Source organism: Burkholderia ubonensis, assembly GCF_902833085.1.
In the GTDB taxonomy this organism is placed as follows: Bacteria; Pseudomonadota; Gammaproteobacteria; order Burkholderiales; family Burkholderiaceae; genus Burkholderia; species Burkholderia ubonensis.
The window spans coordinates 112,857-339,010 of record NZ_CADFEB010000007.1; the positions used below are offsets into that span (position 1 = coordinate 112,857).

At 67.6% G+C, this 226,154-nt stretch carries 206 protein-coding genes, 5 tRNA genes, 3 rRNA genes and 2 pseudogenes (1 of these 216 only partly in view); 111 read left to right on the forward strand and 105 right to left on the reverse strand.

Features of this window, described 5'->3' with window-relative positions; all coding sequences use genetic code 11:
• The 3 genes in view from HWX31_RS20335 to HWX31_RS20345 are tightly spaced (at most 28 nt apart) and all read right to left on the reverse strand, a layout consistent with a single transcriptional unit that may run on beyond the window.
• A protein-coding gene (locus HWX31_RS20335; RefSeq protein ID WP_174962195.1) for a fimbria/pilus outer membrane usher protein crosses the window boundary here: on the reverse strand, positions 1–591 show its 5' portion. 1,788 nt of this gene lie to the left of the window's left edge; the window shows 591 of its 2,379 coding nt (coding positions 1–591); its start codon is at positions 589–591; its stop codon lies off the left edge, out of view.
• Between the two features lie 28 nt (positions 592–619).
• The gene (locus HWX31_RS20340; protein WP_174962193.1) at positions 620–1,330 is read right to left on the reverse strand and encodes a fimbrial biogenesis chaperone; all 711 of its coding nucleotides are present in this window, start codon (positions 1,328–1,330) and stop codon (positions 620–622) included.
• Between the two features lie 6 nt (positions 1,331–1,336).
• Positions 1,337–1,870, reverse strand: coding sequence for a Csu type fimbrial protein (locus HWX31_RS20345; protein ID WP_059633321.1), 534 nt, complete (start codon positions 1,868–1,870; stop codon positions 1,337–1,339).
• A 298-nt stretch (positions 1,871–2,168) separates the two neighbouring features.
• Here HWX31_RS20345 and HWX31_RS20350 point away from each other — a divergent pair, with 298 nt between their 5' ends.
• Complete coding sequence (locus HWX31_RS20350; RefSeq protein WP_059656240.1) at positions 2,169–3,164, forward strand: Csu type fimbrial protein; 996 nt, start codon at positions 2,169–2,171, stop codon at positions 3,162–3,164.
• A 7-nt stretch (positions 3,165–3,171) separates the two neighbouring features.
• Here the strand turns inward: HWX31_RS20350 and HWX31_RS20355 are convergent, their stop codons facing one another.
• Positions 3,172–3,981, reverse strand: coding sequence for a helix-turn-helix transcriptional regulator (locus tag HWX31_RS20355; RefSeq protein ID WP_174962192.1), 810 nt, complete (start codon positions 3,979–3,981; stop codon positions 3,172–3,174).
• Positions 3,982–4,162: 181 nt separating this feature from the next.
• Between HWX31_RS20355 and HWX31_RS20360 the strand changes: the two genes are divergently transcribed.
• On the forward strand, positions 4,163–4,915 hold the full coding sequence (locus tag HWX31_RS20360; RefSeq protein WP_059948261.1) for a class I SAM-dependent methyltransferase: 753 nt from the start codon (positions 4,163–4,165) through the stop codon (positions 4,913–4,915).
• 91 nt (positions 4,916–5,006) lie between these two features.
• On the opposite strand, the gene ppc is transcribed toward HWX31_RS20360, so the two are convergent.
• Positions 5,007–8,033 (reverse strand): phosphoenolpyruvate carboxylase, encoded by a 3,027-nt coding sequence (ppc, locus tag HWX31_RS20365; RefSeq protein WP_174962190.1) that lies wholly within the window; start codon positions 8,031–8,033, stop codon positions 5,007–5,009.
• 190 nt (positions 8,034–8,223) lie between these two features.
• On the opposite strand from ppc, the gene hemC reads away from it, so the two are divergent.
• From hemC to HWX31_RS20380, 3 genes are read left to right on the forward strand one after another with little or no spacing between them, the layout of a single operon-like run.
• Positions 8,224–9,210, forward strand: a complete 987-nt coding sequence (gene hemC / locus HWX31_RS20370) for a hydroxymethylbilane synthase (RefSeq protein WP_174962188.1) — start codon at positions 8,224–8,226, stop codon at positions 9,208–9,210.
• Positions 9,210–11,186, forward strand: a complete 1,977-nt coding sequence (gene hemDX / locus HWX31_RS20375) for a fused uroporphyrinogen-III synthase HemD/membrane protein HemX (RefSeq protein ID WP_059714541.1) — start codon at positions 9,210–9,212, stop codon at positions 11,184–11,186. Before hemC ends, hemDX begins: the two co-directional genes overlap by 1 nt.
• A 2-nt stretch (positions 11,187–11,188) precedes the next feature.
• Positions 11,189–12,376, forward strand: a complete 1,188-nt coding sequence (locus HWX31_RS20380; RefSeq protein WP_059656250.1) for a heme biosynthesis protein HemY — start codon at positions 11,189–11,191, stop codon at positions 12,374–12,376.
• A 73-nt stretch (positions 12,377–12,449) separates the two neighbouring features.
• Here HWX31_RS20380 and HWX31_RS20385 read toward each other — a convergent pair whose 3' ends face one another.
• From HWX31_RS20385 to HWX31_RS20395, 3 genes are all read right to left on the reverse strand, one after another.
• On the reverse strand, positions 12,450–13,754 hold the full coding sequence (locus HWX31_RS20385) for an MFS transporter (RefSeq protein WP_174962186.1): 1,305 nt from the start codon (positions 13,752–13,754) through the stop codon (positions 12,450–12,452).
• A gap of 80 nt (positions 13,755–13,834) precedes the next feature.
• Positions 13,835–14,593 carry an SDR family oxidoreductase gene (locus tag HWX31_RS20390; protein WP_059771397.1) on the reverse strand — a complete coding sequence of 253 codons (759 nt, stop codon included), beginning with the start codon at positions 14,591–14,593 and terminating at the stop codon, positions 13,835–13,837.
• 85 nt (positions 14,594–14,678) lie between these two features.
• Positions 14,679–16,118, reverse strand: coding sequence for an aldehyde dehydrogenase family protein (locus tag HWX31_RS20395; RefSeq protein WP_174962184.1), 1,440 nt, complete (start codon positions 16,116–16,118; stop codon positions 14,679–14,681).
• A gap of 194 nt (positions 16,119–16,312) precedes the next feature.
• Here HWX31_RS20395 and ppa point away from each other — a divergent pair, with 194 nt between their 5' ends.
• Complete coding sequence (gene ppa, locus HWX31_RS20400) at positions 16,313–16,840, forward strand: inorganic diphosphatase (RefSeq protein ID WP_017333852.1); 528 nt, start codon at positions 16,313–16,315, stop codon at positions 16,838–16,840.
• A 57-nt stretch (positions 16,841–16,897) separates the two neighbouring features.
• On the opposite strand, the gene HWX31_RS20405 is transcribed toward ppa, so the two are convergent.
• Both HWX31_RS20405 and HWX31_RS20410 read right to left on the reverse strand, forming a co-directional pair.
• On the reverse strand, positions 16,898–17,509 hold the full coding sequence (locus HWX31_RS20405; RefSeq protein ID WP_174962182.1) for a GIY-YIG nuclease family protein: 612 nt from the start codon (positions 17,507–17,509) through the stop codon (positions 16,898–16,900).
• Between the two features lie 60 nt (positions 17,510–17,569).
• Positions 17,570–18,748 carry a GNAT family N-acetyltransferase gene (locus tag HWX31_RS20410; RefSeq protein ID WP_174962179.1) on the reverse strand — a complete coding sequence of 393 codons (1,179 nt, stop codon included), beginning with the start codon at positions 18,746–18,748 and terminating at the stop codon, positions 17,570–17,572.
• A gap of 124 nt (positions 18,749–18,872) precedes the next feature.
• Between HWX31_RS20410 and HWX31_RS20415 the strand changes: the two genes are divergently transcribed.
• Both HWX31_RS20415 and HWX31_RS20420 read left to right on the forward strand, forming a co-directional pair.
• On the forward strand, positions 18,873–20,558 hold the full coding sequence (locus HWX31_RS20415) for an NAD+ synthase (protein WP_174962177.1): 1,686 nt from the start codon (positions 18,873–18,875) through the stop codon (positions 20,556–20,558).
• A gap of 65 nt (positions 20,559–20,623) precedes the next feature.
• Entirely contained in the window at positions 20,624–20,962 is a 339-nt protein-coding gene (locus HWX31_RS20420) for a P-II family nitrogen regulator (protein ID WP_017333848.1), read from the forward strand.
• Positions 20,963–21,090: 128 nt separating this feature from the next.
• Here HWX31_RS20420 and HWX31_RS20425 read toward each other — a convergent pair whose 3' ends face one another.
• Complete coding sequence (locus tag HWX31_RS20425; protein WP_174962175.1) at positions 21,091–22,170, reverse strand: porin; 1,080 nt, start codon at positions 22,168–22,170, stop codon at positions 21,091–21,093.
• 494 nt (positions 22,171–22,664) lie between these two features.
• Positions 22,665–23,606, reverse strand: a complete 942-nt coding sequence (locus HWX31_RS20430) for a LysR family transcriptional regulator (RefSeq protein WP_174962172.1) — start codon at positions 23,604–23,606, stop codon at positions 22,665–22,667.
• Between the two features lie 133 nt (positions 23,607–23,739).
• Here HWX31_RS20430 and HWX31_RS20435 point away from each other — a divergent pair, with 133 nt between their 5' ends.
• Positions 23,740–24,252: a GNAT family N-acetyltransferase gene (locus HWX31_RS20435; protein ID WP_174962170.1), complete on the forward strand. Its 513-nt coding sequence runs from the start codon at positions 23,740–23,742 to the stop codon at positions 24,250–24,252.
• Between the two features lie 97 nt (positions 24,253–24,349).
• Here HWX31_RS20435 and HWX31_RS20440 read toward each other — a convergent pair whose 3' ends face one another.
• From HWX31_RS20440 to HWX31_RS20455, 4 genes are all read right to left on the reverse strand, one after another.
• Complete coding sequence (locus HWX31_RS20440) at positions 24,350–25,129, reverse strand: ABC transporter ATP-binding protein (RefSeq protein WP_042586050.1); 780 nt, start codon at positions 25,127–25,129, stop codon at positions 24,350–24,352.
• A gap of 18 nt (positions 25,130–25,147) precedes the next feature.
• Positions 25,148–25,861 carry an ABC transporter permease gene (locus HWX31_RS20445; protein ID WP_010091047.1) on the reverse strand — a complete coding sequence of 238 codons (714 nt, stop codon included), beginning with the start codon at positions 25,859–25,861 and terminating at the stop codon, positions 25,148–25,150.
• Complete coding sequence (locus HWX31_RS20450) at positions 25,858–26,547, reverse strand: ABC transporter permease (protein ID WP_174962168.1); 690 nt, start codon at positions 26,545–26,547, stop codon at positions 25,858–25,860. Before HWX31_RS20450 ends, HWX31_RS20445 begins: the two co-directional genes overlap by 4 nt.
• A 208-nt stretch (positions 26,548–26,755) precedes the next feature.
• Positions 26,756–27,532: an ABC transporter substrate-binding protein gene (locus HWX31_RS20455; protein ID WP_029226388.1), complete on the reverse strand. Its 777-nt coding sequence runs from the start codon at positions 27,530–27,532 to the stop codon at positions 26,756–26,758.
• Between the two features lie 382 nt (positions 27,533–27,914).
• On the opposite strand from HWX31_RS20455, the gene HWX31_RS20460 reads away from it, so the two are divergent.
• Entirely contained in the window at positions 27,915–28,613 is a 699-nt protein-coding gene (locus tag HWX31_RS20460; protein WP_174962165.1) for a pirin family protein, read from the forward strand.
• A 94-nt stretch (positions 28,614–28,707) separates the two neighbouring features.
• On the opposite strand, the gene HWX31_RS20465 is transcribed toward HWX31_RS20460, so the two are convergent.
• Positions 28,708–29,259 (reverse strand): Spy/CpxP family protein refolding chaperone, encoded by a 552-nt coding sequence (locus HWX31_RS20465; RefSeq protein ID WP_042586047.1) that lies wholly within the window; start codon positions 29,257–29,259, stop codon positions 28,708–28,710.
• 223 nt (positions 29,260–29,482) lie between these two features.
• On the opposite strand from HWX31_RS20465, the gene HWX31_RS20470 reads away from it, so the two are divergent.
• The gene (locus HWX31_RS20470) at positions 29,483–30,208 is read left to right on the forward strand and encodes a response regulator (protein ID WP_174962163.1); all 726 of its coding nucleotides are present in this window, start codon (positions 29,483–29,485) and stop codon (positions 30,206–30,208) included.
• A complete protein-coding gene (locus HWX31_RS20475; RefSeq protein ID WP_174962161.1) occupies positions 30,192–31,505 on the forward strand; it encodes an ATP-binding protein in 1,314 nt (437 codons plus the stop codon). The genes HWX31_RS20470 and HWX31_RS20475 overlap by 17 nt, the downstream gene beginning before the upstream one ends.
• Positions 31,506–31,546: 41 nt before the next feature.
• Here HWX31_RS20475 and HWX31_RS20480 read toward each other — a convergent pair whose 3' ends face one another.
• Positions 31,547–31,813 (reverse strand): double-stranded DNA-specific endonuclease, encoded by a 267-nt coding sequence (locus HWX31_RS20480; RefSeq protein ID WP_042586045.1) that lies wholly within the window; start codon positions 31,811–31,813, stop codon positions 31,547–31,549.
• Positions 31,814–32,014: 201 nt separating this feature from the next.
• Complete coding sequence (locus HWX31_RS20485; protein ID WP_244143790.1) at positions 32,015–32,239, reverse strand: hypothetical protein; 225 nt, start codon at positions 32,237–32,239, stop codon at positions 32,015–32,017.
• 63 nt (positions 32,240–32,302) lie between these two features.
• On the opposite strand from HWX31_RS20485, the gene HWX31_RS20490 reads away from it, so the two are divergent.
• Positions 32,303–34,057 (forward strand): ABC transporter permease, encoded by a 1,755-nt coding sequence (locus HWX31_RS20490; RefSeq protein ID WP_174962159.1) that lies wholly within the window; start codon positions 32,303–32,305, stop codon positions 34,055–34,057.
• Positions 34,058–34,079: 22 nt separating this feature from the next.
• Positions 34,080–35,420, forward strand: coding sequence for an ABC transporter ATP-binding protein (locus tag HWX31_RS20495; protein WP_059633287.1), 1,341 nt, complete (start codon positions 34,080–34,082; stop codon positions 35,418–35,420).
• Positions 35,421–35,482: 62 nt separating this feature from the next.
• Here the strand turns inward: HWX31_RS20495 and HWX31_RS20500 are convergent, their stop codons facing one another.
• Together HWX31_RS20500 and HWX31_RS20505 are read right to left on the reverse strand one after the other, a co-directional pair.
• Positions 35,483–35,977, reverse strand: coding sequence for a hypothetical protein (locus HWX31_RS20500; protein WP_174962157.1), 495 nt, complete (start codon positions 35,975–35,977; stop codon positions 35,483–35,485).
• Positions 35,974–36,525, reverse strand: a complete 552-nt coding sequence (locus HWX31_RS20505; protein WP_174962155.1) for a hypothetical protein — start codon at positions 36,523–36,525, stop codon at positions 35,974–35,976. Before HWX31_RS20505 ends, HWX31_RS20500 begins: the two co-directional genes overlap by 4 nt.
• A 287-nt stretch (positions 36,526–36,812) precedes the next feature.
• On the opposite strand from HWX31_RS20505, the gene HWX31_RS20510 reads away from it, so the two are divergent.
• From HWX31_RS20510 to HWX31_RS20520, 3 genes are all read left to right on the forward strand, one after another.
• Positions 36,813–37,010 (forward strand): hypothetical protein, encoded by a 198-nt coding sequence (locus HWX31_RS20510; RefSeq protein ID WP_174962152.1) that lies wholly within the window; start codon positions 36,813–36,815, stop codon positions 37,008–37,010.
• Between the two features lie 160 nt (positions 37,011–37,170).
• Positions 37,171–38,589 (forward strand): alpha,alpha-trehalose-phosphate synthase (UDP-forming), encoded by a 1,419-nt coding sequence (gene otsA / locus HWX31_RS20515; RefSeq protein WP_174962150.1) that lies wholly within the window; start codon positions 37,171–37,173, stop codon positions 38,587–38,589.
• Positions 38,582–39,175, forward strand: coding sequence for an AAA family ATPase (locus HWX31_RS20520; protein ID WP_174962148.1), 594 nt, complete (start codon positions 38,582–38,584; stop codon positions 39,173–39,175). Before otsA ends, HWX31_RS20520 begins: the two co-directional genes overlap by 8 nt.
• 21 nt (positions 39,176–39,196) lie before the next feature.
• Here HWX31_RS20520 and HWX31_RS20525 read toward each other — a convergent pair whose 3' ends face one another.
• Both HWX31_RS20525 and HWX31_RS20530 read right to left on the reverse strand, forming a co-directional pair.
• Positions 39,197–40,564: an MFS transporter gene (locus HWX31_RS20525; protein WP_174962146.1), complete on the reverse strand. Its 1,368-nt coding sequence runs from the start codon at positions 40,562–40,564 to the stop codon at positions 39,197–39,199.
• 165 nt (positions 40,565–40,729) lie between these two features.
• A complete protein-coding gene (locus HWX31_RS20530) occupies positions 40,730–41,110 on the reverse strand; it encodes a DUF5594 family protein (RefSeq protein ID WP_059612669.1) in 381 nt (126 codons plus the stop codon).
• A gap of 116 nt (positions 41,111–41,226) precedes the next feature.
• Here HWX31_RS20530 and HWX31_RS20535 point away from each other — a divergent pair, with 116 nt between their 5' ends.
• On the forward strand, positions 41,227–41,649 hold the full coding sequence (locus HWX31_RS20535; RefSeq protein ID WP_063894801.1) for a hypothetical protein: 423 nt from the start codon (positions 41,227–41,229) through the stop codon (positions 41,647–41,649).
• Between the two features lie 204 nt (positions 41,650–41,853).
• Here the strand turns inward: HWX31_RS20535 and HWX31_RS20540 are convergent, their stop codons facing one another.
• Positions 41,854–42,237 (reverse strand): hypothetical protein, encoded by a 384-nt coding sequence (locus HWX31_RS20540; protein WP_059656277.1) that lies wholly within the window; start codon positions 42,235–42,237, stop codon positions 41,854–41,856.
• 139 nt (positions 42,238–42,376) lie between these two features.
• On the opposite strand from HWX31_RS20540, the gene eco reads away from it, so the two are divergent.
• A complete protein-coding gene (eco, locus tag HWX31_RS20545; protein ID WP_059771347.1) occupies positions 42,377–42,877 on the forward strand; it encodes a serine protease inhibitor ecotin in 501 nt (166 codons plus the stop codon).
• A gap of 208 nt (positions 42,878–43,085) precedes the next feature.
• On the opposite strand, the gene HWX31_RS20550 is transcribed toward eco, so the two are convergent.
• A tRNA-Met gene (locus tag HWX31_RS20550) sits at positions 43,086–43,162 on the reverse strand.
• 993 nt (positions 43,163–44,155) lie between these two features.
• Between HWX31_RS20550 and HWX31_RS20555 the strand changes: the two genes are divergently transcribed.
• Positions 44,156–45,640 carry a hypothetical protein gene (locus HWX31_RS20555; RefSeq protein WP_174962144.1) on the forward strand — a complete coding sequence of 495 codons (1,485 nt, stop codon included), beginning with the start codon at positions 44,156–44,158 and terminating at the stop codon, positions 45,638–45,640.
• 64 nt (positions 45,641–45,704) lie between these two features.
• Here the strand turns inward: HWX31_RS20555 and HWX31_RS20560 are convergent.
• From HWX31_RS20560 to HWX31_RS20575, 4 genes and pseudogenes are all read right to left on the reverse strand, one after another.
• A pseudogene (locus HWX31_RS20560) lies at positions 45,705–46,164 on the reverse strand (recombinase family protein); the annotation flags it as partial.
• Positions 46,152–46,631 (reverse strand): annotated as a pseudogene (locus HWX31_RS20565) (tyrosine-type recombinase/integrase); the annotation flags it as partial. The pseudogenes HWX31_RS20560 and HWX31_RS20565, both read right to left, overlap by 13 nt.
• Positions 46,632–46,794: 163 nt before the next feature.
• Positions 46,795–46,869 (reverse strand) — tRNA-Arg (locus HWX31_RS20570).
• Positions 46,870–46,996: 127 nt separating this feature from the next.
• Complete coding sequence (locus HWX31_RS20575; RefSeq protein ID WP_045567368.1) at positions 46,997–47,179, reverse strand: rubredoxin; 183 nt, start codon at positions 47,177–47,179, stop codon at positions 46,997–46,999.
• 199 nt (positions 47,180–47,378) lie between these two features.
• Here HWX31_RS20575 and HWX31_RS20580 point away from each other — a divergent pair, with 199 nt between their 5' ends.
• From HWX31_RS20580 to HWX31_RS20600, 5 genes are all read left to right on the forward strand, one after another.
• Complete coding sequence (locus HWX31_RS20580; protein WP_174962142.1) at positions 47,379–47,786, forward strand: DUF4399 domain-containing protein; 408 nt, start codon at positions 47,379–47,381, stop codon at positions 47,784–47,786.
• 211 nt (positions 47,787–47,997) lie between these two features.
• Entirely contained in the window at positions 47,998–49,944 is a 1,947-nt protein-coding gene (locus HWX31_RS20585) for an ATP-binding cassette domain-containing protein (RefSeq protein ID WP_174962140.1), read from the forward strand.
• Between the two features lie 260 nt (positions 49,945–50,204).
• Positions 50,205–52,187 carry a DNA topoisomerase IV subunit B gene (locus HWX31_RS20590; RefSeq protein ID WP_010091070.1) on the forward strand — a complete coding sequence of 661 codons (1,983 nt, stop codon included), beginning with the start codon at positions 50,205–50,207 and terminating at the stop codon, positions 52,185–52,187.
• 58 nt (positions 52,188–52,245) lie between these two features.
• On the forward strand, positions 52,246–54,567 hold the full coding sequence (gene parC / locus HWX31_RS20595) for a DNA topoisomerase IV subunit A (RefSeq protein ID WP_174962138.1): 2,322 nt from the start codon (positions 52,246–52,248) through the stop codon (positions 54,565–54,567).
• 252 nt (positions 54,568–54,819) lie between these two features.
• Positions 54,820–55,278, forward strand: coding sequence for a CopD family protein (locus HWX31_RS20600; protein ID WP_010091073.1), 459 nt, complete (start codon positions 54,820–54,822; stop codon positions 55,276–55,278).
• A gap of 54 nt (positions 55,279–55,332) precedes the next feature.
• Here the strand turns inward: HWX31_RS20600 and HWX31_RS20605 are convergent, their stop codons facing one another.
• Positions 55,333–56,217 carry a LysR family transcriptional regulator gene (locus HWX31_RS20605; protein ID WP_174962136.1) on the reverse strand — a complete coding sequence of 295 codons (885 nt, stop codon included), beginning with the start codon at positions 56,215–56,217 and terminating at the stop codon, positions 55,333–55,335.
• Positions 56,218–56,329: 112 nt separating this feature from the next.
• Between HWX31_RS20605 and HWX31_RS20610 the strand changes: the two genes are divergently transcribed.
• A complete protein-coding gene (locus HWX31_RS20610; RefSeq protein ID WP_174962134.1) occupies positions 56,330–56,767 on the forward strand; it encodes a multidrug/biocide efflux PACE transporter in 438 nt (145 codons plus the stop codon).
• 18 nt (positions 56,768–56,785) lie between these two features.
• On the opposite strand, the gene HWX31_RS20615 is transcribed toward HWX31_RS20610, so the two are convergent.
• The 7 genes from HWX31_RS20615 to HWX31_RS20645 form a co-directional block, all read right to left on the reverse strand.
• On the reverse strand, positions 56,786–57,988 hold the full coding sequence (locus HWX31_RS20615) for a chromate transporter (RefSeq protein WP_174962132.1): 1,203 nt from the start codon (positions 57,986–57,988) through the stop codon (positions 56,786–56,788).
• Between the two features lie 181 nt (positions 57,989–58,169).
• A complete protein-coding gene (locus HWX31_RS20620) occupies positions 58,170–60,509 on the reverse strand; it encodes a bifunctional diguanylate cyclase/phosphodiesterase (protein WP_174962130.1) in 2,340 nt (779 codons plus the stop codon).
• 219 nt (positions 60,510–60,728) lie between these two features.
• The gene (locus HWX31_RS20625) at positions 60,729–61,610 is read right to left on the reverse strand and encodes a PhzF family phenazine biosynthesis protein (RefSeq protein WP_174962128.1); all 882 of its coding nucleotides are present in this window, start codon (positions 61,608–61,610) and stop codon (positions 60,729–60,731) included.
• Between the two features lie 13 nt (positions 61,611–61,623).
• Complete coding sequence (locus tag HWX31_RS20630; RefSeq protein WP_011885634.1) at positions 61,624–62,082, reverse strand: RidA family protein; 459 nt, start codon at positions 62,080–62,082, stop codon at positions 61,624–61,626.
• A 41-nt stretch (positions 62,083–62,123) separates the two neighbouring features.
• Positions 62,124–63,305 (reverse strand): aminotransferase-like domain-containing protein, encoded by a 1,182-nt coding sequence (locus HWX31_RS20635; RefSeq protein WP_174962126.1) that lies wholly within the window; start codon positions 63,303–63,305, stop codon positions 62,124–62,126.
• 152 nt (positions 63,306–63,457) lie between these two features.
• On the reverse strand, positions 63,458–64,366 hold the full coding sequence (locus HWX31_RS20640; RefSeq protein ID WP_174962124.1) for a DMT family transporter: 909 nt from the start codon (positions 64,364–64,366) through the stop codon (positions 63,458–63,460).
• 33 nt (positions 64,367–64,399) lie between these two features.
• The gene (locus tag HWX31_RS20645; RefSeq protein ID WP_174962122.1) at positions 64,400–65,086 is read right to left on the reverse strand and encodes a VOC family protein; all 687 of its coding nucleotides are present in this window, start codon (positions 65,084–65,086) and stop codon (positions 64,400–64,402) included.
• Between the two features lie 221 nt (positions 65,087–65,307).
• On the opposite strand from HWX31_RS20645, the gene HWX31_RS20650 reads away from it, so the two are divergent.
• On the forward strand, positions 65,308–66,771 hold the full coding sequence (locus HWX31_RS20650; RefSeq protein ID WP_174962120.1) for an aminotransferase-like domain-containing protein: 1,464 nt from the start codon (positions 65,308–65,310) through the stop codon (positions 66,769–66,771).
• A gap of 53 nt (positions 66,772–66,824) precedes the next feature.
• Here HWX31_RS20650 and HWX31_RS20655 read toward each other — a convergent pair whose 3' ends face one another.
• Positions 66,825–67,223 (reverse strand): hypothetical protein, encoded by a 399-nt coding sequence (locus tag HWX31_RS20655; RefSeq protein ID WP_174962118.1) that lies wholly within the window; start codon positions 67,221–67,223, stop codon positions 66,825–66,827.
• 302 nt (positions 67,224–67,525) lie between these two features.
• Here HWX31_RS20655 and htpG point away from each other — a divergent pair, with 302 nt between their 5' ends.
• The 3 genes from htpG to HWX31_RS20670 are packed head-to-tail and all read left to right on the forward strand — an operon-like array spanning position 67,526 to position 70,496.
• Entirely contained in the window at positions 67,526–69,424 is a 1,899-nt protein-coding gene (gene htpG / locus HWX31_RS20660) for a molecular chaperone HtpG (RefSeq protein ID WP_174962116.1), read from the forward strand.
• A gap of 8 nt (positions 69,425–69,432) precedes the next feature.
• Positions 69,433–70,020 carry a chorismate--pyruvate lyase family protein gene (locus tag HWX31_RS20665; RefSeq protein ID WP_174962230.1) on the forward strand — a complete coding sequence of 196 codons (588 nt, stop codon included), beginning with the start codon at positions 69,433–69,435 and terminating at the stop codon, positions 70,018–70,020.
• On the forward strand, positions 70,020–70,496 hold the full coding sequence (locus HWX31_RS20670; RefSeq protein WP_174962114.1) for a DNA-deoxyinosine glycosylase: 477 nt from the start codon (positions 70,020–70,022) through the stop codon (positions 70,494–70,496). The genes HWX31_RS20665 and HWX31_RS20670 overlap by 1 nt, the downstream gene beginning before the upstream one ends.
• A 95-nt stretch (positions 70,497–70,591) precedes the next feature.
• Here the strand turns inward: HWX31_RS20670 and HWX31_RS20675 are convergent, their stop codons facing one another.
• The 3 genes from HWX31_RS20675 to HWX31_RS20685 form a co-directional block, all read right to left on the reverse strand.
• Complete coding sequence (locus tag HWX31_RS20675; protein ID WP_059656061.1) at positions 70,592–71,179, reverse strand: hypothetical protein; 588 nt, start codon at positions 71,177–71,179, stop codon at positions 70,592–70,594.
• 33 nt (positions 71,180–71,212) lie between these two features.
• Complete coding sequence (locus HWX31_RS20680; RefSeq protein ID WP_059537181.1) at positions 71,213–71,773, reverse strand: hypothetical protein; 561 nt, start codon at positions 71,771–71,773, stop codon at positions 71,213–71,215.
• 208 nt (positions 71,774–71,981) lie between these two features.
• The gene (locus tag HWX31_RS20685; protein ID WP_174962112.1) at positions 71,982–72,236 is read right to left on the reverse strand and encodes a hypothetical protein; all 255 of its coding nucleotides are present in this window, start codon (positions 72,234–72,236) and stop codon (positions 71,982–71,984) included.
• A 158-nt stretch (positions 72,237–72,394) separates the two neighbouring features.
• Here HWX31_RS20685 and HWX31_RS20690 point away from each other — a divergent pair, with 158 nt between their 5' ends.
• The 3 genes from HWX31_RS20690 (at position 72,395) to mctP (ending at position 75,304) form a co-directional block, all read left to right on the forward strand.
• On the forward strand, positions 72,395–73,312 hold the full coding sequence (locus tag HWX31_RS20690) for a class I SAM-dependent methyltransferase (protein WP_059612940.1): 918 nt from the start codon (positions 72,395–72,397) through the stop codon (positions 73,310–73,312).
• Between the two features lie 202 nt (positions 73,313–73,514).
• A complete protein-coding gene (locus HWX31_RS20695; protein ID WP_174962110.1) occupies positions 73,515–73,757 on the forward strand; it encodes a DUF3311 domain-containing protein in 243 nt (80 codons plus the stop codon).
• Positions 73,754–75,304: a monocarboxylate uptake permease MctP gene (gene mctP, locus HWX31_RS20700; protein ID WP_174962108.1), complete on the forward strand. Its 1,551-nt coding sequence runs from the start codon at positions 73,754–73,756 to the stop codon at positions 75,302–75,304. Before HWX31_RS20695 ends, mctP begins: the two co-directional genes overlap by 4 nt.
• A gap of 63 nt (positions 75,305–75,367) precedes the next feature.
• Here the strand turns inward: mctP and HWX31_RS20705 are convergent, their stop codons facing one another.
• The 5 genes from HWX31_RS20705 to HWX31_RS20725 form a co-directional block, all read right to left on the reverse strand.
• Positions 75,368–75,820 carry a VOC family protein gene (locus HWX31_RS20705; RefSeq protein ID WP_010091093.1) on the reverse strand — a complete coding sequence of 151 codons (453 nt, stop codon included), beginning with the start codon at positions 75,818–75,820 and terminating at the stop codon, positions 75,368–75,370.
• A gap of 185 nt (positions 75,821–76,005) precedes the next feature.
• Entirely contained in the window at positions 76,006–76,959 is a 954-nt protein-coding gene (gene tal, locus HWX31_RS20710; RefSeq protein ID WP_059633231.1) for a transaldolase, read from the reverse strand.
• Positions 76,960–77,180: 221 nt separating this feature from the next.
• Positions 77,181–78,389: a benzoate/H(+) symporter BenE family transporter gene (locus HWX31_RS20715; RefSeq protein WP_174962106.1), complete on the reverse strand. Its 1,209-nt coding sequence runs from the start codon at positions 78,387–78,389 to the stop codon at positions 77,181–77,183.
• A 39-nt stretch (positions 78,390–78,428) separates the two neighbouring features.
• On the reverse strand, positions 78,429–79,604 hold the full coding sequence (locus tag HWX31_RS20720) for a vWA domain-containing protein (RefSeq protein ID WP_010091096.1): 1,176 nt from the start codon (positions 79,602–79,604) through the stop codon (positions 78,429–78,431).
• A 25-nt stretch (positions 79,605–79,629) separates the two neighbouring features.
• Complete coding sequence (locus tag HWX31_RS20725) at positions 79,630–80,472, reverse strand: AAA family ATPase (RefSeq protein WP_059612950.1); 843 nt, start codon at positions 80,470–80,472, stop codon at positions 79,630–79,632.
• A 244-nt stretch (positions 80,473–80,716) separates the two neighbouring features.
• Between HWX31_RS20725 and HWX31_RS20730 the strand changes: the two genes are divergently transcribed.
• Positions 80,717–81,076, forward strand: a complete 360-nt coding sequence (locus tag HWX31_RS20730; protein ID WP_010091098.1) for a c-type cytochrome — start codon at positions 80,717–80,719, stop codon at positions 81,074–81,076.
• A gap of 40 nt (positions 81,077–81,116) precedes the next feature.
• Positions 81,117–81,476, forward strand: coding sequence for a c-type cytochrome (locus tag HWX31_RS20735; protein WP_059752862.1), 360 nt, complete (start codon positions 81,117–81,119; stop codon positions 81,474–81,476).
• Positions 81,477–81,561: 85 nt separating this feature from the next.
• Here HWX31_RS20735 and HWX31_RS20740 read toward each other — a convergent pair whose 3' ends face one another.
• Complete coding sequence (locus tag HWX31_RS20740) at positions 81,562–81,996, reverse strand: DUF1841 family protein (protein WP_010091100.1); 435 nt, start codon at positions 81,994–81,996, stop codon at positions 81,562–81,564.
• A 204-nt stretch (positions 81,997–82,200) separates the two neighbouring features.
• On the opposite strand from HWX31_RS20740, the gene HWX31_RS20745 reads away from it, so the two are divergent.
• Complete coding sequence (locus tag HWX31_RS20745) at positions 82,201–83,127, forward strand: DMT family transporter (RefSeq protein ID WP_174962104.1); 927 nt, start codon at positions 82,201–82,203, stop codon at positions 83,125–83,127.
• A gap of 46 nt (positions 83,128–83,173) precedes the next feature.
• Here the strand turns inward: HWX31_RS20745 and nth are convergent, their stop codons facing one another.
• Together nth and rsxB are read right to left on the reverse strand one after the other, a co-directional pair.
• Entirely contained in the window at positions 83,174–83,818 is a 645-nt protein-coding gene (nth, locus tag HWX31_RS20750) for an endonuclease III (protein WP_059618467.1), read from the reverse strand.
• Positions 83,815–84,780 carry an electron transport complex subunit RsxB gene (rsxB, locus tag HWX31_RS20755; protein WP_175933951.1) on the reverse strand — a complete coding sequence of 322 codons (966 nt, stop codon included), beginning with the start codon at positions 84,778–84,780 and terminating at the stop codon, positions 83,815–83,817. The genes nth and rsxB overlap by 4 nt, the downstream gene beginning before the upstream one ends.
• A 154-nt stretch (positions 84,781–84,934) precedes the next feature.
• Here rsxB and HWX31_RS20760 point away from each other — a divergent pair, with 154 nt between their 5' ends.
• Entirely contained in the window at positions 84,935–85,567 is a 633-nt protein-coding gene (locus HWX31_RS20760; protein ID WP_042585975.1) for a TetR/AcrR family transcriptional regulator, read from the forward strand.
• 78 nt (positions 85,568–85,645) lie between these two features.
• Here HWX31_RS20760 and HWX31_RS20765 read toward each other — a convergent pair whose 3' ends face one another.
• Both HWX31_RS20765 and HWX31_RS20770 read right to left on the reverse strand, forming a co-directional pair.
• The gene (locus HWX31_RS20765) at positions 85,646–87,112 is read right to left on the reverse strand and encodes a polyhydroxyalkanoate depolymerase (RefSeq protein WP_174966100.1); all 1,467 of its coding nucleotides are present in this window, start codon (positions 87,110–87,112) and stop codon (positions 85,646–85,648) included.
• A 214-nt stretch (positions 87,113–87,326) separates the two neighbouring features.
• Positions 87,327–89,156 (reverse strand): glycoside hydrolase family 15 protein, encoded by a 1,830-nt coding sequence (locus HWX31_RS20770; RefSeq protein ID WP_174966099.1) that lies wholly within the window; start codon positions 89,154–89,156, stop codon positions 87,327–87,329.
• A 160-nt stretch (positions 89,157–89,316) separates the two neighbouring features.
• Here HWX31_RS20770 and HWX31_RS20775 point away from each other — a divergent pair, with 160 nt between their 5' ends.
• Positions 89,317–90,564: a lactonase family protein gene (locus tag HWX31_RS20775; protein ID WP_415493592.1), complete on the forward strand. Its 1,248-nt coding sequence runs from the start codon at positions 89,317–89,319 to the stop codon at positions 90,562–90,564.
• Between the two features lie 79 nt (positions 90,565–90,643).
• On the opposite strand, the gene HWX31_RS35005 is transcribed toward HWX31_RS20775, so the two are convergent.
• Both HWX31_RS35005 and HWX31_RS20805 read right to left on the reverse strand, forming a co-directional pair.
• A complete protein-coding gene (locus HWX31_RS35005; RefSeq protein ID WP_244143791.1) occupies positions 90,644–95,371 on the reverse strand; it encodes a DNA translocase FtsK in 4,728 nt (1,575 codons plus the stop codon).
• A 187-nt stretch (positions 95,372–95,558) separates the two neighbouring features.
• On the reverse strand, positions 95,559–96,104 hold the full coding sequence (locus HWX31_RS20805; protein WP_174964866.1) for an META domain-containing protein: 546 nt from the start codon (positions 96,102–96,104) through the stop codon (positions 95,559–95,561).
• Positions 96,105–96,344: 240 nt separating this feature from the next.
• On the opposite strand from HWX31_RS20805, the gene purT reads away from it, so the two are divergent.
• The 3 genes from purT to HWX31_RS20820 all read left to right on the forward strand — a co-directional run bounded on the left by purT (position 96,345) and on the right by HWX31_RS20820 (position 99,871).
• Positions 96,345–97,568: a formate-dependent phosphoribosylglycinamide formyltransferase gene (purT, locus tag HWX31_RS20810; RefSeq protein WP_174964867.1), complete on the forward strand. Its 1,224-nt coding sequence runs from the start codon at positions 96,345–96,347 to the stop codon at positions 97,566–97,568.
• An 81-nt stretch (positions 97,569–97,649) separates the two neighbouring features.
• A complete protein-coding gene (locus HWX31_RS20815; RefSeq protein WP_010091116.1) occupies positions 97,650–98,030 on the forward strand; it encodes an MliC family protein in 381 nt (126 codons plus the stop codon).
• Positions 98,031–98,395: 365 nt separating this feature from the next.
• Positions 98,396–99,871: a DEAD/DEAH box helicase gene (locus HWX31_RS20820; RefSeq protein WP_244143792.1), complete on the forward strand. Its 1,476-nt coding sequence runs from the start codon at positions 98,396–98,398 to the stop codon at positions 99,869–99,871.
• Positions 99,872–100,035: 164 nt separating this feature from the next.
• On the opposite strand, the gene gluQRS is transcribed toward HWX31_RS20820, so the two are convergent.
• Together gluQRS and HWX31_RS20830 are read right to left on the reverse strand one after the other, a co-directional pair.
• On the reverse strand, positions 100,036–100,932 hold the full coding sequence (gene gluQRS, locus HWX31_RS20825; RefSeq protein ID WP_174964868.1) for a tRNA glutamyl-Q(34) synthetase GluQRS: 897 nt from the start codon (positions 100,930–100,932) through the stop codon (positions 100,036–100,038).
• Positions 100,933–100,954: 22 nt separating this feature from the next.
• Entirely contained in the window at positions 100,955–101,818 is an 864-nt protein-coding gene (locus HWX31_RS20830) for a sulfurtransferase (protein ID WP_174964869.1), read from the reverse strand.
• Between the two features lie 233 nt (positions 101,819–102,051).
• Between HWX31_RS20830 and dnaE the strand changes: the two genes are divergently transcribed.
• Both dnaE and HWX31_RS20840 read left to right on the forward strand, forming a co-directional pair.
• Positions 102,052–105,585 (forward strand): DNA polymerase III subunit alpha, encoded by a 3,534-nt coding sequence (gene dnaE / locus HWX31_RS20835; protein WP_174964870.1) that lies wholly within the window; start codon positions 102,052–102,054, stop codon positions 105,583–105,585.
• Between the two features lie 133 nt (positions 105,586–105,718).
• Complete coding sequence (locus HWX31_RS20840; RefSeq protein ID WP_174964871.1) at positions 105,719–106,894, forward strand: glycosyltransferase family 9 protein; 1,176 nt, start codon at positions 105,719–105,721, stop codon at positions 106,892–106,894.
• 41 nt (positions 106,895–106,935) lie between these two features.
• Here HWX31_RS20840 and HWX31_RS20845 read toward each other — a convergent pair whose 3' ends face one another.
• The 3 genes from HWX31_RS20845 to HWX31_RS20855 form a co-directional block, all read right to left on the reverse strand.
• Complete coding sequence (locus tag HWX31_RS20845) at positions 106,936–108,219, reverse strand: O-antigen ligase family protein (RefSeq protein WP_174964872.1); 1,284 nt, start codon at positions 108,217–108,219, stop codon at positions 106,936–106,938.
• Between the two features lie 133 nt (positions 108,220–108,352).
• Entirely contained in the window at positions 108,353–109,195 is an 843-nt protein-coding gene (locus tag HWX31_RS20850; protein ID WP_174964873.1) for a glycosyltransferase family 2 protein, read from the reverse strand.
• A 111-nt stretch (positions 109,196–109,306) separates the two neighbouring features.
• Positions 109,307–110,059, reverse strand: coding sequence for a glycosyltransferase family 2 protein (locus tag HWX31_RS20855; protein WP_174964874.1), 753 nt, complete (start codon positions 110,057–110,059; stop codon positions 109,307–109,309).
• Positions 110,060–110,238: 179 nt separating this feature from the next.
• Here HWX31_RS20855 and msbA point away from each other — a divergent pair, with 179 nt between their 5' ends.
• On the forward strand, positions 110,239–112,020 hold the full coding sequence (msbA, locus tag HWX31_RS20860; protein ID WP_174964875.1) for a lipid A export permease/ATP-binding protein MsbA: 1,782 nt from the start codon (positions 110,239–110,241) through the stop codon (positions 112,018–112,020).
• Positions 112,021–112,125: 105 nt separating this feature from the next.
• A complete protein-coding gene (locus tag HWX31_RS20865; protein WP_059759512.1) occupies positions 112,126–112,518 on the forward strand; it encodes an RcnB family protein in 393 nt (130 codons plus the stop codon).
• 74 nt (positions 112,519–112,592) lie between these two features.
• Here the strand turns inward: HWX31_RS20865 and HWX31_RS20870 are convergent, their stop codons facing one another.
• From HWX31_RS20870 to upp, 14 genes are all read right to left on the reverse strand, one after another.
• Positions 112,593–113,153: an FUSC family protein gene (locus HWX31_RS20870; RefSeq protein WP_174964876.1), complete on the reverse strand. Its 561-nt coding sequence runs from the start codon at positions 113,151–113,153 to the stop codon at positions 112,593–112,595.
• Positions 113,154–113,193: 40 nt separating this feature from the next.
• A complete protein-coding gene (locus HWX31_RS20875; protein WP_174964878.1) occupies positions 113,194–114,468 on the reverse strand; it encodes an MFS transporter in 1,275 nt (424 codons plus the stop codon).
• Complete coding sequence (locus HWX31_RS20880; RefSeq protein WP_174964880.1) at positions 114,465–115,424, reverse strand: PRC-barrel domain containing protein; 960 nt, start codon at positions 115,422–115,424, stop codon at positions 114,465–114,467. Before HWX31_RS20880 ends, HWX31_RS20875 begins: the two co-directional genes overlap by 4 nt.
• Before the next feature lie 301 nt (positions 115,425–115,725).
• Complete coding sequence (locus HWX31_RS20885; protein WP_010091129.1) at positions 115,726–116,061, reverse strand: YggL 50S ribosome-binding family protein; 336 nt, start codon at positions 116,059–116,061, stop codon at positions 115,726–115,728.
• Positions 116,062–116,134: 73 nt separating this feature from the next.
• Positions 116,135–116,530 carry a hypothetical protein gene (locus HWX31_RS20890; RefSeq protein ID WP_174964882.1) on the reverse strand — a complete coding sequence of 132 codons (396 nt, stop codon included), beginning with the start codon at positions 116,528–116,530 and terminating at the stop codon, positions 116,135–116,137.
• Positions 116,531–116,617: 87 nt separating this feature from the next.
• Complete coding sequence (rng, locus tag HWX31_RS20895; RefSeq protein ID WP_174964884.1) at positions 116,618–118,087, reverse strand: ribonuclease G; 1,470 nt, start codon at positions 118,085–118,087, stop codon at positions 116,618–116,620.
• A gap of 8 nt (positions 118,088–118,095) precedes the next feature.
• The gene (locus HWX31_RS20900; protein WP_059613006.1) at positions 118,096–118,728 is read right to left on the reverse strand and encodes a Maf family protein; all 633 of its coding nucleotides are present in this window, start codon (positions 118,726–118,728) and stop codon (positions 118,096–118,098) included.
• A 51-nt stretch (positions 118,729–118,779) separates the two neighbouring features.
• Positions 118,780–119,250, reverse strand: coding sequence for a 23S rRNA (pseudouridine(1915)-N(3))-methyltransferase RlmH (gene rlmH / locus HWX31_RS20905; RefSeq protein ID WP_059477494.1), 471 nt, complete (start codon positions 119,248–119,250; stop codon positions 118,780–118,782).
• Between the two features lie 19 nt (positions 119,251–119,269).
• Complete coding sequence (gene rsfS, locus HWX31_RS20910) at positions 119,270–119,716, reverse strand: ribosome silencing factor (RefSeq protein WP_059477482.1); 447 nt, start codon at positions 119,714–119,716, stop codon at positions 119,270–119,272.
• A gap of 4 nt (positions 119,717–119,720) precedes the next feature.
• Positions 119,721–120,476, reverse strand: coding sequence for a nicotinate-nucleotide adenylyltransferase (locus tag HWX31_RS20915; RefSeq protein ID WP_341829963.1), 756 nt, complete (start codon positions 120,474–120,476; stop codon positions 119,721–119,723).
• The gene (hemF, locus tag HWX31_RS20920) at positions 120,467–121,390 is read right to left on the reverse strand and encodes an oxygen-dependent coproporphyrinogen oxidase (protein WP_174964886.1); all 924 of its coding nucleotides are present in this window, start codon (positions 121,388–121,390) and stop codon (positions 120,467–120,469) included. Before hemF ends, HWX31_RS20915 begins: the two co-directional genes overlap by 10 nt.
• 116 nt (positions 121,391–121,506) lie before the next feature.
• Positions 121,507–122,784, reverse strand: a complete 1,278-nt coding sequence (gene purD / locus HWX31_RS20925; protein WP_059613012.1) for a phosphoribosylamine--glycine ligase — start codon at positions 122,782–122,784, stop codon at positions 121,507–121,509.
• Between the two features lie 105 nt (positions 122,785–122,889).
• Positions 122,890–123,618, reverse strand: coding sequence for a YebC/PmpR family DNA-binding transcriptional regulator (locus HWX31_RS20930; protein WP_059613014.1), 729 nt, complete (start codon positions 123,616–123,618; stop codon positions 122,890–122,892).
• Positions 123,619–123,878: 260 nt separating this feature from the next.
• Positions 123,879–124,529, reverse strand: coding sequence for a uracil phosphoribosyltransferase (upp, locus tag HWX31_RS20935; protein ID WP_010091140.1), 651 nt, complete (start codon positions 124,527–124,529; stop codon positions 123,879–123,881).
• A gap of 170 nt (positions 124,530–124,699) precedes the next feature.
• On the opposite strand from upp, the gene HWX31_RS20940 reads away from it, so the two are divergent.
• Positions 124,700–125,479: an SDR family oxidoreductase gene (locus tag HWX31_RS20940; RefSeq protein ID WP_059618503.1), complete on the forward strand. Its 780-nt coding sequence runs from the start codon at positions 124,700–124,702 to the stop codon at positions 125,477–125,479.
• A 52-nt stretch (positions 125,480–125,531) separates the two neighbouring features.
• Positions 125,532–125,924 carry a methylglyoxal synthase gene (locus tag HWX31_RS20945; protein WP_174964888.1) on the forward strand — a complete coding sequence of 131 codons (393 nt, stop codon included), beginning with the start codon at positions 125,532–125,534 and terminating at the stop codon, positions 125,922–125,924.
• A gap of 111 nt (positions 125,925–126,035) precedes the next feature.
• Here the strand turns inward: HWX31_RS20945 and HWX31_RS20950 are convergent, their stop codons facing one another.
• Entirely contained in the window at positions 126,036–126,389 is a 354-nt protein-coding gene (locus HWX31_RS20950) for a Rap1a/Tai family immunity protein (protein ID WP_174964890.1), read from the reverse strand.
• A gap of 269 nt (positions 126,390–126,658) precedes the next feature.
• Between HWX31_RS20950 and HWX31_RS20955 the strand changes: the two genes are divergently transcribed.
• The 14 genes from HWX31_RS20955 to HWX31_RS21020 all read left to right on the forward strand — a co-directional run bounded on the left by HWX31_RS20955 (position 126,659) and on the right by HWX31_RS21020 (position 142,429).
• The gene (locus HWX31_RS20955) at positions 126,659–127,633 is read left to right on the forward strand and encodes a quinone oxidoreductase family protein (protein ID WP_174964891.1); all 975 of its coding nucleotides are present in this window, start codon (positions 126,659–126,661) and stop codon (positions 127,631–127,633) included.
• 273 nt (positions 127,634–127,906) lie between these two features.
• Complete coding sequence (kdpF, locus tag HWX31_RS20960; RefSeq protein WP_174964893.1) at positions 127,907–127,999, forward strand: K(+)-transporting ATPase subunit F; 93 nt, start codon at positions 127,907–127,909, stop codon at positions 127,997–127,999.
• Positions 127,996–129,801, forward strand: a complete 1,806-nt coding sequence (gene kdpA, locus HWX31_RS20965; protein WP_174964895.1) for a potassium-transporting ATPase subunit KdpA — start codon at positions 127,996–127,998, stop codon at positions 129,799–129,801. The genes kdpF and kdpA overlap by 4 nt, the downstream gene beginning before the upstream one ends.
• Before the next feature lie 49 nt (positions 129,802–129,850).
• The gene (kdpB, locus tag HWX31_RS20970; RefSeq protein ID WP_174964897.1) at positions 129,851–131,962 is read left to right on the forward strand and encodes a potassium-transporting ATPase subunit KdpB; all 2,112 of its coding nucleotides are present in this window, start codon (positions 129,851–129,853) and stop codon (positions 131,960–131,962) included.
• Between the two features lie 12 nt (positions 131,963–131,974).
• Complete coding sequence (gene kdpC / locus HWX31_RS20975) at positions 131,975–132,556, forward strand: potassium-transporting ATPase subunit KdpC (protein ID WP_174964898.1); 582 nt, start codon at positions 131,975–131,977, stop codon at positions 132,554–132,556.
• Positions 132,557–132,704: 148 nt separating this feature from the next.
• Positions 132,705–135,560, forward strand: coding sequence for a sensor histidine kinase (locus HWX31_RS20980; protein WP_174964900.1), 2,856 nt, complete (start codon positions 132,705–132,707; stop codon positions 135,558–135,560).
• Positions 135,553–136,251 (forward strand): two-component system response regulator KdpE, encoded by a 699-nt coding sequence (gene kdpE / locus HWX31_RS20985; RefSeq protein WP_059613032.1) that lies wholly within the window; start codon positions 135,553–135,555, stop codon positions 136,249–136,251. The genes HWX31_RS20980 and kdpE overlap by 8 nt, the downstream gene beginning before the upstream one ends.
• Before the next feature lie 126 nt (positions 136,252–136,377).
• Positions 136,378–136,665 carry a putative hemolysin gene (locus tag HWX31_RS20990; RefSeq protein WP_174964902.1) on the forward strand — a complete coding sequence of 96 codons (288 nt, stop codon included), beginning with the start codon at positions 136,378–136,380 and terminating at the stop codon, positions 136,663–136,665.
• 117 nt (positions 136,666–136,782) lie between these two features.
• A complete protein-coding gene (gene sugE, locus HWX31_RS20995) occupies positions 136,783–137,103 on the forward strand; it encodes a quaternary ammonium compound efflux SMR transporter SugE (RefSeq protein WP_174964904.1) in 321 nt (106 codons plus the stop codon).
• Positions 137,104–137,290: 187 nt separating this feature from the next.
• Positions 137,291–137,905 (forward strand): DUF4126 domain-containing protein, encoded by a 615-nt coding sequence (locus HWX31_RS21000; protein WP_174964906.1) that lies wholly within the window; start codon positions 137,291–137,293, stop codon positions 137,903–137,905.
• 107 nt (positions 137,906–138,012) lie between these two features.
• On the forward strand, positions 138,013–140,517 hold the full coding sequence (locus HWX31_RS21005; RefSeq protein WP_244143793.1) for an ABC transporter permease: 2,505 nt from the start codon (positions 138,013–138,015) through the stop codon (positions 140,515–140,517).
• 43 nt (positions 140,518–140,560) lie between these two features.
• Positions 140,561–140,971: a group II truncated hemoglobin gene (locus HWX31_RS21010; protein WP_042585938.1), complete on the forward strand. Its 411-nt coding sequence runs from the start codon at positions 140,561–140,563 to the stop codon at positions 140,969–140,971.
• A gap of 103 nt (positions 140,972–141,074) precedes the next feature.
• The gene (locus HWX31_RS21015; RefSeq protein ID WP_174964909.1) at positions 141,075–141,806 is read left to right on the forward strand and encodes an alanyl-tRNA editing protein; all 732 of its coding nucleotides are present in this window, start codon (positions 141,075–141,077) and stop codon (positions 141,804–141,806) included.
• Positions 141,803–142,429 (forward strand): DUF924 family protein, encoded by a 627-nt coding sequence (locus tag HWX31_RS21020; RefSeq protein WP_174964911.1) that lies wholly within the window; start codon positions 141,803–141,805, stop codon positions 142,427–142,429. The genes HWX31_RS21015 and HWX31_RS21020 overlap by 4 nt, the downstream gene beginning before the upstream one ends.
• Before the next feature lie 52 nt (positions 142,430–142,481).
• On the opposite strand, the gene HWX31_RS21025 is transcribed toward HWX31_RS21020, so the two are convergent.
• From HWX31_RS21025 to HWX31_RS21075, 11 genes are all read right to left on the reverse strand, one after another.
• On the reverse strand, positions 142,482–144,359 hold the full coding sequence (locus HWX31_RS21025) for an ArnT family glycosyltransferase (protein ID WP_174964913.1): 1,878 nt from the start codon (positions 144,357–144,359) through the stop codon (positions 142,482–142,484).
• Positions 144,360–144,586: 227 nt separating this feature from the next.
• Positions 144,587–145,348: an SDR family oxidoreductase gene (locus HWX31_RS21030; RefSeq protein WP_059613122.1), complete on the reverse strand. Its 762-nt coding sequence runs from the start codon at positions 145,346–145,348 to the stop codon at positions 144,587–144,589.
• Between the two features lie 16 nt (positions 145,349–145,364).
• Positions 145,365–145,946 (reverse strand): LOG family protein, encoded by a 582-nt coding sequence (locus tag HWX31_RS21035; RefSeq protein ID WP_174964915.1) that lies wholly within the window; start codon positions 145,944–145,946, stop codon positions 145,365–145,367.
• Positions 145,943–146,683 carry a TetR/AcrR family transcriptional regulator gene (locus HWX31_RS21040; protein WP_174964917.1) on the reverse strand — a complete coding sequence of 247 codons (741 nt, stop codon included), beginning with the start codon at positions 146,681–146,683 and terminating at the stop codon, positions 145,943–145,945. Before HWX31_RS21040 ends, HWX31_RS21035 begins: the two co-directional genes overlap by 4 nt.
• A 187-nt stretch (positions 146,684–146,870) precedes the next feature.
• Positions 146,871–147,431 (reverse strand): diacylglycerol kinase, encoded by a 561-nt coding sequence (locus tag HWX31_RS21045; RefSeq protein ID WP_060004985.1) that lies wholly within the window; start codon positions 147,429–147,431, stop codon positions 146,871–146,873.
• The gene (locus HWX31_RS21050; protein WP_174964919.1) at positions 147,428–148,462 is read right to left on the reverse strand and encodes a glycosyltransferase family 4 protein; all 1,035 of its coding nucleotides are present in this window, start codon (positions 148,460–148,462) and stop codon (positions 147,428–147,430) included. Before HWX31_RS21050 ends, HWX31_RS21045 begins: the two co-directional genes overlap by 4 nt.
• A 45-nt stretch (positions 148,463–148,507) precedes the next feature.
• Complete coding sequence (locus tag HWX31_RS21055; protein WP_174964920.1) at positions 148,508–149,443, reverse strand: UDP-2,3-diacylglucosamine diphosphatase; 936 nt, start codon at positions 149,441–149,443, stop codon at positions 148,508–148,510.
• Positions 149,444–149,606: 163 nt separating this feature from the next.
• A complete protein-coding gene (locus HWX31_RS21060) occupies positions 149,607–150,107 on the reverse strand; it encodes an RDD family protein (protein ID WP_059716020.1) in 501 nt (166 codons plus the stop codon).
• A gap of 6 nt (positions 150,108–150,113) precedes the next feature.
• Positions 150,114–150,878, reverse strand: a complete 765-nt coding sequence (locus tag HWX31_RS21065) for a DUF3106 domain-containing protein (RefSeq protein ID WP_175933953.1) — start codon at positions 150,876–150,878, stop codon at positions 150,114–150,116.
• A 28-nt stretch (positions 150,879–150,906) separates the two neighbouring features.
• Positions 150,907–151,335 carry a DUF3619 family protein gene (locus HWX31_RS21070; protein WP_174965174.1) on the reverse strand — a complete coding sequence of 143 codons (429 nt, stop codon included), beginning with the start codon at positions 151,333–151,335 and terminating at the stop codon, positions 150,907–150,909.
• A complete protein-coding gene (locus HWX31_RS21075) occupies positions 151,332–151,895 on the reverse strand; it encodes an RNA polymerase sigma factor (protein ID WP_174965175.1) in 564 nt (187 codons plus the stop codon). Before HWX31_RS21075 ends, HWX31_RS21070 begins: the two co-directional genes overlap by 4 nt.
• A gap of 352 nt (positions 151,896–152,247) precedes the next feature.
• Between HWX31_RS21075 and HWX31_RS21080 the strand changes: the two genes are divergently transcribed.
• From HWX31_RS21080 to HWX31_RS21105, 6 genes are all read left to right on the forward strand, one after another.
• Positions 152,248–154,011: an acetolactate synthase 3 catalytic subunit gene (locus tag HWX31_RS21080; RefSeq protein ID WP_174965176.1), complete on the forward strand. Its 1,764-nt coding sequence runs from the start codon at positions 152,248–152,250 to the stop codon at positions 154,009–154,011.
• Positions 154,012–154,122: 111 nt separating this feature from the next.
• Complete coding sequence (gene ilvN, locus HWX31_RS21085; protein ID WP_006398781.1) at positions 154,123–154,614, forward strand: acetolactate synthase small subunit; 492 nt, start codon at positions 154,123–154,125, stop codon at positions 154,612–154,614.
• Between the two features lie 95 nt (positions 154,615–154,709).
• On the forward strand, positions 154,710–155,726 hold the full coding sequence (ilvC, locus tag HWX31_RS21090) for a ketol-acid reductoisomerase (RefSeq protein ID WP_042585926.1): 1,017 nt from the start codon (positions 154,710–154,712) through the stop codon (positions 155,724–155,726).
• Positions 155,727–155,864: 138 nt separating this feature from the next.
• Complete coding sequence (locus HWX31_RS21095) at positions 155,865–156,509, forward strand: phosphatidylserine decarboxylase (RefSeq protein ID WP_042585925.1); 645 nt, start codon at positions 155,865–155,867, stop codon at positions 156,507–156,509.
• A 15-nt stretch (positions 156,510–156,524) separates the two neighbouring features.
• A complete protein-coding gene (gene pssA / locus HWX31_RS21100) occupies positions 156,525–157,391 on the forward strand; it encodes a CDP-diacylglycerol--serine O-phosphatidyltransferase (protein ID WP_010091179.1) in 867 nt (288 codons plus the stop codon).
• A gap of 304 nt (positions 157,392–157,695) precedes the next feature.
• Positions 157,696–159,240: a 2-isopropylmalate synthase gene (locus HWX31_RS21105; RefSeq protein ID WP_174965177.1), complete on the forward strand. Its 1,545-nt coding sequence runs from the start codon at positions 157,696–157,698 to the stop codon at positions 159,238–159,240.
• Positions 159,241–159,312: 72 nt separating this feature from the next.
• Here the strand turns inward: HWX31_RS21105 and HWX31_RS21110 are convergent, their stop codons facing one another.
• From HWX31_RS21110 to HWX31_RS21120, 3 genes are all read right to left on the reverse strand, one after another.
• Entirely contained in the window at positions 159,313–160,863 is a 1,551-nt protein-coding gene (locus HWX31_RS21110; protein ID WP_174965178.1) for a SulP family inorganic anion transporter, read from the reverse strand.
• A 41-nt stretch (positions 160,864–160,904) separates the two neighbouring features.
• The gene (locus tag HWX31_RS21115; RefSeq protein WP_174965179.1) at positions 160,905–161,546 is read right to left on the reverse strand and encodes a carbonic anhydrase; all 642 of its coding nucleotides are present in this window, start codon (positions 161,544–161,546) and stop codon (positions 160,905–160,907) included.
• A 380-nt stretch (positions 161,547–161,926) separates the two neighbouring features.
• On the reverse strand, positions 161,927–162,427 hold the full coding sequence (locus HWX31_RS21120) for a hypothetical protein (RefSeq protein ID WP_010091185.1): 501 nt from the start codon (positions 162,425–162,427) through the stop codon (positions 161,927–161,929).
• A gap of 174 nt (positions 162,428–162,601) precedes the next feature.
• Here HWX31_RS21120 and HWX31_RS21125 point away from each other — a divergent pair, with 174 nt between their 5' ends.
• The 28 genes from HWX31_RS21125 to HWX31_RS21260 all read left to right on the forward strand — a co-directional run bounded on the left by HWX31_RS21125 (position 162,602) and on the right by HWX31_RS21260 (position 189,328).
• Positions 162,602–163,861 carry a branched-chain amino acid ABC transporter substrate-binding protein gene (locus HWX31_RS21125; RefSeq protein WP_174965180.1) on the forward strand — a complete coding sequence of 420 codons (1,260 nt, stop codon included), beginning with the start codon at positions 162,602–162,604 and terminating at the stop codon, positions 163,859–163,861.
• A gap of 105 nt (positions 163,862–163,966) precedes the next feature.
• Entirely contained in the window at positions 163,967–164,236 is a 270-nt protein-coding gene (gene rpsO / locus HWX31_RS21130) for a 30S ribosomal protein S15 (RefSeq protein WP_006398792.1), read from the forward strand.
• A gap of 291 nt (positions 164,237–164,527) precedes the next feature.
• Positions 164,528–166,675: a polyribonucleotide nucleotidyltransferase gene (gene pnp, locus HWX31_RS21135; RefSeq protein WP_174965181.1), complete on the forward strand. Its 2,148-nt coding sequence runs from the start codon at positions 164,528–164,530 to the stop codon at positions 166,673–166,675.
• A 126-nt stretch (positions 166,676–166,801) separates the two neighbouring features.
• Entirely contained in the window at positions 166,802–167,821 is a 1,020-nt protein-coding gene (locus HWX31_RS21140) for an NAD(P)H-quinone oxidoreductase (RefSeq protein ID WP_174965182.1), read from the forward strand.
• Between the two features lie 153 nt (positions 167,822–167,974).
• The gene (gene tpiA / locus HWX31_RS21145) at positions 167,975–168,730 is read left to right on the forward strand and encodes a triose-phosphate isomerase (protein WP_174965183.1); all 756 of its coding nucleotides are present in this window, start codon (positions 167,975–167,977) and stop codon (positions 168,728–168,730) included.
• 75 nt (positions 168,731–168,805) lie between these two features.
• The gene (secG, locus tag HWX31_RS21150) at positions 168,806–169,183 is read left to right on the forward strand and encodes a preprotein translocase subunit SecG (RefSeq protein WP_174965200.1); all 378 of its coding nucleotides are present in this window, start codon (positions 168,806–168,808) and stop codon (positions 169,181–169,183) included.
• A gap of 111 nt (positions 169,184–169,294) precedes the next feature.
• Positions 169,295–169,379 (forward strand) — tRNA-Leu (locus HWX31_RS21155).
• Between the two features lie 155 nt (positions 169,380–169,534).
• The gene (locus HWX31_RS21160) at positions 169,535–169,894 is read left to right on the forward strand and encodes an NADH-quinone oxidoreductase subunit A (protein ID WP_174965184.1); all 360 of its coding nucleotides are present in this window, start codon (positions 169,535–169,537) and stop codon (positions 169,892–169,894) included.
• A gap of 62 nt (positions 169,895–169,956) precedes the next feature.
• On the forward strand, positions 169,957–170,436 hold the full coding sequence (locus HWX31_RS21165; RefSeq protein WP_006398799.1) for a NuoB/complex I 20 kDa subunit family protein: 480 nt from the start codon (positions 169,957–169,959) through the stop codon (positions 170,434–170,436).
• Positions 170,437–170,458: 22 nt separating this feature from the next.
• Positions 170,459–171,061, forward strand: a complete 603-nt coding sequence (locus HWX31_RS21170) for an NADH-quinone oxidoreductase subunit C (protein WP_174965185.1) — start codon at positions 170,459–170,461, stop codon at positions 171,059–171,061.
• Positions 171,062–171,070: 9 nt separating this feature from the next.
• Positions 171,071–172,324: an NADH-quinone oxidoreductase subunit D gene (locus HWX31_RS21175; protein WP_059618539.1), complete on the forward strand. Its 1,254-nt coding sequence runs from the start codon at positions 171,071–171,073 to the stop codon at positions 172,322–172,324.
• 180 nt (positions 172,325–172,504) lie between these two features.
• The gene (gene nuoE / locus HWX31_RS21180) at positions 172,505–172,990 is read left to right on the forward strand and encodes an NADH-quinone oxidoreductase subunit NuoE (protein ID WP_059537343.1); all 486 of its coding nucleotides are present in this window, start codon (positions 172,505–172,507) and stop codon (positions 172,988–172,990) included.
• On the forward strand, positions 172,987–174,309 hold the full coding sequence (gene nuoF / locus HWX31_RS21185) for an NADH-quinone oxidoreductase subunit NuoF (protein ID WP_010091195.1): 1,323 nt from the start codon (positions 172,987–172,989) through the stop codon (positions 174,307–174,309). Before nuoE ends, nuoF begins: the two co-directional genes overlap by 4 nt.
• Positions 174,310–174,394: 85 nt before the next feature.
• Positions 174,395–176,725 (forward strand): NADH-quinone oxidoreductase subunit NuoG, encoded by a 2,331-nt coding sequence (nuoG, locus tag HWX31_RS21190; protein ID WP_174965186.1) that lies wholly within the window; start codon positions 174,395–174,397, stop codon positions 176,723–176,725.
• On the forward strand, positions 176,726–177,790 hold the full coding sequence (nuoH, locus tag HWX31_RS21195; protein WP_059537349.1) for an NADH-quinone oxidoreductase subunit NuoH: 1,065 nt from the start codon (positions 176,726–176,728) through the stop codon (positions 177,788–177,790). It begins immediately after the preceding gene.
• Between the two features lie 15 nt (positions 177,791–177,805).
• Positions 177,806–178,294: an NADH-quinone oxidoreductase subunit NuoI gene (gene nuoI, locus HWX31_RS21200; RefSeq protein ID WP_010091199.1), complete on the forward strand. Its 489-nt coding sequence runs from the start codon at positions 177,806–177,808 to the stop codon at positions 178,292–178,294.
• Between the two features lie 114 nt (positions 178,295–178,408).
• On the forward strand, positions 178,409–179,062 hold the full coding sequence (locus HWX31_RS21205; protein ID WP_010091200.1) for an NADH-quinone oxidoreductase subunit J: 654 nt from the start codon (positions 178,409–178,411) through the stop codon (positions 179,060–179,062).
• 17 nt (positions 179,063–179,079) lie between these two features.
• Positions 179,080–179,385: an NADH-quinone oxidoreductase subunit NuoK gene (nuoK, locus tag HWX31_RS21210; protein WP_004185739.1), complete on the forward strand. Its 306-nt coding sequence runs from the start codon at positions 179,080–179,082 to the stop codon at positions 179,383–179,385.
• Positions 179,386–179,402: 17 nt separating this feature from the next.
• Positions 179,403–181,457, forward strand: a complete 2,055-nt coding sequence (gene nuoL, locus HWX31_RS21215) for an NADH-quinone oxidoreductase subunit L (protein WP_010091201.1) — start codon at positions 179,403–179,405, stop codon at positions 181,455–181,457.
• Between the two features lie 15 nt (positions 181,458–181,472).
• The gene (locus HWX31_RS21220; protein ID WP_174965187.1) at positions 181,473–182,963 is read left to right on the forward strand and encodes an NADH-quinone oxidoreductase subunit M; all 1,491 of its coding nucleotides are present in this window, start codon (positions 181,473–181,475) and stop codon (positions 182,961–182,963) included.
• A 39-nt stretch (positions 182,964–183,002) separates the two neighbouring features.
• Positions 183,003–184,457, forward strand: a complete 1,455-nt coding sequence (gene nuoN, locus HWX31_RS21225) for an NADH-quinone oxidoreductase subunit NuoN (RefSeq protein WP_174965201.1) — start codon at positions 183,003–183,005, stop codon at positions 184,455–184,457.
• Positions 184,457–184,753, forward strand: a complete 297-nt coding sequence (locus HWX31_RS21230; protein WP_059613086.1) for a DUF2818 family protein — start codon at positions 184,457–184,459, stop codon at positions 184,751–184,753. Before nuoN ends, HWX31_RS21230 begins: the two co-directional genes overlap by 1 nt.
• Positions 184,754–184,804: 51 nt before the next feature.
• Positions 184,805–185,395, forward strand: coding sequence for an NUDIX domain-containing protein (locus tag HWX31_RS21235; RefSeq protein WP_174965188.1), 591 nt, complete (start codon positions 184,805–184,807; stop codon positions 185,393–185,395).
• Positions 185,396–185,531: 136 nt separating this feature from the next.
• Positions 185,532–185,954 carry a DUF1178 family protein gene (locus tag HWX31_RS21240; RefSeq protein WP_059613088.1) on the forward strand — a complete coding sequence of 141 codons (423 nt, stop codon included), beginning with the start codon at positions 185,532–185,534 and terminating at the stop codon, positions 185,952–185,954.
• Positions 185,955–186,008: 54 nt separating this feature from the next.
• Positions 186,009–187,205: an acyl-CoA dehydrogenase family protein gene (locus HWX31_RS21245; protein WP_174965189.1), complete on the forward strand. Its 1,197-nt coding sequence runs from the start codon at positions 186,009–186,011 to the stop codon at positions 187,203–187,205.
• 10 nt (positions 187,206–187,215) lie between these two features.
• Positions 187,216–188,349, forward strand: coding sequence for an acyl-CoA dehydrogenase family protein (locus tag HWX31_RS21250; protein WP_174965190.1), 1,134 nt, complete (start codon positions 187,216–187,218; stop codon positions 188,347–188,349).
• 44 nt (positions 188,350–188,393) lie between these two features.
• Complete coding sequence (locus tag HWX31_RS21255) at positions 188,394–188,855, forward strand: MaoC family dehydratase (protein WP_010091210.1); 462 nt, start codon at positions 188,394–188,396, stop codon at positions 188,853–188,855.
• The gene (locus tag HWX31_RS21260) at positions 188,852–189,328 is read left to right on the forward strand and encodes a MaoC family dehydratase (protein WP_174965191.1); all 477 of its coding nucleotides are present in this window, start codon (positions 188,852–188,854) and stop codon (positions 189,326–189,328) included. Before HWX31_RS21255 ends, HWX31_RS21260 begins: the two co-directional genes overlap by 4 nt.
• 66 nt (positions 189,329–189,394) lie before the next feature.
• Here HWX31_RS21260 and HWX31_RS21265 read toward each other — a convergent pair whose 3' ends face one another.
• Together HWX31_RS21265 and HWX31_RS21270 are read right to left on the reverse strand one after the other, a co-directional pair.
• A complete protein-coding gene (locus HWX31_RS21265) occupies positions 189,395–190,087 on the reverse strand; it encodes a glutathione binding-like protein (RefSeq protein WP_059537368.1) in 693 nt (230 codons plus the stop codon).
• A 138-nt stretch (positions 190,088–190,225) separates the two neighbouring features.
• On the reverse strand, positions 190,226–191,017 hold the full coding sequence (locus HWX31_RS21270; RefSeq protein WP_174965192.1) for an oxepin-CoA hydrolase, alternative type: 792 nt from the start codon (positions 191,015–191,017) through the stop codon (positions 190,226–190,228).
• A 201-nt stretch (positions 191,018–191,218) separates the two neighbouring features.
• Between HWX31_RS21270 and HWX31_RS21275 the strand changes: the two genes are divergently transcribed.
• The gene (locus tag HWX31_RS21275) at positions 191,219–191,875 is read left to right on the forward strand and encodes a glutathione S-transferase family protein (protein ID WP_174965193.1); all 657 of its coding nucleotides are present in this window, start codon (positions 191,219–191,221) and stop codon (positions 191,873–191,875) included.
• Between the two features lie 58 nt (positions 191,876–191,933).
• On the opposite strand, the gene HWX31_RS21280 is transcribed toward HWX31_RS21275, so the two are convergent.
• Both HWX31_RS21280 and HWX31_RS21285 read right to left on the reverse strand, forming a co-directional pair.
• Positions 191,934–193,106: a pyridoxal phosphate-dependent aminotransferase gene (locus HWX31_RS21280; protein WP_174965194.1), complete on the reverse strand. Its 1,173-nt coding sequence runs from the start codon at positions 193,104–193,106 to the stop codon at positions 191,934–191,936.
• A 33-nt stretch (positions 193,107–193,139) separates the two neighbouring features.
• Complete coding sequence (locus HWX31_RS21285; RefSeq protein WP_174965195.1) at positions 193,140–193,637, reverse strand: putative toxin-antitoxin system toxin component, PIN family; 498 nt, start codon at positions 193,635–193,637, stop codon at positions 193,140–193,142.
• Between the two features lie 57 nt (positions 193,638–193,694).
• On the opposite strand from HWX31_RS21285, the gene yaaA reads away from it, so the two are divergent.
• Both yaaA and HWX31_RS21295 read left to right on the forward strand, forming a co-directional pair.
• The gene (gene yaaA / locus HWX31_RS21290) at positions 193,695–194,477 is read left to right on the forward strand and encodes a peroxide stress protein YaaA (RefSeq protein ID WP_060032294.1); all 783 of its coding nucleotides are present in this window, start codon (positions 193,695–193,697) and stop codon (positions 194,475–194,477) included.
• Positions 194,478–194,532: 55 nt separating this feature from the next.
• Positions 194,533–195,687: a M14 family metallopeptidase gene (locus HWX31_RS21295; RefSeq protein ID WP_174965196.1), complete on the forward strand. Its 1,155-nt coding sequence runs from the start codon at positions 194,533–194,535 to the stop codon at positions 195,685–195,687.
• A gap of 85 nt (positions 195,688–195,772) precedes the next feature.
• On the opposite strand, the gene HWX31_RS21300 is transcribed toward HWX31_RS21295, so the two are convergent.
• The 4 genes from HWX31_RS21300 to HWX31_RS21315 form a co-directional block, all read right to left on the reverse strand.
• A complete protein-coding gene (locus HWX31_RS21300; protein ID WP_174965197.1) occupies positions 195,773–196,429 on the reverse strand; it encodes a BspC domain-containing protein in 657 nt (218 codons plus the stop codon).
• Positions 196,430–196,573: 144 nt separating this feature from the next.
• Entirely contained in the window at positions 196,574–197,248 is a 675-nt protein-coding gene (locus HWX31_RS21305; protein WP_174965198.1) for an energy-coupling factor ABC transporter permease, read from the reverse strand.
• Positions 197,249–197,320: 72 nt separating this feature from the next.
• Positions 197,321–198,181, reverse strand: coding sequence for a response regulator transcription factor (locus tag HWX31_RS21310; protein ID WP_174965199.1), 861 nt, complete (start codon positions 198,179–198,181; stop codon positions 197,321–197,323).
• Between the two features lie 204 nt (positions 198,182–198,385).
• Complete coding sequence (locus HWX31_RS21315; RefSeq protein ID WP_042585897.1) at positions 198,386–199,603, reverse strand: DUF2863 family protein; 1,218 nt, start codon at positions 199,601–199,603, stop codon at positions 198,386–198,388.
• A gap of 561 nt (positions 199,604–200,164) precedes the next feature.
• Between HWX31_RS21315 and HWX31_RS21320 the strand changes: the two genes are divergently transcribed.
• The 7 genes from HWX31_RS21320 to HWX31_RS21350 all read left to right on the forward strand — a co-directional run bounded on the left by HWX31_RS21320 (position 200,165) and on the right by HWX31_RS21350 (position 207,439).
• Positions 200,165–201,697: ribosomal RNA gene (locus tag HWX31_RS21320) — 16S ribosomal RNA — on the forward strand.
• Positions 201,698–201,760: 63 nt separating this feature from the next.
• Positions 201,761–201,837, forward strand: a tRNA-Ile gene (locus HWX31_RS21325).
• Between the two features lie 35 nt (positions 201,838–201,872).
• A tRNA-Ala gene (locus HWX31_RS21330) sits at positions 201,873–201,948 on the forward strand.
• Positions 201,949–202,223: 275 nt separating this feature from the next.
• A 23S ribosomal RNA gene (locus HWX31_RS21335) occupies positions 202,224–205,105 on the forward strand.
• A 152-nt stretch (positions 205,106–205,257) separates the two neighbouring features.
• Positions 205,258–205,370: ribosomal RNA gene (gene rrf, locus HWX31_RS21340) — 5S ribosomal RNA — on the forward strand.
• The 16S, 23S and 5S rRNA genes sit together here with 2 tRNA genes alongside, the layout of an rRNA operon.
• A gap of 69 nt (positions 205,371–205,439) precedes the next feature.
• A complete protein-coding gene (locus HWX31_RS21345) occupies positions 205,440–205,781 on the forward strand; it encodes a hypothetical protein (protein ID WP_174963898.1) in 342 nt (113 codons plus the stop codon).
• 233 nt (positions 205,782–206,014) lie between these two features.
• Positions 206,015–207,439, forward strand: a complete 1,425-nt coding sequence (locus tag HWX31_RS21350) for a DHA2 family efflux MFS transporter permease subunit (protein WP_174963899.1) — start codon at positions 206,015–206,017, stop codon at positions 207,437–207,439.
• A gap of 148 nt (positions 207,440–207,587) precedes the next feature.
• On the opposite strand, the gene HWX31_RS21355 is transcribed toward HWX31_RS21350, so the two are convergent.
• From HWX31_RS21355 to speB, 4 genes are all read right to left on the reverse strand, one after another.
• Positions 207,588–208,379 (reverse strand): 2OG-Fe(II) oxygenase, encoded by a 792-nt coding sequence (locus HWX31_RS21355; protein ID WP_244143794.1) that lies wholly within the window; start codon positions 208,377–208,379, stop codon positions 207,588–207,590.
• A gap of 114 nt (positions 208,380–208,493) precedes the next feature.
• Positions 208,494–210,086 carry an inorganic phosphate transporter gene (locus tag HWX31_RS21360; RefSeq protein WP_174963900.1) on the reverse strand — a complete coding sequence of 531 codons (1,593 nt, stop codon included), beginning with the start codon at positions 210,084–210,086 and terminating at the stop codon, positions 208,494–208,496.
• Between the two features lie 303 nt (positions 210,087–210,389).
• A complete protein-coding gene (locus tag HWX31_RS21365) occupies positions 210,390–211,706 on the reverse strand; it encodes an MFS transporter (protein ID WP_174963901.1) in 1,317 nt (438 codons plus the stop codon).
• Positions 211,707–211,760: 54 nt separating this feature from the next.
• Positions 211,761–212,717 carry an agmatinase gene (speB, locus tag HWX31_RS21370; RefSeq protein WP_059536069.1) on the reverse strand — a complete coding sequence of 319 codons (957 nt, stop codon included), beginning with the start codon at positions 212,715–212,717 and terminating at the stop codon, positions 211,761–211,763.
• A 428-nt stretch (positions 212,718–213,145) separates the two neighbouring features.
• On the opposite strand from speB, the gene HWX31_RS21375 reads away from it, so the two are divergent.
• On the forward strand, positions 213,146–214,054 hold the full coding sequence (locus tag HWX31_RS21375) for a LysR family transcriptional regulator (protein ID WP_042588659.1): 909 nt from the start codon (positions 213,146–213,148) through the stop codon (positions 214,052–214,054).
• Between the two features lie 12 nt (positions 214,055–214,066).
• Here HWX31_RS21375 and HWX31_RS21380 read toward each other — a convergent pair whose 3' ends face one another.
• On the reverse strand, positions 214,067–214,531 hold the full coding sequence (locus HWX31_RS21380) for an Lrp/AsnC family transcriptional regulator (protein WP_059611869.1): 465 nt from the start codon (positions 214,529–214,531) through the stop codon (positions 214,067–214,069).
• A 134-nt stretch (positions 214,532–214,665) separates the two neighbouring features.
• Here HWX31_RS21380 and HWX31_RS21385 point away from each other — a divergent pair, with 134 nt between their 5' ends.
• The 3 genes from HWX31_RS21385 to HWX31_RS21395 all read left to right on the forward strand — a co-directional run bounded on the left by HWX31_RS21385 (position 214,666) and on the right by HWX31_RS21395 (position 218,863).
• The gene (locus tag HWX31_RS21385) at positions 214,666–215,286 is read left to right on the forward strand and encodes a LysE family translocator (protein ID WP_042588657.1); all 621 of its coding nucleotides are present in this window, start codon (positions 214,666–214,668) and stop codon (positions 215,284–215,286) included.
• A gap of 227 nt (positions 215,287–215,513) precedes the next feature.
• Entirely contained in the window at positions 215,514–217,103 is a 1,590-nt protein-coding gene (locus tag HWX31_RS21390; RefSeq protein WP_174963902.1) for a S53 family peptidase, read from the forward strand.
• 71 nt (positions 217,104–217,174) lie between these two features.
• Positions 217,175–218,863, forward strand: coding sequence for a S10 family peptidase (locus HWX31_RS21395; RefSeq protein WP_174963903.1), 1,689 nt, complete (start codon positions 217,175–217,177; stop codon positions 218,861–218,863).
• Positions 218,864–218,956: 93 nt separating this feature from the next.
• Here HWX31_RS21395 and nadE read toward each other — a convergent pair whose 3' ends face one another.
• From nadE to HWX31_RS21410, 3 genes are all read right to left on the reverse strand, one after another.
• Complete coding sequence (gene nadE / locus HWX31_RS21400) at positions 218,957–219,811, reverse strand: ammonia-dependent NAD(+) synthetase (RefSeq protein WP_174963904.1); 855 nt, start codon at positions 219,809–219,811, stop codon at positions 218,957–218,959.
• 33 nt (positions 219,812–219,844) lie between these two features.
• Positions 219,845–220,768, reverse strand: a complete 924-nt coding sequence (locus HWX31_RS21405) for a DMT family transporter (protein ID WP_174963905.1) — start codon at positions 220,766–220,768, stop codon at positions 219,845–219,847.
• 116 nt (positions 220,769–220,884) lie between these two features.
• On the reverse strand, positions 220,885–221,070 hold the full coding sequence (locus HWX31_RS21410; protein ID WP_045563987.1) for a hypothetical protein: 186 nt from the start codon (positions 221,068–221,070) through the stop codon (positions 220,885–220,887).
• 195 nt (positions 221,071–221,265) lie between these two features.
• Between HWX31_RS21410 and HWX31_RS21415 the strand changes: the two genes are divergently transcribed.
• Positions 221,266–222,024, forward strand: coding sequence for a DeoR/GlpR family DNA-binding transcription regulator (locus HWX31_RS21415; RefSeq protein ID WP_059611883.1), 759 nt, complete (start codon positions 221,266–221,268; stop codon positions 222,022–222,024).
• Positions 222,025–222,134: 110 nt separating this feature from the next.
• The gene (locus HWX31_RS21420) at positions 222,135–223,916 is read left to right on the forward strand and encodes a phospholipase D-like domain-containing protein (RefSeq protein WP_174963906.1); all 1,782 of its coding nucleotides are present in this window, start codon (positions 222,135–222,137) and stop codon (positions 223,914–223,916) included.
• 18 nt (positions 223,917–223,934) lie between these two features.
• Here HWX31_RS21420 and HWX31_RS21425 read toward each other — a convergent pair whose 3' ends face one another.
• Both HWX31_RS21425 and HWX31_RS21430 read right to left on the reverse strand, forming a co-directional pair.
• Complete coding sequence (locus HWX31_RS21425) at positions 223,935–224,612, reverse strand: TetR/AcrR family transcriptional regulator (RefSeq protein ID WP_059611887.1); 678 nt, start codon at positions 224,610–224,612, stop codon at positions 223,935–223,937.
• 158 nt (positions 224,613–224,770) lie between these two features.
• Positions 224,771–226,039, reverse strand: a complete 1,269-nt coding sequence (locus HWX31_RS21430) for an NAD(P)/FAD-dependent oxidoreductase (RefSeq protein WP_174963907.1) — start codon at positions 226,037–226,039, stop codon at positions 224,771–224,773.
• Between the last annotated feature and the right edge of the window lie 115 nt (positions 226,040–226,154).

Genomic DNA, 226,154 nt, shown 5'->3' on the forward strand with positions numbered 1-226,154 from the left:
GACGCCGGTGCTGCTGAACACGCCGGCCGGATCGAAGTAGCGCGCTTCGCTCCAGATCGAGAACGGCGCGTGCGCGACGGTCTGCGCGTACGCATCGTAGTTCAGCACGATGCCGCGCCCGGACGTGGCCGGCGGCGTGGCGGCGAGCGCGCGCGTGTCGAACGTGTGCGGAATGCGCAGCGCGTCGGGCACCCGCAGGTCGATCGTCTGGCGGCCGGCGTCGTAGTCGTAGCGCACGCCTTCGAGCGTGTCGAGCGCGACCAGTGCGTTCGACGGTGCGTTCGACGGCGCGTGCGCGCGGTCGCCGGCCGCGATGCCGAGGTCGTTCAGGTCGGCCGACGCCGCGAACAGGTGTCCGTCGACCAGCTGGAAGCGCGCGATCCGGTGCGTCGGTTCGCCGTTGATCGACACGTCGAGGTACAGCGCGCCGGGCTCGGGAGCCGCTGCAAGCGGCGGTGCGGCAGCCGGTTGCGCGCACGCGCCGGTCGCGCGCAGCACGAGCGCGACCAGTGCCGATGCTGCGGCGACAACGCGCGCGCGTCGCCCGGAGGGCGTCGGTCGATCGGCGGGTCGCGTCGTCGGCACGCGCAAGGTGAAGGGAGGGAGGCCGGCGCCCGGTTCAGGGCGGCGTCAGCCGCGCCTCGACCGGTTGCGCGTTGACGGTCGCCCGGACCTTCACGAACGGCGGCTTGCGCGCATCGAGCCGGAGCGGCCAACGGCGCACGCTGCCGGCCAGCGCGTAGCCGAGCAGTCCGCGCGCGACTTCCTGCGCATTGCCTTGCGCATCGACGAGCCGCACCGCGGAGATCTGCGCACGCCGGCCGCCGAGGTTCGAGACCGACAGCAGCCAGCCCCGCGGGTCGGATTCGACGCGCCAGTCGAGCCGCGGCGGCGCAGGCGTTCTGTCGGGCTCGACGAACACGGGGACCGAGTAGCGCAGGCGCAGCGTGATGCCGTTCGCTACCGGCGTGCCGGGCGCGGGCAGCTCGTCGATCAGCACGCGATAGCTTTCCTCGGCGGCCGGCGTTGCGGGCGTCGTGCGTACGAGGCGGATCAGTTGCTCGGCGTTCGCGCCGATCTGCAGCAGCGGCGGCGACGCGGCGAGCGAATCGGTCGGCGTCAGCACGTCCTCGCCGTTTTCCTGGGTCCAGCGGAACGTGCGGACCTGGCCATAGATCGCCTGCGCGCCCGAATTGGTGAGCGTGACGCCTGCTGCGGCCACGGAGGGCGGCAGTTCGAGCGTCACCGGCGAAATCTGCAGCGTCGCCGCCGACTCGGTTGCCGCTGACGCGGCGCACAGGGCGGCGAGGAGACGGGCGCGAATCGCCACGGCGCGTCAGAAATAGACGGTCGCGGTCACGGTGGCCTGATAGGTGTCCGGCTTCGGTGTGGTCTGGGTCGGCACCTGGCCGTACACGTTCACCGTCTGGGCGGACCCGTTGCCGGTGCCGCCGACGGTGTCGGTGCCCTGCGTGTTCCCCCAGACGGTCGTGTGGCCGGCGTCCTGGTAGAGCTGGAAGCCGACCGTCGTGCTCGTATTGCCGCTCGCCGTGCCGGCCATCAGCCGCGCGGAGACCGTCGAGCCGGTGACACCGCCCGCGTCGAGACCGAGGTTGTACGGCGTCGAGTCCGTGCAGGTGACGGACAGCGTGGTCTGCTGATTGACCGCCGAACCCACCACGCCGCTGGTGCCGAATGCGAGCGGGTTCGCGGAAACCGTGCAGTTCGCCTGGATCGTCAGCGTGACGTTGAATTGCGCGGTGGCGGTGCCGTTCGAGTAGACCGCGGCGGCGGCGGGGCGCCACGCGGGCGTGAATGCGACGGCTGCCGCGAGGGCGGCCGAAAGTCCGAGGCGTGTAGTGGTGTTCATCTTGGTTTCCTCCGGCCGTTCAGGAAATCGCCCGGCTCGCGTGGCCTGGTCCGCGCAATGCGCCGCCGTTTCGATAAAACCGCACATCCGTCTGACAAGATTAGACTACTCTACGCATTTGATTGTGTGAAATGGAAGAAAATACGCAGATGATTGCATTTGCCGGGATTGTTTCGGAATCTGAATTGATCTGAGTCGAGGGTCGGGCGCGCGGCATGTCGGCCGCTTGTCGCCGACAGCCGGCGATCGTGCCGGCGGCGGGCGCCGTCGAGCCGGATGCGTTTCCATGAGGAGAACCATGACGGACGAGCGGATCGGGCGGGTGCATCGGCGCCTGCGCTGGATGGCGTGCTGGCTGCTGGCTGCGGTGCTCGGTGCGCCGTGGCTGTCCGCGCGCGCGGACAGCTGTTCGGTGAGCGCACCGACGACGAGCTTCGGCTCGGTCAGCCCGATCACCCAGCTCGCGTACACGACGACGAGCACGGTGAGCGTGACGTGCACGTGGGATGTGGCAAGCCTCAATACGACCGCGCTCGTCTGCCTGAACCTCACCGGGACCCCGCGCGCGCTGACCAACGGGGCGAACCAGATGCAGTACGACCTGTACCAGGATGCTGGCTATACGCAGTCCTGGGGCGCGGTCGCCAGCGGCACGACGCCGATGTCGGTCACGCTGACGAGGCCGGGGGTCGGCACGACCGCGAACGCGAACCTGACCGTCTACGGCCGCATCGCGCCGAGCCAGCCGACGGTGCCGAGCGTCAACAACAGCAGCACGGTCTACTCGCAGACGTTCGCCGGGAACCAGGCGTCGTACAGCTACAACTTCGCGCTGCTCGGCATCCAGCTGACGCCATGCACGTCGCAAGCATCGGCCGGCACGTTCTCGTATGCGGCGAACGCGACCGTCGTGAACAACTGCCTCATCAGCGCGACGAATGTTGCATTTCCGGCAGCGGGCGTGCTCGCGTCGCCGCTGACGGCGACCGGCTCGATCAGCGCGCAGTGCACGAACGGCGATGCGTACCAGATCGCGCTGAACGCCGGCGGCAGCGGCAACGTTGCCGCGCGCACGATGCAGCGCTCGGGCGGCGGGGGCGCGGTCGGCTATCAGCTCTACCAGGACGCCGGCCATTCGACGCCGTGGGGCGACGGCACCGGCGGCACGTCGATGGCGACGGGCACCGGCAGCGGGCTCGCGCAATCGGTCACGATCTACGGGCGCGTGCCCGCGCAGACCACGCCCGCGCCGGGCAGTTACAGCGACACGATCACCGCGACGATCAGCTTCTGATGCGCGGTCACTCGCGTACCAGCACGACGAGCTTCAGGTCCTCGCGATGCGCGGGCTTCAGCGTGATCTGCTGGTAGACGAGCCGCCCGTCGGCCGGGTGGTCGAATTCGCGCTCGCCGCCTTCGCGCTCGAACACGTCCTGCGACGCCCAGTACTGCGCGAACGCGTCGCTGCCGGCCGTCAGCGCGTCGATCAGCGCGCGCGTCGGCGCATCGTTCAGGTGGCGGATCGAGTCGGCGCGGAATTCGGCGGCGAGCCGGCGCGCACGGGTCTCCCAGTCGACGATCAGCGTGCGCGCGGCCGGCGACATGAACACGAAGCGCAGCAGGTTGCGGTCGTGGCCGCCGTCGAGCCAGCCGGTGAACAGCGCGGCGGCGGGCGGGTTCCACGCGAGCGCGTTCCATTGGCGGTCGAGCACGTACGCGGGCGTCGCGATCGCGGCGACGGTCGCGGCGAGCGTCGGCGGCAGGTCGCCGGCGGCGACGTCCGGCTCGGCCGGGTCGCGCTGCGCGGCCAGTTCGAACAGGTACGCGCGCTCGGCCCGCGACAGCTGCAGCGCGACCGCGATCCGCGCGAGCGCGTCGGCCGACGCGGACACCGGGCGGCCCTGTTCGATCCACGTGTACCAGGTCGGGCTCACGCCGCACAGCTGCGCGACTTCCTCGCGCCGCAGCCCCGGCGTGCGGCGGCGCGGGCCGGGCGGCAGGCCGACCGCCTGCGGCGACAGGCGCTCGCGGTGCGCGCGGATGAAGTCGCCGAGCGCGCGGGCGGGCGTCGCGTCGAGCGGCGGGGTGGGGGCGGCGGGCGGAAGGTTCATGCGAAATCGTCAGGCGGGTGGATCGAATACCAGAATAACTGCTTAACTTGTACTGGTACATGGGCGGGCCTATTGTAGCGGCTCACGCGTCTGCCCGCATCGGCGCGGACGGTTCCCCCCAAGCTTTGCATGGGGCCGGAGTAAGCGCTGAAGCGCCAACTCCGGCCAACAGGAGAGTGCGATGAAACACCACGACCAGGTTGCCGACGCGTTCGGCTCGACTGCCGCCGCCTATCTGACGAGCACGGTCCACGCGACCGGCGCCGACCTGCAGGCGCTCGCCGACGCGGTGCGCGCGACGCCGGGCGCGACGGTGCTCGACCTGGGCTGCGGCGCGGGCCACGCGAGCTTCGCGGTCGCGCCGCACGCGCGCGAAGTGGTCGCGTACGACCTGGCGCCGCAGATGCTCGCGACCGTCGACGCGGCGGCGCGCGAGCGCGGCTTCGCGAACATCCGCACCTGCCACGGGCCGGCCGAGCGGCTGCCGTTCGACGCGGCGACGTTCGACTGGGTCGTGAGCCGGATGAGCGCACATCACTGGCACGACGTGCCCGCCGCGCTCGCCGAGGCGCGCCGGGTGCTGAAGCCGGGCGGCCGCGTACTGATGATCGACATCGCCGGCCCCGACCATCCGCTGCTCGATACCTATCTGCAGGCGCTGGAAGTGCTGCGCGACGCGTCGCACGTGCGCAACTACCGGGCCGACGAATGGCTCGCGATGTTCCGCGGCGCGGGCTTCGACGCGCAGGTGGCGAGCCGCTGGCGCCTGCCGATCGAGTTCGATTCGTGGGTCGCGCGGATGCGCACGCCGGCCGGCAGCGTGACCGGAATCCGCGCGCTGTGGGCGCACGCGCCGGACGAGGTGCGCAGCCATTACGCGGTGCAGCCGGACGGCTCGTTCGAGCACGATGCGCTGCTGATCGACGCGCGCTGAAACGAAACGGCCGCGACGCCCGGCAAGGCGCGTCGCGGCCGCAGTGCGTGCTGCGCGGCGCGTGCGTCGCACGCGCTCGCGCTGGCGCGGATCAGCCCGTGTTGCGCAGGCCGGCCGCGATCCCGTTGATGGTCAGGTGAATCCCGCGCCGCAGCCGCGCGTTGGTGTCGCCCGCGCGGTGCCGCTTGATCAGCTCGACCTGCAGGTGGTTGAGCGGATCGAGATACGGGAAGCGGTTCTTGATCGAACGCGCGAGCAGCGGGTTCGTCGCGAGCCGCGTGTCCTGGCCGGTGATCTCGACCAGCGCCTGCGACGTGCGCTCCCACTCGGCGACGATCCGCTCGAACACGTGCTTGCGCAGCTTCTTGTCGGCGACGAGCTGCGCGTAGCGCGACGCGACCGCGAGATCGGTCTTCGCGAGCACCATGTCCATGTTCGACAGCAGGTTCGAGAAGAACGGCCAGGTCTTGTTCATCTTCTTCAGCAGCGCGAGGCGCTTGCCGCGCTCGGCCGCGTCCTTCGTGCCGTCGAGGTACGCGGCGACCGCGCTGCCGAAGCCGTACCAGCCGGTCAGCAGCAGCCGGCACTGGCCCCACGAGAAGCCCCACGGGATCGCGCGCAGGTCCTCGATGCGGCGGTGCTTCGGGTCCTGCAGCTTGCGCGACGCGGGACGGCTGCCGATGTTCAGCTCGGCGATCTCGGTGATCGGCGTCGACGAGAAGAAGTAGTCGGTGAAGCCGGGCGTCTCGTAGACGAGCGCGCGGTACGCGGCCATCGCGGTGTCGGACAGCGTCTGCATCGCCGTCTCGAACGCGGGCAGCTGCGCGGGCGCGTTCGACTGCGGCAGCAGCGACGCCTCGAGCGTCGCGGCGACGACCGTCTCCAGGTTGCGGCGGCCGATTTCCGGGTTCGCGAACTTGCTGGCGATCACCTCGCCCTGCTCGGTCAGGCGGATCTGGCCGTTCACGGTGCCGGGCGGCTGCGACAGGATCGCCTGGTAGGTCGGGCCGCCGCCGCGGCCGACCGTGCCGCCGCGGCCGTGGAACAGGCGCAGCGTGATGCCGCGCTCGTGGAACAGGTCGACGAGCGCGAGCTCCGCGCGGTACAGCTCCCAGTTCGACGTGAGGAAGCCGCCGTCCTTGTTGCTGTCCGAGTAGCCGAGCATCACTTCCTGCTCGCCGCCCTGGTGCGCGACCAGCGCGTCGACGCCCGGCAGCGCGAAGTACTCGCGCATGATCCGCGACGCGTCGCGCAGGTCGGGGATCGTCTCGAACAGCGGGATCACCATCAGGCCGTTCTTCGCGCCGCCGTGCTTCGCACCGAATGCGCCGTCGAGCAGGCCGGTTTCCTTCTGCAGCAGCAGCACCTCGACGAGATCGCTGACCGTCTCGGTATGCGAAATGATGTAGTTGCGCACCGCGCGCGGGCCGAACTGCGCGCGCACCGCGCGTGCCTTCTCGAACACGCCGAGCTCGCTTTGCGCGAGCGCCGAGTATTCGAAGTACGGCGAGCGCAGCGGGCGGGGATCGGCGAGCGCGGCGAGCAGCGCGGTCAGCTTGTCTTCCTCGGCGAGCGACGCGTAGTCGGCCACGACGCCTGCGCGCGCGAACAGCTCGGCGACGACCGCCTCGTGGATGTCGGAGCTCTGCCGCAGGTCGATGCTCGCGAGGTGGAAGCCGAACACCTCGGCCGCGCGCGCGAGCGGCGCGAGGCGCGGCGCGGCGAGCGACGCGCCGTGATGCTCGTCGAGCGATTCCATCAGCACCTTCAGGTCGCGCACGAATTCCTCGGAATCGGCGTACGGCGTCGCGCGCACGGGCGCGGCGCCCCGCCCGGCGCTGCGCACCGGCACCGTGCCTTCGCCGAGGCGCACGCGCGCGCTTGCCGCGAGCCGCGTGTAGATGCCGATCAGCGCCCGGCGGTACGGCTCGTCGACGCGGTGCGGCGACTGGTCCGGCGATGCGGCCGCGAGCGCCTTCACCGCGTCGTTCGCGCCGACCAGCAGGTTCGACACCGACAGCTCGGCGCCGAGCTTGTGCACTTGTTCGAGGTAGTGCTCGAGGATCACCGCGGACTGGCGGTGGATCGCCTCGTCGAGCGTCGTGGCGGTCACGTTCGGGTTGCCGTCGCGGTCGCCGCCGATCCAGCTGCCCATCTGGAAGAACGCCGGCACGCGGGCGGGCAGGCCGTGCTCGGCGAGCGCGGCCTCGATGTCGCCGTACAGCGCGGGCAGCTCGTCGAGGAACGTCGCACGGTAGTACGACAGCGCGTTCTCGATCTCGTCGCCGACGGTCAGGCGCGCGTCGCGCAGCATCCGCGTCTGCCACAGCGCGGTCACGCGCGCGCGCAGCATCGCCTCGTTGTACTGGCGTTCGCGCGCGGTCAGCTCCTGGTCGCGCTCGGCGAGCAGCCTCGCGATGTCGTGCTGCGCGTCGAGGATGCTCTTGCGCTGCACCTCGGTCGGGTGCGCGGTGAGCACGGGCACGATCAGCGCGTCGTCGAAGAAGCGCTGCAGCACGCCCTTCGAAGCGCCGCCCGCCTGCTTCAGCTGGTCGAGCGCGAACGCGACGGTGCCCGGCTGCGGCGCGGAGCCGGCGAGCGCGTGGATGCGGCGGCGGCGGTTGTGGTGGCGGTCCTCGGCGATGTTCGCGAGGTGCGAGAAATAGCTGAACGCGCGCACGACGCTCACCGTCTGCTCGGGCGTCAGCTTGCGCAGCTTCTTCTCGAGCGTCTGCGCGGCTTCGCGGTCGTCCTCGCGGCGGAATTTCACCGCGGTCTGGCGGATCGTCTCGACGACGTCGAACACCGCGTCGCCTTCCTGCTCGCGCACGACGTCGCCGAGCAGGCGGCCGAGGAAGCGGATGTCCTCGAACAGCGGGCGGTCCTTGTCCTCGCGGGTGCGGGCGCCCGGCTTCGCCGCGACGGCGGCCTCGCCGTTCGCGGCGGCGGCCTTGGCCGCGCGTTTCGTCTGTCGTATCGGGTCTTTCGGTTTCGTTGCCGGCTGGGTTGCCGATTTCGCACGACCGTTTGCGGCGGCGGCGATGGAGCCCGTCTGGGCGTCGGAGGAGGGCAAGGCAGCATTGCGGCGCGCCGCGCGCGCCGATCCGGAAGACTTCACGATGGGTTTCCTTGGGAAAGCTCGAGTGAAAAGGGACTGCGATCCAGCGACTGCGACTTCTGCGGCACTTCCGCGCATCCGCGCCGCGGCCCGCACCAGGCGGCGCCGGGGCCGGCTCCGCGCCCGGGCGGGCGCGGGCGTGCGTGCTACCATTATTCGATCTTCAATCCCGTCCTTCGATGTTCCTGCAATGAATTCCGAGACTCTGTCGGCACAGCCGCCGGCGACGCTGACGATTGCTTCGCGCGAAAGCCGCCTGGCGATGTGGCAAGCCGAACATGTGCGTGATGCGCTGCGCAAATTATATCCAGCTTGTGACGTGAAAATCCTCGGGATGACGACCCGCGGCGATCAAATTCTCGATCGCACGCTGTCGAAGGTCGGCGGCAAGGGCCTGTTCGTGAAGGAGCTCGAAAACGCGCTCGCCGACGGCCGCGCCGACCTCGCCGTGCATTCGCTGAAGGACGTGCCGATGGCGCTGCCCGACGGCTTCTCGCTCGCGGCGATCATGACCCGCGAAGACCCGCGCGACGCGTTCGTGTCGAACGACTACGCGTCGCTCGACGCACTGCCGGCCGGCGCCGTGGTCGGCACGTCGAGCTTGCGCCGCGAGGCGATGCTGCGCGCGCGCTACCCGCACCTGCAGGTGCAGCCGCTGCGCGGCAACCTCGACACGCGCCTGGCGAAGCTCGACCGCGGCGACTACGCGGCGATCATCCTCGCGGCGGCCGGGCTCAAGCGCCTCGGTCTCGACGCGCGGATCCGCGCGCTGATCGGCGTCGACGACAGCCCGCCCGCGGCGGGCCAGGGCGCGCTCGGCATCGAGATCGCGTCGCATCGGGCGGACGTCGCCGCGTGGCTCGCGCCGCTGCACGACCAGGCGACCGCGCTGGCGGTCGAGGCCGAGCGGATGGTGTCGCGCGCGCTCGGCGGCAGCTGCGAGGTGCCGCTCGCCGCGCATGCGGTATGGCGCGCGGGCGAGCTGTACCTGACGGGCCGCGTGTCGACGACCGACGGCAAGCGCGTGCTGACGTCCGAGGAATGCGCTTCGGTGATGACCGTTGCCGACGCGCTCGCGCTCGGCCGCGCGGTCGCCGACGAGCTCGAGGCGCAGGGCGCGCTCGACATCGTCCGCGCGCTGCTCGCCGGCTCGCAGGCCGGCAAGGGCGACGCCTGATGGCGGGCGGCGCACGCACGTTCACCGCCGTCCTGACGCGCCCGGACGGCCAGTCCGCCGGGCTCGCGGCGCAACTGGCCGACGCCGGTTGCGACGTCCTCGATTTCCCGCTGATCGACATCGCGCCGCTCGACGATCCGGCGCCGCTTGCCGCCGCGTTCGCGGCGCTGGCCGATTACGCGCTCGTGATCTTCGTGTCGCCGAACGCGATCGACCGCGCGCTCGCGCAGTACGGCGCGATCTGGCCGAACGCGCTGCCGGTCGGCGTGGTCGGGCCCGGCAGCGTCGCCGCGCTCGAGCGTCACGGCATCGCCGCGCCCGCGCACCGGGTGATCGCGCCGCAGGCGCCCGCCGACGGCGGCGCGCCGCATTACGATTCCGAAAGCCTGTTCGCGTGCATCGAAGCCGCGTTCGGCGGCGCGGCCGCGCTCGCCGGCCGGCGCGTGCTGATCGTGCGCGGCGACGGCGGCCGCGAATGGCTCGCCGACCGGCTGCGCGACGCCGGCGCGGACGTGCACCTCGTCGCCGCATACCGGCGCGTCGTGCCGGAGCCGCGCATCGGCGCGTGGGAGCGCGTGCACGCGCTGCTCGGCGGCGAGCCGCACGCGTGGCTCGTCACGAGCTCGGAAGGCGTGCGCAACCTGCACGAGCTCGCGCAGGCGCATCTCACCGAGGCCGAGATCGACGCGCTGAAGCACGCGCCGCTCGTGACGCCGCACCCGCGGATCGAGCAGACCGCGCGCGCATTGGGTTTTGATAGGATTACGCTGACCGGCGCGGGCGATGAGCGCATCGTCCGCGCGTTTCGATCGATGGCCGACGAGGCCGTCCAACCGGCGACAGCCGCACCGGTGACTAAACGCATGACAGATACCAACGATTCCAAAAGCGTCGCTTCCCAGCCGGGCGCTGCATCCGCAGCGCCGTCCAGTCCGCCTTACGTGTCGCCCGAGCCGCGCGCGCGCCGGGGGGGCAGCGCGTTCCTGTGGCTCGTGGTCGTCGTGCTCGGCTGCGCGGCGGGCGTCGGCGGCTATGCGCTGAACCGCAAGGTCGACCGGCTCGACAACACGCTGGCGGCGCGCCAGAAGACGCTCGACGCGCAGGCCGCCGAGACGCGCACGAAGACCGAGCAGGCGCTTGCGAGCGCGCACCAGGTCGATACGCAGCTCGCGCAGCTCGACGGCAAGCTCGCCGATGCGCAGAACGCGCAGCAGGCGCTGCAGCAGCAATACCAGGATCTCGCGCGCAACCGCGACGCGTGGATGTTCGAGGAAGTCGACCAGATGCTGTCGAGTGCGAGCCAGCAGCTGCAGCTGACGGGCAACACGCAGCTCGCGCTGATCGCGCTGCAGAACGCCGACGCGCGCCTCGCGAGCTCGCAGAGCGCGCAGGCCGTCACGGTGCGCAAGGCGCTCGCGCAGGACATCGAGAAGCTGAAGGCCGCGCCGTCGGCGGATCTCACGGGCCTCGCGATCAAGCTCGACGACGCGATCGCGAAGATCGACGCGCTGCCGCTCGCCGGCGAGGCGATCGTGCCGCATGCGGCGCCGAAGGCGAATACGGCGGCCGACGTCGCGAAGACGGCCGCCGCGACCGGCGAGCCGCGCTGGAAGGTCTGGTGGCACGGCTTCTCGGCCGGCATCGGCGAGCAGCTCAAGGGTCTCGTGCAGGTGCGCCGGATCGACAACGCCGACGCGATGCTCGCATCGCCCGACCAGGGCTACTTCGTGCGCGAGAACGTGAAGCTGCGCCTCTTGACCGCCCGGCTGTCGCTGCTCGCGCGCAACGACGCGGCGATGAAGGCCGACCTGCACGCGGCGCAGGCGTCGCTCGCGAAATACTTCGACCAGGCGGCGAAGGATACGCAGACCGTCGAGGATCTGCTCAAGCAGGTCGACGGCGCGTCGCTGGCGGTCGCGGTGCCGAACCTGAACACGAGCCTGAACGCCGTTCAGCAGTTCAAGAGCCGGGGGTAACGATGACGCTTCGAGGAATCGTTTGGCTCGCGGTCCTGTTCGCGATCGCCGCGGCGCTCGCCACCGTCGGCCGCTTCGATACCGGCCAGGTGCTGCTCGTCTATCCGCCGTACCGGGTCGACCTGTCGCTGAACCTGTTCGTGGTCGGCATCGTCGTGCTGTTCATCGTCGTCTACGCGCTGATGCGCATCGTGCGCAACATCTGGCGCATGCCGCAGCGGGTCGCCGCGTATCGCGCCCGCTCGCGCAACGAGAAGGCGCAGGCGTCGCTGCGCGACGCGATCGCGAACCTGTACGCGGGCCGCTTCTCGCGCGCCGAGAAGGCCGCGCGCGACGCGCTGTCGATCGACGCGAACCAGGGCGCGGCGAGCCTCGTCGCGGCCACCGCCGCGCATCGGATGCATGAATACGCGCGCCGCGACGACTGGCTGTCGAAGGTCGGCGCGCCGGAGTGGCAGGATGCGCGCCTGCTAGCCGCGGCCGACATGCGCGCCGACGCGCGCGATGCCGACGGCGCGCTCGCCGCGCTGTCCGAGATGCAGGCGGGCGGCAAGCGCATCCACGCGCAGCAGGTCGCGCTGCGCGCGCAGCAGCAGCTGAAGAACTGGGCCGAGGTGCTGAAGCTCGCGAAGGCGCTGGAAAAGCGCGAGGCGCTGCATCCGGCCGCGGCGGTGCGGCTGCGCCAGCAGGCGGCCGAGAACCTGCTGCGCGAGCGCCGTCACGATCCCGATGCGCTGCTCGAGGTGTGGCAGTCGCTGTCGACGACGGAGCGGCAGTCGCCGCGTCTCGCCGATCTCGCGGCGGACCTGCTCGTGTCGCTCGAACGCCGGCCGGAAGCGCGCCGCATCGTCGAGGACGCGCTCGCGCACAACTGGGATGCGCGCCTGCTGCGCCGCTACCCGGATACCGCCGGCGCGGACGCGCTGCCGCTGATCCAGAAGGCGGAAGGGTGGAAGAAGGATCACCCGGACGACGCGGACCTGCTGTTCGCGCTCGGCCGCCTCTGCCAGCAGCAGCAGCTGTGGGGCAAGGCGCAGTCGTTCCTCGAATCGGCGCTCAAGCTTGCCGACAACGAGGCGCTCAGGGTGCGCGCACATCGTGCGCTCGCGCGCCTGTTCGAGCATCTCGGCGAAACCGACAAGGCGGCGAAGCACTACCGCGAAAGCGCGCTCGCGATCACCGTGGTCTGACGCGCCGCCGCGCCGCGCGCACGCAAAACCCCGAACACCGGCCGGCGTTCGGGGTTTTTTTCATGGGGGCGCGTCACTTGTCGACCAGCCGCTTCGGTACCGACAGCGCGAGCAGGCCGCCGAGCACGAGGAACCCGGCGAGCATGTACATGCCCGAGTCGTTCGCGCCCGTCGCCTGCTTGAGCCAGCCCATCAGGTAAGGGCTCAGGAAGCCCGCGAGGTTGCCGATCGAGTTGATCATCGCGATGCCCGCCGCGGCCGCCGTGCCGCCGAGGAACGCGGTCGGCAGGCTCCAGAACAGCGGCAGCGTGGTCAGGATGCCCATCGTCGCGAGCGTGAGGCCGAGCATCGCGAGCGCGGTCTCGTGTGCCCAGATCACCGACAGCACGAGCCCGAGCGCGCCGAGCGCGGCGGGGATCGCGAGATGCCAGCGGCGCTCGCGGCGCTTGTCCGCGCTGCGCGCGATCAGGATCATCGCGACCACCGCAGCCGCATACGGCACCGCCGACAGCAGGCCGATCGCGAACGTATCGGTGACGCCGGTCGCCTTGATGATCGTCGGCAGCCAGAAGCCGACGCCGTAGAGCCCCATCACGAACGAGAAGTAGATGAGCGCCATCAGCCATACGCGCGGGCTCGCCATCACGGTGCTGAGTGACGGATCTTCCTTGGTCGCCTCCTCCGCGTCGACGTTGCGGGCGAGCAGCGCCTTTTCCTCGTCGGTGAGCCAGGTCGCCTTCGCGATCCGGTCGTCGAGCGCGAAGAACACCAGCACGCCGACCAGCACCGACGGCGTGCCTTCGAGCAGGAACAGCCACTGCCAGCCGTGCCAGCCGCTCAGCCCGTCGAACGTCTTCAGGATGAAGCCCGAGATCGGCCCGCCGACCACGCCGGACAGCGCGACCGCCGTCATGAAGAACGTCGTCATCCGGCCGCGCCGGTGCGCGGGATACCAGTAGGTCAGATAGAGGATCACGCCGGGAAAGAAACCCGCTTCGGCGACGCCGAGCAGGAAGCGCATCACGTAGAACATCGTGGGTGTCGTGACGAACATCGTCAGGATCGAGATCACGCCCCACGTCGCCATGATGCGCGCGATCCACAGGCGCGCGCCGACCTTGTGCAGGATGAGGTTGCTCGGCACTTCGAACAGGAAATAGCCGAAGAAGAAGATCCCGGCGCCGAAGCCGTAGACGGTGTCGCTGAGGTTCAGGTCGCTCGCCATCTGCAGCTTCGCGAAGCCGACGTTCACGCGGTCGAGGTACGCGACCACGTAGCACAGCAGCAGGAGCGGCGTGAGCCGCCACGACACCTTGCGGTAGGTCGCTTCCTCGAACGCGCCGGACGCGCCCGGCAGCGAATGCGTCGGTGATGCCATGTTGTCTCCTGTCGTCGTTTGTATGATGCGGGCCCGTGGGCCCGGTGCGGCTAGATGCGGCTAGATGCGGCTAGATGCGGCTAGATGCAGCGCCCGCCGTCCACCTCGAGGCAGACGCCGGTGATGAACTCCGCCTCGTCCGACGCGAGATAGAGCGCCGCGTTCGCGATGTCCTGCGGCGTCGAGAAGCGGCCGAGCGGGATCGTCGCGAGAAAGCGCTGGCGGTTTTCGGGGGTGTCCTCGCAGCCCATGAACTCGGTCATCAGGCCGGTCTCGCCGAGCACCGGGTTGATGCAGTTCACGCGGATGCGGTCCGCGCCGAGCTCGGCGGCGAGCGACTTGCTCGCGGTGATCATCGCGCCCTTCGTGCTGTTGTACCAGACGAGGCCGGGGCGCGGCCGCACGCCGGCCGTCGACGCGACGTTCACGAACACGCCGCCGCCTTGCTCGCGGAAATACGGCACGAAGGTCTGCACGCACCAGTAGAGGCTCTTCATGTTGACCGCGTAGACGCGGTCGAACTCCGCTTCGGTCACGTCGAGCACCGGCTTGTTGCGGTGCGTGGTGCCGGCGTTGTTGACGACGATCTGCACCGCGTGAAAGTCGTCGAGCGCGGCGGCGAGCAGCGCCTGCCAGTCGTCGCGGCGCGACACGTCGCCCGCGACCGCGATCGCCTTGCCGCCCGCGAGCGCGATCTCGCTCGCGACGCGCTCGGCCGCCGCGCCGTTCAGGTCGTTGACGACGACGTTCGCGCCTTCGCGCGCGTACGTCTTCGCGATGCCTTCGCCGAAGCCCGAGCCGCCGCCCGTGACGATTGCCGTCTTGCCGTTCAGCCGCATGCTGTGTCTCCTGATTGGTGTGTATGTGATGTGCTGCCGCGTTGCCATTTACCGCATCGCCGTGCGCCGTCCCGGCGCCGAACCTTCAGCCGTGCCGGATCGCGATCGTCTTCAGCACGGTAAAGCCGTACAGCGCCTCGAAACCCTTCTCGCGGCCGTGGCCCGAATGGCCGACGCCGCCGAACGGCAGCTCGACGCCGCCGCCCGCGCCGTAATTGTTGACGAACACCTGGCCCGCGCGGACGCGCCGCGCGACGCGCAGCTGGCGCGCGCCGTCGCGCGTCCAGATGCCCGCGACGAGGCCGTACGGCGTGCCGTTCGCGAGCGCGACCGCTTCGTCCTCGTCGGCAAAGCGCATCGCGGCGAGCACCGGGCCGAACACTTCCTCCTGCGCGAGCCGGTGCGTGGGCGGCACGTCGCGCAGCAGCGCGGGCGCCTGGTAGAAGCCGCTTTCGGGCGCGTCCGGCACCACCTGGCCGTGCGCGGCCATCGGAATGCCGTCGTGCTGCGCATCGGACAGGAAATCCCATACGCGCTGCTGCTGCTTCGCGTTGATCAGCGGGCCGCAGTCGAGATCCGCGCGGCTCGGGCCGACCCGCAGGCCGTTGAACGCGGTCGCGAGCCGCTCGACGAGCGGCTCATAGACGGCACGGTCGATCAGCACGCGGCTGCCCGCCGAGCAGGTCTGGCCGCCGTTCTGCACGATCGCGTTGACGAGCACCGGCAGTGCCGCATCGAGGTCGGCGTCCGCGAACACGAGCTGCGGCGACTTGCCGCCGAGTTCGAGCGTGACGGGCACGTGATTTTCCGCGGCCATCTGCGCGACGAGCTTGCCGGTCGCGGGCGAGCCGGTAAACGAGATGTGGTCGATGCCCGGATGGCGGGCGAGCGCCGCGCCGGCCTCGTGGCCGTAGCCGGTGACGACGTTCAGCGCGCCGGCCGGCAGCCCGGCTTCGGCTGCCAGTTCGGCGACCCGCAGCACCGACAGGCACGCGTCCTCGGCCGGCTTCACGACGCACGCGTTGCCGGCCGCGAGCGCCGCGCCGACGCTGCGCCCGAAGATCTGCATCGGATAGTTCCACGGCACGATGTGGCCGGTGACGCCGTGCGGCTCGCGCACGGTGAGCACCATGTAGCCGGCCTGGTAGGGGAGGGTCTCGCCGTGCAGCTTGTCGGCGGCGCCCGCGTAGAACTCGAAGTAGCGCGCGAGCGCGGCCGCGTCGGCGCGCGCCTGCCTGAGCGGCTTGCCGGTGTCGCGCGCCTCGATGACGGCAAGTTCCTCGAGACGGGCCGAGACGAGCGCCGACAGCCGGTGCAGCACGCGGCCGCGCTCGGCGGCGCTCGCGGCGCCCCACGCGCCCGCGAATGCGTCGCGGGCCGCGGCGACCGCGCGCTCGACGTCGGCGGCGGAGCCGCGCGCGATCGCCGCGAACGGCTGGCCGTCGGACGGATCGATGACCGGGATCGTTTCGAGCTGCGCGGGCGATGTCCATTCGCCCGCGATGAAGTGCCTTGCCTCTTCCATGCTTGCTCCGATTCCATGCAGCGCTGCATATTGTTCGATGGCCGGACGGTCAGCGCGATTATCGCGCCGTTCGTCATCCGGACGCCACCGGTCGATTGGCTATAATGGCGCATTCTTTCCGGACATGCCGGCGGCGCGTGCCTCGACCGCGGCGTGCCCTGTCCCGAATTCCCTTCGACCAACAGAGAACGCACATGAGCTTCAACCATGTTCCGGCCGGCAAGGACCTGCCGCAAGATTTCAACGTCATCATCGAGATTCCCGCGCAAAGCGATCCGGTGAAGTACGAAGCGGACAAGGAGCTCGGCCTCCTCGTCGTCGACCGCTTCATCGGCACGGGCATGCGCTACCCGGTGAACTACGGCTACATTCCGCAGACGCTGTCGGGCGACGGCGATCCGGTCGACGTGCTGGTGATCACGCCGTTCCCGCTGCTGGCCGGCTCGATCGTGCGTTCGCGCGTGCTCGGCATGCTGCAGATGACCGACGAGTCGGGCGTCGACGCGAAGCTCGTCGCGGTCCCGCACGACAAGGTCTGCCCGATGACGGCGAACCTGAAGTCGATCGACGACGTGCCCGAGTACCTGAAGGACCAGATCAAGCACTTCTTCGAGCAGTACAAGGCGCTCGAGAAGGGCAAGTGGGTGAAGGTCGAAGGCTGGGCGGGCATCGACGCCGCGCACAAGGAAATCACCGACGGCGCCGCGAACTACAAGAAGTAAGCGGCGTGCCGGCCGCGACGGCCGGTCCGTTCGATGCAAAAAACCGCGCGAGCCTCGTTACGAGGCCGCGCGGTTTTGTTTTGCGCGGGCGGTTTTCTTCGGCGCGGGCGTGGGCGCGGGGGTATGGGCGCTCGCGGGCCGGGGCTTCGCGGCAGGACGCGTGCGTGCCTTCGGCGTAGCCTTTGCGGCCGGGCCCGTGCGGGTCGGCGATTGCTTGGCCGCGGCGCGTCCACGCTTCGGCGCGTCGCCGTTCGGGGCGGCTTGATCGACAGCGACTGCGACGGCGGCGTCCGTTGCCGTCACGTCGCCCTTCGGCGCGCGCTTGCGCGATGCGCGGGCCGGTGCGGCCTGTTCTTCGCCATCGCCGTCGCCGTCGGCGTCATCTGCGACAGCTGCCACCACCGGCAGCACCGATTCGAGCGTCCTCATCCCCGCAGCCAGCTCGCGCTTTTGCTTCGGGCTCAGCTGCTTGACCCAGTACTCCGCGCGCGACGCGCTCGACCGGTCGGCGAGCGGGAACGACGCGAGCACCGCGCGCGGCTTGCGCGAGCGCGTATAGCGCGCGCCCTTGCCGGCCGCGTGCTCGTCGAAGCGCGCCGCGACGTCGGTCGTGATGCCGGTGTAGACGCTGCCGTCGGCGCATTCGATCAGATACAGGAACCAGGACATGACAGGGCGGCAGGATGTGGCGAAATTCGGCGAAGCCGCCAGTGTCTCAGAAAAGGCGCGCTAATCCGCGTCGCGCTTGAACGGGTTGTGGTCCTGCAATTCGTCGACGTACGCGTGGATGTGGTTCGTCTCGCGTTCCAGGAAGCGCGACACCGCGTCCGAGAACGCCGGATGCGCGAGCCAGTGCGCGGAATGCGTGACGGTCGGCAGGAAGCCGCGCGCGAGCTTGTGCTCGCCCTGCGCGCCGCCTTCGAACGTATCGAGCCCGGCTTCGATGCAGAACTCGAGCAGCTGATAGTACGCAGTCTCGAAATGCAGGCAGGGTACGTGCTCGACCGCGCCCCAGTAGCGGCCGTACAGCGTGCCGCCGCCGCCGGCGTCACGCTGGTAGACGGCGAGCGCGCTCGCGATCGGCTTGCCGTCGGCTTCGGCGATCACGAGCAGCAGATTGTCCGGCATCGTCTGGCCGATCGTGCGGAAGAACTCGAGGTTCAGGTACGGGCTCGAATAGTGGTCGCGATAGGTCTGCCGGTAGCAGCGCGAGAAGAAGCGCCAGTCGGCGTCGCGGATCGCGTCGCCCGTCAGGCGCCGGAACGTCACGCCCGCGTCGTGCACCTTGCGCCGCTCGGCGCGGATGTTCTTGCGCTTCTTCTGCTCGAGCGTGCCGAGGAAATCGTCGAAGTGGCGATAGCCGTCGTTGATCCAGTGGAACTGCACGCCCTGGCGCAGCATCATCCCCATCGAGTCGAACAGCTGCGCTTCGGCTTCGGTCGGGAACAGCACGTGCAGCGACGACACGTCGCTCTGCTCGGCGAGCGCGAGCAGCGTGGCCGCGAGGCGGCGGCGCGCGTCGTCGTCGGCCGCGAGCACGCGCGTGCCCTGCACCGGCGTGAACGGCACCGCGCACAGCAGCTTCGGGTAATACGGCACGCCGTTGCGCTGGTACGCGTCTGCCCACGCCCAGTCGAACACGTATTCGCCGTACGAATGGGTCTTCAGGTAGACGGGCGCGGCGGCCGCGAGCCGGCCGGTGCGCTCGTCGGTCAGCGTGACGAAGCGCGGCGACCAGCCGGTCGCGTCCACCGCGCAGCGCGCGACGTGCAGCGCGTCGAGGAATTCGTGGCGCAGGAACGGCGTCGGGCGCGCGTCGCGGGCGACGAGCGCGTTCCATTCGGCAGCCGGCACTTCGGCCGGGGACGACAGGATGCCCGTGCGATAATCGATGCGTTCGTGTTTCAACCGTGTCAACCGTTTGAATGCGTACCGTTGGATGTCGCCGGGGGCGCGCCGCCTGCCGCGGCACGCCCCCGGGACGATTTCGTCAGCCGTTCATGGCGCGCCGCCGGGCAGCGCCGATCCCGTCATGAAGACCCGTATCGCTCTCGCTCAAATCAACGTCACCGTCGGCGATTTCGCCGGCAACGTCGCGCGGATCGTCGCGGCCGCGCGCGCGGCGCACAACGATGGTGCGCAGCTGATGATCGCGCCCGAACTCGCGCTGTCCGGCTATCCGCCCGAAGACCTGCTGCTGCGGCCCGCGTTCTACGCGGCGTCGGCGGCGGCGCTCGACGCGCTCGCGGCCGAGCTGAAGGCGTTCGACGGGCTCGCGGTGCTGGTCGGCCATCCGCTGCGGGTGCCAGGCGTCGATGGTAATGCAAACCGCCCGATCGAGCGCGGCGTGCCGCCGTCGGACACCTACAACGCGGCGTCGCTGATCGTCGGCGGCGAGATCGTCGGCACCTACCGCAAGCAGGACCTGCCGAACGCCGAGGTGTTCGACGAGAAGCGCTACTTCGCGACCGACGCCGAGCCGCTCGTGTTCGACCTGAACGGCGTGAAGTTCGGCGTGATCATCTGCGAGGACGCATGGCACGCATCGGCCGCGCAGATCGCGAAGGCGGCCGGCGCGCAGGTGCTGCTGATCCCGAACGGCTCCCCGTATCACATGAACAAGGAAGCGGTGCGCATGGAGATCCTGCGCGCGCGGATCCGCGAGACCGGGCTGCCGATGGTGTACGTGAACCTCATCGGCGCGCAGGACGAGCTCGTGTTCGACGGCGGCTCGTTCGTGCTCGACGCGGCGGGCGCGCTGGTCGCGAAAATGCCGCAGTTCGAGGAGGGGCATGCGATCGTCGAATTCGACGGCGCGCGGCCGCTGCCCGGCGCGATCGCGCCGGAGCTGTCGCTGGAAGCGCAGGTGTACCGCGCACTCGTGCTGGGCGTGCGCGACTACATCGGCAAGAACGGCTTCCCGGGCGCGCTCGTCGGCCTGTCGGGCGGCGTCGATTCCGCGCTGGTGCTCGCGGTCGCATGCGACGCGCTCGGGTCCGAACGCGTGCGCGCGGTGATGATGCCGTCGCGCTACACCGCCGACATCTCGACGACCGACGCGGCCGACATGGCGCGGCGCGTCGGCGTGCGCTACGACGAGATCGCGATCGCGCCGATGTTCGATGCGTTCCGCGCGTCGCTCGCGGGCGAATTCGCGGGCCGCGCGGAGGACGCGACCGAGGAGAACATCCAGGCGCGCATCCGCGGCACGCTGCTGATGGCGCTGTCGAACAAGTTCGGCTCGATCGTGCTGACGACCGGCAACAAGAGCGAGATGGCGGTCGGCTACTGCACGCTGTACGGCGACATGGCGGGCGGCTTCGCGGTGATCAAGGACATCGCGAAGACGCTCGTCTACCGGCTCTGCCATTACCGCAACGCGGCGGCCGAATATGCGACGCGCGACATCATTCCGGAGCGGATCCTGACGCGCGCGCCGTCCGCGGAGCTGCGCGAGAACCAGACCGACCAGGACAGCCTGCCGCCGTACGACGTGCTCGACGCGATCATGCGCATGTACATGGAGGAAGACCGCCCGCTCGCCGAGATCGTCGCGGCGGGCTATGCCGAGGCGGACGTGCAGCGCGTCACGCGGCTCATCAAGATCAACGAATACAAGCGGCGCCAGGCGCCGATCGGCATCCGCGTCACGCATCGCGCGTTCGGCCGCGACTGGCGCTACCCGATCACGTCGCGCTTCGCCGAGCGCCTCGATTGAGCCGCGCGCGGCGTAGAATCGGGCTCAGGTCTTTTCATCCAAACGAGCATTGAGGGACAACCACCATGAAACGCATCACCGCCATCATCAAGCCGTTCAAGCTGGACGAAGTCCGCGAGGCGCTCGCCGAGGTCGGCCTGACGGGCCTGACCGTGACCGAGGTGAAGGGCTTCGGCCGCCAGAAGGGGCACACCGAGCTGTACCGCGGCGCCGAGTACGTGGTCGACTTCCTGCCGAAGATGAAGATCGAGGTGGTCGTCGCGGAAGGGCAGGTCGATCAGGTGATCGACGCGGTGATCGGCGCCGCGCGCACCGGCAAGATCGGCGACGGCAAGATCTTCGTGTCGGACGTCGAGCGCGTGATCCGCATCCGCACCGGCGAGGAGAACGAAGCGGCCGTCTGACGCCGCCGGCGTCAATTGCCCGCGCCAATAAAAAACGGTGCGATACCCTGTCGGGTACCGCACCGATACGCGCCTCTCGCAGCAGCGTGGAAAACGTCGTCGAATCGATTCCTTGAGTCGTGCCCTGATCAGAACAGGTGCTGGATGCCGGCGTAGAAGCCGGTCTGGCTGTGGCCGAGCTTCGGGTTGCCGGTCGAAACGTCGGTGCCTGCCGCATTCGCATTCAGGCCGAAGTTCGCCGTCTTGCTGTTGCGAGCCGTCGCGACCTGGAAGTCGAGCAGCGTGCGCTTCGACAGGTTGTACGTGCCGCCGAGCGTGTAGATGTTCGCGTTGCCGCCGCCGTGGTTCGCGTTCACGTGATACACGGCCGCGATCAGCGCGGCAGCCGGCGTGGCTTGCCACGTCACGCCGCCCCAGACCTGCTGGGTCGACGTAATGCCGTTGTTCTTCAAGTTGCCCGCATCCGAATCGGCGTGCGAGGTCTGGTAGGCCGCCTGCAGCTTGAACGGACCGAGGAACACGTTCGCGCCGACGAAGTATTCGCGCGAGTAGTTGAACACGTCGTCGAGCTGGCCGTTCGCCGGGTTGCGCGCTTCGTCGTAGATGCCGCGCAGCTGGAACAGCGACGTGGTGTAGGTCAACTGGCCGCCGACGCTGCGGCCCTGGCCGGTCGTGCCGTTGCCGTTCCAGTTCGTCGCGTTCGACAGCGCGTACTGGCCGTAGAAGTCGAAGCCGTAGAGCTTCGGCGACTGATACGAAATGTTGTTGCTGGTCTTGTTCCAGTTGCGGCCGCGCACCAGCGACGCCGTCGACCAGGCCGACTGCCCGAACGGGTCGAAGTCCCACACGCCGTTCGCGATCGCGAGTTCGCGGCCGAGCAGCAGCGTACCGTACGCATCGTTCGCGATACCGACGGTCGCCCAGCGATTCCACAGGCCGCCGTTGCCCGGGCCGTTGCCGTTCATCGTGTCGAAGCTGCCTTCCAGCTGGAAGACCACCTTGTTGCCGCCGCCGATGTCCTCGGCGCCCTTGAGGCCCCACAGGCTCGTGCCCCAGTCGCCGCTTTCCGCGCGCCAGCGGGAGCCGTTCTGCATCCCGTTCAAGTACTCGATGCCGGCATCCAGACGGCCGTACAGCGTGACGCTGCTTTGTGCGTGAGCTGCGACTCCAGCAGCCATCAGCGCTGCGGCGACCAAAGCTTTCTTCATCATCTCCTCCATACCCTGTCAAAAAGTCAACCCAGAACTGCACGAGATGCACGACGCCGCGAGCGCCGGGCAAAAGCGGGTAACTACGGAGACCTCGTGCGAAGCCGGTCGGGCGCAGCACGCGGGCGAACAGACGGGTGGCCGTTGAGCGGGCCCGCGTGGCCGGGTCGGCCTGGCGGGGTCTCCTTGTCGTCATGAAACTAAACTACATTTCATGAACTTCGTTTTGCTACTTTGGTTACTAATTTAGCAAAAATACACTTTTGTGGCGACGGAAATCGTTGTTTGACTAACACGTGTGTCGAAATTGCCATGCAACACGGCGCGCGGCACCGTGGCACGCACCGGCGAATCGCCGGCAACGCCTTGTGCGGCAAGGGAGACACGGTTTTCGGGAAGTTGCGTCAAGGATTGCCACTATTGACGCAGGAGAAACGGAGACGTAAGCGCGCGATGCGCCGAATTGGTAAGTATTTCGTAATGATCGGCGCGCATTACCCAATGCCTGCGATGCCTGCGCTGTCCGGCCGCGCCTCGAGCAGCCGGGCGCGAATCCAGCGGTGCGCGTCGGTGCGCGCATGCTTCGCGTGCGAGTAGACCTTCAGCGTGTAGTGCGGGATCTCGAACGGCGCCGGAAAGATCCGGATCGGCGCCGCATGCCGCAGCGCCTGCGCGGCGCGGTTCGGCACGGTCATCAGGAGCCCTGATTCCGCGATGATGAACGGCGCGGCGAGCACGCTCGGCAACTGCACCGCGACCTGCCGCGCGAGGCCGAGCCGGTCGAGCACGTGGTCGACGACGCCGCGCGTCTCGTTCCACGGCGTGACGACGACGTGCCGCGCCGTGAGGTACTGCTCGAGCGTGAGGCGGCGCCGGACCTGCGGATGGCGCTCGCTCGCGATCACGACGTAGTCGTCGGAGAACCAGTCGAATTCCTCGATCCCCGGCGCGTCGACTGCCGCTTCCTCGTGATAGCCGAGCGCGAAGTCGATGCGGCCCGCCGCGAGCTCGTCGGTCGAGATCTTGCGGTCCGAGTGGACGACCCGGAAGCGCAGTTGCGGCGCGACGTGCTGGATCCGCGCGATGAACGCGGGCAGCACGGCGAACGTCGTGTAGTCGGTTGCAGCGAATACGAAGGTGCGCTCGCTCTGCGCCGGGTCGAAGCGGCGGGCGCGTGCGAGCCCCTTCGACATCGCGTCGAGCGCGTCGCCGGCCCAGGTCGCGATGTCGTCGGCGCGCACGGTCGGCTGCATCTCGTTGCCGAGCCGCACGAACAGCGCGTCGCCGATCGCCGTGCGCAGCCGCGCGAGCGCGTGGCTCAGCGCGGACGGGCTCATCGCCAGCTCGTTCGCCGCCGCGGCGACCGACCGGTGGCGGTACAACGCGTCGAACACGAGCAGCAGGTTCAGGTCGAGGCGGCGCAGATCAGGATGCATAGTGTTCAGGTGTGGATGAATAAACTGCACTTCCTGCAGTAGCTCGACGAACGTAGCATGACGTCTTCATCGGCGCCAGCGCGCGTGCGCGGCGCCGCCGTTTGCTGCATGCCGGCCGGGGAGGGCCTTTACCGTGCATATCGACATCCGTTCCGCCACCGTTGCCGACGCGTCGCTGATCCTGCGCTTCATCACCGAGCTGGCGATCTACGAGAAAGCCGAGGACCAGGTGGTCGCGACCGTCGCGTCGCTCGAGCGCAGCCTGTTCGGCGACGCGTCGCCGGCGCGCGCGCTGATCTGCGAGGTCGACGGCGAGCCGGCGGGCTTCGCCGTGTACTTCCTTTCGTATTCGACGTGGCTCGGCCGGCAGGGGCTGTATCTCGAGGACCTGTACGTGTCGCCGCGCTTTCGCGGCGCGGGGGCCGGCCTGCGCTTGCTGAAGGCGCTCGCGCGGATCGCGGTCGATGCCGGCTGCGGGCGCTTCGAGTGGAGCGTGCTCGACTGGAACGAACCGGCGATCCGCTTCTACGAGAGCGTCGGCGCCGAGCCGCAGAGCGAATGGGTGCGCTACCGGCTCGCGGGCGATGCGCTGCGCGCATTCGCCGATGCGGCACCCGTGGACGCCGCGCCGTCCGGCCGCGCGTAAACGGAAGTAAGCGCAAGTATGCGCAAGTAAACGCAACCGGGCGCCGCGCGGCGAACCGCGGGGCGCCCGGCGTCGGCGCATCGAAGCGGATTCGGGCTTACTTGAGGCTGCCCGACAGGAACCCGCGCAGGCGCTCGCTCTTCGGGTTCGCGAAGACCTCGGCGGGCACGCCTTCTTCCTCGACGCGCCCCTGGTGCAGGAACATCACGTGGTTCGACACGTTGCGCGCGAAGCCCATCTCGTGCGTGACGACGACCATCGTCCGGCCTTCCTCGGCCAGCTTCTGCATCACCTTCAGCACTTCGCCGACGAGTTCGGGATCGAGCGCGGAGGTCGGCTCGTCGAACAGCATCACGTCCGGATGCATCGCCAGCGCCCGCGCGATCGCGACGCGCTGCTGCTGGCCGCCCGACAGGTGCGACGGATACTGCTTCTCGACCCGCGGCGCCAGCCCGACCTTCTCCAGGTACTCGCGCGCGCGCTCCTCGGCTTCGCGCTTGCCGAGCTTCAGCACGTTGACCGGCGCTTCGATCACGTTCTCGAGCACGTTCATGTGCGACCACAGGTTGAAGTGCTGGAACACCATCGCGAGCTTGGTGCGCACGCGCTGCAGCTGCTTCGGCTCGGCGGCGCGCAGCGCGCCCGTCTTGTCGAGCGCGGTGCGCACTTCCTCGCCGTCGACGAAGATGCGGCCCGCATTCGGCTGCTCGAGGAAGTTGATGCAGCGGAGCATCGTGCTCTTGCCGGAGCCGGACGAGCCGATCACGCTGATCACGTCGCCCGCGTTCGCCTTCAGCGACACGCCCTTGAGCACTTCGTTGCTGCCGTACCGCTTGTGGAGGTCGTCGACGAAAAGCTTTTGAGTCTGGGAGTTCATCAATAGTCCTGCGGAAACTTACTTGCCCTGCGGGCGCAGATACGCGAGCCAGCGGCGCTCGGCCTGGCGGAACAGCCAGACGAGCGTGAACGAGATCACGAGATAGAGCAGCGCGGCGATGCCGAACGCGTGGAACGACATGTAGGTCGCCGAGTTGACGTCGCGGGCGATCTTCAGGATGTCCGGCACCGTCGCCGTGAACGCGACCGTCGTCGCGTGCAGCATCAGGATCACCTCGTTGCTGTACAGCGGCAGCGCGCGGCGCAGCGCCGACGGCAGGATCACGCGGCGGTACATCGTGAAGGTCGACATCCCGTACGCGCGCGCGGCCTCGATCTCGCCGTAGGAGGTCGCCTTGATCGCGCCCGCGAAGATCTCGGTCGTGTACGCGCAGGTGTTCAGCGTGAACGCGAGCAGCGTGCAGTTCATCCCTTCGCGGAAGAACGCGTCGAGCATCGGCGTGCCGCGCACGGCCTGCAGGCTGTAGAGGCCCGTGTAGCAGAGCAGCAGCTGCACGTAGAGCGGCGTGCCGCGGAACACGTACGTATAGAGCCACACCGCGCCCGACAGCCACTTCTTCTTCGACACGCGCGCGACCGCGAGCGGCACCGACAGGCAGAAGCCGAGCCCGATCGACACGACGAGCAGCCACAGCGTGATCGCGACGCCGGTGAGGCGGTAGCCGTCGGTGTAGAGATAGTTGCGCCAGTATTCTTGGATGAGATCGATCATAGGTCTGCCTTGCGGACGCCGGTCGAATAGCGCTTTTCAAGCCACATCAGCACGAAGTTCGAAATCGTCGTGATGGCCAGGTAGATCGCTCCCGCGATCAGCGTGAAGAAGAAGAACCGCAGCGTGCCCTTGCCGGCGTCCTGCGACGCCTTCACGACGTCGGCGAGGCCGATGATCGACACGAGCGCGGTCGATTTCACGAGCACCTGCCAGTTGTTGCCGATACCCGGCAGCGCGAAGCGCATCATCTGCGGGAACATGATGCGCGAGAACACCTGCCAGCTCGTCATCCCGTACGCGCTGCCGGCCTCGAGCTGGCCGCGCGGCACCGACAGGAACGCGCCGCGGAACGTCTCGGTGAAGTACGCGCCGTAGATGAAGCCGAGCACGAGCACGCCGGCGAGGAACGGATCGATGTCGATCTGGTCCCAGCCCGCGAGGTCGGTCAGCTGATTCAGCCAGATCTGGATGCTGTAGAACAGCAGCAGCATCAGCACGAGGTCGGGCACGCCGCGGATCAGCGTCGTGTAGACGGTGCCGACGCCGTTCGTGACGCGGTTGCGGGACAGCTTCGCGGCCGCGCCGAGGAGCCCCAGCAGGAACGACAGCGCGAGCGAGAGCACCGCCAGTTTGACGGTTTGCCAGGTGCCTGCGAAGATCAGCGGGCCGTAACCTTGAAGAAACATATGTGGTCCTTGACGGCGCACCGGGTGCGCCGCGAAAGACGCGCTCCGCATGTTGCGCGGAACGCCCCGTGCGTATCATGACCGTCCGCCCGGCGAGGGCGCCGGACCTGCCTGCCGCGGTGGGCGGCGGGCGAGGGGGCGGGCGGCGCGTGGTTTGACTGCCTGTACTGCGCGAACGCGGGGCGTGCCCCGCATTCTTACCCGGCGTTCAGCGGGCCGAGTAGACGCTGAACGCGAAATACTTGTGCGACAGGCGGTCGTACGTGCCGTCCTTGTGCATGTCGGCCAGCGCCTGGTTGATCTTCAGCTTCAGGTCGGTGTCCTCCTTGCGCAGGCCGATCGCCGTGCCGTCGCCGATCGTCTTCGGATCCTTCACTTCCGGCCCCGCGAACGCGAAGCCCTTGCCGCGCGGCGTGCGCAGGAAGCCGTAGTCGGCCTGCAGCTCGTCCTGCAGCGTCGCATCGAGGCGGCCCGAGCCGAGGTCGGCGTAGACCTGGTCCTGATTCTGGTACGGAATGACGGTCACGCCCTGCGGCTCCCAGTACGCCTTCGCATAGGTTTCCTGGGTCGAACCCTGCTCGACGCCGACGCGCTTGCCCTTCAGCGACGCGACCGTCGGCAAGAGCGGCGAGCCGGTCTTCGCGATCATCCGCGCCGGCGCGTCGTACACCTTGTCGGAGAAGTCGATCTGTTCGCGGCGCTTGTCCGTCACGGTCAGCGACGACACGATCACGTCGTATTTCTTCGCCTTCAGCGCCGGGATGATCCCGTCGAGATCCTGCGCCACCCACACGCATTTGACGTTGATCCGCTTGCAGATTTCCTTGGTGAGATCGACGTCGAAACCGACGATCTCGCCGCTCGGCGCGGTCGACTCGAACGGCGGGTAGCTGGCGTCGACGCCGATCCGCACGGTCTTCCACTCCTTCGCGAAGGCGCTGCCCGCCACGAGGGCGAGGGCGGCGCACAGGGCGGCCTTCTTCATTTCCATCCTTTAATACTGAGATTCCGTGGCGGCGCGCTGGGCCTGTCGGGCCATGCGCCGCGCCGTATTCTAGATAGCCAAAATTCGAGTTCGGCGGCCTGGCGGCGGCAACCGCCGGACAGGCGGGCGCCAAAAGCGCGGTATTTTACCCGAACGCGCTACCCGGGCAGCGCACAAGCGCGCTTCCGGCCGGATCCGTTGGCGGCGAGCGACGCCGGCGGCCCGGATCGGCGCCGCTGTTGCGGCATTCGATGCAGTCTCGACGAACATTGCGTGAATTGCGTTCGTGCATGCAACGATCCGGTGCGCGCGAATGGATTGTTGCGGGCTCGGCGAGCCCCTACATTGGCGGCATTTCGACCCACCGCCCCACGGACCGCCCATGTTCCAGATCCGCCGCGCCGCCGACCGTGGCCATGCCAACCACGGCTGGCTCGTATCCCGTCACAGCTTCCCGATCGACGGCGCCGGCGACGACGCACATCCGCCGTTCGGCGCGCTGTGCGTGCTGAACGACGACCGGATCGCGCCGACGCGCGGCTTCGGCATGCATCCGCACCGCGACATGGAGATCGTCACCTACGTGCTGGAGGGCGCGCTCGCGCACCGCGACAGCATGGGCAACGGGTCGATCATCCGGCCCGGGGACGTGCAGCGGATGAGCGCCGGCACGGGAATCGTGCACAGTGAGTACAACGCGTCGCGCGACCGGCCGCTGCATCTGCTGCAGATCTGGCTGCTGCCGACCGAGCGGGGCGGCCGGCCGGGCTACGAGGAGCGGCGCTTCGGCGAGGACGAGAAGCGCGGCCGGCTGCGGCTCATCGCGTCGCCTGACGGGCGCGACGGCTCGATGTCGATGCGCGCGGACGCGCGGATCCATGCGGGGCTGTTCGATGGCGGCGAAGCGGCGGTGTTCGACGTGCCGGCCGGGCGACGGGTGTACGTGCACGTCGCGCGCGGTGCGCTGGAGGTCAACGGCGAGCCGCTGGAGAGCGGCGACGGGGTGCGGATCGGCGGGGTAGCGTCGGTCATGCTGGCGAGCGGACGGGGCGCCGAGGTGCTGCTGTTCGATCTCGCCTGAACGGGCAGGACGAGGAGGAGGCGGGGACGCAGGCCGGGCGCCCGCGTCCCCGTCTCCACCGCGCCGCCGCATCGGGGAGGGCGGCGCGGCCGGCTTACTGCGCCGGCGCCGATGCGGCCTTGCCCGCCTGGCGGTGCTGCTCCCAGCGCTCCTTCATCTTCTCGCGGCGCTGCTCCATCCGCGCGTACTGCTGCTTGATCGCCGTGCTGACCGTCGTCTTCTGCTGGTCGTTCAGCCCGTTGTAGAACGCGAGCCACGCGGCCGACGTCTGCTCGCGCAGCTGCGCGTTCTGCTGCTCGGCCTGCTGGCGCGCGGCATGCATCGCGTTCAGGTCGAGGATCGGCTGGTTCTGCTGCGCGTTGAACTGCTCGCGCATCTGCTCGTGGCTCTTGCGCATCGCGTCGCGGTTCTGCTTCATCGTATTGACCGCGGTCTGCCACTGCTGCTCCTGCGCGGCCGTGAGCTTGAGCTGGTCGTGCAGGCGCAGGATCGCGCCGAACGGGCCGCCCTCGTGGCCGTGCATCTGGTGCATGCCCGGGCCGCCCGGCGGCGGCGCGTCGGCCGGGGGCGCGGCATGCGCGGCGCCGAAGGCGAGAGCGAGCATGGTGGCGGCCGCAATGGCCACCCGGGACGTCTTCTTATACATTTCAGAAACTCCTGTTCGAAGGGTCCGGCGACGCGGCGGCGGGCGAAACCGCGGGGCCGCATCCGGTAAGACGCAGGTTAGCGGCGCGTGCGGCGGCCGGTGTTACGGCGTCCGGCGGCCGGGTTACCGCGCATTACAGTTCGCTTGCGCGGTAATCCGCAGTAACCCTTTCGTCCCTTTGTATCGTTCTTTGCGGCCGCCCTCGCGCGGTAAACTTCGAGCCATGACTACCCAGATCCTCATCGTCGACGACGACCAAGAACTGCGCGACCTGCTGCGCGACTACCTCGTACGCCAGGGCATGGAAGTGTCCGTACTGCACGACGCGGCGACGCTCGAGAAGCGCCTCGAGCGCGAACGCCCCGACCTGATCGTGCTGGACCTGATGATGCCGGGCGTGGACGGCCTCACCGCGCTGCGGCAGCTGCGCGCGGCGGGCGACGACATCCCCGTGATCATGCTGACCGCGCGCGCCGACGACGTGGACCGCATCGTCGGGCTCGAGCTCGGCGCGGACGACTACCTCGGCAAGCCGTTCAACCCGCGCGAGCTGCTCGCGCGCGTGCAGGCGGTGCTCAGGCGGCGCCGCGCGACGCCGTCGGCCGCGGCGCCCGAACAGCGCGAGCCTTACGCGTTCGGCCGCTTCCTGCTCGATTTCCAGGCGCGCACGCTGTCGGTCGACGGCAAGCCGGCCACGCTGTCGAGCAGCGAATTCGCGCTGCTGAAGATCTTCGTCAACCACGCGCTGCGCACGCTCACGCGCGAGCGGCTGCTCGAGCTGCTGCACGGGCCGGAATACGACGGCACCGACCGCGGCATCGACGTCCAGGTATGGCGCCTGCGCCGCATTCTCGAGTCGGATCCGTCGTCGCCGCGCTTCATCCAGACGGTGCGGGGGCGCGGCTACGTGTTCGTGCCCGACGGCGAGGCCCATGCGCAAGCCCATTGATTCGCTGTTCGGCCGGCTGGCGCTGCTCGTCATCGGCGTGCTGCTGCTGTCGCACTTCGCGTGGTATTTCGCGATGCGGCTCGAGCGCAACCAGATGCAGACGCGCTATGCGGTCGAGGAAGCGTCGTTCCTCGTCGATGCGGTGCGCCAGCACGTCGCCCGCACGCCGGACCAGCCGCTGCCGTCGCGCGTGCGGCTCGTCCCGCCCGACAGCCCCGACGTGCCGCAGGGGCACGCCGGCCTGCCGCCGCCGCTCAAGCGCTTCCGCGACGACGTGAGCGAGCGCATGCCGGCCGGCACGCGCGTCGAGATCGGCGTGCCGGGCCATCCTCCCGTGCTGTGGGTCAAGGAGCCGGCCGACCGCAACTGGATCGTCGTGCCGGTGCAGCCGCTGCGGCCGCCGCGCTCGCTGGACCGGATGCTGATCTGGCTCGGGACGATCTTCTCCGCCGGCGTGGTCGCCGCGCTGTTCGCGGCCTGGCAGCTGCAGCAGCCGCTGCGCTCGCTCGCGCGCGCGGTCGCCCGCTTCGGCCGCGGCCAGCCGGTGCCGCCGCTGCGCGAGCGCGGCCCGCGTGAGCTGCGACAGCTCACGCACGGCTTCAACCAGATGGTGGAACAGGTGTCGCGCGCGGAGAACGACCGCGCGGTGATGCTGGCCGGCGTCGCGCACGACCTGCGCACGCCGCTCGCGCGGATGCGCCTGCGCGCCGAGATGATGGACGACGCGCGCCTGCGCGATGGCGTCGTGCGCGACGTGGACTCGATGTCGCACATCGTCGACCAGTTCCTCGTGTTCGCGCACGGCGGCAACGACCGCAGCGAGCCGGTGGCGGTCGACCAGGCCTGCGAGCGGATCGCGCGCACCTATCGCGCGGTCGCGCCCAACGCGCCGACGGTCCAGACCCGGCTCGCCGCCGATCCGGGCTTCCGCCTGCCGACCGCGACGCTCGACCGGATCCTGTCGAACCTGCTCGACAACGCGCATGCGTACGGCGCGCCGCCCGTCGTCGTCGAAACCGAACGCACCGCGACCGGCTACCTGCTGGCGGTGAGCGACCACGGCGGCGGCATCGCGCCGCGCGATCTCGCGGCCGCGACGCGGCCGTTCGTCCGTCTCGACCCCGCGCGCGGCGGCAACGGGCACAGCGGCCTCGGGCTCGCGATCGTCGAGCGGCTGGTGCTGCGGCTGGGCGGGACGTGCGAGATCGGCAACCGGCCGGAAGGCGGCCTGCGCGTCGCGATGCAGTTCCCGTACGACGCGGTGCCGAAGCCCGAACCGCACGCGCAGGCCGCGTGAGCAAAGCGCGCGGCGCCGGCCTGGCTAGGCCCGGCGGCGCGTCATTCGCCGAACAGCGAGCCGAGCGTCTCGGCGGCGTTGCTGTCGATCGTGTTGTACGTCACGCTGGTGGCCTCGAAGATGTACACGGTCGTGTACCGGCCGAGGCGCTCGAGAATCTCGTCCTGCAGCGATTCCGGCACGATGTTCATGTTCAGGTACCAGGCCGTCGACGACAGCCGCGTCTGGAACGAACCGTACTCCTGCATCAGCTCGTAGAACGCGTCGGCATCCTGATCGCGGCAGACGATCACCAAGTTTCCTGCCATTCCTTTCCTCCCGCTCGTCGATCGATCCCCGTGGGGGCCAGCCCCGATCATACCTGCTTCGCGGTGTCCCGCTCCTGACGGGGCGCACGGTTTTGCCCGCCGCGCGCGGCGGGCGGGTTCACGGGCGGGCCGGATCACGGCATAATTCGGGCCTGCATGCTGGCCGGCGCGTTGCGCGCCGCTGCGTCCCGCGCCGATCCGTCAGCCGCCGGCCCGTTCCGGGCCCGATTCGCCCGCGCGGCGGCGGATTCCACCGTTTCGATCCGGAAGGTTGTGCCTGAAATACAGGTTGTAGTAGTGTCGTGCCGTTTGCGGACCGACTCGGCCGGAAATCCGCGCGGCGATGCCGTCGGCACGGATGCGCCGCATTGCGCCTGCCTTGCATCGTGAGTCAAAACGAATTACCGCGCCCGCGCGCTTTGCCATGAATCAACATCGTCTGCCGGTCATATTCTTCGATTCGATCGGCCTTACCGGGGAGAGCGCCTGATGGACATCGGATTCGATCCGAACCGGATCGCCAATGCATCGGCATGGCGCGTCCTGCCGAACCGCTGGGATTTCATTGCCTTTCCGCTGATCATCTGCGTGATCGCGATGGCGGTGGTCGGGTTTCATGAAACGATGGCACCGATCACGACCCTCAATACGCAGAAGATCTCGCTGGATCCGTCGAACCTGCCCGAATATGCGCTGCGCACGACGCTGCGGATGCTCGCGGCGATGGTCGCGTCGCTCGCGTTCACGCTCGTATACGGCACGCTTGCCGCGAAGAGCCGCCGCGCCGGCATGGTGCTCGTGCCGATTCTCGACATCCTGCAGTCGGTGCCGGTGCTCGGCTATATCTCGTTTACGGTGACGTTCTTCCTCGCGCTGTTCCCGAGCCGCGTGCTCGGCGCCGAGCTGGCCGCGATCTTCGCGATCTTCACGAGCCAGGCGTGGAACATGACGTTCAGCTTCTACCAGTCGCTGCGCACGGTGCCGCGCGATCTGGACGAAGTGTCGCGCGGCTTTCACCTGACGTCGTGGCAGCGCTTCTGGAAGCTCGAGGTGCCGTTCTCGATGCCGGGCCTGATCTGGAACATGATGATGTCGATGTCGGGCGGCTGGTTCTTCGTCGTCGCGTCGGAGGCGATCACGGTCGGCAACCACACGATCACGCTGCCGGGCATCGGCGCGTATCTCGCGCAGGCGATCGGCGACAAGAACCTCGGCGCGATCGGCTGGGTGATCCTCGCGATGACCGTCGTGATCCTCGCGTACGACCAGCTGCTGTTCCGCCCGCTCGTCGCGTGGGCCGACAAGTTCCGGATGGAAACCACGAGTTCCGGCAACGCGCCCGAATCGTGGCTGCTCGATCTCGTGCGCCGCACGCGCCTGATCCACCAGCTGCTGGTGCCGGCCGGCTGGCTCTTCGCGAAGGCCGCGCGGATCCCGCTGCGCCTGCCGCTGTCGGGCGCGGTGCGCTTTACGCTGCCGCGCGTCGAGAAGAAGGCGTCGTTCGCCGCCGACATCGCGTGGGCGCTCCTCGTGCTGGCCGGCACGGCCTACGTCGTCTGGCGCGTCGTCAGCTTCGTGGCGAGCGGCGTGACGATGGCCGAAGTCGGCCACGTCTTCACGCTGGGGCTCATCACGCTGCTGCGGGTGATCGTGCTGATCGCGATCGCGTCGGTGATCTGGGTGCCGATCGGCGTGTGGATCGGGCTGCGCCCGGCGCTCGCCGAGAAGATGCAGCCGCTCGCGCAGTTCCTGGCCGCGTTCCCCGCGAACCTGCTGTTCCCGGCGTTCGTGATCGTGATCGCGCATTTTCACCTGAACCCCGACATCTGGCTGTCGCCGCTGATCGTGCTCGGCACCCAGTGGTATATCCTGTTCAACGTGATTGCCGGCGCGACGTCCTATCCGAACGACTACCGCGAGGCGGCGACGAACTTCCGCATCCGCGGCTGGCAATGGTGGCGCCAGGCGATCCTGCCGGGCATCTTCCCGTATTACGTGACGGGCGCGATCACCGCGTCGGGCGGCGCATGGAACGCGAGCATCGTGTCGGAAGCGGTGCAGTGGGGCAATACCAAGATCGAGGCGCACGGCCTCGGCGCGTATATCGCCCAGACGACGGCCGCCGGCGATTTCCCGAAGATCATCCTGGGCATCACGGTGATGTCCCTGTTCGTGACCCTGTTCAACCGCCTGCTGTGGCGTCCGCTGTATGCCTATGCCGAATCGAAGCTGCGACTTGACTGAAACTGATTGAGAGCGAAACGCGATGCACAATCCGAATGCTGTAAACGCCCCCGTTCAGACGCAGCCGGCGCCGCCGAAGCTCGGTGACGAGATCCTGCGCGTCGCCGACGTCAGCCGCGGCTTCAACAAGACCCAGGGCGAGCTGCTCGTGCTCGACGGCGCGAACCTGTCGCTGCGCGAGGGCGAAATCGTCGGGCTGCTCGGCCGCTCGGGCTCGGGCAAGTCGACGCTGTTGCGCATCATCGCCGGCCTGATCGAGCCGACGGGCGGCGAGGTCAGCTACCTGGGCAAGCCGCTGGACGGCCCGGCCGAAGGCGTCGCGATGGTGTTCCAGACCTTCGCGCTGTTTCCGTGGCTCACCGTGCTGCAGAACGTGGAAGCGGGCCTCGAGGCGCTCGGCGTCGGCGCGCGCGAGCGGCGCGAGCGCGCGCTCGCGGCGATCGACCTGATCGGTCTCGACGGCTTCGAGAACGCGTATCCGCGCGAGCTGTCGGGCGGCATGCGCCAGCGCGTCGGCTTCGCGCGCGCGCTCGTCGTCGATCCGACGATCCTGCTGATGGACGAGCCGTTCTCGGCGCTCGACGTGCTGACCGCCGAGACGCTGCGTACCGACCTGCTCGACCTGTGGACGCAGGGCCGCATGCCGATCAAGTCGGTGCTGATCGTCACGCACAACATCGAGGAAGCGGTCTTCATGTGCGACCGGATCCTCGTGCTGTCGTCGAACCCGGGCCGCGTGATCGCCGAGATCAAGGTGCCGTTCAAGCATCCGCGCAACCGTCTCGACCCGGCGTTCCGCCGGCTGGTCGACGACATCTACGCGAAGATGACGGCCCGCCAGATCGGCGAGGCGACCAAGAAGGGGCTCGAGCTCGGCAGCTGGCTGCCGCAGGTGTCGACCAACCTGATGGCCGGTCTGATCGAGACGCTGGCCGCGCCGCCGTACCACGGCCGCGCGGACATGCCGGAAATCGCGCGTACGCTGCATCTGGAGGTCGACGACCTGTTCCCGATCGCCGAAGTGCTGCAGTACCTCGGCTTCGCCGACGTGCGGGAAGGGGACGTGTTCCTGACGCCGCCGGGGCGCGTGTTCGCCGAGTTCGGCACGCAGGAGCGCAAGCTGATGTTCGCGGATCATCTGCTGAAGCACGTGCCGCTCGCCGCGCGGATCAAGAAGGTGCTCAACGAGCGGCCGGGCCATCGCGCGCCGCGCGTGCGCTTCGAGCAGGAGCTGGAGGATTTCCTGTCCGACGGCGCCGCGGAGGAGACGCTCGACGCGGTGATCGACTGGGGCCGTTACGGCGAGATCTTCTCGTATAACGACCAGACCGAGATTTTCAGTCTCGAGGACGTCGAGTCCTGACCGGCGTGCCGGGCCGTCCGGCCCGGCAGCAGCGCGCGCCGCGCGTCACGCGGCGCGGCTCATCACTGCAGATTGCCCCAGCGGTCGACGGCCGGCTCGGCCGCGGCCCACTTCCAGCGCGCACCTTGCTGGCACGCGCTCGCAAAATACCAGTCCGCCTTCGCGCCGTCCTTCATCGAGAACGCGAATTCCTTGCACAGCGCGAGCGACGTCGAATAGGCGCGCGTGACGCGCACCTCGCCTTCGCCGTTCTCGAGCGGAAGCGTGTTCTTCGCCTTCCACGGCTTCACTTCGCCGACCGCGAGGCTGCCGGCCGCCTGCGCGATCGCATCCTGCTGGTTCTGGTGGAGCTGCTTCATCGTGCGCTTCACGGCCTCGTCGGTCGCGGCCTGCACGGCGATGCCGACGCCGACGCCGACGGCCGGGTTGGCGGTCACGAGGCCCGTCGCCGCGCCCGCGAGCGCGCCGCTTGCCGCGCCGACCGACCCGCAGCCCGACAGCGCGGCGCCGGCCGCGCACAGCGCGCCGAGCCATGCGACGCGAATCGCGACGCTCATTGCAGCGCACCCCAGCGTTCTGTCGCCGGCTCGGCCGACGCCCATTTCCACACCGGGCCGTCGCGGCAGATGGTCGCGACGAAGAACGCGGATTGCGCGGCGGCATCGGCCTTGGCCGGCGCATCGACGGAGAACACGATTTCCTTGCAGTCGAGCGGACCGACGCTGATCATCCGGCTGACCGTCACGCGGCCGCGCTCGTCGTCCTCGATCGGAAACGCGTGGTTCGTCGACCACGGCGCGACGCCGCCGACGTCGAGCGGTCCGGCCGCCGTGGCGATCTGCTGCTGCGTGTAGCGGTGCGCGACGCGCTGCGTGTACTGGACGCCCGCACGCGCGCCGGCGACCGCGCCGAGGCCGATGCCCGTCGCAACGGCGGCGTTGTTGGTGACCTTGGACGCGATCGCGGCGCCCGCGATGCCGGCGCCGGCCGTCGCGCCTTCGCTGTACAGCGAGTTGCAGCCGGACAGCAGTGCCGCCGCGGCAGCCGTGGCCAGCACGATGCGCGCCGGCATGGCCCGGCGCGGCGGTTCGAAACGTAAGTTCATCCCTGAGTGCGTGTCCTGTCTGGGTGAGCGGCGAGGCATGCGCGCGCTCATGCCGTGCCATTGTTTCGCAATTGTCATACGGAAACTGCAAAGCTTTGACAAATCGCCGGCGGCCGGCCTCGCGCACGCGCGCGGCGCTATTGTCTGGCAGATGGTGGGCGAGGGGTCGAAACGTTACAAATTGAAGGTAATTGTTACGCTGGCGTGCAAGCTTCGCACCTAGACTGTTTTGTTATGGAATGTTTCGACGACGGTAGTGCGCCGTTCAACCCATGAGACACCCAGCCATGCGCCGTTCCAGACGGCCTTCGCAGCAACCGTCCGACACGGGCGCTGACCGCCCGCGGCCGCGCACCGATGCGCCATCCGCGCCGCCTGCCGGCGCGCCCGCCACGACGCCGTCCGACGGCGATCACAACCAGGGCGGGGCCCGCCCGGAAGGGCTCGACTATCAACGCGACCTCGGCGTCGATCAGGACGCGTGACGTCCTTCTCGTTGTTGCGTTTCGTTGCCGCATTTATCGCATTTATCGCATTTATCGCATTTCTCACGTCTGAACCGCCGCGCGGCAGCCTTCGGGTTGCCGCGCCCGTCACGGCGCGCGCTTTACGCGCCGGCCATTCGAATCCTGGAGGGGAAGCCGCATGAGCAGATTGATCGTGGTATCGAACCGTGTCGCCATCGGCGAGGACACGCGCCCGAGCGCGGGCGGCCTTGCGGTCGGCGTGATGGACGCGCTGCAGGAAACCGGCGGCATGTGGTTCGGCTGGAGCGGCGAGATCGTCGGCGCGCCCGATGCGCCCGCAGTCCGGCGCGACGGCAACGTGACCTACGCGACGGTCGGCCTGACCCGCCGCGACTACGATCAGTACTACCGCGGTTTCTCGAACGCGACACTGTGGCCGGTGTTCCACTATCGCGGCGACCTCGCGCGCTTCGACCGCCAGGAATACGCGGGCTATCTGCGCGTGAACGCCGCGCTCGCGAAACAGCTCGCCGCGCTGCTGAAGCCCGACGACCTGATCTGGGTGCACGACTACCACCTGCTGCCGTTCGCGCATTGCCTGCGCGAGCTCGGCGTGAAGAACCCGATCGGCTTCTTCCTGCACATCCCGTTTCCGTCGCCCGACGTGCTGCGCATGGTGCCGCCGCACGACGAGCTGGTGAAATTCATGTGCGCGTACGACGTCGCCGGCTTCCAGACCGACGCCGACAAGCAGGCGTTCGTCGACTACATCGAACGGCGCGGGATCGGCGCGTCGAGCGACGACGGGATGCTGCATGCGCACGGGCGGGTCGTGAAGGTTGCCGCGTATCCGATCGGCGTGTATCCGGACGCGATCGCGCAGGCGGCGGTGCAGTACGGCGCGCGCAAGCCGGTGAAGGTGCTGCGCGACGCGCTCGGCGGCCGCAAGCTGGTGATGAGCGTCGATCGTCTCGATTACTCGAAGGGGCTCGTCGAGCGCTTCCAGGCGTTCGAGCGGATGCTCGCGAACGCGCCCGGCTGGCAGGGCCGCGTGTCGCTCGTGCAGATCGCGCCGCCGACGCGCACCGACGTGCAGACCTACCAGCGCATCCGCGAGACGCTCGAAGGCGAGGCGGGCCGCATCAACGGGCGCTTTTCGCAGCTCGACTGGACGCCGATCCAGTATCTGAACCGCAAGTACGAGCGCAACCTGCTGATGGCGTTCTTCCGGATGTCGCAGGTCGGCTACGTGACGCCGCTGCGCGACGGGATGAATCTCGTCGCGAAGGAGTACGTCGCTTCGCAGGACGCGGCCGATCCGGGTGTGCTCGTGCTGTCCGAGTTCGCGGGCGCGGCGGCCGAGCTGCCGGGCGCGCTGCTCGTCAATCCGTTCGACTTGTCGCAGATGGCCGAGGCGCTCGAGCGCGCGCTGTCGATGCCGCTCGCCGAGCGGCAGGCGCGTCACGACGAGAACCTCGCGCGGCTGCGCGCGAACGACCTGTCGGTCTGGCGCGACACGTTCGTCGCGGATCTGCGCAGCGTTGCGACGGCCGCGTCGGTGACGCGGCGGGCCGGCCGGCGGGTCGCGCATGTCTGAGCGCGCGCGGGTGGGCGGCGGCTCGGACGACGGGGCAGACGAGGCCGCCCGGCGCTTCTTCGTCGTGACGGGTGGGCCCGGCTCGGGCAAGAGCACGCTGATCGATGCGCTCGAGCGCGCCGGCTTCGCGCGTTCACAGGAAGCGGGGCGCGGGGTGATCCAGGACCAGATGGCGGTCGACGGCCCCGCGCTGCCGTGGCGCGACCGGAGCGCGTTCGCCGAGCTGATGCTGGGCTGGGAGATGCGTTCGCACCATCTTGCGCGGAAGGCGCGCGGGCCGGTGTTCTTCGATCGCGGCGTGCCGGACGTGATCGGCTACCTGCGCCTGTCGGGGCTCGCGGTGCCCGCGCACGCGGAGGCTGCTGCGCGGCGCTTTCGCTATCACCGGCGCGTGTTCATCGCGCCGCCGTGGCCCGACATCTACGCGCAGGATGCCGAGCGCCGGCAGGATTTCGCGGAAGCGGTGCGCACTTATGAAGCGATGGTCGAATGCTATGCGTCGTACGGCTATCGGCTGATCGAGCTGCCGCGCGCGAGCGTGACGGTGCGCGTGCGTTTCGTGCTGGATGCGCTCGACGCGACATGATGCGCGCCGGCGCCGGCCCGGTCAGGCCGATGCGTTCGGCTGCGGCGCCGCGATGCGCAGCGTGCTGACGACGGCGGCGCAGGCCGCGAACGCGGCGGCGACGTAGAGCGCGACGGTCGGCCCGTGCGCGGGCGCGATCCCGAAGATCAGCGCAACGAGCGCGGCGCCGAGCGTCTGGCCGGTCAGCCGCGCGGTGCTGAGCATGCCGCCCGCGCCGCCGGCGCGCGAGCGCGGCGCCGACGACAGGATCGCGCGGTTGTTCGGCGACTGGAACAGGCCGAAGCCCGCGCCGCACAGCGCCATCCGCCACGCGATGTCGACGCTGTCCGGATGCGCGCCGATCGTCGCGAGCGACAGCAGGCCCGCCGCGAACAGCGCGAGCCCGATCCCGCCCAGCATGCCGGCCGAGTAGCGGTCCGACAGCACGCCGGAGAGCGGCGCGGCCACGACGATCACGAGCGGCCACGGCGTCATGTAGAGGCCCGTCTGCACCTGCGAGAAGCCGAGCGAATGCTGCAGCCAGAACGGCAGCGCGACGAACGCGAGCATCTGCGACGTAAACGACGCGATCGACGTGCAGATCGACAATGCGAACAGCGGGATGCGCATCAGGTCGACCGGCAGCAGCGGCGCCGGCTGCGACAGCTGCCGCTTCACGAAGAACCAGCCGACGACGAGCGCGACCGTCAGCTCCGCCGCGACGTATGCGCCGCGCTCGCCGTGGCCGAGCCCGTCGACGGCCATGATCAGCAGCCCGAACACGCACGCGTTCATCAGCGCGCTCGGGATGTCGTACGGCGCATCGTGCAGCGGATTGGCGGGGAGTGCGCGCATGCTGCCGAGCACCGCGGCGATGCCGATCGGCACGTTGATCGCGAACAGCCACGGCCACGGCGCGACCGACAGCACCGCCGACGCGACGGTCGGACCGACGGCCGACGACAGCGCGACCACCATCGCATTGATCGACAGGCCGCGCCCGAGCATCGACGTCGGATAGATCATCCGCACGAGCGCGGCGTTGACGCTCATGATGCCCGCCGCGCCGAATCCCTGGATTACGCGCATTACCGCGAGCGTCGGCAGCGAACCGGCGAGCGCGCAGCCGAGCGACGCGGCGGTGAACAGCGCGAGGCCCGCGATGTAAACGCGCCGGTAGCCGATGCGCTCGCCGAGCGACGCGAGCGGCAGCAGCGTGATCGTGACCGCGAGCTGGTACGCGTTGACGATCCAGATCGATGCGGCATCGGACGCGCGCAGGTCATGCGCGATGGTCGGCAGCGCGACGTTGGCGATCGCGCCGTCGAGCACGGCGAGCGTGATGCCCAGCGCGACGCAGACGATCGCCCAGTAGCGTTGCGGAAGGGGCAGGCCGGTATCGGGATTCATGGCGAAAGCGTGTCGGCCCCGGGCCGGGATGCGGCGCTGGGGCGTCCTTGTGGGGTTCGACGGCGGGAAGGCGCGGGCGGCGCGGACCCTTGCGGGTGCGAGCCGGCCGAGTGTATCACCGGGCCGCGCAACGCGTTGTCGACGCCGGCCGTGGGGCCTGCGCGGTCATCCCTCGAAGTCGAGGCCGCCGAGCCGCACGACCGGATCGGCCTGCGTGCGTGACGCGAGATCGACGTCGCGCGCGCTCTGCCACGCGGACAGCTTTCTCGGCAGCGCGGCCAGGTAGTGCTCGAAGCGCGCTTCGCCTTCCGGCGCCATCAGCCGTTCGATTTCGTCGGTATCCCAGGTCAGCTCGAGGTTCAGCGGATGCACGAAGCCGCTCACGTGTTCGTGCGGCGCGCTGCGGACGCGGACCTGCGACGGGTGGCCGTGACCGCCATACGGGACGACTTCGGTCTGCACATGGTCGGCGAAGAAGGCGGCGATCGCGTGCGCGATGCGCGGCGCGAATTCGGTATCGAAACGGCGGGCGGTCTCGGGCTGCATGCAGGCGTCTCCTTGGTCCCGAAAATGTAGCACGGCGCTTGTGCGTTTTGGCTCGCCGGTTCGGCGTAAACGTGCGTTACCACTTGCTGCATCTATTACCGCGGGCCGCGTCCACAATGCATCGCATCCCGTACCACTTCGCGTGGGAGTGCAACATGAAAAAGATCGCTGCAGTGTGTGTCCTCGCCGGTTCGCTCGCCGTCGCCGGCCCCGCGTCCGCGCATGATCGCGGCGGTGCCGTCATCGGCGCGCTGATCGGCGGCGCGGTGCTGGGCGCCATCGTGACGTCCGCGCTGAATCCGCCGGTCGCGTACGCCGCGCCGGTGTATCAGGCGCCCGCCTATCAGCCGCCGACGTATTACCAGGCGCCGGCGTATCAACCGCCGGCCTATGCGCCGGGTTATCAGCAGGCGCAGTACCAGGACGATGACGGCTATGGCGGCCAGCCCCGCTATTGCTACGATCGCTACCAGCGCGCGTACGTGTGCGGCGCGCCGGCGTCGGGCGGTTACGGCTATGCGCAGCCGGGCGGATGGTGAGCGTGGTGGCCGGCGCGTGAGCGGTAGTCGCGACGCGGTGTCGTGATTCGTGCCGTTGAAAAGCGGAAGGCCCTCGCATCGAGCGAGGGCCTTGTTCGTTGGTGGGGCGCCGGTGTCGCGGCAATTGCGCGGTCATGGCGCGCATGCCGAGTCATTCGCGTCGCTGCACGGCGCCCGCGCCGGATACAAACGGTTGCAATTGCGTCAGTGCCAGCGGCCGTTGCCGCGGTCGTTGTCGCCCTGGCCGCCGCGCCAATCCCGGGCGCCGCCGCTCGCGCGATTGCCTTCGGTCGGGCGGTTGCCGCGATTCCAGCCGCCGTTGCCGTTGCCGCGATCGCCCCAGTTGCGATCGCCCCAGCCACGGTCGCGTCGCCAGTCGCGGTCGTCGCGCCGGTAATCGTGGCGATCCCAATCCCGACCGCCGCCCCAGACGTTGACCGTGCCGTACACGGGTGCATACGCGGGGCCGTACGCGTAGCCGGGGTCCGAGTAATAGGTTTGTCCGTAGCCGTAGCCGGCGTCCGGCGCGACGACGCAGCCGGCCAGCAGCGTGGCGACGGCGGCGGTGGTGGCGATGAGCTTGATCATGGCGTTCTCCCTTGGCGCGAATCATAAGAGGCGGAACGCCGCGCATCTGCCACCAATTGTGTCTCAAAATTACAGCGAAGTAAGGTCGGCGGGCGGAAGTGTTAGCATCTGGAACTCATTGTTTTTCAGGAGCACATCGATGAAATTCGCGATCCGGGCCGCACTGGCCGCCATTTGCGTGACGAGCGCCGCCGCGTGCGCGGCAGGGCCGGCGTCGGAGGCCGCCGTGACGGCCGAGTCGATCAAGATGTTCCCGCAGGCCGCGGCTGGCCAGCAGCGCGCGGTGATCGCGCTGCCCGCGCTCACCGATGAAGCCGGCGCGCGCGTCGAGCTGATGATCGGCAAGACGCTGCAGACCGACTGCAACCAGCAGTGGTTCGGCGGCGAGTTGAGCGCCGAGACCGTACAGGGCTGGGGCTATACGTACTACCGGCTGTCCGATGTGAAGGGACCGGCGTCGACGCTGATGGCCTGCCCGGGACAGGCGCCGCGCGAGCGGTTCGTGCAGGTGCGCGGCGACGATCAACTGCTGCGCTACAACAGCCGGCTGCCGATCGTCGTGTACGTGCCGGACGGGTTCGAGGTGCGGTATCGCGTGTGGCGCGCGTCGGATGACGTGAAGCGCGCGGCCGTGCAGTAACGCGTTGGAGTGACGGGCCGCGTGGGCGTCGCGGAACGGCGATGCCTGCGTGGCTCCACGAGGACTTTAGTTGCCGCCGCAGGAGCGGGCTCGGACTGAGGTGGGCTCGCATCTGGCCGATGCCATTGCATGTCCGCGAAACGGGGCATGCAAGTTGCAGCGGATAAAACAAAAAGCCCGCTTGCGTTCGCATAGCGGGCTTCGATGTTGGTTGCGGGGGTAGGATTTGAACCTACGACCTTCGGGTTATGAGCCCGACGAGCTGCCAGACTGCTCCACCCCGCGGCGCGAATTGTACTCATACCCGGACACCGCGTCAAACGAATCGTCCTGACGAGAACGTTGCGGACTCAACGTTGCTTGGTGGGATGCTACGCGTTCGAAATGGCTGCGTCGTCGGATCTGCTCATTTGCGTTCGGCATCAATCACTTTGGACGGACAGCCTGCCTGATTGGCATCCGGGTGTCGACTGAAGTCGTTCGTCGCGTGCGGTTGCGCGTCAGGTTGGAAATCGTGTGTCGATGGGCGGCTGGATTGTCGCGACCCCCAGAACACCCCGAGGCAAGGGGTTGTTCGTGCTGGCGGTCGAGTGCGGAAGCGTGCAACAAAAAACCCCGCAAAGCCAAGCCTGGCGGGGGTCTCTTGTGACACGCTGCAAAGCCCTGAAGGATGTCTGGTCCCCGACAGAATTCATATCTCACGGCCGGGTGGGCTCAGCGGGTTCAGATTATCCGTAGATACCAACAAAAATACCAACAGGCGTATCGGCGTAGGCTGGATTAGCCGAAGGGGACGTTGTGCGTAAGCTTGTCGTGCCGCCGGAAGCAAAAATATCTGGAGATTTGGAGATATACACTCGTTTCGGCTTGTGAGCCTTGTGCGGCAAGGCTGTGGTTATCTCCAAGTCTATCTCCAAAGTACACATTTTCTTGGAGACAAATCTGGAGATACGCGGCAGGCCGTCGGGTATCGTCTCGGGCATTTTGCAAACTGCACCCGCCGGCTGGAACGCTCGCGCAAAGGAATCCCCCGCCGCCGCGTTACTCGCGGCCCGTCAACCGCCATGCGGCGTGACATCCCAAAGGTACTTTCCGCTTGTCGTGCTTGAGGTTAGGGCAGGCGACTACTGCCGTACGCTCCGTCATCACATCGCATAATATGGCTCGCGCCGGCGTATCCGTTACGGCAGGCATTGGGCTGGCGGGACAGCCCTAATCGCACAATCAGACAGCAAGATACAACTGTTTGCGCAATAAGAAGATGCATCGATTAAGACAATGTTGAGTCAATTCTCTGCGCTTAACGCGCTCAAGAACAGTGGGCAATGGAAACGTTGGTCTCATTATCGGGCGTTCATGCGAGACAAGGCCGACTCGCTGCTCAACGATCGTGATTCGGAGGAAAACGAGGCTAGCCGGCTACCGACAGGCGAGAGCGTTCGCTTGGCAGCTGTGTGGGTCTCCGAGCTGTACACCCCATCACAAATTGGGGGCTTGTTCGAAGGATTGTCACGCCTCGGTTGGGAACACGGGCTAAGTCGTGACGACAGTATCGTCGCCTGGACAAATGACGTCAGGCAAGGACGAAGCGCGGGCTGGGTAAGTCTCGGCATGGTGACGTCCTCTGGCCGCTTCGGGAGCGAGCGTATCGCAGAGTTACCTTCCGGCATCGGGTCTGCTCACCCAATTCTGATGTCGTTGACGCCAAGCATTACCGCACTTGTCATCACGTTCTATATGAACGATGACACGTCACGGGCGCTGGATCGACCTCTACGGGAAGACTATTCGACCTGCTACGAGGAAGGACCCGGCCTAGAATGGTGGAATATTGCTGCCTATGTGCTGCTCGGGAAAAAAACTCGTTTCAGTCGAACTATTCACAATCCTGATTCGCAAAGGCGACGATCCGTGGCCGCCTGTGTCTCCCAGATCGAGGCCGGCTGTACAGCCTGGGTCCGCCGGAATCTTCCCGGTGTATTTGCTTCCGGATTGCGCGGGGGATTCTTCCCGACAGCCACGTTGATGGTTACGGAGGAGGTTAATCCGGGTACCGAAAACTTGCGCCCCATTCGTGCGCTCGAAGGGCTCTCAATTGACCGTGACTTTGATGCTTGGGTATCGGATCACTGGCCGTGCGCGCGCCTCGTACTGCCCGGACCCTACGACGACAACGACTTGCGCCTCACGTTTGCTTGTAGGCGCAGGGATGCATTTCCGGAAACACCTGGATACGTCGACCCGACCTCCGATGGGACGATCGCATATCGTGCAAACGAAATGATTCGAGGGCTGCTTTCTCGTTGGGCTATCACCGGCATGTTGGACGGATATCACGAACAACTGTCAAGGCTTCGTGATAAGTCGGCAGGCGCACGTTCTTACCGGCCAGTCAGGGACCTAAAGCAGCTACGTTCACTGGTACGCACTCAACTGTACGACGTGGAACTCTCTGCCCACGAGATTACCCAGTTCACAAAGGACGTGTGGTATCGCGTCAATATCCCAAATATGCGTCTGATGGAATCTCGCCATGGCAGACAGTCGAATTTGGTCGATAGCCTACGAAATGCGCAACACCAACGCGCTGCACAGGTTTCAAGGGAAAGTGAACTGCTCAAGTCTGTCTTGTCGTTGAGCAGCGATCTGTCCCAGACGATCACAAATCTTCGAATTCAGTGGTTTATCGTCCTCCTGACGCTGGTTTCGATTGGTATCGCCATTGCCGCCTTGTATGTGGCGGAGTTAGCTCTGCCGAAATAGCCACTAATTCGATGAGGCAACACGCGAAAAAGGGTCCTCGGAAGTGGGCTTGACTGATAGAGCTTTACTCTGCGTTACGCACTCGCATGATGGTCTGCACGGCTCGTGCCGTACTGCTTTGCGAGGCCGGCAACAGTCGCCCCTTCGCCGAGGCGCCGCCGAACTTCGGCTTGCTGCAGTTTGGAAAGTGCGGGCGGTCGGCCCATCGACTTCCCTTCCGCCTTTGCCCGCGCGATGCCAGCCTGCGTCCGCTCGATCAATAAGTCGCGTTCAAACTCGGCGACGGCGTTCAATACCTGCATCGTCATCCGGCCGGCCGCGCTGGTCAGATCAACACCGCCAAGCGCGAGACAATGAATCCGAATGCCGCGATCCGCCAGAGCCTCCACAGTCGCGCGTACGTCCATCGCGTTGCGGCCGAGCCGGTCGAGCTTCGTTACTATCAGTACGTCGCCTTCCTCCATCCTGCGGAGCAAGTCTGCGAACCCCGGCCGTTGCTCTGCGCTGACGCTACCCCGCGCGCTTCGACCTCACGCACGATGCTCAGCATCTGCGGCGAATCGATCTCCGCGATCGGGCGAGGGCCGATCTTCGGAAACACGTCGACCTCAAGCGAATTCAGCACCTTCTCCGCGTAGCCGTCGCTCCAGCCCGGACGCTGAGAGTCGAACCACTCGCGGGCTACCGCTTCGAACGAGTTGGCCGCTGCGATCTCGGCGGCCCGTCTGGCTTCCTTCTTCGCCTCGCCCGGATCGATGCCGGCCGCGATCTGCTCGCGCGCCTCGTCGCGCTTCTTCCGTACCGTCGCGAGCGTGACGGCGGGATAGACGCCGAGGGCGAGCGTCTTCTGCTTGCCAAGGAAGCGGTAGGACAAGCGCCAGTACTTCGCGCCGTTCGGTTGGACGAGCAAGAACATTCCGTTGCCGTCCGTGAGTTTGTACGGGGCCGCGCTGGCCTTCGCGTTCCGTACCTGCACGTCAGTGAGAGGCATTGTTGGTATCTGTGTTGTTGGTATCTGCTGATACCAACAAAAATACCAACACTTTCTCCGGCTGTCACTGAGCAACCTTGGGTAACGATGGGAGCGAGAAGTCCGCCAGACGGGCCTGAGCGGGCGATTTCTTGTGAATCTTGGGGATGGTTTGGGGCTTGGCTGGTCCCCCCGACAGGAATCGAACCTGTATCTAGCGCTTAGGAGGCGCTTGTTCTATCCATTGAACTACGGGGAGAGCCTGCGATTCCGGCGTATCGCGCACGGCGCGCACCGGACAGCGGTATGGACAGCGCGCAGAGTATAGCAAACGCGCGTTCGCACCGGCACACGGAAATCCATGCGCGCGCGAACGCGCCGCGCGATCAGAAATCGACGACGACGAAGTCGTCCTTGCCCACGTCGCACAGCGGGCAGCGCCAGTCGGCGGGGATGTCGGCGAAGCGGGTGCCGGGCGCGATGCCCTCGTCGGGCAGCCCTTCCGCCTCGTTGTAGACCCACCCGCAAATCAGGCAGACCCAGCTTTGATATTCGGTCACTTCGCTCATGTTGCGCTCACGATATTGAAATCAGGGTGATGCCGTCCGCGGCCCGGCCGGCGGACGAAACGCGCAATGGTACCGGAATTTCGCCGAACTCGGCCGCAACGTCGTTTTAAACGTGCGCATCGCGAACAATGCGACCAAGGCACGCGTGCCATGCGTGCGGTGTATGCTTCCCGGGCTGTCCAATCATCAGGAGAAAAGGATGCTCAACAGAAAGTGGATCGCAGGTGCCGTGTGCGTGGCGGCGATGGCCGTATCGACGATCGCGCGGGCCGAAGCGCGCGTGTATTTCGTCGAGCCGGCGGAAGGCGCGACGGTATCGAACCCGGTGCACGTGAAGTTCGGTCTCGAAGGCGACATGCTGCTCCGGCCGGCCGGCGACATGACGCCGCACACCGGTCATCATCACTTGCTGATCGACGGCAGACCGATTCCGACCGGCGACGTGATCCCGGCGAGTGAACGCTCGCTGCACTTCGGCAAGGCCCAGACCGAAACCGACATCAGGCTGCCGCCGGGTCAGCATACGCTGACGCTGCAGTTCGGCGATGGCGCACACCGGTCGTATGGTCCCGAGATGAGCCAGACGATCATCGTCAACGTCAAGTAAGCGGGCGCACCCGTGCGGGCGGCCCGGCCGTCCTTGCGAGACGCGCCCGTCCGCCGTCCGCAACCAGTCGTCGCGAGTCCTCCGCCCGCGCGCGGCGGCCGGCAGCCGGCCCGCACGGCCGGCCTTGCGGCATCATCCGTTCGGCCAGACCGGTGGCGGCGTCCGCCACCGGTACAATGAGCGCTTCCGATTTCTCTTCGCCGTCTTCCCCATGTCGCTTTATTCCATTACCGGTGCGCAACTCGCGTTCGGTCACGTCGCGTTGCTCGATCACGCGGATTTCTCGCTCGAGGCCGGCGAGCGCGTCGGCCTGATCGGCCGCAACGGCGCAGGCAAGTCGTCGCTGCTGAAGATCGTCGCCGATCTCGCGCGGCCCGATGACGGCCTCGTCACGCGCCAGCAGGAGCTCGTGACCGTCTACGTGCCGCAGGAACCGGAATTCGAGCCCGGCGCGACCGTGTTCGACGCGGTCGCGTCGGGGTTGACGCACACGCGCGAGCTGCTCGAGGAATACGACGCGATCGCGCACCGCCTCGCGGAAACCCCCGAAGGCGCCGAGCACGACGCGCTGCTCGCGCGGATGAACGCGCTGCAGTCGTCGCTCGACGCGCACGATGCGTGGAGCTGGCGCACGCGCGTGTCGATGACGCTCGCGCAGATCGGCCTCGCGGACGTCGACGCGCGCGTCGACGCGCTGTCGGGCGGGATGCAGAAGCGCGTCGCGCTGGCCCGCGCGCTCGTCGTGCAGCCCGACGTGCTGCTGCTCGACGAGCCGACCAACCACCTCGACTTCGACGGCATCCGCTGGCTCGAGGAATTGCTCGTCACGCAGCGCGCGGGCCTCCTGTTCATCACGCACGACCGCGCGTTCCTCGACCGTGTCGCGACCCGCATCGTCGAGCTCGATCGCGGCCGCCTGCTGTCGTATCCGGGCAATTTCTCCGCGTACCAGACGCGCAAGGCGCAGCAGCTCGAAGTCGAGCGCGTGGAAAACGAGAAGTTCGACAAGCTGCTCGCGCAGGAAGAAGTGTGGATCCGCAAGGGCGTCGAGGCGCGCCGCACGCGCAGCGTCGGGCGCATCGCGCGGCTCGTGCAGATGCGCAACGAGCGCGCGGAGCGCCGCAACACGCAGGGCAACGTGAAGCTCGACGTCGCGCAGGGCGAGAAGTCCGGCAAGATCGTCGCGGAGCTGACCGACGTGACGAAGCGCTACGGCGGCCGCACGGTCGTCGACCGCTTCTCGTCGACGGTGATGCGCGGCGACAAGATCGGCTTCGTCGGCCCGAACGGCGCGGGCAAGACCACGCTGCTCAAGCTGATTCTCGGCGAGCTGAAGCCGGACGAAGGCACGGTGCGCACGGGCACGAACCTGCAGGTCGCGTACTTCGACCAGATGCGCGCGCAGCTCGATCCGGAAAAGAGCCTCGCGGACACGATCAGCCCCGGCAGCGAATGGGTCGAGATCGGCGGCAACCGCAAGCACGTGATGAGCTATCTCGGCGATTTCCTGTTCGCGCCGGAGCGCGCGCGCTCGCCGGTGAAGTCGCTGTCGGGCGGCGAGCGCAACCGGCTGCTGCTCGCGCGCCTGTTCGCGCGGCCCGCCAACGTGCTGGTGCTCGACGAACCGACCAACGACCTCGACATCCCGACGCTCGAGCTGCTCGAGGAACTGCTGGCCGACTACGACGGCACGGTGCTGCTCGTCAGCCACGACCGCGCGTTCCTCGACAACGTCGTGACGTCGGTGATCGCGGCGGAGGGCGAAGGCAAGTGGCGCGAATACGTCGGCGGCTTCACCGACTGGCAGATCCAGAGCGAGCGCGCACAGCAGCTCGCGCAGCAGGACGCCGCGAAACGGGCCGCGAAGGACGCGGCGCCCGTCAAGGAGGAGCCCGCGAAGAGCGCGGCCGGCCGCAACGCGCAGCGCACGGTGAAGCTGTCGTTCAACGAGCAGCGCGAGCTCGAGTCGCTGCCCGACCGGATCGCGATGCTCGAGGAAGAACAGAAGACGATCGGCGCACAGCTCGAAGACGGCTCGATCTTCGCGAAGGATCCGCAGGAAGGCACGCGCCTGACCGAGCGGTTCGCGGCGATCGACGACGAGCTGCTCGCCGCGCTCGAACGCTGGGAGACGCTCGAGGCGAAACGCAAGCCGTGACGCGGCGCGGGGCGGCCCGTCGCGCGTGCGTGCGCCGCCGTGCTGCACCGCCGCGCATTTCGTCCGATGGCGCGCCGCGCGGAACCAGTAGAATACGGCGCGTTTCGGGCTCTCGCGGCGTGCGCCGCGCGCCCGCTTTCGGAGCACTCCAAGCACACCGTTGTTTCGATTCGCTTTTTTGCGGAACTCAACGTTTTGTCCACGACGTTATCCACACGAGGTGTGGACAACGTCCCGATGAATGACGAAATTCAGCGCCTATGTCAACGAAGAAGCCCAGCGCGGCCTATAGCGAAGCATCGATCAAGGTGCTCAAGGGTCTCGAGCCGGTCAAGCAGCGGCCCGGCATGTACACCCGTACCGAGAATCCGCTGCACATCATCCAGGAAGTCATCGACAACGCTTCGGACGAGGCGCTCGGCGGCTACGGCAAGCAGATCACCGTGACGCTGCATGCCGATCATTCGGTGTCCGTCGAGGACGACGGCCGCGGCATTCCGTTCGGCCTGCACCCGGAAGAAGGCGTGCCGGTCGTCGAGATCGTGTTCACGCGCCTGCACGCGGGCGGCAAGTTCGACAAGGCCGCGGGCGGCGCCTATACGTTCTCGGGCGGCCTGCACGGCGTCGGCGTGTCGGTGACGAACGCGCTCGCGACGCGCCTCGACGTGACCGTCTGGCGCGACGGCAAGATCGCCGAGCTCGGCTTTGCCGAAGGCGACGTCGTGAAGCCGTTGTCCACGCAGGCTGCGGGCCGCGGCGAGAAGAAGTCCGGCACGCGCGTGCAGGTCTGGCCGAACCCGAAATACTTCGATTCGCCCAACCTGCCGCTCGGCGAGCTGCAGCGCCTGTTGCGCTCGAAGGCCGTGCTGCTGCCGGGCGTCGAGGTCGTGCTCGTCAACGAGAAGACCGGCGAGCGGCAGGCCTGGAAGTACGAGGACGGCCTGCGCGGCTACCTGCTCGACGAGATGAACGGCAGCGAGCTGCTGATCCCGCTGTTCGAAGGCGAGCGCTTCGCCGATTCGCGTTCGGGCGACGACACGTTCGCCGAAGGCGAGGGCGCATCGTGGGTCGTTGCATGGAGCGAGGAAGGCTCGCTCGTGCGCGAGTCGTACGTGAACCTGATCCCGACGCCGGCCGGTGGCACGCATGAATCGGGGCTGCGCGACGGCCTCTATCAGGCGGTGAAGAGCTTCGTCGAGCTGCACAACCTGCAGCCGAAGGGCGTGAAGCTGCTCGCGGAAGACGTGTTCGCGCGCGTGTCGTTCGTGCTGTCCGCGAAGGTGCTCGATCCGCAGTTCCAAGGCCAGATCAAGGAGCGCCTGAACAGCCGCGACGCGGTCAAGCTCGTGTCGTCGTTCTCGCGCCCGGCGCTCGAGCTGTGGCTGAACCAGCACGTCGAGCACGGCAAGAAGCTCGCCGAACTGGTGATCAAGCAGGCGCAGGCGCGCACCCGCGCGGGCCAGAAGGTCGAGAAGCGCAAGAGCTCGGGCGTCGCGGTGCTGCCCGGCAAGCTGACCGACTGCGAGACCGAGGATATTGCACGCAACGAGCTGTTCCTGGTCGAGGGCGACTCGGCGGGCGGTTCCGCGAAGATGGGCCGCGACAAGGAATACCAGGCGATCCTGCCGCTGCGCGGCAAGGTGCTGAACACCTGGGAAACCGAGCGCGACCGCCTGTTCGCGAACAACGAGGTGCACGACATCTCGGTCGCGATCGGCGTCGATCCGCACAGCCCGGACGACGGCGTCGACCTGTCGAACCTGCGCTACGGCAAGATCTGCATCCTGTCGGACGCGGACGTCGACGGCTCGCACATCCAGGTGCTGCTGCTGACGCTGTTCTTCAAGCACTTCCCGCAGCTGATCGAGCGCGGCAACGTGTTCGTCGCGCGTCCGCCGCTGTTCCGCGTCGACGCGCCGGCGCGCGGCAAGAAGCCCGCGCAGAAGCTGTACGCGCTCGACGAAGGCGAGCTCGAAGCGATCCTCGACAAGCTGCGCAAGGACGGCGTGCGCGACACCCAGTGGAGCATCAGCCGCTTCAAGGGTCTCGGCGAAATGAGCGCCGAGCAGCTGTGGGACACGACGATGAACCCCGACACCCGCCGCCTGATGCCGGTGAAGCTCGGCGAGCTCGACTACGAGTCGACGGTCGCGCGGATGACGATGCTGATGGGCAAGGGCGAGGCGGCCGCACGGCGCGGCTGGCTCGAGGAAAAGGGCAACGAGGTCGAAGCGGATATTTGAGCGCGGCCGGGCATGACGCCCGGTCCTGACTCGCGCCACCTACGAATACGGATTTCAGATGGACGACAACACTCCCGATCTCTTTACCGGGTCGGACGCGCCCGCGGGCGACGCGCTGACGCTCGGCAACTACGCGGAGCAGGCGTACCTCAGCTACGCGGTCAGCGTCGTGAAGGGCCGCGCGCTGCCGGACGTCTGCGACGGCCAGAAGCCGGTGCAGCGCCGCATCCTGTTCGCGATGAACGAAATGGGCCTCGGTCCCGACGCGAAGCCGGTGAAGTCGGCACGCGTGGTCGGCGACGTGCTCGGCAAATACCACCCGCACGGCGACCAGTCGGCGTACGACGCGCTCGTGCGTCTCGCGCAGGACTTTTCGCTGCGCTACCCGCTGATCGACGGGCAGGGCAACTTCGGCTCGCGCGACGGCGACGGCGCGGCGGCGATGCGCTATACCGAAGCGCGGCTCACGCCGATCTCGAAGCTGCTGCTCGACGAGATCGACCAGGGCACCGTCGATTTCATGCCGAACTACGACGGCTCGTTCGAGGAGCCGAAGCTGCTGCCGGGCCGCCTGCCGTTCGTGCTGCTGAACGGCGCATCGGGCATCGCGGTCGGTCTCGCAACGGAAATTCCGTCGCACAACCTGCGCGAAGTCGCGGCGGCGGCGGTCGCGCTGATCCGCCATCCGCATCTCACGCACGCGGAGCTGATGGGGCTGATTCCCGGGCCCGACTTCCCGGGCGGCGGCCAGATCATCTCGAGCGACGCGGAAATCTCGACGGCCTACGAGAGCGGCCGCGGCAGCCTGAAGGTGCGCGCGCGCTGGAAGATCGAGGATCTCGCGCGCGGCCAGTGGCAGCTCGTCGTGACCGAGCTGCCGCCGAGCACGTCGTGCCAGAAGGTGCTCGAGGAAATCGAGGAGCTGACCAACCCGAAGCTCAAGCTCGGCAAGAAGACGCTGACGCCCGAGCAGCTCAACACGAAGAAGGCGATGCTCGACCTGCTCGACGCGGTGCGCGACGAGTCGGGCAAGGAGGCGCCGGTGCGGCTCGTGTTCGAGCCGAAGTCGCGCACGATCGACCAGACCGAGTTCGTGAATTCGCTGCTCGCGCACACGAGCCTCGAATCGAACGCGACGCTGAACCTCGTGATGGTCGGCGCCGACGGCCGGCCGGGCCAGAAGGGGCTGCTGACGATCCTCAGTGAATGGGTGAAGTTCCGCCAGCTGACGATGACGCGGCGCTGCCGCCACCGTCTCGGCAAGGTCGACGACCGGATTCACATCCTCGAAGGCCGGATGATCGTCTTCCTGAACATCGACGAGGTGATCCGCATCATCCGCGAGTCGGACGAGCCGAAGGCCGCGCTGATGAGCGCGTTCGGCCTCTCCGAGCGGCAGGCCGAGGACATCCTCGAAATCCGTCTGCGTCAGCTCGCGCGGCTCGAGAAGATCAAGATCGAGAAGGAGCTCGACGCGCTGCGCGACGAGAAGGCGAAGCTCGAGGAGCTGCTCGCGAACGAAAGCGCGATGAAGCGGCTGATGATCAAGGAGATCGAGGCCGACGCGAAGCAATACGGCGACGATCGCCGCACGCTGATCCAGCAGGAAAAGCGCGCGACGTTCGAGGCGAAGGTCGTCGACGAGCCGGTGACGGTCGTCGTGTCGCAGAAGGGCTGGGTGCGTGCGCTGAAGGGCCACGGTCTCGACCCGGCGGGCTTCTCGTTCAAGGCCGGCGACAGCCTGTACGCGGCGTTCCAGTGCCGCACACCGGACCGCCTGATCGCGTGGGGCAGCCGCGGCCGCGTGTATTCGGTCGACGTGTCGGTGCTGCCGGGCGGGCGGGGTGACGGCGTCCCCGTCACGTCGCTGATCGAGCTCGAATCCGGTACGCACCTGATGCATTACTTCGCCGCAGCGGCCGACCAGCAACTGCTGCTCGCGTCGAGCAACGGCTTCGGCTTCCTCGCGAAGGTCGGCGACATGGTGAGCCGCGTGAAGGCCGGCAAGGCGTTCATGACCATCGACGAAGGCGCAGCGCCGCTCGCGCCGATGCCGGTGCTGCCGAACGCGAAGCAGGTCGCGTGCCTGTCGGGCGGCGGCCGGCTGCTGGTGTTCGGCATGGACGAGATGAAGACGCTGTCGGGCGGCGGCCGCGGCGTGATCCTGATGGCGCTCGACGACAAGGAAACGCTCGTGCAGGCGCTCGCGATCGATCCGGCCGGCGTCGTACTGATCGGCACCGGCCGCGGCGGCAAGGCAATGGACGAGACGCTGTCGTACGCGGCGCTCGCGCCGCACGTCGGCAAGCGCGCGCGCAAGGGCCGCGCGCCGGACACGAAGCTCAAGGTCGTCAGCGAGCTGCGTCCGCTGCTCGGCTGAGCACGCGTTCCGGCGGCATCACGGGCCGCACGGCCGCTTCGGCGGGCGTGCGGCCTTTTTCATGCGCGGCGCGCGACACTTGCAAAATATTGTGAAATCCCGCCACGGGCCTGAACCGCGCGAGGCCGCGCCTGTCGAACGTCGCTTGATGTCGCGTGCGTGCCGGTTGGCGCGCAACCCGTTCGCGCATCGCGCAGGCCCGTCGCGTGCCCGGCCGGTCCGCCGTATTCAACTCATAACAGGATGCTCGCCATGTCCCACGCAATCGCCGTCGCGCTGTTTCTTCACCTGCTGGCCGTCGCCGTGTGGGTGGGCGGGATGGTGTTCGCCAACTTCTGCCTGCGCCCGGCGCTGTCCGACCTGTCGCCGCAGCTGCGGCTGCCGCTGATCGAGGGCGTGTTCGGCCGTTTCTTCAACTGGGTCGCGGGGTCGGTGATCGTGATCCTGCTCACCGGCGGCTTCCTGCTGATGCAGTTCGGCGGCGCGCACGCGACCTGGGCGCTGCACGCGATGGCGGGGCTCGGCGTCGTGATGATGCTGATCTTCGGCCATGTGCGGTTCGCGCTGTTTCCGCGCATCCGCCGCGCGGTGCAGGCGCAGAACTGGCCGGACGGCGCGCGCGCGGTGAACGCGGTGCGCCTGCTCGTCGTCGTCAATATCGTGCTCGGCGTCGTGACGATCGGCGCGGCCGTGCTGTCGCGCGGCTTCTGACGGCAGCGCCCGGCCGCGTTCGCGGCCCGACCGAGCGGTGCGTGACAGCGCGGCTCAGTCGGCGAGCATCGCGTCGAGCAGCCACGCGCCGGCGGGGCCGAGCGGCCGGCTGCGCGACCACACCGCATCGACCCGCACCCGGCGCGGCCAGCCGCGGGCGCGCAGCTCGCAGAGCCGGTCGCGCGCGAAATGCTCGACCATCCAGCGGGGCAGTTCCGCCCATCCGAATCCCAGCACCGCCATCTCCAGCAGCATCAGGTAGCTCGGCGCCGACCAGCGGTGGGCGCCGGCGACGATCCGGCCGTCTTCGCCGCGCCCGTCCGGCATCGCATAGGTGTTGAGCCGCAGTTCGCGCGCATCGCGCAGCGCGCCATGCGGCACCTCGGCGTCGCCGGAAGCCGCGAGCGGGTGCGTGCGCCCGACGAACAGGCCGAACTCCGACTCCTCCGCGATCGTCGCCGCGCCGATGTCGGCGGGGTAGGCCGCGCGCGCGGCCATCAGCCCGAGCTGCGCGCGGCCCTGCTGGATCAGGTCCAGCACGTCCTCGTGCTCCGCGATCTGGCATTCGAGCTCCAGCGCCGGGAAGCGCCGTTCGAGCGCGGTCAGCGTCTCCTCGTAGCGCTTCGACTGGTAGGTGTCGGACACCACCAGCGTCAGCCGCGCCTCCTCGCCGCGCGCGAGCCGCGCGGCGATGCGGTCGATCGCCGCGCCGGCCTCCAGCGCGCGCTGCACCTGCGGCAGCAGCGCGCGCCCGGCGTCGGTCAGCGTCGGCGTGCGCGTCGCGCGGTCGAACAGCTGCACGCCGAGATCGATCTCGAGGTTCGCGATCGCCTCGGAGACGGTCGACTGGCGCTTGCCGAGCTTGCGCGCGGCGGCGGTGAAGGAGCCGAGCAGCGCGGCCTCGGCGAACGCGAGCAACGCTTCGGGGGCGTGGCGCATACGGGGTCTCCTGGCATCGTCTTATCGGAAAAACCGATGATAACCAATTGGAATCATCCGGTCAGGCCGATCAGAATGGCGTGCATGGATCACACAGGACCCGAGGTTTGCGATGAAACATACGAATAAAACGATGACGGAACGGCTCGTGCACGCGCTGACGTTCGAACTGGTCGCGATCGCGCTGTGCGCGCCGCTCGGCGCGTGGCTGCTCGACATGCCGGTGACGCACGTCGGCGCGCTGACGGTGATGGTGTCGCTGATCGCGATGGCGTGGAACATGACGTTCAACACGCTGTTCGACCGGCTCGAGCGGCGCTTCGGCTGGACGCGCAACGTGGGCCTGCGGATCGTGCACGCGGTCGCGTTCGAGCTGGGGCTCGTCGCGATGGTCGTGCCGCTTGCCGCATGGTGGCTCGGCATCGGCCTCGTCGAGGCGCTGCTGCTCGACCTCGGCATCGTGCTGTTCTTCCTGCCTTATACGTTCTGCTTCAACCTCGCGTACGACAGCCTGCGGGCGCGCCGGCTCGCGCGACGCGTTGCCGCGTGAGCCACGGGCGGCCGGCGGTCAGTGCGCGGCCGCCCAGAGCCACGCGCCGCACGCGATCGCGACCGTGCCGTACACCGCGTAGACGGGCAACTTGAAGCGCGCGAAGCACAGGGTCGCGAACGCGCCGGTGAGCCAGTAGACGGGGTCGGCCGGTTCGCGGTGCAGGATCTTCACGACGGCGACGACGAGAAACCCGGTCGTCGCCGCGCGCAGCAGCCGCATCCCGTGCTCGAAGCGGGAATGGCGCCTGAGGCGGAACAGGTGACGCTGCGCGAACACGACGAGGCAGCCGGACGGGATGAACAGGGCGGCGGTCGCGAGGAGCGCGCCGCGCCAGCCGTCGGTCAGGTAGCCGAGAAACGGCACGACGTTCAGCAGCGGCCCCGGCGACACCGGCGACAGCGCGAACGCGAGCATGAAGTCGTGATCGGAGATGCCGGTCTCGGGCGTGACGAACAGCGCCTTGAGCACCGGCAGCGCGGAAAAGCCCCCGCCGAACAGCGTCATGCCGGCGCCCGCGAGCCGCGCCCACAGCAGCGTCGCCTGATAGTCGCCGGGAATCGGCAGCGCGAACAGCGCGACGAACGCCGCGAGCACGACGAGCAGCTTGCGGTCGCGCTTCGCCAGCGTGAAGTTGACCCGCTTGTCCTGCGACGGCCCGGTCAGCCAGCCGGCGGCGAACGCGGCGAACAGGGTCACGACGAACGATGCGGGGCTGTGCGCGAACGCGAGCAGAAGCGTCGACACCGCCGCGATCGCCTGCTCGAGCCGCGCGCGCACCAGCGTGCGCAGCTGCTTGACCCAGGTGACGCCGATCAGCGCGGCGAGCACCATGCTGAAGTGGTTGAGCATCACGGGCGCCGCGAGCGTGCGCACGAACGGCGTGCGGTAGAAGACCGCGAACAGCGTCATCATCACGAAGAACGGCAGCACGCTCGCGAAGCCGGCGATCCATGCACCGATGCGGCCGTGCAGCGTCTGGCCGACCTGGATCGCGACGTTGCAGCCCACGGGGCCGGGCATGAGCCAGGCCAGCGACACGATGTCGCCGAACGCGGGCGGCTCGATGCGCTGCAGGCGTTCGACGTAGCGGCGCTCGAGCTGCGCCATCATCGCGAGCCCGCCCCAGGACACGGCGGAAATGCCCGTGACGACCTTGAAAAAGGCCCACAGGGATTCCTGTTCCACGTGCCGGGCGGCTGCGACTTCGACGCTCATCATGGCGTGTATAGAGGCGTAGGCCCGTCGTCACTCGCGCGAACGGGCCCTGAATATAGGACGTCTGGCCATGGACGTACCTGCCTTGGGCATTGTCTGGCCGATGGCGTGCGGCGACCATGCGCGAAAACGCTAAGTAAACAAGCTGGTCGGACAACGAAACAACGCGTCCGGGCGGCGTTGTTCAGGCGCCGGTGCTGCCCGTCGCGCGATGCGGGACGACTTTCGCGCGGCCGCCGCGCACGCCGTAGCGTGCGAGCAGCGCCGGGATCGCGTCGGCCGGCACCGGACGCGAGAACAGGAACCCCTGCGCTTCGATCTCGCCGAGCGCCGACAGCCACGCGACTTGTTCCTCGGTCTCAGTGCCTTCGACGACGACCGTCAGGCCGAGCGAGCGCGCGAGATGCACGATCGACGACACCATCACGCACACGCTGCGGTCGTTCGGGATCGCCTGCACGAACGAGCGGTCGACCTTCAGCGTGTCGACCGAAAAACGGTGCAGGTACGACAGCGACGAGTAGCCGGTGCCGAAATCGTCGAGCGCGATGCGGATGCCGAGCTTCTTGAGCGCGACGATCTTCTCGGAGACGAGCTCCGGATACTCCATCATCGCGGTCTCGGTGATCTCGAGTTCGAGGCGGCCGGCGTCGATGCCGGTTTCCTGCAGCGTGCGCGAGATCGTCTCGATCAGGTCGCCGCGCCAGAACTGCACCGGCGAAATGTTGACCGCGAGCGTCAGCGTGTCGTGCCCTTCGTCGCGCCAGCGCGCGATCTGCTCGCACGCGGTGCGGATCACGAAATCGCCGATCGGAACGATGAGGCCCGTCGATTCGGCGATCGAGATGAATTCGTTCGCGGAGATGATCCCGTGTTCCGGGTGGTCCCAGCGCGCGAGCGCCTCGAAGCCGGTGATGTGGCGGTGGGTGAGGTCGATCTTCGGCTGGTATGCGAGGAACAGCTGCCCTTCGGCGAGCGCGACGCGCAGCTGCTGTTCCCAGCGCATCAGGTGATCGGCGCGGTGCGACAGGTGCGGCGCATAGAACTGGTAGCAGTTCTTGCCGGCGTCCTTCGCGCTGTACATCGCGAGGTCGGCCTTCTTCAGCAGGTCGATCTCGCTCTCGTTCGCGACCGTGTGCAGCGCGATGCCGATGCTCGCGTGCAGCACGAACGAGCTGCCGCGCACGTCGAACGGTTCGCCGAACATCCGGATGATCGCCTCGGCGAGCCGCACCGCGCGCCGCTCGACGTCGTCGCCCTTCATCACGACGACGAACTCGTCGCCGCCGATGCGCGACAGCGCGCCTTCGTCGCCGACCGCGTCGGCGAGGCGCGACGCCGTCATCTGCAGCACGATGTCGCCGGCGTTGTGGCCGAGCGTATCGTTGACCGTCTTGAAATTGTCGAGGTCGATGAACAGCAGGCCGAGCCGCGACAGGCTCGACGGCATCGACACGTCGTTGCGCAGCCCGCGCAGCGTCGCGTAGCGGTTCGCGAGGCCGGTGAGCAGGTCGTATTCGGCGAGCTGGGTCATTTCGCGCTCGCGGCCGAGCAGCTTGCCGATGAGCCCCGTCGCGACGCCGAAGAACGCAAGCATCGCGAGCGTGATGAAGCTCGTCATCAGCAGGTAGACGTTGCGCGTATGGTTGTAGTCGGCGAATTCCTCGGCCTGCGACAGGCCGACCATCACCGCGAGCGGATAGCCGTCGAGATGGCGGTACGACACGATGCGCGTCACGTTGTCGATCGGGTCGACGATCGTGCCCGAGACCCGCTCGGCGAGCGGGTACACGCCCGATGCCGAGAACGCGCCCGGCGCGTTGTTGAGCAGGCCGGTGCGGCGCGCGAGCACGGCGCCGGTGTCGGAGACGACCGCGATCACGCCTTCCTTGCCGATCGCCGCGTTGTTGTAGAAATCGTTCGTGAAGTAGCTCGGATCCTCGGACACGACCACCACGCCCGCGAAACTGCCGTCGGGATTGTTCAGGCGGCGCGTCATCTGCAGCGTCCAGTGGCTCGACACGCGGCCGAGCACGGGCCTGCTGATGTAGAGCTGGTCGTCGTTGCGATTCACGTGCACCTTGAAGTGCTCGCGGTCGGACAGGTCGATCGGTTGCGGATGGCGTTCGGAGGTGTTCGCGAACAGGATGCCCTTCGCGTTGAGGAGCGAGACCTGGATCAGCGTGTCGCTCGGCACGACGCCTTTCTCGACGGCGCTTGCGAGATTGAAGTTCGCCGGCGACTTCTCGAATTCGAACTTGACGAAGCGGGTGATCTGGTCGACCTGGTGGATCGCCTTGACGGTGTGCTGCTCGAGCGCGGACGACAGGATCGCCGCGGAAGCCGCCGCTTCCTTGTACGCGCTGTCCTTTTCGACGGACATCCGCGCGACGATGACCGCCCACAGCAGCGCGAGCGCGAGCATCCCGAGCAGCGGGATCGCGAACAGCGCGCGGCGGCGCGACTTGCGCGGCGCGCGCAGCGGTCGGGTCGGCGGCGTATGGGATGACCGGGCGGAGCTCATCAAAAAGGGGCGGCGTCCTGGCGCGCGTGCGCCATCCCGCAGGATGGCTGAATATGGGGTCGCGTCAGCGGCTGTTCATCTGCGGAAAACGCATCTGTGGACAGACCCTCAAGCGACGGATTAGGCCCGATATTACTGGCTGGATCGTTTTTGCGATAGCTGGGTAAGCATAGCGCCGGCAGTCGCGGTGCGCATGGCGCACCGCGAAATATCCGATGATCAGACGGAAAGCCGGAAACTGCCGTCGACGATCGTGACGGTGCTGCCGCCGATCCACGTCGTGCCGTCGTCGTCGTAGGCGACGGAAATGCGGCCTTCGCGGCCGATGGCCGTGCCCTGGCGGGCCGTGTACGACGGGCCGGGGCGGCGCTGCTGGCGGGTCAGCACGCCGGCCAGCGCGGCGTTTGCGCTGCCGGTCACGGGATCCTCGCCGAAGCCGAAGTTGCCGCCCGTCATCAGGCAGCGTATTTCGAACGTCGCGGGGCCGCCTTCGGCGTGCGGCGCGTAGACCGCGAGGCCGTCCATGCCGTAGCGGTGCGTGAGCGCCGCCAGCGCGGCCGGATCGGGCGACAGGCCGATGCACGCGTCGGCCGACTTCAGCCGCACGACCAGCCACGGCGCGCCGTTGTCGACCGCGCACGGCTCGGCTTCCAGGTCGATCGCGTCGCTGCGCAACGCGGCAGCCAGCACCGGGTAGTCCGAACGGTCGAGCGGCGTGACGCGGGCCGGCGGCGCGGCGAACGCCCAGCCGCCGGCCTGCTCGCGCAGCGCGACCCGGCCGACCCCGCATTGCTGGATCAGCCGGCCCGGCGTGCGCGGCCGCGCGCCGCTTTCCAGGAACGCGTGCGCGGTGCCGAGCGTCGGGTGGCCGGCGAACGGCAGTTCGCCGGCCGTCGTGAAGATCCGTACGCGGTAGTCGGCTTCCGGGTCGGTCGGCGTGCAGACGAACGTCGTTTCCGACAGGTTGGTCCAGCGGGCGATCGCGAGCATGTCGTCGTCGCCGAGCGAATCGGCGTCGAAGATCACGGCGAGCGGGTTGCCCATGAACGGCACCGACGTGAACACGTCGACCTGCCTGAAGCGGACGAGGCGGCCGGGCATCGCGGCGCTTGCGTTACGCGACTTCGGCGATCAGCTCGATCTCGACGCACGCGCCGAGCGGGATCTGCGCGACGCCGAAGGCCGAACGCGCGTGCTTGCCCGCGTCGCCGAACACTTCCGCGATCAGTTCCGACGCGCCGTTCGTCACGACGTGCTGCTCGGTGAAGTCGAGCGTCGAGTTGACGAGGCTCATCAGCTTGACGATGCGCGTGACCTTGTTCAGGTCGCCCGTGTGCGCGTGCAGCGTCGCGAGCAGGTCGATCGCGATCGACCGCGCGGCCGCCTTGCCGTCCTCGGTCGTGAGGTCGGCGCCGAGCTTGCCGGCCCAGACCTTGCCGTCCTTCTTCGCGATGTGGCCGGACAGGTAGACCGTGTTGCCGCTTTGCGCGCTCATCACGTAGGCGGCGGCCGGGGCGCCGGCGGTCGGGAGTTCGATGCCGAGCGACTTCAGTTTGTCGTAGACGTTTGCCATCTGTTCGATTCCTCGTTGCGAGTCGTGAAGGGAAAGGGAGATCAGAGACGCTCGCGCAGCAGCTTGCCGAGCCGCGCGACGCCTTCCTCGATCTGCTCGGGCGGCACCGTGACGAACGACAGGCGCAGCGTGTTCTGCTGCGCGTCGTTTGCGAAAAACGGCGCGCCGGGCACGAACGCGACGTGGTTGGCCACGGCCGCTTCGAGCAGCTTCATGCTGTCGATCTGCTGCGGCAGGTTCACCCAGATGAACATCCCGCCTTCCGGGCGGTTCCACGTCACGCCTTCGGGCATGTGGCGCGCGAGCGCGGCGTGCATCGCCTCGCATTGCGCGCCGTACAGCTGACGGATCGTCGGGATGTGCTCGTCGAGGAAGCCGTCCTTGATCACTTCGTGCGCGATGCGCTGCGTGAGCGTCGGCGTGTGCAGGTCGGTCGCCTGCTTGGCCTGCACGAGCTTGAAGTGGAGTTCCTCGGGGGCGATGATGTAGCCGATCCGCAGGCCCGGTGCGAGCACCTTCGAGAACGTGCCGAGATGCACGATGTGATCGGGCGCCATCGACAGCATCGTCGGCAGCGGCTCGCCCTGATAGTTGAGCGCGCCGTACGGATCGTCCTCCAGCACCGGGAACGGGCTCGTCTGCGCGAACGCGGCGAGCGCGCGGCGGCGCTCGACGGGCAGGCGGCGGCCGGTCGGGTTCTGGAAATTCGGCTGCGCGTACAGCAGGCGCGCGCCTTGCGTCAGGTCGGGCGTGAGGCCCTCGGGCAGCAGGCCCTGCTCGTCGGTCGGCACCTGCACGTAGCGCGGCTCGTACAGCGAGAACGACTGCAGCGCGCCGAGGTAGGTCGGGGTTTCGACGAGGACCGGGCTGCCCGGGTCGACGAGCGCCTTGCCGAGCAGGTCGAGCGCCTGCTGCGAGCCGGTCGTGATCAGCACCTGCGACACGCGCACGCTGTAGCGCTCGGCGATCCACTCGCGCAGCGGCAGGTAGCCTTCGGTCGCGCTGTACTGCAGCGCCGCGGCCGGCGCATCGCGCAGCACGCGGTCGGCGGCGGCGCGCATGCGCTCGGCCGGGAACGTCGAGGGGGCGGGCAGGCCGCCGGCGAACGAGATGACCTCGGGGCGCTCCGTGACCTTCAGGATCTCGCGGATCGCAGAGCTCGTCAGCTTGCGGGCGCGTTCGGAAAGCTGCCAGTGCGGCGGATGCAGGTCGCTCGGATTCATATGTCTCCTCGTTCGGATATCAGGGTCGGTCATGATGGTCGGCCGGGCCGGTCGGTGCGGCGCAGCCGGGTAGGCTGGGTCGACGGCGATCGGTCAGGCGCGGCCGGGTGGGCAAAATCAGACGGGCAAAACGGCCATTATGGCGCACCAATTCAGCCAGCGCGAGCGGGTTGCGGCGCGGGGGCCACCGCGGCCCGCCGGCCGAGCATCACGGTCGCGATCACGGCGGCCGCGAACAGCCACGTCGACGGCGCGACGGTCTCGCCGAACAGCAGCGCCGAAAACGCGATCGTGAAGAAGATCTGCAGCAGCTGCACCTGGCCGACGCGCGCGGTGCCGCCCATCGCGAGGCCCGCGTACCACGCGAAGAAGCCGATGAACTGCGAGAACAGCGTCACGTAGCCGAACGCGAGCCAGGTGCGCGGCGCGAGCGGGCCCGGGTGCGCCGCGTGCTGCATCCATGCGAGCCAGCCGACCGGCAGCACCAGGAACGGCGCGGATACGACGAGCGCCCAGCAGATCACCTGCCAGCCGCCGATCTGGCGCGCGAGGCGCGCGCCTTCCGCATAACCGAGCGCGCCGATGCCGACCGCGGCGAGCATCAGCGCGTCGCCCGCCTGCAGCGCGCCGCCGCCGTCGCGCAGCGCGAACGCGATCACGAGCGCGCTGCCCGTCACCGCGCTGACCCAGAACGCCTTCGACGGCCGTTCGCGCGACAGCCACGCCGCGTACAGCGCGACCAGCAGCGACTGCAGCCCGTTGACGACCGCGCCGTGGGACGCGGGCACCGTCTTCATCGCCCACGCGGAGAACACCGGATACCCGACGATCACGCCGGACGACACGATCGCGAGGCTTTTCAGCTGCGCGCGGGTCGGCAGCGGCTCGCGCCGCCACCACAGCAGCAGGGCCGCCGGCACCGCGGCGGCGAGCGCGCGGCCGAGCCCGTTGAGGAGCGGGTGCAGTTCGGCGACGACGATGCGCGTCATCGGCAGCGTCAGGCTGAAGATCATCACGCCGATGAGGCCGAGCAGCATGCCCCGGGTTTCGCGCGAATTCATGTCGAGGGTGTCTCCTTGCGTCGTGTGAGCGGCTCAGCGCAGCGTGCGCGTGCCTTGGGGCGTGTCGAACTCGGCGACGAGCGCGGGCGTGCCGTCGCCGGCTTCGAGGCCGAGCAGGTGAGCGGCGCCGAGCCAGTCGAGCTGTTCGCGCACCGTATCCGCGCGCGGATGGATGCCCTTGAGCGCTTTCAGCGCGACGCCGTCGCGCGGCAGCGCGTCGGACGGATGGCGCGGGCTGTCCCACTGGATCAGCGACGGCACGAGGCCGTCGCCGGCGCCTTGCCACGCGGGGAACGCGCCGTCGTCGGGCACCGTCAGGCCCCAGCTCAGGTCGCCGCGCCGCATCGCGACGACGGGCGGGATGCGGGCCGGGTACTGGCGCTGCCACAGCGCGAGCTGGCGCGGCCGGTCGACTCGCGCGACCCAGTGCGCGAGGAACGGGCCGTGCGCGAGCCGCGCCTGCAGCGCCGGATCGTCGAGCGCGAACAGGCGCGTGCGCGGCGGCGCGCCGGCGTCGGCCGGCGCGTCGGGATCGATCGCGATCACCTCCAGGTAAAGGCCGCCCCAGGCGCCGAACAGCGCGTTGTGGGTGCGCATCAGCGGGTGCCGGCCGCCGCCGGCAGGCTCGATGCCGAGCGCGCCGGCGACGTGGCGCACGCCTTCGTCGAGCGTGCGCGCGGCGACGACCAGATGGTCGAGTGTCAGGGAATGGGCTGCCATGAAGATCGGAGGTCGGAAAAAATCAAAGTGTCGCGGTGGCAGGGCGCTCTGCCGGCCGGCGCGTCGAGCTTGCGCGGCGCCTGCGGGCTGCCCTGTCCGGCAGGCAGCGCCGCCGGAAGCGGCGGCCGCGCGCCGCATGGTCCGACCAACTGTAATCGTGCCGACCGGCACAGTAACGGTACAATCGCGGCGATACCCTTCGGTACAGTTGGAGCCTTGCCATGTCGACCGTTCCGCTCGATCAGATCCCCGTCCCGCACGACACCGCCACCCTCACGCTCGTCGAGCAGCTCGTCCAGTGGGCGCGGCGGCGCATCGACGAGCGGGTGTTCCGGCCCGGCATGCGGATGCCGTCGATCCGCAAGCTCGCGCTCGACAAGAGCGTGTCGCGTTTCACCGTCGTCGAGGCGTACGAGCGGCTCGTCGCGCAGGGCTACCTGGATTCGCGGCGCGGCTCGGGCTTCTACGTGCGCGAGCGGGTCGCCGGCCCGCAGCCGCTCGATCCGGCGTCGCGCGGCGCCGAGGCGGCGCCCGTCCACAATACGATCGACGTCGTCTGGCTGCTGCGCAACATGCTGCACACCGTCAGCCCGGAAAAGGGGCCGGGGCTCGGCTACCTGCCGAGCCGCTGGCTCGACGGCGAGCTGATCACCGGCGCGCTGCGCGCGCTCGGGCGGCAGGCCGGCGCGCACATGCTCGGCTTGGGCACCGCGCAGGGCTTCCTGCCGCTGCGCCAGCAGCTGCAGACGCGGCTCGCGGAAGTCGAGATCGGCGCGACGCCCGACCAGCTCGTGCTCGTGTCGGGCATCACGCAGGCGATCGACCTGATCGCGCGGATCTACGTGCGGCCGGGCGATGCGGTGATCGTCGGCGATCCGGCCTGGTTCCAGATGTTCGGCCGCTTCGCGGCGCAGGGCGCGCAGCTCGTCGGCATGCCGTACACGCCGGACGGCCCCGATCTCGATGCGCTCGAGACGCTCGTGCAGATGTGGCGGCCGAAGATGCTCGTGATCAACTCGGTGCTGCAGAACCCGACCGGCACGTCGTTGTCGGCCGCGCAGGCGTTCCGGATCCTGAAGCTTGCGGAGGCGTACGACTTCCTCGTCGTCGAGGACGACGTGTACGGCGACCTGTGCCCGCCGAGCTATCCGGCGACGCGGCTCGCGAGCCTCGACCAGTTGAAGCGCGTGATCTACCTCGGCAGCTATTCGAAGACGCTCGCCGCGAACCTGCGGGTCGGCTATGTCGCGTGCGCGCCGGAGATCGCGAAGGCGGTGACCGACCAGAAGATGCTGGTCGGCATGACGACGCCGGAGCTCAACGAGCGCGTGCTGTACAAGATCCTGACCGAAGGGCATTACCGCCGCCACGTCGAGCGGCTGCGCGCACGGCTCGACGGCGTGCGCGACAAGACTGCGCGGATGCTGGAGCGCACGGGCCTGCGCCTGTTCACGATGCCCGCGTCGGGGATGTTCCTGTGGGCCGACACGGGCGTCGATTCGGACGCGCTCGCGGCCGCCGCGCACGAGGCGGGCTTCCTGCTGACGCCGGGCAGCCTGTTCTCGCCGCAGCAGTCGCCGTCGACGTGGACGCGGTTCAATATCGCGAATTGCGGTGATCCGGCGCTGGCGCCGTTTCTCGGCGAGTATCTGGGGACGGTGTCGAGGCGCGGGGCGGGTGGGTGAGGCCGCGCAGCGTGCCGAGTGATACTTTGCAGCCGCGCGGCAAGTTGCACGCGTTACTTCCGCGCGTGCGCGACGCTGCAGCTTAGTGCGTCCGCGCTATCGTGCCGGTAGCCATCCAGATTCCTGTAGCCTTTTGCGATCCAGTAATCGGGATAGGCTGGATCGAAATGCAGCGATATCACGCCGAAATCACACGCCCGTCCTTTCAGCAAGAACGCGATTTTCGGCTTGGCGGAGGCCGGATCGCTGTCAATCGCTTGATAGGGGCGCTTCGTGCAATGGGCGAAAGGCGTGCGCCATTCGATCGTTTTTTCGGTCACGCGAAGTTGGCCATCGCATTGCCGGCCATGACCGACGAAAGTCCCCGTAAATGGTTGATTGCCGGCATATGCAGCACTTGCCAGCAACGCGGCAAGAAGACCAAACCCGCGGTAAATTCTCACGGCGCGCATGCCGACTCCTTGGTCTGCTGAATTGCCTCCAGTGCATAGTCGGCGTACGTATGCCGCCTTCTAATAGCGAAGGCGCCATTGAAACAAATTTCCGGCGGTGGAAACATTGGACGTGTTCGAATTGATGCGGTTTGGCGGCCGGATCGGACCGGCCGCACGTGACGCATGTACCATCCGCACGCTGCGATTGTCCGGCCCCCTTGAAATCGCTTCGCCCGTCCCCAGATAGGCGCGCAATACCCGCCCGGCATCGCGCGCCGCGCAACGGGGACACACCATTCAAGTAAGAGGAAACTGAATCCATGGCACACGAAACGATGAGCTTTCAGGCAGAGGTCAAGCAACTCCTCCACCTGATGATTCATTCGCTTTACAGCAACAAGGAAATCTTCCTGCGCGAACTGGTGTCGAACGCGTCCGACGCCGCCGACAAGCTGCGCTTCGAGGCGCTCGCGAACAACGCGCTGTACGAGAACGATCCGAACCTGCGCATCCGCATCGGCTACGACAAGGCCGCGCGCACGATCACCATCGAAGACAACGGCATCGGCATGAGCCGCGACGAGGCGATCGCGAACCTCGGCACGATCGCGCGCTCGGGCACCAAGGAATTCTTCTCGAAGCTGTCCGGCGACCAGCAGAAGGACGCCGCGCTGATCGGCCAGTTCGGCGTCGGCTTCTACTCGGGCTTCATCGTCGCGGACAAGATCAGCGTCGAGACCCGCCGCGCGGGCCTGCCGGCCTCGGAAGGCGTGCGCTGGGAAAGCGCGGGCGAGGGCGACTTCACGGTCGACGCGATCGAGCGCGCGCAGCGCGGCACGACGATCACGCTGCATCTGCGCGAAGGCGAGGACGAGCTGCTGTCGTCGTACCGCCTGAAGTCGATCATCCAGAAGTACTCGGACCACATCGCGCTGCCGATCCTGATGCAGAAGGAAGAATGGGATCAGGAAAAGGGCGAGATGGTCCTGAAGGACGAGGACGAGACCGTCAACCAGGCCAGCGCGCTGTGGACCCGCTCGAAGAGCGACGTCACCGACGAGCAGTACAAGCAGTTCTACCAGCACGTCGCGCACGACCACCAGGACCCGCTCACGTGGACGCACAACCGCGTCGAGGGCCGCAGCGAATACACGCAGCTGCTGTTCGTGCCGGCGCACGCGCCGTTCGACCTGTGGAACCGCGACTACCGCGGCGGCCTGAAGCTGTACGTGAAGCGCGTGTTCATCATGGACGACGCGGAGCAACTGCTGCCGCAGTACCTGCGCTTCGTGAAGGGCGTGGTCGATTCGGCGGACCTGCCGCTCAACGTGTCGCGTGAAATCCTGCAGGAAAGCCGCGACGTGAAGGCGATCCGCGAAGGCGTGACGAAGCGCGCGCTGTCGATGCTCGAGGAGCTCGCGAACGCAGAGGACGATGCGGGCAAGGAGAAGTTCACGACGTTCTGGCGCGCGTTCGGCCAGGTGCTGAAGGAAGGGCTCGGCGAGGATCAGGCGAACCGCGAGCGCATCGCGAAGCTGCTGCGCTTCGCGTCGACGCACGGCGATACCGCCGAGCAGGACGTGGCGCTCGCCGACTACGTCGCGCGCATGAAGCCCGAGCAGAGCAAGATCTACTACGTGACGGCCGATACGTGGCAGGCCGCGAAGAACAGCCCGCATCTCGAGGTGTTCCGCAAGAAGGGCGTCGAGGTGCTGCTGCTGACCGACCGCGTCGACGAATGGATGCTGTCGTTCCTGCACGAATTCGACGGCAAGCCGCTCGCGAGCGTTGCGCGCGGCGACCTCGATCTCGGCGAGCTGAACGACGACGAGAAGAAGGCGCAGGAGCAGGCAAGCGACGCGATCAAGCCGGTCGTCGACAAGATGAAGGAAGCGCTCGGCGACAAGGTGAAGGACGTGCGCGTCACGTTCCGCCTGACCGATTCGCCGTCGTGCCTCGTCGCGGACGACAACGACATGAGCGGCTACCTGCAGCGGATGCTGAAGGCGGCCGGCCAGTCGGCCCCGTCGTTCCAGCCGATCCTCGAGATCAATCCCGAGCATGCGCTCGTCAAGCAACTGAACGCCGACAGCGCCGATTTCGGCGACTGGTGCCACCTGCTGTTCGACCAGGCGCTGCTCGCGGAGGGCGGCATGCTGGACGATCCGGCGAGCTTCGTGAAGCGGACCAACGCGCTGCTGCTGTCGCGCGCCGCGTGAGCGCGCGAATGCGCTTCGACGGCGCTCAGTCGGGCTGGCGCGAGACGCCGCGGCCCGGCTGCACGCTCGACCAGCGCGACTGGCTGACGCGCGGCGGCTCGCTGACCGCGCATCTCGCGCGGCTCGGCCGCGTGAGCGTGCGCGTGACGCGCGAGGCGGTCGATGGCCCGTGGTTCGACGAGCACGCGGCGCTCGCGTGCGTGCCGCGCGCGCCGATGTGGGTGCGCGAGGTGATCCTGTCGGTCGACGGCACGCCGTACGTCGCCGCGCACAGCATTGCGCCGCTCGCCGCGAGCAAGGGCATCTGGCAGGCGATGCGGCGGCTGCGCACGCGGCCGCTCGCGGAGCTGCTGTACAGCGATCCGCAGGTCGAGCGCTCGGCGCTCGTCAGCCGGCGCGTGATCGCCGGCCATCCGCTGTATGCGCTCGCGAGCCATGCGCTCGGCGGCGTGCGCGCGCCGCACGCGTTCGCCGCGCGGCGCTCGGTGTTTCAGCGGCACGGCGCGCCGCTGATGGTGACCGAATGCATGCTGCCCGCGCTGTGGCGGCATGTCGAAGCGTATGGCGACGCTCTGCGCCCGTCGGGAGCCGCGTGATGCTGCAAGGCTTTGCGCCGGTCGTCGGGCCGGCCACCCATACGATGATCCTCGGCAGCTTTCCGGGTGAGGCGTCGCTGGACGCCGCGCAGTACTACGCGCATCCGCGCAACCAGTTCTGGCGGTTGCTCGGTGCGGTGCTCGGCGAGCCGGGGCTGCACGAGCTTGCGTACGACGCGCGGCTCGAACGCGTGCTGTCGCACGGGATCGGCATCTGGGACGTCCTCGACGCATGCCATCGCCAGGGCAGTCTCGATTCGGCGATTCGCCATGCGAAGCCGAATGATTTCGATGCGCTGCGCGAGCATGCGCCGCTGCTGAAGAGGGTGTGTTTCAACGGGAAGACGGCAGGGCGGTTTGCCGAAGTGATCGGGGCTGCCGGGTATGAAACGCTCGTGCTGCCTTCGTCGAGCCCCGCGAATGCGATGCTGTCGTTCGAGCAGAAGCTGGTCTTTTGGCGGGGAATTCGCGGCTGACTGCGCGCGGCTGACTGCGGCGAATCCCCGTCATCGCGCGTGGGCGGTACGGCGCGGTCGAACCGTCGTTCGTTTCAGCCGCGCCGTGCATGCGCCTATTTTTGCAATTCGGGCGCCTTGGCCAGCGCGGATTGCAGTTTGGACACCGCATCGGCCGTAGCAAGCTGGCCGGCAAGGCCGAAGTTGCGCTTGAATTCGCTGAACTCCGCGTGGCCGGTACCCGTCACGTCCGCGGTGGTCACGGTCTGACCGCTCGGGTCCGCCACCGTGCAAGCGAGGTTGACCGAGAAATTCGTGGGCGGCCACGTGAAGGGGCTCGGGGACGACGACGTCGTCTTGATCGTCGGCGTGATCACGTAATCAAGATGCTTGGCCTGAATCGTTGCTGCGTCCGGCGCACTCTTGAGCTTGGTCACATTCTTGAATACGTGGCCGAGACCGATGTAGATCGGCAATTCAAGGTCGTGGTATGGGCGATAGCTCACCTTGTCACCGCCCCCGCCGGGCGTAATCACTTCCTTCGACAACTGTTCATCCGTGATGACAAGGCCCACCGTCTTGTCGAGTGGCGATGTCGACAGGGTCGGAATTTTGTTCGCGTCGCCGGTCAGCGAAATTTCGTGCGCGCAGCCGGATAATGCCGCGACCACGCTTGCTGCTGCAATCATTCGAATCAATGCCATTATTCTTGGTCTCTCGTGTTGTGGTTGGTAACGTTATTGAATTGCCTCGAGGAAGGCGGGATCGGCGTATAGCTCGCCGAGCAACTTCTGCACGACGAGCGGATATTCTTCGCGTGCTTTCGGTACGGCGATCATTGCCGCGAATGCCGAATCCCATTGCGTGTGCGCGGATTTGACCTGGTCGTAACGCACTGCGCCGGCGCGCATCACGATGAAGCGTGCCGACATTCTCGCGGCGCCGGTTGCCAAGCCGACGTCGATGTCGTTTTCCAATAGCGTTGCCTTGATCTCGACATCGCTTTGTGGAGAAAGCTTGCCGGCCAACTGCAATTCCTTCGTCATCGCGTCGGCAAGATAGGCGCCGAACGAATCTCCAACCGGGGATTTCATCAAGTTTGCGCGCAACGGGAGCGGGTACCGATTGGTGGTATCCGAGCGCGATTCGAATGCACCGATTTTCGCGTGCGCGGTCGTGACGTTCTTGAGCGACTGAATGTTGTCGACAGCGGGGGAATACGGCGGAGCGACCATCGAACAGGCGGCCAATAACACAATCGGCGTGATCAGGCCGACTGCTCGGACAACGTTGCGCATAGTTGAACTACCTCTGATTATTAAAATCGGCTTACACGGGGGCAGGGAAGCCATGCCGCCCGGTGCGCGATCGGCGGGTGTTATAGCGTGAGGTCTTGTCTGATGGGAGCCGAATCGGCCACCGTTCGGGAATATCGGCACGGAACGGCGAATCTTGAATCGTAAGGAAAACGGCGCACGGGGATTAAGGCGGGCAGGCCGGCCGCGGTCAATCGTCTTTGCCCCATCTCCATTTCGGCTTTTCGCCCTTCAGCCAGCACACGACGACCAGCGCCGCGGTCAGCAGCGCAACGCATGAGCCGAATGCGAATGGCGCCTCGTGCGGCGGCAGAAGCCACGCGCTCGCGACGACGCCGAGCAGGTACAGAAGGAGCGCCACCCAGCCTTGCCAGGTGACCGGCAAACCCCATCCCCATCCATAGCGTTTGGCCGGGAACCAGATTTTCTTGCCGTTCGATGCCATGCGATCTCCGGTCGTCAATGGATGCAGCGTAGCGCCAACAGGCGGCGAAGTCATGCGCGATCGAAGCGCTTCGCTATAGCGCTGTCGAGGGTCGTCCCCCGCCGCGAATGCTATCCTCTCGTCCGCAAAACCCGCCTCACCCCCTGCGAGATTCATTCATGACCCGACTGATCAAGCGCGCGTCCGCCGAGGCGCGCGCATTCAAGCGCGACGAGCCGTCCGCGTACAACGGCTCCTCGAAACTCAAGCCGCCGCGCGTGAAGCGCCGCGCGGACATCGACGAACACGACGACGTGCCCGTCCTCGAAGCGCCGCGCAAGCCGCGCTTCGCGCCGGTGACGTTCTCCGAGGAGCGCGGCGTGCGCTACCTGCACTTCGGCACCGAATGGGTGCAGGGTGCGATGCGGATCTCGAAGCCGCTCCATATCGAGCTCGAGTATGCGCAGCAGATGATGGCCTGGCTGCTGTTCCTCGAAACGCCCGCGCGCATCGTGCAGCTCGGGCTCGGCACGGGCGCCCTGACCAAGTTCGCGCACCGCTTCCTGCCGCACGCGAAGGTCGAGGCGGTCGAGCTGAACCCGGCCGTGATCGTCGCCGCGCGCACGATGTTCGCGCTGCCGTCCGACGACGCGCGCCTCGCCGTCCACGAAGCGGACGCGTGGGACTTCGTCAACGACGCGGCCAACCGCGGCACCACGGGCGCGATCCAGATCGACCTGTACGATGCGACCGCGCGCGGCCCGGTGCTCGACAGCGTCGCGTTCTACCGCGCGGTGCGCGGCTGCCTCGCCGACGCGGGCATCGCGACGATCAACCTGTTCGGCGATCATCCGAGCTTCGTGCGCAACATGAAGCACCTGAACGCGGCGTTCGACAATCGCGTGATCGCGCTGCCGGAAGTGCACGACGGCAACCGCATCGCGCTCGCGTTCTCGGGACCCGCGCTCGACGTGACGTTCGCGGAGCTCGACGCGCGCGCGAAAGTGATCGAGGCGGCCGTCGACCTGCCCGCGCGCAAGTGGGTGAAAGCTTTGAAAGCATCGGTCGCGCCGAACGCGACGTCGTTCTCGATCTGACGCCTCATGCGCCGGCCGAATGCCGGCGCGAGCGCGCGACAGGGACGGATCGTCCGGGTTCGTCCCTGCTTGACCGCGCTCACGCGGCTCCTATACTGGCGCGAAGCCAGGGGAGCCGCAGCTTACCCGTTTCGCCGCTCCTCTCGCCGCCGTACCCGTTCAAGACAAGAACTTCGATAACCGGGAATGATGAGGAGACGTCATGGCTCACGATGCCGACGCCAACCGGGCCGCGAAGCGCTGGCTCTGGCTGCTGGTGCTGCCGCCGATCGCGATGGTCTGGGTGCCGTCGTACAACAAGGTCGATCCGCAATGGCTCGGCTTTCCGTTCTTCTACTGGTACCAGCTTCTGTGGGTGCTCATTAGCGCGGTGATCACCGCGTTCGTCTACCTCAAGACCAAGAACGCGTGGATGGGCGGCGGCACGCAAGGAGGCCGTCGATGAACCTTGCCGCGACTTTCGTTTTCGTCCTGCTCTTCATCGGCGTCACGATCATCGGCTTCCTCGCCGCGAACTGGCGGCGCGGCGATCTCGCGCATCTCGACGAGTGGGGTCTCGGCGGCCGCCGCTTCGGCACGATCGTCACGTGGTTCCTGCTCGGCGGCGACCTCTATACCGCCTACACGTTCGTCGCGGTGCCGGCGCTCGTGTTCGGCGCGGGCGCGATGGGCTTCTTTGCGCTGCCGTACACGATCGTCATCTATCCGTTCGCGTTCGTCGTGTTCCCGAAGCTGTGGAGCGTCGCGAAGCGCTACGGCTACGTGACCGCCGCCGACTTCGTCAATGCGCGCTACGGCAGCCGGATGCTCGCGCTCGCGATCGCGGTGACGGGCATCGTCGCGACGATGCCGTACATCGCGCTGCAGCTCGTCGGCATCGAGGTCGTGATCGGCGCGCTCGGCTTCGACACGACCGGCTTCGTCGGCGACCTGCCGCTCATCATCGCGTTCGCGATCCTCGCCGCGTACACGTACACGTCGGGCCTGCGCGCCCCCGCGATGATCGCGATCGTGAAGGACGTGCTGATCTACATCACGATCGCGGCGGCGGTCATCGTGATCCCGGCGAAGCTCGGCGGCTTCGGGCAGATCTTCGGCCACGTGCCGCCCGCGAAGCTGCTGCTCAAGGCGCCGGATGCGACAAGCCTGAACGGCTACAGCGCGTACGCAACGCTCGCGATCGGCTCGGCGCTCGCGCTGTTCCTGTATCCGCATTCGGTCACGGCGATCCTGTCGTCGTCGTCCGGCAACTCGATCCGCCGCAACATGGCGATGCTGCCCGCGTACTCGTTCGTGCTCGGCCTGCTTGCGCTGCTCGGCTACATGGCGCTTGCGTCGGGCGTGAAGGACATGCCGCAGTATGCGTCGTACTTCAAGGCGTTCGGCCCGAACTTCGCGGTGCCCGCGCTGTTCCTCGAGTATTTTCCGTCGTGGTTCGTCGGCGTCGCGTTCGCGGCGATCGGCATCGGCGCGCTGGTGCCGGCGGCGATCATGTCGATCGCGGCCTCGAACCTGTACACGCGCAACATCCACCGCGAGTTCGTCAACCGCAACATGACGCACGACCAGGAGACCCACGTCGCGAAGCTGGTGTCGCTGATCGTGAAGGTCGGGGCGGTCGCGTTCGTCATCGGCTTGCCGCTGACCTACGCGATCCAGCTGCAGCTGCTCGGCGGGATCTGGATCATCCAGACGCTGCCCGCGATCGTGCTCGGCCTCTACACGCGCGTGCTCGACTATCGCGGCCTGCTGCTCGGCTGGGCGGCAGGCATCGTGTGCGGCACGTGGATGGCGGTCTCGCTGAAGCTCGCGAGCTCGATCTTCACGATCCACCTGTTCGGCTATGCGATTCCCGGCTATGCGGCGGTGTGGTCGCTGGTCGTGAACCTCGTGGTCGCGATCGTCGTGAGTGTGCTCGTGCGGGTGACGGGAATGGCGCATGCGGAAGACCGCACGCGGCCGGAGGATTACCTCGACGTCGTCGAGAGCTGACGCGCGTCGAATGCGCGGAAACACGAACGCCCGCCGCCGGAAGGTGGCGGGCGTTTTTTCTCGTCAGCCCTCTGCGCGCTTCGCGAGATCCTCGCGTTGCGACAGATCCTCGACGTTGATCATCCAGTGCACGCCGAAGCGGTCCTTCAGCATGCCGAAGCCGAGCGCCCAGAAAGTCTTCTGAAAGGGCATCGTCACTTCGCCGCCGTCGGCGAGCGCGTCGAACAGCTTCTTGCCTTCATCGACGCTCGCCGGGTTCAGCGACAGCGAATAGCCGCTGTGCGTGCCGCCCGTATTGCGGCAGTCGCCGTCCGAGCACATGAGCATCGAATCGCCGATCGTGAAGCTCGCATGCATGACCTTGTCCGCCATTTCGGGCGTGATCGGCTGGTCGGGGTTCGGCGGCGCATCCCTGAAGTGCATCTTGAACATCGTCTTCGCGCCGAGCGCCTTTTCGTAGAACTGAAGGGCAGCTTCGGCCTGGCCGTAGAAGGTCAGGTACGGTTGAACTTGCATCGTTGTCTCCTGTTCCGGGATGAGCGCCCGGGAAGCGGCCGGTGCGCCCGTGACGTGGATTGTAGTGCGTGGGCCTGACAGCGGGATGAAAAAACGGCCGCGAACGCAAGGTTCGCGGCCGTTTCCGGCAAGACTGCTGACGGCTGTTGTCAGACTGGCTGCCGCCTGCTGACGTTCGGCAGGGTTCAGCGCAGCGCGTCGATCAGCTTCTCGAGCTTCACCGCGTCGGCGGCGAACGTGCGGATGCCTTCGGCAAGCTTCTCGGTCGCCATCGCGTCGTCGTTCAACTGGAAGCGGAACGACGCTTCGTCGATCGCGACCCGTGCGGCGGGTGCATCCGTGAGCGCGTCCGGCGACAGCTTGCGTGCGACCGTCTCGTTGCTGTCCTGCAGCTTCTGCAGCAAATCGGGACTGATGGTCAGCAGGTCGCAGCCCGCGAGCTCGACGATCTGGCTCGTCGTGCGGAAGCTCGCGCCCATCACCTCGGTGTGGTAGTCGAAGGTCTTGTAGTACGTGTAGATGCGGCGCACCGACTGCACGCCCGGATCGTTCGCGCCGCCGTTCTTCACTTCATCCCATTCGGCGCCGGCCTGCTTCTTGTACCAGTCGTAGATGCGGCCGACGAACGGCGAGATCAGTTGCGCGCCGGCTTCCGCGCATGCGGCGGCCTGCACCAGCGAGAAAAGCAGGGTCATGTTGCACTTGATCCCTTCCTTTTGCAGCACCTCGGCTGCGCGGACGCCTTCCCAGGTCGACGCGAGCTTGATCAGGATGCGCTCGCGGCCGATGCCGGCGGCTTCGTAGAGCTTGATCAGCTCGTGCGCCTTGTCGACGGAGCGCTTCGCGTCGAACGACAGGCGTGCGTCGACTTCGGTCGACACGCGGCCCGGAATCAGCTTCAGGATTTCGGTGCCGAATGCGATCAGCAGGCGGTCGATGATGAAATCGGTGCTTTCGTTGCGGTGATCGCGGACGGTTTTTTCGAGGATCGGCTTGTACGCATCCTTCTGGACTGCCTTCAGGATCAGCGACGGGTTCGTGGTCGCGTCCCGCGGCTGATATTGCGCGAGCTGCTGGAAATCGCCCGTGTCGGCGACGACGGTGGTGTACTGCTTCAGCTGGTCGAGTGCGGTAGTCATGGCGATTCGAGAAGAGGGCGCGATGCGCCGGGGTTCTCACGGGCCGCGCGAACGCGGCGGCGAAGCGAAGCGGCGCGCGGGGGGGCGCCGGTTCCGATTCGCTATTCTAGGCCCGATTCGCGTCGCGCATCGGGTCGCGCATTGCGTTGCATCGGGTCACATATGTTTCGCACCGCAGACGAGCGCGCCGGGGCCGGTTTCGCCGCCGGTGCGAATGGCCCTTACGCGGGGCGGCGCGCGTTGAGGATCGCCTGCGTGACGACCCCGGCGACGAGCCCCCAGAACGCCGGGCCGATCGACAGCAGCGTGAGGCCCGACGCGGTGACCATGAACGTGACGAGCGCCGCTTCGCGCTGCCGCGCGTCCTGCATCGCGTTGGCCATGCCGCTCATGATCGAGCCGAACAGCGCGAGCGCGGCGACCGACACGACGAGCGCCTTCGGCAGCGCGGCGAACAGCGCCGCGATCGTCGCGCCGAAGATGCCCGCGATCAGGTAGAAGGTGCCGCACCACACCGCGGCCGTGTAGCGTTTCGCGCGGTCCTCGTGCGCCTCGGGGCCGGTGCAGATCGCCGCGGTGATCGCGGCGAGGTTCACGCCGTGCGAGCCGAACGGCGCGAGCGCGAGCGACGCGAGGCCCGTCGTCGCGATCAGCGGCGACGACGGCGTCGGGTAGCCGTCCGCGCGCAGCACCGCGATGCCCGGCACGTTCTGCGACGCCATCGCGACCACGAACAGCGGAATGCCGATGCTGACGATCGACTCGAGCGAGAACGCGGGCATCGTGAACACGGGTTTCGCGAGCGCGATGTGGAAGCGGCTGAAGTCGAGCAGGCCGAGGCTGCCCGCGACCGCCGTGCCGACGACCAGCGTCGTCACGATCGCGTAGCGCGGCGCGAGCCGCTTGACGATCAGGTACGTGAAGAACATCGCGAGCACCAGCGCGGTCCGGTATTGCGCGGCGCGGAAGATCTCGATGCCGATCTCGAACAGGATGCCCGCGAGCAGCGCGGCGGCGATGCCGGCCGGAATCTTGCGCATCAGCGTGTCGAACAGGCCGCTCATGCCGACCGCGGTCAGCAGCAGCGCGCACACGATGAACGCGCCGATCGCCTCCGGGTACGGCACGCCGGGCAGCGACGCGACCAGCAGCGCCGCGCCGGGCGTCGACCACGCGACGACGACGGGCGCACGAAAGCGCAGCGACAGGCCGATCGTCGTCACCGCCATGCCGATCGACAGCGCCCAGATCCACGACGAGATCTGCGCGTCGCTCAGGTGCGCGGCGCGGCCGGCCTGGAACATCAGCACGAGCGAGCTCGTATAGCCGGTCATCATCGCGACGAAGCCGGCGACGAGCGCCGAGACCGACGTGTCAGAGAAGAAACGACCGCTCGCGCGGCCCGCGTCCGCGGTGGACGACTGATTCATGGGTGACTCCGGAGAAGCGGGCCGCGCGGGCGGCCGCCGTTATTTGCTGAGTGCGCGCATCGCGGTTTCGAGCCCCGCGAGCGTGAGCGGATACATGCGCTGGCCGAGCAGGTCGCGGATGATCGCGACCGATTGCCGGTATTCCCATAGCCGCTCGGGCTCGGGGTTCAGCCACGCATGATGCGGGAACTGGTCGGCGAGCCGCCGCAGCCACACCGCGCCGGCCTCGGGGTTGTTGTATTCGACCGAGCCGCCGGGCTGCAGCACTTCGTACGGGCTCATCGTCGCATCGCCGACGAAGATCAGCTTGTAGTCGGGCGTGAACTTGTGCAGCACGTCCCACGTCGCGGTGCGTTCCGCGTGGCGGCGCCGGTTGTGCTTCCACAGATGGTCGTACACGCAGTTGTGGAAGTAGTAGAACTCGAGGTGCTTGAATTCGGCCTTCGCGGCGGAGAACAGCTCTTCGGTGCGCTTGATGTGATCGTCCATCGAGCCGCCGACGTCGAGCAGCATCAGCACCTTCACGTTGTTGTGGCGCTCGGGCACCATCCGCAGGTCGAGCCAGCCCGCGTTCGCCGCGGTGCTGCGGATCGTGCCGGGCAGGTCGAGCTCCTCGGCAGCGCCTTCGCGCGCGAAGCGGCGCAGCCGCCGCAGCGCGACCTTGATGTTGCGCGTGCCGATCTCGACCGAATCGTCGTAGTCGCGGAACGCGCGCGCTTCCCACACCTTGACCGCGGTGCGGTTGCCGTTCGACGGCCCGCCGATGCGCACGCCTTCCGGGTTGTAGCCGCCGTGGCCGAACGGCGACGTGCCGCCGGTGCCGATCCACTTGTTGCCGCCTTCGTGCCGTTCCTTCTGCTCGTCGAGCAGCTGCTTCAGGCGCTCCATCAGCTTGTCGAGCCCGCCCATCGCCTCGATCTGCGCTTTCTCCTCGTCGCTCAGTTCGCGCTCGAGGCGCTTCTCGAGCCAGTCGAGCGGGATGTCGAACGCGTCGGACGGCAGCGCGGACACGCCGTGGAAGTACGCGCCGAACGCCTGGTCGAACTTGTCGAAGTACTGCTCGTCCTTCACGAGCGTCATCCGCGCGAGGTAATAGAACGCGTCGATCGACGGCGCGATGAGTCCGGCCTTCAGCGATTCGAGCAGCGTCAGGTATTCCTTCACCGAGACGGGCAGCTTCGCTGCGCGCAGCGCGTAGAAGAAATTGAGCAACATGGCCGGGCCTTCGCGGGTTGGGGGCTTACCGGTTGTGCCGGTTCATGTAGACGAGCCGCTCGAACAGGCTCAGGTCCTGCTCGTTCTTCAGGAGCGCGCCCGCGAGCGGCGGCACGATCTGCTTGCGATCGGCGCCGCGCAGCGATTCCGGCGGAATGTTCTCGGCGAGCAGCAGCTTCAGCCAGTCGAGCAGCTCGGAGGTCGACGGCTTCTTCTTCAGGCCCGACACGCCGCGCAGCTCGAAGAAGCTCTCGAGCGCGGCATGCAGCAGCTCCTCGCGGATGTTCGGGTAGTGGACCGCGACGATCTTCTGCATCGTCGACGCGTCGGGGAACTGGATGTAGTGGAAGAAGCAGCGGCGCAGGAACGCGTCGGGCAGCTCCTTCTCGTTGTTCGACGTGATGATGACGAGCGGACGGTGCTTCGCGCGCACGGTCTCGCGCGTCTCGTACACGTGGAACTCCATCCGGTCGAGCTCGCGCAAGAGGTCGTTCGGGAATTCGATGTCGGCCTTGTCGATCTCGTCGATCAGCAGCACGCTCGGGTGCTCGGCGTCGAACGCCTGCCACAGCACGCCCTTGACGATGTAGTTCGCGATGTCCTTCACGCGCTCGTCGCCGAGCTGCGAGTCGCGCAGCCGCGACACGGCGTCGTATTCGTACAGGCCCTGCTGCGCCTTCGTGGTCGACTTGATGTGCCACTGCAGCAGCGGCATGTCGAGGGCTGCTGCGACTTCCTCGGCGAGCATGGTCTTGCCGGTGCCGGGCTCGCCCTTGATCAGGAGCGGGCGTTGCAGCGTCAGCGCGGCGTTGACCGCGAGCTTCAGATCGTCGGTGGCGACGTAGTGCGAGGACCCTTCGAAACGCATGGCGGCGCTCTTCTCTATCGCGAAAAAAAACCAGTATAAGTCAGAAGGGCTGTCGGGTTCGGGCGCGGCCGCGTATCGTTGCGGGACCGCGGCGGGACGGGCCGGGAAGCCGTATGGACGCGTTCCCCGCCGACGCGGTACAATCTGGCCGTTTTTTTGGCCTGCGTGGCGACCCGATAAGCAAAACGGCGCGGGCCGTTGCCGCTTTGGCGCCAGTTTCCCCTCAAGCTAGGTTACAAGAGCTATGAACAAATTCGTCGGCAAACACGTTGTTGTCGCAGCGCTCGTGGCGCTCGCGGGCAGCGCGCAGGCGGCCGGTGTGGTCGGCAACCCGAAGGACGGGGCGAGCAAGGCCGCCATGTGCATCGGCTGTCACGGCATCCAGGATTACCGCACCGCCTACCCGGAGGTCTACCGGGTGCCGGTTCTCGGCGGCCAGAACGAGCAATACCTCGCGAATGCGCTGCAGGCCTACCGCAAGAAGGACCGCCGTTTCCCGTCGATGAACGCGATCGCCGGTTCGCTGACGGACCAGGACATCGCCGATCTGGCGGCCTACTATGCCGCGCAGAAACCCGACTCGAAGGACAATCCCTACAAGTAAGCGCGCGCTTGCTGACCTCATACGCGGGATAGGAGCATTCATGAACAACGCATTCAAGACGGCGGCGGCGATCGCGTTCGCGGCCGGCCTCGCGATCGGCAGCGCGCACGCGGCCGACCTGTCGAAGGGCAAGGACCTGGTCGAATCGCACAACTGCGCAGCCTGCCACGGCGCGAAGATGAACCAGCCGATCAACGCGGAGTATCCGCGTCTCGCCGGCCAGCACGCCGACTACCTCGTCTGGGCGATGCGCCAGTACCAGATGGGCCTCGCGAATCCGCTGCTCGGCCGCAACAACGCGATCATGCAGGCACAGGTGCAGAACCTGTCGGTCAGCGACATGAAGGACATCGCGGCCTACATCGAGTCGCTGAAGGGCGACCTGGTGTTCAAGAAGTAAGCGCCGGGGTCCGGACGGGCCCGTGCCGCAGAAGCAGAAGATACCCCGCCGAGGCGGGGTATTTTTTTGTCCGCGTCCGGCGGGCTCAGTCGCGCGACGCGCGGCGCAGGATGCGCTGCAGGTACGCGTCGGAATCGGGCGGCGTGCCCGTGCGCTGCGCTTCCCAGATCGTCTCGCCGAGGCACTCCATGATCGCGTGCTGCGCTTCGTGCGTCGAGTCGAGCTTCGCCGCGAGCTTGTCGTGCGCGGCGCGGATGCCGGGCGGCTGGTCGATCGACAGCTGCTCGCTGATCGCGAGGTGCATCGACAGGTGCAGGAACGGATTCGTGCGGCCTTCCTCGGGCGTGTAGTTGCGCTCGGCGGCGCCGTCGGCGTCCGCGAGGTCGTCGTGGTATTCGGGGTGCTCGACGATCCAGTCGGCCGCGATCGCTTCGAGCGGCGTGAGGATTTCGCCGGCGCGCTGCTTGCGCCAGGTGTCGATGAAAAAGCGACGCACTTCGTCGCGACTCGGATTGAACATGGTGGGGAACGTCGTGATTCGCATCGGCGTGATGCCGCGTCGCGCATTGTACGCCGGGTCGGCGAGCGGTGCTGGCGGCGCGTGCGGGCGCGGCGGGATGCGGGGCGGGGAAGGCCGGGCGCGCGGGTAAGCGCGGGCTGGGCGGCGCGGCGCGCCGCCGATACACTCCTACGATTTCGGTATTTCGTCCACATTCGCTCAGCCATGTCGTCCACCCGTCCACCCTCCGCCGCCCTGCAGGGCGCGCTCTGTGTCGCGTTGTCCGCAGCTGCGTTCGGCGCGATGGCGATCTTCGGCCGCTATGCGTATGCGGGCGGCGTCGACGTGCTCGGGCTCCTGATCGTGCGCTTCGCAATCGGCGGCGCGGTGCTCGCCGCGATCGCGAAGCATCGTGGCGTCGTGTGGCCGCGCGGCCGCGCGCTCGCGTCGCTGGTCGCAATGGGCGCGCTGGGCTACGTCGGCCAGTCGTTCTGCTATTTCAGCGCGTTGCAGCACGCGCAGGCGAGCCTCGTCGCGCTGCTGCTGTACCTGTATCCGGCGTTCGTCACGCTGCTCGCCGCCTGGTGGCTCGGCGAGCGGCTCACGCGCGCCAAGGTCGTCGCGCTCGTGCTGTGCATCGCGGGCTCGGCGCTGATGGTCGGCGGCGGTCACGGCGAGCCGCTCGGCATCGCGCTGGCGCTCGCCGCCGCGGTGATCTATTCGCTGTACATCGTCGCCGGCACGAAGGCGACGCGCGGCATCGACCCGCTCGCGACGACCGCCGTCATCTGCGTGTCGGCGACCGCGGCGCTCGTGCTGATCGCCGTCGTGCGCGGCGCGGCGCTCGGCGCGCCGCCGCACTGGCCCGCGACGGCGGGCGGCTGGGCGGCGATGCTGGCGATCGCGCTCGTGTCGACGGTTGCCGCGATGATCGCGTTCTTCGCGGGGCTCGAGCGGCTCGGCGCGGCACGCACGTCGATGCTGTCGACGCTGGAGCCGGTCGTGACCGTCGCGCTCGCGGCGCTGCTGTTCGGCGAGGCGCTGTCGCCGATGCAGTGGGCGGGCGGCGTCGCGATTCTCGCGGCGGTGCTGGCGCTCGTGCGGGCGGGCGGCGCCGCCGCGGACGATGCGACGGCGACCTCCAACGCTTGATCGGGGCGGGTCGCATGGACCCGGGGCCGCGGCTGCGCGCGGCGGTTCATTCAGTGGGCGGCGGGGTCTTCGGCCGGTACTCGCACAGCGGCTCGATCGCGCAGTGCCAGCATTCGGGCTTGCGCGCCTTGCATACGTAGCGGCCGTGCAGGATCAGCCAGTGATGCGCATCCTGCAGGAATTCCTTCGGCGTGAACTTCTCGAGCGCGGCCTCGACGGCCCGCACGTCCTTGCCGGGCGCGAGGCCGGTGCGGTTCGCGACGCGGAAGATGTGCGTGTCGACCGCGATCGTCGGATGGCCGAACGCGGTGTTGAGCACGACGTTGGCGGTCTTGCGGCCGACGCCCGGCAGGCTCTCGAGCGCCTCGCGATCGGCCGGCACTTCGCCGCCGTACTGCTCGAGCAGGATCCGGCACGCGGCGACCACGTTCTTCGCCTTGGTCCGGTACAGCCCGATCGTCTTGATGTACTCGGTGACGCCTTCCTCGCCGAGCGCGACAATTTGTCGCGGCGTGTTCGCGACCGGAAACATCTTGCGCATCGCCTTGTTGACCGACACGTCGGTCGCCTGCGCGGACAGCATCACGGCGATCAGCAGTTCGAACGGCGTCGAGTATTCGAGCTCGGTGGTCGGATTCGGATTGAGGCTCTGCAGCGTTTCGAAGATCGCGCGTCGTTTGCTGGCGTTCATTGTGGTTTTGGGTCGGGTGGCGCGGACGGGCCGTCTTCCGGTTCGGACGAGCCTTCGCCGGCTTGCTCGTCCGCCTGCGCCTGCTGCTCGGCGAGCCGCTTGCGGCGCGCCTCGGCCGCATCGATCTGGGCCTGGACCGCGGGGCTCACGCCTTCGGTGTTCTTCGGCGCGCTGCCTTGCGCAGCCAGCTCGTCCTTCTTCTTGCGCGCGCGTTCGAGCGCGGCCGCGATGATCGCGCGTTTCTTCGCGTCGGCGTCCGTGTCGGCGTCGGCTGCTGCGAGCTGCGTCGCGGCCGGTGCAGCCGACGCGGCAGCGCTCGCCGAGCGGCGCGCGGCCGCGCGCGCAACGGCCGCCTCGCGCTCGCGGCGCTGGCGCGCGAGCCGGCGGTCGTGGCGTTCGCGCGCGGCGTCGGCCTGCGCCTGCGTCCATGCGTCCCAGCCGGTGTGCTCGCCGGTGACGGGCACCATCGCGATGCAGTCGACCGGGCAGGGCGGCACGCACAGGTCGCAGCCCGTGCAGAGCGACGCGATCACCGTGTGCATCTGCTTGGGAGCGCCCGCGATCGCATCGACCGGGCAGGCCTGCATGCAGAGCGTGCAGCCGATGCAGAGGTTTTCGTCGATCACCGCGACGGGGCGCGCCCGCTCGTCGCCGTTGACCGGATTCAGCGGAATCACGGGCTTGCCGAGCAGGCCGGCGAGGCGCGCGACGCCTTCGGCGCCGCCCGGCGGGCACTGGTTGTAGTTCGCGTCGCCGGCGGCGATGGCCTCGGCGTACGGGCGGCAGCCGTCATAGCCGCACTTCGTGCATTGGGTCTGGGGCAGCAGATCTTCGATGCGATCCGCGAGTGTCTTGGAGTCGGTCACGGGGACAGCGGGCGCCGGTGCGCCGAATGTCTGCCGGCCACGGCGGGTGCGGCCGGCAAGGGTTGCCAAAGCAGGATTATCGCCGATTTCCCGCATTGCGCTTGACGCAGTCTGTGCGCATAATCGAAGCGCATTTTTGCAGGGGCGCAGCAGGGGGGACGCCGCAAGGCGGGCCTGTTCCAGTGTCGCCGGTGCCGACAAGGCGGGGCGACCGATCCGGATCACGCGGCTCACATAGCAAAACGCCACCATGAATCAGCCAAAAATCAAAAGAGATCCTGAAGGCACCCGCCGCCGCATCCTGATGGCGGCGGCCGAAGAATTCGCGAGTGGGGGCCTGTTCGGCGCGCGCGTCGACCAGATCGCGCGGCGGGCGGAAACCAACGAGCGCATGCTCTATTACTACTTCGGCAGCAAGGAGCAGCTGTTTACCGCCGTGCTCGAGCATGCGTTTTCCGCGCTGACCGAGGCCGAACGCGTGCTCGACCTGGATGGCGTCGCACCGGTCGAGGCGGTCACGCGGCTCGCGCACTTCGTGTGGGACTACTACCGCGATCATCCCGAGCTGCTGCGGCTGATCAACAACGAAAACCTGCACGAAGCCCGCTATCTGCACAAGTCGACACGGATCCGCGAAATGATCTCGCCGATCGTCACGATGCTCGGCAACGTGCTGACGCGCGGCCAGAAGGCCGGGCTGTTCCGCAGCGACGTCGATCCGCTGCGCTTCTACGTGACCCTGTCGGGGCTCGGCTACTACATCGTGTCGAACCGCTTCACGCTCGCCGCGACGCTCGGCCGCGACTTCAGCACGCCCGACGAGCGCGACGAGATGGTCAGGATGAACACCGAGCTGCTGCTCGCCTATCTGTTGCGGCGCTGACGAACGGCTTTCGGCCGCCGGATAAAAAAACGCCGCCGTGCGCTGGCACGGCGGCGTTTTTCGTCTGGCGCGCCGGCGTCAGGCCGCCTTGCGGGTGCGAGCGGGCTTCGCGCGCGTGCCGACGCGCTTTGCGGCGGGGGCCTTCGCCGGGGCGGCCGCATCGGGCGTCTTCGCGCGCGCGCCGACGCGCTTCGCGGCGGCGGTCTTCGCGGACCCGGCCGGCGCATTCGCGGCCGGTACGGCGGCGAGCGGCGCGGCCGGTTGCGCATCCGGGCGATCCTTCGCGGCGCCGTGCTTCGGCTCCGGCGCGTGCTCACGGATGAAGTCGCGCAGCTGCGGGTAAATGATCGTGCGCCAGCGGCGGCCCGAGAAGATCCCGTAGTGCCCGCACTTTTCGGCGGTCAGGTTGCGGCGCTGGTCCGGCGGGATGCCGGTGCACAGCTCGTGCGCGACGTGGGTCTGGCCGCTGCCGGAGATGTCGTCGAGCTCGCCCTCGATCGTCATCAGCGCGGTGTGCCGGATGTCCTGCGGGCGCACGAGTTCGCCGTCGATCTCCCACGTGCCTTCGGCAAGGCTGAACTCCTGGAACACGACGCGGATCGTCTCGAGGTAATACTCGGCGGCCATGTCGAGCACCGCGTTGTATTCGTCGTAGAAGTTGCGATGCGCTTCCGCGTCGTCTTCGTCGCCGCGCAGCAGGCTCTGGTAGAAGTCCCAGTGCGATGCCGCGTGGCGCTCCGGATTCATCGCGACGAAGCCTGCATGCTGCAGGAAGCCCGGATAGACGTGGCGGCCTTCGCCCGGATAGTTCGCGGGCACCGTGTGAATCACGTTGTTCTCGAACCAGGAGATCGAATGCTGCGTCGCCAGCGAGTTCACCGACGTCGGGCTGAGGCGCGCGTCGATCGGCCCGCCCATCATCGTCATCGTGAGCGGCGTGTCCTCGCCGCGGCTCGCCATCAGCGAGATCGCCGCGAGCACCGGCACCGTCGGCTGGCATACCGAGATCACGTGCAGGTTGCGCGCGCCGATGTGGCGGATGAAATCCTGGATGTACGCGACGTAATCGTGCAGGTGGAACGGGCCGGTCTCGACCGGCACCATCCGCGCGTCGATCCAGTCGGTGATGTAGACCTTGTGATCCTGCAGCAGCGTGCGCACGGTGTCGCGCAGCAGCGTCGAGTGGTGGCCGGACAGCGGCGCGCAGACCAGCACGACCGGCTCGTCCTTCAGCTGGGTGACCGCGCCCGCGTCGTCCGAGTAGCGCTTGAAGCGCAGCAGGCGGCAGAACGGCTTCTCGACGATCGTCTGCTCGACGATCGGGATGTTGTGGCCGTCCTTGACGATCTGGTGCAGGTTGAATTCGGGCTTCTCGTAGTCCTTGCCGAGCCGGTACAGCAGTTCGTACGCGGCGGCCATCCGCGTCGCGCCGGGCATCAGCGAGAGCGGGCTGGACGGATTGGCGAACGATTTCGACGCGGCCTGGGCCCAGGCCGTGAGCGGGCTCAGCATCGCCCGCTGGAATTCATGCAATTGGTAAAGCATGCAGACAACTCCCGCTTGGGGGACGGTGCGCGAGGGCGACGTTGGGCGTCGTGGCGCGCCGTGTGGGTCAGCGATCGGCCAATGTTGCACCGCGGCCGGTCAATCGCCGTCGATCATATCGGACAACGTGGGGTGGTGCAATGCAACATTTCCCTGATTTTTCATGAATTTGTTGTCATTTGACGTTCCCTGAAGCTGCCTCCTCGGCCCGCGTTCAACGCCCTGCGGCGACCGCCGGCTCGGGCTGGCCGGCCGCGCGCGCCATGGCCTCCTCATGGTGCATCAGGTTCATCGCCGTGTGTACGAGCGCGACGTGCGAGAACGCCTGCGGGAAGTTGCCGACGAGGCGGCCCGCAACCGGGTCGTACTCCTCGGCGAGCAGCCCGAGGTCGTTCGACAGCGACAGCAGCCGGCGGAACAGACGATGCGCTTCGTCGATCCGGCCGAGCAGCGCGTACGCGTCGACGAGCCAGAAACTGCATGCGAGAAACGTGCCTTCGCCGGGCGGCAGGCCGTCGTCGTATTCGCTCGTGCGGTAGCGCAGCACGAGGCCGTCGTGCAGCAATTCGCGTTCGATCGCGTCGACCGTGCCGACGATGCGCGGGTCGTCCGGCGGCAGGAAACCGAGCTGCGGCAGCAGCAGCACGCTCGCGTCGAGCTCGTCGCTGCCGTAGCTCTGCGTGAATGCCTGCTTGTCCGCGTGCCACGCGTTCGCGCAGACGTCCGCATGGATCTGTTCGCGCAGGTCGCGCCAGCGCTCGAGCGCGCCGGGCAGGCGGAACATTTCCGCGGACTTGATCGCGCGGTCGAACGCGACCCACGCCATCACTTTCGAGAACGTGAAGTGGCGGCGGCCGCCGCGCGTTTCCCAGATGCCTTCGTCGGGCTGCCGCCAGATTTTCTCGAGATGGTCGAGCAGCGTGCACTGCACCGACCATACGGTGTCGTCGGCCTGCAGGCCGCCCACGCGCGCGAGGTGCAGCGCCGCCATCACTTCGCCGAACACGTCGAGCTGCAACTGGTTCGCGGCGCCGTTGCCGACCCGCACGGGCTTCGAATCCTGGTATCCGGGCAGCCAGTCGAGCTCCATTTCCGGCAGCCGGCGCTCGCCCGCGATCCCGTACATGATCTGGATCTGCTCGGGCGAGCCGGCCATCACGCGGCCGAGCCACGCGCGCCATGCGCGCGCCTCGTCGTAGTGGCCGCCGCGCATCAGCGCGAGCAGCGTGATCGTCGCGTCGCGCAGCCAGCAGTAGCGGTAGTCCCAGTTGCGGGTGCCGCCGAGGTGCTCGGGCAGCGACGTGGTCGGCGCCGCGACGATGCCGCCCGTCGGCTCGTACGCGAGCGCCTTCAGCGTGATCAGCGAGCGGCGCACCGCGGCCTCGTAGCGGCCGTGCACCTGGCAGCGCCCCGACCATTCGAGCCAGTAGTTCTCGGTGCGCGCGAGCATCGACAGCGGGTCGCGCGCGGGCGGCAGCCGCAGGTGCGACGGCGCGTAGCCGAGCGAGAACGGCACGCGCTCGTCGGCGCTCACCGTGAATTCGGCGAGCGTGTGCAGGTTCTTGCCGGTGAGCGGCACGCTCGTGCGCAGCACGACGGTATCGGGCCCCGCGATCGCCTTCACGCCGTCCTCGCGCGACAGTTGCGTGACCCACGGAATCGAGAAGCCGTAGTCGAAGCGCAACACGAGCTCCATGCGCATCTTCATCGTGCCGTGCCGGCCGACGACGATCCGCACCAGCTCCGACCAGCCGTTGCCGGGCGGCATGAAATCGATCACGGTGACGGCGCCGTCGGCGCTCTCGTAATCGGTTTCGAGTATCAGCGTGTCGCCGCGATAGCGGCGCGTCGTGTGCGTGATCGCGGCGTCGGCGGCCGGCGCGAGCAGCCAGCGGCCGTGCTCGGGCGTGCCGACGAGGGCCGCGAAACAGGCGCCCGAATCGAAGCGGGGCCAGCACAGCCAGTCGACGGAGCCGTCTTTCGCGATCAGCGCGGCCGTGTGGCCGTCGCCGACGAGGGCGTAGTCTTCGATCAGGGCGGGCATGGGCGGCGATCCTTGTTACGCGTTCACTATCCGGACGACGGCAGCCGGGCTTCACGTCCCGGCTTCGCGCCCCGTATACTCGGCCGGGCGGCGGAGCGCGCAACGGCCGGCGTTTCGTCACATATCAACACTTGACGCGGCTCGATGCAAGGAGGATTCAATGCCCAACCGTTTACGCGTGCGCAACGCACGCGCTTCGACCCGAGGGTTTCCGCTTAGGCTCGCTCACTGGATGAAAGGTTTCGCGATCGTGCTTTCCTTATCCGCGACCCATGCGTTCGCGCAACAGTCCGCGACGGCGCCCGCCGACGGCGTCTACAACCTGCTGGTCGGCACCTACACGGACGGCGGCAGCGACGGGATCTACGTGTACCGCTTCGACACGAAGACGGGCAGCGTCGCGCCGGTGTCGTCGACGAAGACCGTCAATCCGTCGTACCTGTTGCCGAGCCGCGACGGCCGCACCGTGTATGCGGTCAACGAGTTGCCCGGCGACAACGGTCCGGCCGACCAGCGCGGCGGCATCAGCGCGTTCCGCTTCGACGCGAAGACGGGCGCGCTGACGTTCATCGACCGCGTGTCGTCGGAAGGGAACGATCCGTGCTACCTGAGCCTGTCGCCGGACGGCAAGTACCTCGTGACCGCGAACTACTCGGTCGCGGCCAACCCGGGCGGCAGCTTCGCGGTGTTTCCGCTGCGCGAGGACGGCGCGGTGGGCCAGGCCGCGCTGACCGTGCATCACGAAGGCAGCGGGCCCGTGAAGGGGCGCCAGGACGGCGCGCACGCGCACTCGGCGGTGTTCTCGCCGGACGGCCGCACCCTGTTCGTGCAGGATCTCGGCGCGGACAAGATCTTCGGCTATCGCTACACGGTCGACGGCAGCCGCGGCCTGATCAGCCCGACCGACACGCGCTACACGCCCGTGAAGGCGGGTTCGGGCCCGCGCCACATGGTGTTCGGCGCGAACGGCCGCTACGCGTACGTGACGAGCGAGCTGAATGCCGCGGTCGAGGTGTTCGGCTACCAGGACGGCAAGCTGACGCCGCTCCAGACCGTGCCGATGGCCGCGCCCGGCTTCAAGGGCAAGGTCGGCGGCGCGGCGATCCACCTGTCGCCGGACGGCCGCTTCCTGTACGCGAGCAATCGCGGCGACGCGAACGAGATCGTCATCTACGCGGTGAACCCGGCCGACGGGCGCCTGAAGACGGTCGGCCGCCAGTCGAGCCTCGGCAGGACGCCGCGCGAGTTCCTGATCGACCCGACCGGCAAGTGGCTGATCGTCGGCAACCAGGACAGCGACACGTTCTACGTGTTCCGGCGCGACGCCGAAACCGGCAAGCTCGACGCGAACCCGCGGAAGGTCGCGGTCGGCAAGCCGGTCGACTTCAAGCTCGTGCCGGCGCTGTAAGACGCTTTACGCCGTAGATGCACGAAGGGCGCTGCCGATGCAGCGCCCTTCGTGCTTGTGCGGGGGCGGGGCGCGTCGCTTACTCCGCGGCGGCCGGCACCAGCACCTCGCGGCTGCCGTTGATGCCCATCGGCGACACGAGCCCGGCCGCTTCCATCTGCTCGACGAGGCGCGCGGCGCGGTTGTAGCCGATGCGCAGCTGCCGCTGCACCGACGAGATCGACGCGCGGCGCGTGCGCACGACGAACGCGACCGCCTCGTCGTACAGCGGGTCCGCCTCCGCGTCCGGCGCGTCGCCGAACAGATCCTGCGCCGCGCCTTCCGACACCGGGCCGTCGAGAATCCCTTCCTCGTACTGCGGCTCGCCGAACTGCTTCAGGTACTCGACGATCCGGTGCACCTCCTCGTCGGCGACGAACGCGCCGTGCACGCGCTGCGGGTAGCCGGTGCCCGGCGGCAGGAACAGCATGTCGCCCTGGCCGAGCAGCGACTCGGCGCCCATCTGGTCGAGGATCGTGCGCGAGTCGATCTTCGACGACACCTGGAACGCGACCCGGGTCGGGATGTTCGCCTTGATGAGGCCGGTGATCACGTCGACCGACGGACGCTGCGTCGCGAGGATCAGGTGGATGCCGGCCGCGCGCGCCTTCTGCGCGAGGCGGGCGATCAGCTCCTCGATCTTCTTGCCGGCGACCATCATCAGGTCGGCGAGCTCGTCGATCACGACGACGATCAGCGGCAGCGTCGACAGCGGCTCGGGATCTTCCGGCGTCAGCGAGAACGGGTTGCCGATCTTCTTTTCCTTCGCCTCGGCGTCGCGGATCTTCTGGTTGAAGCCGGCGAGGTTGCGCACGCCGACGGCCGACATCAGCCGGTAGCGCTTCTCCATCTCGCCGACGCACCAGGTGAGCGCGTTCGCGGCCAGCTTCATGTCGGTGACGACCGGCGCGAGCAGGTGCGGGATGCCTTCGTAGACCGACAGCTCGAGCATCTTCGGGTCGATCATGATGAGCCGCACGTCCTCGGGCGTCGCCTTGTACAGCAGCGACAGGATCATCGCGTTGATCGCGACCGACTTGCCCGAGCCCGTCGTGCCCGCGACGAGCATGTGCGGCGCCTTCGCGAGATCGGTGACGACCGGATGGCCGGTGATGTCCTTGCCCATCGCGATCGTGAGCTGCGACGTCGAATGCTGGTACTGGCGCGACGCGAGGATTTCCGACAGGCGGATCATCTGGCGCTTCGCGTTCGGCAGCTCGAGGCCCATGCAGGTCTTGCCGGGGATCGTCTCGACGACGCGGATCGACGTGAGGCCGAGCCCGCGCGACAGGTCCTTCATCAGGCCGACGATCTGGCTGCCGCGCACGCCGAGCGCGGGTTCGATCTCGAAGCGCGTGATCACCGGGCCGGCCGATGCGCCGACGACCGTCACCGGCACCTTGAATTCCTGCAGGCGCTGCTCGATCACCTGGCCGGTCTGGGCGAGCTGTTCGTCGGAGATCGTCTGGACGTCGTCCGATGCCGGTTCGAGCAGGTCGAGCGTCGGCAGCTCGACGTTGAACGTGGCCGGCGCGTGGAATTCGAATGCGTTCGGCCGCGGCGGGGGTGGGGGCGGCGCGGCAGGGGCGGCATCGGGCGTCGGGGCGGCGATCGTTGCCGTGGGCGCGCCGGGCATTGACGTACCGACGATTGCTGCGGCGGGCGCAGCAGCGGCGATCGGAACGGCAGCGGGTGCCGCCGGCGCGGCGAATGCCGTGGCGGCAGGCACTGCAACGTGCGTCGGAGCGACCGTCGCCGCAGCGGGCGTCGTCAGCGTTGCGCCGACGACTGCAGCGGCAGGCGTAGCAGCGGCTGTCGATGCGGCCGTGGTCGCCGCCGGCGCCGCGGGAATGGCGATTGCCGCGGTGGGTGCTGCGGCAATCGCCGGAACGGCGGTCGCGGCCGCGGGCGTCGTCATCGTCAGTGCCGGCGTGCCGCCGATTGCAGCGGCAAGTGTAGCGACAGACGCCGGAGCGTCAGCCGTCGCCGCCGGCTGCACGGAAGAGGCGGCAGGTTCCGCGACGGGCGCGGGAGCGGTGATCGTTGCAGCTGGAGATGCGGGTGCGGCGGCGACTGCGGCAACCGTCGCCGTCGGGGTTGCCTGAACGGACGTGGTCGCCGCAGGCGTCGCGGGCGCAACCGCGTCCGATGTCGCGGGCAGGCCGTACGGCGACGGCGTGGCTGGCGTCGAGGACGGAGGCACGGGTGCAGTCGAAACGACCGGGGCAATCGGCGAGGGTGCTGCGGTCGTCGGCGGGACGGCAGGCACGAAAGTCCACCCGCTTGCGATGGACGGCGCCGACGGTTGTGTCGTGGCACTTGCGACTGCCGGTTGGGTGGTTGCGCCGGACAGCCCTGTTGCACCTGCGGCGGGCGAATTCGTCACGGTTGACCAAGCGGGCGCGGCGGTCGAGGCGGGCGCCGGCCCCTCAGCCGGTGATGCGAGCGACGGCGTCGGCGTCGCGGCAGGTTCGATCGCCACGGAAGAGGGGAGACCTGCGCCGGCAGTCGCGGACTTCGCTGCGCGATCGGTATCGTCCGGGCCCGTGGTCATTGCAGCCGCAGCGGCCGCGAGCGCTGCCGGTTCGATGGCGGACGCGTCGCCCGTTGCGACAGGTGACGGCGCGGCCGCGGCGAGCGTACCGGTCGGTTGCGCCGTCGTGCCGGACGCGTGCGGTGGCGTAGTCGTTTCGGCCGCGGCCGTCGTCGCAACGGATGCGAAGGCATCCGGAGCGGCGATGGATTCGGCACGCGACGCTTCGTCAATCGACGGCGCGATGACGTTTGCAGTCGACGCAGGCGTCACGGTGCTCGCTTCGACCGCTGCGGACGTCGGAAGCGGTGCGGTTTGGGCGGTGTCCGACGACACTTCTCCGAGCGGCGGGACGGCCGGCGCGGACGCGTCGGGGGCGTGCGTGGCGGCGACGTTCGTCGCGATCTCGTGGACGTCGTTCGTCATGCCGGCCGGCGTAAACGTATCGGCCCCGGGGGCATCGGCGTTGCGCGCGACGGCAGCGGTTTCGACGAAGACCGCGGGAGCGGCTTCGATTGCCGACTGCGCGGCCGTGACCAATTCGGCCGGCTGAAGGTGCGCGTCGATTGCCCCGGCCGGCGTCGTGGCGGCGTCGGCTTGCGGCGCAAGCGGCGGCGTCCCGGTCGCAGGCGCGTCGGCAGGCACTGCGTTGGCCGTTTCCTCCGTCCCGGCAATGTCTTCCCATGGGGCGAGGTCGATCGGGGCGTCAGTTTGCGGCACGGATTGCGTATCGGACGTCGTCGCGGAGCCGGCGTCGGTTTCCTGAACGGCGTCGTCCGTGCCCGCAATGATCGGCGTGCCGGCAGCGGCATCGGTCGCCGCGGCGATTGCGCCCGGCGCTTCGTCGACCGTCGCTTCCGGTGCCGGTGCTTCGGCGCCGGCTGTCACGATGCCGTGCGCTTCAGACCGGATCTCCGGCACGGCGGCGTCGGCCGGCGCGAACGCAGGCAGCACGATTGCATCGTCGTGGCCGATGTCCGCCGTGGGGTCGTCGGCAATGCGGGCGGCTCCGTCCGTCTCCACGGCGGATGGTTCGGAAACCGGCCCGGCGGATGCCGTCGGCCACATCGACGCGGCGGCGCCTGCCGCCGCAACTGCTCCGGCCAGCGGCGCAGCCGCGCGTGCGGCTTCAGCCGGCGTCGTGTTGGCCAGCGATGCCCATTGAGCGGTGCTGGCCTCGATCGAACGCAGCGTCTCGTGGACGCTCGGTGCAGGGGTAATCGGCGTCGCGGGCTTTTCGGTCCATGCGTAAAGCGGCGCGCGCGCAGGCGCGGCCGGACGCTGGCGCGGCACGGCCGGCGGCACGGGAGCCGTCGTCGTCGCGGCGGGCGGGCGCGACAGCGGCCGTGCCGGCGCCGCGCCGGTCGGGCGGGGCGCGACGGTTGCGCGCGGCGCGTCCGGCTGGCGGGGTGCCACGGCAGCGCGTGCGGGCGTCGCCGGTGTCGGCCGGGGAGGGGCCGGTTCGAGCTCCAGCGGGGCCGGAGCGGGGCGCAACGACTGAATGTTTGCCGCGGGACGTGCAGGAGCCGCCGCGCCAACCGTGCCGGCGGTCGAGGAAGGCTTCGCCGGGCTTGCCGCGGGTATCGCGGCGGGCCGGCTCGTCGGCGCAGGCTTCAGCCAGCCGGTGGGCGCAACCGGCTCGCTATGCAGCCGGGGCGCCGTCTGGCCGCGCGGTTTCGGGCGCGCTTGCGGATCGGGCTTCCAGAGCGTCGGGCGCGAAAACCGGCCGTTCTGCCGGGGCGCCATCGAATTGACGGTATGCGCGGTGGTCGGCTGGACGTCGCCGGCGCGGCGCACGCGGCGCTCGTCGTCGCGATGCAGCGCGCTGCGCGGCAGGTCGGCTACGCCGCGCGCATCGTCGTCGCCGTTGCGCGACAGCCGAAGCCCGAACGACGTGTCGAGCCACGCGGCGACGCGCTGCCAGCCGATGCCGGTCAGCCAGGGCAGCCCCGCGAAGAACAGCACGACCATCGCGAGCGGCGTGCCGATGTGGCCGAGCACGCGTTCGAAGCCGGCCGACAGCGCATGGCCGAGCAGGTTGGCGTCGGCGCCGGACAGCGGGCTCGTCAGCGTGCAGCTCGCGACGAACACGCACGCGAAGCCGAGCCAGAGCCGGATCGAGCCGTGACCGGCGAGCCCGCCGCTGCCGGGCAGCATCGCTTTCGCGAGGCGCCAGATGAGAGGGATGAACCAGACGGCGGAGACGCCGAACCAGCCGAGGACAACCGTGTGCATGCTTTGAAACAGGAGTGGAGCGGGGAGCGCGGTGCGCGACCCGCCGAGTTTAACCGGCTGACGATGCAGAAGACTTTAAAAGACGATCAGACGCGCCGCCGTGGCGCGCGCGTGCGTGGCGCTTCAGGCGGCGGGACGCGGTCAGCCGGACGCGGTCGGCCAGACGTCTCCCAAGCGGGTCGCCGCATTACGGGCCGCGGCGCGTGAAGGTCAGCGTCGCGCCGCCGTCGGTCACGAGCAGCAGCTGCTGCGGCGCGCGCATCTGCACGCCGGCCTTCGAGACGTGCGCGAGCGCGTCGAGATACGCGCGTTCGAGCTGACCGCCGAGCGTGCCGGCGCAGGCCATCCGCGTGCCCGCGAGCGGGCCGAAGCTCAGCACGCCGTTTTTCACGTCGTAGGTGCCCATGTAGCGGTTGCAGCCGGAAAAGCCGCTCGCGCGGCGCACGCCGGACTCGATGGACAGCGCGAGCTTGATCGGCTCGCCGTTGTCGCCGTGCGGGACCGTGCGCGGCGTGCCGTCGGCGTTCTGCCAGCCGGTGAGCTCCCAGCTCGTGTCGTCGAGCAGCTGGACGGCGGCGGGATTGAACGGATCGGGCGCGGGGGCGCTGGCGTCGGGGTGCGTCGGCATCGAGCAGGCAGCGAGAAGCGTGGCAAGCGTCAAAGCGCCGAGCGGCGCGCGCAACGGGCGAAACAGGCGGGTGCGCGTGCGTGCGGCTGCGATCGGTTGGGACATGAGCCTCGTTCCTCATCATCGGGTTCTGAACAAGGCGTAAGAGTAACGCACTCGCGTCGCGTCAGGCGAGGCGACCGTGCGCGCACGAAAACGTTCTCGGCCCGCCGGCGCGTCGCGCGCGGCGGCGCGAAATCAGCGCGGAACGCGGCCCGAATGCGGCCCGAATGCGCCCGGACCGGCGTCGATGCACGTGGTAGCATCGCAGTCGTTTTCGACCTCCAACCAGAAGCGGGAAATCACATGCAGATCGGTCAGCGGCTCGGTACGCCGCTTTCGTCCTCGGCCACGCGCGTCATGCTGCTCGGCGCCGGCGAACTCGGCAAGGAAGTCATCATCGCGTTGCAGCGGCTCGGCGTCGAGGTGATCGCGGTCGACCGCTATCCGGGCGCGCCCGGGCATCAGGTCGCGCACCGCGCGCACGTGATCGACATGACCGACGCCGACGCGCTGCGCGCGCTCGTCGAGGCCGAGCGTCCGCATCTGATCGTCCCCGAGATCGAGGCGATCGCGACCGATGCGCTCGCGGCGATCGAAGCGGCGGGTGTCGCCGAGGTGATCCCGACCGCGCGTGCGACCCAGCTCACGATGAACCGCGAGGGCATCCGCCGGCTCGCCGCCGAGGAACTGGGCCTGCCGACCTCGCCGTACGCGTTCGCGCAGTCGTTCGACGAGTTCAGGGCCGCCGTCGCGAAGATCGGCATGCCGTGCGTCGTGAAGCCGGTGATGTCGTCGTCGGGCAAGGGCCAGTCGGTCGTGCGCAGCGAAGCGGACGTCGAACCCGCGTGGCAGTACGCGCTGGCGGGCGGGCGCGTGAATCACGGGCGCGTGATCGTCGAGGGCTTCGTGGATTTCGACTACGAGATCACGCAGCTCACGGTGCGCGCGATCGATCCGGCCAGCGGCGATACGCGAACCTATTTCTGCGAGCCGGTCGGCCACGTGCAGGTCGCGGGCGACTACGTCGAGTCGTGGCAGCCGCAGCCGATGTCCGCGGCGGCGCTCGCGCGCTCGCGCGAGATCGCGCACAAGGTCACCGAGGCGCTCGGCGGGCGCGGGCTGTTCGGCGTCGAGCTGTTCGTGCGCGGCGACGAGGTCTGGTTCTCCGAAGTGAGTCCGCGGCCGCACGACACGGGCCTCGTCACGCTCGCATCGCAGCGCCAGTCGGAATTCGAGCTGCACGCGCGCGCGATCCTCGGCCTGCCGGTCGATCCGACGCTCGGCTCGGCCGCGGCCTCGGCGGTGATCTACGGCGGGCTCGACGAGCGCGGCATCGCGTTCGAGGGCGTGCGTGACGCGCTGGCGGTGCCGGGCGCCGACCTGCGCCTGTTCGGCAAGCCGGAGAGCTTCGCGAAGCGGCGCATGGGTGTCGCGCTCGCGACCGGCGCCGACATCGACGAAGCCCGCGACCGCGCGAAGCGCGCCGCCGCGGCCGTCAAGCCCGTTTCCGCCGCTTCCGCGCGCTGACGCCGTCGATCCCGCATCGTGAACACCGGCGCGCCCGCGCGGGCGCGCCTCCTCGCAACCACGTCTCGTGAGAGGACCTGCATGATTCGTCAAACCCTCGCCGCGCTCGCGCTGGCCGGACTGTCCGTTTCCGCCGCGCAGGCCGCGCAGCTGACCGTCGAGGAAATCGACGCGGACGCGCGCCAGAACGCCGTGTACCAGTGCGCGAACCAGAAGCAGCCGGTGCGCGTGTCGTACTGGCTCGCCGGCAACGGCCAGAGCTTCGCGCTCGTGCCGGTCAACGGCCAGCGGCTGCTGTTCGTCGACACCGTGTCGGCGTCCGGCGTGCGCTACCAGGCCGGGCGCTATACGTGGTGGACCAAGGGCAAGGAGGCGACGCTGCGCGACGAGATCGCCGACGAGAAGGCGCCGCCGCTGCTGTCCGACTGCGTGCAGGTCGAGAAGAAAAAGAAGAAAGGGTGATGCGCCGGGACAGTTTGCCGGGAAGGGTTCCCGCCTGAATCCGGACCGAACCCGCTTGCGGACCGTTGCGCCGGCTGCGGCGCTTGAACACCGGGTTTGAGCGCCGGGTTTGAATGCCCGGTTTGGCCGCTGCGCCCGGCTGTCACGGACACGTCGCCGCACAGTGCTACAATACGACCCTTTCCGCCGGCATTCGCGCCGGACGGAGTCCGCACGGCCCTGGGCCCTGATGGTCCATCGCGCCAGAGCGGCGCCGCGCGGCGCGCCGCGGCTCCGTCTACTTCCGAAATGTGATTTGCGCAGCGGCCCGCCGGGCCGAGCTGACGCGTGATGTCCCCGCCGCGCCTTTTGAGCGAAACGCCACCATGTCCGATTCTGTCGCCAAGCCAGTCGACGCAACCTTCGATCAATTCGGCCTTGCCGCCGACATCCTGAAAGCCATTGCGGAGCAGGGCTACACGACGCCGACGCCGATCCAGGCGCAGGCGATTCCGGTCGTGCTCGCCGGCCGCGACGTCATGGGCGCCGCGCAAACGGGCACCGGCAAGACCGCGAGCTTCTCGCTGCCGATCCTCCAGCGCCTGCTGCCGCAGGCCAACACGAGCGCATCGCCCGCGCGCCACCCGGTGCGCGCGCTGATCCTCACGCCGACCCGCGAGCTCGCCGACCAGGTCGCCGCGAACGTGCATGCGTACGGGAAGCACACGCCGCTGCGCAGCGCGGTCGTGTTCGGCGGCGTCGACATGAACCCGCAGATGGCCGAGCTGCGCCGCGGCGTCGAGATCCTGATCGCGACGCCGGGCCGCCTGCTCGACCACGTGCAGCAGAAGACCGCGAACCTCGGGCAGGTGCAGATGCTCGTGCTCGACGAGGCCGACCGGATGCTCGACATGGGCTTCCTGCCGGACCTGCAGCGCATCCTGAACCTGCTGCCGAAGGAGCGCCAGACGCTGCTGTTCTCGGCGACGTTCTCGCCGGAAATCAAGAAGCTCGCGTCGACCTACCTGCGCAACCCGCAGACGATCGAGGTCGCGCGCAGCAACTCGACGAACGCGAACGTCACGCAGATCGTCTACGACGTCGCCGAGGGCGACAAGCAGGCGGCCGTCGTGCAGCTGCTGCGCGGTCGCGGGCTCAAGCAGGTGATCGTGTTCTGCAACAGCAAGATCGGCGCGAGCCGGCTCGCGCGCAACCTCGAGCGCGACGGCGTGGTTGCGTCGGCGATCCACGGCGACAAGACGCAGATCGAGCGGATGCAGGCGCTCGACGCGTTCAAGCGCGGTGAAATCGAGGCGCTCGTCGCGACCGACGTGGCCGCGCGCGGCCTCGACATCGCCGAGCTGCCGGCCGTGATCAACTTCGACCTGCCGTTCAATGCCGAAGACTACGTGCACCGGATCGGCCGTACCGGCCGCGCGGGTGCGACCGGTGATGCACTGTCGCTGTGCAGCCCGAACGAGCGCAAGCAGCTCGCCGACATCGAAAAGCTGATCAAGCGTCCGCTCGAGGTGCAGACGCTGTCGATCGACAAGCCGGCGCGGCACCGTCACGACGAGCGCGGCGGTGAGCGTGGCGGCGAACGCGGTGGCGAACGCGGTGGCCGGCGCGAGCGCGACGAGCATCGCGGCGCGGCGGGGCGTCGCCCGGCCGGCGCCGAGCGTGGCCATCATCGCCGCCACGAGGCGCCGATCGACGATTTCTTCCTGAAGCCGTACGAGCCGTCGGCGCCGGCGAAGCAGCCGGAAGAGGCGACGCCCGCGCCGCACGAGAAAAAGGGGCCGAAGCGCCAGGTGGCTGCGCTGCTCGGCGGGTTCGGGATGCCGCGCAAGCCGTCGGCATAAGCGTAACGAGCGATCGGCCGCGATCGAGAGGTCGCGGCAAGACGGGCGCATGCAAGCAGCATGTGCCCGTTTTTCATTTGCGGGGGGCGAGGCCGTCCCTGAATCGCTGAGAATCGGTGCCGGATCGATTCCGGCGGCCGGCGGCGCCTGCGTTGGCGCGCGGGCTAGCCCGCCTGCGGCCCGAAGCGCCGCGCCCAAGCGGCCGTTGCCGCTGCGAGGAATGCGTCGAGCGTCGCGCCCGGCAGCACGACGTGATCGGACGCCAGGCCGAGATGGGCGGCCGCGGCTTGCAGCGCGGGCAGCGGATCGTCGCGTTCGAGCGCGATCGCGCCGGTCTGCTTGCTGAGCTTCTCGCCGTTCGCGTCGACGACGACCGGCACATGCAGGTACGACGGCGTCGGCGCGCCGAGGCAGCGCTGCAGGTAGATCTGCCGCGCGGTCGAGTCGAGCAGGTCGGCGCCGCGCACGACGTGCGTGATGCCCGCATCGGCGTCGTCGACGACGACCGCGAGCTGATAGGCCCACTGGCCGTCCGCGCGTTTCAGCACGAAGTCGCCGACCTCGGTGGCGAGATTCTGCGATTGCGTGTGCTGCCAGCGATCGTCGAACGTGACGATCGCGGCGTCGCCGTCCGGCACGCGCAGCCGCCATGCGCGCGCGGGCTTGCCGTGCAGGCCCGATCGGCAGGTGCCCGGGTAGGCGAGCGTCGTGTGGCGTTCGTGCGCGGCGCGCAGCGAATCGGCGATTTCCTTGCGCGTGCAGCCGCACGGGTAGACGAGCCCCACCGCCTTGAGCCGCTCGAACGCGGCCGCGTAATCGGCCTCGCGCGCGCTCTGCCAGACGGGCGGCTCGTCCGGCGTCATGCCGAAATGCGCGAGCGTCGCGAGGATGTCCTCGGCCGCGCCGGGCACCGTGCGCGGCCCGTCGATGTCCTCCACGCGCACGAGCCATGCGCCGCCGTGCGCGCGCGCGTCGAGCCAGCTCGCGAGCGCACCGACGAGCGAGCCGAAATGCAGCGGCCCGGTCGGCGACGGCGCGAAGCGGCCGCGGTAGCCGTTCATCGATGGGCGGGCCGGAACGCGCTTACGCGGCGCTGGCCGCGCTGGTGGCGTTCAGGCAGGCCGGGCAGGACTGGCCTGCCACGTAGGCCGGCGATTGCTGCTGTTCGGGCGTGACGACTGCGCGGCACGCGAAGCAGGTGACGTTCGCGGTCGGTTCGAGCTGCGGGTTCAGCGCGGTGCGATAGTCGAACACGAAGCAGTCGCCGTGATAGTGCGCGCCGCCGACTTCCTCGAAATACTTGAGGATGCCGCCCTCGAGCTGGTACACGTTGTCGATGCCGACGTCCTTCATGTGGATCGCCGCCTTCTCGCAGCGGATGCCGCCCGTGCAGAACGACACGATCGTCTTGCCCTCGAGGTCCGCGCGGTTCGCTTCGATGACGTCAGGGAACTCGCTGAACTTGGCGATCCGGTAGTCGAGCGCATTGTCGAACGTGCCGACGTCGACCTCGAATGCGTTGCGCGTATCGAGCATCACGACCGGGCGGCCCGCGTCGTCGTGGCCGCGGTCGAGCCAGTCCTTCAGCGTGCGCGCGTCGACGAACGGCGCGCGGCCGAGCTCCGGCTTGATCGCCGGCTTCTTCATCGTGATGATCTCGCGCTTCAGGCGCACGAGCATGCGGCGGAACGGCTGCGAGTCGGACAGGCTTTCCTTGAACTGCAGCGTCGCGAACTTGCCTTCGAACAGCGGGTCGTGGCGGATGTAGTCGATGAATGCGTCGGCCGCTTCGCGCGGGCCGGCGATGAACAGGTTGATGCCTTCCGGCGCGAGCAGGATCGTGCCGCGCAGGCCGAGTTCGTTGCAGCGGGCGGTGACGAGCGGGCGCCATTGTTCGATCGTGTCGATCGACACGAAGTGGTAGGCGGCGAGATTGACGATACTCATGGTGGTCGAACGAGAGAGCGGCCGCGGCCGTGCGACGGTCGCACGGAGGCTTGCAAAAAAGGGCGCGAAGCCGGGCGGCGGATTCGAAAACCCGTATTATCCCGCAAACCGCGCGCCGGCCGGCATTCTGCCGTTCGGCCAACGGCGCGACGCACGGTCGCGGGCATCGGCCGAACGGCCGGCGCGGGGATATTTTGGGCAGCCCGCGCGGCGGGGCGGCTACAATAGCGCCCATGTCAGATCCCCGCTTCGTCCATCTTCGCGTCCACTCCGAATTCTCGATTGCCGACGGCATCGTGCGTCTCGACGACATCGTCAAGGCGGCGGCCGCGGACGGCCAGGGCGCGCTCGCTCTCACCGATCTCGGCAATGCGTTCGGCCTCGTCCGTTTCTACAAGGAAGCCCGCGGCAAGGGCATCAAGCCGATCGCCGGCTGCGACGTCTGGATCGCCAATCCCGACGATCGCGACAAGCCGTCGCGGCTGCTGCTGCTCGTCAAGGACAAGCGCGGCTACCTGAATCTCTGCGAGCTGCTGTCGAAGGCGTGGCTCACGAACCAGTACCGCGGCCGCGCGGAACTCGACGCGAGCTGGCTCGACGGCGAGCTCGCGCAAGGGCTGCTCGCGCTGTCGGGCGCGCAACAGGGCGACATCGGCCTCGCGTTCGCGGCCGGCAACGAGGAGGCCGCGCGCCGTCACGCGCAGCGCTGGGCGAAGGTGTTCCCGGGCGGCTTCTACATCGAGCTGCAGCGCTACGGCCAGCCGGGCGCCGAGGCGTACATCCAGCAGGCGGCGACGCTCGCCGCGGAGCTGAAGCTGCCGGTCGTCGCGACGCATCCGACGCAGTTCATGACCGACGACGATTTCACCGCGCACGAGGCGCGCGTGTGCATTTCGGAAGGCGACATCCTCGCGAATCCGCGGCGCCAGAAGCGCTTCACGACCGACCAGTACTTCCGCACGCAGGACGACATGGCTGCGCTGTTCGCCGACCTGCCGTCCGCGGTCGCGAACACCGTCGAGGTTGCGAAGCGCTGCAACCTGACGCTCGAGCTCGGCAAGCCGAAGCTGCCGCTGTTCCCGACGCCGGACGGCATGTCGCTCGACGACTACCTGATCCAGCTGTCGAAGGAGGGGCTCGAGAAGCGCCTCGTGCAGCTGTATCCGGACGAAGCCGAACGCGACGCGCAGCGCGACACGTATTACAAGCGGCTCGAATTCGAGTGCGGGACCATCACGAAGATGGGCTTCCCGGGCTACTTCCTGATCGTTGCCGACTTCATCAACTGGGCGAAGAACAACGGCGTGCCGGTCGGGCCCGGGCGGGGTTCGGGCGCGGGTTCGCTGGTCGCCTACGCGCTCGGCATTACCGACCTCGATCCGCTGCGCTACAACCTGCTGTTCGAGCGCTTCCTGAACCCGGAGCGGGTGTCGATGCCCGACTTCGACATCGACTTCTGCCAGCACGGCCGCGATCGCGTGATCCAGTACGTGAAGGAGAAGTACGGCGCGGACGCGGTGTCGCAGATCGCCACGTTCGGCACGATGGCCGCGAAGGCGGCCGTGCGCGACATCGGCCGCGTGCTCGACCTCGGCTACATGTTCACCGACGGCATCGCGAAGCTGATCCCGTTCAAGCCGGGCAAGCACGTGACGATCGCCGACGCGATGAAGGAGGAGCCGCAGCTCCAGGAGCGCTACGACCACGAGGACGAAGTGCACCAGCTGCTCGACCTCGCGCAGCGCGTCGAGGGCCTGACGCGTAACGTCGGGATGCACGCGGGCGGCGTGCTGATCGCGCCCGGCAAGCTGACCGATTTCTGCCCGCTGTACACGCAGGGCGACGACGGCGGCGTCGTCAGCCAGTACGACAAGGACGACGTCGAAGCGGTCGGCCTCGTGAAGTTCGACTTTCTGGGCCTCACGACGCTGACGATCCTCGATTGGGCGGAGCGCTATATCCGCCGCCTCGATCCGTCGAAGGCCGACTGGTCGCTCGCGCAGGTGCCGCTCGACGATGCCGCGTCGTTCCAGATCCTCAAGAAGGCCAACACGGTCGCCGTGTTCCAGCTGGAAAGCCGCGGCATGCAGGGCATGCTGAAGGACGCGCAGCCGGACCGCTTCGAGGACATCATCGCGCTCGTGTCGTTGTACCGTCCGGGCCCGATGGACCTGATCCCGAGCTTCTGCGCACGCAAGCACGGCCGCGAGAAGGTCGACTATCCGGATCCGCGCGTCGAGCCTGTCCTGAAAGAGACCTACGGCATCATGGTCTATCAGGAGCAGGTGATGCAGATGGCGCAGATCATCGGCGGCTACTCGCTCGGCGGCGCGGACTTGCTGCGCCGCGCGATGGGCAAGAAGAAGCCCGAGGAGATGGCCGAGCATCGCGAGATCTTCGCCGAGGGCGCCGCGAAGAACGGCCTGGCCCGCGAGAAGTCCGACGAGATCTTCGACCTGATGGAGAAGTTCGCGGGCTACGGCTTCAACAAGTCGCACGCGGCGGCCTACGCGCTGCTCGCGTACTACACCGCGTGGCTGAAGGCGCACCATCCGGCCGAATTCATGGCGGCCAACATGACGCTCGCGATGGACGACACCGACAAGGTGAAGATCCTGTTCGACGATTGCATCGTGAACAACCTGGCCGTGCTGCCGCCGGACATCAACCAGTCGCATTACCGGTTCGAGCCGGTCGGGGAAGCCGACGGCAAGCGCTCGCGCACGATCCGCTACGGGCTCGGCGCGGTGAAGGGCAGCGGCCAGAATGCGATCGAGGAAATCCTGCGCGCGCGCGAGGAGAAGCCGTTCGCCGACCTGTTCGATTTCTGTGAACGGATCGACCGGCGCGTCGTGAACCGCCGCACGATCGAGGCGCTGATTCGCGCCGGTGCGTTCGATTCGCTGAATGCGAACCGTGCGCAGCTGCTCGCGTCGGTGCCGCTCGCGATGGAGGCGGCCGACCAGGCCGAGGCGAATGCGATGCAGGCGGGCCTGTTCGACATGGGCGCCGAGTCGCCGCATGCGCATGCGCTCGTCGACGAGCCGGCCTGGGACGACAAGCGCCGCCTGCAGGAAGAGAAGGGCGCGCTCGGCTTCTACCTGTCCGGCCACCTGTTCGATGCGTATCGCGACGAGGTGCGCCGGTTCGTGCGCCAGAAGGTCGGCGAGCTGAAGGAAGGACGCGACAAGGTCGTGGCCGGCATCATCGCGTCGCTGCGCACGCAGATGACCCAGCGCGGCAAGATGCTGATCGCGCTGCTCGACGACGGCACGGGCCAGTGCGAGATCACGATCTTCAACGAGCAGTTCGAGGCGAACAAGGCGCTGTTCAAGGAAGACGAGCTGCTGATCGTGCAGGGGCAGGCGCGCAACGATGCGTTCACGGGCGGCATCCGCTTCACGGCCGATACCGTGATGGATCTCGAGCGCGCGCGCAGCCGCTATGCGCAGGCCGTGCGGTTGACGATGAACGGCAGTGCGGATGCAGCCGTGCTGCGTCGTGTGCTCGAGCCGCACGTGTCGAAGGCCGATCCGGCCGCGGCGAACGCCGTCGAAGCACCCGCGCCGCGCGGCGGCGGGCGCGACGGCGGCCGCCGGCAGCAGGCGCCGCTGCCGAACGGGCTCGCGGTCCAGATCCACTACAGCAATGCGCGCGCGCAAGGCGAAATGCGCCTTGGCGAAGCGTGGCGCGTGAAGCCGAGCGACACGCTGCTCGCGGAGCTGCGCGCGGCGTTCAGCGGTAGCGTGGTCGAGATCACCTACTGAGCACGCGGCCGGGCGCCGGCCGCGCGACGCGGGCCGGCCCCGTCGCGCCGGCCGCCGCTTACCGCCCCGCGCCGGCAGGCGCAAAATCCTGTACATTGCCAGCCTTGTTTGCCAGCTAGACGGAACGTTTGCCGTGGCCCTGTTTTCTTCCGCCCGCCCGCCCAGAACCATCCTCGTCGCCGCGCCGCGCCGTATCGGCGACGTGCTGCTGACGACGCCGCTCGTCCGCTCGCTGAAGGCCCGCTGGCCGGACGCGCAGATCGACATGCTGGTGTTTCGCGGCACCGAGGGCGTGCTCGAGCACAACCCGGACGTGCGCCGCGTGATCGTGGTCGCGCAGCGCGCCGGGTTTCGCGAGCGGCTGTGCGACGCGCTGTCGATGTGGCGTCGCTACGATCTCGCGTGCGCGGCGCTGAGCTCCGACCGGCCGCGCTTCTATAGCTGGTTCGCGGGCCGCAAGCGGGTCGGCCTCGTCGATCCCGAGCGCGTCACGTGGCTCGCGCGGATGATGCTGAACGGGATCGCAATCAATCATCACCAGTCCGCGCATACCGTCGTCAGCACGCTCGCGCTCGCTCCCGTGATCGGCATCGAGCCGGTTTCCGAGGTTGTCGCGCCCGGCATCGGCGACGACCCCGCGCGGCGCGCCCGTTTCGACGCGCTGCTCGCCGAGTCGCCCGCGGTGCGCGACGGCAAGCCGCTCGTCGTGCTGCATCCGTATCCGATGTTCCGCTACAAGCAATGGCGACTCGACGGCTGGGTCGAGATGATCGACTGGCTGCGCGGGCACGGCTTTGCGGTCGCGCTGTCGGGCGGTCCGGCCGACGGCGAGCGCGAGTATGCGGCGCGGGTCGCGGCCGAGGCAGGCGGCGACGTGCTGAATCTCGTCGGCCGCCTGACCTTCGGAGAAAGCGCGGAACTCGTGCGGCGCGCGCGCCTCTTCATCGGCCCCGACACGGGCGCAACGCACGTCGCCGCGGCGACCGGCACCAACACGATCGCCCTGTTCGGGCCGTCCGATCCCGTGCGCTGGGGGCCGTGGCCGCAGCACTGGCCCGCGACCGAGAACCCTTGGCCGCTGCGCGGCTCGGGGCGCCACGGGAACGTCTGGCTGCTGCAGGGCGACGGCGATTGCGTGCCGTGCCGGCACGAGGGATGCGAGCGCCACGTCGACAGCCGCAGCGACTGCCTGGCCAACCTGAGCGCGCAGCGCGTGAAGACCGCGGCGGCCGAAATGCTCGGGCTGAACGGGCCGGATGCGACGGCGGTCGTCGACACCTCGCGGCTGCGGCGCGCCGAATCGAACTGAATCGCGCGGCGGCGCGAGCCCGCTCGTGACGTGAACCGGTGTTAAGTGTTGTGCCGGATCGCCGACGTCTCGCGCGGCAGCGACTCGCCGCGTTCGGCGCAGCCGAGCAGGATGCCCGCGAGCAGCACGAGCAGGTGGCCTTCGGCGAAGTCGAGCAGCAGCGAATTCGCGACGCTGCCGATCGTGAAGATCGCGAGCCACGCGAGCAGCAGGTGCCGCGAGCGCGGATCGAGCGCGAGGCTGCCGCGCGCGATCTGCACGATCAGGTTGACGAACAGCAGCAGGCCGAGCGTGCCGAGCTGGACGGCCATCAGCAGGTATTCATTGTGCGGATTCGACGTGAGCTGCCCTTCGGCGGCGCTCTTGCCGGCCGCCAGCTTCTGGAATTCGAACTCGAGGCCGCCCGCGCCGTAGCCGATCGCCGGCCGCGCGCGATACAGCTCGAGCCCCTTCTTGTACCACTCGAGCCTCAGCCCGGTCGACGTGACGGCGTCGTTCTGCCGGTATTCCCGCACCTCGGACGCGACCTGCGCGAGCCGCCCGCCGTGGGTCGTGCCTACGGCGGCGACGAGCACGCCCGCCGCCGCGACGAATGCGCCCGCCGCAAGGCCTGCGCGCAGCGGCGATTGCCGGCGCAGCACGAGCAGGAAGCGCACGGCGACGACGCCGATCAGCAGCAGCGCGATCAGCTGGCCCGTGCGCCCCTGCAGCATCACGAACACGTATGCGAGCGCCCACGCGGCGATGCCCGCGCTGGCGGCGCGCGTCAGCGCCGTGCGCGCCGACAGCGCGAGATCGGCCGCCTGGTAGAACAGCAGCGCGCCGAACATGCCGGCCGCGATGTGGTTCTTGAACACCCACGCGCGCGAGACCGGCAGCTCGGCCGCGTGCGCGGGCCCGATCGCGGTCAGTCCGAGATAGTTGGTCGTCGACAGCACGAGGATCACGCACAGCGTGCCGAACCAGCAGCGCCGCACGATCGGCGCCCAGTTCGCCGCACGGCGGAACGCGATCACCGCAAATGGCAGCAACAGCAGCTTGTCGTACTTCGCAACCCAGCTCCACGCCTTGTCGTGCGGCGCGACCGTGTACGCGACGCTCGCGGCCAGCGCGGCGAGCACGAGCAGCGCCGCGAGCGATGCGGGGTGGGTGACGAACGAGCGCAGATTGCGCCAGAACTCGGGCGTGACGACGAGCGCGACCGCGAACAGCGCGCAGAACACGTTGGTCAGCGCGGTCGATACGGGCACCATGCACAGCGCGGCGACGGCGAATGCGCGGGCGGCGATCAGGCGCCGCGACGCGGAGGCGGAAAACGATAGCATCGGAACCTGTCGGTTGGGCCGGTGGCGGCACGCTTCACGGTGCCGCCCGCCGTGCGTCCCGGCAGCGGGGCCGGGCCAGACCGCAAAGTATACGCGAACCGCCGGGCGTTTCCGGGCGGGTGACGGGGCCGGATCAGCTGAACGCCCGCTTGATCCGCGAGCGCAGCAGCGCGCGTTTCAGGCCGCCGGCGACAGCCGGCGTGTCGAGCGCGACGCGCGTGCCGGCCGGTTCGCCGCGATGCAGGTAGTAGCGGTCGAAGGTCGCCTGCGTCATCCCCCATTTGTTGAGGAACTGGCGGCGTCCGTTGTTCTTGACGATCTTGCCGGTGCTCTTCTGCTGGAAGTGGTAGACGAGGCTGTCGCCGGCGCCGAGGAAGATCCGGCAGCCGGCGTCCCAGAATTTCATCGAGAAGTCGTTGTCGCTGCTCATGCCGGGCGACAGCTCGCTGCTGTAGCCGCCGATGCGGTTCCACCAGTCGCGGTGCACGAGCGTGGGCGGCCAGGTCGAGCCGAGCCAGTCGGCGCGCGCGAGCTTCGGCGCGGCCGCGACGAGGCCCGCGGCGTCGAAATGCTCGGCGTCCCGGCCGAAATCGCCGACGACGACGCACGGGTTGCGCGTGTCGACCGGCTCGACCATCGTGCCGGACAGCATGAACAGGTCGGTCGGCATCCGCTCGATGCGCCGCACGAGCGCGGCATCCCAGCCGGGGAGGCAGTACATGTCGTCGTTCATGTAGACGACATAGTCGCGCGTCGCGCGCGCCGCGGCGAGGTTCACCGCATGGCAGATGCCGATGTTCGCCGGCGATGCCGTGTGCTCGATGCCTTCGCTGCGCACCCAGTCGAGCGTACCGTCCGAGCCATCGTTTACGTGCACGATGATCTGGTGTTCGTGCGCGGAGTGGCGGCGCAGGCTGTCGACGACAAGCTTGAGGTACGGCAGGTTGTTCCAGGTCGGGATGATGATGGAGAACATGGCGGTCGGATTCGATGGTCGTCGTGTCGGGCGGCGCGGTCTCGTCGGCACGCGCGCCGCGCGGGCAGGCCGGCATTGTAACGCCGGGCGGGGCGGGTGCCGCCGCGGGCGTCAGCGCGCCGGCTCGTGGCCGAGCTTCAGGAAGCGGTAGTAGACGGTCTCCGCGTTGAAGACCGCGATCATGAAGCCCGCGCGCCCGTCGAGAAAGCCGCGCCGGAGCACGTAGGTGCGCAGGAACGCCCACGCGCCGCGCGCGAGCGCCTTGCCGAAGCCGCCGCGCTGGCCGGCCGCGCGGCGCTGGCGCGCGCCGGCCGTCGAGTACGCGTCGAGCTTGCGCACGACGGTCTCGAAATCCTCGTACGAGTAGTGCATCAGCTTGCCGGACAGGCGCTGCGCGGGCGTGTCGAACACGAGCCGCTCGTGCACGAGATCGTCGGAGAAGCGTGCGCTGCCGCGGCGGAACAGGCGCGGCACCCAGTCCGGATACCAGCCGCTGTGATGGACCCACTGGCCGCAGAAGCTCGACAGCCGGTCGAGCGCGTAGACCTGCGCGGCCGGTGCCCGGATCGCGGCGCGGATCGACTGCGCGAGCTCGGGGCCGACGATCTCGTCGGTGTCGAGCGACAGGATCCAGTCGGTGGCCAGCGCGTCGAGCGCGCGGTTCTTCTGCGGGCCGAAGCCGGGCCAGTCGCGCGCGACGATCACGCGCGCGCCGTGCGCCTGCGCGATCGCGACGGTGTCGTCGGTGCTGCCGCCGTCGATCACGACGATGTCGTCGGCGAAGACCAGCGCATCGAGGCATTGCGCGAGCCGCGCGGACGCGTTGAGGGCGATGAGAGCGACGCCGAGGGTGGGTTCTGCCATGAAATCGTCGGAGCTGCGGGTGGAACGGTGTGCGGCAGTATACCCGCGCCCCGGCGGCCGGCCGTGCCGGCAAGGGTGGTGCGGCTATAATATCGGGCCTTTTCGGCACCCGCCCGGCGGGGTCGGAGTTCCGGTCGAAACCCGCCCGGGCGCCGCGCCGCGGCTCAAGAAGGATTGCCTTGGAAACCCAGAACACTCTTCGCAAATCGCTGAACGCCGGCGGCACGTCGCCGGTCACGGTCTTCAAGCGCCTGTGGCCGTACGTCAAGCCGCTCCTCGGCATCGTGCTGCTCGCCGTCGTCACGATGGGCGTCGTCGCGGCGACGGAAGCCGGGATTCCGGCGCTGCTCAAGCCGCTCCTCGACCACGGCTTCGGTGCGCACGGCAGCGACCGCGCGAAGTGGTACGTGCCGGTCGCGGTGATCGGCCTCGCGCTCGTGCGCGGCGCGTCGCAGTACGCGTCGGGTTACCTGCTCAGCTACGTATCGAACCGCATCCTGCTGCAGCTGCGCCTGGAGATGTTCCAGCGGATGATCCATACGAGCGCGTCGTTCTTCCAGCGCGAGACCGCGAGCACGGTGATCAACGCGATCGTGTTCGAGGTCAACCAGATTCTCTCCGTGCTGACGGGCGTGATGGTTACGCTCGTGCGCGACTCGATGACGGTGATCTTCCTGCTCGGCTACCTGTTCTACCTGAACTGGCGGCTCACGCTGATCGTCGCGGTGATCCTGCCGGGCATCGGCTGGCTCGTCAGCAAGATCAACCGCCGGCTGCGCCGCCTGAACCGCGAGCACCAGACGCTCACCAACGAGCTGTCGTACATCGTCGAGGAGACGGTGGGCGGCTACAAGGTCGTCAAGGTGCATAACGGCGAGCCGTACGAAATCGACCGCTTTACCGCGATGAGCAAGCGCCTGCGCGGCTATGCGATGCGGATGACGGTCTCGGGCGGCCTCGCGCAGCCGATCACGCAGTTTCTCGCGTCGATCGCGCTGGCGGTCGTGATCACGATCGCGGTCTTTCAATCGTCGAACGACCAGACGACGGTCGGCGGCTTCGTGGCGTTCGTGACGTCGATGCTGCTGGTGATCTCGCCGCTCAAGCACCTGATCGACGTGAACCAGCCGCTGCAGCGCGGGATGACGGCCGCCGAGCTGATTTTCGGCCTGATCGACGAGCCGGCCGAGCCGCAGGGCGGCGGCCGGCCGCTGCCGCATGCGCGCGGCGAGATCGAGTTCCGCGGCGTGACGTTCGACTACGGAGCGGCCGAGCGGCCGACGCTCGACCGGATCTCGTTCAAGGTCGCGCCGGGCGAGATGGTCGCGCTTGCGGGGCCGTCCGGCAGCGGCAAGACGACGCTCGTGAATCTGCTGCCGCGCTTCTTCGATCCGACCGGCGGCTCGGTGCTGCTCGACGGCGTGCCGATCGCCGACTACGACATCCATGCGCTGCGCAGCCAGATGGCGATGGTGAGCCAGGACGTCGTGCTGTTCAACGACACGATCGCCGCGAACGTCGCCTACGGACAGACGCCGGATCGCGCGCGCGTGCAGGCCGCGCTCGAGGCGGCGAACCTCGCGGACGCGGTCGCCGCGATGCCCGACGGGCTGGACACGGTCGTCGGCGGCAACGGGATGCGCCTGTCCGGCGGTCAGCGCCAGCGTCTCGCGATCGCGCGTGCAATCTACAAGGACGCGCCGATCCTGATCCTCGACGAAGCCACGTCGGCGCTCGATTCCGAATCGGAACGCCACGTGCAGGCGGCGCTCGAGCGGCTGATGGAAGGCCGCACGACGCTCGTGATCGCGCACCGGCTGTCGACGATCGAGCGCGCCGACCGCATCCTCGTGCTCGAAGCCGGCAAGATCGCCGAAGAGGGCACCCACGACGAACTGCTGCGGAACGGCGGCCTGTACGCGCACCTGCACCGCATCCAGTACCAGCAGCAGGCGGCCTGACGGGCGCGCGGCGAGCCGCCGCGCGTCTATCGTCACGCCGGCGTGGTAGTCTTCACTGCGCAGTCCGCAGTCGTTTCATTCGACCGAACAACACGGAGGAAACGCATGAAGATGACGCACCGCATGATGTTTGTCGCATTGATCGCGGCGACTTTCACGGCGCCGCTCGCGATGGCCCAGGACGCCCAGGACGAGTACGGGAATGGCCACCACGGCGGCCCCGGGATGAAGCATGGTCATGGACCGAAGCACATGCCGCCCGGCCAGATGCGGCGCGGCGAAGATGCGCCGCCGCCGCGCTGGGCGGACGAGCCGCACCGCGAATGGCACAAGGGCGACCGGCTGCCGGACGAATTCCGCGACCGCCAGTATGTGGTCGACGACTGGCGCGGCTATCGCCTGAGCGCGCCGCCGCGCGGCTATCACTGGGTCGGCATCGGCGGGGACTACCTGCTCGTGCAGATCGGCTCGGGCGTCGTGCTGCGAGTCGGTCCGTAACCAACCGCTCGCGCCTGCCGGGCGTGCCAGCGCCCGGCGAACCCTTCTTTCCCCGTTTTCTCCCCGTTGCCGCGCTACGTGCGCGCCAGCCAGCGCCGCTCGATCTTCGACGTCGCCCAGCACACGCCGAGCGCGCACACCGTGCCGAGCGTCACCTCGCCGAGCCGCACGAGCGGAATGTCCCACAGCGGGCCGCTGCCCGGAAACAGCATCACGATCGTCGCGGTGACGCCGCCGAGCCGCGCCGCGCTGCCGACGTTCAGGCACCAGCAGCAGACGATCACGACCGCGACCGCGATCGCATAGGCGAGCATGTCGTGGCCGCCGCCGAGCGCGGCGCCCGCGAAGCCGAGCACGCCGCCGACCATCGCGCCGATGAACTGGTCGCGCGACAGCGACATCGTGTCCGCGTAGTTGTGCTGGGTGACCGCGATCGCGGTGACCGCGGCCCAGACCGCCTGCTCGGAGTGCAGCGCGCGGCCGATGCCGTAGGCGAGGCACGCGCCGCAGACGGCCTGCAGCGCCATCAGCCCGCCTTGCGCGAGCCGCTGGCGCAGCGACAGCCCCTTGAACAGGTCGAACACCGACTGCTGGATCTGCTGCCGGGTTTCGTTGAGTGTCCTGAGTGTATTCATCGTCTGGCTGCCATGAATCGGGTGACGCGGGCGTGTGGCGTCAGTGCGCCTGTTCGGGCGACGCGGGCGCGGACGCCTCGGCCTGGTCGTCGCCGTTCTCGACGCGCGTTTCGGGCATGCCGAGCCAGACCAGCAGCACCGCGAGCGCACCCGCGGCGGCGAGCCCGAAGAAGCTGACCGCATTGCCGAAATGATCGGCGACATAGCCGGCCGCGGCCGTGCTGAAGGTCGCGCCGATCCCCGCTGCGAGGCCGAACAAGCCGATGCACAGGTTGTAGCGGCCCTTGCCGCCCGCGACGTCCGCGGCGATCAGCGGCAGCATCACGCCGAACACCGCGGCGCTGATGCCGTCGAGCATCTGCACCGGCACGAGCAGGTACGGGCTGCTCACGCCGGCGAACAGCAGCGCGCGCACCGGCAGCGCCGAGAAGCCGAGCAGCAGGATCGGCCGGCGGCCCCAGCGCTGCGCGGAGCGGCCGACCCACGGCGACAGCATCGCGACGATCGCCTGCGGCACGATGATGCACGCGGCGATCACGAGCTGCACGTTCTCGCCCATGCCGGCCGTCACTTCGCCGGCCGCGAGGTTCAGCATCGCCGCGTTCGACAGGTGGAACAGCACGACGCACGCGGCGAAGGTCAGCATCCGCCGGTCGCGCAGCAGCTCGAGCAGCGTCTCGCGCTCCTCGCCGTCGTCCTCGCCGTCGTCCTTGTCGTCGTGCTTGCCGCCGACGTGCGGGATCACCGTATGGGTCGGCTGGATCATCGCGAGCGCGAACAGCGCGGGCAGCGCGAGCACGGCGGTCAGCCAGAACACCGCGCGCGCGGAGAAGTATTCGCCGGTGAGCCCCATCAGGCCCGCCGCGACCGCGCTGCCGATCGACGCCCAGCGCGCGTTGCGGCCGAGCCGGTCGCCGAGGTCCGCGCGGCCGACCAGCGAGAACGAGATCGCCGCCATCGCCGGCACCAGCATGCAGCTCGCGAAGCCGTGGAATACCTCGGCCGCGATCACCGGCACGATCGTCGGGCTGGCGGCCAGCAGCACCGCGGACAGGATGATCGCGGCGATCGCCCACGCGGCCGCGCCTTTCTTGTTCTTCAGCGCGTCGACGGCCGCGCCGCCCGGCACCTGGCTCACCATCGCGCTGATCGTGCCGATCGACAGCACCATGCCGATTTCGCCCTGCGTCCACTTGTGCGATGCGAGGTACGACGCGATGAACGGACCGAAGCCCGTTTGAACGTTCGCCACGAAGAAGTTGAGCCAGTCGAGCGCCCGGAGGCTGCGCACGCTGACGGTCTGGTGGATCGTCATCGCGTGGCACTCGCAGGCGAGGCCGGCGCGGGGGCGGGCGGCGGCGAGACGGCGACGAGCGGCTTGTCCGCCGCGTAGGGCGGCGACGCCTTGATCTGCGCGTCGTTGAGGTCGAGCTGCGGGCGCAGCGTCCTGTCGCGCGTGACGAAGCGCAGCGCGGCCCAGTTCGCGGCGATCGAGCGGCGATCCGTGTTGACGAGCCCGCCGAGGTCGAGCACGACCGCCTGCGGTTGCGCGTCGCGGTCGATCAGCACGTCGACGACGCGGCCGATCTTCGTGCCGTTCGGCCGTTCGACGTCGCTGTCGAGCATCGGCAGGCGCGTGGCCGGCGACGCGGCGGACGAGCCGGACAGCGGCACCGCCTTCGGCCGGGCGGCCGGCGGCAGCTCGCCCGACGGCACGTCGAGCACGATCGGCTCGCGCTTGCCGCCCGGCAGGAAGCGGAACACGCTCCACGGGAAGCTGACCTTGCGGTCGCCGACGCCCATGAAGCCCTGCAGGTTGACGATCATCTCGCGCGGCTTGCCGCTCGGGTCGGTCACCATGTCGACCGCGCGGCCGATCACCTTGCCGCCGCGCCGCCGCACCTCGCTGTCGAGCAGCGCGTGGACCTCGTTGCGGTCGAGCGTGCGCGTCGCGACGAGCGGGGCCGGCACGGGCGGCGCCGGCGGCGGCGCCTCCGGACGCTGGACCGGCTTCGGCCGCGCGACTTCGCGTTGCGGCTTCTTCGGCGCCTCGGCTTCGGGCCGGACCGGCGCGGGCACGGGCGGCATCGTCAGCGGTTCGCCGGCGGTTTCCTCGACCGGCTCGACAAGCGCCTCGCTGATCGGCGCGGGCGGGTTCTGGGTCGGCAGCAGCCCGCAGCCGGACAGCAGCGCGGCGGCGGCGAGGATCGGGAAGAGCGTCGTGGACGGGAATGACATGCGGGACGCGTGAAGCGGATATCCGCCGCTCATTGAAAACTCACTCCAAGGGTCGGGGGCGGGCCCGGAGGCACGCGGCTGGCGATGGAAGGCGGGTGCGTGCGGCGCACCACGCGAGGGGAGAGTTTACCGTGTCTCGCGGGAAAGGCCGAAGAACGGCGGGCGATCGATGGGAATCGGCGCGTGAGAACCGCGTGCGGCGGCGTGCGCGCGGGCGTCGCCGCATCGCGGCGACCGGAGCCGGAAGGCCGGCGCACCGAGCCGTGCGACATGGCGCCGCAGCGGTCGGCCCGGGGCGTGTGTGCGTCGATTCGCGCGACGCACACGCGAAGGCTTACGCCTCCGGATACCAGGCGTCCGTGAAATCGCTGACGGCGACGTCGGCCAGTTCGGGCCGGGCCTCGAGCCACCCGCGAACCGACTCGCGGTCCGCGTCGGTCGTCGTGCCGCGCGGCGCGCCGGAAATCACGTAGGCGCTGATGCCTTCGTCCGCGGACGCGACGGTCAGCAGCCCGTTCGCCTCGACGAAGTCGATGAATGCGTCGATCAGTTCGCCGCGCTGGAGGTCGCTCAGCTCGGTGCGGTATTGGGCCGATGCGCAGAAGGCCAGCTCCTGGAATTCGCCGATGTGGAGTTTCTTGCGCTGGCGGCGGTTGTGTTGCTTGCTCATGGTGCTTTGATAAATGCTTGCAGGGATGGAAAAAGGGGCTTCGTGCAGCGGGAGCGCGTGCGTTCACTTCACTTTACTTTACGCACTGCACATCCTGCCTGGGCACGGAGATGATCGCCGGGTAGGTTCCGCGCTCGAGTTCCACGCGCGCGACCACGACCAGCGTCTGCGCGTCGCTGTCGTCGTACACGCTGACCCGCTCGTGCCGAAGATACGTGACGCCGGTGCAGCCGGACGTGCGGCCGTCTTCGGAGACCTTGCAGTCGAGCGGATGGTCGGCGAGGTAGCGGTACTTTTCCGGGGTCGCGAGGTATTCGCGCAGGCTTGGCGCGGATCCGCCGACGCCGGTGACGGTCGCGATCGCGCACGATTGCTGCGACGCGTCGCCGGAAGCCGACGTTTCGGCCGTTGCCGGCACGCTCGCGAACGCGAGCGCGGCGACGAATGTGGATGCGATGATGGACTTCATGGCTCGGTTACCCGTGTGCGGACTCAGCGCGGGATTGTAACCAACCCGCGCGGGACGGGTTGTCGACCGAGCATCGCGCGCCGTGCGTCACATCAGCACGATATCGTACTGCTCCTGGCTCAGATTCGACTCGACCTGCAGCGACACCGGCTTGCCGATGAAGTCGATCAGCATCGCGAGATGCTGCGATTCCTCGTCGAGGAACAGGTCGATCACCTGCTGCGCGGCGATCACGCGGAACTCGCGCGGATTGAACTGCCGCGACTCGCGCAGGATCTCGCGCAGGATGTCGTAGCACACGGTGCGCGACGTCTTCACCTGGCCCTTGCCCTGGCAGGTCGGGCACGGCTCGCACAGCACGTGCGCGAGCGATTCGCGCGTGCGCTTGCGCGTCATCTCGACGAGCCCGAGCTGCGAGAAGCCGTTGACGGTCACGCGTGTACGGTCGCGCGCGAGCGCTTTCTTCAGCTCGGCGAGCACCGCGTCGCGATGCTCGGCATTCTCCATGTCGATGAAGTCGATGATGATGATCCCGCCGAGGTTGCGCAGCCGCAGCTGCCGCGCGATGGTGTGCGCGGCCTCGAGGTTGGTCTTGAAGATCGTGTCGTCGAAGTTGCGCGCGCCGACGTAGCCGCCCGTGTTCACGTCGATCGTCGTCATCGCCTCGGTCTGGTCGATCATCAGGTAGCCGCCCGACTTCAGGTCGACCCGCCGCGACAGCGCGCGCTGGATTTCCGCCTCGATGTTGTACAGGTCGAACAGCGGCCGCTCGCCGGTGTAGTGGTGCAGCTTCGGGCTCACGGCCGGCGTGAACTCGGCCGCGAATTCGGCGAGCCGCTGGTACGTCTCGCGCGAATCGACCTGGATGCGCGACGTGTCGTCGTTCGCGAAATCGCGCAACACGCGCTGCGCGAGGTCGAGATCCTGGTACAGCAGGCTCGTCGCCGGCAGCCGCTGCGCCTGGCCGACGATCGTCGCCCAGGTCTTGCGCAGGTAGGTGACGTCGCCGGCCAGCTCGTCGGAGGTCGCGTCCTCGGCGATCGTGCGCACGATGTAGCCGCCTTTCTCGTCCGCCGGGATCACCGCGGTCAGGCGCGCGCGCACCGCCTCGCGCTCGGCCTCGCTCTCGATCTTCTGCGAAATGCCGATGTGCGGCTCCTGCGGCAGGTAGACGAGCGTGCGGCCCGCGATGCTGACCTGCGTCGACAGCCGCGCGCCCTTCGTGCCGATCGGGTCCTTGATGACCTGGACCATCAGCGTCTGGCCCTCGAACACGGTCTTTTCGATCGGCTGGTGCGGCGCGCTCGTGTGCGGTTCGCCGTTCAGGCGCGGCTGCCAGATGTCGGCGACGTGCAGGAACGCCGCGCGCTCGAGCCCGATGTCGATGAACGCCGACTGCATGCCGGGCAGCACGCGCACGACCTTGCCGAGATAGATGTTGCCGACGCGTCCGCGCGACAGCGTGCGCTCGACGTGAAGCTCCTGCACCGCGCCTTGCTGGACGAGTGCAACCCGCGTTTCCTGCGGCGTGATGTTGATCAGGATTTCTTCGTTCATGGCGGGATTCAGAAGTCGACGCGCGCGGCGCGCAGCAGTGCTGCAGTCTCAAAAAGGGGCAGACCCATGATACCTGAATGGGAGCCGGCGATTTGCTCGACGAATTCGGCCGCGCGCCCCTGGATCGCGTACGCGCCGGCCTTGCCGAACGGCTCGCCGGTCTCGACGTAGCGCGCGAACGCGTCGCGCGGCGCGGCCGCGAAGCGCACCGACGAGCGCGACAGCGCCGGCGGCAGCAGCGCGCCGCCCGCGTCGACCACGGCGACCGCGGTCAGCACTTCGTGCTCGCGCCCCGCGAGGCGGGTGAGCATCGCGAGCGCGTCGGCGGGATCGGCGGGCTTGCCGAGGATCGCGCCGTCGATCGTCACGGTCGTGTCGGCGACGAGCACCGGCGCGGCGGGCTTGCCGCTCGCGACGAGGCGCGCACGCGCGGCGTCGGCCTTCGCGACGGTCACGCGCAGCACGTAGTCGTCGGCGGCCTCGCCGGGCAGCTCGGCTTCGAGCGCCTCGGCGTCCTCGTCGGGGCGGGGCAGCAGCAGCTCGAAGCGCACGCCGATCTGCTGCAGCAGTTCCTGGCGGCGCGGGCTTTGCGAAGCGAGGTAAAGGGTCGGGAAGAGTTCGCGGGAAACGCTGGACGGCATGGTGTCGTTATCTCGTGGGGCGCGCGGCGCGCGCGTCGCGAGGACGACGCGTCATGCGCGGTGATAGGGGTGATTCTGCGTGATGCTCCACGCCCGGTAAAGCTGTTCGGCGAGCAGCACCCGCACCATCCCGTGCGGCAGCGTCATGCTGGAGATGCGCAGCAGCAGGTCGGCGCGCGCCTTGAGCGCCGGGTCGAGCCCGTCGGCGCCGCCGATGATGAACGCGACGTCGCGGCCGTCCTGCTGCCAGCCGGGCAGCGCCTGCGCGAGCTGCATCGTGGTCCAGTCGCGGCCGCGCTCGTCGAGCGCGACGATCCGCGCGCCCTTCGGCAGCGCGGCCTCGATCTTCTGTCGCTCGGCGGCCATCACGCTTTCGGCGCTGCGCCCGCCGGAGCGCAGCTCGGGCTTGATCTCGCGCAGCTCGATGCGCAGCTCGGGCGGCATCCGCTTCGTGTATTCATCGAAGCCGGACGCGATCCAGCCCGGCATCTTGTGACCGACCGCGAGGATGAAAAGCTTCATCGGGACGATGCGTGACGACTCAGCGGCGGCGGGCGGGCGTCTTGCGCGCCGGACGGGCGACTTCTTCCTCGTCTTCCTCGTCGTCTTCGGCCTGCGCTGCCGCACCGTTCGGGGCCTTGCCGCCGCCGAGCTTCATGCGCACCGGCTTGTCGCCCCAGATTTCCTCGAGGTTGTAGTACTGGCGCAGCGCGGGCTGCAGGATGTGCACGACCGCGTCGCCGCAGTCGACCAGCACCCATTCGCCGGTGTCCTCGCCTTCGGAGCTGACGACGTCGCCGCCGGCTTCCTTGACCTTGTCGCGCACGTTCGACGCGAGCGCCTTGGTCTGGCGGTTCGAGGTGCCGGACGCGACGATCACGCGGTCGAACAGTTCGGTCAGGTGGCTCGTGTTGAAGACCTTGATGTCTTGTGCCTTGACGTCTTCGAGGGCGTCGACGATGACGCGCTGCAGTTTGCGGATATCCATGGATTCAGGATTGGTAGAGACGATGTTGAAGAATATAGGCCCAGACGGCAGGCGGCACGTGCTCGGCCGATGCGTCGGGCATTTGCGCGCGGCGCGCGATGCATTCGCGCAGGTGCGCGCGGATGTCGGTCGCGGCGATGTCGAACGCGAGCGTCGTGTCGATCAGCAGGCGCCCGGCCGGCGTGGCCATCAGCACGTCGGCGCCGGCCTGCCGCGCGGCGACTTCCTGCGCGACCGCCTGCGGCGCGGTGCCAAGATCGAAGCCGGGGCGGGTCGACACGCAGATGTGCGCGTAGTCGAACAGCCGGCGCCAGTCGCGCCAGGTGTCGAGCCGCACGAGCTGGTCCGCGCCGATCAGCAGCGACAGCGACGCGTCCGGGCCGACGCGCGCGCGCCAGCGCGCGAGCGTGTCGACGGTGTAGGTCGGCCCCGCGTGCTCGATCTCGTCGGTCGCGACGCTGACCGTCGTGCCCGGCAGCACGAGCGCTTGCGCGGCGGCGCGCGTCATCGCCAGGCGATGCTCGGCGGCCGACACGTCGCGCTTCTGGTACGGCTGCCCGGCGGGCAGCAGCACGAGCTCGGTCAGGCCGAGCACGTCGGCGAAGCGGCCGGCGAGCGCGAGATGACCATCGTGGATCGGGTCGAACGTGCCGCCCAGCAGGCCGATGCGACGCAAGAGCGGGCTCGGCAGCGGGGCGGGGCGGGTGGTGTTGTTCAGAACGGGTCCCTTTCGTTGCGGTGGCGCGAGGCTCAGACCCAGTCGCGCGGCACGAGGAAGTCGCTGGTCAGGCGCGCCTCGGGCGTTCCCGGCTCGGGCTGCCAGTCGTAGCGCCAGTTCGCGACCGGCGGCATCGACATCAGGATCGACTCGGTGCGGCCGCCGCTTTGCAGGCCGAACAGCGTGCCCCGGTCGAATACGAGGTTGAATTCGACGTAGCGGCCGCGACGGTAGGCCTGGAACGCGCGCTCGTGCTCGCCGTACGGCGTGTCGCGGCGGCGCTCGACGATCGGCAGGTACGCGGCGAGGAACGCGTCACCGACGCTTTGCATCATTTCGAACGCGCGTTCGAAACCGGGCTCCGCGTAATCGTCGAAGAAGATCCCGCCGATGCCGCGCGCCTCGTTGCGGTGCTTGAGGAAGAAATACTCGTCGCACCACTGCTTGAAACGCGGATACAGGTCCGCGCCGAACGGATCGAGCGCGTCCTTGCAGGTCTGGTGGAAATGCCGCGCGTCGTCCTCGAAGCCATAAATCGGTGTCAGATCCATCCCGCCGCCGAACCAGAACACCGGCGCTTCGCCGGGCTTGGTCGCGATCAGCATCCGCACGTTCATGTGCACGGTCGGGCAGTACGGATTGCGCGGGTGCAGCACGAGCGACACGCCGAGCGCCTCGAAGCCGCGGCCCGCGAGTTGCGGGCGCGCCGCGCTCGCCGACGGCGGCAGTGCGTCGCCCGCGACGTCGGAAAAGCCGATGCCGGCGCGCTCGAACACCTGGCCGTCCTCGAGGATGCGCGTGCAGCCGCCGCCGCGCAGGCGCTCGGCCGGCCCGCGCTGCCATGCGTCGGTCGCGAGCGGCGTGCCGTCGAGCGCGCCGAGCGCGTCGGCGATGCGGGTCTGCAGGCCCTGAAGGTAGGCGCGCACGCGCTTCACGTCGTAGGTCGAATCGGTCATGTCTGGACTGAGTGCCCCTCGGAAATGCGGGCGTAAAAAATGCATCTGCCGGGCATTCTATCGAAGCCCGGCAGAGGAAGGGCGCGGCCGCGTCAGCGGGGCGCCGGTTGCCGACGTTACGCGCTCTTGCGGCTCAGCGCGCGGTAGCCGATGTCGCGGCGGTACTGCATGCCTTCGAAATTGATCTGGTTGATCGTTTCGTACGCATGCTGCTGCGCCTCGCGCACCGAGTCGGCGAGGCCGACCACGCACAGCACGCGGCCGCCCGACGTCGTCAGCTTGTCGCCGTCGAGCGTCGTGCCCGCGTGGAACGTCACCGCCTGTTCGGTCTCGGCCGGGATGCCGTTGATGCGGTCGCCCTTGCGCGGCGCGTCCGGATAGCCGTGCGCGGCCAGCACGACGCCGAGCGCGGTGCGGCGGTCCCAGTCGAGCTCGACCGTGTCGAGCGTGCCCGCGATCGCCTGCTCGACGACCTTCGAGAAATCGCTCTTCAGGCGCGCCATGATCGGCTGCGTCTCGGGGTCGCCCATCCGGCAGTTGAATTCCAGCGTGCGCGGATTGCCGTCCTTGTCGATCATCAGGCCCGCATACAGGAAGCCCGTGAAGCGGATGCCGTCCTTCTCCATCCCGCGCACGGTCGGCATGATGATCTCGCGCATCACGCGCGCGTGCATCTGCGGCGTGACGATCGGGGCAGGGGAATACGCGCCCATGCCGCCCGTGTTCGGGCCGCGGTCCTCGTCGAGCAGGCGCTTGTGGTCCTGGCTGGAGGCCAGCGCGAGCGCGTGCTTGCCGTCGACCATCACGATGAAGCTCGCTTCCTCGCCGTCGAGGAATTCCTCGATCACGACGCGCGCGCCGGCGTCGCCGAGCTTGTTGCCCGACAGCATCATGTCGACGGCCGCGTGCGCTTCTTCCAGCGACATCGCTACCACGACGCCCTTGCCCGCGGCGAGGCCGTCGGCCTTGACGACGATCGGCGCGCCTTTCGCGTCGATGTACGCGTGCGCGGCGGCCGCGTCGGAGAAGGTCTCGTAGTCGGCAGTCGGGATGCCGTGGCGCTTCATGAACGCCTTCGCGAAATCCTTCGAGCTTTCGAGCTGCGCCGCTTCGCGGGTCGGGCCGAATACCTTCAGGCCGCGCGCGCGGAACAGGTTGACGATGCCGGCCGCGAGCGGCGCTTCCGGGCCGACGAGCGTGAACGCGACGCCTTCGCTTTCCGCGAAATCGGCGAGCGCGTCGAGCGACGTGATGTCGACATTCTTCAGGCGCTCGTCCTGCGCCGTGCCGCCATTGCCGGGCGCGACGTAGACCATCTGGACGCGCGGCGACTGCGCGAGCTTCCACGCCAGCGCATGTTCGCGGCCGCCGGAACCGACGACGAGTAGTTTCATGGGATTCCCCGCAGACTAAAAAACAGGGCGGCCGGCACGCTCAGGCGCGCCGGCCGCGATAATCGGTCGGGCCGCCGCCGCGAACGAGGCACGGCGGCAGGCATCTCATTCCTCGACGACGACGGCGTTCGTATACACCTCCTGCACGTCGTCGAGGTTCTCGAGCGCGTCCAGGAGCTTCTGCATCTTCACCGCATCGTCGCCGGTGAATTCGACTTCGTTCTGCGGCTTCATCGTCACTTCGGCGAGTTCCGCCTTGAAGCCGCCGGCTTCGAGCGCGTCCTTCACCTTCGAGAATTCCTGCCAGTCGCACAGCACTTCGATCGAGCCGTCGTCGTTCGTGCTGACGTCGTTCGCGCCCGCCTCGAGCGCCGCTTCCATCAGCGCGTCTTCCGACGTGCCCGGCGCGAACAGGAACTGGCCGACGTGATCGAACATGAACGCGACCGAGCCGTCGGTGCCCATGTTGCCGCCGAACTTCGAGAACGCGTGGCGCACTTCCGCGACCGTGCGGGTGCGGTTGTCGGTCAGCGTGTCGACGATGATCGCCGCGCCGCTGATGCCGTAGCCTTCGTAGCGGATTTCCTCGTAGTTCGCGCCGTCCGCGCCGCCGACGCCGCGATCGATCGCGCGCTTCACGTTGTCCTTCGGCATGTTCGCGTCGGCCGCCTTGTCGACCGCGAGACGCAGGCGCGGGTTCGAGCCGATGTCGCCGCCGCCGAGGCGCGCCGCGACCTGAATTTCCTTGATCAGGCGGGTCCAGATCTTGCCGCGCTTCGCGTCGGCCGCTGCCTTCTTATGCTTGATGTTGGCCCATTTCGAGTGACCAGCCATACGTTTCTCCGTCGCCCCGGCGCTCTGCGCGGGCGTTTAAGCCAATGTGTCGTTGAATCGGCGGCCGTTGGGGCGGGCGTGAAGCCGCGGGGGCCGCGCGTGTCGAGTGGAGCGAGATTTTATCACGCGGCGGCCGTCCGCTTGGGGCCGTCGCGCATGGCCGAATGGCCGGGGCCGGCCGCCGCGAAACCCGCGGAGGGCCGGATGGCCGGTCCCGGGATCGCCGGCCGCCGGATGGCCGGCCCCCGGATCGCCATTCCTCAGTTCTTCGTGCCGAACAGCCGGTCGCCCGCGTCGCCGAGGCCCGGCACGATGTACGCGTGCTCGTTCAGGTGCGAGTCGAGCGACGCGACGTACAGCTTCACGTCCGGATGCGCGTCCTGGAACACCTGGACGCCTTCCGGCGCGGCGACGAGCGCGACGAACATGATGTTCGCGGCCGGCACGTTGCGGCGCTTGAGCACGTCGACCGCGTGCACGGCCGAGTAGCCGGTCGCGACCATCGGGTCGCACAGGATGAAGATCCGGTCCTCGAGGTCCGGCAGGCGCACGAGGTACTCGACCGGGCGGTGGTCGTCCGCGCGGTACACGCCGATGTGGCCGACGCGCGCCGACGGGACCAGGTCGAGCAGGCCGTCCGACATCCCGACGCCCGCGCGCAGCACGGGGACGATCGCGAGCTTCTTGCCGGCGATCACCGGCGCGTCGATCTCGACGAGCGGCGTTTCGACCCGCTTGGTGGTGATCGGCAGGTTGCGGGTGATCTCGTAGCCCATCAGCAGCGTGATTTCGCGCAGCAGCTCGCGGAACGTGCGCGTCGACGTGTCCTTGTCGCGCATGTGGGTCAGCTTGTGCTGGATCAGCGGGTGATCGAGGATGAAGAGATTCGGGAAACGGCTGTCCTGTTTCATGACGGGGGGCGCCCTGGCGCAAAAGGGGATCGGGACGGCAGGCGGGCGGCGGGCCCGTCTGCGCGCAATGACGCAAGTTTACCAAGACGGGCCGCGCGATCCGGATATTATCGACGTCTGACCGACAACCCGCGCGCCGCCCGGCGCGCCGCAATCAACGGATATCGACGATGGATCTCGGCATCGCAGGGAAGACCGCGCTCGTGTGCGCGGCAAGCAAGGGCCTCGGGCGAGGCTGCGCGGAAGCGCTGGCCGCCGAGGGCGTGAATCTCGTGATCGTCGCGCGCACGCGCGACACGCTCGAGGCGACCGCGGACGCGATCCGCGCGGCGTCGGGCGTCGCCGTGACCGCCGTCGCGTGCGACATCACGACGCCGGACGGGCGCGCGGCCGCGCTTGCCGCCTGCCCGCAGCCGGACATTCTCGTGACGAATGCGGGCGGCCCGCCGCCGGGCGACTTCCGCGATTTCTCGCACGACGACTGGATCCGCGCGCTCGAGTCGAACATGCTGACGCCGATCGAGCTGATCCGCGCGACCGTCGACGGGATGATCGCGCGCCGCTTCGGCCGGATCGTCAACATCACGAGTTCCGCCGTGAAGGCGCCGATCGACGTGCTGGCGCTGTCGAACGGCGCGCGCTCCGGGCTGACCGGCTTCGTCGCGGGGCTCGCGCGCCGGGTCGCCGCGCACAACGTGACGGTCAACAACCTGCTGCCGGGCCTGTTCGACACCGACCGGATCGCGACGACGCTCGCCGCGTCGGCGCAGGCGAAGGGCGTGACGGTCGACGAAATGCGCGAGCGGCGCGCGCGGGAGATTCCGGCGGGCCGCCTCGGCACGCGCGACGAGTTCGGCGCCGCGTGCGCGTTCCTGTGCAGCGTGCATGCGGGCTACATCACCGGGCAGAACTGGCTGCTCGACGGCGGCGCTTATCCAGGAACGTTCTGACGGGCGCCGCGCGGCAGGCTTTTATGACGACAACACACCGAAGGACTTGGAGATGAGCACACCCCGCATCGCACTGATTGCGCACGACGCGAAGAAGGACGAGATCGTCGCGCTCGCGGGCGAGTACCGCGCGGCGCTTGCGCGCTGCCGGCTGGTCGCGACCGGCACGACGGGCGGCCGCATCGCGGCCGCGCACGGCCTCGATGTCGAGCGCAAGCTGTCCGGGCCGCTCGGCGGCGACCTGCAGATCGGCGCGGAGCTGGCCGAGGGCCGGGTCGACGTCGTCGTGTTCCTGCGCGACCCGATGACCGCGCAGCCGCACGACCCGGACATCACCGCGCTGGTGCGCGCGTGCGACGTGCACAACGTGCCGGTGGCGACCAATGTCGCGACCGCGCGGATGCTGCTCGATGATCTGGCGCTGCGTTTCGCCGACGCGGGCTGACGCGAGTTGGCCCGCGGTGCGGCGGGCGGGCTGTCCGGACGACAGCGATGCCCGGCGCCGCCGCGATTCGCCGTTATCGGCATTGGCTGCATGTCGCGCGGTATTCGTCGATCAATGACACGGGTATTTTTGTCGCAAGACGTTGACGATCAGGCCCGCCGCGCCGGCCTTTAGCGCGTCCCGCGGCAGCGTCCGGAGCTCGCCGAGCACTTCCGAATCGATTTCTCCCGGTTTGACGCGTCCAGTGCCGCACCAGTCCTTGCCTTCGGCGGCATCTGCCACGCCGGCCAGATAACCGGACATGACGTGACGCTCGGCGTTCGCGTACGGACTGTTATCGGTACGGCTCATGCCGTCGAGCAGTCGAACGCCGTCGACGCGCGGCACCGCGGTCCCGTTTGCGATGCCGACAGTCGCCGACAACAACACGAAAACGAACTTGTTTCGGATAGAAAAGACGCTCATGGCATGTCACTCGAGAGTTCGGAAAAAACCATAGCACGGCTGTCATCTCATAAATGTGCGTGGGAATCATGTGACGCCGTGTCAGCCGACGGCATCCGACCGGTCCCTGCGATATCCCTACGCCGATCAAGGGATTGCGACGGCGCGCTGCGTGTTTGCGCACGCCGCGCGAGAATCCCGCGGTGCGACCCGCGTGCGCATGCAGCGCCGTCCGACCGACGCCGACGCGTTCGCCGAGCGGTATTTCCAATCAAACGAGGAGCGAAACGATGCCGAAAGCAATCCGATACGACCAGGCGGGCGGCCCGGAGGTGATGAAGTGGGTCGACGTCGAGGTCGCCGAGCCGCAGGCGGGCCAGGTCCGCGTCAAGCAGCATGCGGTCGGGCTCAACTACATCGACGTGTATTTCCGCACCGGGCTCTATCCGCAGCCGCTGCCCGGCGGGCTCGGGATGGAGGCGGCCGGCGAAGTGACGGCGGTCGGCGACGACGTGACCGCGTTCAAGCCGGGCGACCGCGTCGCCTATGTGTCGTCGTCGCCCGGCGCGTACGCGCAGGAGCGCGTGCTGCCCGCCGACCGCCTCGTCAGGCTGCCGGACGGCATCGGCTATGACGAAGCGGCGTCGGTGATGCTGCAGGGCCTGACCGCGCACTACCTGGTGCGCCGCACGTATCGGGTCAAGGCCGGCGACACGATCCTGATTCATGCGGCGGCGGGCGGCGTCGGCCTGCTCGTGTGCCAGTGGGCGAAAGCGCTCGGCGCGACCGTGATCGGTACGGTGAGCTCCGACGAGAAGGCCGGGATCGCGAAGGCGCACGGCTGCGATCACCCGATCGTCTATACGCGCGAGAACTTCACGGAGCGCGTGCGGGCGATCACGAACGACGCGCTGCTGCCGGTCGTCTACGATTCGATCGGCAAGGATACCTACATCGGCTCGCTCGACTGCCTTGCGCCGCTCGGGCTGTTCGTCAGCTTCGGCAACGCGTCCGGCCCGCTGCCGCCGATCGACTCGAAGGAATTCTCGTCGCGCGGCTCGCTGTTCTTCACGCGGCCGACGCTGTTCTCGTACATCGCGAAACGCGCGGATCTCGAAGCGGCCACGGCCGAGCTGTTCGACGTGATCCAGTCGGGCAAGGTGAAGACCAGCATCAACCAGCGCTATCCGCTCGCGGAAGTCGCGCGCGCGCACGCCGATCTCGAGGCGCGCAAGACCACCGGCTCGACGATCCTCGTGCCCTGACACCGCCGCGCCGGCCGACCGGCCGGCGCGCGTATTCCCCCGGGCGGCGCTGCGGCGCCGCCTGCCCGTTTACGCGTTTTTTATACGCCCCCTACGACCTTTGACCCGTCCTTTACGCGCGTTCCAATAAGGTTCTACTCGTCCGATTTCGACGACGGAGAACACAAAAATGGATGGGGTTTTCATCGGCGCACTGGTGCTGTTCACCGCGCTGATCCTCGGTTTGATCGCCGGTTGCGAGAAGCTCGCGCAATACGGCCGCGGGGGGCGGGCATGACCTGGATGCTGTGGTTGGCGGGCGCTGCGTCCGCCTTGCTGTTCGCGTATCTCGTCTTTGCGCTGCTGCGCGCGGAGGACATCGAATGAACGCGAACACGATCTTTCAATCGGTGCTGTTCATCGTCGTGCTGCTGGCGGCGGCCGTGCCGGTCGCGCGCTACCTGTCGGCGGTGATGGACGGCAGCTCGCGCGTCGTGCGCGTATTCGGCCCGCTCGAGCGCGCGCTCTATCGCATCGCCGGCGTCGACGCCGGCAGCGAAATGAACTGGAAGCAGTATGCGATCGCGACGATCGCGTTCAACGCGCTCGGCGCGCTGTTCCTCTACGGTCTCCTGCGCCTGCAGGGCTTGCTGCCCGGCAACCCGCAGCAGTTCGGCCCGATGACGGTCGACGGCGCGTTCAACACCGCGGTCAGCTTCGTCACCAACACGAACTGGCAGGACTACACGCCCGAGCAGACCGTCAGCTACCTGACGCAGATGCTCGGCCTCACCGTGCAGAACTTCCTGTCCGCGGCCACGGGCATCATCGTCGTGATCGCGCTGATCCGCGGCTTCGCGCGCCACACCGCGCAGACGATCGGCAACTTCTGGGTCGACCTGACGCGCGTGACGATGTACGTGCTCGTGCCGATGGCCGCGATCATCGCCGCGCTGCTGATGAGCCAGGGCGTGATCCAGAACATGAAGGCGTACCAGGACGTGCCGGCGCTGCAGGCGAGCACCTACGCCGCGCCGAAGCTCGATGCGCAGGGCAACCCGGTCAAGGACGACAAGGGCAACCCGGTGACGGTCGCGACGCCGCTCACGAAGCAGACGCTCGCGATGGGCCCGGTCGCGTCGCAGGAAGCGATCAAGATGCTCGGCACCAACGGCGGCGGCTTCTTCAACGCGAACTCCGCGCATCCGTACGAGAACCCGACGCCGTTCGCGAACTTCCTGCAGATCTTCGCGATCCTGATCATTCCGGCCGCGCTGTGCCTCGTGTTCGGCCGCATGATCGGCGACCGCCGGCAGGGCATCGCGGTGCTCGCGGCGATGACGGTCGCATTCACGGTCGCGGTCGGCGTCGAGGTGAGCGCCGAGCAGGCCGGCAACCCGACGCTCGCGGCGCTGCACGTCGACCAGTCGGCGGGCGTGCTGCAGGCGGGCGGCAACATGGAAGGCAAGGAAACGCGCTTCGGCATCGCGCAGACCGGCATCTTCACGGTCGCGACCACGGCCGCGTCGTGCGGCGCGGTCGACACGATGCACGATTCGCTGACGCCGCTCGGCGGCCTCGTGCCGATGCTCCTGATGCAGCTCGGCGAAGTGGTCTACGGCGGGGTCGGCTCCGGTCTCTACGGGATGCTGGTGTTCGCGCTGCTCGCGGTGTTCGTCGCCGGCCTGATGATCGGCCGCACGCCCGAATACGTCGGCAAGAAGATCGAGGCGTACGAGATGAAGATGGTGTCGATCGTCGTGCTGCTCACGCCGCTGCTGGTGCTGGTCGGCACGTCGATCGCGGTGCTCGCCGATGCGGGCCGCGCCGGCATCGCGAACCCGGGCCCGCACGGCTTCTCGGAAATCCTGTACGCGTTCAGCTCCGCCGCGAACAACAACGGCAGCGCGTTCGCGGGCCTGACGGTCGGCACGCCGTTCTACAACTGGATGACGGCGATCGCGATGTGGTTCGGCCGCTTCGGCACGATCGTGCCGGTGCTCGCGATCGCGGGCTCGCTCGCCGCGAAGAAGCGCATCGCGACGACGAGCGGCACGCTGCCGACCCACGGGCCGCTGTTCGTCGTGCTGCTGCTCGGCACGGTGCTGCTGGTCGGCGCGCTGACCTACGTGCCCGCGCTCGCGCTCGGGCCCGGCGTCGAGCACCTGATGATGTGGCTGGGCGCGTAATGCGTTCACCGCACGCACGCCAACAAGGACAAGCATTCAAGAGATTGCGATGACTCAACATTCCGCAACACGCTCCATGTTCGACCCGGCGCTGCTGCGCCCGGCGATCGTGGACTCGTTCAAGAAACTCACGCCGCGCACGCAGTTCCGCAACCCGGTGATGTTCTGCGTGTACGTCGGCAGCATCCTGACGACGATCCTGTGGATCGCCGCGCTCGTCGGCCAGGCCGAGGCGCCCGCGGGCTTCATCCTCGCGATCGCGCTGTGGCTGTGGTTCACGGTGCTGTTCGCGAACTTCGCGGAGGCGCTCGCCGAAGGCCGCTCGAAGGCGCAGGCCGCCTCGCTGCGCAGCGCGAAGCGCGACGTGATGGCCAAGAAGCTCAACGAGCCGCATCCGAAGTCGCCGATCCGCATCACCACCGCGACCGAGCTGCGCAAGGGCGACGTCGTGCTGGTCGAGGCGGGCGACGTGATCCCGGCCGACGGCGAAGTGGTCGACGGCGTCGCGTCGGTCGACGAATCGGCGATCACCGGCGAATCCGCGCCGGTGATCCGCGAGTCGGGCGGCGACTTCTCGTCGGTGACGGGCGGTACGCGCGTGCTGTCCGACTGGATCGTCGTGAAGGTCACCGCGAATCCGGGCGAGGCGTTCCTCGACCGGATGATCGCGATGGTCGAGGGCGCGAAGCGCAAGAAGACGCCGAACGAGATCGCGCTGACGATCCTGCTGGTCGCGCTGACGATCGTGATGCTGCTCGCGACCGCGACGCTGCTGCCGTTCTCGATGTTCTCGGTGGAAGCAATGAAGGCGGGGCACGTGGTGACGATCACCGCGCTGGTCGCGCTGCTCGTGTGCCTGATCCCGACGACGATCGGCGGCCTGCTGTCCGCGATCGGCGTGGCCGGCATGAGCCGGATGATGCAGGCGAACGTGATCGCGACCTCGGGCCGCGCGGTGGAAGCGGCCGGCGACGTCGACGTGCTGCTGCTCGACAAGACCGGCACGATCACGCTCGGCAACCGTCAGGCGTCGGCGTTCGTGCCGGCGCCGGGCGTGACCGAGGAGGCGCTCGCCGATGCCGCGCAGCTGTCGTCGCTCGCCGACGAGACGCCGGAGGGCCGCAGCATCGTCGTGCTCGCGAAGGAGCGCTTCAACATTCGCCAGCGCGACATGGCGCAGCTGCACGCGACGTTCATCGGCTTTTCCGCGCAGACGCGGATGAGCGGCGTCGACCTGTCTCCCGAGGCGACGTCCTCCGGGGCGCCGCACCGCGAGATCCGCAAGGGCGCGGCCGATGCGATCCGCCGCTACGTCGAGACGCACGGCAGCCGCTTTCCGGACGAAGTGCGCCGCGCGGTCGACGACGTCGCGCGCCGCGGCAGCACGCCGCTCGTGGTCGCGGAGCTGCGCGACGGCGCGGCGCGCGTGCTCGGCGTGATCGAGCTGAAGGACATCGTGAAGGGCGGCATCAAGGAGCGCTTCGCGGAACTGCGCAAGATGGGCATCAAGACCGTGATGGTGACGGGCGACAACCGGCTGACCGCGGCGGCGATCGCGGCGGAGGCCGGCGTCGACGACTTCCTCGCGGAAGCGACGCCGGAAACCAAGCTCGCGACGATCCGCGAGCACCAGGCGGCGGGGCGGCTGGTCGCGATGACGGGCGACGGCACCAACGATGCGCCGGCGCTCGCGCAGGCCGACGTCGCGGTCGCGATGAACACCGGCACGCAGGCGGCGAAGGAAGCGGGCAACATGGTCGACCTCGACTCGAACCCGACCAAGCTGATCGAGATCGTCGAGATCGGCAAGCAGATGCTGATGACGCGCGGCTCGCTGACGACGTTCTCGATCGCGAACGACATCGCGAAGTATTTCGCGATCATCCCGGCCGCGTTCGTGACGACCTATCCGCAACTACGCGTGCTCGACATCATGCACTTGAGCTCGCCGTCGTCCGCGATCCTGTCGGCGGTGATCTTCAACGCGCTGATCATCGTCGCGCTGATCCCGCTCGCGCTGAAGGGCGTCACGTACCGGCCGCTCGGCGCCGCGTCGCTGCTGCGCCGCAACCTGCTGGTGTACGGCCTCGGCGGCGTGCTGCTGCCGTTCCCGTTCATCAAGCTGATCGACATGACGCTCGCCGCACTCGGCTGGGCCTGAGGGAAATTCACCATGAAAACGTTGATTCGTCCGCTGATCGTGATCTTCGTCGTGCTGACCGCGGTGACGGGGCTTGCCTATCCGGCCGTGATGACCGTGTTCGGCCAGGCCGTGTTCCCGTCGCAGGCGAACGGCAGCCTGATCGAGCAGGACGGCAAGGTGGTCGGCTCCGCGCTGATCGGCCAGCCGTTCGACGCGCCGAAGTACTTCTGGGGCCGCCTGTCGGCGACCACGCCGATGCCGTACAACGCGAGCGGCTCGGGCGGCTCGAACCTCGGCCCGCTGAACCCGTCGCTCGCCGACCAGGTGAAGGCGCGCATCGCCGCGCTGCGCGACGCGGGCACCGACCTGTCGAAGCCGGTGCCGGTCGACCTCGTGACCGCGTCCGCAAGCGGCCTCGATCCGGACATCACGCCGGCCGCGGCCGCCTACCAGATCGAGCGCGTCGCGAAGGCGCGCAACCTGTCGCCCGACGCAGTCGCGCATCTGGTCGCCGTGAACACGACCGGGCGCCAGTTCGGCGTGCTCGGCGAGCCGCGCGTGAACGTGCTGAAGCTGAACCTCGCGCTGGACGCGGCGCAGGCCGCGCACTGAGCACTTCGCTTATCCGGCGTCCGGCGCGGCCCGACCCGCGCCGGACGCGCGTTTGCCCGACGGCGCTTGCGCCGTCTTTGCCTTTTATGACGATTTGGATCAACAATGCTCGTACACGCGCGAATCGCGCGTTTCGTTCCTCTGACGCATGAACCGCCCCGATCCCGACCAACTTCTCGACAAGCTGCAGCGTGACGAAGAAAAGCAGCGGCGCGGCCAGCTCAAGATCTTCTTCGGCGCCTCCGCGGGCGTCGGCAAGACCTACGCGATGCTGCAGGCCGCGCGCCAGCGCAAGCAGGAAGGCGTCGACGTCGTCGTCGGCATCGTCGAGACCCACGGCCGCAGCGAAACCGCCGCGCTGCTCGACGGCCTCGACGTGCTGCCGCTCGCGAAGCTCGACTACCGCGGCCGCGCGCTCGCCGAATTCGATCTCGACGCCGCGCTCGCGCGCAAGCCCGAACTGATCCTCGTCGACGAGCTCGCCCATTCGAACGTGCAGGGCGCGCGCCACCTGAAGCGCTGGCAGGACGTCTACGAGTTGCTCGACGCGGGCATCGACGTCTACACGACCGTCAACGTCCAGCATCTCGAGAGCCTGAACGACGTGGTCGGCGCGATCACCGGCATCCGCGTGTGGGAGACCGTGCCCGACCGCGTGTTCGACGCGGCCGACGAGGTGACGCTCGTCGACCTGCCCGCCGAGGAGCTGCTCGCGCGGATGCGCGACGGCAAGGTCTATCTCGCGCAGCAGGCCGAGCGCGCGGTGCGCAACTTCTTCCGCAAGGGCAACCTGATCGCGCTGCGCGAGCTGGCGCTGCGGCGCACGGCCGACCGCGTCGACGCGCAGATGCGCGAGTACCGCGCCGACCGCTCGATCCAGCGCATCTGGCAGGCGCGCGAGCGGCTCCTGGTGTGCGTCGGGCCGGGGCCCGAGGCGCCGACGCTGGTGCGCGCGGCCGCGCGGCTCGCCGCGAGCCTGAAGGCCGACTGGATCGCCGTCTACGTCGAGACGCCGCGGCTGCAGCGCCTGCCCGACGCGCAGCGCGAGCGCACGCTGAACGCGCTGAAGCTCGCCGCCGAGCTGGGCGCGGAGACGGCCACGCTCGCCGGCGGCGACGCGGTCGCCGCGCTGATCGGCTATGCGAAGGTGCGCAACGTGTCGAAGGTCGTCGCGGGCGGCTCGCGCAAGACCGGGCTCGCGCGCTGGTTCGTGCGGCCGTTCGGCGAGAAGCTCGCGGAGCGCGCGGGCGACGTCGACCTGATGCTGATCCGCGCGTCCGCGAGCGACGAGGTGCGCGCGGCCCCCCTCGACGCGCGCGCGCGCGACTGGCGCGACGCGTTCGCGCGCCTCGGCGGCCACCGCTCGCCGCCGCGGCACTATGCGTACGCGGCCGCGATCTGCGCGGCGATCACGATGGTCGCGACCGCCGTATCCGAGCGGCTCGACCTGACCAACCTCGTGATGCTGTACCTGCTGGGCGTCGTGTTCTCGGCGGTGCGCCTCGGGCGCGGGCCGGGGGTGCTGCAGTCGTTCCTGTCGGTGGCCGCGTTCGACTTCTTCTTCGTGCCGCCGCGCATGTCGTTCTCGGTCAGCGACACGCAGTACCTGCTGACGTTCTTCGGGATGCTGCTGACGTCGCTCGTGATCAGCCACCTGACGTCGACGCTGACCCGCGAGGCGAGCATCGCGCAACGGCGCGAGCGCCGCACGGGCGCGATCTATGCGATGGCGCGCGAGCTGGCGGCGGCGCTGACGACCGAGCAGATCGTCGAGATCGGCAGCCGGCACGTGAGCGAGGTGTTCCGCGCGCGCGTCGCGATCCTGCTGCCGGACAGCGCCGACAAGGTGCAGCAGAAGATCGAGGAGCCGGACGCGGCCGTCACGCTGACGGGCTCCGATCTCGACAACGACGTCGGCCAGTGGGTGTACGACCAGCAGAAGCCGGCCGGCCACGGCACCGACACGCTGCCCGCGACGGCCGCGCTGTACCTGCCGCTGAAGGCGCCGATGCGCACGCGCGGCGTGCTCGCGATCGTGTCGACGGACCCGCGCGAGCTCGAGGAGCCCGAGCAGCAGCGGATGCTCGACGCTTTCGCCGCGCAGATCGCGCTCGCGATCGAGCGCGTGCATTACGTCGAGATCGCGCGCGACGCGCTCGTCAGCATGGAGTCGGAGCGGCTGCGCAACTCGCTGCTGTCGGCGATCTCGCACGACCTGCGCACGCCGCTCACGACGATCGTCGGCTTCTCGTCGATGCTCGCGAACGCGCGCGCGGCCGCGCCGCGCGGCGACGCCACGGCCGCGCCGCGGCACGGGCCGCGCGAGGACGAGCTCGTCGAGGCGATCCACGACGAGGCGCTGCGGATGACGGGCATCGTCACGAACCTGCTCGACATGGCGCGGCTGCAGGCCGGCAGCCTGCAGCTGAAGCGCCAGTGGTCGCTGCTCGAGGAGACCGTCGGCGCGGCGCTCGCCGCGTGCCGGCGCGTGCTCGCGCGGCATCCGGCGCGCGTCGCGCTGCCGGCGGACCTGCCGCTCCTGCAGATGGACGCGGTGCTGATGGAGCGCCTCTTCACCAACCTGTTCGAGAACGCCGCGAAATACACGCCGGCCGACACGCCGCTCGAGATCGGCGCCCAGCGCGTGACCGAGGACGGCCTGCCGTTCGTGCGCGTGCACGTCGACGATCACGGCCCGGGCCTGCCGCCGGGCATGGAAACGCGGATCTTCGACAAGTTCACGCGCGGCGAGAAGGAATCGGCGACGCCGGGCATCGGCCTCGGGCTCGCGATCTGCCGCGCGATCGTCGAGGCGCACGGCGGTAGAATCGGCGCGCTCAACCGCATCGGGCCCGACGGCTGCGTGACGGGCGCGCGCTTCTGGTTCACGCTGCCGGTCGACACGCCGCCGGCGGCGCCCGCCGTGTCCGACGACGAAGCCGACGCACTGCACGCGCTGCCGTTCGCGCCGTCATCATCCGAACCTCCGCAAGACCATGAGTGAACCGAGCCTGACCGTCGTCCTGATCGAGGACGAAAAACAGATCCGCCGTTTCGTGCGCGCCGCGCTCGAGGAGGAGGACATCGCCGTGTTCGAGGCCGAGACCGGCAAGCAGGGGCTGATCGACGCGGCGACCCGCAAGCCCGATCTCGTGATCGTCGACCTCGGCCTGCCGGACACCGACGGCCTCGACGTGATCCGCGAGCTGCGCGGCTGGTCCGAGGTGCCGGTGATCGTGCTGTCCGCGCGCACGCAGGAGGAGGAGAAGGTCGCCGCGCTCGACGCCGGCGCGGACGACTACCTGACCAAGCCGTTCGGCGTGTCCGAGCTGCGCGCGCGGATTCGCGCGCAGCTGCGGCGCCGCAACCAGGGCGGCGCGAACGAGTCGCCGAAGGTGAGCTTCGGCGCGGTGAGCGTCGATCTCGCGATGCGGCAGGTCTGGCGCGACGGCGAGATCGTGCACCTGACGCCGCTCGAATACCGGCTGCTCGCGACGCTCGTGCGCCACGCGGGCCGCGTGCTGACGCACCGCCAGCTGCTGCGCGACGTGTGGGGGCCGTCGCACGTCGAAAGCCATCACTACCTGCGCATCTACATGGCGCACCTGCGCCAGAAGCTCGAGCGCGACCCGGCGCAACCCGAATACATCGTCACCGAGACGGGCGTCGGCTACCGGCTGGTCGGCGCGGCCTGAGCGCCGCGTCGTGCCGCCGCCCTCGCTTGCCGGCGCGCGGGCCGCGTGAACCGGCCCCGAAGTCGCACACCGGCAGCCGATTCCCCGCTATGCTGGCCGTTGCGCAAACCGAACGAGGAGCATGCGATGACCGTCCGTCTGGCTTTCTCCTGTGTGCTGGCCCTCGCCGCATCCGGCGCAGCCGCGCAACCGCTGCCGCCCGGGCAGCCCGGGCAGCCCGCGCCGAAGACCGCGCTGGCCAATCCGGCGTCGGCGAACTGCGTGAAGCTCGGCGGGCGCCATGCGGTCCGCAACACGCCGGGCGGCGACGTCGGCATCTGCGTGTTCAAGGACGGCCGCGTGTGCGAGGAATGGGCGCTGTACCGCGACGATCGCTGCGTCGGCGCCGGCGCGCCGAAACGCGTGTCGAAGTGAGCGTGCCGCGCCGTCGCATCCACCAGCCGCTTGCTATACTCGGCGCCGCCCGGGGACGACCCCGGGCCGTTCGATTCAACGGGGACGACCCCATCCGATCCATGGAGTCGCGTCGAGATGGCGTGGGTATTGTTGTTGATCGCCGGTTTGCTGGAAGTGGCCTGGGCGGCCGGCATGAAATCGTCGGAAGGGTTCACCCGGCTCGGACCGTCGGTGTTTACGATCATCACCGCGCTGGCCAGCTTCGGGCTGCTCGCGGTTGCGATGCGCCAGCTGCCGCTCGGCACCGCGTACGCGGTGTGGACCGGCATCGGCGCGGTCGGCGCGTTCGTGTTCGGCATCGTGATGATGGGCGAGGCGCTGACCGTCGCCCGCGTCGCGAGCGCGTCGCTGATCGTCGCCGGCTTGATCGGCCTCAAGCTTTCGTCGGCCGCCTGAGGTTTTTCCTCATGGGGATTTGCGCCGGACGCGCGGCGAGGCTGTCTATAATGGAACGCATTCGAGCCTGATTGCCGTTGCGTCGCGCGCCGGGCGCGACACGGCATGCCGCCGGCGCCACGCGCCGCGCGGCCGGCCACATCCAGAATCGATCGGCGACGCGCATGTCACGCGCAAGGAGAGGGCCATGATCGAAGCCATTTCGCTCGGCGCGGGGCTGGCGTGGGCGAGCGGCCTGCGCCTGTACCTGACGGTGCTGATCGCGGGCGTGCTGGCGCGCGCCGGCTGGCTCCACTTGCCCGATACGCTTGCCGTCCTCACGTCGCCATGGGTGATCGGCGCCGCGGCGCTGCTCGCGATCACCGAATTCCTTGCCGACAAGATTCCCGCGTTCGATTCGCTGTGGGACGCGGTGCACACCTTCATCCGCATCCCGGCCGGCGCCGTGCTCGCGGCCGGCGCGCTCGGCCATGCCGACCCGACCGTGCTCGCGGTCGCCGGGCTCGCGGGCGGCTCGCTCGCCGGCGCCGCGCACATCACGAAGGCCGGCACGCGCGCGCTGATCAACCTGTCTCCCGAGCCGATCTCGAACTGGATCGCGTCGTCGACCGAAGACGGCCTCGTGTTCGGCGGGCTCGCGCTCGCGTTCTTCGCGCCGCTGCTGTTCCTCGTGCTGCTCGCGGCCTTCATCGCGTGCTCGGCGTGGGCGCTGCCGCGCCTGTGGCGCGGCGTGTCGGGCGGCTTCCGGGGCATGGCGAACCACATGGTGTCGCGGCTCAATTCGGCCGGGAAGCGCGATTGAAGGGGCGGCCATCCGTGGGGAGGCCATCCGGTGGGCGCGATGACGCGGCCGGCGCGGCGCATGCCGGGCGATTCGGCCGGCGCGACCTGATCCGGCAGGCCGTCCGCATGACCGCGCGCGACTGGCGCGCGGGCGAGCTGACGCTGCTCGTGCTCGCGCTGGTGCTGGCGGTCGCCGCGCTGACGAGCGTCGGCTTCCTCGCCGACCGGCTGCGCCAGGGGCTCGAGCGCGATGCGCGCCAGATGCTCGGCGCCGATTTCGTCGTGCGCGGCGATCGTCCGGTCGACTCCTCGTTCGACCGGCAGGCCCGCTCGCTCGGGCTGCGCACCGCGACCACGGCCATCTTTCCCAGCATGATCGGCTCGACCGTCGGCGAGGCGACCGGCGACGCGCCGCCCGCGCGGCTCGCAGCCGTGAAGGCGGTGTCGCCGGACTACCCGCTGCGCGGCGCGGTCGAGATCGCGCCGGCCGGGGGCGCGCCCGCGCGCAAGGCGGCCGCGATTCCCTCGCCCGGCACGGTCTGGGCCGATCCCGCGCTGCTCGACGCGCTGCACCTGAAGGCCGGCGACACCGTGCGCGTCGGGCTGCGCACGTTCACGGTCGCGGCGTCGATCGTCCGCGAACTCGATCGCGGCTTCTCGTTCGTCAATTTCTCGCCGCGGCTGATGATGCGCGCCGACGAGCTGGCCGCGACCGGGCTGACCGGCTACGGCAGCCGGGTCACCTATCGCCTGCTGGTGGCGGGCGATGCCGATGCGGTCGCGCGCTTCGAGGCGTACGCGCACCTGCGCGTCGACGGCGGCAGGTTGCGCGGCGTCGGCCTCGAATCGCTGCAGGAAGGGCAGCCGCAGGTGCGCCAGACGCTCGACCGCGCCCGCCATTTCCTGACGCTCGTCGCGCTCCTGACCGCGCTGCTCGCGGCGGTCGCGATCGCGATGGCCGCGCAGCGCTACATGCGGCGCCATCTCGACGGCTGCGCGACGATGCGCTGCCTCGGCGTCAGCCGCCGCACGCTCGGCGCGCTGTTCGCGCTCGAATTTCTCGGCATCGGCATCGTGGGCGGTGTGGCGGGCGCGGTGCTCGGCTACGGCGGCCACTGGATGCTGCTCGCGTCGCTCGGCAGCCTGATCGACGTCGTGCTGCCGCCGCCGACGCCGTGGCCGGCCGCCATCGGCATCGGCGCGGCGCTGGTGCTGCTGCTCGGCTTCGCGCTGCCGCCGCTCGCGCCGCTCACGCGCGTACCGCCGGTGCGCGTGTTGCGGCGCGAATGGGGCGACGCGGCACGCATCGCGTGGGCGGCGTATGCGGTCGGCATCGTGCTGTTCGCCGGGCTGCTGATCGCCGCCGCGGGCACCCTGAAGCTCGGGCTGATCGTCGCGGGCGGGTTCGCCGGCGCGCTGGTCGGTTTCGCGCTGATCGCGAGGCTCGTGCTGTTCGCGGCCGTGCGCGCGGTGCGCAACGGGCGCGTCGCGGCGGGCCTCGGCTGGCGCTACGCGCTCGCGTCGCTGCACCGGCGCGGCACCGCGAGCTCGCTGCAGATCACCGCGCTCGCGCTCGGCCTGATGTGCCTGCTGCTGATCGCGATCACGCGCAACGACCTGGTCGCCGGCTGGCGGCAGTCGACGCCGCCCGACGCGCCGAACCAGTTCCTGATCGATATCCAGCCGGACCAGCGCGCCGACGTCGCCGCGTATCTCGCCGCGCACGGCGTGCGCGATGCGGCGCCCGCGCCGATGGTGCGCGGCCGTCTTGTCGCGATCAACGGCAAGCCGGTGAATCCGGACGCCTACCAGAACGACGACGCGCGCCGGCTCGTCGACCGCGAGTTCAACCTGTCGTATACGACCGAGCTGCCGCCCGACAACCGGATCACGGCCGGCGACTGGTTCGGTACGGCGACGACGCCGCAGATCTCGATCGAAGCCGGCCTCGCGCAGATGCTGAACGTGAAGCCCGGCGACGTGCTGCGCTTCGACGTGACGGGCCTGCCGGTCGAGGCGCCGGTCACGAGCGTGCGCAAGCTCGACTGGGGCACGTTCCGCGTCAACTTCTTCGTGCTGATGCCGCCCGCGACGCTCAAGGACTATCCGGCGATCTACCTGACGAGCTTCCACCTGCCGGCCGCGCGCGCGTCGCTGCTCGATCCGCTGATCGCGCGCTACCCGAACCTGACCGCGATCGACGTCGCGCCGATCCTCGCGCAGCTGCAGCGCATGATGGTGCAGGTGATCGGCGCGGTGCAGTTCCTGTTCGTGTTCACGCTCGCGGCCGGCGTGCTGGTGCTCTATACGGCGCTCGCCGGCTCGCGCGACGAGCGGGTGAGGGAGGCGGCGCTGTTGCGCGCGCTCGGCGCGTCGCGTGCGCAGGTGGGCGCGGTGCAGCGCGCCGAATTCATCGTCGTCGGCGCGCTGGCCGGCACGCTGGCGGCGGCGGGCGCGATCGGCGTCGGCTGGGTGCTCGCGGCGCGCGTGTTCGATTTCCGCCTCGCGGTCGATCCGTGGCTCGTGCCGGCCGGCATCGCGGCCGGCGTCGCGTGCGCGGGTGCGGCCGGCTGGCTGAGCCTGCATAATGTGCTGCGGCGCCCCGCGCTGCAGTCGCTGCGCGACGCATGAGCGTCGCCGGCAGTCCCGAATACCCGATTTCCGATTGATTCGTATGACCGATGTGAATGACGACGCGCCGTCGCAACCGACGGCGTTCGAACTCGTGGGCGGCGAAGGCCGCGTGCGCGAGATGGTGGACCGCTTCTACGACCTGATGGACCTCGAGCCGGAATTCGCGCAGATCCGCGCGTTGCACCCGGCGTCGCTCGACGGCTCCCGCGACCGGCTGTTCTGGTTCCTGTGCGGCTGGCTCGGCGGGCCCGATCACTACATCAGCCGCTTCGGCCACCCGCGCCTGCGCGCGCGGCACCTGCCGTTCCCGATCGCGTCGGTCGAGCGCGACCAGTGGCTGCGCTGCATGGCCTGGGCGATGGAGGACGTCGGCCTGCCCGAGCCGCTGCGCGAGCGGCTGATGCACTCGTTCTACGACACCGCCGACTGGATGCGCAACCGGCCCGGTTGATCGGCCGGTACGCCGTCGCCCGGCTGCCGCCCGGAGTGCGTCTGGGCGGCGGCCGCGCCGCGCGTGACAATGGTCGTTCCCCATTCACGACGAGACCTGCCAGATGACGACCCATGCCCTGTTTCGGGAAGATGCGTACCTGATGCGCTGCGACGCGATCGTCACGGCGGTCGGCGAAGACGGCATCCAGCTCGACCGCACGGTGTTCTATCCGCTTGGCGGCGGCCAGGCGGGCGACTGCGGCATGCTGACGCTGCCGGACGGCGCATCGATCGCGATCGCCGACACGCGCAAGGCAAAATTCGACGGCGCGACGCCCGACGACGCCGCGCACGTGCCGGTGCCGGGGCAGGAGGCGGGCATCGCGGCGCTCGCGCCCGGCGCGCGCGTGGTCGCCGAAATCGACTGGGCGCGCCGCTACCGGCACATGCGGCTGCACACGGCCGCGCACCTGATGTGCGCGGTGCTGCCGTATCCGGTCGACGGCTGCAGCGTGACGGCCGATTACGTGCGGCTCGACTTCGCGACGGCCGAGCCGATCGACCGCGACGACGTCGAGCGCCGGCTGGCCGTATTGATCGGCGGCGCGCATCCGGTCACGACCGAATGGATCACCGACGACGAGATGGCCGCGCGGCCCGAACTCGTGCGCACGATGAGCGTGAAGCCGCCGATGGGCCTCGGCCGCGTGCGGCTGCTGCGGATCGACGGCGTCGACCTGCAGCCGTGCGGCGGCACGCACGTGCGCAACACGTCGGAGATCGGCGGCCTGAGGGTCGCGAAACTCGAAAAGAAGAGCGCGCGCACGCGGCGCGTCGTCCTGGAGCTTGCATGACGGTGAATGGCGTGAACGACACGCACGACGACGAGGCGGCGCTCGATCCGCGCGCCCGCGACGTGCTGGATTTCTGGTTCGGCGCGCCCGGCTCGGCGGAATTCGGCCACCCGCGCAAGATCTGGTTCAACGGCGGCGCGGCGCTCGATGCCGTGCTGCGAGAGCGCTACGGCGCGCTGCTCGACGCGGCGTGCGACGGCGCCTGCGACCATTGGGCCGTGTCGCCGCTCGGCGCGCTCGCGCTGATCGTCGTGCTCGACCAGTTCTCGCGCAACGTTCATCGCGGCACGCCGCGTGCGTTCGCCGCGGACCCGAAGGCGCTCGCGGTCGCACGCAGGCTGGTCGCCGCGGGGTGGGATGCCGGCCTGCCGAGCGGCCATCACCGCGCATTTGCCTATCTGCCGTTCGAGCACGACGAGTCGCCGGACAGCCAGCGCGAGGCCGTGCGGCTGTGCGAGGGGATCAGGGAGGAGGCGGGATGCGCCGGGTATCACGATTTCGCGCTGGCGCATGCTGACGTGATCGCGCGCTTCGGCCGGTTCCCGCACCGGAACGCGATTCTCGGGCGCGCGTCGACCGCGGAGGAGGCCGCGTTCCTGCGCGAGCCGGGGTCGTCGTTCTGAGTGGTGGGCGGCGGGCGTGCCGGTTGAAGGCGCGGCGCGCCTTCAACCACCGTCATTGCGGGTGCTGCTCCGGCGTGCGCACGTAGACGCGCAGCATCTCGTTGTCGTCGCCCGGCCGGGCGCCCGTCCAGAACAGCTTCCATTCGCTGCCCGGCGACGGATCGACTGCACGCACGCCCTGGACGATCATCCACGTGCAGCGCGTCGCCGCCGGGTCGGAGACGGGCCGGTGCAGGATGCCGGAGAAGTAGTAGAGCATCGGCGCTTCCGACTCGCCGAGCCCGTTCAGGCTCGCCATGCAGTCGCCGTCGTTCCATTCGAGCGCGAGGTGCGCGTTCAGGTCTTCGTACACCGAACGGTAGCTTTTCGCGACATCGAGCCACGGCAGCAGCAGCGTATAGACGAGGCCCCACGCGACGATCGCGCCCGACGCCCACGACAGTGCGCCGCGCCAGCGGCCCATCGTGCGCAGCGTCGGCAGCAGCCAGAGCCAGCCGACCGTCAGCGCGAGCGCGCCGAGCACGAGGCCCGGTTCGATCGGCATCGTCCAGTCGAGCGGCAGCCAGCGGCCGAGCGGCGCGAGGCGTTCGCGCGACGCGGCCGGATCGGCCATCACCGACCAGATCGTCCATGCGAGCACCGCGATGCTGCCGAACAGCGCGCGGCTCAGGTAATCCCACGCGACGTGCAGCTTTTGCGGCAGGCGGTCGATCGCCTGCGCGGCGACCAGCGCGAGCGGCGCGAAGAACGGCAGGATGTAGAGCTGGCGCGACGTCGCGGACACTTCCAGCACCGTCAGCCCGACGCCGGCGAACACGACCGGCAGCGCGATGCGCGGCGCGCGCCAGTCGCGCCATGCGCCGCGTGCGAACGCGACGATCGCGAGCGGCGTGACCGGGATGCCGACGGTCAGGAACGCGCGCAGGATGAACAGCGGCTTGTCGTTTTCCGCGCCGAGCTGCGGCACCGAGAAGCCGAAGAAGCGGCCGACGTTGTTGTCCCAGAACCAGGTGAGGAAGAGCGTCTCGGAGCGCAGGAACAGCGCGGTCGGCCAGATGCTCGCGAACGGCGCGAACACCAGCGCGGCGATGCCGAGCGCGCGCGCGAACGCGCGGGTGCGGCATTCGGGATAGAGCGCCAGCACGGCGGTCAGCGTGGCGCCGAACACCAGCGGCACGAACAGCCCCTTCGCCATCAGCGCGACGCCGACGCCCGCGCCGAACATCGGGGCGGCCCAGCGGTTGCCGGGCCCGACCGGCAGGCCGAGCTGCGCGTGCCGCGCGCGGGCGAGGTGCTGCATCACGAGTTCAAGCAGGCCGCAAAACGCGATTGCCGTGCCGGCGAACAACGCGACGTCCGTCATCATGTCATGCACGTGCTTGACGACGACGAGGCTGCTCGCGCACAGCGCGACGGGCCCGATCACCTTCAGGTCGAACCAGCTGGCCGCGCCGCTCGCGACGCGCGCCGCGCGCGCGGTGAAGCCGAACGCGAGCGCTGCGAACAGCGCGCTCGCGAGCCGTGCCGCGTCGTGCAGCGGCAGCACGCGCTGCAGCAGCCATGCGAGGCTCGTTGCGACCCATGCGTAGAGCGGCGGCTTTTCCATGAACGGCGCGCCGGCATTGGTCGGCACGACGAGGTCGCCGGTCTCGAGCATGTGCTGGATGATGCCGAACGTGTAGGTTTCGTCCTGCTTCCACGGATCATGGCCGAGCACGCCGGGCAGCATGTACGCGCAGAACACGGCGGCAACCAGCAGCCACGCGCGCCAGCCGACCCGTGCGACATGGCTGCGCGCGGGCGCCGTCGCGGCGGATGCGCGGCCGACGTGGACGGGGCCGGAGAGGTCGGTTTCGGCGGATGAGAGGACGTGCTGAGCCGAGGCGGGCACGGACGTGCGCCGCCGGCTGGATGCTGCGGATCCCTGCATGGAAAAATCTCTGGTCGAGCCGCCCGGCGGCATGGGCCCGGGGCAATGGAGGCCGCGCGTCGGCGGCGACGGACAGGCGGCGCCGCCGGCTGTCGAATTGCCTGCTAGTAGACCACGAAATTGTTACGGATGTTTACACAATCTGTTGCGGAATTGTGGAGTTTTGTAGCGATGTAAGGCGCGGCAAGGGGGAAGGGGAGGGTGCGACATTCGGTCGCAGCGGCGGGCTATCGGCCGCCGCCGACGTCGAGGAGGGCGCCGGTCGTATACGACGCGGCATCGCCGAGCAGCCAGACGATCGCCTCGGCGACCTCCTGCGGTTCGCCTGCGCGGCCGAGCGGCGTCTGCGCGCCGAGGCGGCCGGCGCGGCCCGGCTGGCCGCCGCTCGCGTGGATCTCGGTTTCGATCAGACCCGGCCGCACGGCGTTCACGCGCACGCCGTGCGGCCCGAGTTCCTTCGCGAGGCCGATCGTCAGCGCATCGACCGCGCCCTTCGACCCCGCATAGTCGACGTATTCGTTCGGCGAGCCGAGCCGGGCCGCGATCGACGACACGTTGACGATCGCGCCGCCGCGGCCGCCGCGATCGGTCGACAGCCTGCGCGCGGCCTCGCGCGCGCACAGATACGCGCCGAGCACGTTGGTGTCGAACACCCGCTTCAGCCGTTCGACCGGCATGTCGGCGAGCGGCAGCGAAGGCGCGACGATGCCGGCGTTGTTGACGAGCCCGTCGAGCCGGCCGAGCGTCGCGACGACGGTGTCGAACATCGCGACGACGTCCGCTTCGCTCGATACGTCGCCGGCCACGACGCACGCGCGGCCGCCCGCGTCGCGCACGGCGGCCGCGGTCGCGTCGGCCGCCGCCGCGTCGCGCGCATAGTTGATGCCGACGTCCCAGCCGCGCGCCGCCGCGAGCACGGCGCATGCGCGGCCGATGCCGCGGCTCGCGCCGGTGATCAGGACGACTTTGCGTTCGGACGGTTCGGTCATCGCACGCGGCTCCACGTCATTCGGTTTCGTCGGGCGCCCACTTGTCGCGCGTGGGCGGCCGGTAGCCGCGCAGCTGCCCGATCAGCGCGGCCGGATCGGCGTCGATGCACAGCGTGTCGAAATAGGCGGGCCGCATGAAGCCTTCGTCGACCGTATGCCGGAGCAGCGCGATCAGCGGATCGTAGAACGCGTCGATGTTGTAGAGCGCGACGGGCTTGCGGTGATAGCCGAGCTGCGCCCACGTGTAGACCTCGAAGAATTCCTCTAGCGTGCCGGCGCCGCCGGGCATCGCGACGAACCCGTCGGCGAGGTCGGCCATCATCTTCTTGCGGTGATGCATGTCCGGCACCACGTGCAGCTCCGACAGGCCGGTGTGGCCGACTTCCTTGTCGACGAGCAGCTCGGGGATTACGCCGACCGCGCGGCCGCCGGCCGCCATCACTTCGTCGGCGATCGTGCCCATCAGCCCGACGCGGCCGCCGCCGTAGACGAGCGTGAGGCCGGCATCGACGAGCGCGCGGCCGAACGCGCGCGCGGCTTCCGCATAGACGGGCCGCACGCCGGGCGACGACCCGCAGTACACGCATACGGCCTTCATTGCTTCGCGTCCTTGACGAGGGCCGGCCCGCCGGCGCGCGGCGAACCGTCGCGCGGCGGCAGGTAGTCGGCGAATTCGCGCTTGGGCAGCTTGCCGGACACGAGATCGTCGAACAGCTGCCGCGAGCGGCCGCGCAGGTACGGCGCCATCACGGAGATCACGTGCATGCTGACCTGGTGCAGCTCCTCGCGGATCGCGTCCTGGTCGTTGTACTTGCGCGGGTGCATCACGTACTGGTACGACAGCCAGTAGGTCGAGATCACGGCCATGTTGGTCGCGATCACCGCGATCTCGGCGGGCGTCGCGACCATCTCGGCATCCGACACGAGCAGTTCGCACATCTCGCGCGCGAAGCGCACCTTGTGGCTGATGATCTGCTTGAAGTGCGTCTCCAGCGTGCGGTTGCGCGCGAGCAGGTCGTTGAGGTCGCGATACAAAAAACGGTAGGTCCACATGAAGTCGGCCATGTACTGCAGGTACGACCATGTTTCGTCGATCGTCGGACGGTGATCTTCGGGGAAGCGCAGGCGCTTTTCGATCGCCTGCTCGAACTGCGCGAAGATGCTGTTGATGATGTCGTCCTTGTTGCGGAAATGGTAGTAGAGGTTGCCTGGGCTGATTTCCATTTCCTCGGCGATCGTCGTGGTGGTGACGTTCGGTTCGCCGATCTCGTTGAAGAGTTTCAACGACAGCTCGAGAATCCGTTCGCGGGTGCGGCGGGGAGGTTTCGCTTCCATGTCGTCCGGCCCTGTGTATGCCGGACTGGCGGGCGCTGCAATCGATGCTGCGTGAATCGTCCGGCGCGGGTTACTGTTCTATGTCTGGCGGACGATTATAAACCGGGGTTTCGCCGGTCCGGTGCATTTCGTGATCCGGAGGGTCTGCGCGGCGTTGTTGCGCCGCGGCACTGCTGCGCGCCGGCCGCTAGAAGCCGAGCCAGCGCGCGACGACCGGGCCGAGCACGAAGCCCCACGTCGTCACGCACGCGAACAGCGCAACCGTGACGGCCGCGCTGCCGAGGTCCTTCGCGCGCTTCGACAGTTCGTGGCGCTCGAGCGAGATGCGGTCGATCGCCGCTTCGACGCTCGAGTTCAGCAGCTCGACGATCAGCACCAGCAGCACCGACGCGATCAGGAGCGCGCGCGATGCGGCGGGCACCGGCGCGAATGCGCCGATGGGCAGCATCAGCGCGGCGAGCGTCAGCTCCTGGCGGAACGCGCTTTCCTCGCGGATCGCGACCCGGAAACCGTTCAGCGAATGCTTGAGCGCGTACCACGCGCGCGTGAGGCCGCGGTTGCGCTTGTACGGATTCGGCGGCAGCGGCGCGAGCGGATCGTCGGTGCCGAGCGGTTCGTGCGCTGCCGCGTCGGCATGCGGCTCGCCGCCCGACGGATCGCCGCCCGACGGTTCATCCTCGTCGAACGGCCGGTGCCGTTGCGGTGGCGCGGGCGGTGGGGGAATCTGGTCGTGCGGGTCTCGTTTCAAACTGCAGCACCTTCGGTGGTCGTGTATACGTCCTTCGGCAGCGGTTTCAGATGCGACGCGAACTGCTCGGACGCGGCGCGCCACGAGAAGCGCTCCGCCCACTCGCGGGCGGTCGCGCGCTCGATCTTCAGCGCTTCGAGGCAGGCTTCCTGCAGGTCCTCGTGCATCGCGCCCGCGTTGCCGCCGCCGAGCACGTCGATCGGGCCGGTGACCGGGTAGGCCGCGACCGGCGTGCCGCATGCGAGCGCCTCGAGCAGCACGAGCCCGAAGGTGTCGGTGCGGCTCGGGAACACGAACACGTCCGCGGCCGCGTAGACCTTCGCGAGCTCGGCCTGCGACAGCACGCCGAGGTAGTTCGCCTCCGGATAGCGCGACTTCAGTTCCGCGAGCGCAGGGCCTTCGCCCGCGACCCACTTCGAGCCGGGCAGGTCGAGCCGCAGGAACGCTTCGACGTTCTTCTCGATCGCGACGCGGCCGACGTACAGGAAGATCGGCCGGGCGGTGTTGAGGACCTTGGACTCCATGGGCCGGAAGATATCGAGATCCACGCCGCGTGTCCACAGGACGACGTTCGTGAAGCCGTACTGCTCGAGGTCGTGCTTGACGACCGGCGTCGGCGCCATCACCGCGAGCGACGGCGCGTGGAACCAGTGCAGGAAGCGGTAGGTCGCGGCCAGCGGGATGCCGAAGCGCGCCTGCACGTATTCCGGGAAGCGCGTGTGATACGCGGTCGTGAACGGCAGCTTGCGCGCGCGCGCATAGCGGCGCGCGGCGAGGCCGAGCGGCCCCTCGGTCGCGATGTGCAGCGCGTCGGGCGCGAACGCGTCGATCCGCGCGCGCAGCTTGCGGTACGGCAGGATCGACAGGCGGATTTCCGGATAGGTCGGGCAGGGCACCGTGCGGAATTCGAGCGGCGTCAGCAGTTCGACGCGGTGGCCGAGGGCCGTGAGTTCGCGGGACGTGCTCTTCAGCGTGCGCACGACGCCGTTGACCTGCGGTTCCCACGCGTCGGTGACGATCATGATCTTCATCGCGGCATGTGTCCTGTAAGTGAGTGCCGGGGAGGGGGCGGGGCGTCAGGCCGTAGCCTTGGTCTTGCGCGAGACGGCCGCGGACGGCGTGCGCATCGCCGTCCAGTAGACGACCTTGAGCTCGCCTTCCATCGTTTCGACGAGCGCGGACAGGCTTTCGACCCAATCGCCGTCGTTGCAGTACAGCACGCCGTCGATGTCGCGGATCTCCGCCTTGTGGATGTGGCCGCAGACGACGCCGTCGCAGCCGCGCCGGCGCGCTTCGTCGGTCATCACGGTCTCGAACTGCGAGATGAAGTTGACCGCGTTCTTCACCTGGTGCTTCAGGTACTGCGACAGCGACCAGTACTGGAAGCCGAGCCGGCTGCGGATCCGGTTGAACCAGCGGTTCAGCACGAGGATCAGCGTGTAGAGCGTGTCGCCGAGGTACGCGAGCCATTTCGCGTGCTGGATCACGCCGTCGAACAGGTCGCCGTGCACGATCCACAAACGTTTGCCCGACAGCGTCGTATGGAACGCCTCGCCGCGCACCTGGATGTCGCCGAACGCGAGGTCGCAGAACTGCCGCGCGCCTTCGTCGTGGTTGCCCGGGATGTAGACGACCTGCGTGCCCTTGCGGGCCTTGCGCAGGATCTTCTGCACGACGTCGTTGTGCGCCTGCGGCCAGTACCAGCCTTTTTTCAGCTGCCAGCCGTCGATGATGTCGCCGACGAGGTACAGGTATTCCGAATCGTTGTGGCGCAGGAAATCGAGCAGGTACGTGGCCTGGCAGCCGCTCGAGCCGAGATGGATGTCGGACAGCCAGATGGTGCGGTAGCGATGCGCGGACGGCTCGTGATCGTCGCGCTGCGTGGCGGACGCGTCGGGCGGTTCATGTGTCGAGAGGGCGTCGGCCGCGGCCGAGCCGGACAGGAAGGCGGTGGCGGCGCGGGCGCCGAGGGGGTGACGAAACAGGGAGGTCGCGGACGGTTTCTGGCCCATGCATGACTCGCGCCGGTTGACATTACCGGCATTGCGCCATGCGGGCGTGACTGTGACGTGACAGTCACAAGACGTTCTTATTACGGCGCGCAGGCGCCGTTCAGGGGTGAATTTTCGAGCGCCGCGCGAACGCGGCGGGGCGGCCCGTCCGGGGCGGTGACGGTCAGCGCGGCAGCGCGACGACGCGGGTGCGCGCGAGCCGGTCGTGCGGGAACTGGCGGTCCGGATGCAGCCGCGCCGCGCCGGCCCACACGGCGATCCACGCGCCGGCGAGCGCGAGCGTGACGGGCACGGACAGGCCGAGGAGCGGGTGCAGCGCGAGCGGCGGCAGGAACCACAGCCAGCCGAGCGCGTAGCGAACGAGCGCGTGGCCGGCGCTCAGCGGCCGGCCGCTCGCCGATTCGATCTTCAGGCGCCAGGTTTTCATCGGCAGCGTCTGGCCGCCGTGCGTCCAGAACCAGACGAAATACGCGCCGACGACGAGCGCGATCCACGCGGCGAGCAGGTTGTGATGGACGAGGCCGTTGCGCTGCTGCGTCGCGAGCGCGAACGCGAGGCCCGCGAAGAACACGATCCCGAACAGCAGGACGCCTTCGTAGAGCAGCGCGGCGAGACGCCGCCGGACGGACGGCGGGGTGGCCGGAGGCGGGCTCGTGCGCGGCACGGCCGCTCAGGAGCCCTTGAACAGCGACGGCGCGTCGGCGGGCGACACGGGCGCCGGCGCGGCAGGCGCCGGGGCTGCGCCGGCGGTGGCCGAAGCGACGGCCGGCGCCGGGGTTGCGCCTGCGGCGCCGCTCGACGCGGGCGGCGCAGGCGGTACGACGCTCGCGCCGCTCGCCGGATGCTCGTGCGCGTTCACGAGGCGGCGGACGTCGCGGTCGCCCTTGCCGGTCGGCGGCGCGCTGACGACGGTCGGCCGGCGGCGGCGCTCGGCCGCCGCGAGGCGCTCCTTCTGTTCCTCGGGCAACTGCTGGTAGGCCTTCCACGCGCGCTCACGCGCCTGCGCGGACAGGTCCTTCGCGGTCTGGTAGTTCTCGCGCGCGACGCGGCGCTGCTCGGGCGTCATCCTGACCCATTCGGCCATGCGCTCCTGCAGGCGCTTCTGCGCATCGGGCGTCATCTTCGGGTAGCGCGCCGCGATCTTCAGCCATTTGCGCTTGCGGGCGTCGCTGAACGCGTCCCACTGGTCGGCGAACGGCGCGAGCGCGACGTGCTGCGCGGGCGTCAGGCGCGCCCACGACAGCGGGCCGGCGGCAGCGGGCAGCGGGGCGAGGTCGGCGGTCAGCGCGATGGCGGCCGACGCGAGCGCAGGCGCGTTGGTTGCGACGGCGACCGCCTCGGGTTGCGGGTGGAAACGCGGGTACGTGGCGACGTAGGCGACGGCGATCGCGATCACGCATCCGAAAAATACGGCCAGGCCGCGCTTCTGACTCACCCGTGCGATCCCCTCGTTGCTTGTCTGATTAGTGGGCGTGCGAAAGATACGCGTTGAACCCGTGGTCGAGGTACGCGTTCAGCGGCAGGTCGTCGCTGAGCATCGCCGCGTCGATGTCGGCCAGCTCGGCAGTGCGCTGCATGTCTTCCCAGTACGCGATGCCGACAAGGCCGGCGAGCAGCAGCGCGAGCGGCCACGCGCGCAGCAGGCGGCGCGCGAGCGACACCGGCTGGCGCGCAGGCGTGACCACCGGGCCGTAGGCGCCGGCTGCGCCGGCGAACGCGGGGACGAACACCGGCGCCGTCACGGGCTCCGGCTTCTTGCGCGCAAGCGCGGCCTGGCGGGCGGCGGCCAGCCGGTCGGTGGTGGCGGCCGGCAGCGCGGCCGCGCGCTCATCGAGCGCGCGGCGCACCTTCAGCGCGATTTCGAGTTCTCGGTTTGCGGGAGCGGAGCTCATAGCGTGATTCCTTTGGCCTTGAGCGCTTCCGCCAGCGTGTGGGTGGCTCGCGAGCAATGCGTCTTGACGCTGCCTTCGGAGCACCCCATTGCGGCGGCAGTCTCGGCGACATCCATATCTTCCCAGTAACGCATCAGGAACGCTTCCCGTTGACGCGTTGGAAGTTTCTGGATTTCCTCGTCGATCAGGGCCAGAACCTGCTCCCGCTCGAGGCGGTGCTCGCTGCTCTCGACGCCCGGCGTCTGGTCGGCCGCCTCGAGCGTTTCGAGGGGGTCGAAGTCATCGTCGTCCGTATTGTTCAGCGACGAGAAGAGCGTGACCCAGGTGTTGCGGACCTTCTGCCGGCGGAACCAGTCGTGGATCGCGTTCTGCAGGATCCGCTGAAAAAGCAGCGGCAGCTCGGCGGCCGGGCGGTCGCCGTACTTTTCCGCCAGTTTGATCATCGCGTCCTGCACGATGTCGAGCGACGCATCGTCGTCGCGTACCGCGTACGCAGCCTGCTTGAACGCGCGCCTTTCGACGCCCGCCAGAAAGTCGGCGAGTTCCTTGTCTGATGCCATTCCGTGAAGGTATGCGCTGCGGACTGCCGCGTGAAGAAGGTCGAAAAATTTCGTAAAACCCGCGGATGCTAACAAATTTTCGCGCTGCTTGGCACCGGGTTGGGCGCGGCGCGTTGCGCGCGAACCGCGCCGCGGGGCCGCCCGCGGGCGGCGATGATGCACTGCGGGACATTTTGCTTGACGGCGTTCGCGCGACCGGCTATCGTCGTCCGTTCGCAACATAAGTGATGGTCTCATTTGAGGCTGGCCCAAGAAGCCCGCCCTTCAAACTGGACGCGCCGCTTGAACCCGAGCCACAAGCCCGGCAGAGAGCACCCGATCAATTTTTTGCCGAAAATTCGATAGGTCAACGATGAACATGCCCAGCGCGGAATTCTCCACGTCGGAACCCCTTTCCTCTCCCGATAGCGACTCGATCGGCGCCACCGTGCTCATGCAGGCACTGGCCGACGAAAACGTCGAATTCATCTGGGGCTACCCCGGCGGCTCGGTTCTCTATATCTACGACGAGCTGTACAAGCAGGACAAGATTCAGCACGTGCTGGTGCGCCACGAACAGGCGGCCGTGCACGCAGCCGACGCGTATGCGCGCTCCACCGGCAAGGTCGGCGTCTGCCTCGTGACCTCCGGCCCCGGCGTCACCAATGCGGTGACCGGCATCGCGACGGCCTATATGGATTCGATCCCGATGGTCGTGATCAGCGGCCAGGTGCCCACCGCGGCGATCGGCCAGGATGCGTTCCAGGAGTGCGACACCGTCGGCATCACGCGTCCGTGCGTGAAGCACAACTTCCTCGTGAAGGACGTGCGCGACCTCGCGGAAACAGTCAAGAAGGCTTTCTACATCGCCCGCACCGGCCGTCCGGGCCCCGTGCTGATCGACATCCCGAAGGACATCTCGAAGACGCCGTGCCGCTATGAGCCCGTCAAGAGCGTGTCGCTGCGCTCGTACAACCCGGTCACGAAAGGCCATTCGGGCCAGATCCGCAAGGCGGTGTCGCTGCTGCTGTCGGCGAAGCGCCCGTACATTTATACCGGCGGCGGCATCATCCTCGCCGACGCGTCGCGCGAGCTGAACCAGTTCGCGGACCTGCTCGGCTATCCGGTCACCAACACGCTGATGGGCCTCGGCGGCTATCGCGCGTCGGACAAGAAGTTCCTCGGCATGCTCGGCATGCACGGTACCTACGAAGCGAACATGGCGATGCAGCACTGCGACGTGCTGATCGCGATCGGCGCGCGCTTCGACGACCGCGTGATCGGCGATCCGGCCCACTTCGCGTCGCGGCCGCGCAAGATCATCCACATCGACATCGACCCGTCGTCGATCTCGAAGCGCGTGAAGGTCGACATCCCGATCGTCGGTGACGTGAAGGAAGTGCTGAAGGAGCTGATCGAGCAGCTGCAGACGGCCGAGCACGGCCCGGACACCGAAGCGCTCGCGCAGTGGTGGAAGGACATCGAAGACTGGCGCGCGAAGGACTGCCTGAAGTACGACCGCGAAAGCGAGATCATCAAGCCGCAGTACGTGGTCGAGAAGGCGTGGGAGCTGACGGACGGCAACGCGTTCGTGTGCTCGGACGTCGGCCAGCACCAGATGTGGGCCGCGCAGTTCTACCGTTTCAACAAGCCGCGTCGCTGGATCAACTCCGGCGGCCTCGGCACGATGGGCTTCGGCCTGCCGGCGGCGATGGGCGTCAAGATGGCGCACCCGGACGACGACGTGCTGTGCATCACGGGCGAAGGCTCGATCCAGATGTGCATCCAGGAGTTGTCGACCTGCCTGCAGTACGACACGCCGATCAAGATCATTTCGCTGAACAACCGCTACCTCGGCATGGTCCGCCAGTGGCAGCAGATCGAATACAGCAAGCGCTATTCGCATTCGTACATGGATGCGCTGCCGGACTTCGTGAAGCTCGCCGAGGCGTACGGCCACGTCGGCATGCGCATCGAAAAGACTGCGGACGTCGAGCCGGCGCTGAAGGAAGCGCTGCGCCTGAAGGACCGCACCGTGTTTCTCGACTTCCAGACCGATCCGACCGAAAACGTCTGGCCGATGGTCCAGGCCGGCAAGGGCATCACCGAGATGCTGCTCGGATCGGAAGACCTGTAACGGCGCGACGCGCGCCCGGCCGGATGCGGCCGCCTTCACGAAGGGCGGTGCGGCACGCGGCGGCGCGCGACGCGGGCTAATCGACACGGACACATTCTGGAAGAAGCGAACATGAGACACATCATTTCCGTCCTGCTGGAAAACGAACCGGGCGCGCTGTCGCGCGTGGTCGGCCTGTTTTCCGCACGCGGCTACAACATCGAAACCTTGACGGTGGCGCCGACCGAAGACCAATCGCTGTCGCGGCTCACCATCGTTTCCATCGGCTCCGACGACGTGATCGAACAGATCACGAAGCATCTGAACCGCCTGATCGAGGTGGTGAAAGTGGTGGACCTGACCGACGGTGCACACATCGAACGCGAGCTGATGCTGATCAAGGTACGTGCAGTGGGCAAGGAGCGCGAAGAGATGAAGCGGATGTCGGACATTTTCCGGGGCCGCATCATCGACGTGACCGAAAAGACCTACACGATCGAATTGACGGGCGCGAGCGACAAGCTCGACGCATTCATCCAGGGGCTGGACGCGGGCGCGATCCTCGAGACCGTGCGCACCGGCAGTTCCGGCATCGGACGCGGCGAGCGCATCCTGAAGGTGTGATGCCGAACAGGCACGCCGGGTGCGCCGTCATGTCCCGGCCCGCAGTACTCCATCTGAACGAATTGTTGAATTTTTGAATTAGCGAAGGAACCATCATGAACGTTTTCTACGACAAAGACGCCGACCTCTCCCTCATCAAGGGCAAGCAAGTCACGATCATCGGCTACGGCTCGCAAGGCCACGCCCACGCGCTGAACCTGAAGGACAGCGGCGTGAACGTGACGGTCGGTTTGCGCCGCGGCGGCGCGTCGTGGAGCAAGGCCGAGAACGCCGGCCTCGCGGTCAAGGAAGTCGCGGAAGCCGTGAAGGGCGCCGACGTCGTGATGATGCTGCTGCCGGACGAGCAGATCGCCGACGTGTACGCGAAGGAAGTGCACGCGAACATCAAGGAAGGCGCGGCGCTCGCATTCGCGCACGGCTTCAACGTCCACTACGGCCAGGTGATCCCGCGCGCGGACCTCGACGTGATCATGATCGCGCCGAAGGCGCCGGGCCACACGGTGCGCGGCACGTACTCGCAGGGCGGCGGCGTGCCGCACCTGATCGCGGTTGCGCAGAACAAGTCGGGCGCGGCGCGCGACATCGCGCTGTCGTACGCAGCGGCGAACGGCGGCGGCCGTGCGGGCATCATCGAGACGAACTTCCGTGAAGAGACCGAAACCGACCTGTTCGGCGAGCAGGCCGTGCTGTGCGGCGGCACCGTCGAGCTGATCAAGGCCGGCTTCGAGACGCTGGTCGAAGCGGGCTACGCGCCGGAAATGGCGTACTTCGAGTGCCTGCACGAGCTGAAGCTGATCGTCGACCTGATCTACGAAGGCGGCATCGCGAACATGAACTACTCGATCTCGAACAACGCCGAATACGGCGAGTACGTGACGGGCCCGCGCGTCGTGACGGAAGAGACGAAGAAGGCGATGAAGCAGTGCCTGACCGACATCCAGACCGGCGAATACGCGAAGAGCTTCATTCTCGAGAACAAGGCCGGCGCACCGACGCTGCAGTCGCGCCGCCGCCTGACGGCCGAGCACCAGATCGAGCAGGTCGGCGCGAAGCTGCGCGCGATGATGCCGTGGATCGCGAAGAACAAGCTCGTCGACCAGTCGAAGAACTAAGCGCGGACTGAGCAACACGCGCTGTTCCGGCCCTTCGAGAGGAGGGTCGGTAGCAAAAAGCCGCCCGAAGGCAGCAGTGCCCCGGGCGGCTTTTGCTATCCTACGGGCTTTGCAATTCACCGAACACAGAACGAATCCATGAACTATCCTCATCCGATCATCGCGCGCGAAGGCTGGCCGTTCATCGCGATTGCAGCCGTCATCGCGCTGTTGATCCATGCCGTCGGGGGCTTCGGCTTCGCGTGGCCGTTCTGGCTGCTGCTCGTCTTCGTCGTCCAGTTCTTCCGCGACCCGCAGCGCCCGATCCCGGCGCAGCCGAACGCGGTGCTGTGTCCGGCCGACGGCCGCATCGTCGCGGTCGAGACCGCGCAGGATCCGTATGCGAACCGCGAAGCGCTGAAGATCAGCGTGTTCATGAATGTCTTCAACGTCCACTCGCAGCGTTCGCCGGTGGACGGCGCGGTGACCAAGGTCGAGTACTTCCCGGGCGCGTTCCTGAACGCGGCGATCGACAAGGCGTCGACCGAGAACGAGCGCAATGCGGTCGTGATCCAGACGGCGAGCGGCAAGACCGTTACCGCGGTGCAGATCGCGGGCCTCGTCGCGCGCCGCATCCTGTGCTACGTGCGCGCCGGCGAGCCGCTGTCGCGCGGCCAGCGCTACGGCTTCATCCGCTTCGGTTCGCGCGTCGACGTGTACCTGCCGCTCGGCAGCCGCGCGAAGGTGTCGATCGGCGAGAAGGTCTACGCGTCGTCGACGATCCTCGCCGAGCTGGAACAGTAAGCGGCGGGGCGCACGATGGCCGCATTCAAACCGCGCCGGCCGCGCAATGGCACCCTGCGGCCGTTCCGCCGCAACAAGTCGGTCGCGCCCGACCCGGCGCCGATCGTCGAGAGCCGCCGCGCGAAACGCCAGCAGTTCCTGAAGACGCGCGGCATCTACCTGCTGCCGAACGCGTTCACCACGGCCGCGCTGTTCTGCGGGTTCTTCGCGGTGGTGCAGGCGATGAACGTGCGCTTCGAGATCGCCGCGATCGCGATCTTCGCGGCGATGGTGCTCGACGGGATGGACGGGCGGGTCGCGCGCATGACGCATACGCAGAGCGCGTTCGGCGAGCAGTTCGACAGCCTGTCCGACATGGTGTCGTTCGGCGTCGCGCCGGCGCTCGTGATGTACGAATGGGTGCTGAAGGACCTCGGCCGCTGGGGCTGGCTCGCCGCGTTCGTCTACTGCTCGGGCGCCGCGCTGCGCCTCGCGCGCTTCAACGCGAACATCGGGGTGGTCGACAAGCGCTTCTTCCAGGGGCTGCCGAGCCCGGCCGCCGCGGCGCTGATCGCCGGCTTCGTGTGGCTCGCGACCGACAACCGCGTGCCGATGAAGCTCGGCTGGCTGCCGTGGGTCGCGTTCGTGCTGACCATCTATGCAGGCGTGACGATGGTGTCGAACGCGCCGTTCTACAGCGGCAAGGCGCTCGACGTGCGCCACCGCGTGCCGTTCGCGGCGACCCTGCTGGTCGTCGTCGCGTTCGTGCTGGTGTCGTCCGATCCGCCGCTGATGCTGTTCTGCCTGTTCGTGCTGTACGGGCTGTCCGGCTACGCGTTCTGGGCCTACATGGCGGTGCGCGGACGTCCGAATCCGGCGCGCTCGTCGCAGCGCGAGCATTGACGCGCGACATGTTCCGAAACGGCGGCCTGCGGCCGCCGTTTTTTTATGCGCCCCTTTTTCCACCCGCGCTTCGGGCGTCGTCCGATTGCGCGGTCTGCGGAATGCCGCTATAGTCGTCGGCATGACTGCATTTTCCCGCCTCTCCCTCCTTCTAGCCGGTGCGCCGCTACGCGCGCTAGCGCTAGCGCGCCTGCCGCGCTGACCGTTTTCGCCCCCCGTCCAGGCTCGTCTGTCGTTCAGCGTCGCCAGCGGTGGCGCGAATCCATCTCGTTGTACCCCCGAACAAAGAGCCTTGGAGCCCCCCATGACAGACAAGCTGATCATTTTCGATACGACGTTGCGTGACGGTGAACAGTCGCCCGGCGCGTCGATGACGAAGGAAGAGAAGATCCGGATCGCGAAGCATCTCGAACGGATGAAGGTCGACGTGATCGAGGCCGGCTTCGCCGCCAGCTCGAACGGCGACTTCGACGCGATCCACACGATCGCGGGCCTCGTGAAGGACAGCACGATCTGCTCGCTGGCGCGGGCGAACGACAAGGACATCCAGCGCGCGGCCGACGCGCTGAAGCCGGCGAACAGCTACCGGATCCACACGTTCATCGCGACGTCGCCGCTGCACATGGAAAAGAAGCTGCGCATGACGCCGGACCAGGTGTTCGAGCAGGCGCGCCTCGCGGTGCGCTTCGCGCGCAAGTTCACCGACAACGTCGAATTCTCGCCGGAAGACGGCAGCCGCTCGGACATGGACTTCCTCTGCCGCGTGCTGGAAGCCGTGATCGCCGAGGGCGCGACGACGATCAACATCGCCGACACGGTTGGCTACGGCGTGCCGGAACTGTACGGCAACCTCGTGAAGACGCTGCGCGAGCGCATCCCGAACTCGGACAAGGCGATCTTCTCGGTGCACTGCCACAACGACCTCGGGATGGCGGTGGCGAACTCGCTCGCCGGCGTGAAGATCGGCGGCGCGCGCCAGGTCGAATGCACGATCAACGGTCTCGGCGAGCGCGCGGGCAACACGTCGCTCGAGGAAATCGTGATGGCCGTGAAGACCCGCAAGGACTATTTCGGCCTCGACGTCGGCATCGACACGACGCAGATCGTGCCGACCTCGAAGCTCGTGTCGCAGATCACCGGCTTCGTCGTACAGCCGAACAAGGCGGTGGTCGGCGCGAACGCGTTCGCGCACGCGTCCGGCATCCACCAGGACGGCGTGCTGAAGGCGCGCGATACGTACGAGATCATGCGTGCGGAAGACGTGGGCTGGACCGCCAACAAGATCGTGCTCGGCAAGCTGTCGGGCCGCAACGCGTTCAAGCAGCGCCTGCAGGAGCTCGGCATCGCGCTCGACAGCGAAGCGGACCTGAACGCCGCGTTCATGCGCTTCAAGGATCTGGCCGACCGCAAGGCGGAAATCTTCGACGAGGACATCATCGCGATCGTGTCCGAGGAAGCCGCGCAGGCGGCCGAGCAGGAGCACTTCAAGTTCGTGTCGCTCGCGCAGCATTCCGAGACGGGCGAGCAGCCGCACGCGAAGGTCGTGTTCGCGGTCGACGGCAAGGAGGTGACCGGCGAGGCGCGCGGCAACGGCCCGGTCGACGCGACGTTCAACGCGATCGAGGGCGAAGTGGGCAGCGGGTCCGAGTTGCTGCTGTATTCGGTCAACGCCATCACGACCGGCACGCAGGCGCAGGGCGAAGTGACGGTGCGCCTGTCGAAGAGCGGGCGGATCGTCAACGGCGTCGGCACCGATCCGGATATCGTCGCGGCGTCCGCGAAGGCCTACATTTCGGCCCTGAACAAACTGCACGCGAAGGACGACAAGGTGAATCCGCAGCGCTCGTAAGCGCGTCGCACGTCATCGAAACGCCCCGTGCGGCTCCACGCCGCCGGGGCGTTTTTTTCATTCCGCGCCCGCTCACTCCGCAGCGGGCGAGCGGAATTGCCAGCGCCGCGCGGCGGCGCGAGGCGGCGGGCACGGCCGGCGGAATTCGACCGCGATCCCGCGCCGCGGCGCGTCGGCGATGAACGCGTCGAGCAGTTCGAGCACGTCGTGGTCGATGTAGTCGGCGCGCGTCGCGTCGATGATCACCGCCGCGCGGTCCGGAATGTGCCGCAGGTGGTGCTTGACCTGCACCTTGCCGAGAAATGACACGTCCTTGCGGAACGACAGCAGGAAGTGGTCGTCATGCTGCGCAAGCGTGACCGGGCTCTTCAGGTTCGCGACGGCGACCGTGAGGACGCTGCACGCGAGGCCGAGTGCGATGCCGAACAGCAGGTCGACGGCGAGCACGCCGGCGATCGTCGCGACGAACGGCGCGAACGCGGCCGGGCCCTGTTTCGCGACCGAGCGGAACAGTGCCGGCTTGGCGAGCTTGAAGCCGGTGTGGATCAGGATCGCCGCGAGGCTCGCGAGCGGGATCAGGTTGATGAGGCCCGTGAGCGCGAACACGCTGACGAGCAGCAGCACGCCGTGCACGATCGCCGACAGCCGGCTTTGCGCGCCCGCGTTGACGTTGACCGAGCTGCGCACGATCACCGACGTGATCGGCAGCCCGCCCATCGCGCCGGCGACGAGATTGCCGACGCCTTGCGCCTTCAGTTCGCGGTCCGGCTGGGTCTGCCGGCGCTTCGGATCGATCTGCTCGACCGCTTCGAGGCTCAGCAGCGTTTCGAGGCTGGCGACGATCGCCAGCGTGATCGCGACCCGCCAGACGTCCGGATTGACCAGCTGCGCGAAATTGGGGCCGAGTTCCGCATGCTTGAGCGAGGCGGCGAACGCCGCAAACGACGCGAGCTCGGGCAGCGCGACCCGGTGCGCGGCGCCGGGCGCGAGCGCGGGCGCCAGCGCGCCGAGCACGAGCGTCGCGCCGATGCCGAGCGCGACGACCGCGAGCGGCGCCGGCACCGCGCGCACGATCGCGAAACGGCGCAGCGCGGGCCGCTCCCACGCGACCAGCAGCGCGAGCGACGCCAGCGCGATCGCCGCCGCGATCCACGCGGCGCTCAGGCCGGGCAGCGCGGAGAGCGGTTGCGCGGCACTGCCGCCGATGCCGAGCGCGAACGGGATCTGCTTGACGATCAGCAGCAGCCCGATCGCCGCCAGCATGCCCTTGATGACGGGGGACGGCACGTAGGCCGCGAAGCGGCCGGCGCGCAGCATGCCGAAGCCGAACTGCAGGATGCCGGACAGCAGCACGGCGAGCAGGAACGCCGGGAAGCTGCCGAGTTGCGCGATGCCTTCGACGACGATCACGACGAGCCCGGCGGCGGGGCCGCTGACGGACAGCGACGAGCCGCTCAGGAGCGCGACGACGAGTCCGCCGACGATGCCGGACACGAGTCCGGCGAACGGCTCGACGCCGGACGCATTGGCGATGCCGAGACACAGCGGCAGCGCGACGAGGAAGACGACGATGCCGGCGATGATGTCGCGCGGCAGCAGGGACAGACGCTCGTTCAGTTTCATGGTCGGGGGCGGTTTCGTTGGCGTGTGGGTCGGGATGAGGTTCAGCCGAGCGCCGGTGCGGGCGTCGCCGGCACGGGCAAGGCGTCCGCCGGCGGCGTCGCGTAGCCGGAATCCAGTTCCTTGAGGCGGCCGTCGGCGAGCGAAAAGATCCAGCCGTGCACGAGCGGCGGCCGTTCGCGGTCGCGCACGATCGGCGATGCGCGCAGCTGACGGACCTGATCGAGCACGTTCAGCTCGGCCAGGCGGTCGGCGGCGGCCGTGTCGTCGAGCCCGGCGAGCGCGCCGCGATGGCGGTGCGCGAGCGCACACAGCGGCGCGATGCGGCGCGCGACGTGCGGCAGGTCGGCGGGCGGCGGCAGCAGCGACGCGCGCACGCCGCCGCAGCCGTAGTGCCCGCAGACGATCACGTGATCGACCTCGAGCGCGCGCACCGCGTACTCGAGCACGCTCGCGCTGTTGTCGTCATCGGGCTGGAACAGGTTCGCGATGTTGCGGTGGACGAACAGGTCGCCGGGCGCGCAATGCGTGATGGTCTCGGCCGGCACGCGGCTGTCCGAGCAGCCGATCCACAGCACGCGCGGATTCTGGCCGCGCGCGAGCGCGTCGAAGAAGCCGGGCGTGCGTTCGCGCGTTTCGCGGGCCCAGGCGATGTTGGCAACCAGCATGCTCTTGGGGCGATTCATGAGGACTCCTTTTTGATGAAAGCAAATGAAAATCCATCGAAACGGACGAATTAGGATGCTTTCTTAACTGAAAGGTTCAATTTCGGCCGATATTAGGGGTATGCCCTAGATCAAGGGGGCAATGAAACAAATTGTTTCAAATTAAATCGAGGTAGTGCATGAGCTGCACCAGCTTGAAGCATTCATGCATCGCCGACGCGATTTCTCTAAGAGGTATGTCTGGCGGGGGATTCCGGTTAATGGTTATTGAATTTCATTGGCCCGGAAAGGATTGCCGCTCTATTTTGAGATTAAATAGGGCGACGGTAAAAAAGAAAGGCCATTCACGCAATAATTCGTGAATGGCCATTGCGGAAATACGCTGGAATCGCGCCGCGCGTTCAGAAAAGATTGCGGCGATCGGGATCGTGCAGCGGATCGGGGGTTTTCTGCGTGAGCCGCAGGATGCCCTGGCTGTCGAAATAGAAGCTGTACATCATGTACCAGACGTTGTCCTCGAGGTAGCGGTAGGTCCATGCCTCGCGCTTCATCAGCGGAAAGTAGGACGTCTCGACCGGACGGCCGAAATTGACGAGGACGTCGGTCTTGGTCCACTTGCCGATTTCCGCGCGGTAGAACTCGTTCGGCTGCAGCACCTGTCGAACGTTGACGATCTTGCCGGACCCGTCGACGTCGGCCGCGACCGTGATCTCGCCCATCGGCTGGGTCGGCCACATCAGGCGCTTGCCGCCGCCGGGCAGGTCGTAGATTTCGCGCGGCGGGCCCATGCGCGCGACGATCGCCGACTGGTCCTGGCCGGCCTGATATTGCTGCCATGGCTGTGCGCAACCGGCGAACAGCGCCGCCACGCAGGCGAGCAGCACCGGGACACGAATACGCATGTGTTTCTCCAAGAATCAGGGGGAATACGCATGTTGTATCACGGACCGCGCATTCCGGCGCGCGGCCCGGAAAAATTCGGTGCGGGATCGCGCAAGCGCGCGCTCGCTTGCCCGCGCGGGGCGCCCGGGCCTATGATCCGCGCTTCTCACGCGGATTCGGGGGCAGGCAGGCCGATGCAGATATGGAAGCGTTGCGCGCTCGCATGGAGCGCGGGCTGGGTGCTGGCGTCGTCGGCGTTCGCGGGCGGCGAGCCGGTGCGCATCGCGCTGATCGAGGGCATGTCCGGCCCGTTCGCGAACGCGGGCGCCGCGGTCGAGCGCAACCTGCGGTTCGGCGTCGAGCGGGTCAACGCGGCCGGCGGCGTGAAGCTGCGCGACGGCGCGCATCCGCTCGAACTCGTCGTGCTCGACAGCAAGGGCAGCCCGGAAGAGGCGCTGGTGCAACTGCGCGCGGCGGCGGACCGGCGCGTCGGCTTCGTCGCGCAAGGCAACAGCTCGGCGGTCGCGGCCGCGCTGGTCGCGGCGCTCGACAAGCAGAACGCCCGCAACCCGGACGCCCGGATGCTGTTCCTCAATTACTCGGCCGACGACCCGGCGCTGACGGGGGCGCGCTGCAGCTTCTGGCACTTCCGCTTCGACGCGCACGCGGGGATGCGGATGGCGGCGCTCGCCGACGTGATGGCGCGCGATCGCGCGCTGCGCAAGGTCTACCTGCTGAACCAGGACTACAGCTTCGGACATGACGTCAGCACGCTCGCGCGCCAGGCGCTGGCCGCGCGGCGGCCGGACGTGGCGGTGGCCGGTGACGAATTCCATCCGATCGGGCGCATCAAGGATTTCGCGCCGTACGTCGCGAAGATCCGCGCGAGCGGCGCGGACGCCGTCGTGACCGGCAACTGGGGCAACGACCTGACGCTGCTCGTCAAGGCTGCGCGCGAGCAGGGCCTGAACGCGAAGTTCTACACGTTCTACGGCAACAGCCTGGGCGCACCGGCGGCGCTCGGCGATGCGGGCGTCGGGCGGGTCGTGGCGGTTGCCGACTGGCACCCGAACGCGGGCGGCGAGAAATCCGACGCGTTCTACCGCGCGTTCCGGACCCGCTTCCCGGCCGCGCAGGACGATTACCCGGTGCTGCGGATGAGCCTGATGATCGAGATGGTGGCGGCGGCCATGAACCGGGCCGGCTCGGCCGATCCGGTGGCGGTCGCGCGTGCGCTCGAGGGCCTGTCGTTCGATAACGGCTTCCACGCGTCGCGAATGCGCGCACAGGATCACCAGCTGACCCAGCCCCTTTACGTGATGGAGATGGACAAGGCCGGCACGCCGGGCGTGCGGTTCGACAACGAGGGTTCGGGCTACGGGTTTCGCACCGTGCTGGCGGTCCCGCCGCCGCAGGCGGATGCGCCGTCGACGTGCACGATGACGCGTCCGTGACAAAGCGGTTCGGATCGTTGCGGAGTTGTGCTAGAATGCGGGCCGGTTGTAAATCACGGCACGGCCATTCTTCCGTGTCCGCCTGTTCGTTAGAAAGGAAATCAAATGTCTGTCGCAGATATCAAGAAGTCGGAAGTCGTTGCTCAGTTCGCACGTGGCACCAATGACACGGGTTCGCCCGAAGTGCAGGTCGCACTGCTGACCGCACGCATCGTGGAACTGACGGGTCACTTCAAGACCCACGCGAAGGATCACCACAGCCGCCGCGGCCTGCTGCGCATGGTGAGCCGCCGCCGCAAGCTGCTCGACTACCTCAAGGGCAAGGATGCCGACCGTTACCGCGCACTGATCGAGAAGCTGGGTCTGCGTAAGTAATCGGCGCGATTGCCGTCATCAAGATGCCTGTGTCAGTGCGCTGATGCAGGCATTTTGTTTTTGCGCGGTGCGTAGCGTCGCGCGCACCGCGGGTTGTCCGGCCGTCTGGCGCCGGGCTGCCCGAACGGCCGATACCGGGGGCGGGATTTGTGTCATTCCAGCGCGGCGCTGCATGCGTGCCGCGCTGGAATGGCATAAAAAACACACCTTGCTCCGGGTGAATCGGCCGGGACGCCGCCGCAACGGTCCGCCGGCGCGGCGAATGTTATGAACGAATCCAAAGGAGCAACCATGTCCATGTTCAACAAGGTCGTGAAGGAATTCCAGTGGGGCCAGCACAAGGTGCGCCTCGAAACCGGTGAAATCGCCCGCCAGGCGAGCGGCGCCGTGATCGTCGACGTCGAAGACACCGTCGTGCTCGCGACCGTCGTCGGCGCGAAGTCGGCGAAGCCGGGCCAGGATTTCTTCCCGCTGACCGTCGACTACATCGAAAAGACCTACTCGGCCGGCAAGATCCCGGGCGGCTTCTTCCGCCGCGAAGGCCGTCCGTCGGAGCACGAGACGCTGACGTCGCGCCTGATCGACCGTCCGCTGCGCCCGCTGTTCCCGGAAGGCTTCTACAACGAAGTGCAGGTCGTGATCCATGTGCTGTCCGTGAACCCGGAAGTCCCGGCGGACATCCCCGCGCTGATCGGCGCATCGGCGGCGCTCGCCGTGTCGGGCCTGCCGTTCAACGGCCCGGTCGGTGCCGCGCGCGTCGCGTACATCGACAACGCCTACGTGCTGAACCCGACGCGTGACCAGATCAAGGCGTCGAGCCTCGACCTCGTCGTCGCGGGTACGGAACGCGCGGTGCTGATGGTCGAGTCGGAAGCCGACCAGCTGTCGGAAGACGTGATGCTGGGCGCCGTGGTGTTCGGCCACGAGCAGATGCAGATCGCGATCGACGCGATCCACGACCTCGTGCGCGACGGCGGCAAGCCCGAGTGGGACTGGCAGCCGGCGCCGAAGAACGAGGCGCTGATCGCACGCGTGACCGAGCTGGCGCAGAACGACCTGCTCGCCGCTTACCAGCTCCGCGACAAGCAGGCGCGCTCGACGAAGCTGAAGGAAGTCTACGCGGCGACCTCGGCAAAGCTCGAGGAAGACGCGCTGGCGGCCGGTACGGTCGCGGCCGACAAGGCCACCGTCGGCAACGTGCTGTTCGACATCGAGGCGAAGATCGTCCGTTCGCAGATCCTGAACGGCGAGCCGCGCATCGACGGCCGCGACACGCGCACCGTGCGCCCGATCGAGATCCGCACCGGCGTGCTGCCGCGCACCCACGGCTCGGCGCTGTTCACGCGCGGCGAAACGCAGGCGCTCGTCGTCGCGACGCTCGGCACCAAGGGTGACGAGCAGATCATCGACGCGCTCGAAGGCGAATACCGCGAGCGCTTCATGCTCCACTACAACATGCCCCCGTTCGCGACCGGCGAAACGGGCCGCGTCGGCTCGCCGAAGCGCCGCGAAATCGGCCACGGCCGCCTCGCGAAGCGTGCGCTGGTCAAGTGCCTGCCGAGCGCCGATGAATTCGGCTACTCGATCCGCGTCGTGTCGGAAATCACCGAGTCGAACGGTTCGTCGTCGATGGCGTCGGTGTGCGGCGGCTGCCTCGCGCTGATGGACGCCGGCGTGCCGATGAAGGCGCACGTCGCGGGCATCGCGATGGGCCTGATCCTCGAAGGCAACAAGTTCGCGGTGCTGACCGATATCCTCGGCGACGAAGATCACCTCGGCGACATGGACTTCAAGGTCGCGGGCACCGAGCAAGGCGTGACCGCGCTGCAGATGGACATCAAGATCCAGGGCATCACGAAGGAAATCATGCAGGTCGCGCTCGCGCAGGCGAAGGAAGGCCGCATGCACATCCTCGGCAAGATGACGGCGGCGGTCTCCGGCGCGAACACGCAGCTGTCGGAATTCGCACCGCGCATGATCACGATCAAGATCAACCCGGAAAAGATCCGCGACGTGATCGGCAAGGGCGGTTCGGTGATCCGTGCGCTGACCGAGGAAACCGGCACGACGATCGACATCTCGGACGACGGCGTCGTGACGATCGCGAGCACGAACAGCGAAGGCATGGCTGAGGCGAAGAAGCGCATCGAGAACATCACGGCCGAGATCGAAGTCGGCCAGGTGTACGAAGGCACGGTGCTGAAGCTGCTCGATTTCGGCGCGATCGTGAACCTGCTGCCGGGCAAGGACGGCCTGCTGCACATCTCGGAAATCGTCAACGAGCGCGTGAAGGACATCAACGACTACCTGAAGGAAGGTCAGCAGGTCAAGGTCAAGGTGATCCAGACGGACGAGAAGGGTCGCGTGCGCCTGTCGGCGAAGGCGCTCCTGAACGAAGCGGCGGCAGCGTCGCACACGGATACGCCGCCGCAGCAGTAAGCGGACGGGCGTACGAACGGCCGGCTGCGCGAAAGCGCGCCGGCCGTTTTTTCTGTAGGATCGGGGCGCGCGCAGTGGACGCGCGTAGCAGACGCGCAATCCGATCCCGATCCCGGAGCAAAGCTCATGAAAGCCATCGAAATCACCGAATTCGGCGCCCCCGACGTCCTGAAGCTCGCCGAGCGTCCGCGCCCCGAGCCGCAGCGCGGCGAAGTGCTGATCAAGGTGGCGGCCTCCGGCGTCAACCGTCCGGACGTGTTCCAGCGCAAGGGCGCGTATGCGCCGCCGCCGGGCGCGCCGGATCTGCCGGGCCTCGAGGTCGCGGGCGAGATCGTCGGCGGCGATCTGTCCGATTCCGCGCTCAATCCGTTCGGCCTGAAGCTCGGCGATCGCGTGTGCGCGTTGCTGGCGGGCGGCGGCTATGCCGAATATGCGGTGGCGCCGCTGCCGCAGTGCCTGCCGGTGCCGGATGGCCTGACGGACATCGAGGCCGCATCGCTGCCGGAGACGTACTTCACGGTGTGGAGCAACGTGTTCGACCGCGCGCTGCTCGGCGCGGGCGAGGGCGGCGAGCAGGAGACGCTGCTCGTGCAGGGCGGCTCGAGCGGCATCGGCGTGACGGCGATTCAGCTCGCGCACGCGCTCGGTTTCCGCGTGTTCGCAACGGCGGGCAATGCCGACAAGTGCCGTGCGTGCGAAGCGCTCGGTGCGGAGCGCGCGATCAACTACAAGACCGAGGATTTCGTCGAGGTCGTGAAATCGCTGACGCATGATCGCGGCGTCGACGTGATTCTCGACATGGTCGCGGGCGCGTACGTGCCGCGCGAGCTGTCCGCGCTCGCGGATGGCGGCCGCCTCGTGCTGATCGCGCTGCTCGGCGGCGCGAAGGCCGAGATCAATCTGAACGAGATCCTGCGCCGCCGGCTGACGGTGACGGGCTCGACGCTGCGTCCGCGTCCGGTGGAGTTCAAGGCGCGCATCGCCGCGCAACTGAAGGCGCGTGTGTGGCCGTTGTTCGGCGAGGGTCGCATCAAGCCGGTGATCTACCGCGTGCTGCCGGCCGCGGAGGCTGCGCAGGCGCATGCGCTGATGGAAAGCGGCGAGCATATCGGCAAGATCATGCTCGATTGGGGTGCGAACAGCTGACCGGCCGGCCGCGCCTCGCCGGTCACACCGGCCGGCCGCGCTTGACATGCGCGGTTTGACCGGTTCAAGCGCTGCGCAGTAAAATCGCGGGTTTGCTTCGCCAGATCAAACCTGACGGCCGGTCGCCGGCCTGTCGATGACGAGACAAACACGATGTCGAAACAGAGAACGAAGCGGGTGATCGGCAACTGGAAGATGCACGGCCGGCTGGCCGGCAACCAGGCGTTGCTGAACGAAGTAGTGCAGGGCGCTGACTCGGTCGCGGCGGAAACGGCGATCGGCGTGTGCGTGCCGTTCCCGTACCTCGCGCAGGTTCAGGGGCAGCTCGACGGCGGCCGTATCGCGTGGGGCGCCCAGGACGTGTCCGCGCACGAACAGGGTGCATTTACCGGTGAAGTGGCTGCGGCAATGGTCGCGGAGTTCGGCGCACGCTATGTGCTCGTCGGCCATTCGGAGCGTCGCGCCTATCACGGCGAAAGCAGCGAGACGGTTGCGGCGAAGGCGCAGCGCGCGCTCGCGGCCGGGCTGACGCCCGTCGTGTGTGTCGGCGAGACGCTCGACGAGCGTGAGGCGGGCGCGACCGAGCAGGTCGTCGGCGCGCAGCTCGACGCCGTGCTCGCGGTGCTGACGGCCGACGAGGCCGTGCGCATCGTTGTCGCGTACGAGCCCGTCTGGGCGATCGGCACCGGCAAGAGCGCGACGTCGGCGCAGGCGCAGCAGGTGCATGCATTCCTGCGCGCGAGGCTTGCGGCGAAGGGTGCGGCGGAAGTATCGGTACTGTACGGCGGTAGCGTGAAGCCGGACAATGCGGAAGAATTGTTCGCACAACCGGACATCGACGGCGGCCTGATCGGCGGCGCGTCGCTGAAGGCGGAAGATTTTCTGGCGATCTGCCGGGCCGCGCGTTGAGCGGGCCCGGATCGTATTGAACCATGACGGCGGCCGGCGTGAGCGGGTCGCCCGATACAAGCTCGGGTGGGTGAGATGCTGTATTTGAAAACGCTGATTATTGTGGCGCAGGTGCTGTCTGCGCTCGGTGTGATTGGTCTGGTGCTGCTTCAGCACGGCAAGGGTGCCGACATGGGCGCGGCGTTCGGCAGCGGCGCGTCGGGCAGCCTGTTCGGCGCGACGGGCTCGGCGAACTTCCTGTCGCGCACGACCGGAGTGCTGGCGACGATCTTCTTCGTTGCGACGCTGGCGCTGACGTACCTCGGATCATACAAGTCGACGCCGTCGGCTGGCGTCCTTGGCGCTGCGGCGACCGCGCCGGCATCGGCGCCGGCCGCGTCCGCGCCTGCAGTGGCGGCGTCCGCGGCTGCGGGTTCGGCTGCGCACGCACCGGGCCAGGATGTCCCGAAATAAAAAGTTAAAAATTCTCCGTTTGTGCGTTGAACAAATCTGGAAGTCAGGTTAGAATTTAATTCTTGAAGCGATTCGCGGGAAACAGCAGTTACAACCCGAGTTGCATGCAGTGCCGACGTGGTGAAATTGGTAGACACGCTATCTTGAGGGGGTAGTGGCGAAAGCTGTGCGAGTTCGAGTCTCGCCGTCGGCACCAAAGTTACTCAATGCCAGCCGCTTCTAGTGGCTGGCATTTTTCATTTCTGGGGTGCGACTTGCGGTTGTCTTGCGATCGCATGCAGTCCGAAATGATTCCTTCCGCCGGATGATGTTATTCTCCGGACGCTCAGAACTAACCGATAGAGGATTGCCTTGAACCTCGCAGCCTATTACCCCGTCTTGTTGTTCCTCATCGTGGGCACTGGTTTAGGTATAGCGCTGGTCAGCATCGGCAAGCTTCTTGGTCCCAACAGGCCCGACGTCGAAAAGAACGCGCCGTACGAGTGCGGCTTCGAAGCCTTCGAAGATGCACGGATGAAGTTCGATGTCCGGTACTATCTCGTCGCCATCCTGTTCATCATCTTCGATCTCGAGACCGCGTTCCTGTTTCCGTGGGGCGTCGCGCTGCGTGACATCGGCTGGCCCGGTTTCATTGCAATGATGATTTTTCTGCTCGAATTCCTGCTGGGCTTTGCCTATATCTGGAAGAAAGGCGGCCTCGACTGGGAGTGATGGGCTAATCGCCGGTTTGCATGGGTGGCCACGCTCGGTCGCCCGTCTGGAGTGGAAAGCAAATGAGTATCGAAGGGGTCTTGAAGGAAGGGTTTGTCACCACTACGGCTGACAAGCTGATCAACTGGACGCGTACCGGCTCGCTGTGGCCGATGACGTTCGGGCTTGCGTGTTGCGCCGTCGAGATGATGCATGCGGGCGCGGCCCGCTACGATCTGGACCGGTTCGGGGTCGTGTTCCGCCCGAGTCCGCGCCAGTCGGACGTGATGATCGTCGCCGGCACGCTCTGCAACAAGATGGCGCCCGCGCTGCGCCGCGTCTACGACCAGATGGCCGAGCCGCGCTGGGTGATCTCGATGGGGTCGTGCGCGAACGGTGGCGGCTACTATCACTACTCGTATTCGGTGGTCCGGGGCTGCGACCGGATCGTCCCGGTCGACGTCTACGTGCCGGGCTGTCCGCCCACCGCCGAGGCGCTGGTCTACGGCGTGATCCAGCTGCAGGCGAAGATCCGCCGCACCAATACCATCGCCCGTCAATAAAAGCCCCGAGCGTCCCCTCAATATGGCAAGCAAAATCGAGACCCTCAAGGCGAACCTCGAAGCCGCGCTCGGCGCGCGCGTGGTGAGCCTCACCGAAGCAGTCGGTGAACTGACGCTCGTCGTGAAGGCGAGTGATTACCTCGAAGTCGCAACGACGCTGCGCGACGATCCGAAGCTCCGTTTCGAGCAGCTGATCGACCTGTGCGGCCTCGACTACCAGACGTACGGCGACGGCGCGTACGACGGCCCGCGTTTCGCGGCCGTGTCGCACCTGCTGTCGGTGACGAACAACTGGCGCCTGCGCGTGCGCGTGTTCGCGCCGGACGACGATCTGCCGATCGTGCCGTCGCTCGTCGACATCTGGACCTCCGTGAACTGGTACGAGCGTGAAGCGTTCGACCTGTACGGCATCGTGTTCGAAGGCCACCCGGACCTGCGTCGCCTCCTGACCGACTACGGCTTCATCGGCCATCCGTTCCGCAAGGACTTCCCGGTGTCGGGCTACGTCGAAATGCGCTACGACCCGGAAGAGAAGCGGGTCGTCTACCAGCCGGTGACGATCGAGCCGCGCGAAATCACGCCGCGCGTGATCCGCGAGGATCGCTATGGCGGTCTGAAACATTAAGAGGGCGTCATGGCAGACATCAAGAACTACACGCTCAACTTCGGCCCGCAGCACCCGGCAGCGCACGGCGTGCTGCGCCTCGTGCTCGAGCTCGACGGCGAAGTCATCCAGCGTGCCGATCCGCACATCGGCCTGCTGCACCGCGCGACCGAAAAGCTCGCGGAATCCAAGACCTTCATCCAGTCCGTGCCGTACATGGACCGTCTCGACTACGTGTCGATGATGGTCAACGAGCACGGCTACGTGCTCGCGATCGAGAAGCTGCTCGGCATCGACGTGCCGGAGCGCGCGCAGTACATCCGCGTGCTGTTCGACGAAATCACGCGCGTGCTGAACCACCTGATGTGGATCGGCGCGCACGCGCTCGACGTCGGCGCGATGGCGGTGTTCCTGTACGCGTTCCGCGAGCGTGAAGACCTGATGGACGTGTACGAAGCGGTGTCCGGCGCCCGGATGCACGCGGCGTACTACCGTCCGGGCGGCGTCTATCGCGATCTGCCTGACGCAATGCCGCAATACAAGGCGTCCAAGATCCGCAACGAGAAGGCGCTCGCGAGGATGAACGAGGCGCGCCAGGGCTCGGTGCTCGACTTCATCGACGATTTCTTCACGCGCTTCCCGAAGTGCGTCGACGAATACGAAACGCTTCTGACCGACAACCGGATCTGGAAGCAGCGTCTCGTCGGCATCGGCGTCGTCAGTCCGGAACGTGCGCTGCAGATGGGCCTGACGGGCCCGATGCTGCGCGGCTCGGGCATCGCATGGGACCTGCGCAAGAAGCAGCCGTACGAAGTGTACGATCGCATGGACTTCGACGTGCCGGTCGGCGTGAACGGCGACTGCTACGACCGCTACCTGGTGCGTGTCGAGGAAATGCGTCAATCGGTCCGCATCGCGAAACAATGTATTGAGTGGCTCCGTAAGAATCCGGGCCCCGTGATGACGGACAATCACAAGGTTGCGCCGCCGTCGCGCGTCGGCATGAAGACCAACATGGAGGACTTGATCCACCATTTCAAGCTCTTCACCGAAGGTTTTCACGTGCCGGAAGGCGAGGCGTATGCGGCGGTCGAGCATCCGAAGGGCGAATTCGGCATCTATCTCGTGTCGGACGGCGCGAACAAGCCGTACCGCCTGAAGATCCGCGCACCGGGCTTCGCGCATCTGGCGTCGCTCGACGAAATGGCGCGCGGTCACATGATCGCCGACGCGGTCACGATCATCGGTACGCAGGACATCGTGTTCGGCGAGATCGATCGCTAATGGTTGCGCCGCCCGTTTGCTCCGGGCGGCGAGCGGTAAGTCACACGCGAAGTCACATGCGGTATGCGCTGAACCGGCGCGGCTTCGCAAGCTGTCAAAACAGTGAGCGCCAGGTCTGCCCCACGCATGCCGTGCGGCAGGTTGTTCGTTCGGTAGGAATTGAAAGAGTCGTGTCTGAAAATGATCTCAGCTGAAGGCCTGAAAGAAATCGATCGAGCGTTGACGAAGTATCCCGCCGATCAGAAACAGTCCGCCGTGATGTCGGCACTGGCCGTTGCCCAGGAAGAGCACGGCTGGCTGTCGCCCGAACTGATGCAGTTCGTCGCGGACTATCTCGGCATGCCGGCCGTCGCCGTGCAGGAAGTCGCGACGTTCTACACGATGTACGAGCTCAAGCCCGTCGGCAAGCACAAGATCACGCTCTGCACGAACCTGCCGTGCCAGCTTGGTCCGCACGGCGGCGCGGAAGCGACGGCCGACTACCTGAAGCAGAAGCTCGGCATCGATTTCGGCGAGACGACGCCGGACGGCAAGTTCACGCTGAAGGAAGGCGAATGCATGGGCGCGTGCGGCGATGCGCCGGTGCTGCTGGTGAACAATCACAAAATGTGCAGCTTCATGAGCCGCGAGAAGATCGACCAGCTGCTTGAGGAGCTCTCGAAATGACGTCCCTTCACGACCGCCACATCAAACCGCTGATCCTCGCCGGTCTGAACGGCGAGAACTGGCATCTCGAAGACTACGTTGCGCGCGGCGGCTACAAGCAGCTGCGCCGCATTCTCGAAGAAAAGATCCCGCCCGAGCAGGTGATCGCCGACGTCAAGGCGTCGGGCCTGCGCGGCCGCGGCGGCGCGGGCTTCCCGACCGGCCTGAAGTGGAGCTTCATGCCGCGTCAGTTCCCGGGGCAGAAGTACCTCGTCTGCAACTCGGACGAAGGCGAGCCGGGCACGTTCAAGGATCGCGACATCCTGCGCTGGAACCCGCACGCGCTGATCGAAGGCATGGCCATCGGCGCGTATGCGATGGGCATCACCGTCGGCTACAACTACATCCACGGCGAGATTTTCGAAGTGTATCGACGCTTCGAGGCCGCGCTCGAGGAAGCGCGCGCAGCCGGGTTCCTCGGCAACAACATCATGGGCTCGGAATTCTCGTTCCAGCTGCATGCGCACCACGGTTACGGCGCGTACATCTGCGGCGAGGAAACGGCGCTGCTCGAGTCGCTCGAAGGCAAGAAGGGCCAGCCGCGCTTCAAGCCGCCGTTCCCGGCGAGCTTCGGCGTGTACGGCAAGCCGACCACGATCAACAACACCGAGACGTTCGCCGCGGTGCCGTTCCTGCTGACGGTCGGCCCGCAGGCCTACGCCGAGCTCGGCAAGCCGAACAACGGCGGCACGAAGATCTTCTCGGTGTCGGGCGACGTCGAGCGCCCGGGCAACTATGAAGTGCCGCTCGGCACGCCGTTCGCGACGCTGATGGAGCTCGCCGGCGGGATGCGCGGCGGCAAGAAGATCAAGGCCGTGATTCCGGGCGGCTCGTCCGCGCCGGTGATCCCGGGCGACATCATGATGCAGACCGACATGGACTACGACTCGATCGCGAAGGCCGGCTCGATGCTCGGTTCCGGCGCGGTGATCGTGATGGACGAGACGCGTTGCATGGTGCGCTCGCTGCTGCGCCTGTCGTACTTCTACTACGAGGAATCGTGCGGCCAGTGCACGCCGTGCCGTGAAGGCACCGGCTGGCTGTATCGCGTCGTGAATCGCATCGAGCACGGCGAAGGCCGCCAGGAAGATCTGGACCTGCTGAACTCGGTCGCCGAGAACATCATGGGCCGCACGATCTGCGCGCTCGGCGATGCGGCGGCGATGCCGGTACGCGGCATGCTCAAGCACTACTGGGACGAATTCGCGTACCACGTCGAGCACAAGCATTGCATGGTCGGCGGTCACACGCCGCATGTGGCTTCGGCTGCGGCGGCCTGAAGCGAAACACCCGGTTGCGGAATTTGAGCGCACGGTCGGGCGAATGCGCGAACGAGCGGAAATAGGTTAAGGACCATTCACCATCATGGTTGAACTTGAAATAGACGGCAAGAAGGTCGAGGTGCCTGAAGGCAGCATGGTGATCCAGGCTGCGCACAAGGCGGATACGTACATTCCTCACTTCTGCTATCACAAGAAACTGTCGGTTGCGGCCAACTGCCGGATGTGTCTCGTCGAAGTCGAGAAGATGCCGAAGGCCGTGCCTGCCTGCGCGACCCCCGTGTCGGCCGGCATGATCGTCCGCACCCAGTCGGACAAGGCGGTGAAGGCGCAGCAGTCGGTGATGGAATTCCTCCTCATCAACCATCCGCTCGATTGCCCGATCTGCGACCAGGGCGGCGAATGCCAGCTGCAGGATCTCGCGGTCGGCTACGGCAAGTCGTCGTCGCGCTACAGCGAAGAGAAGCGCGTGGTGTTCCACAAGAACGTGGGCCCGCTGATCTCGATGGAAGAGATGTCGCGCTGCATCCACTGCACGCGCTGCGTGCGCTTCGGCCAGGAAATCGCCGGTGTGATGGAGTTCGGCATGCTGGGCCGTGGCGAGCATTCGGAAATCACGACGTTCGTCGGCAAGACGGTCGACTCCGAGCTGTCGGGCAACATGATCGACCTGTGCCCGGTCGGCGCGCTGACCAGCAAGCCGTTCCGCTACAGCGCCCGCACGTGGGAACTGTCGCGCCGCAAGTCGGTGAGCCCGCACGATTCCGTCGGCGCGAACCTCGTCGTGCAGGTCAAGAACAACCGCGTGATGCGCGTGCTGCCGTTCGAGAACGAAGCGATCAACGAGTGCTGGATCTCGGACAAGGACCGTTTCTCGTACGAAGGCCTCAACAGCGACGAGCGCCTGACCAAGCCGATGCTGAAGCAGGGCGGCCAGTGGATCGAGACCGACTGGCAGACCGCGCTCGAATACGTCGCGAAGGGCCTGAAGGGCATCAGCGCGGATCACGGCGCGAACGCGCTGGCGATGCTCGCGAGCGCGCACAGCACCGCTGAAGAGCTGTTCCTCGTGAAGCAGCTCGCGAACGAATTGAAGACGCCGAACGTCGACTTCCGCCTGCGCCAGCTCGACTTCTCGGCGCCGGTGCAAGGCGCGCCGTGGCTCGGCATGCCGATCGCCGAACTGTCGAACCTGAGCGCCGCGTTCGTCGTCGGCTCGTTCCTGCGCCGCGACCATCCGCTGTTCGCCGCGCGCCTGCGTCAGGCCGCGAAGAACGGCGCGAAGCTCCACTTCCTGCACGCGACGGGCGACGACGCGCTGATTCCGACCGCGCAACGCATCGTCGCCGCGCCGTCGGCATGGCTCGACGAACTGGCGGGTGTGGCGGCCGCGGTCGCGCAGCTGCGCGGCGTCGCGCTGCCGGACGCGCTCGCGGGCGTCACGGCGTCGCCGGCGGCCCAGCAGGTTGCGCAGTCGCTCGCGAACGGCGAGCGCCGCGCGGTGCTGCTCGGCAACGCTGCCGTCCGTCATCCGCAATTCGCCCAGCTCCACGCGATCGCGCAGTGGATCGCCGACAACACCGGCGCCACGTTCGGCTTCCTGACCGAAGCGGCGAACACGGTCGGCGCGCACGCTGTCAACGCGCTGCCGGGCGAAGGCGGCCTGAATGCGCGCGAAGCGTTCGCGCAGCCGCGCAAGGGCTACGTGCTGCTCAACGTCGAGCCGGAATTCGACACCGTCGACCCGGCGCAGGCGCTGGCCGCGCTGAACCAGGCGGAAATGGTCGTCGTGATGTCGCCGTTCAAGCACGGCCTCGACTACGCGGACGTCCTGCTGCCGATCGCGCCGTTCACCGAAACGTCCGGCACGTTCGTCAACGCGGAAGGCACGGTGCAGGGCTTCAACGGCGTCGTGCGCCCGCTCGGCGACACGCGTCCGGCATGGAAGGTGCTGCGCGTGCTGGGCAGCCTGCTCGGCCTGCCGAACTTCGAATACGAGACGGCGGAAGAGGTGCGTCTCGCGGCGCTCGGCGACGCTGGCGTCGCCGGCCGCCTGTCGAACAAGACGTCGGTGGCGCCGGCCCGAATCGCGGCTCCGGCGGCGAACGGCAGCTTCGAGCGCCTCGCCGACGTGCCGATCTATCACGCCGACGCACTGGTGCGCCGCGCGGGTGCGCTGCACCTGACGGCCGCCGCGAAGGCGGCGAACGCCGCCGGCCTGCCGGCTGCGCTGTTCGACAAGCTGGGCTTGAAGGAAGGCGACGCGGTGCGCGTGCGCCAGGGCGAGCGTGCGGTGCAGTTGCCGGCCGTGCGTGACGAGAATCTTGCGGAGACGGTCGTTCGCGTGTCGGCGGCGACGCCTGCCGGCGCAGCGCTCGGCAGCCTGTCCGGTGAACTGGTGGTGGAGAAGGCGTAAATGAGCTTGTTCGATACGATCAACTCGGGCGGAGCCCAGCTTCTCGGCGTCGCATGGCCGACCGTGTGGGCGGTGGTGCGCATCCTCGTCGTCTCCGTCGTGATCCTGCTGTGCGTCGCGTACCTGATTCTGTGGGAACGCAAGCTGATCGGCTGGATTCACGTGCGTCTCGGCCCGAACCGCGTCGGCCCCGCCGGCCTGCTGCAGCCGATCGCCGACGTGCTGAAGCTGCTGCTCAAGGAAGTGATCCAGCCGACGGCGGCAAGCCGCTGGCTGTACCTGATTGCACCGGTCATGACCGTGGTGCCGGCGTTCGCGGTGTGGGCGGTGATTCCGTTCCAGGCCGAAGCCGTGCTCGCGAACGTCAACGCGGGCCTGCTGTACGCGATGGCGATCTCGTCGATCGGCGTGTACGCGGTGATCCTCGCCGGCTGGGCGTCGAACTCGAAGTACGCGTTCCTCGGCGCAATGCGCGCGGCCGCGCAGATGGTCTCGTACGAAATCTCGATGGGCTTCGCGCTGGTGCTCGTGCTGATGACCGCCGGCAGCCTGAACCTGTCGGAAATCGTCGGCTCGCAGCAGCACGGCTTCTTCGCAGGCCACGGCGTCAACTTCCTGTCGTGGAACTGGCTGCCGCTGCTGCCCGCGTTCGTCGTCTATTTCATCTCGGGCATCGCCGAAACGAACCGTCACCCGTTCGACGTGGTGGAAGGGGAGTCGGAGATCGTCGCCGGTCACATGATCGATTACTCGGGCATGGCGTTCGCGCTGTTCTTCCTCGCCGAGTACATCAACATGATCGTGATCTCGGCGCTCGCCGCGACGATGTTCCTCGGCGGCTGGGATGCACCGTTCGAATTCCTGTCGTTCATCCCGGGCATATTCTGGCTGGTGCTGAAAGTCTTCGCGCTGCTGTCGGTGTTCATCTGGGTCCGTGCGACGTTCCCGCGTTACCGTTACGACCAGATCATGCGTCTGGGCTGGAAGGTGTTCCTGCCGGTGACCGTGATCTGGGTGGTCGTGGTCGGCTTCTGGATCGTGTCGCCGCTCAACATCTGGAAATAAAGGTCGGACGAAATCATGACGGCAATCCAACATTTCTTTAAGACCTTCTTCCTGACCGAACTGCTGAAGGGGCTTGCGCTGACCGGGCGTTACGCGTTCCGGCGCAAGTTCACCGTGCAGTTCCCGGAAGAGAAGACGCCGATCTCGCCGCGCTTCCGCGGGCTGCACGCACTGCGCCGCTACGAGAACGGCGAAGAGCGCTGCATCGCGTGCAAGCTGTGCGAAGCGGTGTGCCCGGCGATGGCGATCACGATCGAATCGGAAACGCGCGCGGACAACACGCGCCGCACCACGCGCTACGACATCGACCTGACGAAGTGCATCTTCTGCGGTTTCTGCGAAGAGAGCTGCCCGGTCGATTCGATCGTCGAGACGCAGATCCTCGAGTATCACGGCGAAAAGCGCGGCGACCTGTATTTCACGAAGGAAATGCTGCTCGCGGTGGGCGATCGCTACGAGAAGGACATCGCCGCGGCGAAGGCTGCCGACGCGCCGTATCGTTGATTGTGTTTGCAGTGCCGGCCCGGCATGTACGGGCCGAGCCGCCGCGACGGGTGCGGCTCGCGAGAGCGTTCCGCAAGCCGCGCCTGACTATGGCCTAACGATGAACCGGTAATCATGGAATTCACGACCGTACTGTTCTACATCTTCGCGCTGCTCCTGGTGGTATCAGGGCTGAAGGTGATCACTTCGCGCAACCCGGTGGCGTCTGCGCTTTTCCTTGTGCTGGCGTTCTTCAACGCCGCCGCGATCTGGATGCTGCTGGAAGCGGAGTTCCTCGCGATCCTGCTGGTGCTGGTCTACGTGGGCGCCGTGATGGTGCTGTTCCTGTTCGTCGTGATGATGCTCGACATCAACATCGACTTCCTGCGACGCGACTTCAAGAAGTTCGTGCCGATGGCGACCGTCGTCGGCGCGATCATCGTCGTCGAGACGGCGCTGGTCCTGTGGCACGGCTACGGCGCGACCGAAGCGCCGGTGCGCGCGATGGCGCAGGGCGCGATGGCGACCTGGCCGAATACCCGCCTGATCGGCAAGGTCATCTACACCGACTACATCTTCGCGTTCGAAATCGCGGGTCTCGTGCTGCTCGTCGCGATCATCGCGGCGGTGGCGCTGACCGAGCGCAAGGGCAAGGACAGCAAGCGCCAGCGCGTGTCCGACCAGGTCAAGGTGCGTCGCGACGATCGCGTGCGCCTCGTGAAGATGGAAGCGGACAAGCCGCAGCCCGAGACGGCCCAGAGCGAAGCCGGCACGAGCGCCAACGGCTAAGCGGAGGAGAGAAAAACATGTTGACCCTTGCTCACTACCTCGTGCTCGGCGCGATCCTGTTTGCGATCGCGATCGTCGGGATTTTCCTGAACCGCCGCAACATCATCATCATCCTGATGGCGATCGAGCTGATGCTGCTCGCGGTGAACACCAACTTCGTCGCGTTCTCGCATTACCTTGGCGACGTGCACGGCCAGATCTTCGTGTTCTTCGTGCTGACGGTCGCCGCTGCGGAAGCCGCGATCGGCCTCGCGATTCTGGTGACCCTGTTCCGTAAGCTCGACACGATCAATGTCGAGGATCTCGATCAGCTCAAAGGTTAATTTCAGGCAACGCTGTTATGTCAACGACACTCAATGAAAACCTGCTGCTGGCGGTTCCGCTCGCTCCGCTGGCCGGCTCGCTGATTGCGGGGCTGTTCGGGAACGCAGTCGGGCGCAAGGGCGCACACCGGATCACGATCCTCGGCGTATTGATCGCGTTCCTCCTGTCGGCGAAAGTCTTCGTCGACGTGATGGGCGGCGCGAGCTTCAACGCGACCATCTACGAATGGATGCGCGTCGGCTCGCTGAAGCTCGAAGTCGGCTTCCTCGTCGATTCGATGACCGCGATGATGATGGTCGTCGTGACCTTCGTGTCGCTGATGGTGCACATCTACACGATCGGCTACATGTCGGAGGAAGACGGCTACCAGCGCTTCTTCTCGTATATCTCGCTGTTCACGTTCTCGATGCTGATGCTCGTCATGAGCAACAACTTCCTGCAGCTGTTCTTCGGCTGGGAAGCGGTGGGTCTCGTGTCGTACCTGCTGATCGGCTTCTACTTCACGCGTGAGAGCGCGATCTACGCGAACATGAAGGCGTTCCTCGTGAACCGCGTCGGCGACTTCGGCTTCCTGCTCGGCATCGGCCTGCTGCTCGCGTTCGCCGGCTCGATGAACTACGGCGAAGTGTTCGCGAAGCGCGCGGAGCTCGCGAGCCTGCACTTCCCGGGCACCGACTGGGGTCTGCTGACGGTTGCCTGCATCTGCCTGTTCATCGGCGCGATGGGTAAATCGGCACAGTTCCCGCTGCACGTGTGGCTGCCGGACTCGATGGAAGGCCCGACCCCGATCTCGGCGCTGATTCACGCGGCGACGATGGTGACGGCCGGCATCTTCATGGTGTCGCGCATGTCGCCGCTGTTCGAGCTGTCGGACACCGCGCTGTCGTTCGTCACGGTGATCGGCGCGATCACGGCGCTGTTCATGGGCTTCCTCGGCATCATCCAGAACGACATCAAGCGCGTCGTCGCTTACTCGACGCTGTCGCAGCTCGGCTACATGACGGTCGCGCTCGGCGTGTCCGCGTATCCGGTCGCGCTGTTCCACCTGATGACGCACGCGTTCTTCAAGGCGCTGCTGTTCCTCGGCGCGGGCTCGGTGATCATCGGCATGCACCACGACCAGGACATCCGCAACATGGGCGGCCTGCGCAAGTACATGCCGATCACGTGGATCACGTCGCTGCTCGGCTCGCTCGCGCTGATCGGCACGCCGTTCTTCTCGGGCTTCTACTCGAAGGATTCGATCATCGAGGCCGTGAAGGAATCGCATCTCGCCGGTTCGGGCTTCGCGTACTTCGCGGTCGTCGCGAGCGTGTTCGTCACGGCGCTGTACTCGTTCCGCATGTACTTCCTCGTGTTCCACGGCGAAGAGCGCTTCCGCAAGCCGAAGCATCCGGAATCGCCGATGGGCATGGCGGCCGCGCACGGCCACGACGATCACGGCCATGGCCATGGTCACGACGATCATGCGCACGAACCGCACGAGACCCCGTGGGTCGTGTGGCTGCCGCTCGTGCTGCTCGCGATTCCGTCGGTCGTCATCGGTGCGATCGCGATCGGCCCGATGCTGTACGGCAGCTTCTTCGAGCATGGCGTCGCGTTCGACAAGGTGATCTTCATCGGCGAGAACCACCCGGGCCTCGAGGAACTCGGCAAGGAGTTCCACGGCTGGGCCGCGATGGGCCTGCACTCGCTGACGACGCTGCCGCTCTGGCTCGCGATCGCCGGTGTTGCAACCGCATGGTTCCTGTACCTGAAGCGTCCTGAGCTGCCTGCCGTGATCCGCCGCGCGTTCGGCCCGATCTACACGCTGCTCGACAACAAGTACTACATGGACAAGATCAACGAGGTGGTGTTCGCCCGCGGTTCGGTGGCGATCGGCCGCGGCCTGTGGAAGGAGGGCGATGTCGTGGTGATCGACGGCCTCGTCAACGGCAGCGCCCGGTTCGTCGCCTGGTTCGCCGGCGTGATCCGCTTCCTCCAATCCGGTTACATCTATCACTACGCGTTCGCCATGATCATCGGCATGCTGGGGCTCCTGACCCTGTTTGTAACGCTCGGCGGCAAATAAGGCGGGGGACGACTAATGCACTCTTTTCCGATTCTCAGTACCGCGATCTGGTTGCCGATCGTATTCGGCCTCCTCGTGCTCGCGGTGGGTAACGACAAAAATCCGGGGCCGGCCCGCTGGGTCGCGCTGATCGGCTCGCTGCTCGGCCTCGCGGTGACGGTGCCGCTGATCACCGATTTCGATTCGAGCACGGCCGCGCTGCAGTTCGTCGAGCAATCGCCCTGGATCGAGCGCTTCAACATTACGTATCACCTCGGCGTCGACGGCATCTCGATGTGGTTCGTCGTGCTGACCGCGCTGATCACCGTGATTGTCGTGATCGCGGGCTGGGAAGTGATCACCGAGCACGTGTCGCAGTACCTGGCGGCATTCCTGATCCTGTCGGGGATCATGGTCGGCGTGTTCTCGGCGGCCGACGGCCTGCTGTTCTACGTGTTCTTCGAGGCGACGCTGATCCCGATGTACATCATCATCGGGGTGTGGGGCGGCCCGAACCGCGTGTACGCGGCGTTCAAGTTCTTCCTGTACACGCTGGCCGGCTCGCTGCTGATGCTGGTCGCGCTGATCTACCTGTACACGGAAACGCACTCGTTCGACCTGGCGACGTGGCAGAACGCGAAGATCGCGATGACGCCGCAGATCATGCTGTTCATCGCATTCTTCCTCGCGTTCGCGGTGAAGGTGCCGATGTGGCCGGTGCACACCTGGCTGCCGGACGCGCACGTGGAAGCGCCGACGGGCGGCTCGGTCGTGCTGGCGGCGATCATGCTGAAGCTCGGCGCGTACGGTTTCCTGCGCTTCTCGCTGCCGATCACGCCTGACGCGAGCCACTTCCTGGCGCCCGTCGTGATCACGCTGTCGCTGATCGCGGTGATCTACATCGGCCTCGTCGCGATGGTGCAGGCCGACATGAAGAAGCTGGTCGCGTATTCGTCGATCGCGCACATGGGCTTCGTCACGCTCGGCTTCTTCATCTTCAACCAGCTCGGCGTCGAAGGCGCGATCGTGCAGATGATCTCGCACGGCTTCGTGTCCGGCGCGATGTTCCTGTGCATCGGCGTGCTGTACGACCGCGTGCACTCGCGCGAGATCGCCGCCTACGGCGGCGTGGTGAACGTGATGCCGAAGTTCGCGGCGTTCGCGATGCTGTTCTCGATGGCCAACTGCGGCCTGCCGGGCACGTCGGGTTTCGTCGGCGAGTTCATGGTGATTCTCGCCGCGGTCCAGTACAACTTCTGGATCGCGTTCGGCGCGGCATTCACGCTGATCCTCGGCGCGGCCTACACGCTGTGGATGTACAAGCGCGTATACTTCGGCGCGGTCGCGAACGACCACGTCGCGAAGCTGACGGACATCAACCGCCGCGAGTTCGTGATGCTGGCCGTGCTTGCCGCGTTCACGATGCTGATGGGCCTGTATCCGAAGCCCTTCACCGACGTGATGCACGTTTCCGTGGAAAACCTCCTCTCCCACGTCGCGCAGTCGAAGCTGCCGCTGGCCCAGTAATCGCGAGCGGAGGAAATCAAGATCATGCAAAACGCTCCTATGAATGTCCTGTTGCCTGACGCGCTGGTGATGGCCGCCATCGTCGTCGCCTGGCTGAACGACACCTTTACCGGCGCGGCCGGCCGCCGCCTGACCTATCTGATCGCGGTGGTGTCGTCGGTGGTCGCCGGCGTGTGGTTCGCGGTGCAGGCGCTCGACCCGCAGCAGTACTACTTCTTCTCGCGGATGGTCGTCGTCGACTCGTTCGCGAGCATGATGAAGGCCGTCGTGTCGATCGGCTTCGCGGTCACGCTCGTCTATTCGCGCAAGTACCTCGAAGACCGCGACATGTTCCGCGGCGACGTGTTCCTGCTCGGCATGTTCTCGCTGTTCGGCCAGCTGGTCATGGTGTCGGGCAACAACTTCCTGACGCTGTACCTCGGCCTCGAACTGATGTCGCTGTCGCTTTACGCGGTCATCGCGCTGCGTCGCGACGCAGCGCAGTCGAGCGAAGCCGCGATGAAATACTACGTGCTGGGCGCGCTCGCGTCGGGCTTCGTGCTGTACGGCATCTCGATGCTCTACGGCGCGACCGGCTCGCTCGATCTGGCCGAGGTGTACAAGGCGGTCGGCGGCAACACCGACACTGCCGTGCTGATGTTCGGCGTGATCTTCATCGTCGCCGGCATCGCGTTCAAGCTCGGCGCCGTGCCGTTCCACATGTGGGTGCCGGACGTCTACCAGGGCGCACCGACCGCGATGACGCTGTTCGTCGGCGGCGGCCCGAAGGTTGCCGCGTTCGCGTGGGGTCTGCGCTTCCTGGTGATGGGCCTGCTGCCGCTCGCGCAGAACTGGCAGATGGCGCTCGTGATCCTTGCCGCGCTGTCGCTGATCATCGGCAACATCACCGGTATCGTCCAGCGCAACATCAAGCGGATGCTCGCGTACTCGGCGATCTCGAACATGGGCTTCGTGCTGCTCGGCCTGCTCGCGGGCATCGTGAAGGGCGACGCGACGGCGCCGGCGAGCGCGTACAGCTCGGCGATGTTCTACGCGATCGTCTACCTGATCACGACGCTCGGCTCGTTCGGCGTGGTGATGCTGCTCGCGCGCCGCGATTTCGAGGCGGAAACGATCGACGACTTCAAGGGCCTCAACAAGCGCAGCCCGGTGTTCGCGTTCGTGATGATGGTGATGATGTTCTCGCTCGCCGGCATCCCGCCGACCGTCGGCTTCTACGCGAAGCTCGCGGTGCTCGAGGCGACGGTCAACGCCGGCCTCACGTGGCTCGCCGTGCTGGCCGTGGTCACGTCGCTGTTCGGCGCGTTCTACTACCTGCGCATCGTCAAGCTGATCTACTTCGATGCGCCGCAAGACTCGACCCCGATCACCGGCGATTTCTGCAAGCGCACGATCCTGGTGCTGAACGGCGTCGCGGTCGTCGTGCTCGGCCTGATCCCGAGCCCGCTGCTGACGGCCTGCCTGCAGGCGATTCGTCACACGCTGCCGCTGTAATGTCGGCAGCCGGCTGGTTTATCGTGCTGTTGGCGCTCGCGGGCGCCAACCTGCCGTTCCTGAACCAACGTCTCTTCGCCGTCGTGCCGCTCGGCGCGGCGAAGAAGAGCGCGTGGGTGCGGATCGGCGAGCTGATCGCGCTGTACTTCGTGGTCGGCGCGCTCGGCTTCTGGCTCGAATCGCGCGCCGGCAACCGTTTCGAACAAGGCTGGCAGTTTTACGCGATCACGTTCAGTCTCTTCGTCGTGTTCGCGTTTCCCGGCTTCACGTTCCAGTATCTCGTCAAACGACGCTGACGGCCCAGGGTCCGTTCCCCACGGCCGTCGCGCTCAACCCCGGAGCCGCCGATGGCCGAATTGCCCAATCACGACGCCGCCCTGACCGAAACCTGCCTCGAAAGCGAGGCGATTTTCGACGGCGCGTTCCTCAAGCTCAAGCGTGACACCGTGCGCCTGCCCGACGGCAAGCATGCGACGCGCGAATACGTCCAGCATCCGGGCGCGGTGATGGTGATTCCGCTGTTCGACGACGGTCGCGTGCTGATGGAAAGCCAGTATCGCTACCCGATCGGCAAGGTGATGGCCGAGTTTCCGGCCGGCAAGCTCGACCCGAACGAAGGGGCGCTTGCCTGCGCGGTGCGCGAACTGCGCGAGGAAACCGGCTATACCGCGCGTGAATACGTGTTCCTGACGCGTATCCATCCGATCATTTCCTATTCGACCGAGTTCATCGACCTGTACCTCGCGCGCGGCCTGACGGCCGGCGAGCGCAAGCTCGACGACGGCGAATTCCTCGAGACCTTCACCGCGACGCTGCCCGACCTGCTCGAATGGGTGCGGACCGGCCAGATCACCGACGTGAAGACGATCATCGGCACGATGTGGCTCGACAAGGCGCTGTCCGGCACGTGGCCGCTCGGCCCTGTGCTGGCGCCCTGACGGCGGCGTCAGCGGTGCGACAGGCGCCGCGCTACAATTCAATGACATCGGGCGCCCGCAGCAGCGGGCGTCGGTTTAGCACGACCGTTCACAAAAATTCTTTTTGCGCTACACTCGTCAAACGCCCTGATTCAGCATGAAGGTCCTCGATTTACAGTGCCCGCATGGTCATCGGTTCGAAGGCTGGTTCGCTTCCGCCGATGAATTCGAAGCGCAGTTGTCTCGCAAGCTGGTCGAATGTCCGGTATGCGGGGCGACCGAGGTCAGCCGCATGCCGTCCGCGCCGCGCCTGAACCTGTCCGGCGCGACGCAGGCGAAGCCGGCCGATCCGCGCGCGTTGCAGGCGCAGGTGATGCGCGCATTGCGCGAGGTGCTGGAGAAGACCGAGAACGTGGGCGAGCGCTTCGCCGAGGAAGCGCGGCGCATCCATTACAACGAAGCGCCGGTGCGCAGCATTCGGGGCGTCACGACGCCCGAGGACGCGCAAGCCTTGGTCGAAGAAGGCATCGACGTGATGCCGCTGCCGATTCCCGGCGCGTTGAAGGAAACGCTGCAATAACGTGCGCGGCGTGTCCTCGCGGGGCCGATCGGCCGCGGCGAGGAGACTTTTCGCATGGATCTGGATTATTCCCCCGCCGACGACGCGTTCCGCGCCGACATTCGCGCCTGGCTCGAGGCGAACCTGCCTCACGCGCTGCGCGCCAAGGTTCTCGATCACAAACGACTCAATCGCGAAGACTACGCGAGCTGGCACCGGATTCTCGGCCAGCGCGGCTGGTCGGCGCCGGCCTGGCCGACCGAATACGGCGGGCCGGGCTGGAACGCGACCCAGCGGCACATCTGGGACGACGAATGCGCGCGGATCGGCGCGCCGACCGTGCTGCCGTTCGGCGTGTCGATGGTGGCCCCGGTGCTGATGAAATACGGCAGCGATGCGCAGAAACGCCGCTATCTGCCCCGCATCCTGGACGGCTCGGACTGGTGGTGCCAGGGCTATTCGGAGCCGGGCTCCGGCTCGGATCTCGCGTCGCTGCGCACGCGCGCGGAGCGCCAGGGCGACCATTACGTCGTCAACGGACAGAAGACCTGGACGACGCTCGGCCAGCACGCCGACATGATGTTCTGCCTCGTGCGCACCGATCCGGCCGCAAAGAAGCAGGAAGGCATCTCGTTCCTGCTGATCGACATGAAGACGCCCGGCATTACCGTGCGGCCGATCATCACGCTCGACGAGGATCACGAAGTCAACGAGGTGTTCTTCGAGGACGTCAAGGTGCCGGTCGAGAACCTCGTCGGCGACGAGAACCGCGGCTGGACCTACGCGAAATACCTGCTCGGCCACGAACGGACGGGCATCGCGCGCGTCGGCAACTCGAAACGGGAGCTCGCGTTCCTGAAACGGATCGCGCTGAACCAGCGGAAGAACGGCAAGCCGCTGCTCGCCGATCCGGTGTTCGCCGCGAAGGTCGCGTCGCTCGAAGTCGAGCTGATGGCGCTCGAGGTGACGGTGCTGCGCGTCGTCAGCCGCGAGACGAGCGGCAAGGGGCCGGGTCCGGAAGCGTCGATGCTGAAGATCAAGGGCACCGAGGTGCAGCAGGCGCTCACCGAGCTGATGTTCGACGCGATCGGCCCGCAGGCGGCGCCGTTCGACGCGCCGTTCCTCGAAGGCGAGCGCGCGCGCAGCGTGGCGGGCGACGACGATGCCGCGCCGCTCGCCGCGTACTACTTCAACTTCCGCAAGACGTCGATCTACGGCGGCTCGAACGAAATTCAGAAGAACATCATCGCGCAGATGATTCTCGGACTGTGAGGAGCGGCACATGGACTTCACCTTTACCGACGAGCAGCAGCAATTCGCCGACGCGCTGCGTCGATATCTCGACGAGCAATACGGCTTCGAAACGCGCCAGGCGATCGTGCGCAGCGAAGCCGGCGTGTCGGACGCGCAATGGCAGGCATTCACGGAACTGGGGCTGACCGCGCTGCCGGTGCCGGACACGCAGGGCGGTTTCGGCGGGAGCGCGATCGACATGCTGGTCGCGCTGCAGGCGCTCGGCCGCGCGCTCGTCGTCGAGCCGTACTGGGCGACGGCGGTCGGCGTCGAGGCGTTGCGCGTTGCCGGTTCCGGCGCGGGCGAGGACGCCGCGTTGCTGGAAGGCGTCGCGCAAGGGCGGAAGCGTCTCGCGGTTGCGTTCCACGAGCCGCACGCGCGCTACGACCTGTTCGCGCTCGACACGCGCGCGAGCGGACCGGACGGCGCGCAGCGCCTGACCGGCATCAAGTCGATCGTGCAGCACGGCGCGCAGGCGGACGTGTGGATCGTGCCCGCGCGGCTCGACGATGGCGCGGTGGGCCTGTTTGCCGTCGAGCGCGGCGCAGCGGGCGCGGACGTCGTCGACTATCGGACGATCGACGGCCAGCGCGCGGCGACGATCCGGCTGCACGATACGCCCGCTCGCCGGCTGACGGGAGGCGAGCGCGATGCGGCGGCGCTCGAGCGGATCGCCGATTACGCGACCGTGCTGCTGTGCGCCGAGGCGGTCGGCGCGCTCGACGAACTGAACCGCGCAACCGTCGAATACACGAAGACGCGCGAGCAGTTCGGCGTGCCGATCGCGCGTTTCCAGGCGCTGCAGCACCGGATGGTCGACATGCTGATCCACGCGGAGCAGGCGCGTTCGCTGACCTATCTTGCCGCGGTGCGCTACGCGAGCGACGATTCCGATGCGCGGCGCAAGGCCGTGTCGGCCGCGAAGGCGCGCGTCGGGCAGGCCGCGCGCTTCGTCGGCCAGCAGGCGGTACAGTTGCACGGCGGGATGGGCGTGACCAACGAGGTGGCGGCCGCGCATCTGTTCAAGCGCCTGTCGATCATCGAGACGACGCTCGGCGACACGGATCACCATCTCGCCCGCATCGCGGCGCTGCCTGATTTCATGCAGGCCGATGCAGCATAGCGGCAAACACGGCGCGTGCGCGCGCAAACCAAGGAGAGACTAGAGTGGGTATCAGTTACGAAGATCTGGTGGTCGGCGCCACGACCGAAGTCGGGCGCTACACGTTCGAGGCGGACGACATCAAGACGTTCGCCGGGCGCTACGACCCGCAGCCGTTCCACATGGACGAGGCGGCGGCGGAAGCCTCGCCGTTCGGCGGGCTCGTCGCGAGCGGCTGGCATACCTGCTCGGTGTTCATGGGCATGCTGGTGCGCAACGTGCTGCCGGGTTCGACCAGCATGGGTTCGCCCGGCATCGACGAGATTCGCTGGCTGAAGCCGGTGCGCGTCGGCGACACGATCACGATGTACCAGAAGATCCACGACAAGCGCGTGTCGGCGAGCAAGCCCGATCGCGGCATCGTGACGACCGAGTGGATCGGCGTCAACGGCGGCGGCGAGACGGTGATCACCGTGCGTTCGAAGGTGATCTTCGGGCTGCGCGATCCGGCCGGAGCGAGCGCGTGACGGCGGCGGCCTTGCCGCTGATCGCGTCGGCGCAGGCGCTGACGGCGCGCGTCGGCGAAGCGCCGCTCGCAAGCGGATGGATCGTCGTCGACCAGCACCGCGTCGACGGGTTCGCCGACGCGACGGGCGATCATCAGTGGATTCACGTCGATCCCGAGCGTGCGCGACGCGAATCGCCGTTCGGCGGTCCGGTTGCGCACGGTTTCCTGACGCTGTCGCTGATCCCCGTGTTGATGACCGACGCGATGCGTTTCGAGCAGAAGATGGGCGTGAACTACGGACTGAACCGTGTGCGCTTCGTGAGGCCGGTGCCGGTCGACGCGCGCATCCGCGCGCTGTTTGCCGTGAAGGAAACTGCAGAGGTGGAGAAGGGCGGCATCCAGGCAACGTGGACCGTTTCGATGCAGGTCGAACGTCCCGAGACGCCGCGGCTCGTGTGTGCGGCCGAGTTCGTCACGCGGCACTATTTCTGAAGCGCCGGGGGGCTCGCGCATCGGGCGTCGCGCGATGTGCGGCCACATGCGCGATGCCCGGAACGTTCAGTGCTTCGCGTACTGCGTTGCGCCGAACAGCACCTCGCGCGCCTTGTCGTCCTGCAGCGCCTTGCGCAGCGACGCCAGCACCTCGACGCCGCGCTGCACCGCCGGCCGCGCGGCGATCGCCTCATGCCAGCGCTTCACGTTCGGGAATTCGTCGAGTTCGATCCCCTGGTTCTGCCACGAGCGCGTCCACGGGAACGTCGCGATGTCGGCGATCGTGTAGTCGTCGCCGGCGAGATACGCGGTTTCGCCGAGCCGCTTGTCCATCACGTTGTAGAGGCGGTGCGCTTCGTTCGTATAGCGGTTGACCGCGTAGTCGATCTTCTCCGGCGCGTAGAGGCGGAAGTGATGCGCCTGCCCGAGCATCGGGCCGATGCCGCCCATCTGGAACATCAGCCATTGCAGCGTCGCGTAGCGCGCGGCCGGGTCCGTCGGCAGGAACCGGCCGGTCTTTTCCGCGAGATAGATCAGGATCGCGCCCGATTCGAACAGCGCGATCGGCTTGCCGCCGGGGCCGTCCGCATCGACGATCGCCGGAATCTTGTTGTTCGGGCTGATCTTCAGGAAATCCGGCTGGAACTGGTCGCCCGCGCCGATATCGATCGGGTGCACACGATATTCGAGGCCGGTTTCCTCGAGCAGGATGTGCACCTTGTGGCCGTTCGGGGTCGCCCAGCTGTAGACGTCGATCATCGTCAACTCCTTCAATGCGTCCGCGATAGCGGCGCCGCCGGGGCGCCGCGACAGGCGGTCATTAGAGCACGGATCGACGCAGGCCGCCGGCGGCCGCCGCGCGCCGTTCGACGCAGCGTGCGAGCGCGAGTTGCGCGATCAGCGCTTGTAGCGGGCCGGGCGTTTGTCGAGAAACGCGGTGATGCCTTCGAGCGCATCCGCGTGATACAGCGACGCAACGAAATGGTCGCGTTCGGTGACGAGATGCGCGTCGAGCGGCTGAGCGGCCGCATCGTCGAGCAGCGCCTTGATGCGCGTCAGCGCGTTCGGCGAGATGTTCGAGAGCGCGTCGGCCCAGGCCAGCGCGTCGGCGAGTGCGGCGCCAGGCGTAGCGAGACGGTTGACGACGCCGAGCGCATGCAGGCGCTCGGCCGCGACGGGCTTGCCTTCGAACAGGATCTCGGCCGCGAGCGCGCGCGGCAGCGCGCGGGCGAGAAACCACGAGCCGCCGCCGTCCGGCGTCAGGCCGACGCGCGCGTACGACATCACGAACTTCGCATCGTGCGCGGCGACGATCAGGTCGCAGGCGAGCGCGAGCGAGAAGCCGGCGCCGGCCGCGGCCCCTTCGACCGCCGCGATGACGGGCTTCGTCGACGCGCGGATCGCGGCGACCCACGCACCGAGCAGGTCGATGCTGTCGGCCTGTTGGGATGGATCCTTCGAGCGGTTGTCGAGCAGCCGGTTCAGGTTGCCGCCCGCGCAGAAGAAGCGGTCGGCGCCGGTGAGCACGACCGCGCGAATCGCGGGATCGCGCTCGGCGGTGGCGAGCGCCTCGATGCCCGCCGCGTACATGTCGGGATGCAGCGCGTTGCGCGCGCCGGGATTGGATAGCGTAAGGACGAGCGTCGATTCGCTTTCGGGCGGGCGTGACGCCAGCAGTTCAGCACTCATGCGAGTGTGTCTCCATCGAGTGGCGCGGCTGTGGCGCCGCATGCGCTGCACGGGCAGACGATGATTTCGCGGCTGCGGAGGCGGCGAAGTCGTGACAGAATTGGAACTGCCTTAGACTAGCACGAACGTGCTTTTCAGCACGACGAATCTTGATACGCCGGGCATCGGCCCGGCCACATCCCCGCGGGGAAGGAGACTCCGATGCTACAGCTGTGCGGTATTCCGTTGTCCAACTACTACAACAAGGTGAAGTTCGTTTTGCTCGAGTACGGCATTCCGTTCGAGGAAGCGCCGTGCGGCCTGCCGATCAGCGATCCGGCCGTGCTCGCCGATACGCCGCTCGGCAAGATTCCGTTCCTGAAGACCGAACAGGGCGCGCTGTTCGAATCGCAGGTGATCATCGAATACCTGGCGGCGCGCTATCCGGACAAGCCGATTTTCCCGTCCGACCCGTTTGAGGCGGCGAAGGTGCGCGAGCTCGTCGAGACGCTCGAGCTGTATCTCGAATGGACCGCGCGCGAGGTCTATACGGAAGCGTTTTTCGGCGGGAAGGTCAGCGACGGGATGAAGGCGCACGTCGAGAAGCGCCTGCCGCGCGCGATCGACGCGTTCAAGACGATGACGCGCTTCTCGCCCTACGTGCTCGGCGATTCGTTCGGTCTCGCGGACATCGCCGCGTCGATCCACCTGCCGGTCATCGGCATGGCGACGAAGGCGGTCTACGGCCGCGATTTCCTGCTCGACGCGGGCATCGACTGGAAGGCACATGCGCAGAAGGTCGGCGAGCGCCCGGCCGCGCAACGCGTCGCCGAAGATCGCAAGGCGTATCTCGCGGCGGCGAACGGCAAGCTTCCTTGAGCGTCGCGTTCGCTTGACGCTGTCCTGCGCCGCGCAGGTTCGGGCGGCGCGGGCCGGCTTACAGCTTCGCGAGCCGTTCGAGCGCGGTGGCGAGCGTGCGCTCCTGCTTCGCGAAGCAGAAGCGCACGACGCCCGATTCATGCGGCGTGTGATAGAACGCCGACACCGGGATTGCCGCGACGCCGATTTCCGTCGTGAGCCACTTCGAGAATTCCGCTTCGGGCAGGTCGCTGATTGCCGAATAGTCGACGCACTGGAAGTACGTGCCCGAGCACGGCAGCAGCTTGAAGCGCGTGCGTTCGAGCCCGGCGCGGAAGAAGTCGCGCTTGTTCTGGTAGAAGCCGGCGAGCGTCAGGTACGGCGCCGGGTCGCGCAGGTAGTCGGCGAGCCCGAACTGCATCGGCGTATTCACCGTGAACACGTTGAACTGATGGACCTTGCGGAACTCCGCGCTGAGCGCGGCGGGCGCGGCCACGTAGCCGATCTTCCAGCCCGTCACGTGATAGGTCTTGCCGAAGCTGGACACGATGAAGCTGCGCGCGGCCAGTTCCGGATAGCGCGCGACGCTTTCGTGGCGCGCGCCGTCGTACACCATGTGCTCGTACACCTCGTCCGACAGGATCAGCAGGTTCGTGCCGCGCACGATCTCCTCGAGCTTGCGCATGTCCGCTTCGCGCCACACGGTGCCGGTCGGGTTGTGCGGCGTGTTGATCAGGATCATCCGCGTCTTCGGCGTGATTGCGGCCGCGAGGCGGTCGAACGGGATCGCGTAGTCCGGCGCTTCCAGCGTGACGAATACCGGCTTGCCGCCCGCGAGTTCGATCGACGGCAGGTAGCTGTCGTAGGTCGGCTCGACGACGATCACCTCGTCGCCCGGGTGCACCGCGCACAGGATCGCGGTGAGCAGCGCCTGCGTCGCGCCGGCCGTCACCGTGATCTCGGTCGCCGGATCGTAGCGGCGGCCGTACACCTGCGCGATCTTGTCGGCGATCGCTTCGCGCAGCGGCGCGACGCCGGCCATCGGCGGATACTGGTTGTGGCCGTCGCGCATCGCGGCGGCGACTGCGTCGACGATCCGCGGGTCGCAATCGAAGTCCGGGAAGCCCTGGCCGAGGTTGACGGCGCCTTTTTCGGCGGCAAGCGCGCTCATGACCGTGAAGATCGTCGTGCCGACGTTCGGCAGACGCGAGGGGAAAACGGGAGTCGTTGGCATGTCGGAAGGAGCGTTCATCGGTGGCTGTCGGAAGTGAAGGGCGCCGGCGGCTCAGGCCGCCGTGGCCGCGTCGGCAATCGCGACGTCGAGCGTGCACGCGTCGGTGAACGGCGCGGGCTGGGCGATCCGGAAGCCGAAGTCGCGCGCGGTGCGCTTCGCGAGCTTGAGCAGCGCCCGGTCCTTCGACACGAGCCACTCGGCTTGCGCGGCGCGCGCCAGTTCGAGAAACTTCTGATCGTCGCGATCCTTGCATTTCGGCAGCGGCGGCGCGTCGGCGGCGACCGGCGGCGGTTCGACCCTTTGTGCGAGGCGGGCGACGGTCGCGAGCGCGGCCGCCTTGTCGACCGCGCGCGCCTGGAACTGCGGATAGTCGAGCACGTGCTCGAGTTCGTTCAGGCAGCGGCCGTCGATCAGCGCGACGAGCACGCCGCGCTCCAGTGCGGCCCGGATCGGGCGTGTGGCGGGATCGTCGAAGACGAGGATGTCGATCCAGACGTTCGAATCGAGCACGACGCGACAAGCGGCGCGCGGGGCGGGGGAGCTGGGCATTCGTTACAATCGGTGGTTTTCGTCTGACCGCACGGCACGGCGTGCCAGCGAGCCTCTATGATAATCGTTCTCTCCCCCGCGAAATCCCTCGACTACGACACCCCTGCCCATGTCGCGACCTATACCGAGCCTGCGTTCGTCGACGACGCGTCGGAGCTGATCGACGGGCTGCGCAAGCTGTCGCCGCAGGACATCGCGACGCTGATGGACATCTCCGATCCGCTCGCGCGCCTGAACTTCCAGCGCTACGCGGACTGGTCGCCGACGTTCTCGCCCGCGAACGCGAAGCAGGCGGTGCTCGCGTTCAACGGCGACGTGTACGAAGGCTTCGACGCGAAGTCGCTGTCGGCGGCGGACCTCGATTACGCGCAGCAGCACGTGCGCGTGCTGTCGGGACTGTACGGGCTGCTGCGCCCGCTCGACCTGCTGCAGCCGTACCGGCTCGAGATGGGCACGCGCTTCGCGAACGGGCGCGGCAAGGATCTCTATGCGTTCTGGGGCGACCGGATCACCCGCGCGTTGAACGCGCAGCTGGAAACGCGCAGCGGTGCGTCGCGGGTGCTGATCAACTGCGCGTCGACCGAGTATTTCAAGTCGGTCAAGCCGAAGCTGCTGGCCGCGCCGGTCGTCACGCCGGTGTTCGAAGACTGGAAGGGCGGCCGCTACAAGATCATCAGCTTCCACGCGAAGCGCGCGCGGGGCCTGATGGCCCGTTATGTCGTCGAGAACCGGATCGCCGAACCGCAGGCGCTGAGGGATTTCGCGGTGGAAGGCTATGCGTTCGACGAAGCCGCATCGAACGATTCGACTTACGTATATCGCCGGCGAGTCGGCGAGTGACCTGCGGGCGGTTCACGAGACCGCCGGCGCAGCTTTGCATGGGACAGGAGAGACGATGACCCTTTCGATCACCAGTAATTTCGACGCCGGCGCGATCGACGTCGTGTCGTGCGAGCGGCCGGACGCGATCCGTCTGCGCGTGCGCGGCGACAATCAGGCGGAATTCGCGCAGTGGTTCTACTACCGCGTGACGGGCGTGCGCGGCGAGCGGTGCGTGATGACGTTCGAGAACGCCGCCGAATGCGCGTATCCGTCGGGCTGGCGCAACTACAGCGCGGTCGCGAGCTACGACCGGGTCGACTGGTTCCGCGTGCCGACGACGTTCGACGGCAAGACGATGACGATCGACCATACGCCCGAGTTCGACAGCATCTATTACGCGTATTTCGAGCCGTACTCGGAAGAGCGTCATGCGGCGTTTCTCGGCGCGGTCCAGCAATTGCCGCAGGCGAGCGTGACCGAGCTCGGCCGGAGCGTCGAAGGGCGGCCGATGTCGCTGCTGACGCTCGGCGCGCCGGACACGGAGGGCGCGCCGAAGAAGAAGGTGTGGATCATTGCGCGCCAGCACCCGGGCGAGACGATGGCCGAGTGGTTCGTCGAGGGGCTCGTCAAGCGTCTTGCCGGTTGGGGCGACTGGGCGGGCGATCCGGTCGCGCGCAGGCTTTACGACCGTGCGACGTTCTACATCGTGCCGAACATGAATCCCGACGGCAGCGCGCACGGCAACCTGCGGACCAACGCCGCCGGCGCGAACCTGAATCGCGAATGGATGGAGCCGGATGCCGCGCGCAGCCCCGAGGTGCTGGTCGTGCGCGAAGCGATTCACGCGACCGGCTGCGATCTGTTCTTCGACATCCACGGCGACGAGGATCTGCCGTACGTGTTCGTCGCGGGCTCGGAAATGCTGCCGAGCTTCACCGAGCAGCAGGGGATCGAGCAGACGGCGTTCATCGACGCGTTCAAGGTGGCGAGCCCGGACTTCCAGGACGAGCACGGCTACGCGGCGAGCAAGTACAAGGAGGATGCGCTCAAGCTCGCGTCGAAGTACATCGGGCACCAGTTCGGATGCCTGTCGCTGACGCTCGAGATGCCGTTCAAGGACAACGCGAACCTGCCCGACGAGCGCGTCGGCTGGAACGGCGAACGCAGCGCGGCGCTCGGCGCGGCGATGCTGGCCGCGATCCTGCGACACATCGAGACGTTCGCGTAAGCGCATGTTCGGCGGGGCAAGAAGAAAGCCGGGACATCACTGGATGTCCCGGCTTTTTTTCGTCTGCCGTCGTCGTCCCGTCGTGTCAGGACTTCTTCGCCGTTGACTTCTTCTTCACGGCTTTCTTCTGGGGCGTGGATCGCTTCGTTGCCGAAGCCTTCTTGGCGGTGCGGCCGGACGCTTTCGCCTTGGTCTTGCCCTTCGCCGACTTGCCCTTGAAGCTCTTCTTCGACGGCGCAGGCCGTTCGGCACGCGGCTTGAGCGGCGGAACCGGATCGTTCCAGCTGAACGCGAGCATCTGCTGGCCGACATAGCCGCAACGGAATTTCAGCGGCGTCGAGTCGCTGCCGTCGTTGTGAATGCCGAGCCCGTCGACGGTGACGATGTTGTCGACCTTGACGCGCTGCTTGCCCTGGTCGAACGCGTCGTTCCACGGCGTGATCGTCGCGTTGCCGCTGTCGAACGCACTGGGCGGGAATTCGACGCGATCGAAGGCCGACGACGTGCTGGCGATGAAGCTGCCGTGGGCCGCGCAGTCCGCGACGAGCGGATCGGCGTGCATCTCGTTGACGAACTTGTTGATCAGTTCGGAACGCTGGTCGAGGAGGTCGGCAAAGACCGGCGCCGGAAGTGCAAGCGACAGACCCGCGACACAGGCTGCCAGCTTGCCGAACGCTCTGAGAATTCGGAGCGGGGCGGGTGAACTGTCCATCTGGTTATTGGTGAGGAGCAAATGAGACATCGAGCACGTATAGATGCTCGATGAAGAACCGGAGTTCAATCTTAGCGTAAAAAAGTCGCGTGAAAGTAGACGTGGCGCTCTCCTGCTTCGAGGAAGCGTCGCGTCGACGCAAGAACCCGCAGGATTGTTGCCGCCGGCGCGCGCTTACGCGCGCGGGCCGCCGAGACGATAGCGCCGGACGTCGAAAGTCGTGACCCAGGCAGGGCGATAGACGGCGATGAGAGCTGTCGCCATGCCGGTGAACCATGCTTCGCCGAGCGCGAGCAAGGCCGTGTTCCACAGATAGCCGGACGGAATGACGATGGCGGTGCCGTCCGCGAGTGCGAGCTGGACGCCGGCCGCTGCAGCGGCGACCGCGACGATCGTGATGGCGGGCGACAGAAACCCCTGGCCCGTAATGAACGACGAAAGGTTGTGCGGCAGCCACGCGAGCGCCGCGCGCTGCAGCAACGACGATACCGCGACGGGCCATGCGCCGTAGATCAGGTAGGTCAGGCCGATTCCGTGCCACGGCGCGTCGAAGATGATCGCGGCGACTACCGTCACGACCCCCATCGCGATCAGCGCGAGTGTCCAGTCGAATAATGTGACGAGCAGCGTCGCGCCGAGCAGGTGCATGACGAGTCCGTCTTCGAGCCAGGCGTTCGACGCCCAGAGCACCGTGATCGCCGTGATGAGCGCGAGCCATACGTGCTGGAGCGTCGCATCCTGGAGACGGACGAACGGGCGCTTCCAGATCGCCAGCGCGAGCAGAGCCGCGGCGGCGATCCAGCCACCGACGCCAAGCCATAGCGGAAGCGGTGTGAAGAGAAAACCCATGCGTCCATATTACTCGTTGAACATCGAACATGGGAATCTGCTCGCACGTCGATCGTCGCGATCGCGATACGGTCAGCCCTGGCGATCGCGGCGGAACCGGGCGGGCGGTTCGGCGGCGTGGAGCGTCTTCTGCATGCCGTCGTTCACTGCCGGCGACGGGTACTTGTGTTTGTCGTGTTTGTCGTGCTTGTCGCGCACGGCGCGCAGCGACACCGGGCCGCGCTCGCCCAGCACCGGCCTGCGCGCGCCGTCGCGGCTCGACAACAGGACTTCGAGGTGCGGAGACAGCCAGCCGTTGTAGATCGCAACCGCGGCGGCGCGATTGGTCGCGCCAAGTTGCTGGAAAATGCTCGCGAGGTGGATCTTCACAGTGCCTTCGCTGATGCCGAGCGTGCGCGCGATCATTTTGTTGGTGTTGCCCATGTGGACGAAACGCATGATCTGCGCTTGCCGCGGCGACAGCACGCGGGTGGCCGAACGGCGGGGAATCGACCCGGCGAGTTCCTGGACGTGCGCTTCGTGACGGGTCACGAGCAGCGAAGGCAGGAGGTTGAGAGCGATCGGCGGGATGTAGTGGCCGCCGAGCAGCACCATTTCGAATGCGCGGACGATCAGGTGCGGCCGTGTCGAGCGAGGGATCACGCCGGCGACGCCGCAGTTGAAGAGGCCGCGGACGGTTTCGGGCGTGGCGTCGTCGATCAGGACCGCGGCAGGCGAAGGCGAACAGGCGTTGCAGAGCGCCTGAAGCTCGCTGAGCCGACCGACGTCCTGCCAGTCGATTGCGACCAGGTCGAAACGCTCGTTGCGCAACAGCCGGCGCGCCTGGAAACCGTCAGGCGCGTCGTTGTATGCGGCGTGACGGTCGATCTGCCGTAATAGGGCCTTCAGTCCGTCACGTCGCTCCGCGTCTGAATTGAGAACCAGGAACCGCATAGTCTGACCTCCGTAAGGTTGTAAGTCGCACCGAGCTGCTGGTGTCATGTCTCGAGCTCGATCATGACAAACACCTTACATGATGTCTGCTTGGCCGAATGGCTTAGGAAAAGTCAGAAATTTTTTTAGGACAAGAAAAAAGCCGCTCCGGTGACAACCGGGGGCGGCTTTCGACGAGCCGGCCGTTCGGGAGGCGCGACGGGTTCAGTGGAAGTGCGGCTGCGCGGGCGACGCGTCTTCCGGCATTTCGGCGTGAACGATCTCCCCGAGCGGGTCGGAGTACAGCGGTACGCCGCAGTCGTCGCAGTACTCCGGTTCGAAGCGGCCCGCGTGCCGGCGAACGTCGGTCACGCCGCATTCCTTCAGCAGGCTGACGATTTCCTCGAGCGGCCCGTCGATCGGCATGTCGCCTTCGAGCGCGCCGTTATCGGTCGCCACATCCCCATTCTCGCGGCCGTAGAGCGGCCAGACGACGCCGTAGATCACGTCGTTGTTGCCGCGGCGCGTGAAGCCGATTCGATATTCGTCGACACGACGTTCGCCGAAGCCGGCGACCACCGCGCGCAGCTCCTGCGGCGCTGCACCAAGTGTGTCAAAAAGATAACGAATAGCCGTTCGGACCGTGTGCGGACGAATTCTTTCGTCGGCATCGCGGCAGGCCGAATAGTACGCGTCCGGAAGCAGGCATTCGAATTCGCATCCGGGCAGGGCGATTGCGAGGTTCGGGCCGCCTTGTGCAGTCCATTGCTCGAGGCATTGGCCGCGTTCGATCCGGGAGCCGTGCTCTTCTTCTTGCCAGCGGAACAGCGGGGCGCCCGCCGGGGCGGCCACGACGGCAAGCAGGAAACGCGGATCGGCCAGGATCGGAGAAGTCTCGGGCAGGTCGCCGAAGTTGAGCTTGGCGGCGTGCTGGCCGAGCGCGGCATGCGCGAGTTGCTGGGCGAGGCGGTAGGTTTCGACGTGATGCCGCGGCAACTGGTCGATGCTGTAGAGGAACGGGGCAAGCCCGACGAGCGTGCCGTTGGCGAGGACGTGCGCCTGCAGATGCGTGCGCAGGGCCTCGGCGGTGTCCGTCTTCAGCGGACCCGACGGGATCACGTAGCGCGTCCACGCCAGCACGGGCACCGCGATCAGCAGCGCATCGTGCGGCTGGCCGTCGTGTTCGATCACCATCGACTCGCTGTGGGTCTCGGCCATGTCGGCAAGCGCGCCGTATGCATCCGGATGGTTCTGCTGGAGATGGTCGAGGGCCGCGTCGAGCGTGGTCTGGTTGCCGTTGCGAACGATCTTGGCGAGCAGCGCGTCGAGCTTCGCTTCCCAGAAGCGATCTTCGATGCGGCTGCCGGAGGCGAAGAGCGCAAGCGACAGGCCGACCAGTTTGTCGGCATCGGGAGGAAGACGTTTGGCGATTCGCTGGCGCATATTAAATTCGTATAGAAAGGGGCGAAGAACCTCATATTCTAGTCCGTTCTGTGCACAGTAAGCGGTCTCGCGCTGCGGCATCGAGTGTGCCCGAATCAGGGGCTATGTAAAAAACTGCTTCGAACCCCTTGCGCAGAACGTGAGACGTGCCTAGAATCACGCCTCTTTCGCGCTGACGGCAACGCGGCGCGGAAGGGGGAAGCGAGGTAGAGCGGGTGTGGTGGTTACGCGCCGGCGCTGCCGAGGAAGATGAACCCCGCAGTCGCAACGAAGTTTGTAAAAAAGTTGTTGACGAACTGCGAAACAGTGTTCATAATCTCGCTTCTCTGCTGCTGACAACGCAGCGCTGCTGAGAAAGACGGTTTTCTCGCAGAAACGTTCTTTAAAAATTAACAGCCGATAAGTGTGGGCGCTTGATGACAGCGAGCCGATCGTCAGATCGGATTAGCAAAAGTATCAAGAGTCTCACACTAAAGTAAGTCAGGTTTATGAAGCAATTCATATACCTGTCAGCTTTGAGTGAGCGACCGGTTCTACGGAACCGAAAACAGTAACAGGTTTGAACTGAAGAGTTTGATCCTGGCTCAGATTGAACGCTGGCGGCATGCCTTACACATGCAAGTCGAACGGCAGCACGGGTGCTTGCACCTGGTGGCGAGTGGCGAACGGGTGAGTAATACATCGGAACATGTCCTGTAGTGGGGGATAGCCCGGCGAAAGCCGGATTAATACCGCATACGATCTACGGATGAAAGCGGGGGACCTTCGGGCCTCGCGCTATAGGGTTGGCCGATGGCTGATTAGCTAGTTGGTGGGGTAAAGGCCTACCAAGGCGACGATCAGTAGCTGGTCTGAGAGGACGACCAGCCACACTGGGACTGAGACACGGCCCAGACTCCTACGGGAGGCAGCAGTGGGGAATTTTGGACAATGGGCGAAAGCCTGATCCAGCAATGCCGCGTGTGTGAAGAAGGCCTTCGGGTTGTAAAGCACTTTTGTCCGGAAAGAAATCCTTGGCCCTAATATGGCCGGGGGATGACGGTACCGGAAGAATAAGCACCGGCTAACTACGTGCCAGCAGCCGCGGTAATACGTAGGGTGCGAGCGTTAATCGGAATTACTGGGCGTAAAGCGTGCGCAGGCGGTTTGCTAAGACCGATGTGAAATCCCCGGGCTCAACCTGGGAACTGCATTGGTGACTGGCAGGCTAGAGTATGGCAGAGGGGGGTAGAATTCCACGTGTAGCAGTGAAATGCGTAGAGATGTGGAGGAATACCGATGGCGAAGGCAGCCCCCTGGGCCAATACTGACGCTCATGCACGAAAGCGTGGGGAGCAAACAGGATTAGATACCCTGGTAGTCCACGCCCTAAACGATGTCAACTAGTTGTTGGGGATTCATTTCCTTAGTAACGTAGCTAACGCGTGAAGTTGACCGCCTGGGGAGTACGGTCGCAAGATTAAAACTCAAAGGAATTGACGGGGACCCGCACAAGCGGTGGATGATGTGGATTAATTCGATGCAACGCGAAAAACCTTACCTACCCTTGACATGGTCGGAATCCTGAAGAGATTCGGGAGTGCTCGAAAGAGAACCGGCGCACAGGTGCTGCATGGCTGTCGTCAGCTCGTGTCGTGAGATGTTGGGTTAAGTCCCGCAACGAGCGCAACCCTTGTCCTTAGTTGCTACGCAAGAGCACTCTAAGGAGACTGCCGGTGACAAACCGGAGGAAGGTGGGGATGACGTCAAGTCCTCATGGCCCTTATGGGTAGGGCTTCACACGTCATACAATGGTCGGAACAGAGGGTCGCCAACCCGCGAGGGGGAGCTAATCCCAGAAAACCGATCGTAGTCCGGATTGCACTCTGCAACTCGAGTGCATGAAGCTGGAATCGCTAGTAATCGCGGATCAGCATGCCGCGGTGAATACGTTCCCGGGTCTTGTACACACCGCCCGTCACACCATGGGAGTGGGTTTTACCAGAAGTGGCTAGTCTAACCGCAAGGAGGACGGTCACCACGGTAGGATTCATGACTGGGGTGAAGTCGTAACAAGGTAGCCGTATCGGAAGGTGCGGCTGGATCACCTCCTTTCCAGAGCTATCTCGCACAAGTTGAGCGCTCACGCTTATCGGCTGTAAATTAGGACAGACTCAGGGGTCTGTAGCTCAGTCGGTTAGAGCACCGTCTTGATAAGGCGGGGGTCGTTGGTTCGAATCCAACCAGACCCACCATTGTCTGACGTGGAAACCTGGGAAGTCTCTGTATGGGGGGCATAGCTCAGCTGGGAGAGCACCTGCTTTGCAAGCAGGGGGTCGTCGGTTCGATCCCGTCTGCCTCCACCAATCTTCAATGACAAGCGTTCGACTTGATCGAACGTTTGTCATTGGCGATTGAGCCAGTCAGAGTGATATGAGTAACACCATATCGGCTGTCGTTCTTTAACAATCTGGAAGAAGTAAGTAATTTGGATAGCGGAAGCGTCTTGAGATGGACGTGAAAACTATCCGGGTTGTGATTGTATCGATGTATCTCAAGATGATTCGAACTCTATGTTCGACTCAATTGGAATACGGCACAACGCGAGAACTCAACCTGTAACGAGACAGACTCGTTATAGGGTCAAGCGAACAAGTGCATGTGGTGGATGCCTTGGCGATCACAGGCGATGAAGGACGCGGTAGCCTGCGAAAAGCCCCGGGGAGCTGGCAAACAAGCTTTGATCCGGGGATGTCCGAATGGGGAAACCCACTCCTTATGGAGTATCCATGGCTGAATACATAGGCCATGTGAAGCGAACGCGGTGAACTGAAACATCTAAGTAACCGCAGGAAAAGAAATCAACCGAGATTCCCAAAGTAGTGGCGAGCGAAATGGGATGAGCCTTGCACTCTTTATTTGTATTGTTAGCCGAACGCTCTGGAAAGTGCGGCCATAGCAGGTGATAGCCCTGTAGGCGAAAACAGTATGAAAGAACTAGGTGTGCGACAAGTAGGGCGGGACACGTGAAATCCTGTCTGAAGATGGGGGGACCATCCTCCAAGGCTAAATACTCGTGATCGACCGATAGTGAACCAGTACCGTGAGGGAAAGGCGAAAAGAACCCCGGGAGGGGAGTGAAATAGATCCTGAAACCGCATGCATACAAACAGTCGGAGCCTCGTAAGGGGTGACGGCGTACCTTTTGTATAATGGGTCAGCGACTTACGTTCAGTAGCAAGCTTAACCGTATAGGGCAGGCGTAGCGAAAGCGAGTCCGAATAGGGCGTTCAGTTGCTGGGCGTAGACCCGAAACCAGGTGATCTATCCATGGCCAGGATGAAGGTGCGGTAACACGTACTGGAGGTCCGAACCCACTAACGTTGAAAAGTTAGGGGATGAGCTGTGGATAGGGGTGAAAGGCTAAACAAACCTGGAAATAGCTGGTTCTCTCCGAAAACTATTTAGGTAGTGCCTCGTGTCTCACCTTCGGGGGTAGAGCACTGTCATGGTTGGGGGGTCTATTGCAGATTACCCCGCCATAGCAAACTCCGAATACCGAAGAGTGCAATCACGGGAGACAGACATCGGGTGCTAACGTCCGGTGTCAAGAGGGAAACAACCCAGACCGCCAGCTAAGGTCCCCAAATATAGCTAAGTGGGAAACGAAGTGGGAAGGCTAAAACAGTCAGGAGGTTGGCTTAGAAGCAGCCACCCTTTAAAGAAAGCGTAATAGCTCACTGATCGAGTCGTCCTGCGCGGAAGATGTAACGGGGCTAAGCTATATACCGAAGCTGCGGATGCGAGCTAGTCTCGCATGGTAGGAGAGCGTTCCGTAAGCCTGCGAAGGTGCCTTGTAAAGGGTGCTGGAGGTATCGGAAGTGCGAATGCTGACATGAGTAGCGATAAAGGGGGTGAAAGGCCCCCTCGCCGTAAGCCCAAGGTTTCCTACGCAACGTTCATCGGCGTAGGGTGAGTCGGCCCCTAAGGCGAGGCAGAAATGCGTAGCTGATGGGAAGCAGGTCAATATTCCTGCACCATTGTTAGATGCGATGGGGGGACGGATCGCGGAAGGTTGTCCGGGTGTTGGAAGTCCCGGTCGCTGCATTGGAGAAGGCGCTTAGGCAAATCCGGGCGCAGGATTCAAGGGTGTGGCGCGAGCTTCTTAGGAAGCGAAGCAATTGGAAGTGGTTCCAAGAAAAGCCTCTAAGCTTCAGTCTAACGATGACCGTACCGCAAACCGACACAGGTGGGCGAGATGAGTATTCTAAGGCGCTTGAGAGAACTCGGGAGAAGGAACTCGGCAAATTGGTACCGTAACTTCGGGATAAGGTACGCCCTTGTAGCTTGACTGGCCAGCGCCAGGAGGGTGAAGGGGTTGCAATAAACTGGTGGCTGCGACTGTTTAATAAAAACACAGCACTCTGCAAACACGAAAGTGGACGTATAGGGTGTGACGCCTGCCCGGTGCCGGAAGATTAAATGATGGGGTGCAAGCTCTTGATTGAAGTCCCGGTAAACGGCGGCCGTAACTATAACGGTCCTAAGGTAGCGAAATTCCTTGTCGGGTAAGTTCCGACCTGCACGAATGGCGTAACGATGGCCACACTGTCTCCTCCCGAGACTCAGCGAAGTTGAAGTGTTTGTGATGATGCAATCTACCCGCGGCTAGACGGAAAGACCCCATGAACCTTTACTGTAGCTTTGCATTGGACTTTGAACCGATCTGTGTAGGATAGGTGGGAGGCTATGAAACCGGAACGCTAGTTTCGGTGGAGCCGTCCTTGAAATACCACCCTGGTTTGTTTGAGGTTCTAACCTTGGCCCGTGATCCGGGTCGGGGACAGTGCATGGTAGGCAGTTTGACTGGGGCGGTCTCCTCCCAAAGCGTAACGGAGGAGTACGAAGGTACGCTAGGTACGGTCGGAAATCGTGCTGATAGTGCAATGGCATAAGCGTGCTTAACTGCGAGACCGACAAGTCGAGCAGGTGCGAAAGCAGGTCATAGTGATCCGGTGGTTCTGTATGGAAGGGCCATCGCTCAACGGATAAAAGGTACTCTGGGGATAACAGGCTGATACCGCCCAAGAGTTCATATCGACGGCGGTGTTTGGCACCTCGATGTCGGCTCATCTCATCCTGGGGCTGTAGCCGGTCCCAAGGGTATGGCTGTTCGCCATTTAAAGAGGTACGTGAGCTGGGTTTAAAACGTCGTGAGACAGTTTGGTCCCTATCTGCCGTGGGCGTTGGATATTTGAAGGGGGCTGCTCCTAGTACGAGAGGACCGGAGTGGACGAACCTCTGGTGTACCGGTTGTGACGCCAGTCGCATCGCCGGGTAGCTATGTTCGGAAGAGATAACCGCTGAAAGCATCTAAGCGGGAAACTCGCCTTAAGATGAGATATCCCTGGGGACTAGATCCCCTTGAAGGGTCGTTCGAGACCAGGACGTTGATAGGTCAGGTGTGTAAGCGCAGTAATGCGTTCAGCTAACTGATACTAATTGCCCGTAAGGCTTGATCCTATAACAAGTCTGCCTTGTAGATCGGCGCCGTGCGAAAGCACTGGCCGCGATCCAAAGCGACATGTTGATTCTCGTGTGCGATACACACAACCTGATTACTGCTTCTTCCCAGATTGGTTCTGTTGGCCGAGCCAGCAGAACAACCCTCTTTGCCTGATGACCATAGCGAGTCGGTCCCACCCCTTCCCATCCCGAACAGGACCGTGAAACGACTCTACGCCGATGATAGTGCGGATTCCCGTGTGAAAGTAGGTAATCGTCAGGCTCCCCTTAGCCAAGAACCCCCGCCCATCAGGCGGGGGTTTTTGCATTTCCAGCGTCGGAAATGTATGCGATGGTCGAAGCCCTCTGCATCAAACCGATGCCGCCTGGAATGGACGGATTTCCCGGAGTCACACCGATGAAAAAACTCGTGCCGCTTCTGTTTTGCCTCTCCTTGCTCGGGTGTGCCGGCCAGCAGGAAGCGGGCTGTATCCGAGCGCCGTTCCAAGCGAAGTTCCAGGATGCAGATGGTGACGTCGGCCCGTTCGCCAACATGAAGTTCTCGTTGATCCGTGCATCCGATGGCGCCGTGGTCTACCACGGGACAACCGACGAGCAGGGCCGTGCCCGCTGGGATCATGCGTGCCGAGGGGAGCAGTACACGATTCGTCAGGACGGCCTCCTGGGCGAGTAAAGTAGTCGATCGAGCGACAAGCTTGCTCAACAGGCGCCTTCAGCTTCGAATCACGCGCGCTGATTGGCTGATGTCGGATCAAGAATCTATGCGCATAAACTGCATTTAACTGCACGCGCCGGCTGAGCAAAGGGCAGGCGCTTCAAGGTACTATCGACACTCGTCCCGGCTCCGGCGCTTGTCTGCGCCCGTTCGAGGCCGGCATCTCCCGCATTCCGTCTACTGCATCGTTCATGACTCCCACCTCCAACCCAGGTGATCGGACGACCGACTTCCTGCCGTATCTCGTCGCCGCGACATTTTTCATGGAGTATCTCGATACGACCGTGATCGCGACCGCACTCCCGCAGATGGCGGACACGTTCGGCGTCGGGCCGAATGCGCTGAGCCTCGGGATGACCGCCTACATGCTCGCGCTCGCGGTATTCATCCCGATCAGCGGCTGGATTGCGGATCGATTCGGTTCGCGGACGGTGTTCGGCAGTGCGATCGTCATCTTTACCGGTGCGTCGGTGTTGTGCGGCCTGTCCAACGGCGTCGGGACTTTCACCGCAGCACGGCTGCTGCAGGGCATCGGCGGCGCAATGATGGTGCCCGTCGGGCGGATGATCGTCGTGCGCAGCACCGAAAAAGCGCGCCTGATGCGCGCGATCGCAACGATTACGTGGCCGGGCATCGTCGCGCCGGTCGTCGGGCCGCCAATCGGCGGCTTCATCACGACGTATGCGTCGTGGCGCTGGATCTTCCTGCTGAACGTGCCGTTCGGCATCGCGGCGTTCGCATGTACCTGGCTGATCGTCAGGAACACGCGCGCCGACGAGCAGCGGCCGCTCGACTGGATCGGTTTCGTGCTCGCGGGCGCCGCGTTGACGTGCCTGCTGATCGGGACCGAAGCGGCCGGGCAGCAGGATGCGCAGTTCGCGCACGCCGCAGTGCTCGTGGGGGCGAGCGTGCTGTTCGGCGCCGCCGCGTGGGTCCATGCCCGGCGATGCGCGCATCCGTTGCTCGATTTCACCACGCTCGAGGTGCCGACGTTCTCCGTGACCGTGATCACGGGCTCGGTCACGCGGATCGCGATCAATGCCGTGCCCTATCTGCTGCCGCTGCTGTTCCAGATCGGCTTCGGCCTGTCGCCGTTCCAGTCGGGCCTGTTACTGCTGGCGAGCGCGGTCGGCAATCTCGGCATGAAGGCGGGGACATCCTGGATCCTCGATCGGTTCGGCTTCCGGCGCGTCGCGCTCGTCGACGTGACGATCGTCGGCCTGTTCACGATCGCATGCGGCTGGCTGACTGCGTCGACGCCGCTCGCGATCACGCTGCTCGTCGTGTTCGTCTACGGGCTGACGCGGTCGATGCAGTTCACGACGCTCGCGACGCTGGCCTACGCGGACATTCCCGCCCGGCAGACGAGTGCCGCGAGCACATTATGGAGCGCCGCGCAGCAGATGACGATCGGCATGGGGATCGCCTTCGGTGCGCTGGCGTTGCGCGTGGCGGCCTCGTTGCGCGGCGATGCGACCGGCGTGCATTACGTGCTCGAGGACTTTCGCTGGGCGTTCGTCGCGGCCGGCGTGCTCGCGCTGCTGACCTTGCCCGGCTATGCGCGGCTCGCACTCGACGCGGGAGACCGGCTGAGGGCAAGCGTCGCGAGAGGATAGCCGGGATCGCCTGCCCGATGCGCAGGCGACGCCCGCACTGATCATCCGCATGCTGCGGATCGAAACGTTCCGACGAATGACGTCCGTGGATGTCGTTCATTCGCCGTACGCAAGGGTAATTGTCGCGTGCGTGATCGGTCGGGTTCGATCACTGCGCGTCATGAAAGATGATGCCGACCGTATGGCGATGCCCCGATCGGATACGGCTCACGCCGTGACGCAGATTGACGCGATAGACGCCGCGCGTGCCCTGCACTGGCCGGCCGTGCACGGCGAAAATCACGGCGTCGCCCTGGGTCAGCGGGACCACTTCGGCGCGCGACTGCATGCGCGGCCGCTGTTCGGTCAACACGAACTCGCCGCCGGTAAAGTCCCGTCCGGGCGCGGACAGCAGGATCGCAACCTGGAGCGGGAACACATGTTCGCCGTACAGATCCTGATGCAGGCAGTTGTAGTCGTCCGGACCGTATTGGAGGATCAACGGCGTCGGGCGCGTCTGCCCCGCCGCGTGGCAGCGGGCGAGAAATTCCGAATGCGCCGCCGGGTAGCGGACATCGACGCCAAGGGCGGCATTCCAGCGATTCGCGATCGGCGCAAGGTGCGGATAGAGCGTCGAGCGCAGTGTGTCGACGGTCGCCGGCAACGGATAGGCGAAGTACTTGTATTCGCCGCGTCCGAAACCGTGACGCGCCATCACGACGCGCGAGCGGTACAGTGCATCGCGCGCATAGAGTGATGCCAGTGCGTCGCATGCGGGCGCCGACAACAATCCGGGAATGAGCGCACACCCGTGGCGGCCCAGTTCCGCTTCGATGGCGGGCCAGTCCAGCGTGTCGATGTGCTGGACGATGTCGCAGGCGCCGGGGCGCCCTGCATCCGGCGATGCGCGGAAGACGGGATGGAGCGGGAAAGTGGTGTCCGGCAGAGCAGAAGAGCGCATGACTGTATTCGCGACGAGGATCGAAAAGTCCAGTCTAGCGACGCCGCTTTGCGGATACGCTCCGCATCTTGCGCTCCAATCGACAAACGGCGCGCCGCCGAACCGCCGTTCCGCTCAGCCCACGGAACGAAACAGCCAGTACAACCCGCCTGCGAGCGCGATCGATGCAGGCAGCGTCAGCACCCACGCGAGCACGAGGCCGCGCACCGTGCCCCATTGCAGCCCCGACCCGTTAGCGGCCATCGTGCCGGCGACGCCGGACGACAGCACGTGCGTCGTCGAGACCGGCAGCCCGTAGACGTCGGCGGCGCCGATCGTCAGCATCGCGACGAGCTCCGCCGACGCGCCCTGGCCGTAAGTCAGGTGCTGCTTGCCGATCTTCTCGCCGACGGTCACGACGATGCGTTTCCAGCCGACCATCGTGCCGAGCCCCAGCGCGATCGCGACGGCAACCTTCACCCAGGTCGGGATGAACTTGGTCGCGTGGTCGAGCTGCTTGCGGTAGTTGTCGATCGCGAGCCGGTCGGCCGGCGCGAACGCCGGCTGTCCGGATTTCTCCATCAGCCGGATTGCTTCGGACACGAGGTACATCGTATTGCGAACGTTGTCGATGTCGCCCTGCGGCACCGCCGCCATCGAGCCCGATGCGCCGACCGCATGCGCAAGCGAGACCGACAGCTGCTGCACCGCGGGCAGCACGGCGGACGTCATCTCGCGATGCTGCACGTACCGCTCGACGTCGGCGCGCGGATTGGCGGACGGCGCGATGCCGTTTGCATATTTCGCGAACGTCATGGCCGCCTGGTTCGCCACCGCGACGAAGGTCTGCGATTCCGAGGGCGTCACGGCCTTGTTGAGCGCATAGGCGGTGGGCACGATGCCGATCAGGATCAGCATGATGAGCCCCATCCCCTTCTGGCCGTCGTTCGAGCCGTGCGCGAACGATACGCCGGTGCAGGTCAGGATCAGCAGGCAGCGGATCCAGAACGGCGGCGGCTGATCCTTCGGCGGCTCCCGGTACAGTTCCGGCACCCGCGCGACCGCCTTCAGCACGAGCAGCAGCAGGCCCGCGCACAGGAAGCCGACGATCGGCGAAAACAGCAAGGACTTGCCGACGCCGAGCGCCTGGCCCCAGTCGACGCCGCTCGTGCCGGACGGTCCGTGCATCAGCTGGTTCATCAACCCGACGCCGATGATCGAGCCGATCAGCGTGTGCGAGCTCGACGACGGCAGCCCGAAATACCAGGTCGCGAGATTCCAGACGATCGCGGCGATCAGCAGCGCGAACACCATCGCGAAGCCGGCGCCGCTGCCCACCTGCAGGATCAGCTCGACGGGCAGCAGTTGCAGGATGCCGAACGCGACGGCGCCGCTCGAGAGCATCACGCCGAGGAAGTTCCACATGCCGGACCAGATCACCGCGATGTTCGGCGTCAGCGAATGCGTGTAGATCACGGTCGCGACCGCGTTCGCGGTGTCATGGAACCCGTTGACGAACTCGAAGCCGAGTGCGATCAGGAGCGCGGCGCCGAGCATCAGGTACGGAAACAGCGAGCCTTCGCGGACCGGCGCAATGTCGGAGATCAGGTGCGTGGCAACGTAGACGGCGCCGATCGCAAGCACCAGCAGGACGACGGCGTAGCCGGCATGCCGGGTGCGGGCGAGGGACGCCTGATCATGCGCGGCGGACGAAGCGGGTTGATTCATGACGGCGTCTCGTAACGGAAACGCGTCCGATCCTAGCGTCGGCTTTCAGTCAGTTTGATGACAGGGCGGGCAGCGACCGGCATGTTCGCCCTTGATGCGGGACGGAACGGCCTGATTCGTTCGCATCTGGAAACAAACGATCGCGGACGGGGCGTTTTCGCCAGTCCCGTCGCGCGATCGCGCCGAGCGGCGTCTTGCCGCGCGCGCTTCGCGAAGCGCGGCAGCAGGCCGTGATTGATCGTATGCAGGGGAGGGCGGCCCGGGAGGCCGCCCGTTGCCGAGACAGGCGGGGCAGGCGGAGCGTTACGCGGTGCGTGCGCCGGGCGGCAGCGCTTCGCGCGGCGAGCCCGCATCGTCGGTGCCGACGCGCCGCGCGATCAGCCACACGCACACCGACGACAGGATCGCGGCGCTCGTGTACTGGAGCGCGAGCGGCCACCATTGCGGCGCGGTGTTCTGCGCGATCACGGTCGCGACGAGCGGCGTGAGGCCGCCGGCGAGCGCGCCGCACACCTGGTACGCGATCGAGATCGCCGTGTAGCGGATGCGCGCGATGAAGATGCCGCTGACGAAGCCCGCGACCACCGAGTAGTAGCCCGACTCCGCGAGCGTCGCGAGGCCGACGCCGACCGTGATCGACAGCGGCGTGCCGGCGTGCACGAGCGGCAGCATCACGAACGGCACGACGGCGGCCCACGCGCCGGTGATCAGCAGCACGCGCGTCGTGCCGAAGCGCTGCGCGAAGAACGCGGCCGCGAGCTGCACGACGAACTGCAGCACGGCGACGATCGTCATGCACTGCAGCACCATCGACCGGTCGAGCGACAGGAATTGCGTCGCATAACTGATCATGAAGATGTTGCTGAAGTACACGCCGGCGATCCCGTACACGTTCGCGCCGATCGCGAGCAGCAGAAGCGGCCAGTACTTGAGCGCTTCGCGCACCGGGTTCTGTGCGGTGTTGCCGCTCTTCCTGACTTCCTCGAACTCGGGAGACTCGGACACGCTCGCGCGGATCACGAAGCCGACCGCCAGCAGCACCGCGCTCGCGAGGAACGGCAGGCGCCAGCCCCAGCTCATCAGGTCGTCCTTCGACAGCGTGCTGATCGCGCCGAACGCGAGCATCGACAGGATCAGGCCGCTCGCGCTGCCGAGCTGCGCGAACGACGCGAAGAACGTGCGCTTGCCTTCCGGCGCGTGTTCGCCGGCGAGCAGCACCGCGCCGCCCCATTCGCCGCCGACCGCGATGCCCTGCAGCACGCGCATCAGCACGAGCAGGATCGGCGCGAGCGCGCCGGCCTGCGCATAGGTCGGCAACAGGCCGATGGCGACCGTCGACACGGCCATCAGCATCAGCGTCGCGAGCAGCGAACGCTTGCGGCCGAAGCGGTCGCCGAGATAGCCGAACATCACGCCGCCGAGCGGCCGCGCGAAGAAGCCGACGGCGAACGAGCCGAACGACGCGAGCAGGCTGATGAAACGGTTCTCGCCGGGAAAGAACAGCGGCCCGAACACGATCGCGGCGGCGGTCGCGTAGCTATAGAAGTCGTACCACTCGATCGTCGTGCCGACGAACGACGCGAGCGCCGCGCGCTTCGGTTGCTTGACGGAAGTCCCCATTTTTTATTGGCTCCTCTCGAATCCTCTGGATTGGAATATGTCGTTCTGTCGGAATCAGTCGCGGTACGTGACGCCCGGCAGCACGCACAGCAGCTCGTACGCGAGGTTCGCGCCGAGCAGCGCCGTGGTGCCGAACGGGTCGTACGGCGGCGCCACCTCGACGAGATCGCAGCCGACGATGTTCAGGCCCTTCGCGCCGCGGATGATCTCGAGCGCCTGCGGCACCGTCAGGCCCGCGATTTCCGGGGTGCCGGTGCCGGGCGCGTAGGCCGGGTCGATGCCGTCGATGTCGAAGCTGATGTAGACGGGCGTGTCGCCGATCCGTTCGCGCACTTCGTCCATCAGCGGCGCGAGGGACTTGTTCCAGCATTCCTCGGCCTGGACCACGCGGAAGCCCTGCTCGCGGCACCAGTCGAAGTCCTCGGCGGCGTAGCCGGTGCCGCGCAGGCCGATCTGCGTGACCTTGTCGCCGTGCAGCAGCCCTTCCTCGACCGCGCGGCGGAACGGCGTGCCGTGCGCGATCTTCTCGCCCATCATCGTATCGTTCACGTCCGCATGTGCATCGACGTGAATCAATGCAACCTTGCCGTGCTTGCGGTGGATCGCGCGCAGGATCGGCAGCGCGATCGTGTGGTCGCCGCCCAGCGTGATCGGCTTGCAGCCGTGCTTCAGGATCGCGTCGTATTCGACTTCGATACGGGCGATGGAATCGTGCAGATTGTAAGGATTGATCGCCACGTCGCCGATGTCCGCGACCTGCAGCGAGTCGAACGGCGCGGCGCGGGTCGCCATGTTGTACGGGCGCAGCAGCACGGATTCGGTGCGGATCTGGCGCGGACCGAAGCGCGCGCCGGTGCGGTTCGACGTGCCGAGATCGAACGGCACGCCGACGAAGCACGCGTCGAGCCCTTCGGCGCTCGGCACGTGCGGCAGGCGCATCATCGTCGCGATGCCGCCGCAGCGCGGCATTTCGTTGCCGCCGAGCGGCTGGAAACGGGTATGGTCGTTCATCTTGCGTCTCTTCCAGTGTAGGGGTGCCGTATCATTCGACGCGGCACCGGGCCTGTTCCCGCTAATAACGGGCTTGCGAACGTGCCTTGCCGGTCGCAGTGCAAGGAGCAAGGAGCGCCGTTTGGCCGCGCCAAACAAGCGACGCGCGACGCCGCAATGCGGCCGGCAAGGCGCGTTCCCCTGATCTTGAAAAAAACATTCGTGGGGCTGGCCGCCAGAAGGGCCGATCGCCGCGTCATGCTCCTTGCGAATACGCCCGGTATTCGCTGCGTCCCATTCCTTGCGCTCGGCCCTTCTGGCGGCCAGCGCAAGCCCGTTATTAGCGGGAACAGGCCCGGGGCACAGTTTTACGCGCTCCGAACGCAAAGAAGAATGCGAAGATATCGACGTAAACATCGATCTTCATCGATGTATGGAAGGGGAATGGCGTGCTGGGGAATCTGTCGACTCTCGATCTGCGGCTGATCCGCGTGTTTCTCGCGGTGACGGACGCCGGCGGCGTATCGGCCGCGCAGACGGTGCTGAACGTCGGGCAATCGACGATCAGCGCGCAGTTGTCGTCGCTCGAGACCCGGCTCGGCTACCGGCTCTGCGAGCGGGGCCGCAGCGGCTTCCGGCTCACGCCGAAGGGCGAGCGCTTCCATGCGATGAGCCGCAAGCTGCTGACGGCGCTCGACGAATTCGGGATGGCGGCGCGGCACATGGACCGGCAACTGGTCGGCACGCTGAACATCGGCCTGATCGGCCATACGCCGATCAGCCAGAACGCGCGGATCGCCGAGGCGATCGCCGCGTTCCGCACGCGCGACGAGGCGGTGCGCTTCTCGATCTCGGTGCGGGCGCCCGGCGATCTCGAGGAAAAGCTGCTGAGCGACGAGATCCAGATCGCGGTCGGCTATTTCTGGCACCGGGTGCCGTCGCTGCACTACACGCCGCTCTTCATCGAGCGGCAGGTCGCGTACTGCGGCCGCGGCCATCCGCTGTTCGCGCGTGCCGGTGCGCTGAAGCCGGCCGACGTGGCCGGCTTCGAATGGGCGTGGCGCTCGTACCCGCTGCCCGAGGCGCAGATGTCGACGACGCCCGACCGCGTGACCGCGACCGCCGACAACATGGAGGCGGTCGCGCTGCTGATCCTGTCGGGCCACCATCTCGGCTACCTGCCGCAGCACTTCGCGGCGCCGTACGTCGCGCAGGGGCTGCTCGCGCCGCTCAACCCGGAGCGGCTGCACTACGACGTCACGTTCCACATGGTGGTTGCGCGCAACGCGCGCGGCAATCCGCTCGTGCAGGCGTTTCTCGAGGATCTCGAGCACGCGCACCAGCCGCCCGACGCCTGAGCGGGCGCCGGCTCACGGCACCGGGAAGCCCCCTTCGCGCTTGACCTCGCGCAGCGACAGCGCCGATTCGAGCGACGTCACGCCCGGCAGCGTCCGCAGCGATTCGCGCAGGAACGTGCCGTAGTCGTCGAGATCGCGCGCGACGACCTGCAGCAGATAGTCGGCCGTGCCGGAGACGTTGTGGCACGACAGGATCCGTTCGATCCCGAGCACCTCTCGTTCGAACCGGTCGGCAACCTTGCGGTCGTGCGTCGCGAACCGCACCAGCACGAACGCGACGACGCCGAAACCGAGCGCCTTGCGCGACAGCTGCGCACGGTAGCGCTCGATGTAGCCGTCGCTTTCGAGGCGCTTCAGCCGCCGCGCGCACGGCGTTTCGGACAGGCCGACGCTGTCGGCCAAGCGCGCGATCGGCATGCGGCCGTCGCGCTGCACCGCGGCAAGGATCGCGCGGTCGGTTTTGTCGAGTTCGGTCATATGAGCGGAATCCATGGTTTGTCTGGTCAATTTTGGGGGAATCCGCTCTGCATGGCCAGACATGGACAGAATAAGGCCAATAATCCCTCACCCGTTGGCGGCACCATATCGTCATCGATGGACGGGGGCAGACCATGATTTCCACGCATTTGCTGTTGATCTACCTGGCCGCGCTGGCGGCAATCTACGCGGTGCCGGGGCCGGACATGGCGCTCGTGCTGCAGACCAGCATCGGGCGCGGCGTGCGGCCGGGGATGGCCGCGGCGGCCGGCCTGTCGCTGTCGCGCACCGCGCACGTGACGCTGTCCGCGTGCGGCGTCGCGGCGCTGATCCGCAGCGCGCCATGGCTCTATGAAGTGATCCGCTACGGCGGCGCGCTCTATCTCGCGTATGTCGCGATCCAGGTGTTCCGCTCGCCGGTGTTCGCGCTCGGCGACGGCGCCGCCGAGGCGGGCGAACTGCGGCAGGCGTTCGTGAAGGGGCTGCTGACGAACCTGCTGAATCCGAAGGCGCTGCTGTTCTGCTCGGTGCTGCTGCCGCAGTTCGTGCGGCCCGACGCGGGCCCGGTCGTCTGGCAGATGTTCGAGCTCGGCGCGCTGCTGGTGGCGGCGGGCGTGTGCTTCGACCTCGCGTGCGTGTTCGGCGCGTCGCGGATCGCCGCGTGGATGCGCGCGCATCCGCTCGCGCAGACCGTGCAGCGCTGGACCTTCTCCGCGGCGCTGATCGGCTTCGCGCTGCGCCTGTCGATGGACTGAGCAGGACGTCGCGGATCCGCCGTCCGCGACGCGCGTTACCCTCGCTGCCTCCCCCCCTCGCACCTGCCCCCGGTGACATACCGCAACCGCGATTCATCTGACTTGTTCTAAACTTCCTGTAAGTCGCCGCGCCGCTCTTGCGCGGCCGACCGGACGGAACCTTCTTTCGTCTGCCATATCCGATTTTCTGGCTGTTCCGTGCAACGCGGTACCAAGGAGGTCAACACATGGCAAGGCACCTTCACGCCGACCGTGAACCCCGAATCGTCGCCGAGTCCACCTGTCTCGGCCCGTGCGATCCGGCTGAGCGCATCCACGTCACGATCATGCTGCGGCGGCAGGAGGAAGCACGTCTCGATGCACTGCTTCAGCAGCTCGCGAGCGGCGACGCGGCCGCGAAGCCGCTGTCGCGCGAAGCGTTCGCGCAGCGCTTTTCCGCGAATCCCGACGATATCCGCAAGACCGAGGACTTCGCGCACCGCCACCAGCTGAAGGTGGAGCGGGTCGATCCCGCGGAAAGCGCCGTCGTGCTGTCCGGCACGATCAGGCAGTTCGAGGCCGCGTTCGGCGTCAGGCTCGAACGCTTCGAGCATCGGTCGATCGGCCAGTATCGCGGCCGGTCCGGCCCGATCGTGCTGCCCGACGAGCTGGGCGACGCGGTCACCGCGGTGCTCGGCCTCGACAGCCGGCCGCAGGCGCGGCCGCACTTCCGGCTGCGGCCGCCGTTCAGGCCCGCGCGCGGCGGCGCCGCCGTCACGTTCACGCCGCCGCAGCTCGCGTCGCTCTACGGCTTTCCGGCCGGAGACGGCGCGGGGCAATGCATCGCCATCATCGAACTCGGCGGCGGCTATCGTGCGGCCGACATCCAGCAGTATTTCCGCGGGCTCGGCATCGCGACGCCGCCGACGCTCGTCGACGTGAACGTCGGCAGCGGCCGCAACGTGCCGACCGGCGACGCGAACGGCCCGGACGGCGAAGTCGCGCTCGACCTCGAGATCGCGGGCGCGATAGCACCCGCCGCGAAGCTCGCCGTCTATTTCGCGCCGAACAGCGACGCAGGCTTCATTCAGGCCGTGAACGCGGCGGTGCACGACACGACCAACCGGCCGTCGGTGATCTCGATCAGTTGGGGCGGACCCGAGGCGATCTGGCAGGCGCAGTCCGCGCAGGCATTCGACCGCGTGCTGCAGTCGGCGGCCGCGCTGGGCGTCACCGTGTGCGTCGCGTCGGGCGACAGCGGCTCCGGCGACGGGCTGCAGGATGGCGCGCAGCACGTCGATTTCCCCGCGTCGAGCCCGTACGTGCTCGCGTGCGGCGGCACGCAGCTCGACGCGTTGCCGGGGCAGGGCATCCGCCGCGAGGTGACGTGGAACGACGAGGCGTCGGGCGGCGGCTCGGGCGGTGGCGGCGTCAGCACGCTGTTCGACGTGCCCGTGTGGCAGCAGGGGCTGGCCGTGACGCTCGCCGACGGTAGCCGCGCGCCGCTCGCGAAGCGCGGCGTGCCGGACGTCGCGGGCGATGCATCGCCGCAGACCGGCTACGAAGTTTCGGTCGCGGGCACGCCTGCGGTGATGGGCGGCACGAGCGCGGTGTCGCCGCTGTGGGCGGCGCTGATCGCGCGCATCAACGCGGCGGCGAATGCGCCCGTCGGCTGGATCAACCCGACGCTGTACAAGCATCCGGACGCGTTGCGCGACATCACCGCAGGCAGCAACGGCGCGTACGCGGCGGCGCCGGGCTGGGACGCGTGCACGGGGCTCGGCAGCCCGAACGGCGCGCAACTGGCCGCGATCCTGCCGCCGAAGCCGTCGAGCTGACGGCGGCGGTTGCCGCGCATCAGGTTGTCACGGGTTTCTTGCTTCCCCCCTTTACCTCGAGGAGCAGCACGATGGGCAACGATTCCGCATCTTCCGGCGGCGTGTATCCGCTGCATCACGGCGATCACAATTCGCACGCCGTGCCGCCGACCGTTAATCCGGTCGCGCTGAGCCACGGCCGCGACCAGCCGTTCTTCGATCCGGTCGCCTACGGCAACGGGCCGGACGACTCGGTGACCGACACGACCGAGGCGGCCGCCGTCACGCATCACGCGGTCACGATCGGCGGGCGGCGCATCGCGTACACCGCGACGGCCGGGCATCTCGTGACGGTCGACCCGAGCAGTTCGCTGCCGGACGCCAAGATTTTCTACGTCGCGTTCACCGAGGACGGCCAGAAGGAGGAAGCGCGGCCCGTGACGTTCTTCTATAACGGCGGGCCGGGCTCGTCGGCGGTGTTCGTGCTGCTCGGCTCATTCGCGCCGCGTCGCATCAAGACGTCGATGCCGGGCTTCACGCCGCCTGCGCCGTTCCAGATGGAGGACAACCCCGACAGCCTGCTCGACCGCAGCGACCTCGTGTTCATCAACCCGGTCGGCACCGGCTACTCGGCCGCGGTCGCACCGCACAAGAACCGCGATTTCTGGGGCGTCGACCAGGACGCGAGCTCGCTGAAGCAGTTCATCAAGCGCTACCTGACGAAGAACAACCGCTGGAATTCGCCGAAATACCTGTTCGGCGAATCGTACGGCACTGCGCGCAGCTGCGTGCTCGCGTACAAGCTGCACGAGGACGGCGTCGACCTGAACGGCATTACGCTGCAGTCGTCGATCCTCGACTACGGGCAGGCAAGCAACCCGGTCGGCGTGCTGCCGACCGCGGCGGCGGACGCGTGGTATCACCAGCGGCTCGGCGTGTCGCCGGCGCCGACCGACCTCGGCGCGTTCGTCGAGGAGGTCGCGCAGTTCGCGCGCACCGACTACCTGAACGCGCTGCGCAAGCTGCCGCACCCCGACCCGGCCGTGGTGCAGAAGCTCGCCGACTACACCGGAATCGACACGGCGACGCTGCTGTCGTGGCGCCTCAATATTGCCGGCGCCGACGCGCGCGGCAATTCGCTGTTCCTGACCACGCTGCTACGCGCGCGCGGGCTGGCGCTCGGCGAGTACGACGGCCGCGTGACGGGGATCGAGACCGGCATCGCGGGCAAGATCGATCCGAATTCGGGTGGCAACGATCCGACGATGACGGCCGTGTCCGGCGTCTATACGGCGATGTGGAACAGCTACCTGAACGAGCAGTTGAAGTTCACGTCGAACTCGTCGTTCACGGACCTGAACGACCAGGCGTTCCAGAACTGGGATTTCCGCCACATCGACCCGACCGGCGCGCAGCAGGGCGTCGACGCGAAGGGCGACGTGATCCTCTACACGGCCGGCGACCTCGCCGCCGTGATGGCGCTCAACGTGGACCTGAAGGTGCTGTCGGCGAACGGTTTCTACGATTTCGTCACGCCGTTCTACCAGACCGTGCTCGACCTGCAGCAGATGCCGCTCGAAGATGCGACGGTGCGGCAGAACCTGTCGGCGCGCTTTTATCCGTCGGGGCACATGGTGTATCTCGACGGCGGCTCGCGCACCGCGCTCAAGCACGATCTCGCGGCGATGTACGACAAGACGGTTGCCGATACCGGCGCGCAGCTGCGGATTCGTGCGCTGCAGGCGAAGAAAAGGGCGCCCGAGGTGGCCGGGCACGCGTGATCCGGCTGGCGGCCGGGCAGCCGGTGCGGCGATGCGAGGCGGCCGCGGCCGCCCGCTGAGTCGATCGTCCGGGCTTGGCCTGGCCGCACGCCGTCAGTCGCGGCGCTCGGGCCAGTCGAACGGCGTGTAAGGCAGCGCGCGCTTGTGCCGCGAGCCGTCGTAGAAACGCAGCACGGTCTCGTACGCGTGATCGCTGACCGGCTTGCCTTCGAGGAAGTCGTCGATCTCGTCGTAGCTGACGCCGTATGCGTGCTCGTCGGGGCGCAGCGGACGCAGCTCCTCGAGATCGGCGGTCGGCACCTTCATCACGATCGTCTCCTCGCCGCCGAGCGCGCGGGCCACCGCGCGCACGCGGCGCTTGTTCAGGCCCGCGAGCGGCAGGATGTCCGCGCCGCCGTCGCCGAATTTCGTGAAGAACCCCATCAGCGATTCGGCCGCGTGATCGGTGCCGATCACGATCCCGCGCCGCGCGCCGGCCACCGCGTACTGCGCGATCATGCGCTCGCGCGCCTTGATGTTGCCGTGCACGAAGTCCTGCTGCGCATGATCCGCGAACGTCAGCCCGCCGGCGACGAGCGACGCGAGCATCGCGTCCGCGGCCGGTTTCACGTCGACCGTCAGCACCTCGTCCGCACGAACGAACGCGAGCGCGCGCTGCGCGTCGGCTTCATCGTTCTGCACGCCGTTCGGCAAACGCATCGCGACGAAGTGCGCCTCGTAATCCTCCGCGCGCAGGCGTTCGACCGCGAGCTGCGCGAGCCGCCCGGCCGTCGACGAATCGACGCCGCCGCTGATCCCGAGCACGTAGGTCCGCAGGCCGGTCGAGCGCAGATACTGGGCGAGGAAGTCGACGCGGCGCGCGATTTCGGCATCGGCATCGAAATGCGGGGCGACGTTCAGTTCGGCGATGATCGCGCGTTGGCGGCTGGCGTAATCGGCGGAGGTCATGAAAGGGTTCCGGTACAGGATGCGAGGCGCTCATCATAAGCGCATTCGCGGGGGCACGCCTGCTGCATGCCCCTGTGAAGCGCGAACCTGGCGCCGCGCGAGCACGACGCCGGCCAGCGCCACGCCGAAACCGGCGAGCTGGACGGCGGCAAGCGTCTCGCCGAACAGCAGGTAGCCCTGCAGCGCGGCCAGCGGCGGCGCGAGGAACAGCAGCGACGTCGCGCGTGCGGCATTGCCGCGCCGGAGCATCCACATCAGCATCGTGACCGCGCCGCCCGACAGGAATACGACGCCCCACACGAGCGACACCCACAGCGCGGGCGCGCCGGTCCAGCGCGTCTCGTGCAGCAGCCCCGCGAACACGGCCGCGACGAGCGCCGCGCCGAGGTTCTGCACCGCGACGGCGGTGCGCAGGTCGCTCTGCGCGAGCTTCCCTTTCTGATAGAGCGAGCCGGCGGTGATCGAGCCGACCGCCAGCACCGACACCGTGACGACGAGCCACGCCGGCGCGGCGCCGGGCGGCGGCGCGACGCCGCCCGCGACCTTCGGCGCGAGCACCAGCGCGACGCCGGCGAGGCCGAGCGCCATCCCGAGCCAGCCGCGCGCGGGCAGCCGTTCGTTGAACAGCGGCACCGCGAGCACGGCGGTCGCGAGCGGCTGCAGCGCGCCGAGCAGCGCCATCACACCGGCATTCAGCCCCTGGGCGACCGCCCAGTAGCTCGCGCCGAGGTACACGCCCTGCAGCAGCGCGCCGGCGATCAGGTGGCGCGGCCATTCGCGGCGCGCCGGCCACCGCGCGCGCGCGGCGAGCGCGACCGCGCCGAACAGCACGGCGGTGCCCGCGAAGCGCGCGAGCAGGAACAGGTTGGGATCGGCGTAGGGCTTGATCGCCCGCGCGACGATGAAACCGGTGGACCAGAGTGCGACGAAGGCCGCGGCGACGATCGAGGTCAGCATGCAGGACGGGCCGCGGACGGCCGGATGGAATCACGAAGTCCGGCAGTATCCGGCGCCGCCGCGCCGGTGTCTTGTCGAATCCTGCAGTCGCGCGCGTGTCGTCGTGCGAACAGGCCTTAGTCGAGCGAGAAGGTGTCGAGCGGCTGGTTCGCGCTCGTTTCGTTCGCGAAGCGTGCGGCGAGCTGCTGATGGAGTCGGCGTGCCTCGTCGAGCGTCAGGTCGATCCAGTAGGGATCGCCGGCGGCGTCGTTGAGTCGTTCGGGCGGAAACTGGATTTCGAGCACTATGCCTTTGCGATACATCGCGCAAGCTCCCCTGGATGGTCGTTCATTCGGCGAAGCGCAAAGTGTAGCAATGCGCGGCGCGCCGATTCCCGCGCCGCCGGCAATTCAGAATTTCTCCGCACGCGATGACCGGCCGGCTTACACGCGGCCGTCAAACCGACGTACTACAATGGCGCGCTACTCATTCACTGGTCGCCTCGGGCGCGTCGCGAGATGCTGGCGGAACAACGTCACCAATTCATCCTGTCGGAACTCGGAAGGTCGGGCGCGCTGTCGGTCGCGGAACTGGTGCGCTCGCTCGACGTGTCGCGCGAGACCGTGCGTCGCGACCTGAACGCACTGGCGGCGCGCGGGCTGCTGGTGATGACGCACGGCGGCGCGCTGGCCGCGGACCGCCGCGAGCCGAGCCTGTCCGAGCGCGAGGCGGCCAACGCCGACGCGAAGCGCGCGATCGGGCGGCGCGCGGCCGAATTCGTGCCCGACGGCGCGTCGGTGCTGATCGATTCCGGCAGCACGCCGCATGCGGTCGCGCTTGCACTCGCCGACAAGCATCGGCTGGCGGTCTATACGAACGACTGGCGCACCGCGCTGGTGCTCGCGCGCCGCAACGGCAACCGCGTCACGCTGCTCGGCGGCGAGCTGTCGGACGACGAGGATGCGACGTTCGGGCTCGACACGATCCAGCAGCTCGCGCAATACCACGTCGACTTCGCGTTCGTCGGCGCGGGCGGCATCACGGCCGACGGCGAATTCACCGACTACTCGCGGCTTGCCGCCGAAGTGCGCAGCCGCATGATCGCCGCGGCCGCCACGGCGATCTTCGTCGCCGACCATTCGAAGTTCGGCCGCGTGACGCCGGTGCGGATCAACGGCACCGAAGCGGCGCGCTATCTCGTGACCGAGCGCGCGCCCGACAAGGCGGTGCGCCGCACGCTGGTCGCGCGCGGCATCGAGCTGCTCGTCTGCGACTGACGCGCGTACCACGACACACAAGATTCATCGAAGCGTCATCCTCACGGCAAAGCCGCGCGGAAGACTGACTCGTTCGACCTGGTCAGGCGATAAAGCCAAGGAGAACGACGATGTCCGTGAGCGTGCGCAGCTATCTTTCCCCGACGTTGGTGCTGCTGGCCTTCGACTGGCCCGGCGCGCAGGCGCGAGGCGACTTCCTCGGTTTCGCGATCAGGCGCACGCCGGGCTTCTGGTCGGCGGACGGGAGAACGCGCGCGCCCTATAGCTGGCTGCCGAACCGCCTGACGTTCGACGGCCCGGCCGCCGATACGCAGGGCGACGCGCCCACCGACCAGGCGCCGATCCAGAAATTCATGTGGTGGGACGCGCGGATCGACCCGCAGGACCGCGGCGGCGCATTCCGCTATGACGTGTATCCGGTCGTCGGCACGCCGGCGAGCCTGCAGGTGCTCGACGCGGAACGCGGCGTGTGCGACGTCGTGCTGCCCGCGCACGTCGAGGACGGCGTCGGCACATGGTTCAATCGCGCGGTGGTCAGCTCGCAGGCGTTCGCGAAGCAGGTCGCGGCGCTGCATCTCGCGCCCGGCGAGGCGCCCGCCGCAGATCAGGCGCTGAAGCTGCGCACGTGGCTCGCGAACGACATGGAGCAGGTGTTTGCACAGATGCTCGATCCCGCGTCGCGCGCGGTGTCGGCCGTCTATCACCTGACCGACACGCTGTGGGCGCTGCCCGCGTTCGACGCGTTCGGTCATGCGCACGGCGACGCGTCGCTCGCGATCGTCTACGACGCGCACGTGACGGCGCGCAAGGGCCGGCCGCCGCTGCCTTCGCCGAACCAGCCGGCCGTCGACGCGCTGCAAGGGCTCGCGACGCTCGCGCCGCGCGACCGGACGCACATCATGCACGACAAGTTCATCGTGACCGACGCAGCGGGGAGCGCCGCGCCTGCGCGCCTGCTGACGGGCTCGGCGAACTTCACGACCGAAGGCCTGACCGAACAGGCGAACGTGCTGCACACGTTCGATTCGCCGGCGCTCGCCGCGCTGTACAACGATCGCGCGCGTGCGCTCGCCGCGAATCCGCCGATCGCCGAGACGGCGCGGCTGTCGCCGGGCTGGTCGGAGCCGGTGACGGTCGGCGGCGCGCGGGTGCGGGTGTCGTTCTCGCCCGAGCCGGCCGGGCAGCGCACGCAGATCGACACGATCGTCGCGGCGATCGAGGCGGCGCAGCATTCGGTCGCGTTCTGCCTGTTCATGCCGACCGACGCCGCGTTGCGCGATGCGTGCTTCGCGGCCGGCGACCGCGGGTTGATGATGTTCGGGCTCGTCAACCGGATCAGCATCGACAGCGCGACGAAGGCCGATGCCGCGCAGCAAAACGGCCAGACGCTCGATGCGGCGACGCTCGCGAACCTCGAGCTGTACCACCGCGGCCGCGACCATCGCGACGTGATCGACGCGCGGTATTTTTCGCCGGCGACGGCGCCGCAGGGCTTCGAACCGGAGCTGCGGCTGTTTCCGGGCGAGCCCGCGCCCGCGTATCCGCCGGTCGTGATCCATCACAAGTTCATCGTGATCGACGCGGAAGGCGCGAACCCGGTCGTCTACAGCGGATCGGCGAACATGAGCCGCAATTCAGAGCAATACAACGACGAGAACCTGCTCGAGATTCGCGACGCGCGGATCGCCGCGACCTATCTGGCGGAATTCCTGCGGCTGTACGAGCACTACCGTGCGCGGGCGCTTGCGATCGACGCGAAGACGCGCGGCGCGTCGCCGCATCCGCGGCTCGCGCTGGCGCCCGATGCGAGCTGGGCGAAGAAGTATTTCGTGGCGGGAAGCCCGGAGGAGAAGGCGCGGGTTGCGCTGGCCGCGCCCGCGCCGAAGGGCTGACGCGGGCGTCGCGCGGCGCTATTCGGCGGCGACGTATCGCAGCACGGCCTCGGCGATCGTGTCGCGATGCCGCGCGCGCAGGCGCGGCGCCGACGGATCGCGGCCGAACGCGGCGCCGAACGTGTAGCGGTTCGACACGCGATGGAAGCAGAACGAGCTGATCAGCAGGTGCAGGTCGAACGCATCGACGTCCTTGCGGAACGCGCCGCTCGCGGCGCCGCGCTCGAGCAGCTCCTCGAGCGTCTTGATGATGCTGACGTTGCGGTTCTTGAACGACTTGAGCTGTTCGAGATACTTCGCGCCGTGGATGTTCTCGATCGATACGAGACGGACGAAATCGCGATGCTTGTCGTGATAGTCGAACGTGAACTCGACGAGCCGGCGCATGCCTTCGATCGGCTCCATGTCGCCGACGTGCAGTTCCTGCTCGAGCGCGCGGATGTCGCCGTAGACCTTCTCCAGCACGGCCTCGTACAGGCCTTCCTTGCTTTCGAAGTAGTAGTAGAGCATCCGCTTCGTCGTGTTCGTGCGCTCGGCGATCGCGTCGACGCGCGCGCCGGCGAGCCCCATCGCGGAAAACTCCTGCGTGGCGACGTCGAGGATGTTGCGCTTGGTCTGCTCGGGATCGTATTTGCGCCGCGCTTCGGACGGAACCGCGCGGTTGTCGGACGTGGCGGCCCTGCTTCCTGTTTTCATGTGACGTTATTGTGGCTTCACGGCGGCTTGGACAGGGCATTCTAGCATGTGGGAATTCGCTGCTTTGCCGACCTTTCGTTCTAGTCCGAAACTGTCCGGTAGCGCCGCGCAGCGCCCGGCGGGCCGCCGCGCGGGCGCTCGGTGGCGCTCAGCGGCGCTCAGTGGCGATATGCCGCGAGCGCGTCGCGCGCCTGATACGCGGTGTACGTGAGCTGCGCGGCGGCGAGCCCCGCGAGCCCGAACGTGCGGGTCAGGCCGAACGCGGCGAAGCCTGCCGGCACCGGCCGCTCGCCGGCCAGCGCGGCGGCGAGCGTTTCGCCGGCGACCGTGGTCGGCGCCATCCCGTGCCCGCCGAACGCGATCGCGTGCCAGACGCCGTCGGCGTCGCGGCCGATCTGCGGCATCTTGTGCCGCGCGTAGCTCATCAGCCCGCCCCACGCGTATTCGACCTTCACGTCCGCGAGCTGCGGATACACGCGCGCGAGGTCGCGCCTGAGCAGGCGGGCGATCGCGTCCGGGCCGCGGTCGAGCACCGAGATCCGGCCGCCCCACAGAATCCGCGTGTCCTGCAGCGGACGGTAGTAGTCGAACGCGAAGCGCGTGTCGTAGATCGCGTACGGCGCGTCGATCGCGTCGGCGAGGCGCGCGCCGAGCGGCTCGGTCGCGATCACGTAGGTCGCGATCGGCAGCACCGCGCGCTCGATGCGCGGCGACACGCCGCGCGCGTAGCCGCCGCCCGCGAACACGACGTCCTTCGCGCGCACCGCGCCCTGAGCGGTGCGCACGACGTAGCCCGCGCCGTCGCGGGCGATGCCGAGCGCGGCCGACTGCTCGTAGATGCGCGCGCCGCCGCGCGCCGCGGCCGCGGCGACGCCGAGCACGTACTTGAGCGGATGGAAATGGAACGCGTTGGGCTCGAACAGGCCGCCGTGATAGCGCGTGGTCTTCAGCCGCGCGCGCAGCGCGTCGGTCGCGACCGGCTCCCAGTCGACGTCGAATTCCGTCTTCATCAGCGTGCGCAGCCCGTCGAGCCGCGACGGATCGTCGAACCAGTTCGCGAGCATCACGCCGTGGTCGACGATGTCGCAGTCGATGCCGTAGCGTGCGATGCGCGCGCGGATCAGCTCGACCGCGTCGACGGTCAGCCGGTACAGGCGGCGCCCTTCGTCGCGGCCGAGCGTGCGCAGCAGGTCGGCGTTGTCGAGGCTGTAGCCGCCGAACACGAAGCCGCCGTTGCGGCCGGACGCGCCGTAGCCGACCCGTTCGCCGTCGAGCACGACGACGTCGCGCACGCCGCGCTCGACGAGCCCGAGCGCGGTGCACAGGCCGGCGAGGCCGCCGCCGACGATGCAGACCTGTGTGTCGACGGTGTCGGTCAGTTGCGGATAGGGCTGGCGGGAAACGGTGGCTTCGTAGAAATTCTGCATGCGATTCGATGACGGAGGAACGACGGAAACACATACGGCACGCGTCGATCTTGCCTGAACGCGCGCGCCGCGTCGAATGCGGGCGGTGCCCGAACCGGCGCCGGCCGCCGTCATG

Coding starts and splice junctions, on each gene's coding strand:
- HWX31_RS20640 (WP_174962124.1), bottom strand. CDS start 64,366: ATGAATTCGCGCGAAACCCGGGGCATGCTGCTCGGCCTCATCGGCGTG.
- HWX31_RS21035 (WP_174964915.1), bottom strand. CDS start 145,946: ATGAAGGCCGTATGCGTGTACTGCGGGTCGTCGCCCGGCGTGCGGCCC.
- purT (WP_174964867.1), top strand. CDS start 96,345: ATGCAGATCGGTCAGCGGCTCGGTACGCCGCTTTCGTCCTCGGCCACG.
- HWX31_RS20585 (WP_174962140.1), top strand. CDS start 47,998: ATGTCGCTTTATTCCATTACCGGTGCGCAACTCGCGTTCGGTCACGTC.
- HWX31_RS21300 (WP_174965197.1), bottom strand. CDS start 196,429: ATGTCTCATTTGCTCCTCACCAATAACCAGATGGACAGTTCACCCGCC.
- hemDX (WP_059714541.1), top strand. CDS start 9,210: ATGGCGGGCGGCGCACGCACGTTCACCGCCGTCCTGACGCGCCCGGAC.
- HWX31_RS21295 (WP_174965196.1), top strand. CDS start 194,533: ATGACCCTTTCGATCACCAGTAATTTCGACGCCGGCGCGATCGACGTC.
- HWX31_RS20575 (WP_045567368.1), bottom strand. CDS start 47,179: ATGAGCGAAGTGACCGAATATCAAAGCTGGGTCTGCCTGATTTGCGGG.
- mctP (WP_174962108.1), top strand. CDS start 73,754: ATGAACCTTGCCGCGACTTTCGTTTTCGTCCTGCTCTTCATCGGCGTC.
- HWX31_RS21095 (WP_042585925.1), top strand. CDS start 155,865: ATGAACTATCCTCATCCGATCATCGCGCGCGAAGGCTGGCCGTTCATC.
- HWX31_RS21420 (WP_174963906.1), top strand. CDS start 222,135: ATGTCCGTGAGCGTGCGCAGCTATCTTTCCCCGACGTTGGTGCTGCTG.
- HWX31_RS21175 (WP_059618539.1), top strand. CDS start 171,071: ATGGCAGACATCAAGAACTACACGCTCAACTTCGGCCCGCAGCACCCG.
- HWX31_RS21140 (WP_174965182.1), top strand. CDS start 166,802: ATGAAAGCCATCGAAATCACCGAATTCGGCGCCCCCGACGTCCTGAAG.
- HWX31_RS20500 (WP_174962157.1), bottom strand. CDS start 35,977: ATGAGCGTCGCGATTCGCGTCGCATGGCTCGGCGCGCTGTGCGCGGCC.
- HWX31_RS20705 (WP_010091093.1), bottom strand. CDS start 75,820: ATGCAAGTTCAACCGTACCTGACCTTCTACGGCCAGGCCGAAGCTGCC.
- HWX31_RS21080 (WP_174965176.1), top strand. CDS start 152,248: ATGAACATGCCCAGCGCGGAATTCTCCACGTCGGAACCCCTTTCCTCT.
- HWX31_RS20355 (WP_174962192.1), bottom strand. CDS start 3,981: ATGAACCTTCCGCCCGCCGCCCCCACCCCGCCGCTCGACGCGACGCCC.
- HWX31_RS21405 (WP_174963905.1), bottom strand. CDS start 220,768: ATGCTGACCTCGATCGTCGCCGCGGCCTTCGTCGCACTCTGGTCCACC.
- HWX31_RS21275 (WP_174965193.1), top strand. CDS start 191,219: ATGCTACAGCTGTGCGGTATTCCGTTGTCCAACTACTACAACAAGGTG.
- HWX31_RS20725 (WP_059612950.1), bottom strand. CDS start 80,472: ATGCGTTTCGAAGGGTCCTCGCACTACGTCGCCACCGACGATCTGAAG.
- HWX31_RS21280 (WP_174965194.1), bottom strand. CDS start 193,106: ATGAACGCTCCTTCCGACATGCCAACGACTCCCGTTTTCCCCTCGCGT.
- kdpC (WP_174964898.1), top strand. CDS start 131,975: ATGAAAACGTTGATTCGTCCGCTGATCGTGATCTTCGTCGTGCTGACC.
- kdpB (WP_174964897.1), top strand. CDS start 129,851: ATGACTCAACATTCCGCAACACGCTCCATGTTCGACCCGGCGCTGCTG.
- HWX31_RS20955 (WP_174964891.1), top strand. CDS start 126,659: ATGCCGAAAGCAATCCGATACGACCAGGCGGGCGGCCCGGAGGTGATG.
- HWX31_RS21120 (WP_010091185.1), bottom strand. CDS start 162,427: ATGCGTATTCGTGTCCCGGTGCTGCTCGCCTGCGTGGCGGCGCTGTTC.
- HWX31_RS20445 (WP_010091047.1), bottom strand. CDS start 25,861: ATGATCGATCTCATCCAAGAATACTGGCGCAACTATCTCTACACCGAC.
- HWX31_RS20350 (WP_059656240.1), top strand. CDS start 2,169: ATGACGGACGAGCGGATCGGGCGGGTGCATCGGCGCCTGCGCTGGATG.
- upp (WP_010091140.1), bottom strand. CDS start 124,529: ATGAAACAGGACAGCCGTTTCCCGAATCTCTTCATCCTCGATCACCCG.
- HWX31_RS20480 (WP_042586045.1), bottom strand. CDS start 31,813: ATGGCAGGAAACTTGGTGATCGTCTGCCGCGATCAGGATGCCGACGCG.
- HWX31_RS21170 (WP_174965185.1), top strand. CDS start 170,459: ATGGCAAGCAAAATCGAGACCCTCAAGGCGAACCTCGAAGCCGCGCTC.
- HWX31_RS20505 (WP_174962155.1), bottom strand. CDS start 36,525: ATGAACTTACGTTTCGAACCGCCGCGCCGGGCCATGCCGGCGCGCATC.
- htpG (WP_174962116.1), top strand. CDS start 67,526: ATGGCACACGAAACGATGAGCTTTCAGGCAGAGGTCAAGCAACTCCTC.
- kdpF (WP_174964893.1), top strand. CDS start 127,907: ATGACCTGGATGCTGTGGTTGGCGGGCGCTGCGTCCGCCTTGCTGTTC.
- HWX31_RS20455 (WP_029226388.1), bottom strand. CDS start 27,532: ATGAAGAAGGCCGCCCTGTGCGCCGCCCTCGCCCTCGTGGCGGGCAGC.
- HWX31_RS20395 (WP_174962184.1), bottom strand. CDS start 16,118: ATGGAAGAGGCAAGGCACTTCATCGCGGGCGAATGGACATCGCCCGCG.
- HWX31_RS20405 (WP_174962182.1), bottom strand. CDS start 17,509: ATGTCCTGGTTCCTGTATCTGATCGAATGCGCCGACGGCAGCGTCTAC.
- ppa (WP_017333852.1), top strand. CDS start 16,313: ATGAGCTTCAACCATGTTCCGGCCGGCAAGGACCTGCCGCAAGATTTC.
- HWX31_RS21115 (WP_174965179.1), bottom strand. CDS start 161,546: ATGAATCGCCCCAAGAGCATGCTGGTTGCCAACATCGCCTGGGCCCGC.
- HWX31_RS20580 (WP_174962142.1), top strand. CDS start 47,379: ATGCTCAACAGAAAGTGGATCGCAGGTGCCGTGTGCGTGGCGGCGATG.
- HWX31_RS20380 (WP_059656250.1), top strand. CDS start 11,189: ATGACGCTTCGAGGAATCGTTTGGCTCGCGGTCCTGTTCGCGATCGCC.
- HWX31_RS20465 (WP_042586047.1), bottom strand. CDS start 29,259: ATGTATAAGAAGACGTCCCGGGTGGCCATTGCGGCCGCCACCATGCTC.
- HWX31_RS21315 (WP_042585897.1), bottom strand. CDS start 199,603: ATGCGCCAGCGAATCGCCAAACGTCTTCCTCCCGATGCCGACAAACTG.
- HWX31_RS21410 (WP_045563987.1), bottom strand. CDS start 221,070: ATGTATCGCAAAGGCATAGTGCTCGAAATCCAGTTTCCGCCCGAACGA.
- HWX31_RS20945 (WP_174964888.1), top strand. CDS start 125,532: ATGAGCACACCCCGCATCGCACTGATTGCGCACGACGCGAAGAAGGAC.
- HWX31_RS20940 (WP_059618503.1), top strand. CDS start 124,700: ATGGATCTCGGCATCGCAGGGAAGACCGCGCTCGTGTGCGCGGCAAGC.
- HWX31_RS20830 (WP_174964869.1), bottom strand. CDS start 101,818: ATGAGTATCGTCAATCTCGCCGCCTACCACTTCGTGTCGATCGACACG.
- hemF (WP_174964886.1), bottom strand. CDS start 121,390: ATGACCGATTCGACCTACGACGTGAAGCGCGTGCGCGCCTACCTTCAG.
- HWX31_RS20815 (WP_010091116.1), top strand. CDS start 97,650: ATGATTCGTCAAACCCTCGCCGCGCTCGCGCTGGCCGGACTGTCCGTT.
- HWX31_RS21205 (WP_010091200.1), top strand. CDS start 178,409: ATGGAATTCACGACCGTACTGTTCTACATCTTCGCGCTGCTCCTGGTG.
- HWX31_RS20635 (WP_174962126.1), bottom strand. CDS start 63,305: ATGAATCCGAGCGACCTGCATCCGCCGCACTGGCAGCTTTCCGAACGC.
- HWX31_RS20845 (WP_174964872.1), bottom strand. CDS start 108,219: ATGCTATCGTTTTCCGCCTCCGCGTCGCGGCGCCTGATCGCCGCCCGC.
- HWX31_RS20450 (WP_174962168.1), bottom strand. CDS start 26,547: ATGTTTCTTCAAGGTTACGGCCCGCTGATCTTCGCAGGCACCTGGCAA.
- HWX31_RS21030 (WP_059613122.1), bottom strand. CDS start 145,348: ATGACCGAACCGTCCGAACGCAAAGTCGTCCTGATCACCGGCGCGAGC.
- HWX31_RS20415 (WP_174962177.1), top strand. CDS start 18,873: ATGAAGACCCGTATCGCTCTCGCTCAAATCAACGTCACCGTCGGCGAT.
- HWX31_RS20535 (WP_063894801.1), top strand. CDS start 41,227: ATGCATCGCATCCCGTACCACTTCGCGTGGGAGTGCAACATGAAAAAG.
- HWX31_RS20875 (WP_174964878.1), bottom strand. CDS start 114,468: ATGACGATCCACCAGACCGTCAGCGTGCGCAGCCTCCGGGCGCTCGAC.
- nuoI (WP_010091199.1), top strand. CDS start 177,806: ATGACGGCAATCCAACATTTCTTTAAGACCTTCTTCCTGACCGAACTG.
- HWX31_RS21005 (WP_244143793.1), top strand. CDS start 138,013: ATGACCGCGCGCGACTGGCGCGCGGGCGAGCTGACGCTGCTCGTGCTC.
- HWX31_RS20540 (WP_059656277.1), bottom strand. CDS start 42,237: ATGATCAAGCTCATCGCCACCACCGCCGCCGTCGCCACGCTGCTGGCC.
- HWX31_RS21235 (WP_174965188.1), top strand. CDS start 184,805: ATGGCCGAATTGCCCAATCACGACGCCGCCCTGACCGAAACCTGCCTC.
- HWX31_RS20770 (WP_174966099.1), bottom strand. CDS start 89,156: ATGCCCGCCCTGATCGAAGACTACGCCCTCGTCGGCGACGGCCACACG.
- HWX31_RS20855 (WP_174964874.1), bottom strand. CDS start 110,059: ATGGCAGAACCCACCCTCGGCGTCGCTCTCATCGCCCTCAACGCGTCC.
- HWX31_RS20555 (WP_174962144.1), top strand. CDS start 44,156: ATGTTGAGTCAATTCTCTGCGCTTAACGCGCTCAAGAACAGTGGGCAA.
- HWX31_RS20630 (WP_011885634.1), bottom strand. CDS start 62,082: ATGGCAAACGTCTACGACAAACTGAAGTCGCTCGGCATCGAACTCCCG.
- ilvN (WP_006398781.1), top strand. CDS start 154,123: ATGAGACACATCATTTCCGTCCTGCTGGAAAACGAACCGGGCGCGCTG.
- nuoG (WP_174965186.1), top strand. CDS start 174,395: ATGGTTGAACTTGAAATAGACGGCAAGAAGGTCGAGGTGCCTGAAGGC.
- pssA (WP_010091179.1), top strand. CDS start 156,525: ATGGCCGCATTCAAACCGCGCCGGCCGCGCAATGGCACCCTGCGGCCG.
- HWX31_RS20490 (WP_174962159.1), top strand. CDS start 32,303: ATGGACATCGGATTCGATCCGAACCGGATCGCCAATGCATCGGCATGG.
- HWX31_RS21270 (WP_174965192.1), bottom strand. CDS start 191,017: ATGAGTGCTGAACTGCTGGCGTCACGCCCGCCCGAAAGCGAATCGACG.
- HWX31_RS20425 (WP_174962175.1), bottom strand. CDS start 22,170: ATGAAGAAAGCTTTGGTCGCCGCAGCGCTGATGGCTGCTGGAGTCGCA.
- HWX31_RS20625 (WP_174962128.1), bottom strand. CDS start 61,610: ATGCCCGGCCGCCTCGTCCGCTTCAGGCAGGTCGACGTGTTCACGTCG.
- HWX31_RS20685 (WP_174962112.1), bottom strand. CDS start 72,236: ATGGCATCGAACGGCAAGAAAATCTGGTTCCCGGCCAAACGCTATGGA.
- HWX31_RS20650 (WP_174962120.1), top strand. CDS start 65,308: ATGTCGACCGTTCCGCTCGATCAGATCCCCGTCCCGCACGACACCGCC.
- HWX31_RS20865 (WP_059759512.1), top strand. CDS start 112,126: ATGAAGATGACGCACCGCATGATGTTTGTCGCATTGATCGCGGCGACT.
- HWX31_RS20520 (WP_174962148.1), top strand. CDS start 38,582: ATGTCTGAGCGCGCGCGGGTGGGCGGCGGCTCGGACGACGGGGCAGAC.
- HWX31_RS20590 (WP_010091070.1), top strand. CDS start 50,205: ATGTCAACGAAGAAGCCCAGCGCGGCCTATAGCGAAGCATCGATCAAG.
- HWX31_RS20760 (WP_042585975.1), top strand. CDS start 84,935: ATGAATCAGCCAAAAATCAAAAGAGATCCTGAAGGCACCCGCCGCCGC.
- rng (WP_174964884.1), bottom strand. CDS start 118,087: ATGAACGAAGAAATCCTGATCAACATCACGCCGCAGGAAACGCGGGTT.
- HWX31_RS21025 (WP_174964913.1), bottom strand. CDS start 144,359: ATGCAGGGATCCGCAGCATCCAGCCGGCGGCGCACGTCCGTGCCCGCC.
- HWX31_RS20420 (WP_017333848.1), top strand. CDS start 20,624: ATGAAACGCATCACCGCCATCATCAAGCCGTTCAAGCTGGACGAAGTC.
- dnaE (WP_174964870.1), top strand. CDS start 102,052: ATGTCAGATCCCCGCTTCGTCCATCTTCGCGTCCACTCCGAATTCTCG.
- hemC (WP_174962188.1), top strand. CDS start 8,224: ATGAATTCCGAGACTCTGTCGGCACAGCCGCCGGCGACGCTGACGATT.
- HWX31_RS20645 (WP_174962122.1), bottom strand. CDS start 65,086: ATGGCAGCCCATTCCCTGACACTCGACCATCTGGTCGTCGCCGCGCGC.
- HWX31_RS21385 (WP_042588657.1), top strand. CDS start 214,666: ATGATTTCCACGCATTTGCTGTTGATCTACCTGGCCGCGCTGGCGGCA.
- HWX31_RS20930 (WP_059613014.1), bottom strand. CDS start 123,618: ATGGCTGGTCACTCGAAATGGGCCAACATCAAGCATAAGAAGGCAGCG.
- HWX31_RS21395 (WP_174963903.1), top strand. CDS start 217,175: ATGGGCAACGATTCCGCATCTTCCGGCGGCGTGTATCCGCTGCATCAC.
- HWX31_RS21220 (WP_174965187.1), top strand. CDS start 181,473: ATGCACTCTTTTCCGATTCTCAGTACCGCGATCTGGTTGCCGATCGTA.
- HWX31_RS20600 (WP_010091073.1), top strand. CDS start 54,820: ATGTCCCACGCAATCGCCGTCGCGCTGTTTCTTCACCTGCTGGCCGTC.
- speB (WP_059536069.1), bottom strand. CDS start 212,717: ATGAACGACCATACCCGTTTCCAGCCGCTCGGCGGCAACGAAATGCCG.
- rsfS (WP_059477482.1), bottom strand. CDS start 119,716: ATGGATATCCGCAAACTGCAGCGCGTCATCGTCGACGCCCTCGAAGAC.
- HWX31_RS21240 (WP_059613088.1), top strand. CDS start 185,532: ATGAAGGTCCTCGATTTACAGTGCCCGCATGGTCATCGGTTCGAAGGC.
- HWX31_RS20890 (WP_174964882.1), bottom strand. CDS start 116,530: ATGAAGTCCATCATCGCATCCACATTCGTCGCCGCGCTCGCGTTCGCG.
- HWX31_RS20885 (WP_010091129.1), bottom strand. CDS start 116,061: ATGAGCAAGCAACACAACCGCCGCCAGCGCAAGAAACTCCACATCGGC.
- sugE (WP_174964904.1), top strand. CDS start 136,783: ATGGCGTGGGTATTGTTGTTGATCGCCGGTTTGCTGGAAGTGGCCTGG.
- HWX31_RS20980 (WP_174964900.1), top strand. CDS start 132,705: ATGAACCGCCCCGATCCCGACCAACTTCTCGACAAGCTGCAGCGTGAC.
- HWX31_RS20850 (WP_174964873.1), bottom strand. CDS start 109,195: ATGTTCTCCATCATCATCCCGACCTGGAACAACCTGCCGTACCTCAAG.
- kdpA (WP_174964895.1), top strand. CDS start 127,996: ATGAACGCGAACACGATCTTTCAATCGGTGCTGTTCATCGTCGTGCTG.
- HWX31_RS20510 (WP_174962152.1), top strand. CDS start 36,813: ATGCGCCGTTCCAGACGGCCTTCGCAGCAACCGTCCGACACGGGCGCT.
- eco (WP_059771347.1), top strand. CDS start 42,377: ATGAAATTCGCGATCCGGGCCGCACTGGCCGCCATTTGCGTGACGAGC.
- HWX31_RS20360 (WP_059948261.1), top strand. CDS start 4,163: ATGAAACACCACGACCAGGTTGCCGACGCGTTCGGCTCGACTGCCGCC.
- HWX31_RS35005 (WP_244143791.1), bottom strand. CDS start 95,371: ATGCACACGGTTGTCCTCGGCTGGTTCGGCGTCTCCGCCGTCTGGTTC.
- HWX31_RS20730 (WP_010091098.1), top strand. CDS start 80,717: ATGAACAAATTCGTCGGCAAACACGTTGTTGTCGCAGCGCTCGTGGCG.
- HWX31_RS20880 (WP_174964880.1), bottom strand. CDS start 115,424: ATGAGCGGCGGATATCCGCTTCACGCGTCCCGCATGTCATTCCCGTCC.
- HWX31_RS21360 (WP_174963900.1), bottom strand. CDS start 210,086: ATGAATCAACCCGCTTCGTCCGCCGCGCATGATCAGGCGTCCCTCGCC.
- HWX31_RS21345 (WP_174963898.1), top strand. CDS start 205,440: ATGGTCGAAGCCCTCTGCATCAAACCGATGCCGCCTGGAATGGACGGA.
- HWX31_RS20680 (WP_059537181.1), bottom strand. CDS start 71,773: ATGCGCAACGTTGTCCGAGCAGTCGGCCTGATCACGCCGATTGTGTTA.
- nuoH (WP_059537349.1), top strand. CDS start 176,726: ATGAGCTTGTTCGATACGATCAACTCGGGCGGAGCCCAGCTTCTCGGC.
- HWX31_RS20745 (WP_174962104.1), top strand. CDS start 82,201: ATGTCGTCCACCCGTCCACCCTCCGCCGCCCTGCAGGGCGCGCTCTGT.
- HWX31_RS20740 (WP_010091100.1), bottom strand. CDS start 81,996: ATGTTCAATCCGAGTCGCGACGAAGTGCGTCGCTTTTTCATCGACACC.
- HWX31_RS20950 (WP_174964890.1), bottom strand. CDS start 126,389: ATGAGCGTCTTTTCTATCCGAAACAAGTTCGTTTTCGTGTTGTTGTCG.
- HWX31_RS21015 (WP_174964909.1), top strand. CDS start 141,075: ATGACGACCCATGCCCTGTTTCGGGAAGATGCGTACCTGATGCGCTGC.
- rlmH (WP_059477494.1), bottom strand. CDS start 119,250: ATGAAGCTTTTCATCCTCGCGGTCGGTCACAAGATGCCGGGCTGGATC.
- HWX31_RS20990 (WP_174964902.1), top strand. CDS start 136,378: ATGACCGTCCGTCTGGCTTTCTCCTGTGTGCTGGCCCTCGCCGCATCC.
- pnp (WP_174965181.1), top strand. CDS start 164,528: ATGTCCATGTTCAACAAGGTCGTGAAGGAATTCCAGTGGGGCCAGCAC.
- HWX31_RS20430 (WP_174962172.1), bottom strand. CDS start 23,606: ATGCATCCTGATCTGCGCCGCCTCGACCTGAACCTGCTGCTCGTGTTC.
- HWX31_RS21250 (WP_174965190.1), top strand. CDS start 187,216: ATGGACTTCACCTTTACCGACGAGCAGCAGCAATTCGCCGACGCGCTG.
- HWX31_RS20525 (WP_174962146.1), bottom strand. CDS start 40,564: ATGAATCCCGATACCGGCCTGCCCCTTCCGCAACGCTACTGGGCGATC.
- HWX31_RS20670 (WP_174962114.1), top strand. CDS start 70,020: ATGCTGCAAGGCTTTGCGCCGGTCGTCGGGCCGGCCACCCATACGATG.
- ilvC (WP_042585926.1), top strand. CDS start 154,710: ATGAACGTTTTCTACGACAAAGACGCCGACCTCTCCCTCATCAAGGGC.
- nadE (WP_174963904.1), bottom strand. CDS start 219,811: ATGACCTCCGCCGATTACGCCAGCCGCCAACGCGCGATCATCGCCGAA.
- HWX31_RS21105 (WP_174965177.1), top strand. CDS start 157,696: ATGACAGACAAGCTGATCATTTTCGATACGACGTTGCGTGACGGTGAA.
- parC (WP_174962138.1), top strand. CDS start 52,246: ATGGACGACAACACTCCCGATCTCTTTACCGGGTCGGACGCGCCCGCG.
- nuoL (WP_010091201.1), top strand. CDS start 179,403: ATGTCAACGACACTCAATGAAAACCTGCTGCTGGCGGTTCCGCTCGCT.
- HWX31_RS20615 (WP_174962132.1), bottom strand. CDS start 57,988: ATGATGAGCGTCGAAGTCGCAGCCGCCCGGCACGTGGAACAGGAATCC.
- HWX31_RS20870 (WP_174964876.1), bottom strand. CDS start 113,153: ATGAATACACTCAGGACACTCAACGAAACCCGGCAGCAGATCCAGCAG.
- tal (WP_059633231.1), bottom strand. CDS start 76,959: ATGACTACCGCACTCGACCAGCTGAAGCAGTACACCACCGTCGTCGCC.
- secG (WP_174965200.1), top strand. CDS start 168,806: ATGCTGTATTTGAAAACGCTGATTATTGTGGCGCAGGTGCTGTCTGCG.
- HWX31_RS21050 (WP_174964919.1), bottom strand. CDS start 148,462: ATGAAGATCATGATCGTCACCGACGCGTGGGAACCGCAGGTCAACGGC.
- HWX31_RS20820 (WP_244143792.1), top strand. CDS start 98,396: ATGTCCGATTCTGTCGCCAAGCCAGTCGACGCAACCTTCGATCAATTC.
- HWX31_RS21010 (WP_042585938.1), top strand. CDS start 140,561: ATGACCGATGTGAATGACGACGCGCCGTCGCAACCGACGGCGTTCGAA.
- HWX31_RS20765 (WP_174966100.1), bottom strand. CDS start 87,112: ATGCTTTACCAATTGCATGAATTCCAGCGGGCGATGCTGAGCCCGCTC.
- HWX31_RS21245 (WP_174965189.1), top strand. CDS start 186,009: ATGGATCTGGATTATTCCCCCGCCGACGACGCGTTCCGCGCCGACATT.
- HWX31_RS21020 (WP_174964911.1), top strand. CDS start 141,803: ATGACGGTGAATGGCGTGAACGACACGCACGACGACGAGGCGGCGCTC.
- HWX31_RS20495 (WP_059633287.1), top strand. CDS start 34,080: ATGCACAATCCGAATGCTGTAAACGCCCCCGTTCAGACGCAGCCGGCG.
- rsxB (WP_175933951.1), bottom strand. CDS start 84,780: ATGCGGGAAATCGGCGATAATCCTGCTTTGGCAACCCTTGCCGGCCGC.
- HWX31_RS20690 (WP_059612940.1), top strand. CDS start 72,395: ATGACCCGACTGATCAAGCGCGCGTCCGCCGAGGCGCGCGCATTCAAG.
- HWX31_RS20695 (WP_174962110.1), top strand. CDS start 73,515: ATGGCTCACGATGCCGACGCCAACCGGGCCGCGAAGCGCTGGCTCTGG.
- HWX31_RS20675 (WP_059656061.1), bottom strand. CDS start 71,179: ATGGCATTGATTCGAATGATTGCAGCAGCAAGCGTGGTCGCGGCATTA.
- HWX31_RS20655 (WP_174962118.1), bottom strand. CDS start 67,223: ATGCGCGCCGTGAGAATTTACCGCGGGTTTGGTCTTCTTGCCGCGTTG.
- HWX31_RS21310 (WP_174965199.1), bottom strand. CDS start 198,181: ATGCGGTTCCTGGTTCTCAATTCAGACGCGGAGCGACGTGACGGACTG.
- HWX31_RS21040 (WP_174964917.1), bottom strand. CDS start 146,683: ATGGAAGCGAAACCTCCCCGCCGCACCCGCGAACGGATTCTCGAGCTG.
- HWX31_RS20715 (WP_174962106.1), bottom strand. CDS start 78,389: ATGAATCAGTCGTCCACCGCGGACGCGGGCCGCGCGAGCGGTCGTTTC.
- nuoK (WP_004185739.1), top strand. CDS start 179,080: ATGTTGACCCTTGCTCACTACCTCGTGCTCGGCGCGATCCTGTTTGCG.
- HWX31_RS20805 (WP_174964866.1), bottom strand. CDS start 96,104: ATGTCCCAACCGATCGCAGCCGCACGCACGCGCACCCGCCTGTTTCGC.
- HWX31_RS20440 (WP_042586050.1), bottom strand. CDS start 25,129: ATGAACTCCCAGACTCAAAAGCTTTTCGTCGACGACCTCCACAAGCGG.
- HWX31_RS20485 (WP_244143790.1), bottom strand. CDS start 32,239: ATGGCAAAGCGCGCGGGCGCGGTAATTCGTTTTGACTCACGATGCAAG.
- HWX31_RS21425 (WP_059611887.1), bottom strand. CDS start 224,612: ATGAAAACAGGAAGCAGGGCCGCCACGTCCGACAACCGCGCGGTTCCG.
- HWX31_RS20620 (WP_174962130.1), bottom strand. CDS start 60,509: ATGAGCTCCGCCCGGTCATCCCATACGCCGCCGACCCGACCGCTGCGC.
- gluQRS (WP_174964868.1), bottom strand. CDS start 100,932: ATGAACGGCTACCGCGGCCGCTTCGCGCCGTCGCCGACCGGGCCGCTG.
- purD (WP_059613012.1), bottom strand. CDS start 122,784: ATGAAACTACTCGTCGTCGGTTCCGGCGGCCGCGAACATGCGCTGGCG.
- HWX31_RS21055 (WP_174964920.1), bottom strand. CDS start 149,443: ATGGGCCAGAAACCGTCCGCGACCTCCCTGTTTCGTCACCCCCTCGGC.
- HWX31_RS21125 (WP_174965180.1), top strand. CDS start 162,602: ATGCAGATATGGAAGCGTTGCGCGCTCGCATGGAGCGCGGGCTGGGTG.
- HWX31_RS21355 (WP_244143794.1), bottom strand. CDS start 208,379: ATGCGCTCTTCTGCTCTGCCGGACACCACTTTCCCGCTCCATCCCGTC.
- HWX31_RS21000 (WP_174964906.1), top strand. CDS start 137,291: ATGATCGAAGCCATTTCGCTCGGCGCGGGGCTGGCGTGGGCGAGCGGC.
- rpsO (WP_006398792.1), top strand. CDS start 163,967: ATGTCTGTCGCAGATATCAAGAAGTCGGAAGTCGTTGCTCAGTTCGCA.
- tpiA (WP_174965183.1), top strand. CDS start 167,975: ATGTCGAAACAGAGAACGAAGCGGGTGATCGGCAACTGGAAGATGCAC.
- HWX31_RS21380 (WP_059611869.1), bottom strand. CDS start 214,531: ATGACCGAACTCGACAAAACCGACCGCGCGATCCTTGCCGCGGTGCAG.
- HWX31_RS20530 (WP_059612669.1), bottom strand. CDS start 41,110: ATGCAGCCCGAGACCGCCCGCCGTTTCGATACCGAATTCGCGCCGCGC.
- HWX31_RS21070 (WP_174965174.1), bottom strand. CDS start 151,335: ATGAGCTCCGCTCCCGCAAACCGAGAACTCGAAATCGCGCTGAAGGTG.
- HWX31_RS20605 (WP_174962136.1), bottom strand. CDS start 56,217: ATGCGCCACGCCCCCGAAGCGTTGCTCGCGTTCGCCGAGGCCGCGCTG.
- HWX31_RS21415 (WP_059611883.1), top strand. CDS start 221,266: ATGCTGGCGGAACAACGTCACCAATTCATCCTGTCGGAACTCGGAAGG.
- HWX31_RS21165 (WP_006398799.1), top strand. CDS start 169,957: ATGAGTATCGAAGGGGTCTTGAAGGAAGGGTTTGTCACCACTACGGCT.
- HWX31_RS21305 (WP_174965198.1), bottom strand. CDS start 197,248: ATGGGTTTTCTCTTCACACCGCTTCCGCTATGGCTTGGCGTCGGTGGC.
- nth (WP_059618467.1), bottom strand. CDS start 83,818: ATGAACGCCAGCAAACGACGCGCGATCTTCGAAACGCTGCAGAGCCTC.
- HWX31_RS21390 (WP_174963902.1), top strand. CDS start 215,514: ATGGCAAGGCACCTTCACGCCGACCGTGAACCCCGAATCGTCGCCGAG.
- otsA (WP_174962150.1), top strand. CDS start 37,171: ATGAGCAGATTGATCGTGGTATCGAACCGTGTCGCCATCGGCGAGGAC.
- HWX31_RS20390 (WP_059771397.1), bottom strand. CDS start 14,593: ATGCGGCTGAACGGCAAGACGGCAATCGTCACGGGCGGCGGCTCGGGC.
- HWX31_RS21365 (WP_174963901.1), bottom strand. CDS start 211,706: ATGGGGACTTCCGTCAAGCAACCGAAGCGCGCGGCGCTCGCGTCGTTC.
- HWX31_RS21350 (WP_174963899.1), top strand. CDS start 206,015: ATGACTCCCACCTCCAACCCAGGTGATCGGACGACCGACTTCCTGCCG.
- HWX31_RS20720 (WP_010091096.1), bottom strand. CDS start 79,604: ATGTTGCTCAATTTCTTCTACGCGCTGCGCGCAGCGAAGCTGCCCGTC.
- HWX31_RS21110 (WP_174965178.1), bottom strand. CDS start 160,863: ATGAAACTGAACGAGCGTCTGTCCCTGCTGCCGCGCGACATCATCGCC.
- HWX31_RS20735 (WP_059752862.1), top strand. CDS start 81,117: ATGAACAACGCATTCAAGACGGCGGCGGCGATCGCGTTCGCGGCCGGC.
- HWX31_RS20385 (WP_174962186.1), bottom strand. CDS start 13,754: ATGGCATCACCGACGCATTCGCTGCCGGGCGCGTCCGGCGCGTTCGAG.
- kdpE (WP_059613032.1), top strand. CDS start 135,553: ATGAGTGAACCGAGCCTGACCGTCGTCCTGATCGAGGACGAAAAACAG.
- HWX31_RS20470 (WP_174962163.1), top strand. CDS start 29,483: ATGACTACCCAGATCCTCATCGTCGACGACGACCAAGAACTGCGCGAC.
- HWX31_RS20610 (WP_174962134.1), top strand. CDS start 56,330: ATGAAACATACGAATAAAACGATGACGGAACGGCTCGTGCACGCGCTG.
- HWX31_RS21430 (WP_174963907.1), bottom strand. CDS start 226,039: ATGCAGAATTTCTACGAAGCCACCGTTTCCCGCCAGCCCTATCCGCAA.
- HWX31_RS20775 (WP_415493592.1), top strand. CDS start 89,317: ATGCCCAACCGTTTACGCGTGCGCAACGCACGCGCTTCGACCCGAGGG.
- HWX31_RS20665 (WP_174962230.1), top strand. CDS start 69,433: ATGCGCTTCGACGGCGCTCAGTCGGGCTGGCGCGAGACGCCGCGGCCC.
- nuoN (WP_174965201.1), top strand. CDS start 183,003: ATGAATGTCCTGTTGCCTGACGCGCTGGTGATGGCCGCCATCGTCGTC.
- HWX31_RS20900 (WP_059613006.1), bottom strand. CDS start 118,728: ATGCCGTCCAGCGTTTCCCGCGAACTCTTCCCGACCCTTTACCTCGCT.
- HWX31_RS21075 (WP_174965175.1), bottom strand. CDS start 151,895: ATGGCATCAGACAAGGAACTCGCCGACTTTCTGGCGGGCGTCGAAAGG.
- HWX31_RS21285 (WP_174965195.1), bottom strand. CDS start 193,637: ATGCCCAGCTCCCCCGCCCCGCGCGCCGCTTGTCGCGTCGTGCTCGAT.
- HWX31_RS20345 (WP_059633321.1), bottom strand. CDS start 1,870: ATGAACACCACTACACGCCTCGGACTTTCGGCCGCCCTCGCGGCAGCC.
- HWX31_RS21265 (WP_059537368.1), bottom strand. CDS start 190,087: ATGATCGACGTCTACAGCTGGGCGACCCCGAACGGCCACAAGGTGCAC.
- HWX31_RS20460 (WP_174962165.1), top strand. CDS start 27,915: ATGTTCCAGATCCGCCGCGCCGCCGACCGTGGCCATGCCAACCACGGC.
- HWX31_RS20475 (WP_174962161.1), top strand. CDS start 30,192: ATGCGCAAGCCCATTGATTCGCTGTTCGGCCGGCTGGCGCTGCTCGTC.
- nuoF (WP_010091195.1), top strand. CDS start 172,987: ATGACGTCCCTTCACGACCGCCACATCAAACCGCTGATCCTCGCCGGT.
- HWX31_RS21230 (WP_059613086.1), top strand. CDS start 184,457: ATGTCGGCAGCCGGCTGGTTTATCGTGCTGTTGGCGCTCGCGGGCGCC.
- nuoE (WP_059537343.1), top strand. CDS start 172,505: ATGATCTCAGCTGAAGGCCTGAAAGAAATCGATCGAGCGTTGACGAAG.
- yaaA (WP_060032294.1), top strand. CDS start 193,695: ATGATAATCGTTCTCTCCCCCGCGAAATCCCTCGACTACGACACCCCT.